This window comes from Amycolatopsis sp. CA-161197 (assembly GCF_050942255.1).
Taxonomy (GTDB): Bacteria; Actinomycetota; Actinomycetes; order Mycobacteriales; family Pseudonocardiaceae; genus Amycolatopsis.
In genome coordinates this window covers 505270-731915 of record NZ_CP192059.1, presented here as the reverse complement: position 1 = coordinate 731915, position 226646 = coordinate 505270, and the positions used below count along the sequence as shown (strand labels likewise).

Below are 226646 nucleotides of genomic sequence, written 5' to 3'. Positions count from 1 at the left end.
ACCGGCGAGGCCGGCGCCGACCCGCGCTCGTACCGCGTGGACTTCTCGCGCTTCCGCGAGGCGATCCCGGGCTTCGAGTGCGAGTGGGGCGTTAAGGACGGCGCGCTGCAGCTGATCGACGCCTACCGCGCCTACGAGCTCACCAAGGAGCAGTTCGAGCGCCGCTTCACGCGACTCAACTGGCTGTCCGACCGTCAGGCTGCGGGAGCCGTCGACGACACGCTGCGGCAGCGCTGATGCTCACGGGGGGCGAGATGCACGCGCTGGTGGAGCGGCTTTACCCGCTCTGCCGCAGCATCACGGGGGACGGCGTCCGGCAGACGCTGGCGATCGTCGGTGAGCACCTGGACCTGAAGGTGCACGAGGTGCCCACCGGCACGCAGGTGCTGGACTGGACCGTGCCGCAGGAGTGGAACATCCGCGACGCGTACGTCGCGGATGCCTCCGGCCGGCGCGTGATCGACTTCCGCGAGTCGAACCTGCACGTGGTCGGCTACAGCGTGCCGGCGGACGAGACGATGAGCCTCGCCGAGCTCCGCGGGCGCCTGCACACGCTGCCCGAAAGCCCCTCCTGGGTCCCCTACCGGACCAGCTACTACTCGCCCACCTGGGGTTTCTGCGTCGCGCAGGACGTGCTCGACGCGTTGCCCGAGGGCGATTACCACGTGAAGATCGACTCGACGCTGGCCGACGGCTCGCTCACCTACGGCGAGCACGTCGTGCCCGGCGAGGTGGGCGACGAGGTGATCGTGTCGTGCCACGTCTGCCACCCGTCGCTGGCCAACGACAACCTCGCGGGCATTGCGGTGGCCGTGTCGCTGGCACAGGGGCTGGCGGCGGAAAAGCCGCACTTCACGTACCGGTTCCTGTTCATGCCGGGCACGATCGGCGCGATCACGTGGCTCGCGCGCAACGCCGAGCACGTCGACCGCGTGAAGCACGGCGTGGTGCTGGCCTGCGCCGGCGACCGCGGCTCGTTGACGTACAAGCAAAGCCGCCGCGGTGACGCCGACATCGACCGCGTGATGGCCCACGTGCTCAAGGACAAGCCGCACGAGATCCGCGCGTTCTCGCCGTACGGCTACGACGAGCGGCAGTTCTGCTCCCCCGGCTTCAACCTGGGCGTCGGGTCCCTCACGCGCACGCCGTACGCGGGTTACCCGGAGTACCACACGTCGGCCGACAACCCGGCCTTCGTCTCGCCGGAGGCCATGGAGGACACGCTCGACACGCTGCAGACGGCGTTCTCGGTGCTGGAGCGCAACCGCCGTTACGTGAACCTCAGTCCCTACGGCGAGCCGCAGCTCGGCAAGCGCGGGCTGTACGACTCGCTCGGCGGCCGCAGCGACGCCAAGGAAGCGCAGATGGCGATGCTGTGGGTGCTGTCCTACTCCGACGGCGAGCACAGCCTCCTCGACATCGCCGAACGCGCGGACCTGCCGTTCGGCGCCGTGGCCACCGCGGCCCAGGCCCTGCAGGTCGCCGGCCTGCTCAAGGAGTGAGGCCGAGTGCCTCCGATCCTGCGTTCGCGGGCCGTCCGCGCCATGGCGGGGCGGCTGAGCTGGGGCCTGGGCGACCAGGCCGTGTCGAGCCTGACCAATTTCGTGGTGGGCCTCTACGTCGCGCGATCGCTGGGTGCGGCGGCGTTCGGCCTGTTCAGCATCGCGTGGGTCACCTACGGCGTGATCCTCAACGTCTCGCGCGGCCTGGCCACCGACCCACTGATGGTGCGGTTTTCCGGGGTTCCCAAGGCGCGCTGGCGCGAGGCGCTCGGCCAGGCCGTGGGCACGGCGCTGCTCGTGGGTGTCGCGAGCGGGATCGTGAGTGTCCTGTTCGGACTGATCGTGGGCGGGTCGCTGGGCGGCGCGTTCGTGGCGCTCGGCGTGGTGCTGCCGTTCCTGCTGGTGCAGGACTCGTGGCGGTTCGGCTTCTTCGCGGCGGGTACCGGGCAGAAGGCGTTCGTGAACGACGGCATCCAGGCCGTGGCGCTGTTCCCGGCGCTGGTGATCGGTGCACGCTACGGCACCGTGGTCGCGTTCCTGCTGGCCTGGGGCTGTTCGGCCGGGGTCGCGGCGGCGTTCGGGTGGGTGCAGACGAGCGTGCTGCCGCGGCTGGCCGGGGTGCGCGCGTGGCTGCGCGACCACCGCGAGCTGGGCGTGCGCTACCTGCTGGAGAACGTGAGCAACAGCGGGTCTTCGCAGCTGCGCGCGTACGGGCTGGGTGCGGTCGCCGGTCTCGCCGCCGTCGGCACGGTGCGCGGTGCGGAGCAGCTGCTCGGGCCGTTTCTCGCGTTGCTGATGGGGCTTTCGCTGGTCACGGTGGCCGAAGGCGCGCGGGTGCTGCAGCGCTCGCCGCACCGGCTGTGGCACTTCTGCGTGGTCCTCGGCGGCGTGCAGGCCGCGGCCGCGCTGGCGTGGGGCCTCGGGCTGCTGCTGCTCATCCCGGCCGAGGCGGGCCGGTTCGTGCTCGGTTCGCTGTGGGACACGTCGTCGCTGCTGATCCTGCCGGTGACGTTCGCCGTGGTCGGCGCGAGCTTCACAACCGGCGCGACGGCGGGCCTGCGCGCGCTGGGCACGGCGAAGCGCAGCCTGCGTTCGCAGCTGATCGCTTCGGTGTTCTACGTCGTGTTCGGCTTGATCGGGGCCGCTCTGGGCGGTGCCGCCGGGTCGGAGTGGGGTGTCGCGATCGCGACGATCACCGGCTCGGCCGTGTGGTGGTGGCAGCTGCGGATCGCGCTGCGCGACCACTTCGCCATCGCGGAGAACGTCCCCGCCACGCCGGCGCCGCGCACGGGCGAGCACTCCCTCGAGTTCCGCCCGGTTTCAGGATCGTTCAGCCATGAAGAGCTTCATTCGGCGTCAGACGGAATGACAGAAATGAGAACGGGATGAGCGCGGTTCCCCGGCTGACCATCGGTCTGCCCGTGTACAACGGCGAGGAGTTCCTGGGCGAGGCGCTCGACGCGTTGCTCGGTCAGACGTACGAGGACTTCGAACTGGTCATCTCCGACAACGCGTCGGCCGACGGCACCGAAGAGATCTGCCGCCAGTACGCGGGCAAGGACTCGCGCATCCGCTACGTGCGCCAGGCCCGCAACATCGGCGCGACGCCCAACCACAACGTGCTGCTCGACATGGCGCGCGGCGAGCTGTTCAAGTGGGCCTCGCACGACGACCTCTACGGGCGCGAACTGCTGGCCAAGTGCATCGCGGCGCTCGACGAGCGGCCCGAGGTGATCCTGGCTCACTCGCACCAGGCGATCATCGACGAGAACGGCGCGGTGACCGTGCCGCTGGACTACGTGCACAAGACCGATGCGCCGCGGCCGTCGACGCGGTTCAAGAGCCTGCTGTTCGAACCCGGCGGCGACGACTTCTACGGCGTGATGCGCACCGACGTGCTGCGCCGCGTCACGCCGATGGACAGCTACCACCACGCCGACCGCACCTACGTGGCCGAGCTGGCGCTGCACGGGCCGTTCCACCAGGTGCCGGAGCTGTTGTACTTCCGCCGCGACCACCCGGACCGCGCCGAACGCGCGAATCCGAGCAAGCGCTCGCGGTGCGCGAACCTCGACCCGAAGCGCGGCAACCCGATCACGAACCCGACGGCGCGGCTGCTGGCCGAGTACGTGTGGGGTTACGTGCACGGCATCCGCAAGGCGCCGCTGTCTTCGCGCGAACGCCGGGCGTGTTACCTCGCGCTGGTCGAGTGGTTCACGAGCCGCGCGCGCCCGGGCGGCGCCGGGGAGCGGGTGGAGGACCGCGCGCCGGTGGCGGCCGACGAGCTGTCGATGACCGTCGACCTGGTCGTGGCCGGCCGCGAACGGCGGGTTTCGTGACCACACGCGTCGGTGTGTTCGGGCTCCTGGGCTCGGGCAACCTCGGCAACGACGGGTCGCTGGAAGCCGTGCTCGGTTTCCTGCGCGCGGAACACCCGGACGCCGCGGTGTCGGCGTTCTGCGGCGGCCCGGACGTCGTGCAGGCCCGCTACGGCGTGCCCGCCACCCGGCTGAACTGGTACTCCGATGAGTACCGCACGGCGGCCGGCGTGCGCGCGATCGCCACGAAGGCGCTGGGCAAGCTCGTCGACGTGGTGCGCACGGCACGCTGGGTGCGCCGCCAGCACGTGGTGATCGTGCCGGGCATGGGCGTGCTGGAGGCGACGCTCCCGTTGCGACCGTGGGGTTTCCCCTACGCGTTGTTCCTGCTTTCGCTGCTGGGGCGGCTGTTCGGCACGAAGGTGGCGCTCGTCAGCGTGGGCGCCGACCGGATCACCATGCCGGCCACGCGGTTCCTGGTGCGGCAGGCGGCGCAGCTCGCCGCGTACCGGTCCTACCGCGACGAGCTGTCGCGTTCGGCCATGGCGGACATGGGCGTGCGGACCGCGGGTGACAACGTGTACCCGGACCTGGCGTTCTCGTTGCCGACGCCGGTCGCGGACGAAGACCCCCGGGCCGTGGGGGTCGGCGTGATGGCCTACTTCGGCGGGAACGACGACCGGGCGCGGGGCGAGGAGATCTACCGGTCCTATGTGGACTCGCTGACGGAGTTCGTGCGGTACCTCGTGGCCGACCGCCGGCCGGTGCGGCTGTTCATCGGCGACCGGGCCGACCTCGCCGTGGTGGACGAGATCGTGGCCGAGGTGGACTCACCGCTGGTCACGGCCGAGCCGCCGGGGTCACTGGGCGAGCTGATGACCGCGATGGCCGGCGTCGGCACGGTCGTGGCCACGCGCTACCACAACGTGCTGTGCGCGCTGAAGGCCGGGAAACCGACCGTCGCGATCGGGTACGCGAAGAAGAACGACGTGCTGATGGCCGAAATGGGCCTCGGCGAGTTCTGCCAGGAAGCGCGGTCGGTGGACGTGCCGCGGCTGATCGCGCAGTTCGAGGAGCTGGAACACCGCGCGACGGAACTGAAAACGACGCTGGACGAACGCAACGAGGACAACAAGCAACGGCTGAAATCCCAGTTCGCCGTGTTGTCGTCCACACTGTTCCCCTTTTCGGAGGCCCGATGAAAGCCATTCCCGTGCCGGCGATCTCCGGCCTGATCCTCTTCCAGCCGACGCCGCACCGCGACGAACGCGGGTTCTTCTCGCGCACGTTCGACGCGGACGTCGCGCGGTCCGTCGGCATCGACCCGGACGCGTTCGTGCAGGACAGCGTGTCGCGGTCCGTGCGGGGCGTGGTGCGCGCGATGCACCTGCGCTCGGGCGACGGCGAGGCGAAACTGGTGCGGTGCTCGTTCGGCGAGGTGTTCGACGTGGTCGTGGACCTTCGGCCGGAGTCGCCGACCTTCCGGGCCATGGAGACGTTCCGGCTTTCCGGCGACACCCAGGTGAGCATTTACATCCCCGCCGGGTGCGCACACGGGTTTCAGGCACTTTCCGATATCGCTGATGTCTCGTATCGCATCGATCGCGTGCACAATCCGGACGAAGACGTCAGTATCGCCTATAACGACCCTCAACTCGCCATTCCGTGGCCGCTGCCGCCCACGCTGATGTCCGAACGCGACAAGACCGCGCCCTCGCTGGCTGAGGCGCTGCAGACCTAGAAGGTGACCACAATGGACCTGCCCCGCTCCCGTGCCGCGAACGAGCGGCTGCACCGGGTGATCCCCGGCGGCGCGCACACCTACGCCAAGGGTGAGGACCAGTACCCCGAGCACCTCGCGCCCGTGATCTCCCACGGCCGCGGCGCGCACGTGTGGGACGTCGACGGCAACGAGTACGTGGAGTACGGCTCGGGCCTGCGGTCGGTGAGCCTCGGGCACGCCCACCCGCGCGTGACCGAGGCCGTGCGCCGCGAGATCGAGCGGGGCAGCAACTTCGCGCGTCCGTCCATTGTGGAAGCCGAGGCCGCGGAGCGGTTCCTCGGGAACGTGCCGACCGCGGACATGGTCAAGTTCACCAAGAACGGCTCCGACGCGACGACGGCCGCCGTGCGGCTCGCGCGTGCCGTGACGGGCCGGCCGCTGGTCGCGTTGTGCGCCGACCACGCGTTCTTCTCCACCGACGACTGGTTCATCGGCACCACGGCCATGGCGGCCGGCATCCCGGGTGAGATCACGGACCTGACCGTGCGCTTCCCGTACGGCGACCTTGCGGCGACCGAAGCCCTGCTGCAGCAGCACGACGGGCAGATCGCGTGCCTGATCCTGGAGGCCGCGACGCAGCAGGACCCGCCCGACGGGTACCTCGCGGGCCTGCGCGACCTCGCCCACCGCCACGGCGCGCTGCTGGTCTTCGACGAGATGATCACCGGCTTCCGCTTCTCCGAGCACGGCGCGCAGGGGATGTTCGGCGTCACGCCGGACCTCTCGACGTTCGGCAAGGCGCTCGGCAACGGCTTCGCGGTGTCGGCACTGGCCGGCAAGCGCGAGTTCATGGAGCTCGGCGGCCTGCGCGACTCGCGCGACCGCGTGTTCCTCCTGTCCACCACCCACGGCGCCGAGACGCACTCGCTGGCCGCGGCGATCGCCGTGATGGACACCTACGAGGCCGAGGACGTCACCGCCCGGCTGCACGCGCTGGGTGCGCGGCTGGCCGCCGGCGTCCGCGAGGTGGCCGCGTCGCACGATGTGGCCGACCACGTGGTGGTGCGCGGCCGCGACAGCAACCTGGTCTTCGGCACGCTCGACGCGTCCGGCGCGCCGTCGCAGGACTACCGCACGTTGTTCCTGCGCCAGCTCGTGACGGGCGGCGTGCTGGGTCCGTCGTTCGTGGTCAGCGCGGCCCTGACGGACGCGGACATCGACCACACCGTCGAGGTCGTCTCCGGGGCCTGCGTGGTCTACCGCAAGGCCCTGGACGCGGGCGACCCGTCGCCGTGGCTGGGCGGGCGGCCGGTGAAGCCGGTGTTCCGCCGCAAGGCCTGAACTACTTGACGAGCACCAGGTAGGCGAACCCGAGCACACCCCGATACGCGGTGACGTACTCGCGTTCGCGGGTGTCGAGCCACTCGCGCGTCTCGGCGGCGCGTGGGTCGTCCGGGTTCGCCAGCAGCCAGCGCAGCCGGCCGGCGCGGGAGGTGGACTCGAAGTCGTCCCATTCGCGCTGGTCGGCGGTGCTCAGGTGGAGCACGCGCCAGCCCGTGTCGCGGCAGGCGTCGAGGAGGTCGGGCAGCGGAAGGACGTCGTCGCCGAAGATTTCGTGGGCGGCGGGTGTGGGGTCGGCTGACCAGTAGCCGTCGCCGTAGAGCAGGTGGTCGGTGACGCCGGCGAGGGCGGCCAGCGCCTGGCGGGTGCCGCCGAAGGCGTGCGACGCGCCGATGCAGAGCGCGCGGTCGGCCCGGCTCTGCCAGGTGGCGGCGTCCTGCTCGACGAACTCGACCTGGGCGCCGCGCTCCTTCGCGGCGAGGCGGCCGCGTTCGATCGCCACCTCGTCGGTGTCCACGGCGATGCCTCGCGCGGCGGTGCCGTCGACCGCGCGGATCAGTAGCTCACCCCAGCCCGCGCCGAGGTCGACGACGGTGCCGTCGGTGACGTCGAGGCGGTCGAGCAGCAGGGCGGCGTGGGATTCGTCGAGCGGGGCGTTCCAGCGCATGGCGGAACGGCGGGAGAGCGTGAAGTCGTCGGGCACGGGCGACAGCCTCGCTGCCGGGCCGGACCGGTGTCACGTGGTTTTCCGGCGCCGGAGTGATCGACATCTCGGCTGAACGGAAGGTGAACCGAAGGGGTTTCTGGCACCGTGTCTCATTCATGAGCAACCCCTTGATCGCGCCGACCCAGGACTCGACGAAGGCGTATTCGGGCATCACGCTGCTGGAAGACGCCAACGATCTGAAGACGGCGATCGAGACCGGCGACTGGGCGTCGGTGGCGATGGGGGCGGTCGGGACGGCGCTGGACGCGCTGTCGATGGCGATGGACCCGTTCGGGGCGATCCTCGCGGCCGGCGTCGGGTGGCTGATGGAGCACGTCGGGCCGCTCAAGGAGGCGCTCAACGGGCTGACCGGCAACGCGGATCAGATCGCGGCGCAGTCGGAGACGTGGAAGAACGTCGCGGGTGAGCTGGAGGCCGTCGCGTCGGATCTGCAGGACATGGTCCAGGCGGATCTGCAGTCGTGGACGGGGGCGGCGGCGGATGCGTATCGGCAGCGGAGCCAGGATCTGGCGGCGTTGCTGGGCAGTGCGCAGAAGGGCACGGAGGGCGCGGCCAGCGGCGTGAAGACGGCTGGTGAGGTCGTGGGCGCGGTGCGGGCGCTGGTGCGCGACATCATCGCGGATCTGGTCGGGCACATGATCAGCTGGGCGTTGCAGGTGGTGTTCACGCTCGGGATCGGGTTGACGTGGGTGGTGCCGCAGGTGGTGAACGCGGTGGCCAAGACCGCGTCGAAGATCACCGACGTCACCACGAAGCTGATCAAAGCGCTGAAGGCGTTGATGCCGTTGCTGAAGAAGGCGGGCACGCTGTTCGAGGACGCGGGCAAGGCGTTGAAGGGGCTCAAGGGGGGCAAGATCTCGGCGCCGCCGAAGCCGAAGAGCATCGATGCGCCGCCGAAGGCACCCGACGTGAAGACGCCGCCGAAGGGCGGGGGCGACAGCACCACGGCGTCGGGTTACACGCCGCCGCCCAAGCACGACACTCCCCCGCCGGCCAAGAACGACGACGCGACGACGACGTCCAGTGCCGGGGACACGCCGCCGCCGGTCAAGAGCGACCCGCCGCCGGTGAAGACGGACGACTCGACCAGTGCGTCGAGCGCGGGTGGCACCCCGCCCCCGCCGGCCAGGAACAGCCCGCCGCCGAACGACTCCACGAGCGCGTCCAGCGCGGGCAACACCCCGCCGCCGGCGAAGAGCAGCCCGCCGCCGCTCGACCCGCCGCCGGCCGACCGCGGCCTGCCCGGCGGCGAAGGTGGCGGCAAGAGCGGGGGCAAGGACACCACGTCGGCGCAGAGCTCCATCAAGGACGCCAACACCACCCCGCGTTCGAACGACACCCCGACGGCCGACCGCCTCGCCTGCGGTGACCCGATCGACGTCTCCACGGGGCGGGTCATGCTCACGCAGGAGGACGTCCGGCTGGACGCGGCGCTGCCACTGGTCCTTTCGCGCACGCACCTGTCGTCGTACCGGATCGGGCGGGCCTTCGGCGCGTCGTGGGCCTCGACGCTCGACCAGCGGCTCGAAGCCGACGGCGACGCCGTGCACTTCGCGGCCGAAGACGGCACCTTCCTCGAATACCCGAAGCCCGTCGTCGGCGGCGAGGTGCTGCCCGTGACCGGCCCGGCGTGGCCGCTGACGCGCGGCATCGACGGCTCCTACGTGCTCACCCAGCCCGACCGCGGCCGCGCGCTGCTGTTCTCCGGCGCGACCGGGCGCCTGGTCACGGTGAGCACCATGGCCGGCGATCAGCACTTCCGCCTGTCCTACGACGACGCGGGCACGCTGACCGACCTGACGCACTCCGCGGGCCACCACGTCGGCGTGACCACCGACGGCGGCCGCGTCACCGAGCTGACGCTACTCAGCGGCGGTGCGCCGGTCGTGCTCGTGCGCTACGCCTACGACGAGCGCGCGAACCTGGCCGAGGTCCGTAACTCCTCGGACCTCCCGCTGCGCTTCGGCTACGACGCCGAGGGCCGGCTCGCGAGCTGGGAAGACCGCAACGGCATGTGGTACCGCTACTCCTACGACACGCAGGGCCGCTGCGTACGCGCCGAAGGCCGCGACGGCGACCTGCGCTACAGCCTCGCGTACGAGCCACGCCGCACCACGGCCGTCGACTCGCTCGGTGCCACCACGGTGTTCGACCTCAACGACGCGTTCCAGGTCGTCGCGGTCACCGACCCGCTTGGCTTCACGACGCGGATGGAGTGGGACGACCGCGACCGGCTGCTCTCGAGCACCGACGCGCTGGGTGCCACCACCCGCAACCACTACGACGACGCCGGCGACCTCGTGGCGATCGTGGCCGCCGACGGCTCCCGCACCACCGCCGAATACGACGACGAGCACCGCCCGGTGAAGGTCGTCGAGGCCGACGGCGCGGTGTGGCTGCGGGAGTACACAGAGGACGGTGACGTCGCGGCGGCCGTCGACCCGCTCGGCGCCCGCACGCGTTTCGAGTACGCGCGGCCGGGCCTGCCCGCCTCCGTCACCGGGCCGCTCGGCGAGACGACCCGCTACGAGTACGACGCCGCCGGCCTCCCGGTCGCGGTGACCGACGCCGTCGGCGCGACGCAGCGCACGGTCTTCGACCGCTTCGGCCGACCGGCCGCCGAAACCACCGCGCTGGGCGCGGTCACGCGCACCGCGTGGACCGTCGAGGGCGAGCGGCTGAGCGTCACGCGACCGGACGGCACGAGCGTGTCCTACCGCCACGACGGCGAAGGCAACCTCCGCGAAACCCGCGAAGCCACCACCGTCTCGCGCACGGACTACTCCGGGTTCGACCGGCCCGTCGCCGTGACCGCGGTCGACGGCTCGCACGTGGAACTGAGCTACGACACCGAAACCCGCGTCACGGGCGTGCGCAACGAGCTGGGCGCGCAGTGGCGCTACGAGTACGACGCCGCGGGCCGGCTCGCCGCCGACACCGATTACGACGGCCGCCGCCGCGCCTTCCGCTACGACGCGGCAGGCCGGCTGGTCGAGCAGACCTCGGCGAGCGGCCGGGTGCTGCGTTTCGGCTACGACGCGCTGGGCCGGATCGTGCGGCTCGACGCCGACGGTGCGGTCGCCACCTACGAGTACGACCCCGCCGGCCGGCTCGTCCGGGCCGTCAACGAGGACGCAGACCTGCGCCGCACCTACGATCCGGCCGGCCGCCTCGTCGAGGAGTCGGTGAACGGCCGCGTGCTGTCGTCCACTTTCGACGCTTCGGGCCGGCGCACTTCGCGCACGACACCGACCGGCGCTCACGCCGAATGGCGCCACGACGCGGCGGGCCGGCCGATCGCGCTGCTCACCGCGGGCCGCGAGCTCACCTCCGTGCGCGACCTCGAAGGCCGCGAAGTCGAGCGGCGGCTGGGGAACGTGCGGCTGCGCCAGGGCTGGGACGCCCGCGACCGGCTCGTCACGCAGACCCTCGCGAACGGCCGGCCACTGCAGCAACGCTCGCTGCACTACCGCCACGACGACACCGTGACCGCAATCGACGACGCCCTGACCGGGCAGCGGCAGCTGCGGCTGGACCCGATCGGCCGTCCGCTGGCCGTCGAGGGCCCCGCGAGCCGGGAGACCTACGGCTATGACGCGGCGGGCAACCTCGTGCAGCCGGGAAATCGCGCGTACGCCGGCAGCCTGCTCAAGCGCGATGACACCGCGGAGTACGAGTACGACCCCGACGGCAAGCTCGTGCTGCGCCGGACCGCCGAGGGCAACGAATGGCGGTACGAATGGGACGGTCATGAGCGGCTCGTCGCCGTGCACACCCCGGCCGGCCACCACTGGCGCTACCGCTACGACGCGCTCGGCCGCCGCGTCGCGAAGGAACTCCTCGACGCCACCGGCACCCTGCGCACCCGCACCGAGTTCACCTGGGACGGTGAGCAGCTGGCCGAGCAGGTCACCGACGGCGTGCGCGCGCTGGTCTGGCACACCGAGCCCGGCAGCGGCCGTGTGCTCACGCAGACCGAACGCGTGCTGCACCAGGCGAGCGGCGAATGGCGCGACCACAGCCTCCGCGGTGTGATCACCGACCTCGCCGGCGCCCCGACCGAGCTGCTCGACGCCGAACAGGGCCTGGTCTGGCACGGCACGCTCACCGCGTGGGGCGCCGCGAACGGTCCGATGCCGACGCCGCTGCGCTTCGCCGGGCAGTACCACGACGACGAAACGGGCCTGCACTACAACTTCCACCGCTACTACGACCCGAACGCGGCGCGGTACCTCAGCCCGGACCCGTCGGGCCTGAGCCCCGCGACCAACCCGTACGCCTACGTCGCCGACCCCGTCGGCTGGACCGACCCGCTGGGGCTGGCGCCGTGCAAGCTGTCGTTCGACCAGGCGCACAGCACGCCGGACGGGCCTTCGCTGAACCTGCGCGGGCCGCGCAAGTCGGGCAAGACGGGCCGGACGCCGAACAAGATCCGTGACGAGGAGAAGTTCAACGACATCGCGCAGACGGCCGGCGTGCCGAACCCGCACAAGCAGCGCCTGACGCTCGACGGCGACGCCCAGACGATGCTGGAGAACAACCGCGGGCTCGGCGGAAAGCTGCACGAGCACGCACGCGGTGAAGGTCTCGTCGACCCGGTGTCCAAGGACCGCCAGGCCGTCGAGGCGCTGGGCCGCAACGACCCGAACACGCGCAACTTCTGGGAGCAGCAGGACCGCCGCGACCAGCACACGGCGAACCAGGTGGCCGAGAACAACAAGCAGGACCACCGCGACGCCGACCGCGATCAGGAAGTGGACGACCGCTTGCGCCCCGTGATGGACAAGCACGAGGCGACGGGCTCGTTGCTGGACAAGTACGACGGCGTGGTCGTCGGCGGCAAGCACGACGGCAAGCACCCGGGCCTCGAGATGATGCGCGACAACATGGGCGACCTCAAGCAGAACGGCGTCAACAAGGTCTACCTGGAGAGCCTGCGCGACGACGCGCACAACGGCATGGTCAAGGACTACCTGAACTCCCCGCCCGGCAGCGAGATGCACCCGGACCTGAAGAAGTACCTCGACTCCAGCCCGAACGGCAAGCTGGTGGGGCAGGTGATCGAGTCGGCGAAGAAGGAGGGCGTCGACGTGATCGGCATCGGCGGCAACCCGGCGCGGCGCGATCTCGACGGCAGCGCCGGGCTGTTCCAGCGCCACGCGATGTTCAACTCCTACGGCGCCGAGTCGGTGCAGTACCACCAGGCGGCCAACCCGGGCAAGTACGTGATGGAGATCGGCGAGGCGCACGGCAAACCGCACAACTGGAACGGTGCCGCACCGGTCAACGTCGGCGGGGTCGACCTGCCGCCGAGGTCGGCCGGGATCGGCGACCTGCTCGGCGTGCCGCAGGTGAAGGGCGACGGCACGGGAGGCTCGTTCCAGCGGATCGACGGTTCCACGGATCTGAGCTGATCAGTCCACTTCGGAAATGATCCACTAATTGCGCAACTTCGCGGAAATGTGTTGTCAGGCAAGGGAGATTCACTCGTCGGGGCAGCCGGCGAACCCCATCAGGGAAGTTACGGGGGCGCCGGCGGACCGTAGCGTTGGGCCATGGGTAGATCTGTGGCCGTCGTGGTGGGGCTCGTCGTACTCGCCGGCAGCCTTTCCGGGACGACGGCCTCGGCCGGGACCGCCGCGGTGTGCGGCACGACGGTGACGGAGTACGCCTCGGCGCCGTCCGGGGCCGTGGTGGTGGATCCGGCGCACGACAGCGAGCTCGCGCAGCGCACGTCGGCCAGCCCGGCGGGCACCACGTTCTGGCTCAAGCCCGGCACGCACACGCTCGGCACCGACGCGTTCGGCCAGGTCCAGCCGAAGGACGGCGACACCTACCTCGGCGCACCGGGCGCGATCCTCGACGGCCGCGGGGTCAACCAGGCGGCGTTCACCGGGCAGGCCAAGGACGTGACGATCCGCGGCCTCACCGTGCGTGGCTTCGCCGCGCCGCAGGACCAGGGCGTGGTGAACCACGACTCCGGCACGCACTGGGTGATCGAGGACAGCACCATCGAGGACAACCGCGGGGCCGCCTTGATGGCGGGCGACCGGCAGGAAGTCCGGCGCAGCTGCCTGAAGGACAACGGCCAGTACGGCATGAACGCCTACCGCGCCGGCGACGGCATCACCGGGCTCGTGCTGGAGGGCAACGAGATCACCGGCAACAACACCGACGACTGGGAGACCAAGTCGCCGGGCTGCGGCTGCAGCGGCGGCGTGAAGTTCTGGGCCGTGAACGGCGCCGACGTCACCGGCAACTGGGTCCACGGCAACCACGGCCCCGGCCTGTGGGCCGACACGAACGACAACGACTTCCTCGTGCAGGACAACGTGATCGAGGACAACGACGCCGAGGCGCTATTCTACGAGATCAGCCACAACCTCACCGTCAGCGACAACGTGTTCCGCCGCAACGGCCTCGTCGCCGGCCGCGCCCGCGCCGCCAAGGGCGACAACTTCCCCGTCGCCACCATCTACCTCTCCGAGTCCGGCGGCGAACCCCGCCTCGGCGCGCGCACCCACCAGATCGACATCGGCGGCAACACCTTCGACGACAACTGGGGCGGCGTCGCCCTGTGGGAGAACGCCGACCGCTTCTGCAACAGCCCGGCCAACACGTCCACGGGCTACTGCACGCCGTTCGCCACGAAGGCCCAGTGCACCGCGCCTGCCATCACGCAGAAGCCGCTGTACGACGACTGCCGCTGGAAAACCCAGAACGTGACCGTGCACGACAACACCTTCACCTTCGACCCGGCACACCTGGGCTGCACGCAGTTCTGCGGCCGCATGGCGGTGCTGTCCAACTACGGCAGCTACCCCGACTGGTCCCCGTACAAGGGCGACGTGGTGCAGCAGGCCATCACCTTCGACCAGAACAACCACTTCAGCGACAACACGTACTCCGGCCCGTGGACCTTTGTCGCCCACGACACCAGCCGGGTCCTCACGCCGGAGCAATGGCAGGCGGGCCCGTACGGGCAGGACCAGGGCAGCAAGTTCTGACGCCGCACATCGCGCCAAGGTCCCGCCAGGGGCGCTCGTCTTCTCGCCCCGCCCCCAATGCGGCATTGGTTGCGCTGAACGCACCCAATGCGGCGTTCGTTGCGCTGAACGCACCGAACGCCACATTGAGGCGCTTTGGCACCTACCCCACCGCCGGCCGGGGTGCATGCCCAACACAAGCCGCCCCCGCGAAGGACTAAACCCCTACAGCCGAGCGGCGATCCGGTCGATGGCGAGCGCCGTGGCCGGGATGATGGTGAGCGCCGCCGCGAAGCCGCCGATGGTGTCGGTCGGGTAGTGGGCGCCGAGGCCGACTTCGGCCCAGGCCATGAGGGCGGCCGCGGCGAGGGCGAGGGCGGCGGTGACGGTGAGCGCGGCCGGGCGGCGGAGGCGGTCGGCCAGGAGGAAGGCGGCGATGAGGGCCAGGGCCGTCGCGAAGGCCGTGTGGCCGCTCGGGTAGGACAGGAAGTGGCCGTGGATGGTGCGGCCGGTGATGGGCTTGAGCAGCGACGTCACGGCGACCGTGAGCCCGCAGCCGACCAGCGTGAGCACGGCCGTGCGGGGGCGGCGGGCGAGCAGCGTGCCGCCGGTGAGGAGCACGATGACGATCGCCGAGCCCACCGGCTCGCCCACGAAGTCCACGGCGGTGGCGATGTACCACCACGGGTCGGGCAGCAGGTCCGGGCCGGGCAGGAGCGGCGTGTCGAACGCCGTGGGCTGGGACTCCCCCGCGAACAGCACGGCGAGCACCACCAGCACGACCAGACCGAGGCCGGCCACGACCAGCACCGGCGTGCGCACGGAAACCGGCAACGCGGGCGGCGCCGCCCGGACGGCGGATCTCATCGAGTGGCGCCGATCAGCGCGGAGCCGGCCGGCGTGCGGTTCGTCGGCGCCCAGGCCACCGGCGCGAAGTCTGCCGGCGGGCAGAGCGTGGGGGTGGTGCTGCGGGAGGTCTGCATGGAGGCGAGCGCCCTTTCAGCCGCGGTGCCCGACCGTGCGGGACCTCTGAGGAAAACGTACGGCTCTCGTCGTCACCTTGGTGTCAAACGGTGGGCGGCGATCGCCGCTTCGTAGCCCTCGACCAGCCGGCGGAAGCCCACCGCCGGGGTGAAGTCCTCGTCGTAGCGCCGGCGGGCGGCGTCGCCCATCTTGCGGTTGCGTTCGGGGTCCGCGACGACGTCGCGCAGTGACTCGGCCAACGAGACCGCCGAGCCCGGTTCGTGAAGCAGGCCCGTGACGCCGTCGGAGATCAGTTCCGGGAACGCGCCGTGGGCAGGGGCGACGGTGGGCACGCCGGCGGCCATCGCCTCGACCACGACGAGCCCGAACGCCTCCAGCCACGCCGAAGGGGCCACCACCGCTGCCGCGGAAGCCGTCAACGCCTGGCACGAAGCCTTGTCCTGCAGGCCCACGTACGAAACGTCCGTGCGCGAAGCGGCCCAAGCCGAGACCTCGTCCGAAAGCGGCCCGGTCCCCGCGATCACCAGCGGCAAGCCGAGCGAACCGCCGAGCCGGTCCCACGCCGCCATCAGCAGCGGCACGCCCTTCTCCTCCGTCAGCCGGCCGAGGAACAGCACGTGGGCACCCTCGCCCGCCCGCCGCACACCCGGATCGGTCACGAAGTTGTGCTTCACGGTCATCCGCGAAGGCGGCATGCCCGCGTCGACCAGCAAGCGCCGCTGGGCGTCGGAGATGCAGAAGAAGCGCGTCACGTCGCTGCGCCAGCGCGAGCGGTTGAGCAGGAGGTTCGCGGCCATCGGCACCGTCGCCGCGGCCGAACCCCGGTAACACCCGTGCCGAACGGCGGGAACGGGCGCGCCGCCCACGCAGTCCGTGCAGATGCGGCCGTCGCGATACAGCGTGCCGGGCGGGCAGACCATGCCGTAGTTGTGCAGCGTCGCCACGACCGGCACGCGCGCGTCCGCGCAGGCCGCCAGCACCGAAGGTGACAGCAGGGGGAACGTGTTGTGGACGTGCACCACGTCCGGCCGCTCGACCTGCAACCGAGCCGTCAGCTCGGCTCGCGCCGACCGGTTCCACGGCACCTGCACCGGCACCAAAGCCTTGCGCGGCAACGACATGGCCGCGATGTCGTCGCTTAGCCGCTCGAACAACGACACGCGAACGCCGCCGGCGGCCAGCAAAGCCGTCTCGGCGTCGACCACGTTGTTCTCCCCGCTCGGCTGCTCCGAGCGGTAGCGGTTGTGGACCACGAGCACCTTCATGCGGGCTGCCCCTTCGGAATGAACTCTTCGTCGGAAGCGGTCCGCACGGTGCCCTGGGCCAGCAGCGACGCGGCCAGCGCCAGGTGGAGCAGGTACGGCGACGCGTCACCGAGCCCGGCCTCGGTGTAGGAGGCGGAAATGCAGTACGTGATCAGGAAGATCGCACACGCGCGGGCCAGCGACGGGGGGCGCAGCACGGCCACGGCGACCAGCACCAGCAGGAACGCCGCGACGATCGCGATGCCCGTGAACCCCTGCTCGTGGTAGACCGCGAGCCAGCTGTTGTCGATCGGCAGGCCGTCGTAGGACTTGTCGGTGAGCCCGACGCCGAAGATGTACTCGTTGACCGTGCGCGGCGCCGCCAGCAGCGCGTCCCACACCTTCGCACGGCCGGTGAGGCTGGAGAAGTTCTCCTCGCTCTGCCCGCGCAGGAACCACGCCTGCAGCAGCCCGCCGAGCACCACCACGGCGAAGCCCGCCACCAGCACGAACGTGGTGAACACCTTGCGCGCGCGGGCGTTCGTCATGGTCAGCGACAGCAGCGCGACCACGAGACCGGCCACGAGACCGAGCGTCGCCGTGCGCGTGTGCGAGAGCAGGAGCAGCCCGAGCGAGGGCACGATCACGATCAACGCGCTTGTCATCGTCGTGCGCTTGCCCAGCCACAGCAGCGCCGCCAGGCCCGCGATCACGGCCGCGTACTGCCCGACCTGCGGCGGCGTCAGCGGCCACACCGCACCCGCGAGCCGGCCGCCGTAGCTCTCCGGCATGGCCTTGCCCGGTGCGATGACGAGCCCGATCGCCACGGACACCAGCACGGCGCTGAACATCTTGATGTGGTGGCGCACGAACGTGAACCCGCCGTTCCACCAGCGCGTGAGCAGCCACAGCGTCGCGAGGAACACCCCGAACCGGAAGCACCGGAACAGCGACCCGAACCCGGCTTCCAGGTGCAGGCTCGCGACAGTGCTCGTGACCAGCAGCAACGTGAGCAGCAGCAGGTACGCGCTCGGCCGGATCTTCAGCCGCGGGTTCAGCGCCAGCGCGATCACGAACGCGGTCATCAGCGCGCCCATGGTCACGAGCTGGCTCACCGCGCGCGGCAGCGGGACCACGGTCTCCGCGCCGGTCGAGCCGAGGGTGTTGAGGATCAGCAACGCCCACGCGGCGCCGACGAGCTTCGGCGTCGGCTCACCCGTCTCCGCCGCCGTCGGTTGCCGGATACTGGTCAGTAGGGCCATATCAGCCTCCCCCACCACGCTCATACGTCGTGCGCGCGTCCTGGTTGTACGGCGCGCCCTCCCACTCGCCGATGCCGAGGACGTGGCTCATGTCGGTGGCGATGAACGTCCACGGCCCCACGTACGCGTTGTCGTGCCAGCTGTTGCCCTGTTTGAAGGTGATCGCGTTCTGCACCACGTCACCCTTGTACGGCGACCAGTCCGGGTAGGTGCCGAAGTTCGACAGCAGGCCCATGCGCCCGCACGTCTCCTCGCAGCCGATCGCCGAGGGCACCAGCGAGAACCGGTTGTTGTGGATGTCCACGCGCTGAGTCTTCCAGCGGCAGTCGTCGTACAGCGGCTTCTGCGCGATCGCCGGCGCCGCGCACTTCGCGGTGTCGGGGACGAGCTTCGTGCAGACGCCGCTGGAGGTGTTGGCCGGGCTGTTGCAGAAGCGGTCGGCGTTCTCCCACAGGGTGATGCCGTTCCAGTTGTTCTCGAACACGTTGCCGTAGATCTCGAGCTTCGACGTACGCGCCGTCACACGCGGCTCGCCGCCGGACTCGGAGATGTAGATGGTCGCGATCGGGAACGAGTCGCCGCGGTCGGCGTAGTCACGGCCGTCGACGAGGTTGTTGCGCCGGATGGTGTTGTTGCGGATCACGGCGTTGTAGCTGGTCTCGTAGGTGATGGCCGAGCTGTCGTTGTTCTCGATGAGGTTGCCCTCGATGAGGAAGTCGTTGTTGTTCGTGTCGGCCCACAGGCCGGTGCCGCGGTTGTCGTGCACCCAGTTACCGATCACGTCGGCGCCGTTGACGGCCCAGAACTTGATGCCGCCGGTGCAGCCGCAGCCGTCGACCTTCTTCTCCCAGTCACCGGTGTTGTTGCCGGTGATCTCGTTGCCGCGCACCACCAGCCCGGTGATGTCGTCGCCGGCGGAGAAGGCGTTCATGCCGTACTGGCCGTTGCGGCGCAGGCAGTTGTCGAGCACCTGCTGCTTGTTGCCCGCCATCAGGGCCGCGCCGTCGTTGTCCTGCAGCGTGGTGTGCTGGATCGTCCAGCCGTCGCCGGAGTCGTGGTTCACCACACCCTCGTCGCGCGGCGCGACGAAGTTCTGCACGGTGAGGTTGGTGATCTTCACGTTCTTGGCGTGACCGGTGAACGCGTACTGGTTGACCTTGCGCCCGTCGAGCACCGCGCCCGGGCCGCCGATGAAGACGTCGCCGTCCTTCGGCTGGACCTGGTCGAACCGGTCGTCACCGAGGTGGTGGCTGCCCGGCGCGAGCCAGAACGTGGTGCCGGCCGGGGCGGTGCGCGTCTTGGCGGCGAGGTCGTCCGGCACCGCCGGGTCCACGCTCACCGCGCCCGCGGGGGCGGTGGCGGGACCGGGCGGCATCTTGTCGCACACCGCCGCCACCGGTCCGGTCGGCGCCGCCGACGTCGCCGCGGCCTGGCTCGAAGCGGCATCGTCGTCGGGCGCGCTCGAGCACCCGGCGAGCACGAGCGGGCACAGCAGACCCAGGAACAGCAAAAGCCTGCTGGTCGATCGCACCGGGTGGATCCTTTCGATCTTTAAAAACTCAACGTGGTGGTCAAGGGTTTCGCGGCCGTGCCAACGCCGATCAACGTGGTCGACGGTTCGCGCCGGCCGAACCCGGCGGAGTACCAGCCGAGCGGCGGGCTCGTCTCGCCGCGGTGCGCGGTCCAGGTCAACGCCGGCGGCAGCGCCAGCGTCGCCGTGTGGCCGGGCCAGCTCAGCCGCGCCGTGCTGCCGTCGAGCGTGACCTCGACGAGCGGGCCGAGGTGGAAGGCCAGCTTGGCCGGCAGCGTCAGGTCGCCGTCGACCTCGTCGAGGATCGTCAGCGTCCGGTCTTCCAGCTCCACGCACCGGCGGTGCACGGCCGGCGCGTACCCGTCGTGCTCGGCGCGCCAGCGCACCGGGCCGACGGCGAGCGTGCGGGTCCGCGCGTGCCGGGTCCACAGGAACGGCCCGCCCGAGGTCGACTGGTCGGTGTCGCCGAGCTGCAGCGTGTTGTGGCCGAGCGTCGAGCGGAAGTAGGAGCGCCACTCGGGTTCGCCGTGGTAGCAGTAGGTGCCCGGGTCGGCGAGGATGTCGACGCCGTCGTGGCGGACCTCGAGCGCCAGCGCGTCCGCGTGGGCGTGGGCGGCGATGGCGAGGAGACCGTGGGGACCGCCGTCGCAGCGGACCCAGATCTCCTCGGGTTCGCCGGCCGGGGTGCGGAGGATCGTCATGCCGGCGTCGAAGAGGTCGTCGATCCGCCGAGGGGGTCGCGGGTCGGCGAGCTCGGGAACCGTGCCGAGCGAAGAGAAAACGACCGCAAGCACCGTGTTGTTCAAGCTGCCCGGCACCTTCGGCCACCACTCCTGCCGGCCGAACAACGCGTCGCCGGTGGCGAGCAGCGAGGCCCAGCGGCTGGTGCCGGTGCCGTCGACGATCAGGCCGTAGCCGTCGTCGGCGTCGCCCTGGCGAGGCGGCCGCAGGCTGGAGTCCACAATGGACGCCAGTGCGTCGCACATCCGCCGGAGCACGAGCCAGGTCGACGTCGGCACCAGCGGCCCGGCTTCCAGCGCGGCCGCGAGGCCCAGCTCCAGCACCAGGCCGTGGTACTCCGTGGCCAGCTCGCGGTTGAGCCCGGACGCGAACGTGTTGGCCTGCAGCTGCGTGTCCAGGGACTTCACGGCCGCGTCGCGCCAGGCGGGCGACTCGGGGAACCAGTCGAATGCGCAGGCGGCCGCCAGCTGTCCGGCGTCCTCGGCGATCACGTGGTTGTTGGCCGACGAACCGCGGCTCGGGAACGCCGCCAGCCAGCGCTGGTGGTGCCAGATCTGGTGCAGCGCCTCGGGGTTGTCCTCGAACAGACCGGACGCGCCGGACCAGCCGTCGAGCAGGCGGCGCACCCAGACCCACGACAGCAGCCGGATGCCCAGTTCGATGCCGCTCACCCAGTGCACGCCGCGCATCGGCGGATTGGCCGCCCACCAGGACTTCAGGTGATCGGCCACGCGGTGGGCGTAGCGGTCTTCGCCGGTGAGCGCGTACGCGGCGGCCAGCACGGTCAGGTGCTGGTGGCGCGAGGGCTCCCAGATCTGCTTGATGTCGCCGACCGTGTCTTCGCTGCGGTAGGCGATGTCGAAGGAGTACGCGTCGGCCGGCGCGTGGCGTCCGGTCTTCGGGTCGAAGGACCAGTCCGGTGTCACGAGGTCAGCGCGCTCCACGCCGAAGTACTCGGCGTGGCCGTCCATCAGCCGCTCGGCCGTGGCCAGCAGCTCCGCGCGCGCCTCGGCCGACACCCCGTCGACGCTCGCCGGCCCGGCGAACGCGCGGTGCGGCAGCCACGTGGCCTTCTGCTTCGCGACCCCGCGCCACTGCTGCTTGCGCAGCGCGTCCGTGGCGCGCCCGGCGACCTCGGCCGGGCTCATGGCCGAAAGTCTTCGCAGGTACCAGGCGGGATCCATCAGCCGAGCACCTCTTTCGGCTCCAGCCGCACCGGCGCGCCGGTTTCGAGGCTGCGGTTCACGGCGAGCGTGGCCAGCGTGGTGTTCACCAGCGACTCGACGCCGATCGGCATCGCGACGCCGGTGGTCAGCGCCGTGACGAACGCGTCGATCTCGGCCTTCTGGCCCTTGTCGCGGCCCTTCGGGATGCGTGAGCTGGCCCAGCGCTTCTTGCCGTACACCGACGCGCGGGCGAAGTCGTCGAACTTCAGCACCTTGCCGTCGGCCAGCACCTCCAGCGTCTCCTTCTGGAACGACGTGGAGCCGCTGGTCACGTAGCTGATGGCGGCGGTGGAGCCGTCGGCGTAGCGCAGCAGCACCTGCAGGTCGTCGTTGCCCGGCGTCGCGGTGGCGTAGACGGAGATCGGGTCGCTGCCGAGGAACCAGCTCACTGTGTCGATGAAGTGGCCGCCCTCGCCGACGAACCGGGAGCCCTCGGAGTCGGCCTGGTTGTACCAGCTGTTGGACTCCAGGCGGCCCGCGTTCACGAGGTACCGCACCGACGCCGGGCCCAACCGGGGACCGAACTGGATCTTGGCCTCGTTGAGCAGCGGCGCGAACCGGCGGTTGAAGCCCACCTGCAGCCGGTTGTTGCCCGACTCCTCGATGGCCTCGACGATCCCGCGCAGCTCCTTCTCCGACAGCGCAAGCGGCTTCTCCACGAACACGGCCTTGCCCGCGAGCAGCGCACGCCGCGTGAGCTCGGCGTGCGAGCTGTGGCGCGTCACCACGAACAGGGTGTCCACGGACTCGTCGGCGAGCAGCGCGTCGAGGTCGGTGGTGGCCTTCGCGAAGCCGAACTTGCGCTTGGCATTCGCGCCCGAGAGCGCCGACGTGGTGACCACTTCGGACAGTGCCACACGGTCCTGCTCCACCAGGTGCGGCAGCAGCATCGACGACGCGTAGTTACCCGCGCCCACGAACCCGACGCGCAGGCGTCCGCGCGGAGTCGCCCGCGTGGTCAGCGCAGCGGGCGGCGCGACCGACGACACCACCGGTTCGGCTTCGCCCTCCGGGCCGGCCGGGTACTGGAAGAGCACCGCGACGGCCTTGAGCTCGCCGTCCTGCAGCGACTTGTACGTCTCCACGGCCGTCGAGAAGTCCGCGGTGTGCGTGATCAGCGGCTCGACGTCGAGCTTGTCGCGCGCGGCCAGGTCGAGGAAGCACTCGATGTTGCGGCGCTCGGTCCAGCGCACGTAGCCGATCGGGTAGTCGCGACCCTCGAGCTCGTATTCGGAGTCGTAGCGGCCCGGCCCGTACGAACGCGAGAAGCGGACGTCGAGCTCCTTCTCGTAGTAGGCGTTCCACGGCAGGTTGAGCGAGATCTTGCCGATGTCGACCACGCGGCCGCGGTCGCGCGCGAGCCGCGCGGCCAGCTCCACCGGGTCGTTGGAGGCGCCGCCCGCGGCCAGGTAGACCTGGTCCACGCCGTGGCCGCCGGACAGCTCCGCGACCGCGCTCTCGATCGTGTCCGACGCCGGGTGCGCGCAGGCCAGCGCGCCGAGCTGCTCGGCCAGCTCGCACCGCGACGGGTCCGGGTCGACGCCGACCACGCGCACCCCGGAGGCGACCAGCAGCTGCACCACGAGCTGCCCGATCAGGCCGAGGCCGATCACCATAGCCAGGTCGCCGAGCTGCGGCTCACCGCGGCGCACGCCCTGCATCGCGATCGAGCCGACCGTGCCGAACGCCGCGTGCCGGGGTTCGAGCCCGGCCGGCACCCGCGCGTAGAGGTTCTTGGGCACCCAGTTGAGCTCGGAGTGCAGCGCGTGCTCGTTGCCCGCGCACGCCACGACGTCGCCCACCGCGACGTCGTCGATCCCCGCGCCGACCTCCACGACCACACCGGCCAGCGAGTAGCCCAGCGGCGTGTAGGAGTCGAGCTTGCTGGTGACCTTGCGGTAGGTGGCGGCGAGGCCGTTGGTGGCGACGCTCTGCATCACCTTGGCGACCTGGTCCGGCCGCGACCGCGCCTTGCCGATCATCGACATGCTCGCCTCGGACACCTTCATCATCTCGGTGCCGGTCGAGATCAGCGAGTACACCGTGCGCACGAGCACGCCGCCCGGCTTGCACGCCGGCACGGGGACGTCGAGGAGGGCCAGCTCCCCGCTCTTGTAGTTCTGCACTACCTGCTTCACAGCACTCCTAGCTGCTCGAAATCGCGGTGGAAGAAGCGGCGCGGTACCAGTACTCGAGGGTCAACACGTGCCAGAGGTGCTTCGCGCGGTCCTGCTGCCCGGCGGCGTCCTCGGCCACGAGCTTCTGCAGCGCTTCGCGTTGCAGGAACCCGGATTCGACGAGCACGCCCTCGTTCACGACCTCCCGCACCAGCGGGGCGAGGTCTCGGCTCATCCAGGCCCGTAGCGGGGCGCTGAAGAGCCCCTTCGGGCGGTAGACGATCTCCTTCGGCAGGATCGCCAGCGCGGCTTCCTTGAGCGCCGCCTTGCCCTGGCGGCCGACGATCTTCTTGTTGCCGGGCACCCGGAACGCCGCCTTGACCACCTCGACGTCGACGAACGGCGTGCGCACCTCGGTGGAGGCGGCCATCGTCGAGCGGTCGGTGTAGGTGAGGTTCAGGCCGGGCAGGAACATCCGCGTGTCGGCCAGGCACATGCGGTTGACGTAGTCACGCAGGTGCTGGTCGTGGTAGGTGTCGGCGTGCTCGGTGAGCACGTCGTCGACGTCGGCGGCCAGGTCCGGGTTCACGAGGTCGAGCAGCTCGCCGCGGTCGTACATCGTGTAGCTGCGCCGGAACGCCGTCTCCTCCGGCAGCTCCGCGAACGACAGGAACCGCTTGGCGAAGCGCACCGTGCGGTAGCCGCGGCTGGCGGACGCGACCGGCAGGCGGTCCACGACGGTCTCGATGGGCTTGCGCACCAGGCCCGGAACGCGTTGGTAGCGCAGGGCGAGCTGGTTCGCGTAATGCTTGCGGTAGCCGGCGAACATCTCGTCGGCGCCCATGCCGGACAGCATCACCTTCACACCGGCCTCGCGCGCGGCCGAGCAGATGAGGAACGAGTTGATGGCCGCGGGGTCGCCGATGGGCTCGTCCAGGTGGTAGGTCATGCGCGGCAACAGGTCGAGCACCTGCGGCGCGATCTCGATCTCGTGCAGGTCCACGCCGAACTGCTTGGCGACGATCCGGGCGTACTTCAGGTCGTCCGGCATCGCCTCGAACTTGGCGTCCTCGGCGCGGAAACCGATGGTGTAAGCCGAGATCCCGGGCTGCCGGCGCGCGGCGAGCGCAGTGAGGTAACTGGAGTCCAGGCCGCCGGAGAGGAAGGTGGCGACCGGGACGTCGGAGAGCAGGTGCTTGCTCGTGGAGTCGGCGATCACCTGGTGCAGGTCGACGTCGCCGCGATAGGCCTCGCCTTCCTCGGCGACCTGACGCAGCGACCAGTACGCGCCGCGCTCGCTCGTGCCGTCGGGACGGAAGCGCACCCACGTGCCGGGCTGCAGCTTCTCGACCTCGCGGTACGCGCACCGGCTGTCGGGCACCCAGTAGTACAGCAGCGACGCGATGAGTGCCGCTTTGTCGACTTCCAGCGTGCCGCCGAGCTCGGTGGCCAGTGCCTTGAGCTCCGAGGAGAACGCGACGCCACCGTTGCGCTGCACGAAGAACAGCGGCTTGATGCCCAGCTGGTCGCGCACCAGCGTGAGCTCACCGGTGCGTTCGTCGAAGACGCCGAACGCGAACATCCCGCGCAGCCGCGGCAGGCAGTCGACGCCCCACTCGCGCCACGCCCGCAGCAGCACCTCGGTGTCGGACGTGCCGCGGAACCGCACGCCCTTGCCCTCCAGCTCCGCGCGCAGCTCGGGCGCGTTGTAGAGCTCGCCGTTGTACGTCAGCGCGAGCCCCTCGGCCACCATCGGCTGCGCGCCCGTCTCGGACAGGTCCACGATCGACAGCCTGCGGTGTCCGAAGTGGACTTCCCCGGCGCCGGCCCGGTGGTCGTAGCGACCCGAACCGTCGGGCCCGCGGTGCGCGAGGCACTTCGTGAGCCGATCGGTGAGCGGGCCGCCGTCCGGCCAGTGGTAGGCACCTGCGATGCCGCACATGTGCGTGACCCTCTCTAGCTTTCCGGACCGGACTGGACGGGCGCGAACTTCTTGGTCGGCATCTCGGAGTTGCCGGGCTCGGACTTGCGCTGTTCCGGCGCGCGCTCTTCGGGCTTGCGCGGCACGGGGCTCAGCCGACGCGTCGGCGCTTCGAGGTGGTCCTTCTTCTCGGCCGGCATGACCGGATTGACGACCGAAGCCTCGACAGTCGTCTCGCTGTCATGCTCCACCGGCCAGTCGATCGGCTTCTCCGGCTCCTGCTCGACGAACTTCCGCGGCGGCTTCTCGATCTGCTTGGCCGCGACGACGGACGCACGCCCGCGCAACGCGGTGTGCAGCCCGTCCCACAACGTCCCGTCGGTCTGGTCCTTCGGGTCCGGATCGACGAGCACCACGCCCAGGATCGGGATGCCGCAGTCGGCGAGCTGCCGGGCCACCGTGTGCAGCCACAGTGTGTTCGCGTGGCCCGAGCGCACGACCAGCACCGTCTCCGTGCCGAGATATTCCAGGTCCGTCCACGCCGTGCCCGGCGCGACCGTGCCGACACCGAGCCGGTAGACCGCGCGCTTGATCGACGGGTCCCCGACCTCGACCACCTTCACGTCGCCGGCCACGGTCAGCCGTTTCGCGTCGTGGCGCGGCAGGTCGTCGATCACCACGACCGGCCCGTCCTCGGCCAGCTCCGCCGCCATGTCCACCGCGAGCCCCGCGGCCACGCCGGGCGCCCCGAGCTCCAGCAACGACAGCGGCCCACGTTCGGCCCGGGCCGCCCGCACGAGCGTCACGGCCACGCGCTTGCGTTCGACCACCGGCTTCGACTTGGCCCACAGCCGCTTCGGGCCGCGCAGCTTCGACGGCAGCTGCGCGATCACCGACGCACCGAGGTGCTCGGAGACCTCGCGCCGCAGCACCGGCCGGTCGCGCACGAGCGCGGTGACCATCGCCAGGGCCAGCCCGAGGGCGAGCCCCAGTGCGAAGCCGATGGCGCCGTTGGTGGCGGCCGTCTTGAGGAACGACACCTTCTGGATCGCCGGCGCGTCCACGATCTGCGTGCCCGCGGCCACCTGCGGAGTGCCGATGCCCGCCTGTTGCGCCTGGTTCTGCAGGTCGGCGATCTTCGACACGAGGTCCGCGCGCTGCGTGTACAGCTGCTCCAGCGTGCCCGCGTTGGCCCGGTTGCCCTTGTCCGCTTCGGCGGCGGCCTGCGCGTCGATCTGCGCCAGCTGCTGCTGTGCCTGGGTGCGCTGATCGGTCAGCGCCTTGGCCTGCGCGGTCGCCGCTGCCTGGTTGCGTTGCACGTGGTCGGCGATGAAGGCGTCGGCCAGCGCCTTGGCCTTGGCGACGGCGTCGTCCTTGGTCTTGGCCGTCACCGTCACCTGCATGACGTTGTTGGTCAGGCCGAGGCCGGTGTAGTCCTTCAGGAAGTCTTCGGTCGTCTCGGTGCTGTGCACCTTCTGCAGTGCGGCCGACGCGATCTTCGCGGTCTCCAGCACGGCGACGTCGGTGCGCATCAGCGTGCCGCTGTCGGTCGGCGAGTCGTCCGGGTGGATCACGATGATCTTGGTGACCGCGGTCGGCGGGGCCGGCAGCAGCACGGCCACCGCACCGCCGAGCACGAGGCCCAGCAACGCGAAGGTGACCCACAGCCGGCGGTGCCGGCGCACGGCGACGACGAGCCGCTGGAAGTCGATCAGCGGCGGCGAGGAATTCTGCGAACCGGTCACGACGAACCTGCCATCACGTCACGGTCCACCGGGACCTGGGGTGGATCCGCCGAGGCGGGGTCTCTGCGTGGTTTCCCGGTGACGCGGACCTGACGCGTGAGCACGGCGCCGAGCACCTCGTGGCCCGCGTCGGCGCACGCCTCGGCGATCGTCACGAGCTCCCACGCGCTGCGGCTGCCGACCGAGAGCACCACGAGCACGCCTGCGGTGCCGTCGGGCACGGTCGGCTGCGCGCCGGAGCCCACGGTGACCTCCGTGATCGTCAGCTCCACCCGCACGCGCTCGGTTTCGGCGACCTTCGCGAACTGCGCCGCGGCGCGCCGGGCCGCGCTGTCGCCGGCGGCGACGAGCACGAGCAGCCGCAGCACGCCGTCGCGGTCGGTGCCCAGCCGGGCGAACACCCGGCGGTAGCGCACCTCGCGGCTGGCCGCGTCGGCCGAAGCCGGCACCTCCGGCAGGTTCCACGGCTTGTCGCTGCCCGTGATCCGGCGCAGCACACCCCGGAACCCGCCGACGCTCTCGCGCTCACCGGTCTCCGGCACGTCGACGCTCGCCAGCACCGGCGCGCCCAGCGCCGAGCCGATCTCCGTCTCGCTGCGCGGACGGCGGTCGCTGCGCGCGCCGAAGAGGTAGCTGAGCAGGCCGATGAGGAAGAACAGGATCGCGCCGCCGCCGGCGAGCTGCGGCAACGTGGGCGCGGCGGCGGAGGTCGGCTTCTCCGACGGCCCCATCACGACCATGTTCCCGGCGCCCGTGGCCGCGTCGGCCGCGTCGAGGTTGTTCATCGCCTGCTCCAGCGAGGTGCGCAGGCCTTGCAGCTCCGTGCGGACCTGCACGCCCTCCACCGTCTGGCCGTCGGACACCGAACGGGACAGGTCGAGGATGCGCTGGTTGGTCTGCGCCACCTGCTGGCGCAGCGCCTCCCGCTGCTCCTGCGCGAGCTGCGCCGACGAGCCGGCCGAGTTGGACAGCAGCTGCGTGGAGTACTTCACGAACTCCTGCGCCACCTGATCGGCCAGCTGCTGCGCGTGCGCCGGGGTGTCGCTGCTCGCGGTGATCGCCACGACGTTGCCCTGCGCCACCGAGGCCGTGACCTTCTTCTGGAGGTCCGGACCGCTGTCCCGCATGCCGAGCGCCGCGGCCGCGCGGTCCAGGACCACCGAGCTGGTGGCCACCTGGGCCTGCGTCAGCAGCTCGTCGGCCTGGCGCGGGCCCTGCAGCAGCACGCTCGCCGTGGTCTCGTACCCGGGCGACAGCACGACTGAAGCCCCCGCACCGACGCCCGCCCCCACGACCACCAGGATCAGCAGCGCCCTCCAGCGTCTGCGCAGAACCTGCCCCACCATCGAAAGTCGTACCGTGTCGTCACTCAAAACCGGGGTCTCCCCTCCGAAAGTGGCGTACCGGTCACTGACCCCGTCGTCGTGCTGGAGGCGTTGGTTACACCGAACGCACGAACCTTGTTCAAACCGCGATCAAGCACAGGAGCTCAGCGCACAGCCCGCTCATACGCCGCGAGCAGCGCTTTCTGCGAGTTCTCCCAGGCCAGCGGCCCACTGACCCGCGCCTTGCCGAGTTCGCCCATCCGGACGCGCATCTGCGGGTCGTCGAGCAGCACGGCGACGAGCTTCGCGAACTCGGTCACGTCGTTGGCCGGCGCGTAGAGCGCGGCTTCCCCCGCGGACACGCGGGCCTCACGCAGCTCGAACGAGACGATGGGCTTGCTCATCGCCATGTACTCCATGATCTTGTTCATGGTCGACACGTCATTGAGCGGATTCAGCGGGTCGGGCGAAAGGCACACGTCGGCCGCGGACAGGTAGCGCAGCAGGTCGGCGTCGGACACGCGGCCGGTGAACTCGACCTGGTTTTCCAGGCCCAGTTCCTTCGACAGCGCCACCACGTCGTCGAACGCGTCGCCGGCACCCACGAACACGGCGTGCCAGTCGTCGCGGCCGATCTCGTCGCGCAGGGAAGCCAGCGCGCGCAACGCGTAGTCCACGCCGTCCTGCGGCCCCATCACGCCGAGGTAGCAGAGCAGGTGTGGTTTGCCGCGTTTGAGCTCCGGCTCCGCCGGCACCTCGTGGAAGCGTTCGACCACGGGCGCGCTGCGGACCACGAACACGTCCTCGGGCCGCTTGCCGCCGCGGATGAGGGCGACCTGGCGGTAGCTCTCGTTGGTGGCGATCACGACGTCGGCCGCGCGGTACGTGGAGCGTTCGAGCGCGCAGACGCCGCGGTAGAGCAGGTCCTGGCCGCGGTCGAAGCGCGACAAGTACAGCTCCGGCACAAGGTCGTGCTGGTCGAAGATGAACTTCGCGCCCTGGCGCTTGAGCATGCGCGCCACGAGGAACAGCAGGTCCGGCGGGTTGCAGGCGTGGACCACGTCGACCGGGCCGACCTTGCGGGCCAGCCGGAACGTGTGCCAGACGGCGGAGCCGTACTCCTGCACGTAGCCCGCGGGGCCGCCGGTCGCGGCCTTGAGCGGGTAGCGGTGGATGTGCACGTCGTCGATGACGGCTTCGGGTTCGGTGTCGCGTTTCGTGCCCTGCGGGCAGATCACGTGCACCTCCCAGCCGGCGTCGCGCAGCGTCTGGCACTCCTGCCACACGCGGCGGTCGAACGGGACCGAGAGGTTCTCGACCAGGATCAGGGCTTTTTTCTTGTCACCAGGCAAGGCCGACGTATCCCTCTTCGGCCCGGCGCACCTCGGCGTCGGGGAGGCGGACGAGGTCGACGAGCGTCTGCTCGCCGCCGTGGGGAAGAGCGGCCAGCACGGCCGGGTCGGCGGTGCCGACGAGGCACACCTCGGCGTGCTCCAGCACCTCTTCGACCGAGCCCGCGAGCAGCTGGCCCAGGTGCGGCAGCCGGCTCTCGATGTACTCGCGGTTGGCGCCCATCAGGCGCGACAGGCTCACGTTGGCGTCGTAGATCTTGAGGTCGAAGCCCTTGCCCAGCAGCCGCTCGGCCAGCTCGACGAGCGGGCTCTCGCGCAGGTCGTCCGTGCCCGGTTTGAACGATAGGCCGAACAGGCCCACCTTGCGCTTGCCGGTGCGCGCGACGAGGTCGAACGCCCGCTGCAGGTGATCTTCGTTCGACGGCAGCACGTGCTCGAGGATCGGCACCGACACGTCGGCGCGGCGCGCGGCGTAGACCAGTCCGCGCAGGTCCTTCGGCAGGCAAGAACCACCGAACGCGAAGCCCGGGCGCAGGTACGCGGGGCTCACGTTGAGCTTGCGGTCGGCGAGGAAGACGTCCATCACCTTGTGCGAGTCGAGCCCGAGGGCGCGGCACACGGCGCCGAGCTCGTTGGCGAAGCCGATCTTCAAGCCGTGGAAGGCGTTGTCGGCGTACTTGGTCATCTCCGCGACCGGGATCGGCACGCGGAAGACGTCGCCGGGCAGGCCCGTGTACAGCTCGGCCACGATGTCGCCGCTGGCGCTGTCGAGCTCGCCGATCACGGTCTTGGGCGGGTCGAAGAAGTCGCGCACGCTGGTGCCCTCGCGCAGGAACTCCGGGTTAACCGCCACACCGAAGTCGACGCCCGCGGTGCGGCCGCTGGACTTCTCGAGGATCGGCACGAGCAGGTCGAGGCAGGTGCCCGGCAGCATCGTGCTGCGGAAGACGACCGTGTGCCGGCGCTCTTTGGATGTCACAGCCTTGTGCGCCAACGCTTCGCCGATCTCGTCGGCCACGCGTTCGAGGTACTCGGTGGAGAGGCTGCCGTTGGGCGCCGAAGGCGTGCCCACGCAGACCAGCGACACGTCGGTCGCCGCCACCGCCTCGGCCACGTCGGTGGTCGCGCGCAGCGCCCCCGACGCCACCACCTGGGCCGTCAGCTCACCGATGCGTTCCTCGACCACCGGCGCGTTGCCGCGCGTCACCAGGTCGACCTTCACCGGGTTCACGTCGACCCCGACGACCTCGTGCCCGTTCCCCGCCAGACAGGCCGCGGACACACACCCCACGTACCCCAGCCCGAAGACACTGATCCTCACGCTTGAACCTCCGCCCGCATTCGCTGATCCCTTGGTCGGCGCGCGGACGCAGTTCGTTACCCGTTCAGGCCAGTGGAGAAATGGCAACCGGATTTGCGTATCGATTTTGCGCTGTTTCGGCAGTGTTTCAGCTCGGCGTAGTGGTCTCGACAACATTTCCCGTTGTCGTAGCGCCATTTCGGCCAAGAAGCGACGAAGCGCCGAGGAAGCTCGACAAAGCTTCCCCGGCGCCCGTTGTGCCGTCAGTTCAGTTGTTGTTCACGAACGTGCTCGCGAGACCCTGACCCGTGCTCGTGGCCGTGCCGTGGTTCTCGATCGGCGAGACCTTCGAGTTCTTGAAGCAGATGTAGGTCACGCCGGAGTCGGTACCACCGTTGGACGGGTCGGGGTTGATGCCGAGGTCCTTGGCCGTCGCGTACGAAGCCTCGCCGATGATCCCGGTCGGCCCGGTGTCACCGATGACGGTGTATTCGACTTTTCCGTTGTAGATCACCGCGCAACTGCCGCCACCCTTGAGCCCGGAAGAGCTGTAGTTCCACGTGCCGCTCGAACTCGGCACGACGATGTAAGGCAGCGTCGCGGCGTTCAGCGGCTTTCCGTCGCTCTGGTGGAACGCCGTGTCGCCCTGGAAACAGCAGTCGGTGTTCTCGTTGCACTGCGAAGTGCGCTGCCCGTCGCAGTCGATGTCCATGTCGGCCTTCCAGAACACAGCCCCGTTCGCGTCGCACACGGCGACGGTCTTGGACCCGGCGTCCTCGTCGGTCTTGTACTTGCCGTTCGAGATCTGGTTGCAGCTGTTGGTCTTCGCCAGCAACTGCGCCGCCGTCGGCCCGGCCGCCGGCGCCGCGGCGACCTGCGCGTGGTCCGGCCCCGCCGGCCCGGCCGACGCCGACGCCACCGCCGCCGGCATCACCGCGGCGGCGACCGCCATGGCTGCGAACAGGATCAGCTTCCTCATCGAGGCTCCCTGTCAGTCAAGAGACGTTAGTTAGGAAAGTTTCCTTACTGATTGCGGCGTAGCGCACAGGATGCCCCCGGACGCACACGGTGACAAGACTTCGCCCGTCAGTGGTTTTCCCACCGGTTGCAGACATTTGACGAAACCGCTGGTACAACCACAAAACCGTTCGCGAACCCCGAAAACCGAAGTCCCGAACACCGGCACACACCCACCGCAGCGAACGCCACCCACCACCGCACGCCGACAACGCAGCAGCCCCCCACCGCCCGCCCACCGCAGCGAACGCCACGCACCCGCCGCAGCGGACCCCCACCCACCAACGGAAGCCGACAACGCAACGCACCCCAGCACCCAGCCCCCGCCCGGCACCCCGATCCGAAGCCTCCCTGCGGCACAATCCAGCTTCGGGGTGCTCCCCAACGCAAGCCGCCCTGCGAGGACCGAAACCTCAGAAGGACCGAAAACTCAGAAGTCCAGCAACCCCGTCAGCCGACCAGGCCACCGCCCATACCGCCCCACCAACACACCCTCAGCCCACTTCCGATCAAGGTCATGGCGCACCTCAACCCGATGCTGCAACCACTCCCCACCCCGAACCCCCGAACCCCCAGGCCCCGACCCGGCATACACCCGCGTCGCCCCAGCAGCTCGCAACCGCCCCAACACCCGCCGATCCACCCGGCGCCCGGACAGCGAGTACCGGCACACCGCCCGCCCACTCAGCTCCCCCAGCAACCGCGGCGCCGCATCGAGCTCCCGCCGCAGCACGCGTTCCTCGAACCGCCGCGCACCGAACCGATCCCAGCCGTGCGAGCCGACGTCCATCCCGGCGGCAACCAGCGAACGCAACCCGGCCCGGTCCACGAACCCCCGCGACCCGACCCGGCCGGCGAGCGGGAAGAACTCCCCGCGCAGCCCACGCTCCACCAACCGCGGCAATGCGACCTCGACATCCGAGACGTTCCCGTCGTCGAAGGTCAACCGTGATTCAGGGCACTTCGCGACGACGTCCAGCAAGGTCTCGAACTGCTCCACCGTGATCCAGCGCTCGTCTTCGCCCGGATCGAGCGCGCGCTGGGGCCTGCCGATGCCGTGCACGGTGAAGTTGACCATCGCACCTCGTCCCGGTTCGGAGCGTCGGACCTCCTGTTCTCGATTAATCGACTTGGCAAATGGAGTAGTTACACTATCTACACAAAGTTATTTGCGAATCTCCAAAGTGCAGCACTTCGGCCCGCCGCCGGCCTTCCGCAGTTCGGAAATATCCAGGTAGACGGGCTCGTAGCCCCGCTCGGCCAGCTGCGCGCCCAGTCCGACGGCCTCCAGCGGCAGCACGACGTTGCGCCCGTCGGAGACGCCGTTGAGGCCGAAGCACTCGGCGTCGGCCGCCGTGGCTATTACGGCGTCGGGGAACAGGCGCCGCAGCACGCGCTGCGAGCCGGGCGAGAAGGCCTCCGGGTAGTAGGCGATCTGCGCGGCCGTCGTGTCCGTCGCTTCGGTGAGGACGAACAGCGCCGTGTCCAGGTGGTAGTAACGCGGGTCGACGAGGCTCAGCGACACCACGGGCACGCCGAGCACCTCCTGCGCCTCCGCGTGCGCGGCCGGGTCGGTGCGGAAGCCGGTGCCGGCGAGCAGCAGCCTGCCCGTCCAGGCGAAGTCGCCCTCGGCTTCGTTGATCCGCTCGGGCATGGTCAGGTCGCGGTAGCCGTGCTCCACGAACCAGCGGCGGAAGTGCTCGGCCTCGGCCGCGCGCTGCGGCGCCCGGAAGCGCGAGCCGAGCACTCGCCCGTCCACGACGGTGCCCGAGTTTGCGGCGAACACCATGTCGGGCAGGCCGGGCTGCGGCTCGATCTCCTCGACCGTGTGGCCGAGACGGCGGTAGGTGTCGCGCAGCTCGGTCCACTGCGCCACCGCGACGTCGGCGCTGACCGGCTGCGTCGGGTCCATCCACGGGTTGATCACGTAGTCCACCGCGAAGAACCGCGGCGGGCACATCAGGTAACGGCGGGTGGTGGGCACTCGCTGCACAGACTCTGCCTGCATGATTGAAGGGTAAGGTCGACCTAACCGCGCAATCAATCGCTGTTCGCTGCGCACATACCTGCTAAACATTGCGTGTGAACACCATCGACCAGCGAATCGTTTCCTGCCTGGTGGCCAACGCGCGGTCCAGCTACGCCGAGATCGGCAAAGTCGTCGGGCTGTCCGCCCCGGCAGTCAAGCGCCGCGTCGACCGGCTGCTGGAGACGGGCGTGCTGCGCGGCTTCACGGCGGTCGTCGACCCGGAGGCGCTCGGCTGGGGCACCGAGGCTTTCGTGGAGGTGCACTGCCAGGGCAACGTCACGCCCGCCCGCATCCGCGCGCGGCTCGAACCACTGCCGGAGGTCGTGGCCGCTTACACCGTCTCGGGCGCGGCCGACGCGATCGTGCACCTGCGCGCCGCCGACATCCACCACCTCGAGACGGCGCTCGAACGGCTGCGCGGGCTGGAGATCATCGACCGCACCGTTTCGACCGTCGTCCTGTCGCGGTTGCTCGAACGCCCGCCGAACCCGCAGAGCTGACCGGCTGGACCGGACAACCGGCCCGGGCTTCATCGGGAACTCGAATGAACTTATCCACATGCCGGGACACGGATGCGGGACCAGTCCATTCGGTGGCATCGTCCATGCCACAGACCGGGAAATCCGGTTTGTGTGGCCCATCGGTGGGAGACGTGCGTCACTGCGGTTCCCCCGGAAATCCCGTTACCATCGGTTACAGGTAACAAAGGGCGCCCGCCGCCGGTGACGGGATGAAGGCCTCCACTCCGGGTACCCCACACTTCGGGAACTCCCGAGTCCTCGACGAGTAACCTCGGGGGAGGCCTGGTGATCCAGCCGACATCGCCGGGCGGGCGTTTCCCCGGGGGCCGACCCGGGGTCGCAGCACGTCGGGAGAGAGGGATTCCCTGACCCATGAGCACGAGTGCGAACGGCGGTCCGGGAAGCACGGCGGCCGGCAACGGTCACAGCAGCGCTTCCCTGACCAGCTCGAGGTCGACCGAAGTCAGCAAGCTGGACCGGGTGGTCATCCGGTTCGCCGGTGACTCGGGCGACGGCATGCAGCTGACGGGCGACCGGTTCACGTCCGAGGCCGCGGCCTTCGGCAACGACCTGTCGACGATGCCGAACTTCCCCGCCGAGATCCGCGCACCACAAGGCACGATCCCGGGTGTCTCGTCGTTCCAGGTGCACTTCGCCGACTACGACATCCTCACGCCCGGCGACCGGCCCGACGTGCTGGTGGCAATGAACCCCGCGGCGCTGAAGGCGAACCTGCGTGACGTCCCGCAGGGCGGCACGATCATCCTCAACACCGACGAGTTCTCCAAGCGCAACCTCGTGAAGGTCGGGTACGACAACGACCCGCTCGACGACGAGACGCTGTCGGCCTTCCAGGTCCACCGGGTCGCCATGTCGACTCTGACGCAGGGCGCGCTCGCCGACACCGGCCTCGGCAAGAAGGACGCCGAGCGGTGCAAGAACATGTTCGCGCTCGGGCTGCTGTCGTGGATGTACCACCGGCCGACCGAGGGCACGGAGCGGTTCCTGCGCGAGAAGTTCGCCAAGAAGCCGGACATCGCCGAGGCCAACATCCTGGCCTTCCGCGCGGGCTGGAACTACGGCGAGACCACCGAGTCGTTCGCGACGACGTTCGAGGTGGCGCCGGCGAAGCTCGACCAGGGCACCTACCGGCAGATCACCGGCAACACGGCGCTCGCGTACGGGATCGTGGCGGCCGGGCAGCAGTCCGGGCTGCAGATCCTGCTCGGCACCTACCCGATCACCCCGGCGTCGGACATCCTCCACGAGCTGTCCAAGCACAAGAACTTCGGCATCATCACCTTCCAGGCCGAGGACGAGATCGCCGGCATCGGCGCGGCGCTGGGCGCCTCGTACGGCGGCGCGCTGGGCGTGACCTCGACGTCCGGCCCGGGCATCGCGCTGAAGTCGGAAACCATCGGGCTCGGCGTGATGACGGAGCTGCCGCTCGTGGTCATCGACGTGCAGCGCGGTGGTCCGTCCACCGGTCTGCCGACGAAGACCGAGCAGGCCGACCTGCTGCAGGCGATGTTCGGCCGCAACGGCGAGTCGCCCGTGCCGATCATCGCGCCGCTGTCGCCCGCCGACTGCTTCGACGCGGCGCTGGAGGCCACGCGGATCGCACTGAAGTACCGCACGCCGGTGCTGCTGCTGTCCGACGGCGCGATCGCCAACGGCTCCGAGCCCTGGCTCGTCCCCGACGTCGAGGACCTGCCCGACCTTCGCGTCGAGTTCGCCACGGAACCCAACTCCGACAACGACTCCGGCGAGTTCTGGCCCTACGTGCGCGACCCGGAGACACTCGCGCGCGAGTGGGCCGTGCCGGGCACGCCGGGGCTGCAGCACCGCATCGGCGGCCTCGAGAAGGCCGACCGGACCGGGCACATCTCCTACGAACCCGACAACCACGACAAGATGGTGCGGCTGCGCCAGGCCAAGATCGACGGCATCGACGTGCCCGACCTGGTGGTCGACGACCCGTCGGGCGGCAAGGCGCGCGTGCTCGCGCTCGGCTGGGGCTCGTCCTACGGCCCGATCGGCGCGGCCTGCCGGCGCGTGCGCAAGCTGGGCATGCCGATCGCGCAGGCGCACCTGCGTCACCTCAACCCGCTGCCCGCGAACCTGGGCGACGTGCTCCGGGCCTACGACAAGGTCGTGGTGCCGGAGATGAACCTGGGCCAGCTCGCGCTGCTGCTGCGCGGGAAGTTCCTGGTCGACGTGCGCTCGTACACCAAGGTGGCGGGGCTGCCGTTCAAGGCCGAAGAGCTGCAGAACGTGTTCGCCGACATCATCACCAGCACCGTTCCGGAGGGCGTCAAGTGACCGCCATCGACCTCGGACTGCCGCAGCTCGGTGGTCTGGACCTCGTCCCCACCACCGACGAACCGCAGAAGGCCAAGGACTACAAGTCGGACCAGGAAGTGCGCTGGTGCCCCGGCTGTGGTGACTACGTGGTGCTCAACGCCGTGCAGTCGTTCCTGCCGACGCTGGGCCTCAAGCGCGAGAACATCGTGTTCATCTCGGGCATCGGCTGCTCGTCGCGCTTCCCGTACTACCTCAACACCTACGGCATGCACTCGATCCACGGCCGCGCGCCGTCGATCGCGACCGGCCTGGCCACCACGCGCCCGGACCTGTCGGTGTGGGTCGTCACCGGCGACGGCGACGCGCTGTCCATCGGCGGCAACCACCTGATCCACGCGCTGCGCCGCAACGTGAACATCAAGATCCTGCTGTTCAACAACCGGATCTACGGCCTGACCAAGGGCCAGTACTCGCCGACGTCGGGCCAGGGCATGGTCACCAAGTCGACCCCGATGGGTTCGGTGGACACGCCGTTCAACCCGTTGTCGCTGGCGATCGGCGCCGAGGCGTCGTTCGTGGGCCGCGCGCTGGACTCCGACCGCAAGGGCCTCACCGAGGTCCTGGAGGCGGCGGCCCGCCACCGCGGCTCGGCGATCGTCGAGATCTACCAGAACTGCCCCATCTTCAACGACGGCGCCTTCGACGTCCTGAAGGACAAGGACGAGGCCGCGTCCCGGCTCATCCCGCTGAAGGCGGGCGAGCCGATGCGCTTCGGCGCCGAGGGCGAGTTCGGCGTCCGCCGCGGCGAGTGGGGTGGCCTGGACATCGCCAAGGTGAGCGACATCGGCGAGGACAACGTGGTCGTCCACGACCCGACCATCGCCGACACGTCGTACGCCTTCGCGCTGACCCGCCTGGGCGACCAGAACCTGACGCACGTCCCCACGGGCATCCTGCGCCAGGTCGAACGCCCCACCTACGACGACGGCGCCCGGGCCCAGGTGGAAGAGGCCCGCGCGGCCCGCAAGCCCGACCTGCAGGGCCTCCTGCGCGGCAAGGACACCTGGACGGTGGTTTAAAGTCTCCGAGTTTGACCAAAAAGGCCGCTGCCCACAACGGGGCAGCGGCCTTTTTGGTCTGTCTACAACGGATTAGCTCAAGGGCCTGAAGCCGACGCGCTCGGCGTCAGCGGAAGTCCTGAACCACACTTCGGCGACCATGCGTGGGAACTGTGGCGATTCCTCGGTGCAGTACCGCAACGCCGTGACGCTGGCCTTGACCGTGAAGGCGTCCGACGGGCGGCCGCCGCCGGGGCGGGGCATGGCGGAGCCGGGGCCGAAGGGGCCGGGCGGCACGGAGTCCTCGCCGGTGTCGCGGGCCGGGGGTGGTTCCGGGGCGGCCATGGCGGCGACCTGGTTGGGCTGCACCGACGGCTCGAACAGCGAACCGCTGTGCGCGCCCGTGAGGTCCGGCTCGCGGCGTTCGACCGGGCGCATCGACGGCTGGATCGGCCGCGGCGGGTCGAAGCCGCCGCGCGGGGATTCGCGGGGCTGGCGCTTGGGCAGGCCGCCGGACTCCAGGGGTTCCTCTGTGGACTCTTCGGGCTCGTCGACTGCGGCCGCGGGCTGCGCCATGGCCGGCGTCAGGTGCTCAGTGGACTCCGGCTCGTCGAGGTAGTCGCCGCCCGGCGCGTCCTCGAACGGCGAGCGCTCCGGCAGTTCCTTCGAGAACCAGTCCGATTCGGACTGATCCGCCGCGGGCGCGGGCTGGAACAGCGACACCGGCTCGTCGGGCACGACGGGCGGGTCCAGGCGGCTCTCGAACGACGACGTGGTCTCGAACGGTTCGAGCTTGCTCTCGAACGGTTCCACCGCACGGTGGTAGCCGCTGCCGTGGTCCTCGTCCTCGAGTTCTACCGCGTGGTGGTACCCGCTGTCCGGCTCGCGCGAGACCGGGCTGAGGTACTCCGTCGCGGCCGCGCGGTAAACGTCGCCACTGTCCACGGAGGACGCCAGGGCCGGCTCGTCCGCTTCGGGCGAAGCGCCCGGCTCCGGCGCGGTGCGGTATTCGGCGTCGTACTCCGCCTCCGGGTCGAACCCGGCGGGCGGCGCCGCGGCGATCAGCTCGGTCGGCGCGTGCTCGCGCTCGTCGCGCGTCCACGCCGGCTCGCTGTCCGGCTCCGCGAGATCGGACGTGAACCCCAGCGGTTCCGAAGCCACGGGCGCGTCGACCGGCGGCAGCACCGACGTCCGGCCCGACGCGGCGGCCAGCGCGGCCGCATTGGCCGGGGTGCGCGCGTTCTCGGCGTGCGCCGACGCCAGCGCGTCTTCCAGCTCACGAATGCGCTTGCGCGCCGGCAACACGAGGACCAACCAGGCCACGAGCGCGCCGACGAAGAACGCCAGCAGGCTCCACAGCCAGACTTGTCCGAAAATGGACATCTTCTCTGCCCCTTTTAATGCGTCCGCGCGACCAGGTAGTCGGCCACCGATTCGCAAGCGTCTCGCGCAGGGGAAGCGGGCAGCGCTGCGAGCTCGGCACGTGCCCGGGAAGCGTAGTCGGAAAGGGTGACGCGCGCGCGTTCGAGTCCACTCGAGCGGCGCAGCAGCTCGAGGGCCTCGGCGACCACCTCGTCCTCGGCGATCGGGCCGGCCAGCAGCTCCACGAGCCGCGGGTCGGTGTCCGGGTCGGCCAGCGCGTAGAGCATGGGCAACGTGCGCACGCCTTCGCGCAGGTCCGTGCCCTGCGCCTTGCCGAGCTCGTCGGACGGCGACGCGATGTCGATGATGTCGTCGGAGATCTGGAACGCCGTGCCGATGATGTCGCCGAACCGGCGCAGCGCCTGGATGTACTCCTCGGGGGCGCCGGACATCATGCCGCCGAAGCGCCCCGACGTCGCGATCAGCGAGCCGGTCTTCTGCGCGATGACGGTGAGGTAGTGCTCCACGGGGTCGTCGCCGGGGCCGGGGCCGACCGTCTCGCGCATCTGGCCGGTCACGAGCTCGCCGAACGTCTCGGCGATGATCCGCGCCGCGTCCGTGCCGAGGTCGGCCACCAGGCGCGAGGCGTGGGCGAAGAGGAAGTCGCCGGTCAGGATCGCGACGGTGTTGTCCCAGCGCGCGTTCACGCTCTCCGCGCCGCGCCGCATGGTCGCTTCGTCCATCACGTCGTCGTGGTACAGCGTCGCCAGGTGCACCAGCTCCACCGCGGCGGCCGCGATGAGCACATGGTCACCCTGGCGCGGCCCGAACTGCGCCGACAGCAGCGTGAACAGGGGACGAAAACGTTTGCCCCCCGCCTCGACCAGGTGCAACGCCGCGTCGTGCACCGCCTGCACATCGCTCTTCACGACGTCCCGCAGCATCGCCTCGACGTCCGCCAGCCCGCCGGCGATCGCCCTCAGCAGCTTCTCGTCCTCGATCTGCAGCCCGACGGTCGCGCGCAGGTCCTCGACAGCGCCATCCCGTGCAGCGGCGGCTCCCGCCCCCGGGGGTGGTGAAGACACAGACACGTCGGCTCCGCTCTCTCATGCGCCGGTCGGGTTATCCGGCTTTCAGAGTAGTGGCTACCCCTGGTACGCCGTTTACCCGCTGTCCAGGGGAAACGGTGACGAACATGACACCGGAGGGCGTACCGTAACTGAGAGTGAGAGCAGTTCTGCTGCGGGCGCCGGGAAGGGTCCCCACGCCCGCAGCCACGCGTTCAGTCAGTCCATCGCTTCCGCTGGTAGTCGACCAGGTCATCTCCGAACAGCTCATGGGTCGAGTTGTTGATGCGGACGAAGAACTGCGGCTTCTTGTCACCCTTGGCCGGTGTGGCGAACTGCGGTTTCGCGCCGGGCGCGATCTCGATGCGCGCCACGGTCCGCCCGTCCAGCGTCCCCATCCGGAGATCAAGCCCAGCAGCGGCGACCTTGCCGAGCCGAGCGTTGACGAGCTCGGTGAGCCACAGCTCCCAACCGTCCAGGTTCTTCTTGCCCAACGTCGGGAAGTCCGCTTCGATCCCGACGACCGCACCCTTGTCCTCGACCCCGACGAGCAACGTGCCGCCGTAGGCGTTCATGAACCCGGCGATCGTCTTGACGATCACCCACTCCATCGCGTCGTCCTTTTCACCGGTCTTGAGGTTCTTCCGACCGGTTGACTTGAATTCAACGACTTTGCTCTCGCCCGCCTCGATCACCGCGCGGATGTCGGCGGCGAGCCGCGCCGGATCCTTCCGGACGTCGACGAACGGGCTCTCCGCCCTGTCAGCTGCGCGGTTCACGGGCTTGCCCATCGCTTCTTCGATCTGCTTGAGCAACCGCTCGAAGCGGGCGTTGAAGAACGACGGGAAATCGTCGCTGCGCAGCGCGACGGTGTCGATGTCGTGCGACCGCAGGATCCCGTCGAGATCGGCCACTTCGATGCCCTCGGACGATTCCATCCGGACGAGATAGGTGCTGGGGGCGTTGCGGCCCATCCGCCGGCTGGTCCGCGCGTCGATGGCGGTCTTGTTGACCACGCTGTCGGCGATGTCACCCTCGATTTGGTTCTCCGCGCACCACTTCTTCGGGAACACGTGGCGGATGTCGATCGCATCTTCGATGTACGTGTGTGCGTCGATCGGCTCACCCGTGCGGAAGCCGCGACCTCCGCGTTTCATCAACAGGGCGTAGATGCCCTTGTATGCAGCACTGTTGCGGGTCCGCAGGGTGAGCAACCGGCTGGCTTGGAACTGCGCCTCGCGAATCGTGCGAGGCTCTTCGCCGCCGTTGATCCATGCAACGACGTCTTGAACATCGTTGGCGAAACGAGTCTCGGTCGAGCCCCCGTACATCTCCCCCAAGACGCCGCACCAGTACCACTGCTGCAGCCGGCGCCGCGCGTCCCAGCTGTCGGCCCGATCCCCGAGTAGCACGAACAGTGCGGTGAGGGGAACGAGCTGAGTCGCGTACGGCAAGTCGTTCGAGCGGTACACGTGCTCGCCGTGAAGGAACCCGACAACCCGATCCAACGCCTTGGCCGCGTCGTCGGCCCACCTCTTGTAGTCGGCCAACTCGAGTCGGAGCATGTCCCGACGTTTGCAAGAGACTGCCGGTGCTTTGTCGTCGCCCAGCCCCTCCGCGAGATGCCGCTGCCGCCTGTCGTAGGTGGCCAGCAACGTCAGGATCTGGAGAAAGTCCGTGGCCTCGAAGCCGGTCAGGAGCCGCTGCTCTGCCAGCCGTTCCTGCTGTTTGTCCCAGTCGTCGCGCAGGTTGAAGTCGTCAGCGGCATATGTCGCGGTGAGCAGCTCGAACACCGTCAGGGAAACACCGCCGGTGTTGACGTTCTCGAAGACCTGGCAGACGGCTTCCTTCGGCGTCGACCTCACGAGTGCGATCGTGGGCACCTGGTACTGAACGAACGGATTGATGACGGTCGCGGTGAAGGCGGTCCAGACCTGGATCCGCTCCGCCTGCGTTCCGGGTCCGCGCTCCAGGTACGCGAGCTGCCAGTTCATCGTCTCGGTGTAGTCGAGGACGATCGAGAGCGGGAACATCTCGGCTTCGATCTGAGCGTCGAGAGTCGAGACGTCGAGGATCGTCTCGCCACGGAACGTCCTCCGCAGTCCGTCTCCCGGCACGCTGACGATGGCGTCCTCGCGATCGGCGTTCGGATTGATGCAAGCCCTGATGTTGGCGAAGTAGCTGCGCGACATCGGGTTGTTCCGCGAGTCCTTCGTCGCCACCGGCTGCCCTGAGCGAAGCGCGAGGTACAGCGAGGTGATCCTCTGCTGACCGTCGAGGAGTAAGAACTCGGGTTCAGTCGGTGATGAGAGCTCGATCCCCTCGAGCGGCCTCGGACGAAACCGCACATCCGGATTCCCCGTCTGCAGGGTCATCACCGCACCGATCGGGTACGAGACCGAGAGCGATGCCAGCAACCGCGAAATCCGGCTGTCGTCCCAGACCCAGCCGCGCTGGAAGTCAGGCAGCTGGAGCACGCCCGATTTCGCCTGGTCCAGCAGCTGCGCTAACGGAACCTCATCGCTGGTGAATTTCTTCTCCACTACGACCCCTCTGAGAGCTTTCGGCGACCGCCGCACGGAAGTCGTGTTCGCAGTCGTAGCCGTTACGGAAACCGACTCCGGACCCCGAACGGGTTGATCCCCCGGCACGGACGAGTGATCAACGCCCGGCAGCGCAACGGGCGAAACGGGCGCGCGGATATTCACTCAGTGGGAGTTCGCCGGCGCGGTCCGTGCGGCTTGAGTGCAGGGAGGTCAGGACATGCTGAAGAACGTGAAGACGGGGCTCGTCGCGGCGGTGGTGATGGCGGGGAGCGTGGTGGCCGGAGGCGTCGCCCACGCGGAGACACCCGCGGGCGTGGCCGATCTCGGTGAAGCGAGCTTCACCAAGGGCTCGACGACGGTGACGGTGCCGACGCTGGCGCCGTGCGCGGTGGAGGGGCCGACGAGCGCGTCGGCGGGCTCGCTGAGCAAGACGGGCCTGAGCTGGGGCGGCGGCACTTCGTCCTGCACGACGACGGTGGTCGATCCCGACAACGACACCACCAGCACCAAGTCGACGGCCACCGGCAAGAACTTCGAGCTCTCGGCCCTGGTCAGCGCCGGCGGCCCGCGCATCCGGCTGTCGAGCTACACCGTCACGTGCGACGCCGTGCAGCGCCAGACCAGCGCCAACTGGACGTTCAGCGGCCTGGCCGGCATCACCGGCCTGCCCTCGCCCGTGCCGTCGGGCTACACGAAGCCGATCACGAAGTCGAACGGCACCGTGCTCGCCAACGCGGTGTTCAACACCCAGACCCTTCCTGGCGACGGCAGCATCAGCTTGACCATGCTGCGCATCGACTTCCTGCCCGCTTCGGGCATCTCCGGCAGCGTGACCGTGGGCCGCACGGCCTGCTCCCCCACGCCGTAATTTGGCCCCGGCTCCGCGGCGCTAAGCCAGCAGTTCAGCGCGCAGGTCGGCGTCGCGGAGCAGGTCGAGCAGGGACGCGTCCGAGAAGATCCGTGGCGCGCCCGGCAGCAGGGCCTGGCGGAGCATGGCGTGCAGGACGTCGGCGTGGGGCTGGTCGCGCAGGGTCCAGATGGCGCGGCGGCGGGTGTCGGCGTCGCCGTTCCACCAGTGGAACACCAGGGCCGCCACCTGGTCCACGGCGGCGGCGCGGCCGCGTTCCAGGAGGGGCCGGTTCAGGCCGCACACCTCGATCGTCGCGCGGCCCTTGTCCGTCAGAGCGCGATAGGTGCCGATGGACAGCACCAGGAACAGGTGGTCGAGCGGGTCCTCGGCGGTCGGGTCGATGAGCAGCGGCCGGCCGACGTCGTCCACCGGAAAGCGGTCGCGTTTGTGGTGGCTGTTGCAGTACTCGCACGCCAGCAGGTGGTTGAGCCAGTCGAACGCCCGCCGCGGCGCACGCGCCACCGGTTCGAAGTGGTCCACAGTGGACCCGAGGCCGTCGCCGCAGTACATGCAGTAGCCGCGGCCCGAGGCCATCGCGGCGAGATGCGTGCGGATCGAGCGGCGGGCGCCGCGGGCGGAAGTCCACAAGCGACGTGCGGTTTTGCTGTCGCCAGAAGGAATCCGCGAGGTGAGCCGCGCGAGCTCGAGAGCAACCACGGCGGGCAGCGCCACCCGGCGCAGCGCGATCACCGTTCGTCGAAGTGGCGCGTGACGTCGTCGACGCGGCTGGGCGGTGAGCTGCTCAAGCGGTCACGCAGCTGCTCCCACTCGCGCACGCCATCGGCGTCCGCCTGGCCGCTCGCCACGAGCATCTCCAGCTCGGCGAGGTGCTCCCGCAACTCCACGGCCCGCGGCGAGTACGGGGTATCGAGCCCGAACAGATCCGACAGCACCGCGTCATCACCGCTGCCGTAGACCACACGCTGGTACAGCTCGTCCGACACCACTCGCGGCGGCTCCTGCTCGTCGGGCCCCGGCAGGCGGATCAGGCCACCGGGATCGGCGGCCTGGCAGACATACGGGCTGTGCGTGCTCACCACGAACTGGATCCCCGGGAAATGCGCCTTCAGCCACGGCCCGATGCGCTTCTGCCACGACACGTGCAGGTGCGCGTCGACCTCGTCGATCAGCACCACGCCCGACGCGTCGACCCCCAGGCCCGCGTCCGCCAGCTGCCGCACCAGGTCCACGACCAGCGCCGTGACCGTGCGGTACCCGTCGCTCATCTCGCGCAGTGGGAAGCGTTCGCCGCGGTAGGACACCCACAGGCCGTCGGAGTCGACGTCGCGCACGCGGTAGCCGTCGGGCAGCAGGCCGTCGCCCAGCAGCGTCAGCACCGAGTCCTTCAGCTCCCGCGCACCCGCTTTGCCTTCCAGCGCCCGCAGGTGCTGGTTGATCAGCCACGCCACGCCCTCGGCCAGCGAAGCGTCCTCGCTGAACAGGCTCGCCACCCGCGCGAACTCGCCGCGCATCAGCGACTGCGCCTCGGGCGCGCCCCCGGCCAGCCGCCGGAACGGGCCGTAGCCGGCACAGAACGCGGGCCCCTCGCCCACCACCTCGACGTCGATGGAGCTGCCCTCGGCGACCAGGCTCTCGGCGAACGGCGGCTGCACGAGGGCCTGCGCCAGCGCCCGCAGGAACGTCGTCTTGCCCGACCCGTTGCGCCCGGCCAGCACGGTCCAGCCCGGCCCCGGCAGCTTCAGGTCCACCGTGCGGGCACCACGGAACCCCAGGACGTCCGTGATCCGCACCCGCTCGATGTGCATGGTGAAAAGCTTATCTGTGTTTTTGGCGTCGGCTCCGCCGACGCGTGCGAGATCGCCTTTGAGCCGGCTCCTTCGCTCCTGATGTGGTCGGCCCGGGGGCCGACCACATCAGGAGCGAAGAAACCGGCGCGATCTCGCCCAGTGGTTCAGAAACCCTACGAAGCGAATCCGCCCGAACTGGCCCACGAGAGGGCGAACGAGGGCACCAGGCCCAGCACCAGCGTCACCACCACACCGAGCGTGATGGCCGCCGTGGTGAAGCCGCCCGGGATGGCGACGGTCGGGCCGTCGGCCGCCGGCTCGGAGAAGTACATCAGCACGATCACCCGCAGGTAGAAGAACGCGGCCACCGCGCTGAACACCAGCGCGATCACCACCAGCGGGGCCATGCCGTCGGACAGGGCCGCGGAGAACACCACGAACTTGCCCACGAACCCACTGGTCAACGGGATACCGGCCAACGCCAGCAGCAAGAACGTGAACACCCCGGCCAGCACCGGCGAGCGTTTCGCCAGCCCCGCCCAGGCCGACAGGTGCGTGGCCTCACCGCTGGAGTCGCGGACCAGGCTGATCACGCCGAACGCGGCGAGCGTGGTGAAGCCGTAGGCGAGCAGGTAGAACAGCGTGCTCGACAGGCCGTCCTCGGTCATCGCGATGGCGCCGACGAGCAGGAAACCCGCGTGGGCGATCGAGGAGTACGCGATCATGCGCTTCACGTCAGTCTGCGTGAGGCCGAGGATCGCGCCGATCGCCATCGAGATGATCGCCACGGCCCACAGCACCCCGCGCCACTCCCAGCTCGTGGAAGAGAAGGCGACCGACAGCACGCGCAGGATGGCGCCGAACGCGGCGACCTTCGTGCACGCCGCCATGAAGGCCGTGACCGGAGTCGGCGCGCCCTGGTAGACGTCCGGCGTCCAGGTGTGGAACGGGCCGACCGAGCCCTTGAACAGCAGACCCACCACGAGCAGGCCGAGGCCCGCGAACAGCAGCGTGTCGGAGCGGTCCGAGCCGGCCGCGGCGTTGGCGATGTCGGCGAGCTTCACGGAGTTCGCGTAGCCGTAGAGCAGCGCGAGGCCGTAGAGGAAAAAGGCCGAGGAGAACGCGCCGAGCAGGAAGTACTTGACCGCCGACTCCTGCGAGATGAGCCGGCGCCGCCGGGCCAGGCCGCACATGAGGTACAGCGGGAGGCTCAGCACCTCGAGCGCGATGAACATCGTCAGCAGGTCGTTGGCCGCGGTGAAGGCCATCATGCCGCCGAGTGCGAAGAGCGTGAGCGGGAAGACCTCGGTCTGCGACGTCACCGTCCCGACCGCCTGCGCCCGGTCCTGCACGGTGCCGGGACTGATCGCGGCCTGCGCCACGAACGCGCCGCCGGGCTCCACCTTGCGGTCGGCGATGAGGAACACCGCGCCGAGCCCCAGCAGGAGCAGCGTGCCCCACAGGAACAGCGACGGGCGGTCCACCGAGATCGCGCCGGCGAACGTGGTCACGCCCGCCTTCGGCGCCGTCTTGGTGGCGTACATGATCAGCGAGACCCCGGACGCGAGGATCGCGATCACGGTCACGAAGACCTGCGCGTACCAGCGGGAGGCCTTCGGCGCGAACGCCTCCACCAGCACGCTGACGCACGCGACGCCGAAGATGATCAGCAACGGCAGCACGGCCGCGTAGTCGACCGAAGGTGTCGCCACCTGGGTCGACGGAGCCTGGGAGAGAACAGGCTCAATGAGACTGTCGAGCACGGTTTACTTGCCTCCCTGCACGGCAGACAGCGTCGCCTGCACCGACGGGGTGATCGTGTCGAGCACCGGCTTGGGGTAGAAACCCAGACCGATGATCAGGATGACCATCGGGGCCAGGATCGCGATCTCCCGCCCGCCGAGGTCCTTGATGGCCTTCTTGGCCCCGAGCTCCGGCGCGATCGCCGTGCCCGGGCCGCCGCCCACGCCGATGAGCGCGTCTCCGCGCACCGGGCCCTGCATGATCCGCTGGTAGAGCCACAGCACGTAGGCCGCGGCGAGCACCATGCCGACCGTCGCGATGATCGTGTACACCGGCTGGGTCACGAACGAGCCGATGAGCACCAGGAACTCGCTCACGAACGAGTTGGTGCCCGGCAGCGACAGCGCCGAAAGGCCGGCGATCAGCAGCATCCCGCCGAGCAGCGGGGTCACCTTCGCCATGCCGCCGTAGTCGGAGATCCGCGTGGACCCGCCGCGCATCACGATCAGGCCGACCACCACGATGAGCATCCCGGTCGACAGGCTGTGGTTCAGCATGTACGAGACCGAGCCGATCATCGCCTGCTCGTTGAAGGCGAAGATGCCCAGCGAGATGAAGCCGAAGTGGGCGATCGAGACGTAGGCGATGAACCGCTTCATGTCGCTCTGCCCGGCCGCGAGGATCGAGCCGTAGATCACGCCGATCACCGAGAGCACCAGCACCAGTGGCGCCAGCGCCTTGCTCGCCTCGGGGAACATCGGCAGGCAGTAGCGCAGGAAGCCGAACGTGCCGACCTTGTCCAGCACACCCACCAGCAGCACCGCGACGCCGATCGGGGCCTGGCCCGCGGCGTCCGGGAGCCAGGTGTGGAACGGCACCAGTGGCGCCTTGATCGCGAAGGCGAGGAAGAAGCCGAGGAACAGCCAGATCTGCGTGCCCGTCGGCGCGTCGCGCACGACCGTGACCAGCGTGGCCCAGTCGAACGTGCCGTGGCCCAGCTTGTCGGCCGCCAGCGAGTACGCGCCGATCGCCGAGGCCAGCATGATCAGGCCGCCGAGGAACGAGTACAGGAAGAACTTCACGGCCGCGTACTGCCGGTTCGCGCCGCCGTAGCCGCCGATCAGGAAGTACATCGGGATCAGCATGATCTCGAACAGCACGTAGAAGAGGAACACGTCGGTCGCCGCGAAGACGCCGATCGTGATCGCCTCCTGCAGCAGGATCAGCGACAGGAACCCGCCGGCGCTGCGGCCGGCCGGGAGCTTGTCGGTGAGCCCGAGCGCGCCCACGACGATCGGCACCAGCAGGGCGATCACCGCGATCATGATCAGCGAGATGCCGTCGGTGCCGAACGAGATGTGGATGCCGAAGGTGGGGATCCAGTCCATCGAGGTGGCCTGCTGGATCCTCGCTCCCGAAGGCGAGTAGCTCGCCCAGAACGGGATGATCAGCAGGAACTCCACAATGGACACGACGAGCGCGGTCGCGATCGCGGCCCGGTCGTTCCCCTTGAGGAACGCCAGCACCAGCGAGCCGACCAGCGGCAACAGGATGAGCGCCAGGAGCCAAGTCATGTCAGGAGAACCTCACCAGCAGAAGGGCCGCCAGAAGCAGGAACGTGCCGCCGAGCATGGACAGCGCGTACGACCGGACGAAACCGGTCTGCAGCCGCCTGAGCCGGCCGGACCCGCCGCCGAGGGCCGCGGCGAGGCCGTTGACCGCCCCGTCGACCCCGCGGTTGTCGACGTACACCAGCGCCCGCGCGAGCCAGGTGCCCGGACGGGCGACCAGCGTCTCGTTGAGGGCGTTGCCGTACAGGTCGTTGCGAGCCGCCCGGACGACCCAGGAGACGCGCTGCGGGCGCTCGACCGGGATGTCCCGGCCGGGGCGGAAGATCCAGACCGCGAGCAGTGCGCCGATCAGCGCGAGCGCGAGGGTCAGCCACGGGATCGCGGCGGCGGAGATCGGGGCGTGCTCGGCTTCGTGGTACGCGCCGACGGTCGGGGCCAGCCAGTTTTCGAACCGGTCGCCGATGGCGAAGAACGCACCGGAGCCGACCGAGCCGATTGCCAGGATCGCCATCGGGATCCACATGATCGGCTTGGACTCGTGCGGGTGGAAGTCGCGGCCGTCGGAGCTCTTGATCTCCTTCCAGCGCGACTTGCCGAAGAAGGTCATCATCATCAGGCGCGTCATGTAGAACGCGGTGAGCCCGGCGCCGATGATGCCCGCGAGGCCGAAGACCCAGCCGCGCCAGCCTTCCTGGCCGAACGCCGCCTCGATGATCGCGTCCTTCGTGTAGTAGCCCGCGAGGAACGGGAACCCGATCAGCGCGAGGTAACCGAGGCCGAAGGTGACGAAGGTGATCGGCATCTTCTTGGCCAGGCCGCCGAACTTGCGCATGTCGACCTCGTCGTTCATGCCGTGCATGACCGAACCGGCCCCGAGGAACAGCCCGGCCTTGAAGAAGCCGTGGGCCACGAGGTGCATGATGCCCAGCGCGTAGATGCCCGGCCCGAGGCCGACCGCCAGCATCATGTAGCCGATCTGGCTGACGGTGGAGTAGGCGAGCACCTTCTTGATGTCGTCGTAGGCACAGCCGACGATGCACCCGATCAGCAGCGTGACCGCGCCGACGAGCGTGACCACCAGCCGGCCGTCCGGCGTCGCGGAGAAGATCACGTTGGAGCGGGCGACCAGGTAGACGCCGGCGGTGACCATCGTTGCCGCGTGGATCAGGGCCGAGACCGGGGTCGGGCCCTCCATCGCGTCGGGCAACCAGGCCTGCAGCGGGAACTGGCCCGACTTACCGCAGGCGCCCAGCAGCAGCAGGATCGCGATCGCGGTGATCGCGGCCGGCGGGATCTGGCCGTTGGTCAGGCCGTCGAAGACCTGGGTGTAGCCGGTGGAGCCCGTGTACTTGAACATCAGGAAGATCGCCAGCGCGAGCCCGACGTCACCGACGCGGTTCATCAGGAACGCCTTCTTCGCGGCCGTGGCCGCGGACGGGCGGTTCTGGTACCAGCCGATGAGCAGGTAGGACGCGAGACCCACGCCTTCCCAGCCGAGGTACAGCGTCACGAAGCTGTTGCCCAGCACCAGGATCAGCATCGAGGCGACGAAGAGGTTCAGGTACGCGAAGAAGCGGTACCGGCCCTCGTCGTCGGCCATGTAGCCGATCGAGTAGAAGTGGATCAGCATGCCGACGCCGGTGATCAGCAGGACGAACGTCAGCGACAGCGCGTCGATGCGCAGCCCGAAGTCCACCTGCAGCTGACCCGCGGGGATCCACGAGTACAGGTTGACGTTCTCGGTCGCGTTGCCCGCCGTCGAGAAGAACAGGATCACGGCGTAGACGAAAGCCAGGACGACGGTGGCGGTGCCGAGCAGGTGCCCCCAGGCCTTCGCCCGTTTCCCGGCGAGCAGGAGGATCAGGGCTCCGAGGGCCGGAAGGGCCACCAGCAGCCACGATGATGCGGTCACACTAGCCCTCTCAGTACTTCAGCAGGTTGGTGTCGTCGACCGAGGCCGAGCGCCGGGTGCGGAAGATCGACATGATGATCGCCAGGCCGACCACGACTTCGGCGGCGGCCACCACCATCACGAAGAACGCCATCACCTGACCGTCGAGCCCGCCGTTGATGCGGGCGAACGTGACCAGGCTGAGGTTCACCGCGTTGAGCATCAGCTCGACGCACATGAACACGACGATCGCGTTGCGGCGGACCAGGACGCCCACGGCGCCGATGGAAAACAGCAACGCCGACAACAGCAGGTAGTAGCTCGGGGTCACTTTCCTTCCCCTTCTTCGTCGGTGCCCGCGGCAACGCTGTCGCCGCCGACCAGCGCGTGGGCGTCGGGCTTGGGGCCCTCGTCGGCGATGAGCTTGCGCTCGCGCATGAGCTGCAGCGCCGAGGTGGACTCGATGATCGCCGAGAGCGACTCCGGCGCGATCGAGCCGTCGGGCAGCAGGGCCGGTACCGCGACCGAGTTGGCCGTGGCGAACACGCCCGGGCCGGGCAGCGGCGACGGGCGGTCATGCTCGCCGCGGAAGCGCAGCTTCACGAGCTCGCGCTGCGGGAGCTTGCCACCCTTCTTGTGGCGGTCGGTGAACGCCAGCACCATCGCGCCGAGCGCGGCGGTGATGAGCAGCGCCGACGTGAGCTCGAACGGGAAGAGGTACTGCGTGAAGATGATCCGCCCGAGGCCGCCCGCGCCACCGCCGTTGGCGGCGTACGGGTCGAGCGACGGCGCCGGGGTCACGTTCACCATCGAGCGGAAGACGCCGGCGGCGATCAGCGCGGCGAGCCCGATGCCGAGGATCGTCGCGGCGAACCGCTGTCCGCGCAGGACCTCGACCACGGAGTCGGAGCTCTCGCGGCCGACCAGCATCAGCACGAACAGGAACAGCATCATGATCGCGCCGGTGTAGACGATGATCTGCGTGAACCCGAGGAACGGCGCCGACTGCGTCATGTAGAGCGCGCCCAGGCTCAGCATCGTGAGCACCAGCCACAGGGCCGAGTGCACGGCGTTGCGCGAGAAGATCATCCCGAGCGCGCCGAGCAGCGACAGCGGGCCGAGGATCCAGAACGCGATCGCCTCGCCCACCGACACCGAGGTCGACGCGGGGGGCGGCGCCTGCGCCAGAAGGGCCGTGATCATTGCTGGGCCTCCTGCTGCTGCGCCTTGGCCGCTGTGCCTGATGAGCTCTCAGCTGAGAAGCGTGCTTCGAGCTCGGGACCGTTGACGTAGTAGTCCTGCTCGTTGTCGCCGAGGCGCATCGGGTGCGGCGGCTGCTCCATGCCGGGCAGCAGCGGCGCGAGCAGGTCTTCCTTGGTGTAGATGAGCCGCTGGCGGTCGTCGTCGGCGAGCTCGTAGAAGTTGATCATCGTCAGGGACCGCGTGGGGCAGGCCTCGATGCACAACCCGCAGCCGATGCAGCGCAGGTAGTTGATCTGGTAGTCCGCGCCGTACCGCTCACCCGGGGAGAAACGCGCTTCCTCGGTGTTGTTGCCGCCCTCGACGAAGATCGCGTCGGCCGGGCAGGCCCAGGCGCACAGCTCGCAGCCGACGCACTTCTCGAGCCCGTCCGGGTGGCGGTTGAGCTGGTGGCGGCCGTGGTACCGCGGCGCGGCCGGGGCGCCGGCCTCCGGGTACTCCTCGGTGGCGACCTTCTTGAACATCATCGCGAAGGTGACGCCGAAACCCTTGATGGGATTCAGGAAGTCAGTTGCCGCCATCTTCTGCCCCTTCCTGTGCTGCGGTGCCGACGGCCGCCGGCTTGCGCCGGGCCGCCCTCGCCTCCGCCTTGGCCAGCGCCTTCTGGCGCGGAGTGCTCTCGGGGACCTTCAGGTCCAGCGGCGGCACGGGGAACCCGCCGCCCGTGAGGTCGACGTAGTCGCCTTCCGGCAGCTTCTTGTTCGGCACCGCCAGGCTGATCAGCACGAGCACCACCAGCACGATGCCCACGCCGACGAGGATCTGCGGCCAGCTCCACTGGATGGTCTTGATCGCGACCACCACGAGGATCCAGACCAGGTTGATCGGCACCAGGACCTTCCAGCCCAGGCGCATGAACTGGTCGTAGCGCAGCCGCGGCAGCGTGCCGCGCAGCCAGATGAAGCCGAACAGCAGGATGAACGTCTTCGCGAAGAACCAGAGCATCGGCCACCAGTTCTGGTTCAGCGGCGAGTCGTCGCCGACGAACGGGAACCGCCAGCCGCCCAGGAACAGCGTGGTGCAGAACGCCGAGACGATCACCATGTTCACGTACTCGGCGAGGAAGAACATCGCGAACTTCATCGAGCTGTACTCGGTGTGGAAGCCGCCGACCAGCTCCGACTCGGCCTCGGGGAGGTCGAACGGCGCGCGGTTCGTCTCGCCGACCATCGAGATCACGTAGATCACGAAGCTCGGGATGAGCATGTAGAAGTACCAGCCGTGGGCCTGCTGCTCCACGATCTCCGACGTCTGCAGCGACCCGGAGTAGAGGATCACCGCGACGATCGAGAGACCCATCGCGATCTCGTAGGAGATCACCTGCGCCGCCGAGCGGAGACCGCCGAGCAGCGGGTACGGCGAGCCCGAGGACCAGCCGGCGAGCACGATGCCGTACACGCCGATCGACGAGCACGCCAGGATCACCAGCACGCCGACGGGCAGGTCGACCAGCTGCAGCGTGGTCGTCTGGCCGAAGATCGACACGACCGGGCCGAACGGGATGGCCGAGAGCGCGATCAGCGCCGGGACCGCGGCGAGCACCGGTGCGAGGAAGTACACCTTGCGGTCGGCCGTGTCCGGGATGATCTGCTCCTTGAACGGGAGCTTGATCGCATCGGCCAGCGACTGCAGGTACCCACCGGGGCCCACGCGGTTGGGACCGGGCCGGTTCTGCATCCGGCCGACCGCCTTGCGCTCCCAGACGATCAGGAAGATCGTGAGGATCGGGCCGATGAGCAGGATGACCACGGCCTTGATGAGGACCAGCCACCACGGGTCGTCCGCGAGCAGGCGAGCGCGTTCTGCCGCGTCCGGCATCTGCGCCAGGAACGGCATGAGCTGCGGGCTCACTGTTCACCTCCGGAGATCTGCACCAGCGCGCCGTGACCCGCGGCCAGTGCGGCGCGGACGGCGGAGCCGTCGGAGTTGCCCGGGAGCCACACGACCCCGTCGGGCAGGTCGGCGACCTCGACGGGCAGCGTGATCGAGCCGCGCTCGTTCGACACGCTGACCGTGGCGCCCAGGCCTTCGGCGGTCTTCGCCGAGAGTCGGGCCACGGGCTTGCGCTGCGTGCCCTTGAGGTGCGGTTCGTCGTCCTGCAGCGAGCCGTTGTCGATCAGTTGCCGCCAGGTGGCGAGCACGGCCTGGCCCTCGCCCGGCGCCGGTGCGGCCTGCGCGCCGGTGGCGATGTAGCCGAACTTCGTGGTGCCCTGGCCGAGCTTGGCGAAGTCGCCCGCCGCGGCGGCCGGCGTCTGCGTGAACAGGTCCACGTCCATCTCGACGGCGAGGGTGTCGAGCACCCGGCCGTCGGACAGGGCGCCGGTGCCTTCCACCGTGATGTCGAAGTCGCGGCGGCGGCCCTCCCAGTTGAGGTAGCTGCCCGCCTTCTCGACCGACGGCGCGATCGGCAGGACCACGTCGGCCCGCTCGGTGACCTCGCTCGCCCGCAGCTCCAGGCTGACCACGAAGCCCGCGTTGTCGAGCGCGCGGCGGGCCAGGTCCGGGTCGGGCAGGTCGTTGGGGTCGAGCCCGCCGACGACCAGGCCGTCGAGGTCACCACCGGAAGCGGCTTCCAGGATGCCCGTGGTGTCGCGGCCGTCGGCAGCGGGAAGCTCGGCGCCCCAGTGCTTTTCGACCTCGGCGCGAGCCGCCGCGTCGGTGACCGAACGGCCACCCGGCAGCAGCGTCGGCACACAGCCGGTGGACAGCGCACCGCGCTCACCGGCTCGGCGCGGGATCCACGCGAGCCGCGCGCCCGTGCGCTCGACCAGCGCCCGCAGCGACGAGAACAGGCCGGGAACCTCGGCGGCGCGCTCGCCGACGAGGATCACCGCGTTACCGCCGCTCAGCGCGGAGTCGAGGTCCGGCGCGTGCTGCGCGATGCCGTCGACCGCGGCGGCTTCGCCACCCGGCACGCAGGCGAGCAGTTCACCGAAGGTCTTGCGCACCGACGAGGTGGTCCACTGTCCCAAGTGGACGACGCGGGTGCGGTTCTTGCGAGCCGCCTTGCGCAGCCGCAGGAACACGATCGGCGCCTCGTCCTCCGGCTCGAACGCCACGCACAGGACCGTGCGCGCCCGCTCGATCTCGCCGAAGGTCACGCCGGTCTCCGGCGTGGTGGCCATGACCGACGAGGTGAGGAACGCCAGCTCCTCGGCCGAGTGCGCGCGGGCGCGGAAGTCGATGTCGTTGGTGCGCAAGGCGAGCCGCGCGAACTTCGAGTACGCGTAGGCGTCCTCGACGGTCAGCCGGCCCCCGGTGAGCACCCCCACGCCCTTGCCGTCACGCGCCTTCGCCAGCCCGGCGGCCGCGATGCGCAGCGCGTCGGTCCAGGAGGACTCCTCCAGCACGCCGGCCTCGTTGCGGACGAGCGGGCGGCGGATGCGGTCGTCGGCCTGCACATAGCGGAACCCGAAGCGGCCCTTGTCGCACAGCCACTCTTCGTTGACCTCGGGGTCGTCGCCGGCGAGCTTGCGCTGCACCTTGCCGCGGCGGAAGTCGGTGCGCTCCGCGCAGCCCGACGAGCAGTGCTCGCACACGCTCGGCGAGGACACCAGGTCGAACGGGCGCGACCGGAACCGGTACGCGGCGCTGGTGAGCGCGCCGACCGGGCAGATCTGGATGACGTTGCCGGAGAAGTAGCTCTGGAACGGCTCGCCGCTCGTGGTGCGCGAGGCCAGGTCCAGCACGTCGGCCGTCTCGGCGGTGCCGATCTGCTGGTGGGCGCCGCGTTCGAGCAGCTCGATGAACGGGTCGCCCGCCACCTGCGCGGAGAACCGCGTGCAGCGCTGGCAGAGCACGCAGCGCTCGCGGTCCAGCAGCACCTGAGTGGAGATCGGCAGCGGCTTCGGGAACGTGCGCTTGGTGTCCACGAACCGCGACTCCGTGCGGCCGTGCGCCAGCGCCTGGTTCTGCAGCGGGCACTCACCGCCCTTGTCGCAGATCGGGCAGTCGAGCGGGTGGTTGATGAGCAGCAGCTCCATCACGCCCTGCTGCGCCTTGTCGGCGACCGGCGAGGTGAGCTGCGTCTTCACGACCATGCCGTCGGCGACCGTCATCGTGCAGGAGGCCTGCGGCTTCGGCATCGGCCGGCCGCCCATCTCCACCTCGACGAGGCACTGGCGGCAGGCGCCGGCCGGGTCGAGCAGCGGGTGGTCGCAGAAGCGCGGGATGACCGTGCCGAGGCGCTCCGCCGTGCGGATCAGCAGCTCGCCCTTGGGCGCGATGACCTCTTCACCGTCGATGGTCAGCTTGACGTAACCCTCGGGGACCGGGGTCTCCGTGGTCGCGGGCTTGTCAGGGGCGATCGTCATGCCTGAGCTCCCACCAATTCGGGCTGGGCGGCCTTGTTCTTCTCGCACAGGTCGAGGAACTCCTGGCGGAAGTACTTGATCCCGCTCTGGATCGGCGACACCGCGCCGTCACCCAGGGCGCAGAACGAGCGGCCGAGGATGTTGTCGCAGACGTCCAGCAGCGTGTCGATGTCCTCGGCGGTGCCGTGGCCCTCGACCATGCGCTCCAGGATCTGCGCGAGCCAGTACGTGCCTTCGCGGCACGGCGTGCACTTGCCGCAGGACTCGTGCTCGTAGAACTCGGTCCACTTCATCACGGCCCACGGCACGGACACGGTCTTGTTGAAGACCTGCACCGCGGTGGTGCCGAGCATCGAGCCGGCCTCCGCCGCGCCCTCGAAGTCGAGCGGCACGTCGAGGTGCTCCGCGGTGAACATCGGCGTGGACGAACCACCCGGCGTCCAGAACTTCAGCGGGATGCCGTCCTTCATGCCGCCCGCGAGCTCCAGCAGCTCGCGCAGGGTGGTGCCGAGCGGGCACTCGTACTGGCCGGGCTTCTCGACGTGGCCGGAGATCGAGTAGATCTTCGGGCCCGGCGACTTCTCGCGGCCCATCTCGCGGAACCAGTCGGAACCCGCGTTGATGATGAACGGCGCGCTCGCGATGGTCTCGACGTTGTTCACCGTGGTCGGCGCGGCGTAGAGGCCGGCGGCCGCGGGGAACGGCGGCTTGAGGCGCGGCTGGCCGCGGCGGCCCTCGAGCGAGTCGAGCAGCGCCGTCTCCTCGCCGCAGATGTACGCGCCGGCGCCGGCGTGCACGGTCAGCTCGAGGTCGTAGCCGGTGCCGAAGATGTTCTTGCCGAGGTAGCCCTTGGCGTACGCCTCGCGCGCGGCCGCGTTGAGCCGGCGGATGCAGTGCAGGGCCTCACCGCGCACGTAGATGAAGCAGTGGTTCGACCGCATCGCGTACGAGGCGATGATGCAGCCCTCGATGAGCGAGTGCGGGTCGGCCATCATGAGCGGGATGTCCTTGCACGTGCCCGGCTCGCCCTCGTCGGCGTTGATCACCAGGTAGTGCGGCTTGTCGAAGTTCGGCGGCATGAACGACCACTTCACGCCGGCCGGGAACCCCGCGCCGCCGCGGCCGCGCAGACCGGAGTCCTTGACGACCTGCACCAGCTGCTCGGGCGTGCCGGCGAGCGCCTTGCGCGCCGCGGTGTAGCCCTCGAGCTGCTCGTAGGTTTCGATGCGCCAGGAGTTCGGCGACAGCCAGCGCTTCGTGAGGACCGGGGTAATCGGGTCGGGCATTACTTCTTCTCCACTTCAGGGAGCGGAACATCCTGCGTCGCGGGCGCCGTCCAGCCACGGTCGGCCGCGATCTGGGCGCCGCGCAGGGTTTCGACGGCCTGCGACGGCCCGTCGACGTCCCCGCGGTAGGTGAGCTCGTCCTCCGGGAAGAACCCGGCCAGCTGCAGCTCCGCGCCCTTGAAGTTCGTCAGCGGCGCGCCGCGCGTGGGGGCCGGCTTCTTGCCCGCCTGCAGCGCGTCGACCAGCGCCACCGCCTTCTCCGGCGTCTGGTTGTCGAAGTACTCGTAGTTGACCTGGATGACCGGGGCGAGGTCGCAGGCCGCGAGGCACTCGGCGTGCTCCAGCGTGATCGAGCCCGGCTCGTTCGGCGTGCCCGCCGTCTCCTCCTGGCCCAGCGGCGCGTCCTCGGAACCGAGGTGCGTCTGGAGCTTCTTGTAGATCGCCTCGCCGCCCATCGCCGCGCACAGCGTGTTGGTGCAGACGCTCACCAGGTGCTCGCCGCAGGGGCGGCGCTTGTACATGGTGTAGAACGTCGCGACCGCGCTGACCTCGGCGTCGGAGAGGTCGAGGTGCTTGGCGCAGAAGGAAATTCCCTCCTGGCTCACGTACCCCTGCACCGACTGCACGAGGTGCAGCATCGGCAGCAGCGCCGAGCGCGCCACCGGGTAGCGGGCGATGATCTCCTTCGCCCGCGTGTGCGTGTCCTCGCCGAACGGGTCCACCGGCGGGTTGTCGGCCAGGATGCCCTCGGCCGCGGCCGGGTCGGGCGCGATGCCGACCACGTCGGTGTCGGGGCCCGCCGCGGCGTGCGTCGTCTTGGCGTCGTGCGGCCCCGGCTCCGGAACTGCCGTCGAGTACGTCATCGGTCCACTCCCCCCATCACCGGGTCGATCGACGCGACCGCGGCGATCACGTCGGCCACCAGCCCGCCTTCGGCCATCGCGGGCATCGACTGCAGGTTCACGAAACTCGGTTCGCGCACGTGCACGCGCAGCGGCCGGGTGCCGCCGTCGGACACCAGGTGCGCCCCGAGCTCACCGCGCGGCGACTCGACCGGCGAGTACACCTGGCCCGGCGGCACGTGGAAGCCCTCGGTCACGAGCTTGAAGTGGTGGATCAGCGATTCCATCGACTGGCCCATGATCTTCTTGACGTGCTCGAGCGAGTTGCCCATGCCGTCGCTGCCGATCGAGAGCTGCGCGGGCCACGCGATCTTCTTGTCCTCCACCATGACCGGGCCCGGCTCGAGCATCTTCAGGACCTGCTTGATGATGCGCAGGCTCTGGTGCATCTCCTCGACGCGGATCAGGTAGCGCGCCCAGCAGTCGGCGTCGGTCGAGGTCGGGACGTCGAACTCGATCTCGTCGTAGCGCGAGTAGGGCTCGGTCTTGCGCAGGTCCCACGGCAGGCCCGCGGAACGCAGGATCGGGCCGGTGACGCCGAGCGCGAGGCACGCGTCGACCGGCAGGACACCCACGCCCTTGAGCCGGTTGCGCCAGATCGGCTGGCCGGTGAAGAGCTTGTCGTACAAGGGAAGACGGCTGTCCATCACCTTGACGAACGCGGAGACCTTCTCCTGGAAGTCGGCCGGCATGTCCTGCGCGAGACCGCCGGGGCGGATGAACGCGTGGTTCATGCGCAGGCCGGTGAGGTGCTCCAGCAGGTGCAGCACCTCTTCGCGCTCGCGGAAGCCGAGCGTCATCGCCGTGGTGGCGCCGAGCTCCATGCCGCCGGTGGCGATGTAGACCAGGTGCGAGCCGATGCGGTTGATCTCCAGCAGCATCACGCGAAGCAGCTCCGCGCGCGGCGGGGCCTTGATGCCCAGCAGCTTCTCCACACCGAGGCAGTAGGCCATCTCCGTGGACAGCGGCGCCAGGTAGTCCATGCGCGTCACGAACGTGACGCCCTGGGTCCACGTGCGGAACTCGCAGTTCTTCTCGATGCCGGTGTGGAGGTAGCCGATGACCGACCGCAGCTGCGTGACGGTCTCGCCCTCCATCTCCAGCACGAGCCGGAGCACGCCGTGCGTCGACGGGTGCTGCGGGCCCATGTTGATGACCATGCGCTCGTCGTGCTGCGCGTCGGCGACGACGTCGTCCCAGTCGCCACCGGAGACCGTGTAGACGCGGCCTTCGGTGGTGTCGCGCGAGTCGGCGTAACCGAAAGCTTCTTCGTCGCCGTCGATGATCTCGGACATGTTCTCGCTGGTAGTCACGAGTACGACCTCCGCTGGTCCGGCGGCGGGATTTCCGCGCCCTTGTATTCGACCGGGATCCCGCCGAGCGGGTAGTCCTTGCGCTGGGGGTGGCCGTCCCAGTCGTCCGGCATGAGGATGCGGGTCAGCGCGGGGTGGCCGTCGTAGACGATGCCGAACATGTCCCAGGTCTCGCGCTCCTGCCAGTCGGCCGTCGGGTAGAGCTCGACGAGCGAGGGCACGTGCGCGTCGTCCACGTCGAGGGTGACCTCGACGCGGATGCGGCGCCGGTAGGTCATCGACGTGAAGTGGTACACGGAGTGCAGGCGCTGCGGCACGTCCACGCCGTAGTCCACACCGGACACCGAGCTCAGCAGCTCGAAGCGCAGGCCGGCGTCGTCGCGCAGCACGCGGGCGACCTCCAGCAGGTGCTCGCGGTCGACGTAGAAGGTGATCTCGTCGCGGTGGACCGTGGTCTGCAGGATCGCCGCGGCCGGAACCTTGTTGTCCGCCAAGGCCGCGTAGAACTCGTCGGCGAACTCGTCGAACCAGCCGCCGTACGGGCGCTCGGCCGGGGGCGGGCTGTAGGCGGGCAGGCGCACGCCGCCGTAGCCGGAGGTGTCACCACTGCCGGTGACGCCGAACATGCCCTTGCGGGCGCGGCCGGCGACAACGGGTTCCACCGGAGCGGCGGGCGTGGTGCCCTGCGGCTCGAGACCGGCTTCGGGGCGCTCGGCGCTGGACTGCTCGCCACCGGTTTCGGGGGTTTCTGCGTTTTCGGGGTTGTCGGCCACCGGGCTCACTTCTTCGCGTACTTGATCGACGAGGGGATCAGCTCGGTGCGCGCGCCGCTGGCCGCGCGGATGGCGGCGCGGCGGGCGTTGATCGGCTCGTCCTGGATCTTGGCGTGCAGCTTGAGGATCGCGTCGAGCAGCATCTCCGGGCGCGGCGGGCAGCCGGGGAGGTACATGTCGACCGGCACCACGTGGTCGACGCCCTGCACCACGGCGTAGTTGTTGAACATGCCGCCCGACGAGGCGCACACGCCCATCGCGAGCACCCAGCGCGGCTCGGCCATCTGGTCGTAGATCTGGCGCAGGACGGGCGCCATCTTCTGCGTCACGCGGCCGGCCACGATCATCAGGTCGGCCTGGCGCGGGGTGGCGGAGAAGCGCTCCATGCCGAAGCGCGCGATGTCGTAGCGGGAACCGCCGACCGTCATCATCTCGATCGCGCAGCACGCGAGCCCGAAGGTGGCGGGCCACAGGGAGTTCTTGCGCGCCCAGTTGACCAGGCCCTCGAGGCTGGCCAGCAGGATGCCGTTGGGGAGTTTCTCTTCGAGGCCCATGGCTTCAGTTCCAATCCAGGCCGCCGCGCCGCCATACGTAGGCGTACGCGAACCCGACCGTAACGATGAACAGCACGATCTCCACCAGGCCGAACACACCGAGCGCGTTCGCGTTCACGGCGAACGGGTAGAGGAACACCATCTCGATGTCGAACAGGATGAAGAGCATCGCCGTGATGTAGTACGCCACCGGCATCCGGCCGCCGCCGACGAGCGGCTGCGGCGAAGGCTCGATCCCGCATTCGTAGGCCGAGAGCTTCGCCTTGTTGTAGCGGCTGGGGCCGACGAGCGGGCCCAGCAGCACCGACAGGGTGGCGAACGCGAGCGCCAGCACGAACAACAGGACGAGCGGCAGGTACACCTTCAGGCCAGGCGCGGCCGCAGCTCCACTGGGGTCGGCCTGCGCCAGCACGGGCAACATCAGCACGGGGTCTTCGCCATCCTTTCCGCGCCGCTGCGGGTTGCTTCTCGGGTGGTGGTCCGCTTCCTCGTCGGCACCCTAAGGGAGCTGGGTCACACCGCCGAGGGTCAGGGCACCCTTACGGCCCGTGGCCGGGCCGAGGGGTGCTTGTGAAATAGTTCACAAGCCACTCGTCGTGGATGTGAAGCGATTCACAAGCATGGGGGGAGTGTAGGACGCGACTCACACGGCCGTCTCTAGGGGCCGTGGTATGAGGCTTACCTAACTTGACCGCCCGGCCAGGACGGTGCGGCGCCGGTCGCACTCGCGGGACCAGCGATTTAGGGGTTGATTACCGGATGAGCCGGGGACAATCCGGACGTGATCTTGTGACGTATCCCACCTGACCGGCCGGGCAACCATTGCTCCAGCCGGGTATCGGCGCACCGGCTCGTGGGACGGCAGCGAGCCGGAGCGGGGTCCTCCGGCCGGTCGTTGGGGGTAGTCGGCTCGGTCAGCGAGGAGTGGGCGTGACCCGCGCGAGGGCCGAGATGAGGCGGTCGACGCCGTCGCCGCCCTTGGCGTCGTAGCAGCCGGAAAGTCCCTTGTACACCAACGGAAGGATCTTGTTGATCCGCAGGCCGTACTTGGTGCACGCGTGCATGACCTTGGGGTTGCCGATGAGCTTCGCGAAGACGTTGCCGAGGCGGTAGTAGCCGCCCATCAGCTCACCGACGGCGCGTGGGTAACCCTGCAGCGCGCGCTCGCGCGAAGGGCCTTCGCGGCGGGCCAGCGCCTGCACGACGACCTCCGACGCGAGCTGCGCCGACTCCATCGCGGCGGAGATGCCTTCACCGTTGAACGGGCTGACCATGCCGCCGGCGTCGCCGAGCAGCAGGAGGCCGTCGCGGTAGTGCGGGGTGCGGTTGAAGCCCATGGGGAGACCGGCGCCGCCGACCTTGCCGATGGCGTTCTCCTCGCGGTAGCCCCATTCCTCGGGCGTGCCGTCGAGCCACTGGCGCAGGAGCGCGCGGTAGTCGGTGTTGCGGAAGGAAGCCGAGGTGGAGAGCATGCCGAGGCCGACGTTGACGGTGCCGTCGCCGAGCGGGAAGGCCCAGCCGTAGCCCGGGAGCAGCTTGGGGTTGCGCGGGTCGGAGCGGTCCCACAGCTCGAGGTGGCCCTCGATGAACGGGTCGTCGTGGCGCGGGCTCTTGTAGTACCGGCGCACGGCGACGCCCATGGGGCGCTTCTCGTTCTTCTCGATGCCGACGCTCAGCGCGAGCCGCGCGGACACCCCGTCACACGCCAGCACGAGCGGCGCGCGGTAGCTGACCGGCGTCTTCTCGGGGCCGACCTTCGCCTCGACGCCGATCACGCGGCCGGACGGGCTGGTGACGGCGTTGGTGACGGTGGTGCGCTCGTACAGGCGCGCGCCGGCCTTGACCGCGGTCTTGGCCAGCAGGTCGTCGAAGTCCTGGCGCGTGCGGGCGACGCCGTAGGGCGGGTAGCTGGTGAGGTCGGGCCAGTCGAGCTCCAGCGTGAGGTCGCCGGTGAGGATGCGCAGGCCGCGGTTGCGGACCCAGCCGTTCTCCTCGCTCGTGTCGATGCCCAGGTCGATCAGCTGCTTCACGCCACGCGGCGTGAGGCCGTCGCCGCAGACCTTCTCACGCGGGAACTCGGTCTTCTCCAGCAACAGCACGTCGACCCCCCCGCGCGCGAGGTACGTGGCCGCGGTGGAACCGGCCGGTCCGGCGCCGACCACGATCACTTCGGCGTCGTGGTCCGGGCTGCGGCGGGAGATCGTCATGTCACGAGTCTACGGAGGGCTTCTTCGCGCGGTGAATGGCGACGACGCCGAATGTGAGGTTCAGCCACTCGACCTCGATCCAGCCCGCGCTCGCGATGATCTCGCCGAGCGCCCGCTGGTCGGGCCACGCGAGCATGGATTCGGCCAGGTAGGAGTACGCCTCGGGGTTCGTCGACGAGCGGCTGCCGACCCAGGTGAGCAGCTTCAGGACGAAGCGCCGGTAGAAGAACCGGATGGGCGCGAAGGTGGGCGTGGAGACCTCGCAGATGACCAGCCGGCCACCGGGCTTGACCACCCGCAGTATTTCCGTGAGGGCGGCCTTGGTGTCGACGAAGTTCCTCAGCGCGAGGGAGATCGTGACGGCGTCGAACGAGTCGTCCGCGAACGGCAGGTGCAACGCGTCCGCCGCGACCATCGGCAGCTTCCGCCGCAGTCCCGCCCGCAACATCCCGAGCGAGAAGTCGGCCGCGACGCAGTAGGCGCCGTTGCGCGCGTACTCGACCGTCGAGACGCCCGTGCCGGCCGCCAGGTCCAGCACCTTCTCCCCCGGCTTGGCGTCCAGCACCCGCGCCGTGGTGGTCCTCCACCGCCGATCGAACCCGAACGTCATGAACGAATTCGCCCGGTCATAACCGGACGCCACGCCATCGAACATCGCGGCGACTTCGTGCGGATCCTTGTCCAGACTGGCGCGGGGCATGCCTCGAATCTAGACACTGGCGTGCGGACTGGACGCTGAGGGTGGCTGAGGCGCTGGTCAGGAGGGCCGGGTCGGGTCGGGTCGGGTTGGGTCGGGCCCGGTCCGGGACCGCGACGGCGGGGGTCGGGCCGCGACGGCGGGGCTCTGTCGCGGTCACGGGGGTCCGGTCGCGACGGTTGGCGCGGCGTGAGGGGCGCTGTCGCGCCTCGGCCATGGCACGAACGGTCCCCTCACGCGCCGCCAACGGCACGAACGGTCCACTCGCACGCCACCACCGGCGCGAACGGTCCCTTCGCCCCACCAACGCGGTGCGATCGGTCCCCTCGCGCGCCAACGACGGCACGAAAGGTCCACTCGCGCCGCTCGGGTCGGCGCGAGTGGACCGTTCGCGATCGGACCACTCGCACCCAGCGGGCCGGCACGAACCGTCCCCTCGCGACCCGCGCACGGCGCGAACGGTCCTTTCATGCCCCAGTGGGCGACACGAGCGGTCACCTCGCACGTGCGGCACGGCGCGAACGGTCCACTCGCGCCGCTTGCACACCGCGAGCGGCCCCTTCGTGCCCGCCGCGCGGCGCTAAAGGTCCCGTCGCACCTAGCAACCGGCGCGAACGGTCCCCTCGCACCCTCGGATGGCGCGATCGGTCCCCTCGCGCGCCGCCGACGGCACGAACGGTCCCCTCGCTCAGCACGGGTCGGCGCGACTGGACCGTTCGCGATCGGACCACTCGCACCCAGCGGGCCGGCACGAACGGTCGCATCACGCTCATCGCATCTCCCGAACCGTCCCCTCGGGACCCAGTGCGCGACACCAGCGGTCACCTCGCACCTGCGGTAGGGCGCGATCGGACCACTCGCACCCAGCAGGCGGCACGAACCGTCCCCTCGCGACCCGCGCACGGCGCGAACGGTCCACTCGTGCCCGTTGGGCGGTGCGAGGGGACCGGTCGCGGTTCGGCTGGGACCCCGGGTCAGTGGGCTGGTCCGAACTGAACTGATCCCCACGGACCAAACCCGAACCAACCCAAGCGAAACCTCACCCAAGCGCTGCGAGCATCCCCCGCACCGACTCCGGCCAGGCGAATTCCTCGGCGCGCGCCCGGGCGGCGGCGCGGCGGAGGTCTTCGGGGCTGTCCAGGAGGCCGGTGACGGCGGTGGCGAAGGCGGGGGCGTGGTCGTCGACGGCGGCGCCGCAGCCGGGGCGGACGATTTCGCGCAGGGCGGAGGAGGCGGAGACCACGACGGGGGTGCCGGAGGCGAGGGCCTCGAGGGCGGCCAGGCCGAAGGTCTCGTGGGGGCCCGGGGCGAGCGACACGTCGGCGGTGGCCAGCAGGCGGGCGACTTCGTCGCGGCCGGAGAGGAAGCCCAGGAACGTCACGGGGAGGCCGCGGGCGCGGCGTTCCAGCGCGCGTCTTCGAGGCCCGTCGCCGGCGATCACCAGGCGCACGCGGGCGCCGGACTCCGTCAGTTCCGCCACGGTGTCCACGCTGCGCTCGACGTGTTTCTCGGGAGATAGGCGTCCACAGTGGACCAACAACGCATCCGCCCCATCGGCCAGGGAATGGCGCCACGAGTCCGAGCGCATCGACGGGGCGAAGGTCGCCAAGTCGACGCCCAGCGGGACCCGGCGGACGTTCGGCGCCGCGATCCGGTCGAACTCGGCGCGGGCGAAAGCGGTGGTGCAGACGACCGTGTCGTAGCTGGCGGCCATGCGGCGGTTGGCGACGTCCGCCACGCCCCGCGCGACCGGTCGGGGCAGGAGAAACTGCTCCAGCAGGCGGTCGAGGCGCTCGTGGGAGATCACGGTGCTGGGCACCCCGTTGCGACGCGCCCAGGTGCCCATGCCGCGCAGCGTCAGCCGGTCGGAGACCTCCAGCCGGTCCGGCGAGAGCCGCCGCAGCACGGACCGCACGCGGTGCGGGTCGACGGCCCGGTAGCCGCCCGTGCCGGGGATCCGGGGCGCCGGCAGCGAGTACCGGCGCACGCCCGTGGGCAGTGTCTCCACCGCGTACCGGGTGCCCGGCACGACGAGGGTCACGCGGTGCCCGCTGGCGACATAACCCGCGCCGAGGTGGTGCAGGGCGGTCCGCAGCCCTCCCGAGCGCGGCCCGTAGAAGTTCGCCAGCTGGACGATGTGCATCGCTCAGGCCGCGCGCGCGGCCCGGTCCTGCACGGCCTCGTAGTGCCCCACCAGTTCTCGGCACACCGCGGGCCACGTGCGGCCCAGTACGACCTTGCGGGCCTTCTCCCCCAGCCGCGCCCGCAGGGCCGCATCGCGCAGGTCGTCGATGCGCTCGACGAGCGCGCGGCCGAACTCGTCGCGGTCGGCGGGCAGCAGGTAGCCCGTGCGGCCGGGCAGGACGAGGTCCTTCGGGCCGCCCGCGTCGGGCGCGAGCACCGGCAGGCCGGAGGCCATGGCTTCCTGGACGGCCTGGCAGAACGTCTCGTGCGGTCCGGTGTGGACGAACACGTCGAGGCTCGCGTAGGCCACCGACAGCTCGTCGCCGTACTTCGCGCCGAGGAAGGCGGCGCCGGGGAGACGTTCGCGCAGCGAGGGCAGCTCGGGGCCGTCGCCGACCACGACCACGCGGATGCCGGGCACGCCGGCCAGCGACACCAGCCGGTCGACCTCCTTCTCCGGAGCCAAGCGGCCGACGAAGCCCACGAGCAGCTCGCCGTTGGGTGCCAGCTCGGCCCGTAGCGCCGGGTCGGCGTGCGAAGGCGAGAAGCGGTCGATGTCCACGCCGCGGGCCCAGCGGTGCACGCGGGGCACACCGTGCAGCTGGAGCTGCTCGACGGAGTCGGACGACGGCGCGAGCGTCCGGTCGGCGCGCGAGTGCACTCGGCGCACCCAGCGCCAGGCGGCGCGCGCGCCGATGCCGAAGCCGTACGACGTGGCGAAGCCCGCGATGTCGGTCTGGTAGACGGCGATCGACGGCACCCGCAGGCGCCGCGCGGCGGCCAGGCCGCGCGCGCCCACCACGAACGGCGACGCCAGGTGCACCACGTCCGGCCGGAAGCCGCTGAGCGCCGTGAGCACCGTGCGCGTCGGCAGGCCGATCGGCAGGGAGTGCACGCCGGGCACGTCCAGCGCGGGGATGCGGACGACCGGTGCGCCGCGGTAGGACTCGGGCCCCGGTCCCGGCGCCACCACGAGCACGTCGTGGGCGCGGTCGACCAGGTGCTCGACGACCCGCAGCACGGAGTTCGTCACGCCGTTCACCTGGGGCAGGAAACTTTCGGTGACTATGGCGACTCGCACCCGGCCACTGTCGCACCGGCGTGCGCGAACCGGACCAATCCTTCGTGACCGATGGGCCAACGGTGTTCGAACACTCCGAAGCGTCCGGGTCCGAATACAGTCCGTCGACAGATTCGCCACGACATGTCACCTCAAGGTCGTGTCCCGGAAACCAGGACGGCCCAGACTAAGCAGGCATGACCCTCTTGTCCTCCAGGCCGTCGCAGCCCGTGGAGCCGGGGCTGCTCTCGAGGGCTCTCGAGGTGGCCGGCCGGCTGGCCAACGACGCCACCGACGTGATCACCGCGACGGCGGGCCGCGGAGCCCACCCCTCGACCCTGGACTCCCCGTTCGACTGGGTCACCGACACCGACAGAATCCTCGAGCGCCACACCCGCCGGGTGCTGACGGCCGAGTTCCCCGGCATCCCCGTGGTGGGTCACGAGTTCGGCGCCGACCACGGCGCCGACGTGGCCGAGTACCGCTGGGTCGTGGACTCCGTCGACGGCACCGCCAACTACGTCGCCGGCGTGCCGTGGTGCGCGTACAGCCTCGCGCTGATCGACGCGTCCGGGCCGGTGGTGGGGGTGGTCGCCGACCCGTACCGCGCCCAGATCTACGCCGCCGCCCGCGGCCGCGGCGCCCGTGCCAACGGCAAGCCCATCCAGCTCGTCGACCGTCGCGTGACGGCCGGCGCCATCGTCTGCACCGAGCTCGCGCGCAAGGGGCCGTGGCCGGGGATGGGCGGCTTCATCGAGCGCGCGGCGGCCGCCCACGCGGGCGTGCGGGTGCTGGGCTCGGCCGCGCTGTCGATCGCGCAGGTCGCGCTCGGCCACGCGGCCGCGGCGGTGCTGCACAGCTACCACGAATGGGACGTCGCCGGCTCCGTCGCCATGGCCATCGAGGCCGGCGCGGTGGTGCTGGACAAGCACGGCGAAGACACGACGCTGCCGACAGACGGCCTCTTGGTGGCCGCTCCGGGGGTCGCCGACGAGGTGCTGAGCTGGTGGCAGGAGACGGCCACGGTCGCCACGACCTGACGCGGCGTTCGGGCGGCCGGGGCACGGTCGCCTGAGCGCTGCGCTTGATCGCGGCGAACCCGCCGTCCGGTGAACCCGAAGCCCACAGCCACCCGCGCGACAACGGCCGCGGCGCACAGCAAGAGGGTCAGCGCCGCCGGCAGAGACCACCGAGCGCGGCCGCGTCAGGCGACCGGGACCTCCGGCACCTCGGTCGCCGCCCGGGCGGCCCGGTCGCGCTTGATCAGGCGGCGCAGCCACCACATCAGCGGGCCCGCGACCAGCCAGGTGATCAGGATCGTCGTGCCGAGCGGCAGGAGGGTGAGCGTCGCGGTGCGGCCGGCGACGCGGGCGGTGCGGTCGGGGTTCGTGACGTCGTACTCGATGGCCACGAGCTGGCCCGCCAGGAGGCCGGACGGATACAGGACGCCGTTGGCCGGGCTGTGGACGATGCCGTCCGGGCTCTGGAACTGGATGATCGTGCGGTCGAAGTTCACGGACTCGACGGTGGCCGTGGCCGTGCCGAGGTGGGACTCGATGGCGTTGTCGTTGCGGATCGCCGCGAAGAGCAGGCTCACGCACATGACGGTGAGGAGCGAGGCGACACCGAGGACGGCGAACCATCCGATGCGCCTCGCCCGCTCACGCCTGACCGTCACGTCGCAAGGCTACCAATCCGGCCGAAAGCAGGCCGACGCCCGCTCGGCACGTAACCGTTGCTACGAAGCCATTCGGCCGTGACTGTGGTCCGATCGGTAACGATCGGTACAGGAGAGCGTCACCGTTCGCCCGCGGCAGCGAGCATGCGGTGGTTGGCCCGGATCTGGTCGTAGGACTTCGGCTTGACCAGAGCGTGGGCCGCCCGAGCAGACCGAGCCGCGGCACCGTTGGGACCGACGGCCGGCTTGCCCTTCGTGAACAGCCACGTCTGGAACAACGCCTGCAGCGGCTTGCCCGACACCTGCTCGGCCAGCGCCTCGAACTCCGGGATCACGCCGTTGCCGCCAGCCTTCGTGGCCTGCCACTTCTGCAGGATGGCGAAGAACGCGTCGTCGCCGACGGTGGTGCGCAGCGCCTGCAGGGCCATCGCGCCGCGGTCGTAGACGGCGCCGTCGAACTGGTTCTCCTCACCCGGGTCGCCGGGCAGGACCTGCCAGAACGCGTCGTCGGCCGCGTAGGAGTCGTAGGCGTACTGCGCGAGCTCGGCCGTTGTGCCCTCGCCCTCGTGCTCGGACCACAGGTACTCGGCGTAGGACGCGAAGCCCTCGTTGAGCCAGATGTCGCTCCACTTGCCGAGGGAGACGTTGTCGCCGAACCACTGGTGGGCGTTCTCGTGGGCGATGAGGGTGGTGTTGGAGCCGTTGAGGAAGTTCTTCAGCCCGTAGGTGGGGCGGGTCTGGTTCTCGAGCGAGAACGTGATGCCGCTGGTGACCACGCCACCCTCGGCCTCGAACGGGAACGGCCCGAACTGCGTGGCCAGGAACGCGTCGATCTCCGGCGTCCGCTCGACGCTCGCCTTGGCCGCGTACAGGGAGTCGCCGAGGTCGGAGCCGTACGCGGTGATGAACGGCTTGCCGTCCGGCGTCGTCGACTGGTTGACCTCGTACTTGCCCACGACGAACGACGTCAGGTACGTGGCCTGCGGCTTCGTGCTGCGCCAGTTCCACCGCGTCCAGCCGGCGCGCGACTGGGTCTTGCGCACGAGCGTCCCGTTCGTGATGGCCGCATTGCCATCGGGCGCCTCGATGCTGACGTCGTAGGTGGCCTTGTCCGTCGGGTGGTCGTTGGACGGGAACCACCACTGCGCGCTCTGCGGCTCGTCGACGCCCAGCGCGCCGAACGCGCCGTGCTTCCAGCCGTGCAACCCGTCGACGGCCTCGGTGGACGGCGTGTCGTCGTAGGCCACGACGACGGTGGTGGTCTGGCCCTTCAGCAACGGGTGCTGGGGCGTGATGACGAGCTCGCCGTTGCCGTTCTGGTTGGCGAACGTCGCGGCCTCGTTGCCGACCAGCACGCTCTTGGCCTTGAGCGCGAAGTCGAGGTCGAACCGCGACAGGTCCTGCGTCGCGGTGAGCAGCAGGGTCGTCGTGCCCGCCAGCCGGTCGGTGTCCGGCTGGTAGGTCAGGCGGATGTCGTAGTGCAGGACGTCGGTGCCGCCGTTGCCGGCGTTGGGGTAGTACGGATCACCCACCCCCGGCGCCCCCGGCTGCGGCGCGGCCGACGCCACCCCCGCCACCAGCACCGACACCACTCCCGCCGCGACCAACCCGAGCCCGGCCCGACCTCTTCCACGCATGGCGTTTCCTCCCAGACGGTGATCAACGCGCTCGAACGTAGCCAGGGTTCGAGTTGCGAGGTACGTCCGTTGGGAGGTTCTTACCCGCTGGGACCGCGGAAGGTAATCACTTGACGGGGTGGCGAAACTCGGTCGGGTGACGGAAGAACCGCTGGTCGGGAACGTGACGAGCGGCATCGTCCGCGTCGGCGCCACGGTGCGGCGCCCGGCGGGGCCGTGGACTGGAGCCGTCGACGCGGTGCTCGGGTACCTGCATTCGGCCGGCTTCCGCGCGGCGCCGCGGCCGCTCGGGCGAGACGAGCGCGGCCGGCAGGTGCTGGAGTTCGTGCCGGGTGACGTGGGCGGCCCGTACTCCCCCGGCGACCTGCGAGAGCTCGGCCGCACGCTGGCGGAGCTGCACCAGGCGCTGGCCGGCTTCGTGCCGCCGCCGGGCGCGGTCTGGCAGCGGCTCATCCCGCTGGACCGTGAGGAACTCGTGTGCCACAACGACGTCGCGCCGTGGAACATCGTGCGAGCCGAGCGGGGGTGGGTGCTGATCGACTGGGACTGCACCGCGCCGGCCTCGACGGTGTGGGACCTCGCCTACACCGCGCAGACCGCCGCGGACCTGCGCGCCGACCGGCCGGTCGCGGAATCCGCCGCCCGTCTGCGCGCGTTCACCGACGGCTACGGCCTCGACGAGCGCCGGCGTGCTGAACTCCCGGCCGCGCTCGGCCGCCGCGCCCGGGCGATGCACGACTTCCTGCGGGCGAACGCCGGCACGCGGCCGTGGTCACGGATCTGGCGTGAGGACGGCCCGTACTGGCTGGCGACCGCCGACTACCTCGACGCCCACCAGGACGCGTGGCGAGCAGCGCTGGATTGAACCTCAGCCGTGGCCGACGGCCGAGGCCACGGCCTTGCGCAGGCGCGCGTGCAGGTCGCGGTGGCGGGAGCGGTCCACGCGCACCTCGACGACGCGCAGGCCTGGCGCGGGCTTCAGCGCGGCGCGGAACTCCGACACCGAGGTGGCCACCACGTGCGGCACCCGGTAGCCCGCGCACAGCGCGCCCAGGTCGGCGCCGTGGGGAGTGCCGAACACGCGCTCGAAGCTGTCGGCGTGTTCGGGCGCGCCCTGTTCCAGCAAGGAAAAGATCCCGCCCCCGTCGTCGTTCAGGACGACGATGGTGAGGTCCGGACGTTGCTCGGCGGGACCGGTCAGCAGGCCGGAAGCGTCGTGCAGGAACGTCAGATCGCCCAGCAACGCGTACGAAGGCGCGCGGTGCACGGTGGCCGCACCAATGGCCGTGGAGACGGTGCCGTCGATGCCGGCGACGCCGCGGTTGCGGTGGACCAGCACGTCGGGACGCAGGGTCCCGGCCAGGGCGACATCGCGGGTCGGGTTCGAGGAGCCCACCACCAGAAGCGCGCCCTGAGGCAAGGCGTCCACCAGTTCCGACGCGACGCTCAACCCGCTGGGCCACGGTTCCGCGGCGAGAGCCGACGAAACGGCCGCCGCGGCGGCCGCGTCGGCGCGTTGCCAGCCGGCGAGCCACTCCGGGTCGGCGGGCTTCGTGGGCTCGGCGAACCATTGGCCGACCTGGCGGACGTTGTGCGCCGGCGCGGGCCAGTCGGAGTCCGGGCGGACGAGCAGGACCTCGACCGCGGGGTCCGAGAGCACCTTCTGGACCTGCCGGAACACCGTCGGCCGGCCGAGGCAGAGGACCTGCTCCGGCTTGTGGTGCGAGATGAACTCCTCGACGCCCAGCAGCCACGCGCCCGACGAGATGGCCGTGGAGCCGGACAAGCCCAGACCACCGGTTTCCGAAACCACCGGCCAGCCGTGCTGCTCGGCCCACTCGCTGGCCGCCTGCACGCCGGTGTCGCACGCGATCACGAGGCCGTGGCGGGCCGAGGGCACCACGAACGACGGCAGGGCGCCGAAGTCGGGCAGTTCGGTCCAGCGTTCGCCGTCGGCTCGGCCTTCGGTGGATTCGTACCACTCGCCGTCGTCGTCGAGGTCCGGGACGAGCGGCTCGCGGAACGGGATGTTCAGGTGCACCGGGCCGCTGCGCCACTCGCCGTAGGCGGCGTTCCAGGCGCGGCAGATCTGGCTGCGCCAGTAGGAGTTCTGGCCGGCGCGCCGCTCGGCGACGGCCAGCTCGTCGAAGTAGCGCACGGCGTCGCCGTAAAGCTGGTACTGGTCGATCACCTGGCTGGCGCCGGCGGACCGCAGCTCGGGCGGCCGGTCGGCGGTGAGCACGATCAGCGGCACACCCGCGCGGTCGGCCTCGAGCACGGCCGGGTGGAAGTTCGCGGCCGCCGTGCCGGAGGTGCAGACCACCGCCGACGGCCGGCCCGTGCGGGCGGCGATGCCGAGCGCGAGGAAGGCGGCGCCGCGCTCGTCGATGCGGACGTGGAGCTTCAGCCGGCCGGCCGCGGCCGCGTCGTAGAGCGCGATCGACAGCGGCGCGTTACGCGAGCCCGGGCAGAGGACGACGTGGGACACGGTGTTGCGGACCAGTTCGTCGACGATGACCCTGGCCTGCGCGGTGGAGGGGTTCACCGGCAGGCTCCGGGTAAGTCGCCCACGGACGCGCTACCTCCCGCGGAGGCGGCATCAGGCACAGCAGAGATGTCCACAGGTCCTATTCTCCCAAACGTGGATGACGCCCGAGTTTCCGAGCTGTTCGACCCCGCCGCGTGGACCGAGGTCGAAGGTTTCGCCTTCACCGACATCACCTACCACCGCTCTGCCGAGAGCCGCTCCGGCAAACGGGTGGTCCGCGTCGCGTTCGACCGTCCGGAGGTCCGCAACGCCTTCCGCCCGCACACGGTCGACGAGCTCTACCGCGCCCTCGACCACGCCCGGATGAGCTCCGACGTCGGCTGCGTCCTGCTCACCGGCAACGGGCCGTCGCCCAAGGACGGCGGCTGGGCGTTCTGTTCCGGCGGTGACCAGCGTATTCGCGGACGCTCCGGGTATCAGTACGCGAGCGGGGAGACCTCCGACACGGTCGACCCCGCACGCGCCGGCCGGCTGCACATCCTCGAGGTCCAGCGCTTGATCCGCTTCATGCCGAAACCGGTGGTCGCGGTCGTCCCGGGCTGGGCCGCGGGCGGCGGGCACTCGCTGCACGTCGTGTGCGATCTCACGCTCGCCTCCGCCGAGCACGCGCGCTTCAAGCAGACCGACGCCGACGTCGGCTCGTTCGACGCCGGCTACGGCTCCGCCTACCTCGCCCGCCAGGTCGGGCAGAAGTTCGCCCGCGAGATCTTCTTCCTCGGCCGCGACTACACCGCCGAGCAGATGCACCACATGGGCGCGGTCAACGAGGTCGTCCCCCACGCCGACCTGGAGAAGGTGGCGCTGGAGTGGGGCTGGGCCATCGTCGGCAAGTCCCCGACGGCGCAGCGCATGCTGAAGTACGCGTTCAACGCGATCGACGACGGCCTCGTCGGCCAGCAGCTCTTCGCCGGCGAGACCACACGGCTCGCCTACATGCAGGACGAAGCCGTGGAAGGCCGCGACGCGTTCCTGCAGAAGCGGGACCCGGACTGGTCCGACGTCCCGTACTACTACTGATCCTCCGGGAGACCTTGTGCGTGTGGTGTGGCTCGACGGGAGCGCCGAAGCGGTGTCCACGCTGGACACGGCGGTGGCGGCCGCGCTCGACGGTGGCGAGGCCGTGCTGCCGCTTTCGAGCGCCGACCCGGCGGCGTCCGGCGTCCTCGACGCGATGGCGCCCGACCGCCCGGTCGAACCGGACACGGCAGTGATCATCGCCACGTCCGGGTCGACGGGCGCGCCCAAGGGCGTGCTGCTGTCACCGGGCGCGCTGACGTCGTCGGCCACCGCCACGCACGCCCGGCTCGGCGGCGCCGGCCACTGGCTGCTCGCCACGCCGGCGCACTACATCGGCGGCTTGCAGGTGCTCGTCCGCGCTCGGCTGGCCGGAACGAAACCCGCGTTCCTGACCGGCACGGGCTTCCGGCCGGACGAGTTCGCCGCGGCGGCCGCGCCCGTGCTGGCCGAGGCCGGGCCGCGCTACACGGCGCTGGTGCCGACGCAGCTCGTCCGGCTGCTCGACGACGGCGGGGCCGGGCTGTCCGCAGCGCAGGCGTTCGACGGGATCGTGCTGGGCGCGGCGGCGACGTCCGCGAAGCTGCGTACGCGGGCGATGGAGGCCGGCGTGCGGATCGTTCCCGCGTACGGCATGAGCGAGACCGCGAGCGGCTGCGTCTACGACGGGGTGCCGCTCGACGGGGTGCGCGTGGAGCCGGACGCGGACGAGCGGCTGCGGATCTCCGGGCCGGTGCTGGCCCATGGCTACCGGCTCGCGCCGGAGCTGACCGCGGAGTCGTTCCAGGACGGCTGGTTCCGCACGTCCGACCGCGGCCGGCTGCTCGACGACGGCCGCGTGGAGGTGCTCGGCCGCGCCGACGACGTGATCAACACCGGCGGCGTGAAGGTGTCGGCGGGGTCGGTGGAGCGGGTGCTCGGCGCGATCAAGGGCGTGCGCGATGTCTGCGTGGTCGGGATCCCGGACCCCCAGTGGGGTGAAACCGTGGTCGCGCTGGTGGTCGCGGAGGGACCGGTCGCGCCCGAGACGATCAAGGCCGTCGCCCGCGAGGAGCTGGGCGCCGCGGCCACGCCGAAGCAGATCGAGTTCGCGGATGAGCTGCCGCTGCGGGGCCCCGGGAAGATCGACCGGGCAGCCGTCAAAGCCCACTTCGACCTACGGATGGCGTGAAATCCCGCCGGATCGTTGACAGGGTGCCAGTGATCGCGGTTGCCTCGGGGTATGACGAGGTGGACCAAGGCGGCCGTCGCGGTCGTGACTCTTGCGGTGGGGCTGCTCATCGGCGCGGGCGCCGCGTCGGCCGACGAACCGAACACCAGTGGGACTCTCACGTGGCAGGTCACGGGTTCCTGATCGGGTGAAGATCGCATGGCGTTGAATAACGACCATGGCGACAGTGAGTGAGTGGATCGAAGGCGCCCGCCCGCGGACGCTGCCCAACGCGATCGCGCCGGTGGTCGCGGGCGTCGGTGCGGCGATCGCGCTGGACGCGTTCTCGTGGTGGCGTTCGGTGCTCGCGCTGCTGGTCGCGCTCGCTCTGATCATCGGCGTGAACTACGCCAACGACTACTCCGACGGCGTCCGCGGCACCGACGAGAACCGCGTCGGCCCCCTGCGCCTCGTCGGCTCCGGCACGGCCGCCCCGAAAGCCGTCCTCACGGCGGCGCTGGTGTGCCTCGGCCTCGCCGGCGTGCTGGGCCTGCTGCTCGTCGCCCTCACCGGCTTCTGGTGGCTCCTGATCATGGGCGGCGTCTGCATCCTCGGCGCCTGGTTCTACACCGGCGGCAAGAAGCCCTACGGCTACTACGGCTTCGGCGAGATCGCCGTCTTCGTGTTCTTCGGCCTCGCCGGCGTCCTGGGCACGGTCTACGTCCAGGCCGGCCGCGTCAGCTGGGCCGGCCTCGCCTGCGCCGTCGCCGTCGGCACCTTCTCCACGGCCGTGCTGACGGCCAACAACCTCCGCGACATCCCCACCGACATCGAATCGGGCAAACGCACCCTCGCCACCCGCCTCGGCGACAAGGGCACCCGCAGCCTTTACCTCGCCCTGGTAACCGTGCCCTACGTCCTGACGGTGATCCTCGGCATCTGGCACCCGCTCCAGCTCATCGCCCTGATCACCGCCCCCATGCTGCTGAAGTCGATCCGCGCCGTCGGCGGCGGCAAAGTGGGCCGCGAACTCATCCCGGCGCTCCGCGACACGGGCTTGGCCATGCTCGCGTGGGCGGTCCTGAGCGCAATCGCACTCGCCCTCTGACCACACACCCCAGGCGACACACACACCGCCACCCACCCAACCGCCGCCCACCCACGCGACGAAACCTGCACCCAGCCCAGCCCCGGCACCCCGATCCGAAGCCTCCTTGCGGCCGGCGAGCCGCTGTCAAGGCACGCTTTCCCGCCTTGACAACGGCTCACCGGCCGTCAACACAATCCAGCTTCGGGGTGCACGCCCAACGCAACACGCCCCCGCGAGGGCCTACCCCTCAAACCGCCCCGTCAGCATGAACTCGTCGAACTTCGCCCGGTACGGCGCGATGTCGAGGTCCTGCTCGGCCAGCCATTCATCCGAGTAGTACGTGTTCGCGTACCGGTCGCCGCCGTCGCACAGCAAAGTCACGACGGACCCAGCCTGCCCCTCGGCAACCATCCGCGAGATCAACAAAAACGCGCCGTACAGGTTCGTCCCCGTGGACCCGCCGGCCCAATGCCCCGTGTGATCCCTCAACAACCGGATCGCCGCCAGCGACCCGGCGTCCGGCACCGAGAACATCTCGTCGATCACCCCGGGAACGAACGACGGCTCCACCCTCGGCCGCCCGATCCCCTCGATCCGTGACGGCATCCCCGTCGCGTAGTCCAGCGCGCCGGTCTCCCAGGCACCGAAGAACGACGAGTTCTCCGGGTCGACCACCGCAACCTTCGTCGTGTGGCGCTTGTACCGCACATACCGGCCGAACGTCGCGCTGGTCCCACCCGTGCCGGCTCCGACGACGATCCACGACGGCACCGGATGCCGCTCCGCCCGCATCTGCGCGAACACCGACTCCGCGATGTTGTTGTTCCCCCGCCAGTCGGTCGCGCGCTCGGCGTAGGTGAACTGGTCGAGGTAGTGCCCGCCGCACTCGGCCGCGAGCCGCTCCGCCTCCGGGTACATGTCCGGCGCCCGGTCGACGTAGTGGCACTCACCGCCGTAGAACTCGATGAGGGCGATCTTCTCCTTGCTCGTCCGCCGCGGCACCACGGTCACGAACTTCAGTCCCAGCATGCGCGCGAAGTACGCCTCGGACACCGCCGTCGACCCGCTGGAGGCCTCGATGAGCGTGGTGTCCGGGCCGATCTGGCCGTTGACCAGGCCGTAGAGCAGCAGCGACCGGGCCAGCCGGTGCTTGAGCGAGCCGGTGGGGTGCACGGACTCGTCCTTCAGGTAGAGGTCGACACCCCACTCCGGGGGCAGCGGGAACACGTGCAGGTGTGTGTCGGCGCTGCGGTTCGCGTCGGCCTCGATGATGCGGACGGCCTCGCGCACCCAGGCCCGGTTGTGGAGCCTGCTCACGCGGCTTCGTCGCCCGGGTTGGTCGGCAGGTCGCCGCGCAGCTGGGCGCGCAGGGCGGCCCGCGCGCGGGCCCGCGACTCGTTGCGCTTGGCCAGCCCGGCCGTCACGCGCGCGTTGAGCTTGCGGAAGAGCAGCAGACCCAGCGGCAGGCCCACGACGAGCCCGATGAGGAGGGACACCAGCAGCGGCACTCCGACCAGCACCAGCACCCACGCGACCACGGCCACGAGCGCGAAGCGCGCGACCAGGTACAGGGTCAGGTCACGGGGCAGGTGTTCCGGCGATTCGTGTTCCGGCGATTCGCTCACATCAAGGGAGGCTACGCCTTGTTCTCGGCCTCTTCGTCCAGGCCCGCGTTGTTCGGACGGCCCTCGAAGCGGGTCGAGAGGACCACCGTCGTGTTGGTGCGCCCGACGCCCGGGATGCGCCGCAGCCGCCCGAGTGTGTGCTCCAGCTCGTCGACGGTCGACACGCGCACCTTCACCACGAACGCCTCGTCGCCGGCCACGGCGTAACAGCTCTCCACCTCGGGCAGCTCACCAAGTGCCGCGGCCACGTCCTCGTCGGTGGCGGTGTCGGTCGGGTGGATGCCCACCAGCGCCGTCACGCCCAGGCCGACGGTGCCCGGGTCCACCATCGCGTGGTAGCCGGTGATCACCCCCGCGGCCTCGAGCTTGCCCACGCGTTCGTGCACCGACGAGGCCGACAACCCGACGGAGCGGCCGAGGTCGGCGTAGGTGGCCCGGCCGTTGACCCGCAACGCCGCGATGATCTTCCGGTCCAGCTGATCCACCGGCTCATTATGCTGCGCGGCCGGCGCCGGCCGCAGGGAAGGTGAGACGCCCCCGGCGACAGACACAGTGTCTACTGCGTCACAACGTCGCCGATGGTCCGCTATGGCCCGCGATGCCGCTTTGGCGTGTCTTTACCTGAGGCCGCCGTTCCGCAGAAGAAAACCTCCTGGTCAGAGCCATTTGAACAAGGACTTCACACGCGGGAGGACGCCAGAGGTTATGTCCCTTTTGCACTTTAAGGGCTCTTTACTCAAGGACAACCGTTCGAGTACCCGACGGGTGAAGTGCCACGATTGCCGCGTTGGCTACCCCGGCGCGACGGGCGAAAGGCCCGATGCCTCCGGTATAGCAAGTAGGTCGTTAAGGAGGCGGAAAATGACCGCGACGATGGGCGGAAGGTTGCTCACCCCGGGTGAAGTGGCCGCCTTGTTCCGGGTGGACCCGAAGACGGTCACCCGGTGGGCCACGGCCGGCCGGATCGGCTCGATCCGGACCCCGGGCGGGCACCGCAGGTTCCGCGAGTCCGAGGTGAACGAGCTCCTCGCCGAGCTCACCACCGACGCGAGCGAACCGGCCCGCAAGGCCTGAACCAGCGCGACAAGAGGGTCGTGAGTGGTAAGAGGTGACTTCCCGCACCTCTTACCGGTCACGACCCTTCGTCGTACCCGGGGTTCGGGCCGGTTCGCCGTTTTACGGCTACTGTGCGGATGGTTACCAGTCCGACCACAGTCACGGCGGGACCGTTTTGCGATGGGCCCTGACGTCCGGTTGCGTACCCGCCTTCTTCAGGCCGGATTGGTAACGTGGGACACCGGCAAGGCCTTGCACGACGGAAGGACCGGGCATGATCGCTCTGCTCGCAGCGGTGGGCGCCATCACCATCGCCGTTCTGTTGTGGCGGGCCTTCGGGGCGCAACGCATCGGCGTGCCCGATCGGCGCCCCACCCTCGCACCCGACGACGACCCCGACTTCCTGCGCAAGCTCGGCGAGCAGCAGCGCAAGCGGCCCACCGACGACCCGGACGCCTGACCCGCCACCTGGCCCCGACCACCCCAATGTGGCATTGGTTGCGTTGAGCGCACCCAATGCGGCGTTCGGTGCGTTGGGCGCACCGAACGCCACATTGGGGTGCTTTACGAAGCCGGGGTCAGCGGTACTGCTGAGCCCCGAAGCCGTCGGCCACCGTCGCCGCCAGTTCCAGCAGGGCCAGGCGCGTGTCGCCGCCCAGGCGTTCCAGCTCGATCTCCGCGCCCTCCTCGAGGTGCGCGTCGAACGGGATGCGGCACACGGCGCGGACCTTCGCGCCGAAGTGGGCCGAGAGCTTGTCGAGGTCGACCGAGCTGCCCTTCGGGCGCACGGAGTTGATGACCACGACCGAGCGCTTCACCAGGTCGCCGTAGCCGTGAGCCTCGAGCCAGTCGAGCGTGGCCGAGGCGCTGCGCGCGCCGTCGACCGAGCCCGACGAGACGACCACCAGCGAGTCGGCGACGTCGAGCACGCCCTTCATCGCCGAGTGCATCAAACCGGTGCCGCAGTCGGTGAGCACGATGTTGTAGAAGTGCTCCAGCAGGTTGACCGTGCGCCGGTAGTCGGTCTCGGAAAAGGCCTCCGACACGGCCGGGTCCTGCTCGCTGGCGAGGATCTCCAGCCGGCTGGAGCCCTGTGAGGTGTACGAGCGCACGTCGCTGTAGCGGGTGATCTTCTCGGCGTCGCGCAGCAGGTGCCGCACGGTCGCCGTGGTCTCGATGGCGATCTTCTGCGACAGCGTGCCGCGGTCCGGGTTCGCGTCCACGGCCACCACGCGGTCGCCGCGCAGCGACGCGAACGTCGAGCCCAACGTGGTCGTGGTGGTGGTCTTGCCGACGCCGCCCTTGAGCGAGAGCATCGCGATCTTGTAGCACCCGCGCAGCGGCTGGTTCACCCGCGCGATCAGCTCGCGCCGGCGCGTGTCGGCCGGGCTCTCGCCGGGGTTGAGCAGCTTGCCGGTGCCCAGGTAGAGCGCCTTGCGCCAGCCCGACTGCGGCGTGCGCTTGGCCTGCTTCACCAGGTGCGCCGTGGTCAGGTCGTCGGGCACAGTCGAGTGGCGACCACCGGGCTGCGGCAGGCCCGAAGGCGCCTGCTGCGACGGCGGTTGCTGCTGCGGGTAACCCGCGGGCGGGTACTGCTGCTGCGGCTGCAGCGGCGGGAGGTTCTGGTCGTACTGCTGCGGCGCGTACCCCGGCGGAACCTGCCCGGGCTGCCCCGGCTGACCCGGTTGCGCCGGCTGGCCTGGCTGCGCTGCCTGTGCGACGGGCTGACCCGGCACGGCGTGCGGCCCCGAGTTCGGGTTGGGCGAGGCCACGACCTGGGTCGGCTGGGCCTCGTACGCGTCCGCGGCCGGGTGCGGCGTCGAGTCCGTGCGTTCGTCGGAGAACAGTTCGGCCGCCGGTTCCGGAGTCGCCTCGGGCTGTGCCTGAGCCTGCTCGGGCTGCCCTGGAACACCGCCGGACTCCGCCCGGGTGGCCGCCTCTTCGCTGGGTCCGGTCACCGCTGCCAACCTCCCGATCGCACCGCCTGCTGGATCCTCAGGTATCGACGGTAGTCGGGGGGAGTGTTACGAACCGCGTGGACCCCCGGTCAGTTGACCCCGGCGTACGAGTGGAGTCCGGCAGTCACCAGGTTGACGAAGAACAGGTTGAAGATCGTCACCGCGAACCCGACGATGTTGATCACCGCTGCCCGTGTGCCGCGCCAGCCGGCGGTGGCGCGGGAGTGCAGGTAGGCCGCGTAGACGACCCACGCGATGAAGGCGACGGTCTCCTTCGGGTCCCAGCCCCAGAACCGGCCCCACGCGGCCTCGGCCCACACCGCGCCGCACAGCACGCCGAAGGTGAAGATGGGGAACGCCACGATCGTGGCGCGGTAGGCGATGCGGTCGAGCACGTCGGCGGCCGGGAGCTTGGGGCCGAAGCCGGAGAACTTGGCCGGGTTGCGGTCGTATGCGGTGCGGAAGAGGTAGAGCACGCTCGCCACGCCGGGCACCAGGAACACGCCGGAGCCGATGATCGCGGCCGACACGTGGATGTAGAGCCAGTACGACTGCAGCGCGGGCACGACCGGCGCGGCCACCGTGTAGAGCAGCGTGCCGTTGATGAACATCAGGATCACGACGGGCAGCAGCAGGAAGCCCGTGAGGTGGCGCACCGGGAACTTCCGGATCACGATCAGCCACGCGACCACCGTGATGAAGGTGACCGCCATGCCGTACTCGTACATGTTGCCCCACGGCGCGCGGTGCACGGCGAGGCCGCGCAGCACGATCGCGGTGAGCTGGAGCAGCGCGCCCAGCACCAGCAGCGAGGCACCCATGCGGCCGATGCGCTCGGGACGGCCGACCTCACGCGGAGCCTCGGGCTCGGCCGGGGTGTCGGCGTCCTCGATCACCGGCCCGCCGGCGCCGACCAGCGACTTCTGCGCGCTGCGCGCGTGGGCCTGGCGGCCCTTCGCGCCGAAGGCCTGCTCGAACAGCGAGAGCAGGAGCGCGAGGACGTAGATCGCCACCGTCGTGGTGTAGAACCAGTCGCTATACTGCGACAACGTCTCGTTGATCTGCATGCCTCAGCTGCCTTTCCGGCCCGTGACCAGCCGTTCGCTGATCCGCTGGAACTCTTCGCCGTACCCTGCCTGGTCGGTGCGCGCCAGCCCGGCGACCTCGATCACGGTACCCGCGTGTCCGTCGTCACCCTGGCGCACCCGCACCCACACCCGTCGCCGCTTGACCAGCAGCGATCCGCCCAGGCCCGCGAACATCACGATCGCGAAGCCGAGCACGTACACCTGCGTGGGGTCGTGGGAGATCTGGAGGTTCACCCACTTGTTCACGCCGTCGAAGCGGACCTTGGTGCCGTCGTCGAGCGTCACCGACTGGCCGATGGCCAGGTTCTGCCGCGCGACGCGCTTGAGGCGCCCGTCGGCCACGCGGTCCTGGTCGACCTCGAACACCGACTGCCCGCGGCCCGCGTCGAGGCCGAGGTCGCCGCGCAGCACGTCGACGGCGACCATCGGGTTGTTCAGCTCGGGCGCGGTGGAGGTGAGGATCCCGCCGTGGACGAACGACGTCGGCGCCAGCACACCGGTGATCGCGAGCTGCTTGGTGCGCCGCTGGATCTCGTCGGTGATGCCGGGCTGGTCGAACTTGGTGGCGCCCTGCGAGAGCATCGTGGTCGTGTCGGTGGGCCGCCACTGCGTGTTCTGCGTGCGCTGCTCGCCGTTCGGGAACGTCACGGTGAACTGGGGCGAGTAGCCGTTGCCCAGCAGGTAGACGCGGTCGCCGACGGTGCGCAGCGGGTCGTTGACCTGCAGGTTGTACGGCCGCCACGTGTTGGTCTTGAGGTCTTCGCCCGACTGGTACTGGATGTTCGAGTGGTAGTAGTCCGCCTCGCCGGCGGGCGTGTAGTTCGCGGTGAAGTCGTTGACCTTCACGCAGAACTCGTCGAGGTCGGTGCCGTCGATGCGCAGGCCGGCTTCGAACGAGTCGTAGTTGTAGATGCCGGAGTTGCAGAACTGGCTGCCGTCGGCCTGCACGATCACCTGGCCCTCGTAGCTGTAGAGCTTGCCGAGGGCGAAGAAGATGATCAGGCCGAGCATGCCGAAGTGGAAGAGCAGGTTGCCGGTCTCACGCAGGTAGCCGCGTTCGGCGGAGATGGAGAAGCCACCTTCTTCGTCCCGCTCGATCTTGCGCCAGCCCGAGAGCTGCTTGCGCACGTCTTCGCGGATCGATTCCGGGGTGCGCGCCGTGCGGACGATGCGGTGGTGCGGCATGCGCGCGAGGTTGCGCGGCGTCAGCACCGGCTTCGCGCGCATCTGCTGCACGTAGTCCCAGCTGCGCGGCGTGAGGCAGCCGACGAGCGAGATCATCAGCAGCAGGTAGATCGCCGAGAACCAGACGCTGGAGTAGACGTCGTAGAACTGCAGCTTGTCGAGCAGGCTGCCCCACCAGCCGTGGCTGGTGATGTATTCGTCGACCTTGGCCGCGTTGAGCCGGTTCTGCGGCAGCAGTGCGCCGGGCAGCGCGGCGAGCGCCAGCAGGAACAGCAGCACGAGCGCGGTGCGCATCGACGTGAGGCCGCGCCAGGTGTTGCGCAGGAAGGCGAGCAGCTGCTTGCCGGCCGACGGCCGGTAGGGGCGCTGCGGGCTGGCCGGGGGTGCTTCGGTGGTGGTCACAGTGGCAGCACCAGGTTCGAGGCGACGGAGTTGCGGAGCCAGCCCATGACGTCTCCCCAGAGTCCGGTGACGAGCAGGATGCCGACGACCATCAGCAGCCCACCGCCGATGAGCTGCACGCGGCGGCCGTTGCGGCGCAGCCAGTCGGTGGCGCGCACGGCCCAGCGGGCGCCGAGCGCGATCAGCAGGAACGGCAGGCCGAGGCCCAGGCAGTAGACGAGCACCAGCAGGTACCCGCGCGCGGCCGCGCCGCCCGTGGCGCTCGCGAGGCTCGTGACGGCCGAGAGCGTCGGGCCGATGCACGGCGTCCAGCCGAGCCCGAATACCGCACCCAGCAGCGGCGCGCCCCAGATCCCACCGCCCGGCACGCGGTGCGAGCGGACCTCCCGCTGCAGGCCCGGGATCCAGCCGAGGAACACGAGCGCCATCGCGATCGTGAGCACCCCGCCGATGCGCTGCAACAGGTCCTGGTTGATCAGCAGCGTGTCCGCGAGCCAGACGAGCGTGCCGAGCGTCGCGACGAACACGACGGTGAACCCGAGCACGAACAGACCCGCCGCGCCCAGCACGGCGTAGCGGCCCTTCTTGCGTTCCTCGTCGACGCTCACCGCCGGCGCGTCGGCTCCCACCAGCGCCGCGAGGTACGCCAGGTACCCGGGCACGAGCGGCACCACGCAGGGCGACGCGAACGAGATCGCGCCGGCCAGCAACGCCACGCCCGCGGCGAGCAGCAGCGGTCCGGAGATCGCCAGCTCGGACACGGAGTTCACGCACTTGAGAGTAGGCAGTGAGCTTCGCGTGAGACGGGCGGGGGCAGCTCACAGGACGTACGCCACAGCCCGAACGGGACCAAGGTCCCACTCGTGACCGGCGCTGCCGGACGGATCCGGCGGCGCCGATCACCGAAGTGACGAGCGGGCGGGCAGGCTACTTCTCGGCCGCCAGCCGCTGCATGACCGGGACGAGGTCGGTCGCGAGGACGTCGCGCAGGAACACGGCCGCCACGCGGTGCTGTTTGTCGAGGATGATCGTCGAGGGGATGATGTTGCGCGGGTAGCCCTGGAGCTGCAGCAGCACACGGCCCGACGGGTCCCAGATGGACGGGTACGTGATGGCGCGGTCGCGCACGAAGTCCTGGGCGACCGAGCGGGCCGGGTCGCGGACGTCGAGGCCGACGATCGCCGCGTTGAGCGGCTGGAACTGCTTCGCCGCCTTCTCCAGCTCCGGCGCCTCCGCGCGGCACGGCCCGCACCACTGGCCCCACAGGTTGATCGCCACGGGCTTGCCCGCGAAGTCGTTCAGCGACAGCTGCTTGCCCTCGTTCATCAGGTCGTCGCCGGCCAGCACCGGGGCCGTCTGGCGCTTGTCGAGGGGGTAGGTGATGTCGATCTGCCCGCCGGGCGACACGAACGTGAAGGTGCCGCCGGAGACGACGGCGTCCTTGCCCGTCGAGCAGCCGGCCACCAGCAGCGCGGCGGCCAGCAAGGCACCGAGCGCCCGTTTCATGCGCCCGTCACCTTCGGGTCCGTGGTGCCCGCGGGTTCGCTGTAGACGATGTCCACCAGGGCCTCACCGTCGAAGACCAGCGACGTCAGCGAGGCCAGTGAGCACTGGCGGTTGCGCGGGTCGTGCCACAGGCGCTTGGCCTCGAGGAACCGGCGCAGCGTCCAGATCGGCAGCTGGTGCGAAACGCACAGGGCCTCGCGCCCCTCGGCCTGCTCGCGGGCGCGGTAGACCGCGCCGAGCATCCGGTGCGCGATCTCCACGTACGGCTCGCCCCACGACGGGCGGAACGGGTTGACCAGGTGCGGCCACGCCTTGGGCTGGCGCAGCGCCCCGTCGCCGACGGCCACGCGCTGGCCTTCGAAGACGTTGCCCGCTTCGATCAGGCCCTCGTCGGTCGCGATGTCGAGGCGGTGGGCGGCCGCGATGGGCGCCGCCGTCTCCTGGGCGCGCTGCAGCGGCGACGCGACGACGTGCGCGAGGTCGTGGCCCGCCACGGCTTCCGCGACGGTGAGCGCCTGGCGCTGCCCGCGGTCGGACAGCCGGAAGTTCGGCAGGCGGCCGTAGAGGATCTTGTCGGGGTTGTGGACTTCGCCGTGGCGCAGGAGGTGGACGACGGTGGTCACGGCTTGACCGCCTCGGCCGCGGCGCGGGCGGCGGCCGGGAGGGCCGCCTCGATCACGCCGAACGCTTCGTCGTCCATCGCGGCGTTCACGAACCACGCCTCGTACGCGCTCGGTGGCGCGTACACGCCGGCGTCGAGTAGTGCGTGGAAGAAGGCGGGGAAACGCCAGGTCTCGGTGGCCTGCGCGCCCGCGTAGTCGCGCACGGCGCCGTCACCGAAGAAGACGCTCACGAGGTTGCCGGCGTACTGCACGTTGTGCGCGACGCCCGCTTCGGTCAGCGCAGCGTCGAAGAGCCCGCCGAGCCGCTTCGCGTTGGCGTCGAGCGCCGCGTACACGGCGTCGTCGGCCGCGCGCAGCGTCGCGAGGCCCGCGGCGACGGCGACGGGGTTCCCCGACAGCGTGCCGGCCTGGTAGACGGGACCACCCGGCGCGAGCTTCGCCATCACGTCGGCGCGACCGCCGAACGCGGCGGCCGGCAGCCCGCCCGACATGACCTTGCCGAACGTGTACAGGTCACCGGCCACGCCTTCGAGGCCGAACCAGCCCGCGCGCGAGACGCGGAAGCCGGTCATGACCTCGTCCATGATCAGCAGCGCGCCGTACTCGCGGGTGATCTCCGCGAGGCCCGCGTTGAACCCGGCATCCGGCGCGATCGCGCCCATGTTGCCCGCGGCCGCCTCGGTGATCACCGCGGCGATCTCGCCCTCGTTCTCCACAAAGGACTTCCGCACGGCGTCGAGGTCGTTGTACGGCAGGACGATCGTGTCCGCGGCCTGCGCGCCGGTGACGCCGGGCGAGGTCGGCAGCCCGAGCGTCGCGACGCCGGAGCCGGCCTGGGCCAGCAGCGCGTCGACGTGACCGTGGTAACAGCCGGCGAACTTCACGATCTTCGCCCGGCCGGTGAACCCGCGGGCGAGGCGGATCGCGCTCATCGTCGCCTCGGTGCCGGAGTTGACCAGGCGCACCTGCTCGACGGGCTCGACGCGACCGATGATCTCCTCGGCCAGCTCGACCTCGCCGATCGTCGGCGTGCCGAACGAGAGCCCGCTCGTGGCGGCCGCGCGCGCGGCCTCGACCACCTGCGGGTGGGCGTGCCCGAGGATCATCGGACCCCAGGACGAGACGAGGTCGACGTAGCGGTTGCCGTCGGCGTCCCACAGGTGGGGGCCTTCGCCGCGGACCATGAACCGCGGAGTGCCGCCGACCGAGTTGAACGCCCGCACCGGCGAGTTCACCCCGCCCGGGACGGCCGCCTTCGCGCGTTCGAACCAAACCTTGGACTGCTCGGTGCCAGTGCTCACCCGTCCAGTCTTGCAAATCCCCGAGCCCAGCCGGTGGCCGACGTCGCGCGCGGGCCGCGGTGCTCCGCTGTGCTGCTGGTTACCAATCCGACCACGGTCACGGCGGGGACGGTTGTGAACCGGGGAAACGTCCGTTTGGTGCCCGCCTGCCTTTGGTCGGATTGGTAACCTGCCGATCACGGGCGGTTCAGCCAGGTGCCGCCGGGCCGCCGTGAACGGGGAGGGCAACGTGACCACGCCCACGCACAGGCGCAACCCCTGGGTCGTGCTGGTGGTGTTCTTCGTGCTGGTCGCCGTGGTCGCCGTCGTGGGGTCGCTCGCCGCCACGTCGGCGCCCGAGACGTACGCGCGGCTCGTGCTGCCGGACTGGGCGCCGCCGGCGAAGCTGTTCGGTCCTGTGTGGACACTCCTGTACGTGCTGCTCGCGTTCGCCGGCTGGGTCTACTGGCGCACGGACGGTGAGACGCAGGGCTTCGCCATGTACGGCGTCAGCCTGCTGTTCAACCTGCTCTGGACGCCGCTGTTCTTCGCGGGCGGCTCCACGCGGCTGGCCTGCGTGGACATCATCCTGCTCGGCTTCACCACGCTGATGACGATCGGTTTGTTCTACCGCCGCTCGCACCTGGCCGCGGTGCTGCTGCTGCCGTACTTCCTCTGGATCGTCTACGCGACGGCGCTGAACGTGGCGATCATCGCGCTGAACGAGAACCTCAACTAGCGGCCGCCGCCGTGAAGACGTGGGCGACGGTGCCGCGGCTGAACGCAGTGGTGCGCACCGGTTCGAGGGTGAGCGGCTTCGTGAAGAGCCGCTCACCGGCGCCCAGCACGACCGGGTGGACGACGAGGCGGTACTCGTCGATCAGCCCGGTCTCGATCAGGGACCGGGCGAACCGGACGCCGCCGTGGGCGAGCAGGTAGCCGTCGCGCTCCTCCTGCTTGAGCCGCGTGACGGCCTCGGCGAGATCGCCGGTGACGATCGTCGTCTCAGGCCAGTCGGCGGTGGTGAGCGAGTTCGAGAAGACGATCTTGGGGATGTCGTTCATCGGCTGGGCGAACGGCCCGGTCGCGGTCGGCCAGAAGCCGGCCACCTGCGTGTACATGGTGGCGCCCATGAGGTGCGCACCGGCGCCGCTCAGCGTCTCGACGTTCGCCGCGGCCCCGTCCTCGGAGCGGCCCGCGGCGAACCAGTCCACGCGCCCGTCGGCCGGCGCGGCGTAGCCGTCGAGCGAGACCGACATCTTCAGCACGAGTGCGACCATGCGCCGGAATCGTACGCGGGAACGACCGGTCCGGGGTCCGGTTTGCGAAGCGCGGGTTTCGCTTTCCGGCCGGACGCTGCGTGACGAGGACAGCGGCGCCCTGTGCCTGACTTGCGATGGCGAATGCCAGCTCCGGCCGATGACCAGCGAGTATCGACCTCCCGGAGAGGTGCCGGCCGGCGAGTGGCGGCCGACGACCAGCGCAAAGGAGCGCGCCGACGGACCACACGGTGACGAGGACCGACCCGGCCCCGCGAGTCGACGGTGACGACTCGGGGCGGTGGAGTCTGCGCCAGCTGTGCCGGGCGATTCGGTTCGAGGTCTTCCGCGAGAACCTGAACAGCGTCTTCTACCCCGCGAAGGTCGAAGTCCGGGAACGCGCCGCCCGGTGCTCCCCAGCTCCCGCCTCAGCGCGGCGGAGCTCCAGCACCTCACCGTCGGGTACGTCTGTTTCGGAACCGAAACCAGCGTCGACCCGGGCGCGCTGGGCGCCTACCACGTCAACATCCCCACGTTCGGCGCCGTCGAGTCGCGCTGCGGGCCGCGCGGGATGATCGCGACGCCGGGCCACGCCGCGGTGTTCACCCCGTCGGAGCACACGTACCTCCCGCGCTGGGCGGCCGACGCCGAACAGATCTGCGTCAAGATCTCCACCCGCTCTCTCGAAGCGGAGCTGGAGGGCCTGCTCGGTCACCCGGTGGGCACCTCCGTCCGGTTCGATCTCGATTTCTCCCTCACGCCGGGCGCCGGGCGAAGCTGGTTGTCCACGGTGAAGCTGCTGCTGTCCGAGCTGGCCGATCGGGAAAGCCTGGTCCACCGCTCGGAGCGGCACCGCGAGCACCTCGAGTCCATGGTCGTCGACGGCGTCAGCGGCCGGCGAGTGCAGCAGGGCTTCCAGGAACACCTCGGGATCACCCCGATGGCCTACCTCAGGCGCGTCCGCCTCGAGCGCGCGCGGCAAGACCTACGGGAGAACGCGGGTTCCGTGAGCGATGTCGCCAACCGCTGGGGGTTCTCGAACCTCGGGCGCTTCTCCCGCGCCTACCGCGAGCAGTTCGGCAAAACACGGTCGGCCACGCTGCGCGACGCGCGGTAGACCAGGCCGCTGTTCCTTCCCGGCAAAGGGTTTCGCGATCCGTCCTGCGCCGTCGCGATCAGGGCACGCCACGACCGGCGGCCGTCCTACCGTCGACGCGCGCGGGTGCCCGGAGCCCGCCGGACGGAATGGAGTGACGATGGTGGTGGAGCAGGCCTACCTGCGGATCGCCGACGGGCGCGAGAACGACTTCGAAGAGGCGTTCCGCGCGGCCAAACCCCTTCTCGCGCAAGCGCAGGGCTGCACGAGCGTGGAACTCTTCCGCGACGCGGAGCACCGCTCGACGTACCTGCTCCGCGTCGGCTGGGAGCGGCTCGAAGACCATCTGGTGGTCTTCCCCGCGAGCGATGGGGGCAAGCGGTTCGCCGAACAGGTCGCGGGTTTCTTCGCCGACGAGGCCGAGGTTCGCCACTTCGAAAGCACCGACCGGGACGTGGCCTGATGGATTTCTCTTGGGAGACGGCGACTTCGGCCGTGATCGACAGCTTCCGCGACACCCCCGACCCGCGGTTCCGAGGACTCAGCGGCATTGCTGGTGAGTGTCATCGCTTCCTCTATCCGGCCCAGCCGCTCCACGTACCCACCCGGCCGGAATGCGCAACGAGGCCGCGGACTTCGGCCGCCGACGACCACCGCGGTGAACCGACCGGCCTCGGTTGCGCGGTCCGGAAGGCGACGCAGATGAGCGTCGAGCGTGGCCGCGCCGGCCAGAGTGTCGATGTCGAAGAGACGCCCGGCAAACGCGGCTGCCGGCAACCCGGCGGACGCCGACCGGCCCGAGCACCCGATCCAGCGGCACCCGCATGCGGTCCGGATCGGCTTCGTGGAGCCGCGGCCGGATGACCATGTCGTCGCCGGCGCTGATCACCGTGACCCGCAGCTCGTCGTCGGCCAGCCCCCGTTCCTGGCGCAACTCGGCCGCGCTCGCGGCGCTGGACGCCCCCGCGAACCCGCCTAACTGCTCGCGCCCGTGTAGCGGCGCAGGCCTGTGCGCCACACGAACATCGCGACGAGGACCGAGGCGGCGGTGGTGACCAGCGCGCCGAGCACGAGCAGTGCGTCGACCGGGCGGGCGAGGACGCGGGCCGGCGCGGAGGCGACCACCGCGAGCGGCAGGACGTAGGTGAACACGCGCCGCACGGGGCGGGCGTAGATGTCGGCGGGATAGCGGGCGAGCTGCCAGACGTTGCCGAAGAGGCTGTGGAGGTCGAGTTTCGGCGCCCAGAACGCGAGGCTGGCGAAGATCATCCCGACCGCCCATGTCGTCACGGTCGCGGCGGCCACGAGCACAGCCCACACCGAGAACGCGCCGGCACCCGGGAACCGGGGCAGCTCGGCCGCGCCGGCGAAGACCACGCCGAGGCCCAGCAGGATCTGCACGCCGGCGAGCGGCGCGGCGGTGGCGAAGCTGACGAGGAACATGCTGGGCGCCGGCTGCAGCAGGTGGTGGTCGAGGCGGCCCTCGCGCACGCCGCGCGTCGGGAAGCCGGCGAGGTTCGGGTCGACGAACGTCGTCTTCACGCCGCTGAGCAGCTCGAACGTGCCGATGAGCACCAGCACCTCGGGTCGCGTCCAGCCGGCGAGGGTCGTGGTGCGGGAGAAGATGACCAGCACCGTGGCGATCGTCGAGGCCAGCGCGACGACCGACAGCACCGCGTCGAACACGAGGTTCGCCCGGAACGCCAGCGCCTGGCGCAGGGACAACGAGAAACTCGTCGCGAACAACCGAAGCAGCTTCACGCGCCCACCGCCGTGTAGCGGCGTACGCCGGAGCGCCAGACGACCACGGCGGCCACCGCGAAGACCACGCACCAGCCGGCCTGCACCGCCACGCCCGACGCCGGCAGCGTCCCGGAGGCGATGTCGGCGGGCAGCCCGAGCATGGCGTGGAACGGCAGCAGCGACGCCACGGGCCGCCAGGACGCGGGCAGATCGGCCAGCGGCGCGGCGATGCCACCGAGCAGGAACACGAGGATGTTGCCCAGCGCGACGATCGCGTGCACCCGTTCGGTCCAGAACGCCGCCAGCGCCAGCAGCCAGGTCCACAGGAACCGCAGCACCGCGGCCAGCACGAGCGACGGCAGCGCGAGCAGCACGTCCGGCCAGCGGTAGGACGCACCGGTGACGAGGGCGACCACCACCGTCAACGGCAGCCCGAACAGCGCCAGCCACAGCCGGATCGCGAGGTTCTCCCCCGCCGGTCCGAGCACCACGGGCTGGGGTTCCAGCAGGCGGGCGCTGATCTTCCCGTCGTACACCGACTCGGCGAAGGTGTAGTCCTCGAACGAAGCCGTGAGCAGGTGCACGGCCACCAACGCGACGAAGTACCGCACGATCCGCGCGTCGCCCGGGAGCACGGCGGACCACACGACGAGCCCGATCAGCGGCCCGATCGCGTAGTTCACGACCAGCGACGCGGTGAACCACCACGTGCCCGCCCACTCCAGGAACTGGTGGCGCACCGCCAGCGCGAGCAGCCGGGCCGTCCTCACACGCCCTCCCGGTACGCGCGGTCCAGCACCATCTCGAGCGACGGCTCCTCCACCGCCAGGTCCACGACGTCGAGCGAGGTCAGCAGCTGCGACGTCACACGGGCGACGTCATCCCGCGGCACGCGCAGGTCCCACGACACCCCGCTGGTGGCCACGACCTCGGCGACCCCGTCGAAGTCCTCCTTCACCGCCGCGGGCGCGCTGATGCGCAGCAGCTTGTACGGCGAGAGCCGCGCGGCCAGCTCTTCGCGCGGACCGTCGTACTGCACGCGGCCGTGGTCGACGAGGATCAGCCTACGGCACAACGACTCCACGTCGGCCATGTAGTGGCTGGTGAGCACGATCGTGGCGCCGTTCTGCGTGGTGTAGGCGGCGAGGAACCGGCGGATGGCCGCGGCGGCGGACACGTCGAGGCCGAGCGTCGGCTCGTCGAGGAAGAGCACTTTCGGCCGGTACAGCAGGGAAAGCGCCAGGCCCGCGCGCATCTTCTCGCCGAGGCTGAGCGCGCGCAGCTGCCGGTGCAGCAGCGGGCCGAGCTCCAGCAGCTCGGCCAGCTCGTCGAGCCCGGCGTGGTAGCCGGCTTCCGGGATGTCGTAGAGAACGCGTTGGTACTGCAGGGAATCCAGCACAGTCAGCTCCTGCGCGCCACCCGTGGGCTGGCTGCCGCGCACGAGCGCGATCTGCTTGAGGAACGGCGTGCGGCGCTGCCACGGCGTGAAGCCGAGCACCTCGACGGACCCGGCCGTGGGGTGCAGCAGGCCGGACATGAGCTTCATCGCGGTGGTCTTGCCGGCGCCGTTGGGCCCGAGCAGGCCGACGACTTCACCGGCCGGGACCTCGAACGACAGGTCGCGCACGGCCTCGACCTCCCGGTAGCGCCGGTGCACCAGCGAGCGGAACGCGGCCTTCAGCCCCGCCTCCCGCACCGGGACGCGGTAGGTCATCGACAGGCCGTCGACGACGACGGCGCTCACGGCCACAGTTCGTCGTACGGCAGCGTCGCGAACAGCTCGTCCCACGCGGCGTCGTCGCCCTGCCAACGGCCTTCGAGCAGCGGGATCTCGCGGTACGCGATGCCGGGCGGAAGCTTGTCGAGGTCCTCGGGAGTGGTGCGGCGCAGCCAGAGGAGGGCGAAGTCGTGGCCGGGGTAGCGCTCGCGCAGGGTGGTCTGGAGCCGTTCGAGGTCGGCGGCGGTCTCGACACCGTTGGCGTCCTGGCGGACGTACAGCACGCGCTGCGGTGAGGCGACGAGCTCGCGCCAGCGCCGGGCGAGGAACGCCAGCTTCTCGCGGACGGCGGGAAGCTGTTCTTCGACGTCTTCGAGCGTGAGCTTCGCGTCCGGCTTCGCGTGGAACTCGTGGTAGAACTCGATGCCGGCGTCGAGGTCGATGGCGCCTTCGCCGTCGGTGGTCAGCGCCATGCGGCCGGGTTTGAGCAGGCCCCGGAAGTCGGTGTCGAGGGCTTGCTGCACGAAAACCAGGTCGATTTCGAGCCAGTCGAAGAAGTGCGCGGACTCCTGGCCGGTGATGCGGCGGATCTGGTAGGTGGACTCGCAGTGCTGGCCGAGCCCCACACACAGGTCGAACACGGTTCTCCTTCCTGAACTACCGGGCCACGCGGCGGGCGAACTCCCGCTGCAGCACGGGCGGTTCGAGCGCTTCGAAGTCGAGACCGCCGGGGCGGATCTTCTTGCTGTCCAAGGCCAACGCGCTCACGCGGCCGGAGCCGCACCAGCCTTCGGGGTCGAGCTCGGCGATGGGGTCGCGGTAGGCCTCGTCGATCGGCACGATCTCCCAGCCGGCCTCCCGGAAGGCGCGGGCGGCGTCGGCGATGAAGAGGGTGTTGAGGTCGTTTTCGTGCAGCAGCACCACGTGGGCGGGTGAGCGGCCGGTGGCGGCGACGGCGAGCTGGTCGTAGAACTCCGCCGGCGCCAGGAGGGACTCGACGTAGAGGTCCCGCAGGGCTTCGCGGTCGTACGCGCGGCCCGCGCGGACGGTCTCGGCGACGAGGGCGTCGAGGTACCAGTCGAGGGTGAGCACGGTGACGTAGGCGTTGCGCAATCCCCGTCGCGCCAACGCTTTCCGGACGGCGGCGCGCTTGGCCGGGTCGTCGTCGCCCTCGTCCAGGAACGGGAAGCGGAACCACGGCCGGGCGCCTTCGCGGCCTTCGAACCACTCGGCGGCGCGGTCGAGGTCGGCGAGGTAATCGGCGACCGACGTGTCCGCCAGCCGTGGGTGGCTGTAGCTGTGACTGCCGAGCACGTGGCCGCCCGCGGTGTAGGCCTTGATCCGGGCCTCGCCGCCGACGCCGCGCGGCTGCTGGAAATCGCCGACCACGACGAAGAACCCGGCCTGTTCGGGAAGCTGCTCGACGAGGGCGGCCGTGCGTTCGTCGGGGGTGAAGAAGACGCCCGGGTCGTGCGGGGTGTCGTCGAAGGTGAAGGCCACGCGTTTAGTCGGCATCGAGCACCCCCACCGGCTGCACCTGCACGTCACCGCTGCGGTCGAGCTTGTCCCACGCGCCGCGCCGGCCGGTCACGATCCGGGCCCAGGCGATCCACGTCGCCCATGAACCCACGACCGGAATGACCACAGTGGACCGAAAGCTGGTGCGCGCGGCCACCAGCCCCGCCGCCGCTCGGCCCGCCGCGTCGAGGGACCGCGCGAACCTCCTCGACACGACGAAGTAGCCGTAGTTGACCACGATCGTGAGGACGGCCACCGCCACCACCTCGGGCAGGTCGTCGCCCCGCAGGAGCAGCACCACGGCCGACAGCGGCAGCAGCACCGCGCTCGGCACGGACACCAGCGGCAGGACGGAGTTGTTCCACAGCAGGTACAACCACAGCATCGCCGCGATGCCGCCGCGCCGCAGCGCCGGCCACGCGATCCTCAGCAGCACCTGCGTTTTCCCGGTGGCCCAGCGCACGCGCTGGCGGCGCAGGCTCGCCATCGTGTCCGGCGCCTCCGTGAGCACGGCCGCGGAAGCCTCGTGCACCGTGCGGTGGCCGGCGAGCAGCAACGCGAGCGTGAGGTGCGCGTCTTCGGCCAGCGTGCCCTCGGGGTACCCACCGACCGCGGCGACGGCCCGCCGCCGGAACGCGCCGATCGCGCCGGGGATCACGGTGATCCGCCGCATCCGCGAGAAGGCGCGGCGCTCGATGTTGTTCGCGGTCTCGTACTCGTGCACCTGCGCGGCGTACACGAAATCCTGCGCCGGCCGGCGGTTGCCGACGATCATCTGCCCGGACACGGCGGCCACGCGCGGGTCGGCGAAGTGGCCGAGCAGGCGGGCGAGGGTGTCGGGCAGCACCTGCGTGTCGGCGTCGACGGAGACGAAGAACTCCGTGGTCACGGCGGTCAGGCCGCGGTTCAGCGCGGCCGCTTTGCCGAGGTTGCGCTGGCCGAGCACGAGGATCACGTCGCCGTAGTGCGCCACTGCTTCCCGCATCACCGCGCGGGTGGCGTCGGTGGAGCCGTCGTCGACGCAGATCACGCGGTCCAGCTCGACGCCGCGCGAGGCGAGGATGGCGTCGATCGTCTTGCGCAGCACCTTGGCCTCGTTGAAGCACGGCACGAGCACGGACACCCGCCGGCGCGGCCCGCTCGGCGGTGGTGGCACGGGTTTGCGTGCGAGCGCGAGCAGCACGAAACCTTGCCCGGACGACCAGACGGACAACAGGGTCAGCACCCAGAACACGACCGTCATGACGGGCCGAGATCGTCCGGCGTGAGCTCGACGTCGGCGAACGCGTCCAGGTAGGCGGTGATGGAGGTGCCGGCCTCGTCGCTGCGGCTCTGCCCGCTCTCGAGGTAGGCGAGCACGCCGTACGGACCGCAGAGGTGTGCGGCGCCGAGCAGCGACGCCGGCGACGGGTCGCTCGACGACCACAGGTCACCGCCGGATTTGGCGAAGTGGCGGTCGAGGATGCTCGCGTTGTGCCGCAGCGCCCGGCGCAACACCGCGAGCTGACGGTCGTGGTCGCGCAGGTCGGCGAGCGAGTGGATGCCGTCGCGGCCGGTGAACGTGCCGCGCCACTCGTTGACGTCGGTGCCGATGCGCCAGTGCCCGGTGCCCTCGTCGAGGTGGACGTGGCTGGTGGTGCCGCCGCGCCAGGTGCGTTCCGCCAGGGCGGGCGCGTAGTACGACGGGAGTTTGACCTCCTCGCCGTCGAGGACCACGGCTTCGCGCACCGGGCGGTAGTACTGCAGGTCGATGAGCAGGCCTTCGCCGAACTGGAACCCGACGAACCCCCACGGGTTGATCACGGCGGCCTGCACGGCGGTGATGCCGGCGGAGCGCTCGAACAGCTCGGCCGTGCCGGTGCGGCGGAGGAACTCGGCGATGGTGATGCGGTCGGTCACGGGGGCGCCGGTCTCGGCGTCGCGCATGAGCCGGCCAGGGCGCTCGACCTGCCAGTAGTCCATGACGGGGTTGTCGAGGTTGTCGACGTACCAGTCGAGGTTTCGCGAGTCGAGGCGGGATTCGAGGTCGAGAAGGCGACGGGCGAACGTCATGCGAGTCCCTTCACCGGTTCGAGGTCTGCAGGCAGAAAGCGCTTCCTGGTGAAGAGGACGTTGTACTGGTCTTCGGTCTGCGTGTCTCGGGCGAACGGTTCGAGGCCGTGCTGGCGGAGCTTCTCCACGACGTCGGCGGCCAGCCATTGGTCCTGCCAGAACGGGGTTTCCTCGACCTCGATCTTGAGCAGGTCGCACCGGTCGAGGAAGGTTCCCGCGCCGCTGAGGACCTGTTCCGTGGCGCCTTCGACGTCCATCCACAACGCGAACGGCCCTGGTGCGGCGGCGAATTCGCGGTCGAGCGTCGTCGCCGCGACGGTGACCTCTTCATACTCGACGTCGCCGAGCCAGTCGTCGCCTCTGCGGCGCAGGAGGGAGTTGTAGCCCTCGACGCGGTCGTCGGCCAGGCTGGCGCTGTCGGTGATCACCAGGAAGGTGACCTCGCCGGGTTCGCTCGCCAGCGCCTGGTGGCGGTAGTCCACACCACGCGCCGCGAAGTCCGTGGCAGCAGTGAACTTCCGGTGCACGTAGGGATTCGCCTCGAACGCCACCACCGTGCACTCCGGCACCGCTTCGGCGACCCTCAGCGAAGTCTCGGCCTCGAACGCGCCGGCTTCGACGAAAATTCTGGGCCGCAGCAGGGAAATCAGGTCGAGGAACAGCGCGTCGAGTTCCGCGACCGTGCTGGTTGTCCGAATTTTCCTTTCCTGGACCCGGAAATTCACTGGAACGCTCCCGTCGTGCGACACCGGCCTCTCTCCAGTGATCCACGCGGGACGCGCCGTGAGCAAGGAAGACTAAGGGAATTACCACCGTCAGGGGTCCGATGGGTGCACGATCGGACACGGAACCGGGTACCACCGGTTAGGGCGGCACCCGGCCGGGTACCTAGTCCTGGATGCGGTAACGCTCGGCGACAGCGTGGAAAGCCGCCTTGGGCTCCCACGGCAGGCCGGGGTACGTCGTGCCGGTGCGGTCCTCGAACACCTTGACGATGCCGCCGCCCGCGAGGTCGAGGTCGTCGCGCGGGTCGCCGTCGGGGCGGTGCGGGTGCGTGCGCAGGGCGAAGAGGTAGACGAACGCGCTGTCCACGCCTTCTTCCTCGAAGATCTCCAGCAGTTCGGTCAAGTACTGGGCCTGGCCGGGTTCGTCGCGTTCGTAGACGTCGTTCAGCCGGATCGGCCGGCCGTGCTCGTCGTTCTCGACGATCTCCATGCTGCGCGGCGCGACGTCACCGGCGCCACGCCAGGTGGCCGTGCCGAACCCCGTGATGACCACGGGTTTGTCCTGGCGCGTCAACGTCCGCACGCCTTCGCGGAACACGTCGGCGACGGCGGCCGAGCGGATGAGCTCCAGCGTTGTGAAGTCGAACAGGTCCCAGTCGACGCGCTCGAACTGGATGGCCGCGTAGGTGACCTTGCCGCCGAAGGTCTTGCGGATCGCGGGCACGGCTTCGCGGAAGAAGTCGGCGAGGCGTTCGCTCGCCTTCGCCAGGCGCGCGGGCCGGTCGGCCGGGTCGCCGAGCAGCCAGCCGAGGCGCTGCTCCAGCGTGGCGCCGTCGGCGAAGCCCTGGACCATCACGGACAGCTCGGCTCCGGCGACGAACACGACCTCCGCCCCGGTGCGGCGGATCCGCTCGGCGCGTTCGGCGCAGTCGGCGAAGAGCGCGTGCAGCTCGTCGACGGTCAGGTCCAGCGGGTACGGCGAGAACCACACCTCCAGCCCGAGCTCGGCCGCGAGCCGGCCGGCGATCTCCAGCCGCTCGGGAACGCCGCCGACGAGCTGGACGGCGGTGCAGTGCAGGTCGTCGCGGATGATCGCGAGCTCGCGCCGGACGACGTCCGCGTCGAAGTCGTCCCAGGAAGTGGCTCCGTTGCTGAGGAATCCGGTGTCGTAGGCAATGCCGTTGGCTCTCATGGCGGCGAGGCTAGCTCGCAATGTTGCGTGCGCGCAAGATTTCGGATTCGCAGGTTTTCGGCTTTACTGGACCGGTGACCGGTCTGCGTGAACGCAAGAAGCAAGCCACCCGCACGGCGTTGAGCTCCGCCGCATTGCGGCTGGCAGTCGAGCGCGGCGCGGAGAACGTGCGGGTCGACGACATCGCGGAAGCCGCCGGGGTCTCACCGCGGACCTACAACAACTACTTCGCGAGCCGCGAGGACGCGATCGTCTTCGCCGTGACCAGCGACCGCGAAGCGCGGGTCGCGGCCGCCGTCCGCGCTTCTCCGGCTGGCTTGGCCGACGCGGTGGTGGAGGCCGTTGTTTCGCAGTACACCGAGCCCGACGAGAACGCCCGCGAAGCACTGCTGCTCATCACGACAAGCCCCGCATTGCGCACCGCGTACGCGCGCTCCGCGACGGCGCTCGAACCGCCGCTGACTTCCGCGCTGGCCGAGCGGCTACCGGACGGGCCCACCGCCCGCGTGCTGGCCGCCGCGGTCGCCGCCGCGGTGCGGATCGCACTCGAACAGTGGGCCCAGCCCGTGACCTCGGGTTTTGTCGTGGTTTCGGGTTCCCTGCCGGACTTGCTGCGGACGTCGCTGGCCCCGTTGGTGCCGGCCCTCGACGCCGCCGAGCGTTAACGCGCGGGCTGCTGCACGATCGCCTGCGCGGCGACGGTGCCGTCGGAGCCGGGGCGGCCCTGGACCGTCACGGTGGCGCCGGGTTTGAGGTCCGACAGCTTGCCGGGCTGGGTGAGGCCGACGGTGGTGGAGTCCGAAGTGGACACGGTGACGTCGGTGCCCTGCAGGGTTTTCAGGGTGACGGTGGTGCCGTCGACCTTTTCGACCGTGCCGACGGTGCCGCGGCCCGCGCCGCCGCGGGCGCCGGTGAAGCCGCCGGAGCCCTGGCCCTGCTGGGCGGCGCCGGTGCCCGCCCCGGTCCCCGTACCCGTGCCGGTGCCCGTGCCGCGGCCGCCGAAGCCGCCGCGGGCGCCGCTCTGCTGGCCGCCGGTGCGGGCAGCCGCGGCACCGCCGCCGCCGGAACCGGAGCCGAAAGCCGCGTGCGTCCAAGCGCCGCCGGCGAAGGACAGGGCGATGACCAGCAGGCCGGCCAGCACGAACGTCGGTTTGCCGAACGGCTTGGCGACCCGCTTCATCTCCTGGTTCAGATCACCGTCGACCGCCGGAGAAGCCACGATCTCTTCCGGCGAAGGAGAAGGCGAAGCCGCCAACGGCGCCGTCACCGGTGGGAACTCGGTCGTCGGCTCGTCGGGGACGGGGTTTCCCAACCCGGGCGACTGGGTGGACGAAGACATGTGCGGAGGCTCCTACTCGTGCCGGAGGGCGTCGATCGGGCGCAGGCGCGAGGCCCGGTTCGCCGGGAAACTGCCGAAGAAGAGACCGATCAGCGCCGACACCGCGAAGGCCAGCACGATCGACGACGGCACCACCACCGGGGTGATGCCCGCGAAGCTGAACTGGCTGCCGACCACGCCGATCACCACGCCGAGGAACCCGCCGAACAGGCTCAGCATCGTCGCCTCCGCGAGGAACTGGCCGAGGATCGCCGAGCGCGGTGCGCCGATCGCCTTGCGGATGCCGATCTCGCGGATCCGCTCGGTCACGGTCACGAGCATGATGTTCGTGACGCCGATCCCGCCCACCAGGAGGGAAATCGCGGCGACGGCGCCCAGCAGCACGGTGAACGTCTGCGTGGCCGACGTGCGCGTCGCCAGCAGCTGCTCCGAGTTCTGGATCTGGTAGTCGGGGGTGCCGCCGAGGCGGATGCCGTGGCGCGCGTTGAGGATCGCCGTGATCTCGGCCTGCGCGAGCGAGACGGAGTCGGCCGAGGTGGCCTGCACCGCGATCTGGCTCAGGTTGCCGTAACCCGCGAGCGAGTTCTGCACCGCGCTGATCGGGGCGATGGCGACGTCGTCCGCGTTCTGCAGCCCCGTGCTGCCCTTGGCCTGCAGCACGCCCACCACGGTGAATTGGATGCTGTTGAGCAGCACGTTCTTGCCCACCGGCTCCGCGGTGCCGAACAGCGCCTGGGCCGTGGTCGGGCCGAGGACCACGACCTTGCGCGCCTGCGTCACGTCCTCGGTGGTGAACAGCGCGCCGTCGGCGATCTGGCGGTTGGTCGTGGTGAAGTAAGCCGGCTCGGTGCCCGCGACCGTCGAGATGTCGTACGACGTCTGCCCGTAGGTGGCCGTCGCGCTGGTGTTCACCACCGGCGACGCGGCCTTCACGTCGGGCGCGCCGACCGGGTCGACGAGGGCGTGAGCGTCCTGGACGGTCAACGGCCGTGGCTCGCTGCCCTGCCCGCCGCCGCGCGACGGCGACACGTTGACCACGTCCGTACCCAGGCCCTGGATGCTGGCGGCGATCGCGGCCGAAGCCCCGTTGCCCACTGCAACCAGCAGGATCACCGACGCGACACCGATGGTGATGCCGAGCGTGGTGAGCGTCGAGCGCAGCTTGTTGGCGGTGAGGCCGCGCACGGCGAAGCGCAGCACCTCGAACACGTTCACGCGACCACTCCGACGCTGCGGTTGAGCTCGTCGCTCACGATCCGGCCGTCGCTGACGCGCACGACGCGGTGCGCGTGCTCGGCGACCTCGTCCTCGTGCGTGATCACGACGATCGTGCGGCCCAAGGCGTTGAGCCGGTCGAACACACCGAGCACGTCTTCGGTGCTGGCGCGGTCGAGGTTGCCGGTGGGCTCGTCGGCGAGCAGCAACGCCGGTCCGGTCACCAGGGCCCTCGCGACGGCGACGCGCTGCTGCTGGCCGCCGGACAGCTCACTCGGCAGGTGCTTGGCGCGCTCGGTGAGCCCCACCATTTCCAGTGCCGCCAGTGCCCGTTCCCGCCGCGCGGCCCGGCGAAGTCCACTGTAGACGAGCGGAAGTTCCACATTGGACAACGCACTCGTACGCGGCACGAGGTTGAACGACTGGAAGATGAACCCGATCTTCCGGTTGCGCAGCAAGGCGAGCTGGCGTTCGTTGAGGTCCGCGACGCTGAACCCGTCGAGCAGGTATTTGCCCGAAGTCGGCACGTCGAGGCAGCCCAGCATGTTCAGCAGCGTCGACTTGCCGGAGCCGGACGCGCCCATGATGGCCACGTACTCCCCCGGCCGCACGACGAGGTCGACCCCGCGCAGCGCGTGGACGGCCGTCTCGCCGGCGCCGTAGGTCTTGCGCAGTCCGGAGACCGCGATCACGGGTTTCATCCGCGTCCCCCGCCACCGAAGCCACCCTGGCCACCGCGGAAGCCGCCGCCGGCGCCACCGGTACCGCCCGTGCCGCCGAAGCCGCCGAACCCACCGGCGCCGGCGCCGCGCTGGCCCGCGCCGCCCGTGGCCGTGGTCGGCGACGCGGCCGTGAGCACCACGTTCTCGCCCTCGGTCAAGCCGGACTTGATCTCCACAGTGGACTCGCCGCGCACGCCGATCTCCACCTGCTGCGGCACGTTCCGGCCGTTCTCCTGGATCGTGACGACGTTCGTGGTGCCCGCCGTGGTGACGGCGGCCGCCGGCACGCTCAGCACGTTGTCGGCCTCGGCCACGGTGATCACGACGCTCGCCGACTGCCCGGGCCGCAGCCCCGACGGCGGGTTGGTGAGCGTGAGCTGCGCACCGTAGGAGACGACGTTGCCGCTGGTCGTGGGCGTGAGGTCGACCTTCGAGACGGACGCCTGGATCGGCTGGTCGGGCGAGGCGTTGAGCGTGACGGTGGCCTTCTGGCCCGCCTTCACCTTGCTCACGTCGATCTCGGCGACGGAGGTGTCCACGAGCAGGTTGGTCATGTCGGTGATCTGGACGAACCCACTGGACGACGAGCTGCTCGACGAGCTCGCGGACGAGCCTTGGCTGTTGCCACCGTTCCCGCCGTTGCCGCCGGAACCGCCGCTGCTCGCCGTGCTCCCCGACCCGCCGCTGCCGGCCTGCTGCCCGACGGTGCCGTTGATCGCCGTCACGGTGCCGGCGCCGGGCGCGGTGAGCACGGTGGCGTCGACGGCCGACTGGGCCGTGTCGACGTCGAGCTGCGCCTGGTCCACTTTGGCCTGCAGCGAGGTCACGGACTCCTGGCTCTGCTGCTGGCCTTGGCCCTGCCCGGCGCCGGAGCCCGACGTGGTGGTCGGAGTGTCCTCACCGGTGGCGAGGTTGTCCTCCGCCACGGCGAGGTTGTCCTTGGCGACCTGAAGCTGTTTCTCGGCCTGCGTCGAGTCGATCGTGGCGAGCTTCTGCCCCGCGCTCACCACGTCGCCGACCTTCACGTCGATGCTCGTGACCTTGCCGGAGGTCGTGAAGTTGGCGGCGCCGGTGTAGCCGCTCGAGAGGGTGCCCGCGGCGGAGACCGTTTCGGTCACGTCGCCACGGCGCACCGGGGTGGTGCGGGTCTGTGCCTGGGCGGTGTTGCCCGCCGGCGTGAATGCTTGGTAGATCCCGAAAGCCGCACCGCCGAGCAGTACGACCAGCACCCCGTTGATGACCCATGTCCGGGTACGCAGCCGCGTCATGGCCGCAAGACTGGTGGCGCTGCTTAGCAGTCAGCTGTTGGTTCCCTGTGGGCCAGCTGTGGATGTGGCGCCTCGAGTTGCGGAGTCACCGCTTCTTCCGGCGGTGCCGCGCACTCACCGCGAGCAGCAGCTGACGAACCGCGTCCACCACGAGCACAGCGCACAGCGCGCCGAGCGCGAGCGCCCCCGCGATGTGCCCGCCGAAGTACCGCTGCGACGCCAGCTGGGCGCCGTCGCCGGCGGTGGTGACGACCGTGACGACACCCGCGTGCCACAGCACGAACGCCAGCCACAGCGCCAACGCGGCCACGACGAGCTCGCCGAGCGCCACGAACGCGCGCCACGGCTGGTTGAGCCGCGCCGGCTTGGCCGAATCGCCGGGCCACAGATCGGCGCCGGTCGGCTGGGGAAGGTCGATCACGGGATCAAGCCTCTCAGGTTTCTCGCCCTGCGTCATTTCGTCTCGTTCGCCTCGACCAGCCGGGTGAGCGCCGCCTTGAGGGCCTCGACGTCCCGGGCCCACGCGAGCACGACCGTGCCGTCGTCGAGCTTCACGGGCAGCTCGTCGTACTTGTTCGGCACGCTCCAGCCTCCGCCGAGCACGCGCGCGCCGACGGGGGTGCCGACGTCGGTGACGTCCGCGATCCGCTTCGCCTCGACGCTTTCGCGGCCCTGGCGCAGCTCCTGCGTGGTCACCTCCAGCGAGAGGAACCGCCTGCGCGCGTAAACCCACGGGATCGTGAGCCCGCAGAGCGCGACCGCGATCAGCAGCCACGGGATCCAGTGCACCGGTCCGCCCGTCGCCAGCTCCGCCACCGCGCCGAGCACCGCGAACAGCGGCCCCCAGGCCAGCGAGCGCCAGCCGACGCCGGGTTCGGAGTAGAGCGTGCGGTCCATTACAGCTGCTTGCCGACCTTGGGGAAGAAGTCCCTGGTGCTCGGCAGGTACAGCAGCACCACCAGGATCACCAGCAGCAGCGACGACACCACCGAGAACACGCTGCGCACGAGCCCGAGCTGGAACACCAGCCCCAGCAGCGCCAGCATCGTGACCACGGTCCGGGCCGAACGCGTGCCCTCGCGGGCCTTGTAGGCGAACAGCACCATGATGATGCTGAAGCAGAGCGCGCCGACGAACAGCGCCCACACGAGCGTGGTGGCGTTGGACTCGAGCTGCGCCATGTCGAGCTTGCGGCCGGCCGGCGTCGCCTTCACGGCCTGGTCGACGAGCTGCTGCTTGAAGAAGATCGTGACGACCTGGCCGATCAGCAGCACCACGGACGCGGCGATCGTGAGGATGAACGCGGCCTTGACCGGGCCCGGGGCCTGCTCCTTCGAGGGCTCCGCGTCGTTCTGCAGGTACTCCGGGGACGACGCGACGGGCGGCGCCTTGGGGAAGCCGGTCGGGAGCTCTTTCGCCTGCTCCTCGACGTGCTTGACCTGCTCGGGCTGCTCGACCTGCGGGGCGGGCCTGGCCTGCTCGGCCTGTTCGGCTTCGTTCGGCGCGGGCTCCGGCTTCGCGAGGTTCTCGCTGGTCAGCCCCGCGGGTTCGGCGGTGTTGTCGTCCTTCTCGGCCACTCGTGGACTCTAGCCCAGTGCGGGCTCAGTCGAGCCAGGCGGCGGCTTCGGTGGCCCAGTACGTGAGGATCAGGTCGGCGCCCGCGCGGCGGATCGACGTGAGCACCTCCAGGATCGTGCGCTCGCGCTCGAGCCAGCCGTTGGCCGCGGCGGCCTCGACCATCGCGTACTCGCCGGAGATGTTGTACGCCGCCACCGGAACCGGCGAGATGTCCGCCGCCGCCTTGATGACGTCCAAATAGGACAGTGCCGGCTTGACCATGATCATGTCGGCGCCCTCGCCGAGGTCCAGCTCGATCTCGCGCAACGCTTCGCGCGCGTTGCCCAGGTCCTGCTGGTAGGTCTTGCGGTCGCCCTTGAGCTGCGAGTCGACGGCCTCGCGGAACGGGCCGTAGAACGCGCTGGCGTACTTGGCCGAGTAGGCGAGGATGGCCTTGTCGCTGTGGCCCACCTCGTCGAGCGCGCGGCGGATCACGCCGACCTGGCCGTCCATCATGCCGCTCGGCCCGAGCACATGCGCGCCCGCTTCCGCCTGCGCCACGGCCATTTCCGCGTACACGCGCAGGGTCGCGTCGTTGTCCACCGCGCCGTCCGCGTCGAGCACGCCGCAGTGGCCGTGGTCGGTGAACTCGTCGAGGCACGTGTCGGCCATCAGCACGGTCGCGTCCCCGAGCTCCTGACGCAGGTCCCGCAGCGCGACGTTGAGGATCCCGTTCTCGTCGACGGCGCCCGATCCCTCGGCGTCCCGCGTCTCCGGCACGCCGAACAGCATCAGCCCACCGACACCCGCGTTCACCGCGTCGACCGCGGCCTTCCGCAACGTGTCCCGGGTGTGCTGCACAACCCCCGGCATGCTCGAAATCGGCCGCGGCGCGTCAATCCCCTCGGCCACGAACATGGGCAGAATCAGCTGACGCGGGCGAAGCGTCGTTTCACCGACCAGCCTGCGCATGGCCGGCGTGGTACGGAGCCTGCGGGGTCGATGCTCAGGGAACACGCCGTCCACGGTACTCCCGCTGCTCGGGGGGCAATTCGGCTGCCCTCGGGAAAAACCACGTTCTGACAAGGTGTCCGGAAAATGTCGGGCGCGGAAAGGGACGGCTTTCGCGAGCCTCGACGATTTCCGCCTCGCGGCTCAGCCAAACGCTCATCACCCGCCTCGGCCCGGACCGAGTCGACCACGCTGAGTACTGCGGCGGGTAAAACGGCGCCGCAAGGAGACGGCAGGGCGTCGAGCCAGCTGTCAATCGCCCGCCGATGCGATGTGTGGCGGCCCATCTGGACCGGAACGCTCGCTTTCGGTCCAGCTGCGCCGACCCGTTCAGCCAGTTCGCCGGGGACATCCGCGTTCAGCCGCGCCATCCGGACAACTATGCCCACAAGGACCTGCCCCCGACACGAAAAGGGCCCCTCCCCGGAAACCGGAGAAGGGCCCTTCCCGAACCAAACCCGTCAGCTGCGACGCGCCCGCTTCGCCTTGCGGGGCGGCGGCAGGGCGCCCTCCGCGCGAAGCCGGGCGGCGTGCTCGGCCAGGGCGTCCACCAGGTGGGGCACGTCGGCCTTCTCCGGCTGGACGTCGACGCGCAGGCCGAATTCCACGGCGGTTTCCGCGGTCTTCGGGCCGATGCACGCGACCAGGGTGCGCGTGTGCGGCTTGCCGGCGATGCCGACCAGGTTGCGCACCGTCGAGGACGAGGTGAAGCAGACCGCGTCGAAGCCGCCGGTCTTGATCATCTCGCGGGTCTCGGCGGGCGGCGGGGCGGCGCGGACCGTGCGGTAGGCCGTGACGTCGTCGATTTCCCAACCGCGGTCGCGCAGGCCGGCGGACAACGTCTCAGTGGCGATGTCGGCGCGCGGCAGCAGCACGCGGTCCACGGGGTCGAGCACGTCGTCGTACGGCGGGAACTCGGCGAGCAGACCCTCGGACGACTGCTCGCCCGACGGGATCAGCTCGGGGATGATGCCGAACGAGCGGACCTTGGCGGCCGTCGAGGCGCCGACGCAGGCGATCTTCACGCCGGAGAACGCGCGGGCGTCGAGGCCGAACTCCTCGAACTTCTCCCACACCGCGCGCACCGCGTTGGTGGAGGTGAAGACGATCCACTGGTAGCGGCCGTCGACGAGGCCCTTCACCGAGCGCTCCATCTGCGCCGGGCTGCGGGGCGGCTCGACGGAGATCGTGGGCACCTCGTGCGAGGTCGCGCCGTGGCTGCGGAGGCGGTCGGCCATCTCGCCGGCCTGCTCCTTGGTGCGCGGCACCAGGACCTTCCAGCCGTACAGCGCGCGCGACTCCCACCACGACAGCTTCGAGCGCTGCCCGGCGGCCTGGCCGATGGTCACGATCAGCGGGCCGACGAGCTCACCGGCGTCATTGCCCAGCGTGCTGAGCGTGGAGTCGAGCGTGCGCTGGGTGTTGATGGTGCCGTTGGCCGTCACGGCGACGGGCGTGGACGGCGGCATGCCCTTCTCCGTGAGCCGGCTGGCGGCCTCGGCCAGGTGCGCCGAGGTGGCGTGCAGCACGAGCGGGCCGGGCTGCGCGGCGAGCGCCGCCCAGTCGACCTCGCCGCGGACGTCGACCTCGGTGTGGGTGCCGCCGAGGGCGACACCGGCGTAGGCCGGCACCGCGGCGCCGGGGGAAACGCCCGGGATCACCTCGAACACGGCGGACGTGCGGGCCACGGCCTGCACCTCGTTCACCACGGCGGGGGTGGTCAGCGGGTCGCCGGCGACCAGGCGCAGCACGAGCCGCCCGGCCTTGGCCTCGGTGGTCAGGTCCTTCGACACGTCGGCGGGCTCACCGACGGCGGGCCGGACCTCGGCGCCGGGGGCGGCGAGCGCGAGGACGGTGGCGGGCACGTCGGGATCGGTCACCACGACCTCGGCCTTGGCGAGCAGCTCCTGGGCGCGGACTGTGAGCAGCCCGGCGTCACCGGGGCCCGAGCCCACGAAGGCGACGCGCCCAGCGGTCTTGCGAGCGGGGGTCATCTCTGGCGTTTCTCCTGTCAGGCGGCCGGGTACGTCATCGGCCGCAGGTGTGTGGTGCTGGTCGTTCGGGTGCTGGTCATTCGAGTGCTCTGCGGGTTGCGTCACTGGGCGGGGCCGGACAGCAGTGCGCCGGCACCCAGGTCGAGGAGCTCGGCCGCCAACGTCCGGCCGAGCTGCTCCGCCTCGGCGAAGTCGGCGAGTGCGGAAGCCCGCAGCATGTCGACCGCGCCGTTCTCGCCCTCGACGGCCGCGGTGCCGCGCAGCGAGATCCGTTCCACGACCGCGCCCTCGGAGTCGAGGTCCTCGACGATCTCGGCGAGCGCACCCACGGGTGCGCTGCACCCCGCCTCGAGCGCGGCCAGCAGGGAACGCTCGGCCGTCACCGCGGCCCGCGTGCCCTCGTCGTCCAAACTGGACGCGAGCAGGTGCTCCACGTCCACGTCTTCGGCCCGGCACTCCACCGCCAGCGCCCCCTGCGCGGGAGCGGGCAGCATCTGGATCGGGTCGAGGGTCTCGGTGATCGCCCCCACCAGACCGATCCGGGCCAGTCCGGCACGCGCGAGCACCACGGCATCGAGCTCGCCGTCAGTGACCTTGCGCATGCGGGTATCGATATTGCCCCGAATCGGCACGATTTCCAAACCGAGACCCAGCGCGAGCAGCTGCGAGGTGCGCCGCGGCGCCCCCGTGCCGACCTTCGAACCCGGCGGGAGCTCACCCAGCGTGAGGCCGTCGCGGGCGATCAACGCGTCGCGCGGGTCCTCGCGCGGCGGCACGGCGGCGAGCACGATCCCGGCCGCCGGCGCCGTGGGCAGGTCCTTGTACGAGTGGACGATGACGTCGATTTCCTTGCGCAGCAAGGCTTCCCGCAGCGCTGAGGTGAAGACGCCGACGCCGATCTGCGGGATCGGCTTGCTGGAGACGTCGCCGGGGGTGGTGACGGTGACGATCTCGACCTCGGCGCCGGTGGCGCGGATCTTGTCGGCCACGGTCTCGGTCTGCGCGACGGCGAGCTTGCTGCCGCGCGTCCCGATGCGAATCACTCTGTCCACTGCTTACTTCTTCTCGATGTCTGGCGGCACGGCGGTGGGGCTCGCCACAGCCGCGGGGGCCTGCGGATCGAGGCAGAACAGCTCGCGCAACGCGTTGGCGTAGTCGGTGTCGGCCGTCTCGGCGGCCAGCTGCTTCACCCGCACTGTGGGCGCGTGCAGCAGTTTGTCGACGACACGGCGGACCGTGCGGCCGACTTCTTCGCGGACCTGCGTGTCGAGGTCCGGGAGGCGGTTGTCCAGACGCAGCAGCTCCGCGTCGACCACCTCGGCCGCGCGGCGGCGCAGCGCGGTGACGGTGGGCGTGACCTCGGCGCTGCGCTGGCCGGCGAGGTAGTCGCGCACCTCGTCGAGCACGATGCCGTTGGCCCTGATCGTCTGGCGTTCGGTGGTCGGGGCGCCGGCGTCGCGCATGCGGCGCTGGATCGTCTCGAGGTCGACGACGGTGACGTCGGCCAGGTCGGCCACGCCCGCGTCGACGTCCTTCGGCAGGCCGAGGTCGCACACCACGAGCGGGCGGCCCGCGCGGGCGGGCACGTGCTCGGGCAGGAACACGGCGTCCTGCGCGCCGGTACACGACACGACGATGTCGGCCTTCGCCACGGCGTCGGCCAGCTCGGACAGCGGCACGGCACGCGCGGGCACGCCTTCCACCGCGGTCTTCTCGGCGAGCCGCGCGGCCTTGGCTTCGGTGCGGTTGGCCACGGTGATCTCGCCGATGCCGGCCTTGCGCAGGTGCGACGCGGTGAGCGCGCCCATCGAGCCGGCGCCGACGATCAGGGCGTGCTTGCCGACGAGGTCGCCCGCGGCGGCCAGCGCCTCGGAAACCACGGACGCGCCGAGCTGGTCGAGACCCGTCTCGGAGTGCACGCGCTTGCCGACGCGCAGCGTCGTCTGGATCAGCTCGTGCAGCGTGCGCCCGACCGTGCCGGCCTCACGCGCGGTGGCGTAGGCCGAGCGGACCTGGCCGAGGATCTGCGTCTCGCCGACGACCATCGAGTCGAGGCCCGACGTCACGGAGAACAGGTGCTCGACGGCCGCGCCGGCGTAGTGCACGTAGAGGTTGTCGTAGAGCTCCGCCGGCTCCATGCCGGCCTGGCGGGCGAGCACGTCGGAGACGTCGTTCACGCCGCCGTGGAACGTCTCGACCACCGCGTAGACCTCGATGCGGTTGCACGTGGAGACCAGCATGGCCTCGCTCACGTGCTCGGCCTGCTGCAGCTCGTGCAGGACCTTGGTGACCTCTTCCGCGGGCACGGCGGCCCGCTCGAGCGTGGTCAGCTCCGCACTTCGGTGGGAGAGCCCGACCGCCAACACGCTCATCCGCGCACCACCATTCCAAGACCGCCGTCTGCCTGTCCGTTGCCGTTACTGCCATTGTCGATCGGCAGGCCGGCGTCGGGTAACCCGGTATTCCCCTGAATTGCCAGGGCGTCATCGGCACGGCGAGCCACGTGGAACGAGAGGATCTGAAGTTCGACCGCCAGGTCGACCTTGCGGACCTCGATGTGCGCCGGTACCTGGAGCACCACCGGCGCGAAGTTCAGTATGCACTGGACGCCGCCCGCTACCAGCCTGTCGCACACGGACTGCGCAGCGGTAGGAGGTGTGGCGATGATCCCGATGGAAATCTGCCGTTCGGAGCAGACGCGCGGGATTTCGTCCAGGTGCGAGACGGGCAGTCCCCCTACGGGAACCCCGACTAGGTCGGGGTCGAGGTCGAACAGCGCCTCGACGGGGAAACCGCGGCCGGGGAACCCGCCGTAGTTGGCCAGCGCGTGACCGAGGTTACCGATCCCGACCACGGCGACGCGGTGCTGGCGGGTGAGGCCGAGGATGCGTTCGATCTGGCTGACCAGCACCTGCACCTCGTAGCCGACGCCACGCGTGCCGTACGAGCCGAGGTAGGACAGGTCCTTGCGCAGCTTGGCGGAGTTCACGCCGGCGGACGCGGAGAGCTCTTCGCTGGAGACGGTGGTCGCACCCTGCTCCGCCATGCCCGACAGGACCCGCAGGTACACGGCGAGGCGCGCGACGGCCGCTTCGGGGATCTGCTTCGCGCGGACGGCCGTCTCGACGGCGCTGTCGACCGCGGGCATCTCCGCCGTGGGCGCGTTGTCGGCATCAGGCGCTGCCCGCCGGGCGCGGCCGTTGCCCTTCGCGGCCCGGCGGGGTGGTTCAGCGGGCGGTTCGGCACCGCTGCGCCTCCCCCGCTGTGTCACCACGCCCGGTCACTCCTCAAGATTGGGTCGCATCTCTTGACCCCGCGACTGGAGTCCGGTTCAATGCCGGGCTTTTGCGGGACGGCTCCCTACGGTAGTCCACTTGTGAACGCACGCACAAAGTCACTGGTCATCGACATGACACGACCCACACCCGCGCCCGATCAGGTGACAGCGGCCCGGGTCGCGGCGGGCACCGGGGCCGGCCGGGCAAGATCATCCGCGCCCCGCCCGCGTTTCGGAGGTCGTTCAGGCTGATGGCCACCCACTGGGTCTGGTGCGTTATCGCGCCGATCCTGGGACGGCGGGCGGTTCGACGCCCAGCGCGCGGAACCGGAGATCGCCGACCTGGCGGAGTCACGGACAAGGTCGCGGGTCGGATCGTGGAGAAGCTGCCGGGCTGAGACCCGTCGTACGTGGAGGTGGGTGAGCGTTGGCCGGGCACTGGTACTGGTACGTCGTCCTGGCGCTTGTCGTCGGCGGTTACGGGGTTTGGTACCTGCGCGGCTACCGGCGCCGGACCGCGGCCATCGCCGCCGGGGCGCGCGAGCGGGGGTGGACCTACCGGGAACGGGCGCCCCAGTTGCTCGGGCGGTGCCACGGCTACCCCTTCGGGCGGGGACGACGGCCGCGGGCGTGGCACGCCGTGAGCGGGAGCCACGACGGGCGCGAGTTCACCTCGTTCGAGTACAGCGAGGTCGTCGGGCATTCCGACGTCGACAGCAACGACAGCGCCGAGCGGCTGTACCTGCAGGTGTACGCCGTGAAGGTCGCCGGCGCGCCAGTGCTCACCGTGCGGCGCCGCGGGGTTGCGGGTGTCGTCGCGGGACGGCTGGGCGTGGGTGGGAACGCGACCGGTGACCCTGACTTCGATCGGCGGTTCGTGGTCGAAGGCGACGCCACGAGCCTCACTCCCGAAGCGCAGGTCTGGCTCACCGCCCACCCGCGACCGTTTCGCGTCGACGGCGGCGAGGTCCTCGTTTGGGATGAAGGGCGGTTCGACCTCGGCCGCGTGGAGCCCGCGCTGGAGCAGCTCGGGGAGCTGCTCACCCGTGCGCGGCTCGGCTGACCCAGCGTCAGGCGTTCACCATCACCGAGTGCCAGCCCGAAGCTCCGTTCGGCACCGGCTCCGCGGCCTGGTCCGTCTGGGTGTAGCCCGACTGGTCGGTCGCGCGGACCGTCACCGTGTGGCTGCCCGACGGCACGGCGAGGTCGGTCCACCACATGCGCCACGTGTCTTTGTTGACCTCGGTCGACAGGGTGGTCGGCTGCCACGGGCCCTGGTCGACGCGCACCTCGACCTTGGCGATGCCGATGTGCTGGGCCCACGCCGTGCCGGCGACGCGGAGCTTGCCCGAGGTCACCTTGGCGGTGTCGATGCGCGACTCGGTCTTGATGGGCGCCTGCTCGGCCCACCCGCGCTGCAGCCAGTAGGACTGGCGGTCGTCCCACTTGGCGAACTCGAGGCTGGTGACCCACTTCGTCGCGGAGACGTAGCCGTACAGGCCCGGAATGACGATCCGCGCGGGGAAGCCGTGTTCGACGGGCAGGGGTTCGCCGTTCATGCCGATGGCGAGCATGGCGCCGCGCGTCGGGTCGAGGGCGATCTTGGCCGGGGTGCTGCAGGTGAAGCCGTCGACGCTCGTCGCGTACATCTGTTCCGCGCCGGGTTGCACGCCGGCCGCGTCGAGGAGGTCGACGAGGTCCACGCCGATGAACTTGGCCGTGGAGATCAGGTCCCCGCCGACCTCGTTGGAGACACACGTCAAAGTGACCTCGCGCTCGACCAGCGGCCGCGAGCGGATGTCGTTGTAGGAGAACGAAACCTCACGGTTGACGAGGCCGTGGATCTTCAGGTTCCACTCCTCGGTGCGCACCTGCGGCACCACGAACGCCGTGTCGATGCGGTAGAAGTCCGAGTTCGGCGTGATGAACGGCGGCGAGCCCAGCTTCTGGAAATCGGCGTCCGGCGGCAGCGGCGGGGCCTTGCGCGCGGCGACGAGCGGTCCCACGGCCGCCCGCGAGGTGTCGGCGCTGCCCGTGCTCGAGATCGCCTGCCCGGCGACGGCCGCGACCCCCGCGCCCGCCGCGACGCCGATGCCGCGCGACAGGACCTGCCGCCGCGTCGGGCCCTTCGGCGGGCGGGCCTCGTCGAACGCCGGCGGCAGCGCGTAGTGGTGCAGCCAGGTGAACACGAACGCCGAAGCCGCCAGCGACACCACGGGCGCCAGCAGCGCGAGCTGCCCGACGTCGGTGCGCTCGTAGACGGCCGCGATCCCGGCGATGCCCAGCAGCACCACCACGATCTGGCCACCTCGCGGCGTGCGGCGCGAAACCTGCCCGGCCAGCACCGCGAACAGCACCAGCACCACGGCCAGGCCGATCTTCAGCACGGTCTTGTCCGCCGTGCCGAGCGTCTGCTCCGCCCACACCACCACGGCGTGCGGGCTGTGCGCGATCACGAAGTCGGCGACGGCCACGAACGGCGACGCGTTGTAACCGACGAAGCCGGCGATCAGGTGCCCCACACCCAATGCGGTGATCAAGGCCGCCAGCCCGATCAACGACGCGATCGGCAACGACAGCCGCCGCGGCTCAGGGGGCTTGACGGTCTGCGGGGCTTCCTTCAACGCGCTCACCCCACCATCTTCGGCGGGCTCGACCCCCGATACCGCCGGGAACCCTTACGACTTGATTACCGCATCGGACTATCGGGCGGAACTAGCCGGCCAGCGCCCGGCGGAACCGCTCTTCCTCCACCCGCCAGTACCCGTGTTCCGCACCGTCGATGAGGATCACCGGAACCTGGTCGCCGTACTCGGCTCGCCACTCCGCGTCACTGTCGACGTCCGCGAGCTCCCACGGCACGTCGAGCTCACCGCAGATCCGCGCGACCTCGGCCTCGGCCACCTCGCAAAGGTGGCAGCCGGCGCGCGTCATCACCGTCACCTGATGCACCACCGCAGTCTAGAACCGCGTCAGCGCAGCTTGAGCCGCCGCAGCTTCCCGGTGGCCGAATGCGGCAGCGTCGAAACGAACTCCACGAGGTGCGGCACCTTGTACCCGGCCAGGTTCGCCGCGCACTGGTCGCTCACCTGCTGTTCCGACAGCGCCGCGCCCTCGGCCGGCACCACGACCGCCTTCACGGCCTCGCCGCTGCGCTCGTCGACGACCCCGACCACGGCGACCTCCGCCACGCCCGGCAGCCGCGAGATCACGTCCTCGACCTCGTGGGGGTAGACGTTGAAGCCGTTGACGATGATCAGGTCGTTGGCGCGGTCGACCAGGTGCAGGTCGCCGTCGAGGTCGAGGTAACCGACGTCGCCGGTGCGGAACCAGCCCTCGGCGTCGGGGCCGTGCGCGCCGTCGGGCCAGTAGCCCGAGAACAGGTTCGCGCCGCGGATCGACACCAGGCCGGTGTCGCCGCCCGACTCGAAGACGTCGGCGACGTCGTCCGGGTCGAGCGGCACGCCCTCCTCGGTGCCGTCGCTGTCCACCAGCCGCAGCTCGATGCCGGGCAGCGGCCGCCCGACCGAGCCGGGCTTCGGGTAGCCCGTGACCAGCGTCGAGGTGACCACCGGCGCGCATTCGGTGAGGCCGTAGCCCTCGTAGACGTCGTGGCCGGTGGCCTCGCGGATCGCCGCCAGCACGCGCGGGTGCAGCGGCGCGGCACCCGAGGTCAGCATCCGCACGGTCGCGAGCCCGCGCGCCAGCTCCTCGGCGCCGAGGTCGGCGAACTCCGTGTACATGGTCGGCACGCCGGCGATCGACGTGACGCGGTACTCGGCGCAGTCGTCCAGCGTCTTCGCCGGCTCGAAGCGCTCCGAGAGCACCAGCGTCGCGCCCACGGCCGTCGCCTGGAGCAGGCCCGGGCCGAGGCCGTAGACGTGGAACAGCGGGATGGTCACGAGCACGCGGTCCTCGTGCACCGGCACGCCCTCGACCTGGCTGAGCTGCTCGAGGTTCGCCAGCAGCGCGCGATGCGACAGCAGCACGCCGCGCGGCGGGCCGGTGGTCCCGGAGGTGTAGGAGATCACCGCGATGTCCTCGCCGGCGCGGCCGAGGTCCACGGGGTCTCCCCCGAGTTCGCCGCGAGGTGACAGCGCCGTGAGGCTTTCGGGCAGGTCGGTGTCGTCGTCGCGCTGGATCACGAACCGCGGGTCGCAGTGCGAAAGCAGCTGCTCCAGCTCCGGCGCGGGCGCCTGCGGGGAGAGCGGCACCGCGATCGCGCCGGCGCGCAGCACGCCGTACAGGGCGACGGCGAAATCCGCCGACGTCGGCAGCCGCAGCACGACCCGGTCGCCCGGGCCTACGCCGGCTTCGACGAGCCGCCGCGCCTGCGCGTGGGCCGCCTCGTCGAGCTCCCGCCAGGTGAGCGTGGCCCCCGTGCCGGTCTCGGTGATGGCCGTTTCGTCCGCCCACCTGGCCGCCGCCTCGGTCAGCAGCTGCGCGACACCCTCCACCGGGCCCCCTTCCTGCTGTAGCCCTTTTGTCATCTTGTCACCCGTAACGGGGACGCCGCGCGATCGTCGCACCTCCGGTACCGCGGGACCTCTACCTACTTCGCGGTAACTACACGTATGCTGCACTGCGTCGCCGGGTGGCGTTGATCACTGCCGGGTGACGCGAGAAAGGGAGTCGCCGTGACGAACTTGCTGGTCCACGCAGTCGTGGAACACGTTCAGCGGCCCATTCCTGCTCGCGTGGGGGACGGGCGCACAGCTCGCCGCGGAGGCCGCCCGCCCGGCCTCCGGACCGCAGGAGGTGCCGCCCTGTGACCCTGCCGACCACCGCGAACCGCGGCCCCCTCGTGATGTTCGCCGAACGTGCGTTCGGGCGCCCCGCCGCCGTCCCGCTGGCCCGGACGACCGCGGCTGCGCAGGCGCCGGATCCCGCCGAAGCCGCCAAGATCGAGGCGTGGGACCTCGTGCGCGAAGCGCAGGAGGGCGACTCCTCGGCATTCGGGAAGCTCTACGACCGGTACGTCGACGTCGTCTACCGCTACGCGCTGTTCCGCCTCGGCGATCGCGAGCTGGCCGAGGACGTCACGAGCGAGACGTTCCTGCGCGCGCTGCGCCGGATCACGTCCGTGAGCTACCAGGGCCGCGACGTCGGGGCCTGGTTCGTCACGATCGCCCGGAACCTGATCCTCGACCACGTGAAGTCGAGCCGCTTCCGTCTCGAGGTCGTGACCGACGAGGTCAGCGAGCCGGGCGCGGCACCGGTTTCGGCCGTCGGGCCGGCCGCGCCGGCCGGGCCGGAGCAGCAGGCCATCGCGGGCGCCACGCGCGCGGAGCTGCTGCGCTGCGTCGCCGAGCTGGGCGAGGACCAGCGCGAGTGCATCGTGCTGCGGTTCCTGCAGGGGCTGTCGGTCGCGGAGACGGCCCAGGTGATGCACCGCAACGAGGGCGCGATCAAGGCGCTGCAGCACCGCGCTGTCCGCCGTCTGGCCCAATTGCTGCCCACCGGGCTGCGCTGACATTTTTCACGTCCCGGCGCAACCGTAACTTCTTCGTCTTCTAATCGTTTCTCCACGCAGACCGGCTGTCAGGGCCGGGGCTTGTAGAGCTTTGTGAAGCTTTGTGGAGACGGAGCAGCACCGTGGGCGTCCCCGGGTGGTTTTCGCGGGATCGAGCCGAGAACGAGCGGTTCGATCGCGCGCTGGACCCGTCGCCCGTCGAGCGCGACGGCGAGTTCGCCGACGAGCTGGCCGTGGTCGCCGCCCTGCGTTCGCTGGGCGAGGCGGGCGCGCCCGACGTCGCGACGCGCGAGCGCATCCGGGCGGAGATCGAGGGCCGGCTCGGCCAGCCCGTCGTCCGGCGGCGCCGGAAGCCGCGGATGGCCGATCTGGTGGCGGCCGGCATCGCGCTCGTGCTGGGGCTGGCCGGACTGACGCTGCTGCTGTCGCGCAACGCCATGCCGGGCGACGCGCTGTACACCGTGAAGCGCGCGGGTGAAGAGACGTCGCTGGGGCTGACGTTCGGCGACGAGGCCAAAGCGCGCAAGCACCTGGAGTTCGCCGCCAACCGCGTGAGCGAACTGGGGCTGATGAGGGACGCGTCGCCGTCGGCGTACCGGACAGCGCTGGGGGACTTCGGCAGCGACGTCCGCGCGGGCGTCACGGCGTTGACGGCACTGGCGACGGGCGGCAGCGGGCGGACGCAGCTGTCGGACCTCGAGACGTGGACGAAGGAGCAGGCGCGGCTGCTGGCGGCCGAGCAGCCGCGGGTCCCGACGTCCGCGCGCGCGGACTTGAGCGGCGCGCGCGGGCTGCTCACGCGAGTGCAGCAGCGGACGTCGGCGCTGGTGTCGCGGCTGAACTGCTACGAGATCACCACGGGCAGCTCCGACGAGCTGGGCCTGCTTCCGGCGCGCGGCGCGTGTACGCAGCAGCCCACGCGTCCTGGTGAGCCGGCGCCGCCTTCGCCTTCGTCACCTGGCCCCACCCCTACGCCGACCGAAAGCGAGGTGCCGCCGGCGACCGGGACGTCGTACCCGCCGGACCTGGCCGTGTCCAGCACGCCGACGCCGACGTCCGGGGGCAGCGCCACGGCTCCCCCGCCGGTGTTCTCGCCGCCGATCACCGCGCCGACGACGCCGCGGCTGCCGACGACCAGCCCGCCGCCGCCGTTGATCTCGATCCCGCCGCTGCTGCCGGGACTTCCGCCCATCGTCATCGGGTGATCGTCGGCGGGGGCGGGACTCGGCCCGGTCAGTCGCTGGCGTGCGCGGTGTTGTCGAGCCAGTGCTGGGCGAGGTCGAGGTCGCCGTCGACGCTGATGGTTTCGCCGTCAGAGAGAGGGAGCCGGCGGGTCAGGACCATCAGCAGCGACTGTGCCGGGCCGGTCACCGTCACGTCGGCCTGCCGGGTCCCGGGCTGCCACGTCGCTCCGTCCGGGCGCCGTTCGACGAACCACGCGCCGTCGGTGTCGGTGGCCCGCCACTGCAGGGTCTGCCCGGTGCCCCGGACGGCGTGAGCGGACTCGGGCCGTTGCATCGTCCACGTGGGCGAGGTGAGCATCGCGAGGTGGTTGCCGATGAGCGCGGCGGCGACACCGGCGTCGACATCGGCCGGGCGGCCCGCCGCATTGGCTGCGTCGAAACCGTGGACGACGGCCTCGTTCAGCATGCTGGACATCCAGAATTGCGCCCCGGACCGCTCGTCGCCGGCGGCGTTGAACACCGGCGCCCCGAGCGCGTCGTCGGAGCACGCGCTCGCCACTCGCTGCGCGGACTCCGCCAGCCACGCCGGCCACTCGCCGGGTTCGGCCGGCAGCACGGCCATCTCTGTGGGCAGCTGTGTGGGATCGGTGATGCGCCGCTCGATGATCTCCGCGACCCAGTTCTGCGTCTGGCCCACGTGCGCGACCAGGTCGGTGACGGTCCACTCCGGGGCCGTCGGCACGGCGGCGCCGGGCCCGGCCACGGCGGCCGATTCCGCCAGCCGCCGGGTGTGGTCGACGATCGCGCGCCGGACGGTTTCCGCGTTCAGCTCGGTCATGGCACTGTCCTTGGTGTCGGGGTGAGCGCCCGCCCCCTGCGGGCGCCTTCGACTACGCGTCGAACGACGGTATCCGGGATCGACAACCCCGAGCACGACTTTCGATCCTTCCGGCCGAAGGTCGGAAATCGCGGACGCCGGTCACGAACAACCGCAGTCACCACGGACGAAGGAGCCAGGTGATCACTCGGAGCTTCGGCAACCCCTGATCGAGGCCCTCACCACACCTGGAACGGGTGAGTCGCGTGGTCGCTACGCTGTGCGTCAGGACCCGGCCGTTCCCGGCCGCCGGGACGTGCCCGAACGTGGAGGCGGTGTGCGTGTCAGCTTGGCGTGGCAAGGATAAGAGTCAGGAGCTCGAACGGCTCGCCACGCTCGCGGGCGAGGCGTCGGCCGAGGCCGCTCAGATCAGGGCGAACGCCGAGCCCGCCGTGCCCCCGGCCCCACCGGACCTGACCGCGGCCGCGTTCTTCGACGTCGACAACACGATGATGATGGGCGCGTCGATCTTCTACTTCGCGCGCGGCCTCGCGGCGCGCAAGTTCTTCACGTCCGCCGACCTCGCCGGTTTCGTGTGGCAGCAGGTGAAGTTCCGCCTGGGCGGGCGCGAGAACAAGGAGGACATCAAGTCCCACCGCGAGCGCGCACTGTCCTTTGTGGCCGGTCGCACCGTCGAGGAGCTCACCAGCATCAGCGAAGAGATCTACGACGAGCTCATGGCCGACAAGATCTGGTCCGGCACCCGCGCGCTCGCCCAGATGCACCTCGACGCGGGCCAGCGCGTGTGGCTCGTCACCGCCACGCCCATCGAGCTCGCCGCGATCATCTCCCGGCGCCTGGGCCTGACGGGCGCCCTCGGCACCGTCGCGGAAACCAAGGACGGCGTCTACACCGGCCGCCTCGTCGGCGACCTGCTCCACGGCCGCGCCAAGGCCCACGCCGTCCGCGCGCTCGCCTCGCGCGAAGGTCTGAACCTCAAACGCTGCACCGCGTACTCCGACTCACAGAACGACGTCCCCATGCTGTCCGCCGTCGGCACCGCCGTGGCCATCAACCCGGACTCCGGCCTGCGCGACGTGGCCCGCGCCCGCGGCTGGGAAATCCGCGACTTCCGCACGGGCCGCAAGGCGGCGAAGATCGGCGTCCCGTCGGTCCTGGGCGCGGGCGCGCTGGCGGGCGCCGTCGCCGCGGGGATGGCCTACCGCCGCCGCTGACGTTGTCACCGGCGGACCGAGGCGCCTCAGCCGCGGAAGATGTTCTTGCGCTGGGCGAGGCGGCGGTACAGGGCTTGCTGGATGGATTCGCGCACCTGGTCCGTCAGGGTGAACACCAGCATCGGGTCGTCGATGGCGTCCGGGGTGAAGTCGTCGGTGCGGATGGGTTCGCCGAACTCGATGGTCCACTTCGTGGGCAGCGGGACGGCGCCGAGGGCACCGAACAGCGGGAAGAACGGCGTGACCGGGAAGTACGGCAGGCCGAGCACCCGCGCGAGCAGGCGGATGTCGCCGATTTTGGGGTACGTCTCCTCCGCACCGACGACGGACACGGGGATGATCGGCACGCCCGCCCGCATAGCGGCGGAGACGAAGCCGCCGCGGCCGAAGCGTTGCAGCTTGTAGCGCGCGGAGAACGGCTTGCCGATGCCCTTGAAGCCCTCCGGCCACACGCCGACGAGCTCGCCGCCGCGCAGCAGGCGTTCGGCGTCGGCGTTGCAGGCCAGCGTCTGGCCCGACTTGCGCGCGAAGGAGCCCACCAGCGGCATCTTGAACACCAGGTCGGCGCCGAGGCCGCGCAGGTGGCGCCCGCCCGTCTCGTCGTGGACGGCGACGGCGGTCATCAACGCGTCGAGCGGCAAGGTGCCCGAGTGGTTCGACACGAGCAGCGCGCCGCCGGTCGCCGGGAGGTTCTCGACGCCGAAGGTGTCGACGCGGAACCACTTCTCGTACAACGCGCGCAGCGGCGGCAGCACGAGGGTCTCGGTGAGCTCGGCGTCGAAGCCGAACTCGTCGACGGTGTAGTCGCCCGTCAGCCGGTTCCGCAGGAACGCCAGCGCCGAGCGCACGGACTCCGGCAGGGGTTCCGGCTCGGCGGGAGCCGGCGGGGCGGCCGGGAAAGCCACCACCGGCGCGTCCGAAGCAGACTTCGCAGGCTCGGCCGGCGGCGCGGCAGGCTGCGAAACCCGCCCCGGGCCGTGCAGCGGGATCACCTGGGCCTCGGCTCCGTTCACGGTGTGCGCCTCACTTCCGATCGCGGGGCTCATCGGCCGGCCTGCCCGGTCGCGGCGGCCACGAGGACCTTGCCGGCCAGCGAGGCCAGCCGGGCGCCGTCGAACACCGGGCGCAGGCCGCGGCCCGCGGTGTAGTCGTCGAACGCCTCGCGCGTGGTGAAGCGAGGCTGGTAGCCGAACTCCGTCTTGAGCTTCGTGATGTCCACGACCCGCCCGAAGTTCAGCAGGCGGACCTGGTCGGCCGAGAAGTCGACCACGCGCGCGCCCCGCAGGACCTTGCCCACGGACGGCACCACCGCGCTCGGCATCGGCAGCCCCACGCGGCCCGCCCGGCGGATCGCCTGGGACAACCCGATCACCCCTTCCGACGCGACGTTGAACACGCCCGGCTTGTCCTGCAGCACGGCCTGCTCCAGCACGCCCAGCGCGTCGGACGCGTGCAGCAGCTGAAGCCGCGCGTCGTAGCCGAAGACGGTGGGCACGACAGGCAGCGCGAAGTAGCGCGAGAGCACCGTGTCGACCTCGGGCCCGATGATGTTGGTTAAGCGCGCGAGCGTGACGGTGATGTCGGGCCGGCGGCGGGCGAGGCCGCGCACGTAGCCCTCCACCTCCACCGCGTCCTTCGCGTAGCCGCTGGACGACGTCGGGATCAGCTCCGAGTCCTCCGTGAACACGGCCTGCGAACGCGCCCCCGCGCCGTAGACGGCCGCAGTGGACTTGACCACGAGCTTGCGCACCTTCGGCGAACTCTGGCAGGCCGCCAGCAGCCGCATCGTGCCGATCACGTTCAGTTCCTTGACGGCGGAGCGGCGGCTCGGGCCGGCCGGGTGGGCCAGGCACGCTGTGTGGACCACCGTGTCGACGCCGGCGCTGCTGATGACCTTGGCGATCAGCGGGTTGCGGATGTCGGCGCGCACGAACTCCGCGTTGCCCATCCGCTGCAGCACCTCTTTCGGAGGCGGCGCGGTGTCGACGCCGATCACGCGCTCGAAGGCGGAGTTGGTGCCGAGGCGGGCGAGCAGCTTCCCGCCCAGGTCTCCGGCGACCCCGGTGACGAGCACGATGTTCGACGGCATGGGACTCCCTGTGCGGCTGGGCTGTTCGGCTGGGCGTGAGAGGGCGGACGATCACCCGAAGTGCACGAGCCTGCACTCATTGAAAGCATCGCGCGGACGCACCACCGATGTTACCGGCGCCGGGGGGTGCCCTGACCAGGTCTTACTTCGTATTTACAACTCCACCCGAGAATTGCGGCTCACGCCTCACTCGATCGGGGGAGAAGGCCCACCACATGGACGTGGCCCGTCCAGAGACTGGACGGGCCACGGCGCATCAGCTGTGGGGCTGGCTCACTTGCCGGCCTTACGACGCTGCACTCGCGTACGGCGAAGCAACTTGCGGTGCTTCTTCTTGGACATGCGCTTGCGGCGCTTCTTGATCACGGAACCCATAGGGCGCTCCTCAGTTGTCGTCGGTCACGCTGCCCGGCGCAGCGTCCAACGGGTGGAGCGCACAGGCACGAGCGGTCTACCAGGTTACCCGCGCCCTGACGCGGGCCGGTCGGCGGGCATGGCTAGCGCATGCCCGGCGACCGCGCAGCCCCGCCCACCGCCGCCCTCAACGGAGCGGCTCGCCGCACTGAGCTGCTATCCGACGTCGAAGTAAGCACCCTGCAGGTACTCGTGCACAGCCTTTTCGGGCACCCGGAACGACTTGCCCACCCGCACGGCGGGGAGCTCACCCGAGTGCACCAGCCGGTACACGGTCATCTTCGAGACCCGCATCAGCGTGGCCACTTCGGCGACTGTCAAAAACTGGACCTGCCCTACCGCGGGCAAATCCTCCTTCTTGTTCGGCGACATGATTACCGCGTCCTTCGACACGTGTCGCGCCACGAGGCTTCCCCACCTGTGGTATCGACACGCACGTGCTCTCCTAGAGGGTAGCGGGACACGTGGGACTAGTGCGACGGCTGTCACCGGGATGGGCCCCTACCTGCGGGTTTTCCGCGCGCGGATAACCCTCCCGGGTCTGGTTTGCCGGTTTTGTCAGTCCTCGTGGGCGCGGCCGAGCTCTTCCGAACGGTCGCGCGCGGCCTCGATCGCGTCCAGCAGAGCCGCCCGCACACCGTGCTTCTCGAGCTCGCGGATCGCGTTGATCGTGGTGCCGGCGGGCGACGTGACGGCCTCGCGCAGCAGCACGGGGTGGTCCGTGCCCTCGGCGAGCATCTTCGCGGCGCCCACGGCCGACTGGATGATCAGCTGCCCCGCGAGCGCGCGCGGGAGGCCGAGCAGGATGCCCGCGTCGATCATGGCCTCGACCAGGTAGAAGAAGTAGGCCGGTCCTGAGCCTGAGAGGGCCGTGACGGCGTCCTGCTGCGATTCCGGCACCTCGACGACCTGGCCGACGTGCGAGAGCAGCTCGTGGACCGTGGCCAGGTGTTCGGCGGTGGCGTAGCGGCCGGGCGACATCGCGCTCATGGCCTCGCCGACCAGCATCGGCGTGTTCGGCATCACGCGGACCACGGGCACGCCGTCGGCCAGGCGCCGCTCGTACAGCGATGTCGGCAGCCCCGCGCACAGCGAGACGACCAGCGAGGACGCCCCGAGCAGCGGCGCCAGCTCCGCCAGCACCGGCTCGATGTCCTGCGGCTTCACGGCGACCACGAGCACGTCCGCACGCTTCGCCGCCTCCTCGACGGTGGCCGCGCGCATGCCCGGGTAGCGCTCCTCGAGCTCGCGGACGCGACCCTCGTAGCGCTCGGTGAAGAGCAGGTCGCCGGGCGCGTGGCCCCCGTGCAGCAGCCCCGACAGGAGGGCCTCGCCGATCTTTCCCGCGCCCAGCACCGCAATCACACTCATGCCACTGAGAGTGCCAAACGCGCGTCAGGCTCCCGGTGCCGGGGCGAGCGCGAGCTGGCGCGCCTGCGCGACGAGCCGCCCCTGGGAGTCGACCACCGTGGCGTCGGAGTCGAACCAGGCCTCGTGCACCGAACGCGATTCCACCAGGATGCGCAGCCAGCCCGGGGCCGGGCGGGTGCGCAGGAAGGCCGTGAGCTGCACCGTGGGTGCCCAGCCGACGCGGCCCAGGTTGGCCACCACCGGCGGGTTGAGATCGCCCGCGAGGAGTGCGAAGTAGACGTCGCCGATCCCGTCTCGGGGACGTACCCACAACTTCATCCGCGGCGGGTCGCCGGCGCGCCCGGCGAGGTACCCCGCCGTGGCCGGGTCCACGCGGACCTCGCAGCTGGACGAGAGGTTGAACACGCCCTCCGACGTTTCGGCACCGAGTGGCACCGCGCCCGAAGGCGGTTCGGCCGGCAGCTGCGGCACGTCACTCCAGTCCGGGCGCCGCATCGGCAGCCGCCCGGTCGTCACTCGCGCCTCCACGCAGCTTCGCCCACGCTGCTCCAGCCGCACCCCGACCACCGACGCGCGGCGGCCGACCTTGCGGACGTCGGTGCGCAGCAGCACCGGGCCCAGCGCCGGGGCGTGCAGGAACTCGGCGCTGACCACCAGCGGTTCGGCCGTGGGTTCGCCGCGTTCGCCGAGCACGGCCGTGGCGGCCTTGGCCAGCAGGGCCAGGAGAAATCCGCCGTGGGGGTGGTTCGCGATCGCCCATTCCGCTCTCAGCGTGGCCGTGAAAGTCCCGTCCCCGAGGGAACGGACCGTGCTGGCCGCGTCGAAAGCCGTCGCCGTCTGTTCGGCCCGGCTCACGAACGGCCGGCCACGGCGGTGCATGTGGCGGAGAAGTTCAACGATCGCAACGAGTTCACGGTCGGCACTTTACGTGTCGATGAGCCGGAAGAGGGTGTCGGCGGGCCCGGGACCGCCCGGACAGCCGATCATGCTAACGACCTGGTCACTGTCCGAGGTGCAACCGGGCGAACAGCAGCGCCTCCGCGAGAGCGCGGGCCCGCTCCGCGGTGGTCACGGCGTGCCGCGTGTTGACCTCGAGCACGACCTGACCGGTGAAACCGTCGCTGACCAGCTTTTCCAGCAGTTCGGCGCACGGCTGACCGCCGTGGCCCGGGATGAGGTGCTCGTCCTTGGGCACGCCCGTGCCGTCGGCCAGGTGGACGTGGCTCAGGCCCTCCCCCATCCGCTCGGCCAGCGCCAGCGCGTCCATCCGCGCGGCGGCGCTGTGGGAAAGATCAAGCGTGTAGTGCCGGAACCCGACGTCCGTGGGATCGATCGACGGCCGGAACGCCGACACCCGCGCGTTCCGCGACCCACCCGGCGGCCGCACCTTGAACATGTTCTCCACGGCGACCTCGATGCCGGACTTCTCCTCCAGCTCGTCCACGAGGTCCCCGAACGCGTCGCCGTACCGCCGCTGCCACCGGAACGGCGGGTGCACGACGACCGTCCGCGCCCCCAGCTCCTGCGCGGCCTCCACGGACTTCCGCAACCGGATCTCGGGATCCGGCGACCACACCCGCTGCGTGATCAACAACGACGGCGAGTGGATGGAGAGAATGGGCACGTTCGTGCGCTTCGACCACCGGCGCACCGCCGCGACGTCCTGGCTGATGGGGTCCGCCCACACCATGACCTCGACCCCGTCGTACCCGAGCTCCGCCGCGAGCTCGAACGCCGCCCCGGCCCGCAGGGGCCACACCGACGCAGTGCTCAGGCCCACGGGGATCGGGTTCTCAGGCGCGCTCACGGGGGACATCCTGCCTTGCCTGGGTGGGCGTGTCGCAGGTGCCGTGGGTCTCCGCAGAGCTGTTGTCCGTGTTCTTGTCCTCGCAGGGCGGCTTGCCTGGGGAGTGCACCCCGAAGCTGGATTGTGTTGACGGCCGGTGACCTTGTGTCAAGGCGGGAAAGCGTGCCTTGACACAAGGTCGCCGGCCGCAAGGAGGCTTCGGATCGGGGTGCCGGGGCGGGTCTGGGTGCGGGGCTTGGTCGCGTGGGTGGGCGGCGGTTCTGGCGGTGGCGCCTGGCTCGGGTGGGTGGTGAGTCGGGTGGGCGGCCGGCGGTTGGGTGGGGGCCAGAGCGCCCCAATGCGGCGTTCGGTGCGTTGAGCGCACCGAACGCCGCATTGGGGTGAGGTGGGTGGGGGTGTGCCGGGCCGGGCCGAAATGCGAGAACTCCCGGCCCGCCGAAGCGGGGGCCGGGAGTTCCGACGCGATAGGTGCCTAGCGCCCCACCAGCAACAGGGCTGCGGGGGAAACGGTCACCACCAGGCCGACCAGGATGGCCAGCAGCGTGGTCTGCAGGTCTTCGGCGCGGCGGATCTTGCGGACGATCCACACCAGCGCCACGATCACCAGCAGCGCGCCCACGAGGGCGGCCGGGGCGAGGTTGACCCAGAGCCAGTTGAAGCCGAGCCAGACGGCGGCGCCGCCGACGACGCCGAGGGCCAGTTGGCCCGCGAGGGTGAGCCACTGTTTGCCCGGGGAGCCTTCGGGGACCGGCTCGGCAGCCGCGGGGGCGGCGGCGGGTTCTTCGGGGGCGACGTCGTCGTAGTCGTCCTCGTAGTCGCCGTGCTGGTCGTAGCCGTAGTCGTCGCCGTCGAAGTCCGGGGAGCCCGGCTGGGCGAACTCGCGTTCGTACTCGGACAGGTCGTCGTCGACGGGGCCGCCGCCCGGGGCGAACGGCATGGGCGCCGGGTAGCCCGCGGTGGGCGGGCCGGCGTCGAAGTCGGCGGGGGCGGCCATGGTGGGCGGGCCGCCGTCGTAGTCGCCCTCGGGTGGGTACGGCTCGGCGTAGTCGTCGGCCGCGTAGTCCTCGTCGGCGTAGGCGTCGGCGGGTTCGCCCGGGACGACCGGCATCACGCCGATCTCGGTGTCCTCGAGCTGTTCCTGCTGGCGACGCTTGCGCCAGCCCGCCAAGCCCGGCGGCTGCGCGGGCGGACCACCAGGACCACTCGGACCAGGACCAGCCGGGCCGGCGCCACCGGGGCCGGGACCACCAGGACCGGGAGCCACCTCAGGCGCCTCCGGCTCGACGCCGGCCACGGCGTCGAACTGCTCCGTGTGCGGGTCCTGCTGCGGCGCGGGCCGGCGGGCCGGCGCGCGGCGCGGACGCTGCGGCGCACCCGTCGGGAACGCGCCACTGGCCATGGGCGGCTCGGGCACGTCGGCGTCGGGCGTTCCGTCGAGACCGTCGAGCCGCGACGCGAGCGTGCCACCCGGCGCGGGCGGCGGGCCGGGACGGCGGCGGACCGGCGGCACCTGGTTGCGGGTCTCTTCCGCACCCGGCGGCGGCACCGGCTGCTGACGCGTGGGACGTCCCCGCGGCGGCACCGGCATCTGGCCGGACTCCTGTGGCGGCGCCGGCGGACGCACGAACTGGCTCGACTCGGGCGAAGGCGGAACCGGCATCTGTGCCGACTCCTGCGGTCGCACGAACTGACCCGACTCCTGCGGCGGCGCGGGCGGGCGGGTGTACCCCGTCTCCTGCGGCCGCACGAACTGGCCGGACTCCTGCGGGCGGGCGAACTGCCCCGACTCCTGCGGCGGCTGGCGCACGAACCCGGAATCCTGCTGCCCGTTCACCGGGCGGACCGACCGCGTCGGCGGACCGGACGGACCAGGTCCACCCGGACCCGCGGGACCAGGACCGGCCATCCCACCCGGCCCCTGGGGACCGGCGGGCGGCGCGGGAGGAGCAGCAGGCGGACGCTGCAACGGCCCCGACTCCTGCGGCACCGCGCGCGGCGCGGGGGCCGCGGGCCCGTCCGAACGACGACGGCCACCCGCCGAGCGCGAAGGCGGCGGCGGAGTGCCGCCGTCGCTGGTTACGCGGTCGATGATCGCCTGCGGAGCGGTGTCGCTCACGCCCGCCGCGCGGCGGCCGCCCTCCGGCGGCTGCTCGGGGGCGTCGTCGTCTTCCGCTGCGCGACGCCTGCGCCGCCGTGAACCCTCGACCTGCTGCCCGTGCTGGGCGAGCAGTTCGGCCACGGTCTTCTGGGGCGGGGCGCCGTTCTCGTCGGTCATACCGTGCTGTCCAAAGCGCGCTCGGGGTTGGCCACGGCAGGTGCCGGCGGCCGGACGCAGGCGGCGCCGCGCGCGCTGAACACCGTGCTGTGCATGTCCGTCACCTCTTCACCGTGCCTGTTTTCCGTCACCGAAGTCCAGTCCACTGCTGTCACCGGTCCTCCCCGTTCGCCGAAACGCCGGCGAGGGCGGCCCCAGTTTCGTCCGCGCCGTTGGAATGGTCCAGCCGTCGCAGGATGACACCCTCTCGCAGCGCCCACGGGCAGATCTCGAGTTCTTCGAGGGAAAGCGCCCGCATGGCGGCTTGCGCCACCAGAGCACCCGCCACGAGCTGGTGCGACCGGCTCGAGCTGACTCCCTCGAGTTGTGCGAGGTCCGCTGCGGGCATGCGCGAGATGAAGGCGATGAGCTGGCGCAACGCGGTGTCCGTGAGCGTACGGCGCACGCGCGGGCCGGCCGCCGAGGGGGCCGCGCCGGTGAGCCTGGCCAGGGAGCGGAACGTCTTCGACGTCGCCACCACCCGATCGGGTTCACCCCATTTCGCGACCTTCTTCGCGAGCCCGCTGAGCTGGTCCTCCAGCCACGCCGAGGTCGCCACGACCTCCGAGCGTGTCGGCGGGTCGTGGCGGAAGCGCGTGCGCGTGGTGCGCCCGGCTCCCAGCGGCAGCGACTCCGCGAGCACAGGTTCCTCGTCGCGGCCCATCGCGACCTCCAGCGAGCCGCCACCGATGTCGAGCACCAGCACCTGGCCGGCCGACCAGCCGAACCACCGGCGCACGGCCAGGAACGTCAGGCGCGCCTCGTCGACGCCGGAGAGCACCTTCAGCTCGACGCCGGTCTCGTCCGCGACCCTGGCCAGCACCTTCGCCGAGTTCTTGGCCTCGCGCACGGCCGACGTCGCGAACGCCATCACGTCTTCGCACCCGAGTCGCACGGCCGCAGCCCGCGCCGACTCCACGGCCCGCACCAGCTGGTCGGACCCCGCGCGGCTGAGGTCTCCGGTTCGCGTGATCTGCTCGGCGAGGCGCAACACGGCCTTCTCCGAGTGCATGGGCGTCGGGTGCGCACCACGATGGGCGTCGACCACCAGCAGGTGGACGGTGTTGGACCCGACGTCGAGTACCCCTAGGCGCACGAGGATCCAGCGTACCGGTCCCACAGCCAGGTCTCGAAACTGTAACCAACACCACTCGGTCCGGGCTCGACTCTGCGTGCCCGAGCGCCCGCGCAGGGTGAAAAATGAGGCGTTTTCCCAGGAGCGAAAACGGCCGGGGTGGCAAGAAAAAACCCCGCCATCCCGGCCGTGCTCCGGTGTTTTCCCTACCGCCGGCTCACGTCTCGAACTTGTACCCGAGGCCGCGCACCGTCACGAGGTGGCGCGGGGAGCCCGGGTCGGGCTCGATCTTCGAGCGCAGGCGCTTCACGTGCACGTCGAGGGTCTTGGTGTCCCCGACGTAGTCGGCGCCCCACACGCGGTCGATCAGCTGGCCGCGCGTGAGCACGCGGCCCACATTGCGCAGCAGGTACTCCAGGAGGTCGAACTCCTTGAGCGGCAGCGAAACCTCCGCGCCGTCCACGGTCACGACGTGGCGCTCGACGTCCATCCGCACCGGCCCGGCCGAGAGCACCAGCGGGGCCAGCTCGCCCTCCGCGCCCGGCTCGCCGCCGCGGCGCAGCACCGCGCGCACGCGCGCGATGAGCTCCCGGGCCGAGTAGGGCTTCGTCACGTAGTCGTCGGCGCCCAGTTCCAGGCCCACGACCTTGTCGATCTCGCTGTCGCGCGCCGTCACCATGATCACCGGCACGGCCGAACGCTGGCGCAGCTGCTTGCACACGTCCGTGCCGCTCATGCCCGGGAGCATGAGGTCGAGCAGCACGATGTCGGCACCGTTGCGGTCGAACTCCTCGAGCGCCTGCTGTCCCGTCCCGGCCACCGCGGCCGTGAAACCTTCCTTGCGCAACAGGAAGGCGAGCGGGTCGGCGAAGGACTCTTCGTCCTCGACAATGAGAACCCTCGTCACAGGTTTCCTCCATGGTCTGGGCCGGAGAGCTCCTGCCCGGTTGCCACGAGCCGGGGTGTCCGCTCGGGGGTCTTGTCCTGCCGCACCACGATGGCGGGCTGGGTCTGCTTGCCGCCGCGCGCGCCGTCGCCGCCGGGCTCGGGGCTGACGTGCGCGGGGATCCGCAGCGTGAACGTGGACCCGGTGCCGGGTCTGCTCCACAGGCCCACCGAACCGCCGTGGTTGGCCGCGACGTGCTTCACGATCGCCAGGCCCAGCCCCGTGCCGCCGGTGGCGCGGGAGCGGGCCTTGTCCGCGCGGTAGAAGCGTTCGAACACGCGCTGCTGCTCGTCCTCGGCGATGCCGATGCCACGGTCGGTCACGGCGATCTCGACCATGCCGTCGGCGAGCCGGCGCGAGATCGACACCGGGCTGCCCGGCGACGAGTACGCGACGGCGTTCTCCAGCAGGTTCGACAGGGCCGTGACCAGCAGCGTCCGGTCGCCTTCGATGAGCAGGCCGCTGGCCGTGTCGGTGGTGATGGTGATCTCCGCCGACTCCGCTGACAACGTTGTCCGGCCGAGCGCTTCCCGCACCACGGCGTCGACCTCGACGACGTTGAGGTCGGGCAGCCGTTCGGCGCCCTGCAGGCGCGAAAGCGCGATCAGCTCGGTCACGAGCGTGCCTAGCCGGGTCGACTCGCGGAGGATCTTGCTGCCGAAGCGGCGGACCTCGGCCACGTCGTCGGCGGCGTCGAGCACGGCCTCGGTGAGCAGCGCGATCGCGCCGACCGGGGTCTTGAGCTCGTGGCTCACGTTGGCCACGAAGTCGCGCCGCACGGCCTCCAGGCGGATGGCCTCGGAGTGGTCCACGGCCTCGACCACGGTGAAGCCGTCGCCGAGCGGGCGGACCTCGCCGAGCACCGCCTCCGGCTGGCGCCGCCCGCGGTTCTCGAGCGGCGACAGGTCGATCTCCATCGGCTCGTCGGTCTCCACCACCTGCTCGGCGGCGGCACGGGCCCGCGGGTCGGCCTGGTTCACGCGAACCAGGCCGAGCTCGTAGGCCCTCGGGTTGTGCAGCACGAGGTCACCGAAGCGGTTGAGGACGACAACGCCGCTCCGGGACGACCGGATCAGCCGTTCGAGGAGCTCCGCCACGGTCGGTCCCACCGGCCGTGCCGTCTCCTTCCGGGCTCGCGCCCGGGCGATGAGGAACCCGACGACCGCGCCGACGGCAAGAGCGCCGATGGCCGAGATCAGGGCAACTGGCGTGGTCACAAAGGAATCGTAAGCATCCCGGTAGCCTTTCGGACCAGTCTTGGAAGCCCGGTCGTGAGGCGCGTGACACCTACGGGCGACATGTTCGCCCTGGTGTCAGGCCCTGTTCACCCTCCCGAGACCTTCCCGCAGGATGTTCACGCTCCGTCGAGGTCGGCAAGATCGTCGGCCGTCAGGCGCAGCTGCGCGGCGGCGACGTTCTGTGCCAGATGGTCCGGGTTGCCCGTGCCCGGGATCGCGAGCACGTGATCACCTTGCGCGAGCGTCCACGCGAGACGGACCTGGGCCGATGTGGCATCGTGGCGCTTCGCGACGGCCGCCACGCGCTCTTCGACCCCGGATTCGTCGGTTTGTCCACTCGCGACGGCGAACCACGGCACGAAGGCCACGCCGTGTTCACCGCAGAGGCGCAGCAGCTCGTCGTCCTCGCGGACGGCGGTGAGGCCGTACTGGTTCTGCACGCACACCACGGGCGCGATCGCGAGCGCCTCGGTGAGGTGCTCGGGGCCGACGTTGGAGATGCCCAGCTCGCGGATGAGGCCGGCGTCGCGCAGCTCGGCCAGTGCGCCGAAGTGCTCGGCGATGGAGCCCGTGCCGCGGCCGAGGCCCGTGCCGATGCGCAGGTTGACCACGTCGATGTGGTCGCGCGCGAGCTGGCGCAGGTTCTCTTCGACCTGGCCGCGCAGCTGGTCGGGGCGCGCGAAGGGCAGGAATTCGCCGGACGGGTCGCGGCCCGGACCGACCTTCGTGGTCAGGACCAGGTCATCGGCGTACGGCGAGAGGGCAGTGTTGATCATCTCGTTGGAGGAGAACTCCGGCGTGAAGTAGAACGCCGCCGTGTCGATGTGGTTCACGCCGAGTTCGAGCGCACGGCGCAGGACGGTGAGGGCGCGCTCGCGGTCGGCGCTGGTGCCGCCCGTGAACGGGACGAGCCGCATGGCGCCGAAGCCGAGGCGGTTGACGGTCAGGGAACCGAGCCGCCACGTGCCGGCGGCCGCGGCGGGAAGTGCTGTCTGGGTCATGACTTCCAGCGTGTCCCGGCGGGGTTCGGGGCGCCCGGATTGGCAGGAAGCTGCCACCGGATCTCATCGGGGGGACACTGGGACGCGTGACTCGAGTCGACGACGTCGTGACCGTGCGCGGCGAACGCGAGCTGTTCGACCGCACCGCCCACCTGTTCGGCAGCGCGACGGACATCGCGTGCGCCGCGAACACCCTCTACACCTGGGCCGCCTCACGCCCGGGCACCGGCGTGCGCGCGGTGCCGGACCTGCAGGGCCGGCGGGCGCGCAAGATCTACCTGCCGAGCGTGCTGCTGGACGAGGCGAGCGTCGAGCACCTGCGCATGCTGCGTTCGCTGGGCGCGCAGATCCGCATCAGCGAGCGCGAGATCAACGAGACGATCATCCTCGACGGCCGCCTCGCGATCCTCGCCGCCGAGGTCACGCCCGACGGGCGCAGCTACACCGTCCTTTCGCGACCCGACCTGGTCAACGGGATCTCGTCGCTGTTCGAGGCCGCGTGGCGCTCGTCGACGGATCTCGCGGCGTTCGAAACGCGCTTCGCCGAGCTGCGGCAGAACACGCCGCGGCTGCTGGACCTGCTGCTGTCGGGCTGCACCGACGAGACCGCGGCGCGCACGATGGGCGTCGGCCTGCGGACCTACCGGCGCTACGTCGCGGAGCTGATGGCAGCGTTGGGGGCGACGTCGCGGTTCCAGGCCGGGGCGCGCGCGAAGGAGGCCGGTCTGCTGTGAGGCGTGGTTTCGTGGTGTCGGTGGCCCTGCTCGGTCTGGTGTCCGCGGGGTGCAGCTCGGCGGTGGGCGGGAAGGCCGTGGTTCCGCCGCAGCCCGCCAACCTGGCCTACGTGGACGCGAAGGCCACCAGCGACGCGTCCGCGGGGATCAAGAAGGCCGTGGAGACCGTGTTCAGCTTCGACTCCACGGACACGGCCACGGTGGCGAAGAACGAGCAGGAGTACTTCACCGGCAACGCGCGCACGCAGTTCGACCAGACCTTTGCGCAGATCAAGACCGCCGCGGTGAAGACGCAGACGCACGTGGTCGATTCGGGTGTCGCGTCGCTGTCGCCCAACGGGGCCACGATGCTCGCCGCGATCAAGCAGCAGAGCCAGACCCCCGACGGCAAGACCAACGCGGCACTCGCGGTCGTCCTCGTGACCGCCGCCCCGGCCGGCGACCACTGGCGCGTGAGCGACCTGAACCTCAACCCGCGCGGCACCCTCGGCCCCACGGCCGACCCGGGCGCCCCGCGCCCCGCCGTCACACGCGACTCCGCCCTCGCCGCCGCCCGCCACGCCGGTTCGGTCCTGCTGACCGTCGACGCCCAGAACGCCGACGCCGTGTACGACGGCTACGAGAGCGTCGCCGTCGACCCACTGCTCACGCAGTTCCGCGCGACCCGCCAGACCACCGTCGACAGCATGAAAAACAGCGGCGCCAAGGCTTCCTTCAACCCCCAGTCCGCGGCCGCCGTGTCGTCGACCTCCGCGGACGGCAAAACCGCCACGGTGCTCCTGGACGCCGTCGTCTCGACCCAGCAACAGGGCGGCCCGCAGGACCGCACCATCCCCGTCCGCCTCACCCTCGCCCGCCAACCGGACGGCAGCTGGAAGGTGTCGGCGATCGATCCGCTGAACGCGGCCTGAGGCCGGTTCCGGAAAAGCCGAAGGGCCACCGCGCAGCTCGCGCGATGGCCCTTCGTCGTGAAGGAAGCTCGCCCGCCACGGTTCGCACCCGCCGCGACCACAGGTCACGGCGCTGGTCGGCTCCGCGGCATTGACCTCCGCATTCCGGCGCCGGCTCGCCGCCCCGCTCCGGCGGCCTCGCCCCACGCGGCCCGCGGTCGGGCCGGCAACCCCGAGCCCGGCACCCGCACCACCCCGCGCGACCCTCCGGAAAAGCCGAAGGGCCACCGCGCAGCTCGCGCGATGGCCCTTCGTCCGTGGGTGAGCGGGCTCAGCGGCCCTGGTTCGCCACCGCGGCGGCGGCTTCCTCGGCCGCCTCCGGGTCGAGGTAGAGGCCGCCCGGCTTGATGGGCTGGAGGTCGTCCGTGAGGTCGTAGCGCAGGGGGATGCCGGTGGGGATGTTGAGGGCGGCGATGTCCGTGTCGGAGATGCCGTCGAGGTGCTTGACGAGGGCGCGCAGCGAGTTGCCGTGCGCGGCGACCAGCACGGTCTTGCCCGCGCGCAGGTCGGGGACGATCGCGGACTCCCAGTACGGCAGGAGGCGCTCGACGACGTCCTTGAGGCATTCGGTCAGGGGCGCGTTGTCGCCGAGGTTGGCGTAGCGCGGGTCGCCGGCCTGGCTGAACTCGTCGGCCGGGTCGATGGCGGGGGGCGGGGTGTCGTAGGAGCGGCGCCAGAGCATGAACTGCTCCTCGCCGAACTCCTCCAGCGTCTGCTTCTTGTTCTTGCCCTGCAGCGCTCCGTAGTGGCGCTCGTTGAGCCGCCAGTCGCGCTTGACGGGGATCCAGTGCCGGTCGGCGGCGTCGAGGGCGATGTTCGCCGTGCCGATCGCGCGACGCAGCAGCGACGTGTGCACCACGTCGGGCAGCAGCCCCGCCTCGGCCAACAGCTGGCCACCCTGGCGAGCCTCGCGCTCGCCCGTCTCCGAAAGCGGCACGTCCACCCATCCGGTGAACAGGTTTTCCGCGTTCCACGTGCTCTGTCCGTGACGCAGCAGCACCAGCGTCCCAAGTTCGGCCATGGCCCACAGCCTGCCAGAGCGGACCAGGTTCGTGACTGGTGAGTCCCGCTTGAACGATGTTCTACAGAGAGTGTGTTACTCCATAGTAACACCTTCACCCGAACAGAAGTCAGCCCGTCAACAAGCCGCGAATTGGGTGCAATGTGCTGCGCGCTGTTATCCCGCTGAGTGAAGTTCACTCGAATGGAGTAACGAGTAGTCTTGTGATTACAGGTGGACATCTGACAGGTTTGGCATGTCCCGCTCAGCCGGATTCCACGCACTCCCCGGCTGACGGCGGGCTATGACCGCGGCTCGTCTCCCCCCTGCCGAGCCGCGGCCCGCCGGCCCCGTTGGCATCCCCCTCGTCACCGGGTCCTTGATCGGCGGGAACTTCAGCGGGGCGGCTCGAGATCGCGACTCCCCCCTCCCTCGAGCCGTCCCGCCTTTCCCGTTATCCCGCAGGTCCGGCGGGGACAGCCGCGTCATCCGCCGGACGCGTACGACGCCGCCGGCGCACCCACCACCACACCGCCCCGGCCGGGATCCCGAGCACCACGGCGAACGGCGCGATCGCCCCCAGCGCCGTCAGGAAGCCGCCGCCGAAGGTCAGGAACGCGTCCCAGCCACCGGCAAGCCCCGCGAGGAAGCCCGGCAAGTCATCGGATGTCTGCCCGGGACCGGTCACGACCTCTGCGGTCACGGACAGTGCCACCGTCGCCATCGCGACGCTTCCCGCGAGCGCCTTCTGCTGCTGTTCGAGTGACTCCAGCGCGGCCTCACGGGTGGTGAGCTCACTCTCCACACTCGCGATCTCGGAGATCGACGTCGCCTTCGCCAGCAACGCCCGGATCCGGTCCACGCTCGCGCGCTGGGTCGCCAGGCGCGCGTCCACGTCGACCACCTGGGCGGTGACGTCCTGGGAGCTCAGCTCGCGCTTGGTGACCTTGCCGAGCCCGGCGAGCTGGTCGAGCACCCCGTCGAGCTTTTCGGCGGGCACGGCGAGGCTCAGGGTCGCGGACGACTCCAGCGTGCTCTCCTGGCCGGTGTACCCGCCGGCTCCGGTCGCGATCACCCGAGCCCGCGACACGACGTCGTCGAGCCTCGGGGTCGAGAGGTCCAGCCGTGCACTCCGCGCGAGCTTGCGGTCGGTGGTCCCCGTGGCTCCCACCGCCGGCGCGTTGGCCGAAGCACCGGAAGCCCCCGGCGCTCCCGGTGCGGGCACGGCCGGCGCGGCTTTCTCGGCCAAGCCCTGCTGAGGCGCGGCCGCCACCCCGCTGTCGGCCTCCGTCGAGCTCGGCTCATTCGCCGTGCACCCCGCCAGCGCCACCAGCAACACGGCACCGGCCGGCACCCATCTCCATCGAGTCCTCATCCGTCCTCCTCCACTCGGGTGGCAGACGGACGGACCCCGGCCTCAGCGGCGTTGCACGGCCCGAGTCACGACTCGGTCAAGCCCGGCTCGTGCGGCTTCTCAGGCGCCACGAGGTGCTTGAACGCCTGGAGGTTCGCCAGCGACTCGCCGCGCGACACGCGCCAGTCCCACTCGCGCTTGATCGACGACGCGAACCCGATCTCCAGCAACGTGTTGAAGTCACCGTCGGCGGCTTCGAGCACCTGCCCGAGGATCTTGTCCAGCTCGGCGTCGGTCACCGTCTCCTTGCCGAAGCGCCCGACGAGGTAGATGTCGCCGATGCTGTCCACTGTGTAGTGCACGCCGTAGAGCCGGGCGTTGCGCTGCAACAGAAAGCGGTACACCTGCTCGTGCGCCTCGTCCGGGCGGCGGCACACGAACGCCTCCACGGAGAACGCGTGGTCGCCGTCCACGAGCCAGCAGTTGGTCTGGAGCTTCTTGGTCCCAGGCAACGTCACGAAGTACTTTCCTTCGCCACGCCGGTCGTACTTGAGTTCGGCGGCGTCCAAAGTGGACTTGATCGTCGCGTCCAGGCTCACACCGCCACCTCCGCCCGCGTTTCGAGCGCCCCGCGGAACGCCTTGGTCGCCTGAGCATAGATCTCCAGCAGCGAGTCCGTGGTGCGGCTCCAGGAGAAGCGGCGGGCGTGCAGCACGGCGTTGGCACCGAGCTCACTCCGGCGTTCCGGACGCAGCGCGACGGCCGCCAGCGCGTCCGCCCAGTCGGTGGCCGTGTGCGAAGGCACGAGCAGTCCCGACACGCCGTGCGGCACCGCGACCGGCAGCCCGCCGACCTCGGCGGCCACCACGGGCGTGCCGCAGGCCTGCGCCTCCAGCGCCACGAGGCCGAACGACTCGTTGTAGCTCGGCACGGCCACCACGTCGGCCGCGCGGAACACGTTCACGAGCTTCTGCCCCGGCTGCGGCGGCAGAAAGCGCACCTGCTCCTGGATGCCCAGGGTGCACGCCAGCTCCTTGAGCGCCTGCGGCTGCTCCAGACCGGTGCCCGATGGCCCCCCGACCACGAGCACCACGAGCTTCGAACGCAGCTCCGGCCGCTGGGTCAGCAGCTCGGCGGCCGCGCGCAGCAGCACGTCCGGCGCCTTCAACGGCTGGATCCGGCCCGCGAACGCCAGCACCACGGCGTCGCGCGGCAGCCCGAACGCGTCGCGCGCCAGCGCCTGCGAGCCCGGCGTGAAGCGGTCGAGGTCGACCCCTGGCGGCACGGCGTGCACCGCATGCGGATCGGCGCCGTAGAGGTCCACGAGCTGACGAGCCTCGACCTGGGTGTTGGCGACCAGGCAGTCGGCCTCGGTCACCACCTGCTCCTCGCCCATCACCCGGGTGCGCGGCTCGGGCTTGTCGCCGTCGGCGAGCAGTGAGTTCTTGACCTTCGCCAGCGTGTGCGCGGTGTGGACCAGCGGTACGCCCCAGCGGTCGCGCGCCAGCCAGCCGACCTGGCCGGAGAGCCAGTAGTGCGAGTGGATGAGGTCGTAGTAGCCGGGCTCGTGGAACGCCTCGGCGCGCAGCACACCCGAGGTGAACGCACACAGCTGCGCGGGCAGCTCGTCGCGGCCCAGCGGCTCGAAGGGGCCGGCCTGCACGTGGCGAACGGTCACGCCCGGCGCCAGCTCGGCCAGCGGCGGCTGGTCCGACGAGGTCGCGCGCGTGAACACCTCGACCTCGACGCCTCGGCGCGCCATCTCGGTGGCGGTCTCGCGCACGTACACGTTCATGCCGCCCGCGTCGCCGGTGCCCGGCTGTTCGAGCGGCGAGGTGTGCACGGACAGCACCGCGATGCGACGCGGCGCAGCACGGAACCCCGACAGAGAGGAGATGGTCACCTGGTCACTACTCCTGTGTGCGCTACTCGGCTGTTTCCCCGGAGAACCGCCGCAGCGCGGAGTTGAACTCCCCCGCGTCCTCGACGAACGGCAGATGCCCCGCATCAACGAACCAACGCAGAACCGCCCCCGGAATCTTCCCGGCCGAATATTCCGCTGCCGACGGATCGACCACCCGGTCGGCCGTGCCGTGCACGACCAGCACCGGTTTGTCGACCTTGGCCAGCACTTCCGAACTCTCCACGTCGCGCTTGAACAGCGCCGCGCGCACGGCCGGCGGCACCGCCAAAGACATCCCGAGCAGGGCTTGCGCGAACGTCCCGGGCACCGAGGCGTTGGCCTGGGCCCGGCTGAACTCGACCAACGCCGGCACGGCGACCTCGGGATCGTCCGAGAGCGCCGCGGGCAGCGCGGCCCGCATGACCGATCCGGTCTTACCGCCTTCGCGGCCCCGGCCGATCTCCGTGATGGCACCGACGAGCACGATCCCGGCCAGCCGTGCGGTTCCGTGCACCCGCAGGTAGTCGGCGATCACGAGCCCGCCGTAGGACCAGCCGACGACGATCGCGTCGGGGCCGGCGAAGTCGAGCACGGCGGCGAGGTCGTCGGCCCACTGGCGCGGGTCGTCGTAGCCGGCCGCCGGGACGTCGGACGCACCGTGGCCCCGCAGGTCCATCGCCACCAGGCGGAACCGCTCCGTGAGCGCCGGGTCGGCCAGCTGGGCCGCCCACGCGCGCGACGACTGGGCCCAGCCGTGCACGAAGACGATCGGACGGGAGTTCTGGGCACCCTCGACGCGCACCGCGATGCGCACGCCGGAGGTACCGACCACTTCGGTGTTCACGACGTCAGTTCGTAGCACGCTTCACTTGGCCGCCGACAGCGTCTTCCAGGTGGACCAGTCGTAGAACCAGTCCTTGACGTCGGAGCCGGTGGGGCTGGACAGCTGCGAACCGGTCACCTCCACGGGGTCGCCGATGAGCGCGGAGTCGAAGTAGTCCTTCGCGTCGGCTTCCAGCAGGTTGACGCAGCCGTGGGAGTTGTTGGCCTTGCCGATGTTGGCTGCGTTGTCCTGGTTTTCGTGGATGTACTCGCCGTGGTTGGAGATGCGGCAGGCCCACTTCTTGTTGACGTTCGTGTAGCCGTAGCGGGCGTTGTCGAACACCGCCGTGGGCTCCTTCGACATCACGATGAACGTGCCGTTGGGCGTGTTGCGATTCACATCGGAGTCGAGGCCGTTGGCGCACGGGTAGCTCTTGTACTCGGAGCCGCCGCGGTAGACCTTCATCACGTGGTCGGGGGTGTTCAGCTTCACGACCTGGTTGCGGCCGATCTTGAACTTGGTCGTGACGTCGGCCTTGCCGTAGGCGCCACCGCCGAGGTCGACGCCGTAGAGATTGGCCTCGACCTCCACGGTCGTGTTCTCCGGCCAGTACTCCTTCGGCCGCCAGTCCACCTGCGTGGGCGAGAGCCAGCCCCACGAGCCCTCGACGTCGGTCTTCACCTTCAGCGCCTTCTCCACGGCCGCGCGGTCCTTCGGCGCTTCCTTGAACTTCACGCTGATCGGCATCGCGACGCCTACGTGGGCGTCGTCGGCCGGATTGAGCGTGGCGCGCAGCTGCTTGGCCGGGTTGACCGTCGCGAAGGAGCCCTTCAGCTCCACCGGGCGGTTGTCCGTACCGGTGGCCTTTGCGGCGTAGGTGTAGGTCTTTCCGTAGCCGAGGGATTCGGAGCTCTTCCAGGTCAGGCCGTCGGCCGCGAGGTCGCCCTTGACGGTGTCGCCGTCGGAGTTGGTGACCTTCACCTCGCTGAGCTTGCCGGAGGTCACCTTCACGACCACGGGCTCGCGCACGTCCGCGTCCTTCGCGTCGACGGCCGGCGTGGCGGTGATCTTCGCCACCGGGTCCACGGGCTTGCCGCCGTCCTCCCCGCTCCCGCCGAGCGGCAGCGCCGTGCCGTTCGTGGTGATCGAACACGCGGCCGCGAGCGCCCCCGCCCCCGCGGCGAGCACCGCCTTGAACACCGTGCGCCGTTCCATCCCCGTGAACCTCCCCTTTTTCGGACCACGACGGCCCCCGCACCGGCGGATGCTTCCACGCTGTCAGCGCCGGTGAGCGACTCGACGTTACCTGCCGGCACCGGGTTCACCCAGTCCATGTGGCCCGCGTCTTGTCGACAAGACGTTTCATCCACCGGGCGGTTGCGCGGTCCGACTGCTGGTGACGGGGTTGTGACGAGCCCAGCGCGAGGTTGGGACGAGTCAGAGTGAGCAGGCGATCAGCAACGGCTCCGGGTGCAGCGTCACCCCGAAGCGGTCACGCACGCCGTCGCGGACTTCACGGGCCAGGGTGAGCAGATCGGTCGTGGTGGCGGTGCCGCGGTTGGTCAGGGCGAGGGTGTGTTTCGTCGACAACGAGGCGCGGGCGCCGGGGCCCGGGTGGCCCTTGGCGAAGCCGGCGCGTTCGATCAGCCAGGCGGCGGACAGCTTCACGCCGGCGTCGGCCGGGTACTGGGGTACGGCGACGTCCGGGCCGACGACCGCGGTGATCCGCTGCAGAACAGCCTCGACGTCGGCCGACGGGACGATCGGGTTCGTGAAGAACGAGCCGGCGCTCCACGTGTCGTGGTCGGCCGGGTCGAGGACCATGCCCTTGCCGCGGCGCAAGCCCAGGACCGCGGCGCGCGCGGCGGCGGCGGGGACTCTCGCGCCGATCTCGACCCCGAGCGTGCGCGCGAGCTCGGCGTAGCGGATGGGCGCCGACTCGCCGGCCGGGTCGACGCGGAAGCGCACGCTGAGCACCACACCGCTGTCAGTGCCCTTGAGCACACTGGCGCGGTAGGCGAAGCCGAGCTCGTCGGCCTTGACCGTGCGCACCTCGCGCGCGGCGCGGTCGTAGAGCTCGATCGAGACGATCGACTCCGCGACCTCGCAGCCGTACGCGCCGACGTTCTGGATCGGCGTCGCGCCGACGGAACCCGGGATGCCGGACAGGCATTCGAGCCCGCCGATGCCCGCGGCCACGAGCCCGGCCACGAACGCGTCCCACTCCTGCCCGGCGGCGGCCTCGACGACGTCGCCGTCGCGCGTCCAACCGGTGTTCGCGACCTGGATGAGCGTGCCGGGGAACCCGCTGTCGGCGACCACGAGATTCGAACCGCCGCCGAGCAGCAGCACGCGCTCGCCGGCGGCGTCGGCCTCGCGCACGGCAGCGACGAGATCGTCGCTGGTCGTGGCGCGCACGAACCGGCGCGCGGGCCCTCCGAGGCGCAGCGTCGTGTACTCGGCGAGGCGCGGCGGCGCGGGCGTTTCGACGGGGTTCACGCTGCCTAACGGTACTGTCCGGCCCATGGGATCCCGGATCGAGCACCGTGCCGAGTTCTCCGCCGGACTCGGGGCCGTGCTGGCCGCCGTGTCCGGTGAGGACGCGCTGCGGGCGCGCCTGAAGGAGCTGGGCGGCGACAACGCCGCGCTCCTTGCACATGCTGTTGACGGCGACACCGTGCGCTACGAACTGCGGCACGGCATCGCCGCGCAGCGCCTCCCCCAGGCCGTGCAGGCGCTGCACCGGGGCGACATCGTCGTGCACCGCAAGCAGGTGTGGCAGCGCTCCGGCGACGCGTACACGGGCCAAGTCGAGGTCAGTGTGAGCGGCGTGCCGGGCGAGATCGGCGCGCAGACCTTCCTGACGCCACGCGGTGAGCGCGTGGAGTTCCGGACGTCCGGCGAGGTGACGGTGCGGATCCCGCTGTTCGGCGGGAAGATCGAGGAGTTCGTGGCCCAGCAGGTGACGAACCTGTTGGCTCGCGAAGCCGACTTCACCGCGTCGTGGCTGGCCGAGCACGCCTGAGCCCGGTGGGCGCCCCGACGAGGGGCACCACCAATCCCAATCGGTTACGCAGAGTCGATCGCTGGCTCGCGAACGACCCCGCGGTGACGCGGCTGTTGCGGCGAACGCCCGACCCGCTCGTGGTCGACCTCGGCTACGGCGCGTCACCCGTGACGACCATCGAGCTCCAGCGGTGGCTTCGCCGGGTCCGCGCCGACGTCCGGGTGCTCGGACTGGAGATCGATCCCGAGCGAGTGGCGTTCGCGCGCCGCGCCGCCGACCCTCCGTGGCTGGACTTCCGCCGCGGCGGATTCGAGCTGGCGGGCGCGCGGCCGGTGGTGGTGCGGGCGTTCAACGTGCTGCGCCAGTACGCCGAGCACGAGGTCGCCGGGGCGTGGAAGGTGATGCTCGACGCGATGCCCGACGAGGGGCTGATCGTCGAGGGCACCTGCGACGAGATCGGGCGGCTGGCGTCGTGGGTCGTCGTGGGCGCGGCCGGCCCGGTTTCGCTGACGGTGTCGATGCGGCTCGCCGAGCTGGACCGTCCGTCCATTGTGGCCGAACGACTGCCCAAGGTTCTCATCCACCGCAACGTTCCCGGCGAACCGGTGCACGCGTTCCTGTCCGCTTTGGACGACTGCTGGGCCGCCGCGGCGCCGCACCGGTCGTTCGGCGTCCGGGCGCGGTGGGTGTCGGCGGTGGGCCTGCTGCGGGACCGCGGCTGGCCGCTGCTGGGCCGGCCGGAGCGCTGGCGGCTCGGGGAGCTGACGGTGCCGTGGGACAGTGTGAACCCGCTCTGAGTTGACTACACAGAGTGCCCGACTGGGCTGATCAGTGTGGGTACGAATGCGTCGTCCGGGTACGAATCCCACCTGTTCACCGACCCACCCCCGCGGTGTCACCCCGTGGTGACCTGCGGTGATCACCATGGGCGGGTGGAACTGCTTCAACACGTCACCGACCTGCTGCGCGGCGCGCTGGGTTCGCCGTGGCTCTGGGTGCTCGTGTTCGCCGTCGCGGGCTTGGACGCGTTGCTGCCGTTCATGCCCAGCGAGACGACCGTGGTGACGGTCGCGGTCCTCCTCGGGCCCGACCCGGAGCGGCTGGCGCTGCTGGCGCTCGTCGCGGCGACCGGGGCGTGGGCCGGCGACTGCCTCGGCTACGCGGTGGGCCGGGCCGCCGGACCGCGGGCGATCGCGCGGCTGCAGCGCGGGCCGTCGGGGCGGCAGCGCTACGAATGGGCGCGCGAGCAGGTGCGGCGGCAGGCGCCGTTGCTGATCATCGCCGCGCGCTACCTGCCGGGCGGCCGCGTGGCGAGCGCGCTGGCGACGGGCAGCCTCGGCTACCCGTTGCGCCGCTTCATGCCGCTCGACGCGGTCGGCGCCGCCGTGTGGTCGGTCTACAGCGTGCTCATCGGCCTGGTCGGCGGCGCGACGTTCGCCGACGAGCCGGTGAAGGGCCTGCTCCTGTCGTTCCTCCTCGGCCTCGGCTTGGTCACCCTCATCGAGTTCGGGCGGCGCCTTCGCCTGCGACGGCTACGGTCGGGCGATGCACCTGACCGAGGCGATCGACATCCACGCCGACCGGCTGAAGGCGGCGGCCCTGACGGCGGGCCCGTCCGCGCACCTGCGCAACTGTCCGAAGTGGACGATGCACGACCTGGTGACGCACCTGGCGACGGGGCTCTCGTCCACGGTGGCGGCGATCACGGACCGCCCCGCTGACCCCTTGCCGCCCGCCGACTGGGCCGACGCGCTCGGCCGGTGGGACGGCCAGCGCCTCGCCGTCCGCGAAGCCCTCCGGCTGCCTGGCGAGACCCCGGTGCGGTCGCCGTTCCCCGGCGGTGGCCTGCTGACCGTCGGCCGCTGGGCGCGGCGCCTGGCGCACGAGACGGCGATCCACCGGCTGGACGCGGAGAGCGCCCTGCCCGAGCCGCCGGCCACGCGGTACGCGGACGTCTTCGCGCTGGACGGGATCGACGAGTTCCTGACGTTCTTCGTCCCCCGCCGGGCCGTTCACCACGACGGCGTCGTGCGGATCGAAGCCGGAGACCGGGCGTGGACGGTGGTTCTGCGCTCCGGCGAGATGCCGACGTTGGGCGATGGCCCCGCGGACCTCACCATCAGCGGCTCACCCGACGACGTCTACCGCGCCCTCTGGGGCCGGCCGAACGCCGCGCGAATGGTGGGCCAGGTCGCACTCACCGAGCCCCTCGCGGCGCCCTGACCAGCACCGGCGAGAATGGTCGGCGTGCCTGATCCCCAGCGTTACGTGCTCACCTTCGGCTGCCCCGACCGCACCGGCATCATCGCCCGCATCTCGGGCTTCCTCGCCGACCACGGCGGGATGATCGTGGAGGCGGCGTACCACACCGACCCGGACTCGGGCTGGTTCTTCACGCGCCAGGTCGTGCTGGCGGGGTCGCTGCCGTTCGACGCCGACGGGTTGCGGGCGCGGTTCGCCGCCGTCGCGGAGGAGCTCTCGGCCGAGTCGAGCTGGCAGGTGCGCGACACGGGTGAGCGGCCGCGCGCGGTCGTGCTCGTCTCGAAGGCCGGGCACTGCCTGTACGACCTGCTGGGCCGCGTCGCGTCCGGGGAGCTGGACGTGGACATCGCGGCGGTGATCGGCAACCACGCGTCGCTCGCCGACATCACGCGGGCGCACGGGATTCCGTTCTACCACGTGCCTTTCCCGGCCGACGGGAAGGCCGAGGCGTTCGCCCAGGTGCGCAAGCTCGTCAACGACTACGACCCCCACGCCGTGGTGCTGGCGCGGTTCATGCAGGTGCTGCCGGCCGACCTGTGCGACGAGTGGGCCGGGCGGGCGATCAACATCCACCACAGCTTCCTGCCGTCGTTCATCGGCGCGCGGCCCTATCACCAGGCGCACGTGCGCGGCGTGAAGCTGATCGGGGCGACCTGCCACTACGTGACGGCCGACCTCGACGCCGGCCCGATCATCGAGCAGGACGTGATCCGCGTGGACCACGGCGACTCCGTCGACGACCTCGTGCGCAAGGGCCGCGACATCGAGAAGGTGACGCTGGCGCGCGGCCTGCGCTGGCACCTCGAGGGCCGCGTGCTGGTGCACGGCAACCGGACGATGGTGTTCTGAGCGCAGGCCGCGCGGCCGGTCAGGCGCCGATCGTGGACGCGTCGATCACGAAGCGGTAGCGCACGTCGCTGTTCTCCACGCGCTCGTAGGCGGCGTTGACCTGGTCGGCGGTGATCGTCTCGATCTCGGCACCGACGCCGTGCTCGGCGCAGAAGTCGAGCATCTCCTGGGTCTCGGCGATGCCACCGATCATCGAGCCGGCGAGGATCTTGTTGCCGCCCAGCAGCGAGAAAACGTTGTACTCCAACGGCTCGCCGGGCGCACCGACGTTCACCATCGCGCCGCCGACGCGCAGCAGGCTCAGATAAGCGTCCACCGGCAGCTTCGCCGACACCGTGTTGAGCACCAGGTCGAACCGGCCGCGCAGAACGTCGAAAGTGGACTCGTCGCTGGTGGCGAAGTAGTCCTTCGCCCCGAGCTTGAGGCCGTCTTCCTGCTTCTTCAGGCTCTGGCTCAGCACGGTGACCTCGGCGCCCATCGCCGCGGCGAGCTTCACGGCCATGTGGCCGAGCCCGCCGAAGCCGACGACCGCGACCTTCTTGCCCGGGCCCGCGCCCCACTGGCGCAGCGGCGAGTACGTGGTGATGCCCGCGCACAGCAGCGGTGCGGCGACGTCGAGGCCGATACCCTCCGGGATACGGCACACGAAGGCGTCCTTCACCACAACCTGGCGGCTGTAACCGCCGTAGGTGACCTCGCCGTCGAAGCCGACGCCGTTGTAGGTCTGCACGTTGCCCTTCACACAGAACTGCTCCGTGCCGGCGATGCAGTACTCGCACTCGCCGCACGAGTCGACCATGCAGCCGACCCCGACGCGGTCGCCGACCTGGTACTTCGTGACGCCCGAGCCGACGGCGGCGACGACGCCGGCGATCTCGTGGCCGGGCACCATCGGGAAGGTCGAGCCGCCCCACTCGTCACGGACCTGGTGGATGTCGCTGTGGCAGATGCCGGCGAAGGCGATGTCGATCAGCACGTCGTCCGGACGCAGGTCGCGGCGCTCGATCGTCGTCGGCGCGAGCGGCTGCCCCGCGGCCGGTGCTGCGATGGCGGGCGTGGTGGTGGTCATGAAATCCTCCAGACGATTCCGGGCTCCGCCGCCCGGACCATGTAAGATCCCTCTTACATCTTCTACAGTAAGAGGGGTCTTACATCCGCGCGACCGAGATCGGGTGTGATCCACGACATGGGCGGCAAGTACCACCACGGCGACCTGCGCGCCGAGCTCGTGCGCGTGTCACTCGGCCTGATCGCCGAGCAGGGCCTGGAGGGCTTCTCCGTCGCCCAGGTCGCGAAGCGTGCGAACGTCTCCGCCGCCGCGCCGTACCGACACTTCCCCGACCGGTCCAGCCTGCTGGCCGCCGTCGCCGCCGCGGCCGCCTGCCGCCTGCGCGACCTGGTCGACCAGGTCATCGCCGAGGAGACCGACCCGGTCACCCGCCTGGCCTCCGCACTCGGCGCCTACACGCGTTTCTTCATCGACACCCGCCTCGGCTACGCGGTCCTCTTCGCCGACGGCCTGGCCAACCCCGAGTACACCGAGATGCACGACCAGCGCCGCGCCCTGTTCGACACGTTCCTCACCCTCAGCCTCGCCGTCACCGACGGCCACGCCGACGCCCTCGAACTCCTCGAACAGCTCAACGCCCAATCCCACGGCTACGGGGCGCTGTATCTGGACGGAGTGTCACCGCGCATGGGCTACTCGGCCGAGCAGGTGGTGGCCAAGTCGACGCGAGCGGCGCGCATCGTGATCGAGGCGTACCGGACGCAGTGAGGTGAGTGCGCATGCTCTGCGTGTTCGACGTGAACGAGACGCTGCTCGACCTCCGGGCGCTCGATCCGCTGTTCCGCGAGCTCACGGGGAGCCTCACGGCACGGCAGGAGTGGTTCGCGCTGGTGGTGCACACGGCGTTGGCCGTGACGGCGGCCGGCGGGTACCGGGACTTCGCGGAGATCGCCGGGCTGGCCGCCGTGGACACCGCGGACCGGTACGGCCGTGAGCTCACGGACAACGACCTGGCCAGGATCGGCGACGGGCTGCGGTCCCTGCCCGCGCACGCCGATGTCGACGAAGCGCTCCGAACGCTCAAGCGAGCCGGCCACCAAGTCGTCGCGTTGACGAACTCGCCGCTCGCCACGGCGGAGGCGCAGTTGCAGAACGCGGGGCTCGCGAAGAGGTTCGACCGGATCTTCTCCGCACAGCAGGTGAGCCGGCTCAAGCCCGCGCCCGAGCCGTACCGGCAGGTGCTGAACGCCTACCGCACAACGAAAGCCGTGATGATCGCCGCACACGGGTGGGATCTGGCCGGCGCCGAGGCGGTCGGCATGGAGACGGCGTTGATAGCGAGAACCGGGCAGCGAACCCTTCCGGGCCGGCCCGCCACCCACACGGCGACGAGCCTGCCCGAGCTGGCCGCCGAGATCAGCTGAGCCGCACCAGCATCTTGCCGGTGTTCGCGCCGCCGAGGAGGCCCAGGAAGGCGTCCGGCGCGTTGCGGATGCCGTCCACAATGGTCTCCGAGTACTTGATCTCGCCGGAGGCCACCAGGGGCGCCACCTCGGACACGAACTGCTGCTGGAGGTGCCAGTGGTCGAGCACGAGCATGCCGCGGATCGTGAGGCGCTTGGCGATGATCTGCACCAGGTTGCGCGGCGCCGGCGTCGCCTCGGTGGCGTTGTACTGCGAGATCATGCCGCACACCGTGATGCGCCCGTGGAGGTTCATCGACGCGATGGCGGCTTCGAGGTGCTCGCCGCCGACGTTGTCGAAGTAGACGTCGATGCCCTCGTGCGCGGCGGCCGCCAGCTGCTGGACGACGGGGCCGTCCTTGTAGTTGAAGGCCGCGTCGAAGCCGAGGTCCTCCACGAGGTGGCGGACCTTCTCGGCCGAGCCCGCGCTGCCGATCACGCGCTTGGCGCCCTTGAGCTTCGCCAGCTGGCCGACGAGCGAACCGACCGCGCCGGCCGCGCCGGAGACGAAGACGGTGTCGCCCGGCTTGAATTCCGCGGTCACCAGGAGCCCGGCGTACGCGGTGAGGCCCGGCATGCCGAGCACGCCCAGGTACGTCGAAAGCGGCGCGACGGAACCGTCGACCTTCACGACCTTCGTCGCGTCGACCACGGCGTGGGTGCGCCAGCCGAGCTGGTGCAGCACGTGGTCACCGGGCTTGAAGCCATCCACAGTGGACTCCACGACCTCACCGACCGCGCCACCGCTCATCGCCTCGCCGACCGCGTAGGGCGGCGCGTAGGACTTCGCGTCGTTCATGCGGCCGCGCATGGCCGGGTCGACGCTCATGAACACGTTGCGCACCAAGAGCTGACCTTCGGCCGGCGTCGGGATGTCGATGTCGACGACGTCGAAGTTGGCCGGCGTCGGGACGCCGTGCGGACGGGACGCGAGCCGGATCTCGGTCGCCTGGGTCGGTGCGTTCACCACTGAACTCCAAATCGAAGAGGCCTGAACCGGGGCCATCGCCCCGCATACCTTCGCCCCAACGAGCCAACCGGGGCGATCATTCCCGATTAGTAATCCGGCCAAAAGTAGGCCGACCCCCCAAACGGCACGTAACCGTTGTTACGAAGCCATTCGGCCGTGACTGTGGTCGGATTAGTAATGATCGGCACAGTATGCCCGGCCGTGTGGCAGGCGCTACACGATCTCCTCGAGCTTGCCGAGCACGCCGTCGTAGATCTTCTTCAGCCCACCGGGCGCGAAGGTCTTCTCGAAGAAACCGCCGACGCCACCGGCGCCGTCCCAGCTCGTCTGGATCCGCACGACGCTGCCCGCGCCGGAAGGCGAAACCGTCCAGGTCGTGACCATGCTGGAGTTCGCGTCGGTCTCCACGAGGGTGCCCGGCGACGGCTCGCTCACGGTCGCTGCGACGTCGCGCACACGCTTCGACGTGGCCTGCAGCTTCCAGCTCGCCTTGGTGCCCGCGCCCACGCCACCCTCGGTGACCTCGTAGTCGCGGTAGTGCTCGGTGAGCAGCTTCGGCCGGGTCTCGGCGTAGTCGGCGACCAGCTCGCGAACCCTGTCCACCGGCGCGTCGATCGTGCGCTCCGCGGTGGCCGTGACCTTACCCATCTCGCTCCTCAATTGTACTGGAGAACCCCTCACGCGCCACCTTCGCACACCACCCGATCGGGCACCGCGTCACCAGGGGTTTCCCGCCGAGGGTCACACGAAAACGGGCCGCCCGGAAAGTCCCGGACAGCCCGTTTCGCGTTGCGCACGCTCAGGCGAGGCCCTGCTGCGTCAGCCAGTCCTTCGCGACGTCGGCAGCCGGGTCACCGTCGGAGTCCACGCGCTTGTTCAACTCGCGCATCCCCTCGGTGGTCAGCTTCGCCGAGACGGCGTTGACGACGGCCGCGAAGTCGGCGCCACGCTCGTCGAGCACCTTCTTGTTCACCGCCGGCACCACGTTCTCCGTCGGCACGATCTGCAGGTCGTCCTTCAGCGCCACGTACTGCGGGTCGCCGACCAGCGGGCTCACCGAGTCGACCGGGATCACGGTCGCCGCACCGGAATTGAGCTGCTGCACCCGCGGCCCGGCTTCCTGCACGGTCTGGAACGAGGTGTTCGTCAGCTTGTAGACGTCGGTGAAGCCCTTGTAGCAAGGCAGCCGCGACTCGCACTCCGGCGGCCCGGCCATGACGACCTTGGGCAGCTTCTTGAGGTCACTGATGCTCGTGATTCCGTTGGCCTTCGCGAGGTCGGCCTTCATGATGTAGGTGTTCTTGTCCTCGGCCGCGGCGTAGTTCAGCAGCGCGATGCCGTCCGGCGCGAACAGCTCGGTGAGCTGCTGGTGCTCACCGTCGGCCGTCTTCACCGCGTCCTTGCCGAAGCCCGTGGTGATCGCCGCGCCCTGGTACTCGGGCAGGAACTGCAGCTCACCCGACTTGAGCGACGGGTAGATCAGCTCCCGCGACCCCAGGTTCAGCTTGCGCGTGACGGGGTAGCCCTTGGCCTCGAGCGCGCCTGCGTAGATCTCCGCCAGGATCTGGCTGTCGGTGAAGTTGAACGACGCGACGACGATCGGCGCCCCGCCCTTGCTCTGCGCGGCGGGCTGGCCGCTGTCGGAGCCCCCACCCCCACCGCACGCGGTCAGACCGAGCGCGGCCACCGCCACCAGCGCGGCCGCTCGGATGTTCCGGGTCCAGCGCACGTCCCCACACTCCTCGTGTCACGAACAGAGGATTGGACCCTAACCGTGAGCCACGACAGAAACCACATACCGGGAATCACCGGCATCGAATCTCAACAACCGGAATCACAGCGCTCGAACGGGGTAACCTTCCGTGGTGCATGCGTCCGCGGTCACTCCGCTGCTCACTGAGAGCAGCCGGCCGATCTTCGAGTGGCGGTGGGTCGAGCGCAACGCCGACGCCATCGGCCAACGCCTCGGTGAACACATCGCCCTGACGGCCACGGCCCTGGGCATCGGCCTGGTGGTGTCGCTGGCGCTGGCGACGCTCTGCCTGCGTTACCGCTGGTTCTACCCGTTCGTGCTGGGCACCGCCGGTGCCCTGTACGTGATCCCGAGCCTCGGCGCGTTCGCGCTGCTGGTGCCGTTCTTCGGGCTCACCTTCACCACGGCGGTGATCCCGCTGGCCACGTACACGCTGCTGATCCTGATCCGCAACATCGTCACGGGCGTGCAGCAGGTGCCCGCCGAGGTGCGCGAGGCCGCGATCGGCATGGGCTTCACGCGCGGGCGGCTGCTGTGGCAGGTGGAGCTGCCGCTGGCGCTGCCCGTGGTGATCGCGGGCCTGCGCGTGGCCGCCGTGACCACGATCGGCCTGGTCACCGTGACGTCGCTGCTCGGCATGGGCGGGCTCGGGTACTTCATCCGTGCCGGCATCCAGACGACCACGCCGAACCCGAGCCCGATCATCGTCGGTGTGGTGCTGTCGGTGGTGCTCGCGGTGGTCGTCGACCTGTTGCTGTGGCTGAGCGAGCGCGCGCTGGCGCCGTGGGTGCGGAAGGTGCGGGCGCGATGAACGTCTTCACGCAGCTGGGCGAGTGGCTCTCGGCGCCGAACCGGTGGAGCTGGACCGACCCCGCCGGTGTCCCCTATCGGACGGTGGAGCACCTGTGGTTCTCCGTACTGTCGCTGGTGGTCGCGGCCGTGCTCACGATCCCGCTCGCGCTGTGGCTCGCGCACTACCGCCGCGGCGCGTTCCTCGCGAGCAGCGCCGTGAACATCGGGCGCGCGATCCCGAGCTTCGGCCTGATCATCCTGTTCTGGTTCCTGGCCAGCCGCTGGGGCGCGGACACGGACTTCTGGCCGCTGCTGCTCGCGCTCGTCGGGCTGGCGCTGCCGCCGCTGTTCACCAACACCTACGCCGGCGTGGTGCAGCTGGAGCAGGAGACGATCGACGCGGCGCGCGGCACGGGCTACCGCGAGTGGCAGATCATGCTGAAACTGGAGCTGCCGCTGGCCTCGCCCGTGATCGTGGCGGGTGCGCGGGTGGCGTTCCTGCAGCTGGTGGCGACGGTCGCGATCGGCGCCATCGTCAACGACGGCGGCGGCCTCGGCCGCTACATCGTCGACGGCTTCGCCGAAGGCGCCCAGGGCTACGGCGAGATCTTCGGCGGCGGGCTCGCCGTGATCATCCTGGCTCTGTTGTGCGAAGGGATCTTCGCGTTGCTGACGCGCTGGGCGACGCCGAAGGGTGTCGCGCTGCAGACGGCTCGACGCGACTAGCCGAGGTCCCTGAGGTCGTTGAAGTACGCCTGGCGACAGGCGACCACGAGCCGTTCGACGTCCGGGCCCAGCGGCCGGTCGACCAGGACCGGCGGCACGCGGTCGGCGATCCACTCGAAGATCGCGTGGAGCCCGGGGCTGCCGGGACCGTCGGCGAGGTGGCGGGCCTGCGCGCCGGCGATCAGCTCGCACGCAGTGATCGCGAAGACGTGGTCCACGGCCACTTCCAGCTCGTGGCCCGCGGCCCAGGCGAAGGCCTGCACGTCCTCCTGACCGGCGGAGGTGTCCAGTGAGCCGGGTGTCGCCGGGGCGGCGAGGCGGCGCAGCGAGTGCAGCTCGCCGACCGCGCGCTTGTGCAGCGGCGTCAGGCCGGCCTGCGGCCCGGGGTCCACGGCCAGCTGCGGGGGCAAGCCGCTGAACTGCGGGTCGAGGAGCCGGTGGAGGCGCTGCACGGAGATCTCGCCGGCGTGCACGAGCGCTGCCTTCATCGCGTCCATCCGCAGCCCGAGCTCCGCGGCGTGGTAGCCGGTCGTGGGCACGAGCTTTCCGTCTACAAAGGATGGTGAGTCGTCCGGCGTCACCCAGGTTTCCCGGAGCGTTTCGACGAGATCGGCGCACACCTGGCCCGCGAAGCCGATCACCCGCGGGCCGACCCGCACCGAAACCGGCGCCTGGACGACCGGGCGCGCGGCGGAGCCGCTGGTGAGGGACAGCACTTCGGACAGCACGGCTTGGGCGTGCCGGTTCGCCACCGGATAGCGGTACACCTCACGCGGTGCGCCGAGCACGTCGACGGAGATGGCTGCGCACAACGTCTGCAGGTCGACCAGCTGCTGCACGCGGCCCGACAGCGTCCACGCGTAGGCCTGGGCCAGCGGGGAGCCCTGAATGAGGCTCGCGCCTTCCTTGGGGCCGAGCTTGAGCGGCGGCGTGTTCCGGTCGGCCAGCGCGGTCGCGGCCGGCGTGAGGACACCGTCCTCCAGGACCGAGCCGAGGCCGGTGAACGTCTGGAACGCGTGCGCCAGCGGGATGATCTCGCCGGCGCTGCCGAGGCCGTCGCGAGGGACAGCGGGGAGGAAACCGTCGTTGAGGCGGTCGGCGAGGAACGTCACGAGCTCCGGGCTCACGGCGGCGTCGAGCCGGAGGAACCCGCGCAGCCGCATCAGCAGGAGCGCGCGGGTGAGCTCCGCCGACAGCCACGGCGGGCCGCCGACGGCGCGGCCGACCAGCAGGTTGTGCTGGTGCTCGGCCTGCTGAGCGGCGGTGAGCTTGACGCCGGCGAGGCGGCCCATGCCGGTGTTGACGCCGTAGACCGGGCCGTCGGCGGCGTCGAGCACGGCCAGCATCGCGGCGCGGTTCTCTTTGACGCGCCGGAGCAGGTCCGGGTGCAGTTCGAGGGGTTCTCCCGGCTCGCTGCCGGCCGCCAGGACGTCGGCGGGTTCGCGGACGATCACCGGTACGGCAGCATCGTGCCGACGTCCGCCGCTTCCGCGCGTTGCAGGATCATGTGCGCGACAGCGACGTCCGTTGTGGACAGTCCGCGGTGCCAGAAGAGGATGCGCTCGTCGTCGCTCTCGCGGCCGGGCCGGTTGCCCGCGACGACGTCGCCGATCTCGGCGTGCACGCCGCTTTCCGTGAGCAGCCCGGCGTTGAGGTGCGGCCGCAGGGCGCCGAAGCGGGGGTTGCCCGACTGCGACTCGCGCCAGTTGTCGACCACGACCTTGTCCACGGCGTCGAGCAGCCTGAGCTCCAGGGCGCTGATGGTGCCGTAGGGCACGAGGAACGCGCCGGGCCGCAGGAACTCCTTGCGCACCAACGCTTCCGGCTCGGTCAGGCGGGAGGCCTCCACGAGCACGTCGGCGCCGTCGAGGGTTTCGGCAGCGGTTTCGCAGACGCGGACCTGCTTGCCGAGGTGCTCGGTGAGCCGTTGCGAAAAGTCCTCGCGGGACTCGGGGCGCTTGCTGGTCACGCGGATCTCGTCGAAGTCGAACAGCGAGTCGAGCAGCACCACGTTCCACCACGCCGTGCCGCGCGCGCCGACGTGGCCAAGCACCTTCGAACCGGGCCGCGCCAGGTGTTTCGCGCCGACGGCCGTCATCGCGCCCGTGCGGGCCTCGGTGATCATGGTGCCGTCGACGATCGCGCGCGGCATGCCCGTCTCGGGGTCGAGCAGGAGGATCAGGGCCATCTCGCTGGGCAGGCCGCGTTCGAAGTTGCCGACGAAGTCGCCGACCACCTTCACGCCGCTGACCTGCTTGGCCGAGAGGTGGCCGCGCAGGATGTTGAAGTGGCCCTTGCCGCCGTTGTCCGGCACGAGGTGCGTGCGCGGCTCGAACACGACGTCGCCGCGGCCGTGGTCGACCAGCACGTCCTCGACGGCGCCCACGATGTCGGCGTTGGTGATGCCGAGGCTGTCGATGTCGTCGCCGGTGAGGTAGCGGAGCCAGACAGAGTGCGGCCCAGTCACCGGGCGAGGTCCTCGATGACCTCGGCGTTGGGCAGCGTCTGCAGGGCGGCGCCGGAGATGAGGAGCTTGCTGCCGCGGATGCCGCTGCCGATCACGAGCTCCGGCGCGGCGGCGACGCGGGCGTCGATGAGGATCGGCCACTCGGCGGGCAGGCCGACGGGTGTGATGCCGCCGTACTCCATGCCGGTGAGGGACACGGCCTCGTCCATGGGCGCGAACGACGCCTTGCGCACGTCGAGGCGGCGCTTGATCACGCCGTTCACGTCGGCGCGCGTGGTGGCGAGCACCAGGGCCGCCGCGAAGCGCACCTCGCCGGCCCGCTTGCCGGCGACGACGACACAGTTGGCCGACGCGTCGAGGGGCGAGCCGTACGTCTCGCAGAAGGCCGCGGTGTCCGCGAGCTCGGGATCGATCTCCGTGACGCCGACCGCGTCGGGCTCCGCGAGGGCGGCGAGCGCCTTCGCGACGGGTTCGGCGAGCAGGTCGGTACGGGTGGGCGCGGGGACGACCGTGAGGCTCCCGGCGATGGTCCAGGTGGTCACATCAAGAGAATCTACGCGGCTACCAGTTGCGGTTGCCCCGCTGCACCTCGATCAGCCGCGGCCGCACATCCACGATGTACACGAGCGCGGCCGCCATCGCGGGCACCCAGAAGATGAACCCGGCCCCGCTGACGTTGCTGCCGAACAGGACCAGCGCGACCGTGGCACCGCCGGTGATCAGCAACCAGATCGGCTTGGTCTTGCGGTCGGCCGCCTGGTACGCGTCCGAGCGCTGCAGCAGCGCGTGAACGAAGGCGAAGAGCCCGACCAAGGCGCTGCCCCAGTGGATGATCTGAAGTATCCAAGCGGCAACCAGCACGCGCCCCAGCTTACGGCAAACCACCCAACGCGCCCGTGGCCCGGCAGTTCACCGACGCCGGAGGGCGGGGGTGGTGTGACGTAGTTCTCTTTGTGGTGGCGGTGTTGCGCTGGGGCGTGCGGCTCGGATTGCCGACGCGGTGGCGTGGCGGACGCCGGAGGCTCCGTCGAGCCGGCTTGCGGCGGGCTGCCGGTGCCCGGAGGCCGCGGCCAGTCGTGCGCGTTGCCGGTGTTGGTGTGTCCCCGCGGCCGCATTGCGGCCCGCGCTCAGCCTCCGCGCCGTCGCCGATCCTGGTGCAGCTCACCGCCCGAAGGCTCCGGCAGCGACGGCGCGCTGAATCCGGCTGGGTCGTTGCCGATCTTGGCGCTCGACTCGGCGCAGGCCACCGCGACGCGCGCCGTGCCCACTCCTGCCTGCCCAACCACACAGAGCCCGCTCCCCGGCGGCCGACCTGTCGAGGTGGCGCCGGGGAGCGGGCGGTGTCGTGCGAGGGCTTACTTCTCGGTCTTCGGCTCGGTGGCCGGCTTCTTCGCGACCGTAGTAGTGGTGCGGCGGGCGGGCGAAGCGGTCTTCGGCGCCGTGCGGTTGGCGGCCTTGCGGGCGACCGAGCGGGTCTCGTGGGCGAGGTCGTCGCCGAGGTCCTCGACGGCCGCGGCGGTCTCGTCGGCGACCTCGGTCACCTTGCGGGCGGTCTTCTCGCCGGCGGAGCGGGTGCGCTTGGTGACCTTGGCCAGCACGCCGTCGACGCGCTCGCGGGTCTCGCCGGCCAGGCCGTCCACGCGCTGCTGCGCGGTGGTCAGCGCGTCCTCGAGCTGGTCGAGGGCCTTCTTCACCTGCGGCTGCGCGGAGATCTTGTCCCAGGTCTGCTCGCCGGACTCGGCCAGCTTGTTGTAGAGCTTGAGCGCGGCCTCGGTGTACTCGTCGATGACCTTGCGCAGCTCGGCCGGGTCGAGCTTGCCGCGGAGGCTCTCGACGTCGGTGGGCAGCTCTTCGAGGTTCTTGCGGGCGTGCTCGCCGCTCTTGCGCGCCTTCGCGACCGCGTCGGTCACGGCCTGGCTCGCGAGGTTGCCGGCGCCGAGCGCGGCGAGCAGCGGGGTGCGGACCTGGTCGATGGCGGTGCTGACGACCTTGCGGACGTCCTCGGTCTTGGGCGTGGTCATGCCGACTCCTCTGTGGTGTCGTGGGTGGTCTTGGTGGTTGTCGGTTCAGCGGGCGTGCCGGCGGCATTCTCCCGCCGGAAGGACTCGTAGACGTCGAGCAGAACCTGCTTCTGCCGCTCGGTCAGCACGGTGTCGGCGCGAATCGCGTCGCCGACCGGGCCGCCCGTGGGCACGTCGAGGATTCCTGCCTGCACGTACAGCGCTTCGGCCGAAATCCGCAGACCTTTGGCGATCTGCTGCAGGATCTCCGCGCTGGGTTTGCGGACCCCGCGCTCGATCTGACTCAGGTACGGATTGGACACGCCGGCGAGCTTCGACAACTGGCGCAACGAAATCTTCGCCGAACTCCGCTGCTGGCGGATGTACTCGCCGATGTCGGAGGCGATGTCCGCGACCTTCTCCATCGGGTTCTGGGTCCCGCCGGGTTCTGTCATCCGGTCACCTCCTCGCGACACTTCCGACCGTACGCGGACGTGCTAGCTATTGCAAGCACTCTGCTTGCACCATCGGGTGTGGTTCCGCTCACCCGGCTACGGTGGTCCCCATGGCGACTCAACGGTTGCGCCGCAGGCTGGTCAAACACCTGGTCGAGGAGGACGTGCTCCACGACCCGAAGTGGGTCGACGCCTTTCGCAGCGTGCCGCGCCACGTGTTCCTGCCGCGGTTCTTCACGCGCGTCGACGAGGGCTGGGCGGCTGTCGACCGTGACGATCCCGGGTGGCTGGAACGCGTCTACTCCCCCGACGTCCTGGTGACGCAGCTCGACGACGACTCGTCCCTGTGGGAGAAGGCCCGGCGCGACGGGCCCATCGACGGAGTGCCGACAAGTTCTTCGAGCATGCCGGCGATCATGGCGATCATGCTCGAAGAGCTGCGCGTGGAGGACGGGCAGCGGGTGCTGGAGATCGGCACCGGCACCGGGTACAACGCGGCTTTGCTCAGCCACCGTTGCGGATCCGGTTCGGTGTCCACTGTGGACGTCGATGCGGGACTGGTTTCGGCCGCGCGCGGACATCTGCAGGAGGCGGGGTACGCGCCGTCGTGCGAAGTCGGCGATGGGACGCTGGGTTTTCCTGCGGGGATCATGTTCGACCGGGTGCTGTGCACGGCTTCGGCTTCTTCGGTGCCGCCGGCCTGGCTCGAGCAGACCGTGCCCGGCGGGTTGGTCGTGACGACGTTGAACCGGCCCCTGGGCGCGGGGTTGGTTCGCCTGGTCGCCGGCCCGGGCGCGACGGGCCACGGCCGGGTTTTGACTCGCGACGGTCGTTTCATGCCCCTGCGCGGGCACCGCCTTCCCGCCCCGGCTGCCCTGCCCCCGCTCGCCGCCTCGGATTGGCGACCGTCGAAGCTGCCGATCGAGTTGCTGCTGAAGCCGCGCTTGCAGTTCGAGTTCTTCGCCTCCTTGGAACTCCCGGGCGTCCAGCCGGTCCGCGAACTCCCCGACGGCTCGAGCAACCCGGTTTCCTCGGGCGACCCCCACGTGGGGGCCTTCGCCCTCACCCATCCCGACGGCTCGTGGGCCCGCTTCCGCGCCCACGGCGACACGTTCGAAATCGCCGAAGGCGGCCCCCGGGGCCTGTGGGAGCTCGCCGAGCGCGCCCTCGTCCTGTGGAACTCCCTGGGCCGCCCGGAACGCGACCGCTTCGGCCTGACCGTGGACGGTTCGCGGCAGGAGTTCTGGCTGGATGAGCCGGACGGGCTTCGGTGGGAGCTGAATTAGGTCGGACCCAACCGCTGCTTGTCGATCCGGTCGAAGCCGCTACGTCCGTGGCGGCGCGAGCGCCGTGCTCATTCCTCGGCCGCGATCGAGCCCGGAATCCCCACCTGCCTGGCCACCTCGGCGGCGGCCCAGGCGACATCGAGTGCCTCCCCCGTGCGGATCACGGTGCGGCCGTCGTAGCGGGCCCAGCACCACGCGCCCCTGGCGTCGAGGTTGCCGTGCTCGTCCATCCCGCGCGTGCCCAGGCTGATGCGGCCGCCATCGATCGTCGTGACCCAGACCGACAGGTCGGTGCCGCTCGGGTGGTCGATCGCGTAGCGCGCGACGCCGGCCGCCAGCAGAGCCTCGATCACGTCGTCCGCGTTCATGGGACGGACGTTACCCACGGACGTTCGAGACCGTTGCGATCCGAAGCCATTTCCCGGCCGCTAGCCGGTCAGGTTCGACCTGACCCGCTTCTCCACCTGGGTGACCACATCGTCGAGCGAGGCGACGGTGGTGTCGAGGTACGGGACCTGGCTGCGGATCCACTGGTTGAACTCGAGCATCTCGTCGATGCGCGCCTCATCCCATTCGCGCCAGGCAGGGCGGGCGCGCAAGCGTTTGCGGAGGACCGCGTCGTCGGCGACGAGGGCGAGGTAGTGCACGTCGGAGAAGAAGACACGCTCCGGCAGCGGCTCGACTTCCTGCGGGGCGACAGTGCCGCACAGCACGACCGGATGGCCGTTCTGGTGCAGCATCGCCGCCATGCGGAGCCAGGCCGCGCGGAACGCCGGGATGTCGTCCCGGAGAGCGCCGGCCCAGAGGACGTCCTGCTCCAGCACCACCGCGTCCCCGGCCAGCCGCGCCGCCAGCGCCGGGCCGACCGTGGACTTGCCCGCGCCGCTCGGACCCGTCAGCGCGAACAGCGGCAACCGCCGGAACGGCCACCGATGTCCACAGAGGACACACTCCAGCACCGCACCCTCGGCCCGCGGGCGTTCGGCGCGATCGCCGCACTCGGGACAAATCCGCAGGTCGAGGGCGGGCACCGAGTCAAGAGCCGACGCCGAGCCCGGGCCGCTCATCGGATCGACGACAGGCAACTCAGTCGAACAGGTGCTCGAGGAAGCCGCGCTTGCGGTGGCCGTGCGGGCGAGGCGAATCGGCGTAGCCGCGGTGGCCGCCGCCGTAGGGCCGTAGGGAGTCCGAGTACCCGCCGCCGTACGGCTTGGGCGAGTCCGAGTACCCGCCGCCCCGGTAGGGCCGAGGCGAGTCCCCATGGCCGCCCCGGTACGGGCGCGGCGAGTCCGGCCGCGCATAACGCGGTGGCGGCGTCGGCACCCCGCCGTAGTACGAGCTCTCCGCCCCGGCGATCTGCTCCAGCTCACCGTGGTCCAAGAAGATCCCCCGGCAGGCTTCGCACTGTTCGATGTGGATGCCGTTCTTGTCGACGGTCCGCATCCGGTTCTGACACTTCGGACAAATCACACATCCGAGACTACGCAGATTCCGCCCGGCGCGTCAGCAGGCGCACAGGCAGAACGGATGACCCACCGGATCGGCGTAGACGCGGAAGGTCGAGGGCGAGTCGTCGAGCAGCTTGGCGCCCAGCGAGAGCACGCGCGTGTGCGCGGCTTCCAGGTCGGCCACGTCCAGGTCGAGGTGCGCCTGCTGGGGTTGCGAAGCCGAGGGCCATTCGGGGGCGCGGTAGTCCGTGACCTGCTGGAACTCCAGCCGAGCGCCGCCCGCCGGGTTGACGAGCCGGGCCCAGCCGCCGTCCTCGTGCACGTCAGGTTCGGGCCAGTCGAGCACCGCGCGGTAGAAGCCGGCGAGCGCGGCGGGTTCCGGGCAGTCGAAGACGGTCGAGCCGAATGTCGGAACAGCACCCATGATCGTGACTCCCTCCAGTAACCAGTATTCGGAGTATGGGAGTTATCAGCCGACGAAGCAACCACCCTCGCTCGTACACTGGTTGCGTGCACACCGACGCGACCCTGGTGGTGGACTTCCTCAACACCGTCGACATCGAGCGCGGCGAGGACCTGCTGGACGACCCCGGGCTGTGGCAACGCTGGTCCGCCCAACGCGGCGTCTCCCCGGGCAACGTTGACGAAGCCCGCGCCATCCGCGACGCGCTGCGCGCCGCCGTCGGAGATCCGCGGCTCCCCGTGGAGCAGCTCGAAGTCCCGCTGACGTTCTCGCTCGACAACCAGGGACCCCAGCTCCTGGGGACAACCGCCGTCTCCGCGGTGCTGGTCGCCGCCACCCGGCTCTCCATCCGCGGCGACTGGGTCCGGCTCAAGATCTGCCCGGCCGACGACTGCCTCGAAGCCTTCTACGACGAGTCCCGCAACCGCTCGCGCACGTGGTGCTCCATGCGCGTCTGCGGCAACCGCGAGAAGGCCCGCACCTGGCGCGCCCGCGCGACGGGTGTGCACAACTGAGGACCTGTGGACAACTCGTGCACAGCCACCAGATATGCACGTGCAGACGCACCGGATCCCCACAACTTGTGGATGCGTGTTAGGCCAGATCCGTGAAAAGTTGTGGATAACCCGGGGGATAACTCAGCTTCCTGTGGACAACTGGTTTGAAGCTCCCCCACGTGTGGTATACGCACCGGCTGCGCATGAGCAGCCACGCTCCGGCCACCTCAGAACCGTGACGAACCCCGACAAAACCGAGAAAAGCCCAGGTCAGAACAGCAGCTGCGCCACCGTGTAGATCACCAGGCCGGCCAACGCGCCCACCACCGTGCCGTTGATGCGGATGAACTGGAGGTCGCGCCCGACCTGCAGCTCGATCTTCCGCGACGTCTCCTCGGCGTCCCAGCGTTCGACGGTGTCGGTGATGATCGTGGTGATCTCCTTCGAGTAGTTCTTCACCAGGTACGCCGCCGCGCCCTCGACCCAGCTGTCCACCTTCGACGCCAGCGAGTCGTCGGTGATCAGCCGCTCGCCCAGTGACTGCAGGCCCGCGCGCACGCGCCGGCGCAGTTCGCTCGACGGGTCCTCGGCCGCGTTGAGCAGCATCTCCTTCGCCGTGGCCCACGCGTTGCCGATCAGCTTCTGAACCTCGTCGTGGTGCACGATCTGGCCCTTGACCTGCTCGGCGCGCTCCATGGTCTTCGGGTCGTTCTGCAGGTCCTGCGCGAACTCGCCGAGGAACTTGTCCAGCGCCAGGCGCATCGGGTGGTTCACGTCGGTCTTCACGGCCCACGCGAACGACAGCACCTCGCCGTACACCTTGTCCGCCAGCATCTCGTCGACGAACTTCGGCGACCAGCTCGGCGCGCGGTCGGAGACGACCCGCAGCATCGCCTGGTGGTTGTCGCGCACCCACTCGTACGCGCGGTCGCACATCAGGTCCACGAGCTTGTGGTGCGCGCCGTCCTCGAACACGCCCTCGAGGATCTTGCCCAGCGGCGGGCCCCACGGCCGGTCGACGATCCGCTTGACCACGGCCTGTTCCATGATCGCCTGCACGTCTTCGTCGCGCAGCACCGTCACGGCGCCGCGCACGACCGTGGCCAGCTCCGACGTCACGCGCTCAGCGTTGTCCGGCTGCGAAAGCCACCCGCCGAGGCGACGCGAGATCTCGACGCGCTTGAGCTTGTCGCGGATCACGTCCTCGGAGAGGAAGTTCGAGCCGACGAAGTCGCCCAGGCTGTTGCCGAGCTGGTCTTTCTTGTTCGGGATGATCGCCGTGTGCGGGATCCGCAGGCCCAGCGGGTAGCGGAAGAGCGCGGTGACGGCGAACCAGTCGGCGAGCGCGCCGACCATGCCGGCTTCCGCCGCCGCCTTCACGTAGCCGACCCACGCGGGCCAGCCGGCCGACTCCGCCCAGCTCGTGAGCAGGAAGACGACCGTGGCGCCGAGGAGGAAGGACAGCGCGACCTGCTTCATCCTCCGCAAGCCGCGCCGTTTTTCCGCTTCACCGGCGGCGCCACCGGGCGGGTCTGCGGGCGTGACCTTGGCTGGGGTGAGTTGCTCCACGACGCCATTGTCCGTGAGGATGCGTTTTCGTGCGTGAACCAGCTCTCGTCCCCCGCCTCCGCCCCTTCACCGCGACGATCTTCGCCGAGATGACGGCGCTCGCCGTGAAGCACGCCGCCGTGAACCTCGGCCAGGGTTTTCCCGACACCGACGGGCCCGCCGGCATGCTCGAAGCGGCGAAGAACTCCCTGTTCGGCGGTGACAACCAGTACCCGCCGGGCCCGGGCCGCCCCGAGTTGCGCGCCGCCATCGCGCGCCACCGGCTGCGTTACGGCACCGAGTACGACCCGGACACGGAAGTCCTGGTCACAGCGGGGGCGACCGAGGCCATCACGGCCGCGCTCATCGCGCTGACGGAGGCCGGCGACGAGGTGATCGTGGTCGAGCCGTACTACGACTCCTACGCCGCGGCCGTCGCGATGGCCGGCGCCCAGCGGCGGGTGATCGGCCTGGTCGAGGCCGAAGACGGGCGTCTCGAGCTCGACCTCGACGCCCTGCGCGACGCCATCACGCCGCGCACGCGCGCCGTGCTGCTGAACTCGCCCCACAACCCGACCGGCACCGTGTTCTCGCGCGCGCAGCTGGAGGCCGTGGCGGCGCTGTGCGTGGAGCACGACCTCATCGCGGTGACCGACGAGGTCTACGAACACCTCGTGTTCGACGACGCGGCCCACATCCCGCTCGCCACGCTGCCCGGGATGCGCGAGCGGACGGTGTCGATCTCCAGCGCCGGCAAGACATTCAACTGCACCGGCTGGAAGATCGGCTGGGTCTGCTCGTCGCCGGAGCTCGTGGCCGCAGTGAAGGCGGCGAAGCAGTTCATCACGTTCGTCTCGGGCGGCCCGCTGCAGCCGGCCGTGGCGTACGCGCTGGACCACGAGCTGCCGTGGGTCGAAGAGCTGCGGACGAGCCTGCAGGACAAGCGCGACCGGCTGTCGGCGGGACTCGCGGACGCGGGTTTTGCCGTGCGGCCCAGCAGCGGCACCTACTTCGTGACAGCCGACGTCCGTCCACTCGGGTTCACCGACGCCGCGGAGCTGGCGTGGGAGCTGCCCGAACGCGTCGGCGTCGCGGCCGTGCCCGTCAAGGTGTTCACAGATCACCCGGACGAGTGGAAACACCTGCTGCGGTTCGCGTTCTGCAAGCGGAACGAAGTCATCGACGAGGCCGTCGCGCGATTGCGGCAACTCGTCTGACCACTGCGGTTACCGAATCACGAGTTGCGGAGCGGTTACGCTCCAGATTCGTCGACGGTGCGTTAGTGATTCGATACCGAGAGTATGTTTTCGAGGTGAAACATCAGGTCAACGGCCGTGCGGGCGTCCGCCCGGATGGCCGCAGAGGGTCCTGTCGGGCACACGCTCAGTGATCAACTTCGGCTGATCGGACACCGGAGCCGGTAAGTCCGTTCCGCCTTACGGGGTGGATCGAACGCAGGGAAGATGAAACACTCGCGACCGGTGCTAGAAAGAGTGCAGCCCCGGGGGAACTGCGACCTGGCCGGAGAAGAACCCCAGTTGGATCAGTCTCGTGCGGCGGCCGCATGAGCTTCAGGCGCGGACGGTGGTGGTGGCGTGAGCGACATGGCAGCCGCACGCACCGACGCACCACTCGTGAGCAGCGCTGATCCCGGGCTGACCCCTTGTGTTGTTCTGCCTGCTGGTGTTCCGAGTGGCCGCGCTTCGGTGTCTTCAGGGCCTGCAGTACGCCGGCCGCGGCCGTGGGCGGCCCCGTTGGCGAGGCCGGCCGCGCGGATCGCGCTGGCAGGCGGGTTGACGTTGGCCGGGTGGCTGCTCGGCGCGTTGGTCGCCGGAGCCGGGGCGGAAGCGGCGGAACAGCCGCACGGGGACGCATCCGGGAACACGGCCGTGACCGCGCCGGGGCACACCGGGCACGGCGAGGCTCGGGAGCACCGTCGAGAGCCGCACGGACATCCGTGGCACGGCGTTTCGACCGGGTCCACTGCGGACTCGAGTGCCGCGGGGACTTCCGGTGACAGCAAGGGTTCGACCGGCGGCACCGGCTCGGATGCCGCGGCAACGGGCACTTCCGGCACAAGCACTTCCGGCGAGACCACCTCCGGCACGAGCGCCTCGGACACGAGTACCTCCGACACGGACGCCGCCAAGCCGAGCGCTTCCGGCACCAACGCTTCCGACGAGAGCACGTCGGACCAGACCGCGACGCCCGCCGTTTCCGGCGACAGCACCGACTCCGGGGCCACGACCGGCGCGAGCCAGGGCGGCGCCACCGCCGGCTCCGATCAGGTCGGGCCTGACGGGTCCGCCGGCGCGAAGCAGCACGAGACCGGCGACTGCGACGGAACGCACCACAGCGCAACCGACCAGACCACCAGCGATCCCAGCACTGCCACGGATCCCAGCACCACCGACGCGCCGCTGCGCGTCACGCCGTCGCACCAGGATGGCCTGCTCGGCGGGTTGCTCGGGGGCGTACTCGGACTGGTCGACACCACCGTGCACTCGATCACCGGTGTGGTCGGGACCGTGGACGACGTCGGGGGAACCGTGTTGCCGCCGGTCACGACGATGCCGGGTGGGGATGACGCACCGCCGTTGATCCCGATCGGAGACGTGCTCGGCCCGGTGTTCTCGGGTGGGACGGTGAGCGGCGGGGTCACGGCGACCGTGCCGGAGCTGACCGCCCAGCCCGCCGAAGTGGTGAGCGCCGTCGTGCCGGTGATCGTGCCGCCGCCGGCGCCGGTGACCGTGCCGAAGGCGGCCGGGCTGGTGCACTACCCGAGCGTCGTGCACCTGATTCCCGTGCAGCAGCGCAGCACCGGCGCGCAGCCCGCGCACAACGAGAACTCCCGCGTCGGCGTCACAGGTGGCGGCGGCAGCGGGGGCGGCGGTGGCCTGCCCGCGGCGCCCAGCGCGCCCGTCGCGCCGACCACCACCGCCAACCCGGGCCACGACGGCCCGGGCGGCGCACGGCAGCCGTTCGCCGTCGTCGGGGACAGCGTGACCACCACGCAGCTCAAGCTGATCGGCGTCAGCCGCGACCACGAGGTCGCCGGCGCGGGCAGGGACGCAGCCCTGCCCACCACCTCCCCGGACTGACCGGCACCCGGTCCACCGGGGAGAGCCACGTCCAAACCAAGATCAACTTCTTGGAGCGCGCGCCCGTTCGCTGCGCCTGGCTCACCCTTTCGCACCAGTCATTCGACGTGTCATTCCACGCGTCAATCCAGGTGTCACTCCACAAGGGGCGATCCATGCGTACGACCAGCCTTCCCGACCGGCCGACCGCGCCCGGCCGGATCGGGTCCTGGTCCCGGCGCCGCGCTGCCCCCGCGGCGCCGGGACCCACAACGGGCGTGCTCCGGAGGTTCCCGCTCACCGCGCCGAGCGGGAACCTGCGCCAACCGAAGCCCGCCTGAGCCGTCGGCGCTTCCCGGCACGTCGAGGGGCTGTGCCGGGAAGCCGCCGCGGCGCCCGCTCTGAACGGAGCGGGTGACGAACAGCCGGTGCGCCGGATGCGACCACCACCATCCCTGGAGTGGTTGGAACATCCGGCGCACCGGCTGTTTATCTTTTGAGCCCTGGCCCGGGAAACGCTGCCGCACCAGCGAAGCTCAGGTCACCGGCACGTTCGCCGCCGGCACATCCGCGTAACCGCGCACCGACTCGACGGCCAGGCTCAGCCGCCGCACGGCCTCCAGTAGCTGGTCGGGCGGCAGGCCGAACGGCAGCCGCAGCCAGCGTTCGAGGCCGCCGTGCACGCCGAAGCGTGAGGCGGGCGCCAGCTGCACGCCGTGGTTCGCCGCCGAGACGGCGAGGCGCGTGCTCATCGGTTCCGGCAGGCGGCACCACAACGACAGGCCGCCGGCCGGGACCTCGAACGTCCACTCAGGACAGTAGGCGTGCACGGCGTCGATCAGGGCATCGCGCTGCAGCCGGAAATCCACCCGCCGCTGGGCCAACGCCGCGTAACCGGCCGGCTCCAAGAGCGAAGCCAGCACCAGCTGGTCGAACACCGGCGCCCCGAGGTCCACGGCGAAGCGCGACGACAGCAGCCGGTCGAGCAGGTCGGCTGACGCGCGGATCCAGCCCAGCCGTAGCCCGCCCCACTGTGACTTCGCGGCCGAGCCGACCGTCAGCGCCAGGTCCCCCGCGAACGCGGCCAGCGGCGGCGGCGCGTCGAGCGGATCACCCTCGTAATCCAGCTCCACCAACGATTCGTCGACCACCACGGGCGTGCGCGAGCGCGCGAGGAGGCCGCCGAGGCGTTCGCGGCCCGCGGCGTCGAGGCGCAGGCCCGTGGGGTTCTGGAAGTCGACGACGAGGTAGCCGAATCGCGGCGACGCCTGGCGCAATGCGGCCTCGATCCCCGTGAGGTCCCAGCCGCGCACGGGGTCGAGCGCCACCGGCACGGGCAGTGCGTGCGCGGCGCGTACGGCGTCGATCGCGTTCGGGTAAGTCGGCTGCTCCACCAGCACGCGGTCGCCCGGGCCGGCCAGCATGCGCAGGCACAGCACGAAAGCCGAGTACGCGCCGGCCGTCAGCATCACCTGGTCCGGAGTCGTCGGCAGGCCGCGCGCGGTGTAGCGCTCGGCGATCCGCTCGCGCAGCAGCGGCAGGCCGCCGGTGAGGTACCCGTTGCCGCTCAGGTGCTCCACGAGGTCGCGCCGCGCGGTGTCGACGGCGTTGATCAGCCCCGGCAACGCGGGTGGCGCGGCCCGGGCCAAGTCGATCAAGCCGTCGCGTTCGTGCTGGGCCGGCGCGGCCGAACGGTGGCCGGCACCGGAGATCCACGAACCGGCACCGCGACGGCTGGCGACGACACCGGTGGCACGCAGCCGGTCCAGCGCCGCGCCGATGAGGGTGCGGCTGACGCCGAGGGCGTCGGCGAGCTCGCGCTCCGCGGGCAGCCGGGTGCCGATGGGGAGCTGGCCGTCGAGCACTTGCAGCTCGACGGCCGCGGCCAGATCCGCCGCCCCCTGCCGGGAGCCACGGCGGCGCCACTCCCCCAGCAACACGGCCAATCGGGTACCAGAGACACGGCTACCCAGCGGAAGATGCGAGGTCATAAGACCAATTATCCGACATTGGCCATGGATTACCAGTCCACTTGTCGCCGATAGTGGAGAAGTGGCAGTTGTCGACCTCAGTCCCCTCAGCGTCCGCCGGGCGCCCGTCCGCCGTGGTGCCCAGCTTCTGGGTGGCCTCGCGCTCTACGGCGCCAGCATGGCCATGCTCACCCGCGCCCACCTGGGCCTCGACCCGTGGGACGTGCTCCACGAAGGCCTCACCAAGCTCACCGGCCTGAGCTTCGGCACGGTCACGGCCATCGCGTCGGTGTTCGTGCTGCTGCTGTGGATCCCGCTACGCCAGCGGCCCGGCATCGGCACGGTGGCCAACGTCGTGGTGATCTCCGTGACCGTCGACGCCGTCCGCGCGGTGCTGCCCGACCAGCACACGCTCGCGTTGCAGATCCTGCTGCTCGTCGGCGGTGTGGTGCTCAACGCCGTGGCCACCGCCGTCTACGTCGGGACCCGCCTCGGCCCCGGTCCGCGCGACGGGCTGATGACCGGCCTCACCGCACGCACGGGCTGGTCCGTGCGGCTGGTGCGCACCGGGATCGAGGTGACCGTGCTCGCCGTCGGCTGGCTGCTCGGCGGCACCTTCGGCGTGGGGACCGTGCTCTACGCGCTCACGATCGGACCGCTCACGCAGGCCCTGTTGCCCCTGGTCACGTGGCGGACCGGGCGCCGCGAAGAGCAGCAGCACTAGCCGGCCTCCCGCTGGCCGACCACCCGGCGCACCGACACGTAGTCGACGCCGTGGGCGGCCAGCAGGTCGGGCACCGGGCCCTTCTGCTGCACCAGCGCGAGCAGCAGGTGCTCCTGCCCGAGGTGCTTGTCGCCCAGCTTCACGGCTTCGCGCAGGCTCAGCTCCATCGTCCGCTTCGCGTCGGCCGCGAACGGGATGTGGCCGCGTTTCGCGCGTCTGCCGCCACCGGCGAGCGCACCCGGGCCGTGGGTCTCCTCGACGCGCTCGACGATCTGCTCCACGTCGATGCCGAACTCGGTGAGCGCGGCGACCTCGGCGTCGCTGATCCCGCCGCGCCGGCGGATGCGGTCGAGCTCGCCCAGCACGTCTTCCCGCGACACGCCGAGCTCCTGCAGCAGCCGCAGGCCGGCGCCGTTCTCGGTGCGGGCGAGCCCGGCCAGCACGTCGGTGAGCTCGATCTGCCGCGCACCGGCCTCGCGCGCCACGATCTGGGCCTCGACCACGGCCAGCCGCGCGTCGAGCGTGAACCGTTCGAACATCAGTGCCTCCCGTACTTCTTGTGGACGGCCTGCCGGCTGACCCCCAGCTCGGCGGCGATCTCCTGCCAGGACCAGCCGTGCACGCGGGCGCTGCGCACCTGCACGGCTTCGAGTTGTTCCAGGAGCCGACGAAGCGCCGCGACCGCGCGAAGCCCCACTCGGGGATCACGGTCGCCCGCCCTCGCGGCCAGGTCTGTTGCTTCGGTCATGATGTCAATCTAGGTTGACACACCACGTCTGTCAACCGAAGTTGACAGACCGGTCCCGGTCAGTCGTTCGGGTTAGCATCGGGTGATGCCCGAGATCGCGATCGCGGAGCGCGCGGGAGTAGGCGCGGACGGCCTGCCTCGCGCGAGCGAAGACCACGTCGTGGTGCTGGACAACGCCGTGCTGCTGCTGGACGGCGCCACGTCACCGAGCCCCGACCTGCCGCCCGGCGGCTGGTACGCCGACCTGCTGGTGCGCCGGCTGGCGGACGAGCTGAGAGAAAGTCCCAAGGAAGACCTCGCCGTGGCGCTGGCGTCGTCCATCGCCGGGGTCGCGGCGGCGCACGGGCTGGAGCCCGGGCACTCGCCGTCGAGCACCGTGTCGATCCTGCGCTGGGACGCGGCCGAGGTCGAAACCCTTGTGCTGGCGGACAGTCCGGTTGTCGCGTTCGGACAGTTCGGCGTCGACGTCGTGGCCGACGACCGGCTGGTCTCCCTGCGCGACGGCGGCCTGCTGCAGACCGGCGCCGACGTGCGCCGCCGCCGCAACGCCGAAGACGGCTTCTGGGTCGCCGAAGCCGACCCCGAGGCGGCGGCGAAGGCTGTGCGGCGCTCGTGGCCGCGCCCCGAGGTCGACGCCGTGCTGCTCGCCACCGACGGCGTGTCCACCGGGGTCGACGACTACGGCCTCTTCGGCTGGCCCGACGTGCTGCGCCTCGCCCGGGTGAACGGCCCGGACGCCGTGCTGGACGCCGTGCGAACCGCGGAAACGCAGGATCCCGACGGTTCGCGCTGGCCGCGGGCGAAGCGGCACGACGATCAAGCCTTGGTGCTCGCCGAATTCACCAGCGAGGTCGAATAGGGGTCGAATTCAGGGTGATCCCGGATCACGGATCGCGCCGGCCCCGCAACGCTGGGGACCATGGGGATTTCACGGGGGCTGCGGATCTGGCGGATGGGCGCACTGGTGGCGATCGGGTGGGGGCTGTTCACGATCACCCTGATGCACGTGATCAGCTCCCACGACCCGATCCACGACACGTTGTCGAGCTACACCACCACCGACCCGGGCCTGCTGAGCGCGAGCGTGCTGGCGCTCGCCGTCGGTTCGCTGGCCGTGCTCGGTTGCCTGGCGGCCGGTGGCGTGCCGCTGCCTCGGACCACGCGAGTGCTGCTTTCGTTGTGGGCCTTGGGGTTGGCGACGGCCGCGGTGTTCCCGGCGAGCTACCCGCCGCACCCGGACCTGACGAGCGGCGAGATCCACCTGTACTCGTGCGTGGTGGCGTTCGCGAGCCTGCCGGCCGCGGCGCTGACGTTGCTGGAACCGTTGCGCGGCACGGCCGAGCGCGCGCTCGTGGCGCGGTGGCTGCGGTTCGGGGTGGCCGTTCTGGTGGTGTTCGGCGTGAGTTTCCTGTTCGCCCGCCTCGACGAAGCCGGGCTGCCGGTCCACACCGTCACCGAGCTGCTGCCGGTGGGGGCCACGCAACGGCTGATGCTCGTCGCGGACGTCGTGCTGCTGCTGGGCCTGGTCCGCGTGGCGGTGCGGGTCGACGCCACCCGCGCGGCGGCCGAGCTGCAACCGGCCGCCGCGCGGGACTGACTCACTCCTGCATCGCGGCGACGAACTCCGGCGCGTAGCCGTACAGCCCGGGCAGGCCGCCGGTGTGCACGAACACCACCGTCTCCCCGGGGTCGAACCGGCCGTCCGCGGCCCATTCGACGAGCGCGGCAGCGGCCTTGCCGGAGTAGACCGGGTCCAGCACCACACCTTCGGTGCGGCCGAACAGCCGCAGCGCGCCCCACGTCGACGGCGCCGGGATGCCGTAGCCCTCGCCCATGGTCGAGTCGCTCATGCGCACGTGGTCCAGCGACGGCGTGTCGACGCCGAGCAGCTGCGCGGCTGAGGTGACGAGATGGGTGAGGTTGTCGGTGGCCTCGTCGAGCGGATGGCTCACGCAGGCGAAGTCGGCGCCGAGGTTGCCGAGCAGCGCCGTGCCGAGCGCGAGGCCGGCGGACGTGCCGCCGCTCGCGTGGGGCGCGACGATGCGGGCGCTGTCGATCCCGAGCGCCGAGAGCTGCTGCGCGAGCTCGTGGGTCGCGGACACGTAGCCGAGGGTGCCGAGCGCGTCGGAGCCGCCGACGGGGACCGTGAAGACCTTGCGGCCCTCGTAGTCGGCCGACGCGAGCAGCTCTTCGTAGGTGCGCTCGGCTTCCTCGACGGTGGCACAGATGTGCAAGCGGGCGCCGAAGAGCAGGTCGAGCGGGATGTTGCCGGAATGCTCGTAGGCCTCGCCTTGGCGCGGCACCTTCGCCGTGAGCACGAGCTCGCAGCGCAGCCCGAGCCGCGCGCACGCCGCCGCGGTCTGGCGTCCGTGGTTGGTCTGCAGGGCGCCGAAGGTGATCACCGTGTCGGCGCCGGCGGCGAGTGCCGCACCGAGGTGGAAGTCGAGTTTGCGCAGCTTGTTGCCGCCCACGCCGAGCGGGTGGACGTCGTCGCGCTTGAGCATCAGCCGCGGCAGCCCGAGCGCCTCGCCCAGGCGCGGCGCGGCCAGCAGCGGCGTCGGCCCGGTGCCGAGCCCCGCCCGCGGGAACGCGTCGAAAACGGGAAACCGGTCGAAGTCGAACGTCATCGATCCTCCGTGGGGCTGGGGCGGGTCTCGGGCTCATCGTCGGCCTCGGGCGGGTCGGCTGTCGAACCAGGGAGCCGGAATCACAGTCCGGTGGTAACGTTCGTTCGAACGAACGAGAACCCGGGGGTGGCCCGATGACCGTCAGGACTTCCGCGTTCACGACCGTCGCCGACCAGGTGACGGCGCTCGAAGCAGGCGAAACGACCTCGGTGGCGCTCACCGCAGCGGCTCTGGAAGAGGCGCACGCGAGCCAGACCGTGCTCAACGCGTTCCGCCGGATCCGCGACGACGAAGCCCTCGCCGAGGCCGAAGCAACCGACCGGCGCCGGGCGCGAGGTGACCGGACGCCGTTGCTGGGCGTGCCCGTCGCGATCAAGGACGACGTGGACCTCGCGGGCCTGCCGACGGCGTTCGGCTGCGCGGGTGACTTCCCGGACGCGACCGCCGACGCACCCGCCGTGGCGCTGCTCAAGCGGGCCGGCGCCGTGATCATCGGCAAGACGAACACGCCTGAGCTGGGACAATGGCCGTTCACGGAAGGGCCGGCGTTCGGGGTCACGCGTAACCCCTGGCACCCCGACCACACGCCCGGCGGGTCCTCCGGCGGCTCGGCGGCCGCGGTGGCCGGCGGGGTGGTCGCGGCGGCGCTCGGCTCCGACGGCGCCGGGTCGGTGCGCATCCCGGCGGCGTGGACGGGGCTCGTCGGCATCAAGACGCAGCGCGGCCGCGCGCCGCTCGGTGGGGAGTTGTTCCACGGCCTCACCGTGCTCGGCCCGCTGGCCCGGACGGTGGCCGACGCGGCGACCCTGCTGGATGTCACCACGGGCTCCGACGGCGTGTTCCGCGCGGCCGCCCGCCGGGAACCCGGCCGGCTGCGCATCGGGCTGTCGACGAGGATTCCGTTCACCGCAACGAAAACCAGCCTCGACCCGGCCGTCGAAGCGGCCGTGCGCAACACCGCGGAGGCGCTGGCGAACCTGGGCCACGACATCGTCGAGATCGACCCGGGCTACGGGCTCATCGGCCTCACCTTCCTGCCGCGCTCGCTCACCGGCGTGCGCGACTGGGCCGCTCGCGTGCCCGAGAAGGCCAAGCTCGACCCCCGCACGCGCGGCAACGCGCAGCAGGGCACCGTGCTCGCCGGTGCGTTGAAACTCGCCCGCGCTCTCGAACCCGCGCTGCAACGCCGCATCGGTTCCGTTTTCGGGCGCGTCGACGTGCTGCTCACCCCGACTACCGCGACGCCGCCGCCGAAGACCGGCGCGTTCGACGGCCTCACCGGCTGGCGCACCGACCAGACGATGATCGCCGCGTGCCCCTACGCTTGGCCGTGGAACGTGCTGGGCTGGCCGGGGATCAACGTCCCGGCCGGACAAACCGCGGACGGGCTCCCCCTCGGCGCCCAGCTGCTGGGCCCGTCGCACGCCGAGGAGCGGCTGATCTCCGTGGCCGCGCAACTGGAAGAGGTCCAACGGTGGCACCTGCGCCGGCCCGCAAGGGTGTGGTGAACACCCGCGACGCGATCCTGCGGGCGACGCTCGAGGTCGTCGGCGAGCAAGGGGTCGGCGGGCTCACCAACCGCCGCATCGTGGCCGCCGCGGGCGTCTCGCTCGGCACGCTGACCTACCACTTCCCCAGCCAGACGGAGCTGCTGCGAGAGGCGATGCTGCTGTTCGCCGAGGAGGAGACGGCGAAGCTCGCCGCGATCGCCGACGCGCACAGTGCGGACGGCCTCAGCCTGGAGCAGGCCGCGGCCGTGGTGGAGCACGTGATCGAGCAGCTGCCGTTCGGCACCGACGACCTCGCACCCCACGAGCTGTACCTCCAGGCCGCGCGCGATCCCGGGCTGCGCGAAGCGTCGGCGCGCTGCTTCGCGGCGTACGACGACCTGGCCACGACGATCCTGCGCGCGCTCGGCGTGCCCGATCCCGCGCGGGTGGCGGGTCCCGTCGTCGCGCTCATCGCCGGGTTGCAGCTGCGGCGGCTGTCGACGGGCACCGACGTGCCGGCCGCCGAGCCGCTGATGATGCTGCTGCGCGGGGCCTGACGTGGCGCCGCCGGTCGTGCGGGGCACCGCGGCCTGGCGGTACTTCGGTGACTTCCGCGACGTGCTGCTGGCCGGGCAGGTCCTGGTGCTGCAGGTGGCCCACCCCGTGGTGGCGGCCGGGGTGCGGGACCACTCGGACTACGTTTCGGATCCCTGGACGCGGTTGATGCGGACGGGGGCTTCGCTGTCGATCTACGTGTACGGCGGTGCTGCCGGCGCGCGGTTCGAGGCTTCGCGGTTGCGGGAGCTGCACCGGACGTTCACCGGGGTGGCCGACGGGCGGCGGTACAGCGGGCTGGATCCGGGTGCTTACGCGTGGGTGCATGCGACGTTGGTGAAGGTTCCCGTTGATGTACAACGGTTTTTCGGGCGGCCGCTGACGCCGGGCGAGCTCGACGAGTACTACGCGCAGATGTGCGACATCGGCCGGGTGCTCGGGGTGCGGGAGCGGGATCTGCCACCCGACTGGGCCGCGTTCTCGCGGTACTACGACGAGATGGTCGCGGCGTTCCGGCCGAACGAGACGATGACGACGTTGCTGGAGACCATCCACACCGTGCCGAAACCCGTGCGGTGGCTGCCGGATCGGTGGTGGCCGCGGCTGCGGGATGCGCAGGCGGCCGGGCAGCTGTTCTTGATCCGGGCGACGTTGCCGGCGGCTTTGCGGGGGCAGCTCGGTCTACAGTGGACTTCTCGTGACCAGCTGCGGTTCGCGCGCTTCTGCCGTGTGGTGCGGATCGTCGGCTGGTTGGTGCCCGCGCCGTTGCGGACGGCGCACATGCGGTGGATCGGCAAGCTGAACGTGTGGTTGCGGGCCCATCCGTGGGCTTACCGGCTCCTGCCCTGACTCAGCCGTGCGTAGTGGGCCCGGGCTTTGGCGCGGTTGCCGCAGCGGGACATCGAGCACCACTGCCGGGTCCTTCGTGGTGACGCGTCGGCGAAGCGCAGGCCGCAGTCGTCCGCGGCGCAGACGCGGACGTCCACCGGGCTCGTGGCCAGCTCGATCACGTCGGTGGCGATCAGCGCGAAGGCGGCCGCGACCGGGTTTCGCGGGGTGGGTGCCGCTTTGCGCAGCTCCCCGTCGGACAGCCGCAGGCGCGCGTTGGGCAGCGGCTCCTCGACGGCTTTGTTCACGAGCTCGACGTCAGGGGGTGCCGGCGGGGTGGTGACCAGCCGGTTCACGGCTTCCCTGAGCCATTTCGCCGTTTCGAGGTCTTCCTGCGTGACGGGCACCGGGCCTTTGGTGAGGCCGGCGAGCGAGAGCCATTCGGCGAGGGCTTCGGGCGAGGTCAGCAGCTCGACCCCTTCGGGCTGGTAGCGGTCGCGCAGCGTGTTGACGAGGTCGAGACACGGCCGGCCACCGTCGAAAACCCACTCCATGGGGTTGATTCTAACCCTTGTCACCGGTTAGGCGCGTCCGGTAGCGTCTAACCCCATGAGCCGGTTAGAACCTTCGATGGCGCAGGTCGGCGACCTCCGGCTGCACTACCTGCGCGGCGGCGACGGCCCACCCGTGTTCCTGCTGCACGGGTGGCCGCAGACGTCGCACTGCTGGCACCGCGTCGCGGGCCCGCTCACCGAAACCCACACCGTGATCGCGCCCGACCTGCGTGGTTACGGCCGCACCGACAAGCCCCGCGGCGGCTACGACAAACGCACCATGGCCGCCGATCTCGCCCAGCTCGCCGAGCAGCTGGGCTTCGACCGCGTGTCGGTGGTCGGCCACGACCGTGGCGGCCGCGTCGGCCACCGCTGGGCTTTGGACCGTCCTGAGCAGGTCGAGCGCCTGGCCGTCCTCGACATCGCGCCGACGCGCGAGATGTGGAAACGGCTGGATTCGGATGTCGCGAAGGGCTACTGGCACTGGCTGTTCCACCTGCAACCCGACCTGCCGGAGCTGCTGGCGGGCAGCAACATCGCCGCCTACCTGGGCTACTTCTTCGAACGCTGGACCTTCCAGCGCCAGGGCCTGCCCGCCGAGGACGTCGCCGAATACGTACGCGCCTTCTCCGCCCCCGGCGCCCTCCGCGCCGGCTTCGACGACTACCGCGCCTCCTTCCCCGACGACGCCGCCCTCGACGACGCCGACTACGCCGCCGGCAAGCGCCTCACCCAGCCCGTTCTCGCCATGTGGGGCCAAGCGGGCCTCCTCGGCAAACTCCCCACCCTCGACCTCTGGCGCGACTACGCCGACAACGTCACCGGCGTCGGCCTCGAGAACTGCGGCCACTTCCTACCGGAGGAACAACCGGAGGCGGTGGTGTCGCACTTGCGTGAGTTCTTGGGTTAGGTGGTGATCGCACTTACGCGAGCTTCTCGCCTGGGCCTTGATCAGCTCGTCGGCCGGCGGCCGCGCCACACCCGCCGGGGAACGCCGGCTGCGAGGCGGCTGAGCACCCCATCCAGCCCGCGCTCCGCAACGCCGAGGCAAACGGACCGCGGCCGCTTCCCCCGGAGGAGCAGCCAGAAGTCGCCGGCCACGCGGCACATGAGCGCTGAACCGAGCCTGCGCTCAGAAACGCGAGGGCCAGGCCCGACAGCGGCCACTTCCGGAGAGATGCCGCCGGACGTCGTCGTTGTGGGCGGCGAGGGCCGCGCGGTTAGCCCTTGATCAGCTCATCGACCACCCATTGCCCGACACCCTCCGGGAAGGGCGACGGCAGGCCGAGCACCACGTGCTCGAAGCCGGCGTCCACGGCCTCGGCGATGGCTTTGCGCGTGAGGCCCGGGTCCGCATAGGACACCGGCAGGTGGATCGAGCGCGTGATTTCCGCCGGGTCGCGGCCGATGTCGGTGCAGTAGCGGTCGAGGAGGGCGCTGCGGCTGATGCAGTCGTCGAGGTCGCCGCCGGGGATGTTCCAGACGTCGGCGTGGGTGGCGGCGACGCGGAGGGTTGCGGAGGCGCGGCCGCCGATGACGATCGGGGGGTGGGGGCGCTGTACGGGCTTGGGGTTGCCGAACGCGCCCTCGAGCTGGACGGTGTCGCCCACGAAGTCGAAGGTCGCGTCCTCTGTCCACAGGCGACGGATGACGGTGCAGGCTTCGGCGAGGGCCTGCACGGCGTGCGCGGTGTCGTGGAACGGGAGGCCGTGGGCTTCGTACTCGCGCCGGGCCAGGGGGTGGCTCGGGCGGGAGCCGACGCCGATGCCGAAGTCCAAGCGGCCGTGGGAAACCACGTCGACGGTCGTGGCGATCTTGGCGAGGACGGCGGGTGGGCGGAAGCGGTTGCTGGTGACCATGAGGCCGAGGCGCAGGCGGGAAGTCTGCGCGGCGAGAGCCGAAAGCAGGGTCCAGCCTTCGAAAATCGGCCCATCAGGGTCGCCGGCGATGGGGAGGAGGTGGTCGAAGAGCCAGGCGTGCTCGATCTCCGGCAGGGTGTCGGCTTCGCGCCAGACACGCACGAGGTCGGCGTAGTCAACCTGCATCGGGGCGGTCATGATGCCGAACCGAGGTGACATGGGAAGTCCTTTCAGCGGCGACGCAAGGAGGGATCGAGCAGAGCGGGAGGGGTGTCGAACTTCTCGTGCGCGGCCAGGTCGACGCCGGGTGCGACGATCTCGTCGATCGCGTCCAGCACGTCGGCGGACAGCACGGTGTCGGCGGCCGCGAGGTGCGAGCGCAGGTGCTCCGGCGTGCGCGGGCCTATGATCGCGCTGGTCACGGCCGGGTGCGCGGTCGCGAAGCCGAGCGCGAGCTGGATCAGCGTCAGCCCGGCGTCGGCGGCGACCTTCGCCAGACGCTCCACCGCGTCGAGCCGGGCCCGGTTGGCGGGCAGCGCCAGGTCGAAGCGCTGCGGCAGGGCCTTCGAGCGGCTCGTGGCGATCTCGCGCCCCTCACGGACCGCACCCGACAGCCAGCCGGACGCGAGTGGGCTCCACGCCAGCACGCCGAGGCCGTACTCCTCGGTCATCGGCAGCACGTCGGCCTCGATGCCGCGCTGCAGGATCGAGTAGCTGGGCTGCTCGGTGACGTAGCGGCCCAGATGGTGCTCCCGCGCGGCCCACTGCGCCTGCACGATCTTGTACGCGGGGAACGTCGACGAGCCGAAGTAGCGGATCTTCCCGGCGCGCTGCAGATCCGTGAGCGCGGAAAGCGTCTCCTCGTCACTGGTCGAGGGATCCCAGCGGTGGATCTGGTAGAGGTCGACGTGGTCGACACCGAGCCGGCGCAGGCTGTTGTCGAGCTCGCTGACGAGCCAACGGCGCGAGCTGCCCCGGTGGTTGCGCTCGTCGCCCATCGGCATGGCGGCCTTCGTGGCGAGCACGAGGTCGTCGCGGCGCCCGGCGATGGCCTTGCCGACCATCACCTCCGACTCGCCGGCGCCGTACATGTCGGCCGTGTCGACGACGTTGATGCCGCCTTCGAGCGCGGCGTCGACGATGGCCGTGGCGTCGTCCTGCGTGGTGCGGCCGATCGCGCCGAAGTTCATGGCGCCGAGCGACAGCGCGCTGACCTGCACACCAGTGCGGCCCAAGGTGCGGTACTGCATGGAATCGTCCTCCGAAGAGCAAACGGAACGTTGCTCCGATAACCATACGGAGCAACGTTCCACTTCGCAAGGAAGCTGGTACCTAGGGGTTCGCATCCCCCGAACCGGGGATGGATCTTCCCCCGCTTCCGTGACGATTCGACCTCCGTAACCTCGATACCTTTTGCCGTGATGGGGACCACAAAGACAACGGCGCTGCTGCTGGTGCTGTGCGCGCTGGGGATCGCGCTCGGCGGCGGCACCGCGCGCGCCGACGGGGCACCGGTCGGCGCAGACATCCAGGTGGCGCAGACCCTCGGCTCGCGCGAGCTCACCGTGATCATCCGCCGGATCGACGTGACACCGGGCGACCTGCACGTCGACATCGCCACACACGCGGGCACCGCGCCCGGCCCACTGCACCTCGCGGCGGCCGCCGACGGCGTCGTGTTCTCCCGCGGCGACGTCGCGCTCGGCGCGACGCCCGGGCTCTACCCCGGCACGGTCGGCGTCGACCACGCCGGGCCATGGGAACTGCGGCTGAACGACGGGACGACCACCGCGACCATCCCGTTCGTCGTCCCGGCGCGCGTGGTGCCGCCCTGGGAGAAGGCGGCGTACGGCGGTTTCGTTGCGGCAGGGGCGTTTCTGCTCCTCGCCCTGGTCGTGGCCGTGCGGTCACGCCGCACCGCCTACGCCCTGCTGCCGGCGGGCGGGATGGTCGCGGCGCTGGCCGTCGCGGTCACCGGCGCGCTGCTGTCGACGAGCACTCCCCCGCCGCCCGCGCCGGGCGCGCAGCTGGACGCGACCGTCGACAACGTCACCGACCCGTACGCGCTGTCACGCCTGCCCGTCACGGACTACTCACGGCCACCGGTGAACCTGACCGTTGGCACGCAAGGAAAATATCTCGATCTCCGCTTCACCGACGGGTCCACCGGCCGGCCCGCCGACGACCTCGTGATCCACGACGACGCCTTGGTCCACCTCATCGTCGTCTCCCCCTCCGGCCGGTTGTGGCACCTGCACCCGGTGCGGGTGGCGCCCGGCGAGTACCGCGTCGACTTCACCGCGCCGGAAGCCGGAAGCTACGCGGTGGCCGCGGAACTCGAACGGCGCGGCGGCGGCGTTCAGCTCGCGCGGTCCACTGTGGACGCAAAGAGCACAACCGGCAACCCCGCCGAAGTCCCCGCCGGACCAGGAAAACGCGTCGTCGACGGAGTGCCCGTCGACGTCACCACCACGGCTGTGCAAGCCGGCACCCCGGTCACCGTCACCGCGCACTTCCCCTCCGGCGACCTCCAGCCGTGGCTGGGCATGCTGGGCCACCTGATCGTCGTCGGGCCGCTGCCGTCGGACACCGACGTCGGCGCCGCGGCCGCCACCGCACCGACGTGGGCCCACGCACACGCGATGCCGCCGTACGTCCCGGGCCTCACCGGCGTGCCGGACGAAACCGTCGCCGCGTACGGGCCCGACGTGCCCTTCACGTACACCTTCCCCGCGCCCGGCCGCTACCGGCTGTGGCTGCAGGCCGAACGCGGCTGGTTCGTGCTGACCGTGCCGGTGGTGCTCGACGTGCCGGCCATTCCCGGAGGGGGCCAATGAAAACGAAACGTCCGGTGGTGCTGATCAGCGTCGTCGTGGTGGTGGCCGCGGTGATCGCCGGTTGGCTGCTGTTCGGCGGCGGGCCGAGCGGTCCCACCGTGCTCAAGTCGACGACCGGGCCCTACACCGTGCAACTGTCCGCGGACGCGCCACGCGTCGGCAGCAACACGTTCGCGTTCGCGGTGACCGGTCCCGCCGTGGACGGCGTGACGGTGGAGCCGGTGATGCCGCAGATGGGCCACGCCATCACACCCGTGCCGGCGACCGCCGACGGCCCGGGGCACTTCCGCGCCGCCGACGTCGGCCTGCCGATGGCGGGCCAGTGGGAGATCACGGTCTCCCTGCGTGGGCCGGCGGGTGCCGGCCAGGTCGTGTTTCCCGTGTTGGTCAACCAGTGAGAAGGGGGCTGGGGATGGATCTCACCGCGTCGGGGGCCCGGGTGGTCTCCGCGACGAGAAGGCCGGGGCTGGCGCCCGCGTGCACAGTGCTCGCGGGGTCGGTGATCTCGATGGTCGGGCTCACGTGGGACGTGCAGTGGCACGACGACGTCGGCCCGGACACGTTCTTCACCCTGCCGCACCTGTTCCTGTACTCGGGCAGCGCGATCGTCGGGCTGGCGAGCCTGGCCGTCGTGCTGCTGACCACGGCCGCGCAACGCGCCGGGCGGCCGGTGGACCCGCGCATCGGCGGCCGCGCGATCGGCGTGTTCGGCCGGACGTTCGCCGCGCCGGCGGGCTACCTCACCTCCGGCGTCGGCGCCGCGTTGTTCCTGCTCTACGGGCTGTGGGACCAGTGGTGGCACGGGCTGTACGGCTTCGACGCCGTGATCGACTCGCCGCCGCACATCGGGCTGCTGCTCTCGGTGACGCTGTCGATCATCGGCACCACGATGGTCTTCGCGGCCGCGCGGGAGCAGCGCTGGGGCCGGATCGGGGTGTTCGGCTCGCTGGCCGTGTTGATCGCGTTCAGCGCGGTGACGGCACTGGGGCTGCAGCAGGTGGACCTCGACCCGGTGGAGGCGACGTCGGTCGGCTCCACGCTGTTGTCCGTGCTGCTCGTGTTCGCCGGCGCCGGGTTCCTGCGCCGGCCGGGCGGCGCCGTGGCGACAGCGGCGATCCTGGCCGTGATCCAGGCCGTCTTCTGGTGGTTCTCACCGTGGGCTGCGCGCGCGTACGCCGATCTCGTCGGGCTGCCGGTGCGCGACTACGTGAGCGGCGTGCCGGACATGCCCGCGCTGATGCCGATGGCGCTCCTGCCGGTGGCCGCGTTGGTCGAGGGCTACTTGCTGATCGCGCGACGGCGGGGGTGGCAGCTGGGCCGCGTGTCCGTGCTCGCGGGCGGGCTGGCCGGGGTCCTGGTCAGTGCGACCCTGCTGGTGCAGCGCGGATTGGTCTACTCCGGTCACGTCGGTGACCTCACGGCGGTTCTCGCGACCGGCCTCGCCGCCGGCGCGCTCGGTTTGGCGGGCGGCTTCGCGGGCTGGCGCTTCGGCGGCATGCTCCGCCTGCTCGCCCCGGCTTCGGAGGTGAAGACCCATGCGTAAGACACTGCTGGCGCTGGGCGCGGTCATCGGCCTGCTGCTCGCCACCGCCCTGCCGGCCAACGCGTACGAGCCAGTGAACATCGTCCACACCGAACGCGTGCAGGCGGGGCCGTACGGCCTCACCGTGGGCTTCTCGACGTGGCCGCTGCGCGCCATGCGGTCGCTGGACTTCACGTTCATCCCCGACGGCGGCATCGGCACCAAAACCGGCACGCTCGCCATGCACAACCCCTCGGCCGCCGCGTTCCAACGCCCGCAGCCGCTGGCGCGCCACCCGCGCAAGCGCGACGTCTGGGGTCTGGACATCCGCGCTCTGCCGACGGAGGGCACGTGGGCGTTCCGCTTCACGATCAACGGCCCCCAGGGTCAGGGCAGCGGTGAGCTGAAGAGCCTGCCGGTGCTGTCACAGCCGGGACCGCCGATGGGGTTGAGCTGGGCGATCAGCAGCCTGCCGTTGATCGGGCTGGTGGTGCTCGTGGTCATCGCCTGGCGTCGCACGCGCGGCCGGCTGCGCGGCGGCGGGGTGCCGGCCGCCGCCTGATCCACAGCTCAGCGCACCCCAATGTGGCGTTGGTTGCGTTCAACGCACCGAACGCCGCATTGGGTGCGCTGAGTGCACCGAACGCCACATTGGGGTGCTTTGCGCCGCACGACCACCCAGGGTCAGCACCAATCACTCGTTCGAGTGACAGTTGGTGAAAGCCTCACGGCAAGGCCCGCACGCGGGTTCCCGCGTGAATCGCGAACCGCGCGTCAAGCGTCCGGCGGCAGGTCGAACTGCCCGGCCTTCACCGCGACCAGGAAGGCCTCCCACTCGCCCCGGTCGAACACGAAGACCGGACTGGACGCGAGCTTGGTGTCGCGTACGCCGACGAGGTCGGAACGGCCCAGGTTGACCTCGACGCAGCTGCCGCCGTTCGGCTCACTGGCGAACGACTTCTCCCAGGCAGCGTCCTCGAACAGCCCCTCGGCCGTGTCCGGGTCGTAATCCTGGAGCGACGGATAATCCGTCATGGGTCGTACCTCCGAGCCTCCTGCAGGGCGTGCGGTCGCCACACACGTCCCCGGCTTCTTTCTGTCACTACGGAGCAAACCGCAGGGCCAAGCGGGTGATCAACTCGGCCCGATCTCGACATGAAGATTATTCCAGGAGTAGGATTAATCGCATCGATCGGGGCGCCAGTGGTGGGTGAATGGCTTGCTGCATTCGGCCCAGCCCACCAGCGGAGTCCACGAACCGGCACCGACCTCGGGGGGAGGGACCGCGTGATCATCCAGGACAGCATGACGGCGAACGTGCTCATGACGGGCAGGCTCGCGCCCGGCAGGGTCGGCGAATCCCGCCGCGTCGTGCACGTGTTCGAGGTGGACGCAGCGGGTTCTTCCGCAGAGGTGCTCGCGCGGTGCGGGGAGTCGTTTCCCCGGACCCACATCGAGTGGCTGGCGCCGGGCGTGGGTATGCCGTGCGAAAGCTGTCTCGGTCTGGCCGGAGCGGATCTGCCCCGGTCACCGCAATCGGAACTGGGGGTGTGATCTCATGGCCGTCCGGCTCACCACGCTCTTCCGTCGTGAGGATGAACACACTCACGGCCGGCGTGGGATCAACCACGAGCTGCGCAGTCGCTTCGGCTTCAGCCTGATCCAGGCGCCGCTGCGCAGCCCGGTCACCTGGGACACCGACCTCGACGTGCCCGCCCCGCGCCAGCCGGACCTGGTCCGCGCCACGCGGCCGCTCGAGGCGCGCGTCGACCTCGCGCCGCTCGTCCACGGGCTGGGCCCGTCCCGCGCGTAAGCGCGACACAGACCACCGAACCAGCGCGCCCCGGGCCACCCTCCCGGGGCGCGCTTTCGTCGTTACGGCTTCCGTCCGACGGCGCAGATTCCGCCGCTGAACGACGGGTCGGCGGCCATGCGGTCGCTGTTGCGCGACTCGCCTTCCTCCGGCCGCCACTCCGAAACCCAGACCACCCCGGGGTCCACGAGCTCCAGGCCGTCGAAGAACTCCGCGAACTCCGCGCGCGAGCGGAAGTGGATCGGGGTGCTCGACTGCTTGTACTGCTCGTGGATCGACTCGCGGCTGTCTCCGTCCGACTCCGGCACCCCGTCGAGCGTGATGTGCGAGGCCATGAAGAACGAGCTCGACGGCACCAGCGAGAGGTACTTGCGCACCATCTCGTGCGCTCCCTCGTCACGGCCGATGAAGTACAGGACGCCGGACATGATCAACCCGATCGGGCGCTTCGGGTCCAGCACACCGGTGTCGAGCGCACGCGGCCAGATGTCACCCGGGTTCCGCAGGTCGCCGTGCAGCACCGCGTGCCGGTCGGCGACGCCCTCACGCTCCAGCAGGATCTGCGAGTGGGCGACCGCCACGGGCTCGTTGTCCACGTACACGCAGCGCGCGTCAGGGTTCACCGATGTGGCGATCTCGTGCACGTTGCCGGCCGTCGGCACCCCGGAGCCGAGGTCGAGGTACTGGTCGATGCCGTTGCGCGCCATGTAGCGCACGGTGCGGCCGAGCAGCTCGCGCCCGGACTTCGCGATGGTCTTGATCATGGGGAAGGTCTGTACCGCGCGTTCGCCGAACTCGCGGTCGATCGCCCAGTTGGCCGTGCCGCCGAGGAACCAGTCGTAGATGCGGGCCGCGTTGGGCCGATCGAGGTCGATGCCCTCCGGGGCTTCGGGATCCGGTACCTGTGTCATCAGCTGTCCCTTTCCGACCCGCGGTGTGCTGGTGCGGACCAGTCTGCCGATCTCCCGGCGCGTCCCGCAGCCGACCCCCGATCGAGTGACACCCGATCGGGGGCCCGGCGTCGAAAGCCCAGGAAAACGGAGAGACCGGCCCCGTCGTCAACCAGTACTTTGCCGGGAATGCGCTTCCTCTTCACCTTCGTCGGCGGCCGGGGCCACTTCGATCCGATGGCACCCGTCGCGCAGGCCGCCGCGGCGCGGGGGCACACCGTCGCCGTGGCCGGGGCGGGCAGTCACGTGCCGCCGATCGAGCGCGCGGGGTTCACAGCCCTGGCCACGAGCGCACCGCGCGCTCAGACCGCGTCGACGCGCGAGCCGCTGCCGCCGGTCGACCCGGCGCGTGACGACTGGGAGATCCAGGAGCTCTTCGCGCGCCGTGCCGGCCGCGAACGTGCGGGGAAGCTGCTGGAGATCATCCGCGACTGGCGGCCCGACGTCGTGATCCGCGACGAGGTCGACTTCGGCGCCGCGATCGCCGCCGAACAGTTGGGCGTGCCGTGCGTGAACGTTCTCGTGCTGGCCGCGGGAACGTTGCTGCGCAAGGAGCTCGTGGCCGAACCGCTGCACGAGCTGCGCGCCGAGCACGGCCTGCCGACGGACCCCCAGCTGACGATGCTGGAGGGGCAGCTCGTGCTCTCGCCGTTCCCGCCGTCAGTCCGTGACCCGGCCTCGCCGTTGCCGCCCGGTGCGTTCTCCTTCCGCCAGGGCGACCCGATCCCGCCGCGGCCGCCGCACGAGCCGCCCGGCGTGTACTTCACCCTCGGCACGGACTTCAACACCGCGTCCGGCGACCTCTTCGAACGCACGCTGGCGGGGCTCGCGCGGCTGACCGCGGACGTGACCACCACCGTCGGCACCCAGCTCGACCCGGCCGTCTTCGGGCCGCTACCCGCGCACGTCCGCGTGGAACGGTTCGTGCCCCAGGCCGAGCTGCTGCCGTCGATCGACCTGGTGGTGTCGCACGGCGGATCGGGCAGCCTGCTGGGCGCGCTGGCGCACGGCCTGCCGTCGCTCGTGTTCGCCATGGGCGCCGATCAGCCCGGCAACGCCCGCCAGACCACCCGGCTCGGCACCGGCATCGCGCTGGACCCGGAAACCGCGACACCGGACGAAATCCACGACGCGGCCGCGCGGCTGCTCACCGAACCGCGGTGGCGCGAGGCGGCTCAGCGCGTGCAGGAGGAGATCAACGGCCAGCCCGGCGCGGAAGAAACCGTGCCACTGCTGGAAATCACTGCGACATCTGCGCCCGGTAGCCCTCGGCGAGCTCCTTGAGGAACTGGCGCGTCTCGCCGCGCTCCAGTGCCGCACCGCGCAGCCGGTCCCACGAGTCGACGAAGATGTTGAAGTCCTTGACGTCGTCGAGGTAGAGCCCGCCCGCGGAGTGTTCGATGTAGACGAAGTCCCGCGTGCGGTCGGGGAAGCGCATGATCGTGAAGTCGTTGGGCACCGCGGCGAGCTTCGCGCCGAAAGGCAGCACGTGCACGTACACGCGGGGGTAGCGGTCGAGCGCCAGCATGTGCTCGACCTGGTCCAGCATCACGGCCGGCGCCGTCCCGCCGGGAGCGCGGCGCAGCGCGCCCTCGCTCACGATGAACCGGTAGTACGGCGGCTGCTGCTGATCGAACACGGCCTTGCGGTCGAGCCGGTTGCGCACGAGCGACGTGACGTCGGTCGCGCCCGCCTCGGTGAACTGCTTGAGCATGTAGTGCTCGGACTGCAGCGGGCCCGGGATGCGCTCACCGTGCCAGGTGAGGATCTCCGCCGCGGCCGGCTCCAGGTCGGTGAAGGTGCGGAACCAGTGCGGCACCACCGAGCGGTAGCCCGACCAGTGACCGCGCTGCCCGGCGGCGGCGCGGGCCAGGTTCATCAGGGTGTCGGCTTCTTCGCCGTTGATCCCGAACGCGTTCAGCATCGATCGCACATCTCCGAGCTTGACCCCCACTGCTCCGGACTCGATCTTGTTGACCTTGCCCTGGGTGCAGCCGAGAACTTCGGCGACCTGCTGCTGTGTCATCCGCGCGGCGTTTCGAGCATGCCGGAGCTCGTTGCCGAGCTGCTTCCGGCGCGAGGTGACGGTGCTCGCCATCAGCCTTGCTCTCCCGGACCACTAACCGCCGGAGCGGTCTCTCGACCACTGCCGACGCGCGAACGTTCGAACCACCCAGGTTAGTGCCTTTACCCAACGGGGTTCGATGATGACACCGCGCAGCGTTCCAGGAAATGATCCGAAAAGCCAGTCACCCCGGGTGTCACTCGCCTGGACCAGGCCATATAGCGCCTTTCGGACACCGTCGCTGCTCCATCCGGACTACCGGGGCCGGTTCTGCGCCGTTCGGTTCTGCGGCATAGTGGCGGACGTGATCGATCGCTCCCCCGGCGCCGCGAAGGTCGAGCGCCTCGCAGACGGCGTCTTCGGCTACGTGCAGCCCGATGGTTCCTGGTTCATCAACAACTGCGGCTTCGTGTCCGCGGGTGACCACACCGTGCTCATCGACACGTGCGCCACCGAGCGGCGCACGCGCGCCCTGCTGGCCGCCGTGGAAGACACGACGGGACCGGTCACCACGCTCGTGAACACCCACCACCACTCCGACCACACCAACGGCAACTACCTCGTCGGCGGTGCGACGATCATCGGCCAGCGCAAGACGCGCGACGCGATGCTCGCCGCCGGCATCGAAACCTACGACGGTGTGCTCGTCGGCAACGACTGGGGCCACCTGCTGCTGCGCGCGCCCGAGGTCGTGTTCGACGACCGGCTCACCGTCCACGCGGGCGACACCGCGATCGAGCTCCGGCACCCCGGCCACGCCGCCCACACCACCAACGACGTGCTCGCCTGGCTGCCCGAGCAGCGCGTGCTGTTCGCGGGTGACCTGGTTTTCAACGGCGGCAGCCCGTTCGCGCTGATGGGCTCGGTCGCCGGCTGGCGCGCCGCCCTCGACGTGATCCGCGAGCTGGAACCCGCGCTGATCCTGCCCGGCCACGGCGGCCCGTGTGGACTGGAGACGGTGGACGTCGTCGACGCGTACCTGAAGTTCGTCCAGGACACGGCCGAACGCGGCAAGGCGGCGGGGCTTTCGCCGCTGCAGCTGGCGAAAGAGACCGACCTCGGGACCTTTTCGGACTTGTCCGAACAGGAACGGCTGGCCGGCAACCTGCACCGCGCGTATGCCGAACTGGACGGCGCCGAGTGGGGCGCGCCGATCGACCTCGTCGCGGCGATCACCGACATGGTCGCGTACAACGGCGCGCCCATCCGCTGTTTCTCCTGAGGCCCGGCACACGACAGAAGTGGTCCCGGTCACCGGGCCGCCAGTGATTCATTCCCCCGGACCCCCGTGAGTGTTCTCGCAGGTTCGCGTGAGCGCGAACCGGACTACGCTCGGACTCCGGCAGAGACTTCGGAAAGGGTTCGGATGAGCAAGAAGGCGAGCATCGGGGTCACCGGCCTGGCGGTCATGGGCCGCAACCTGGCGCGGAACCTGGCCCGGCACGGGCACACGGTCGCCCTGCACAACCGCTCCGAGGCGCGGACGCGCACGCTCGTCGAGCAGTTCGGCGACGAGGGCGACTTCATCCCGGCGTACTCCGCGCAGGAGTTCGTCGACGCGCTGGAGCGGCCGCGGCAGATCGTGATCATGGTGCAGGCCGGTGGGCCCACCGACGCCGTGATCGAGGAGTTCGCGCCGCTGCTGGAGCCGGGCGACGTGATCGTCGACGCCGGCAACGCGCACTTCGCGGACACCCGCCGGCGCGAGGCCGCGCTGCGCGAGCGTGGGCTGCACTTCGTCGGCACGGGCGTGTCCGGTGGTGAAGAGGGCGCGCTCAACGGCCCCAGCATCATGCCGGGCGGGTCGAAGGAGTCGTACGAGTCGCTGGGCCCGCTGTTCGAGGACATCTCGGCCAAGGTCGACGGCGCGCCGTGCTGCACGCACATCGGCGCGGACGGCGCGGGCCACTTCGTGAAGATGGTCCACAACGGCATCGAGTACGCCGACATGCAGCTGATCGCGGAGTCGTTCGACCTGCTGCGCGGCGCCGCCGGCTACTCGCCCGCAGAGGCCGCCGACGTGTTCTCGACGTGGAACACCGGCCGGCTCGAGTCGTACCTGATCGAGATCACCGCCGAGGTGCTCAAGCACGTCGACGGTTCGGGCAAGCCGTTCGTCGACATCGTCGAGGACGCGGCGGAGCAGAAGGGCACGGGCCGCTGGACCGTGCAGATCGGGCTCGACCTGGGCGTGCCGATCAGTGGCATCGCCGAGGCCGTGTTCGCGCGTTCGCTTTCGGGCTCGAAGCCGCTTCGCGCGGCCGCCCGCGGGCTGGCGGGGCCGGCGCGGACGCCGCTGAAGGGTGCCGCGCTGGAGACCTTCGCCGACGACGTCGAGCAGGCGCTGTACGCGTCGAAGGTCGTCGCGTACGCGCAGGGCTTCAACCAGATCCAGGCCGGCGCCACGGAGTACGGCTGGGACATCGACCTGGGCGCCGTCGCGTCGATCTGGCGCGGGGGCTGCATCATCCGCGCGAAGTTCCTGAACGACATCACCGCGGCCTACGCCGAGGACCCGGCTCTCCCGACGCTGCTGACCGCGGGCGCGTTCCGCAAGGCCGTCGAGGACGCGCAGGACTCGTGGCGTTCGGTCATCTCCACGGCGGTGCGGCTGGGCATCCCGACGCCGGGCTTCTCCACCGCGCTGGCGTACTACGACGGCCTGCGCGCCGACCGGCTGCCGGCCGCGTTGGTGCAGGGTCAGCGTGACTTCTTCGGTGCGCACACCTACCGGCGCGTCGACCGCGAGGGTTCGTTCCACACCCTGTGGGCCACGGATTCCCGTGACGAGGTCGGTGCTTGATCGTTTGGTGAAGGGACCCCCACCCGGGTTGGTGGGGGTCCCTTTTTCATCGCGTGTACTCGGCGAGCCAAGGCGGGATCTGCGGCCGGCGGTAGGTGTTGAGGTCGTCGCGGTAGTGCTGCGGCGGCAGGAGCTGGTGGGGTGGGAAGGGTTCGTCGCCGTAGTCGTAGTTGACGCTGAGCTGGCCGCTGTTGAGCACGCTCAGGATCAGCCGCCACCACGGACCGGCGGACATCTGCGCGGCGACGTGGCGCTGGTTGCGCAGCATCGCGGTGATGGGCTCGGGGACGTAGACGTCCTGGTGCTGGTTGCCGGCGAAGAACCGCAGGAGTGCGATTTCCGCGGAGACGGTGAAGGAGAACTCGGCGGAGAACCACTCCCAGCCTTGGGGACCGAGCACCGCGAGCTGTTGCACGATCGGCTCCAGCAGGCGGCCGGCTTCGGCGGCGAGGGTTTCGTCGTTGTCTTCGACGATTTCAAAGCTCTGGATGGCGGGAGGGCCGTCGCCCTGGGCGTCTTCGAACGCCCGGCGGAATTCCTCCATGAACCGGTCGGCCATGCCGGCCAGCCTAGGGGTCAGGCGGTCGCCGCCACCAGAAGCAAAGCGACGACGACTGCCAGCACCACGTACCTCACTGCCCTCGCGCCGCCAGGATCTCGGCCAGGGCTTCGCGGATCTTCGCCTCCGCCAGCTCCTTCTTGACGCCCAGCCCGGCGAGCACCTCGTAGCCGGCACCTTCGCCCTGCTCCAGGATCGCCAGCAGGATGTGCTCGGTGCCGATGTAGTTGTGGCCAAGGCGCAGGCCTTCGCGCAGGGTCAGCTCGAGCGTCTTCTTGCCCGCCGCGGTGAACGGCATCGGGTCCGGCACGGGGTCGACGGGCTCGGGCAACCGCGCCTCCGCCGCTTCCTTCACGGCGTCCAGGCTGGCGCCCTGGAACACCAGGATCCCGGCGGCCAGGGCGGCCGGTTCGGTGAGCAGCCCGAGCACCAGGTGCACGGTGTCGATGCCCGGGCTCTTCGCGTCCTTCGCCGCCTCCTGCGCCGCCACGACGACGTGCCGCGCGCGATCGGTGTAGCGGCCGTAGAGCCGCTCGATCATCCCGCCCGGATCACCCCCCGGGTCGACCTTCGGCACGAACCTCTTCTGGGCCGCCTGCTTCGACACGCCCATGCTCGTCCCGATTTCCGTCCACGACGCGCCACTGCGCCTCGCCTGGTCCACGAAGTGCCCGATGAGGTGATCGGCGAGCTCCCCGAGGTGCTCGCCCAGGTAGACCGCGTCGGACAGCTGCGCGAGGGCGTCCTTGTCGTTGTTCGCCTTGATGGCGCTGATGAGGTCGTCGAGCTTCACTGGGTAGGTCATGTCGTCAACTGTAGGTTGACGATTCGGTGTCGTCAACCTTGGGTTGACGATGGGTTGGGGTTGGGGTTGGGGTTTGGGGATGGGGTCGACTTGTCGGTTGGTCGAGGTTGGGCGGATCACGGCCTGGATCGGCAGGAGACTGGACCTGGCCGGTGGTTGCCGGGTCGCGAGGGCCTGGCAGGTCGGCGACTTCGGCGCGGCCGGATCGCCCACTGTCCGGGCTGCGTTGGCCCCGGTCGCCCTCGACACGGCCGCATTACCGGCCGCAACCGTGGCGATTCAGCCGCGCGGACTGGGCCGGGTTTGCCGGCCCAGCCTTGTTCGTCAGGCGGCCGAGACCGGGATCTGCAGCTCGGTCACCCAGCCCGTCTCGTCGCCGTCGGTGTGCAGGTAGACCTCGCGGGCGTGGCCCGGTTCGGCGCGGTAGCCGTTGTCGTCGATCCAGCGCGCGAGGGCCTGGTACGACTCGGCGATGGTGGCCATCGTGCCGCGGTGGACGAGCGTCGCGGCGTGGGCGAGGGCCGGCAGCTCCACCTCGTCCAGCGCGGCGCCCTCCGGCGACCCGACGTAGGGCGCGCAGGCCTGCACGTGCACCCGATCGTCAGCCGGCTCGTACCAAGCGATGGCCGGCCCGGCGAACTTCAGGCCCGCACGCTCCATCCGCTCGGCGAGACTCGCGCACAGCCCGCCGACGACAGGCCCGATGTCGTCGTACTCGAACGACTCGGCAATCCCCCCGACGGCCACCACACGAGCACCCTCGACCGGCTTCACCACAACGTCCACTTCGGACATGGTGTCCTCCACTTCGATCAACCGGAGCCTCGCCTCCACGCGCGCCAGCCGCGCCGTCTCCGCCGCAACCCGCTCCGCCAGCTCCCCACGGCGCAACCTGAGCATCCCGCGCAGCTGCTCCGCGCTGGGCCGCTCGTCGAGCACCTCGGCGACCTGCTTGAGCCCGATCCCGAGATCGCTCAACGCCAGGATGCGGTTGAGCCGCGCGAGCTGGTCCGCCGCGTAGTAGCGATACCCACTGTGCGGATCCACCCGCGCCGGCCTCAGCAGCCCGAGCGCGTCGTAGTGCCGCAACATCCGCACGGACACGCGGCCGACCTTGGCGAACTCTCCGATGCTGAACATGACACCACCTACGTTCGGGTCTCACACGGTGTCAGAGTCAAGCCCGCTTGGCGACGGGTGCGGCCGCCGGTCGCGGCGTCCGCGGTCCGCTCGCATGCCGGGGCTCGGTCCGAACGGTCCCCTCGCACCATTCACCGGCACGCGAAGGGTCACTTCGCGACCGCCCCACCGCACGACAGGTCCACTCGCACACCCACCGGTACGCGAACGGTCCCGCCGCGACCGCCCCGCAGCACGACAGGTCCACTCGCACCCACATCACGGCGCGAAAGGTCCACTCGCACCCCACACCACCCCGCGAGAGGTCCACTCGCGACATCGCGGCCGGGCGAACGGTCCGGTCGCGGTTCCGACACAGGGCGAGCGGCCCACTCGCTCACTCACCAGCGCGCAAGCGGTCCACTCGCCCCGCCATAGCCGCGCGAACGGACCGTTCACACACTCACCGGCGCGCGCGAACGGTCCCGCCGCGGGCGGCCCACCGCACGAAAGGTCCACTCGCGCCGCCGCGCAGCGCGAGAGGTCCACTCACGAGCCCCAGCAAGACCGCAAAACCTCAACCCCCGAACGGCAACCCCACGTAGTTCTCCGCCACGCTGGTCGCCGCAGCGCGCGACGAGGCGGTGTAGCGAAGCTGCGAAAGCTGCAGCCGGCGGGCGAACGCGTCGGCGCCCGGGTCGGTGTGGAGCATGGTCGTCATGAACCAGGAGAAGTGTTCGGCGCGCCAGACGCGGCGGAGGCAGGTGTCGGAGTAGGCGTCGGCCAGGGCGGGGTCGCCCTTGAGCAGGGCGACCAAGGCGCGCGAGAGGACGCGGACGTCCGCGACGGCCAGGTTCATGCCCTTCGCCCCGGTCGGCGGGACGATGTGGGCGGCGTCGCCGGCGAGGAACAACCGGCCGTGGCGCATGGGTTCGGCGACGAAGCTGCGCATGGGCGTGATGCCCTTGTCGAGGATCGGGCCTTCGCGCAGGGTGAACTCGCCGTCGACCGCCAGGCGCAGGGACAGCTCGGACCAGATGCGATCGTCGGACCAGGCCGCGAGGTCCTCGGCGGGGTCGACCTGCAGGTAGAGGCGCGTGATTTCCGGCGAGCGCATGCTGTGCAAGGCGAACCCACGCGGGTGGTGCGTGTAGATCAGCTCCTCGTGCGAAGGCGGCGTCTGCGCCAGGACACCCAGCCACGCGAAGGGGTACTCCCGCTCGAAGAACTGCAACACACCGTCCGGAATGGACGGACGAGACACCCCGTGGAAACCGTCGCAGCCGACAACGGCGTCACATTCCAGAACCTGCGCAACACCAGCGGAATCCACGTAACGGACCACCGGACGCGAAGTGTCCACATCAGACACAGCCACGTCCGAAACCTCGAACTCCAGCGGCAATCCCTGACGTTCGTGCGCGTCCACGAGGTCCTTCACGATCTCCTGCTGCCCGTACACCGTGATCGACCGCCCGGTGAGCTCGGTCAGCGCGATGCGGTGGTCCTGGCCGTCGAACCGGAGCGAGAAACCCTCGTGCGGCAAGCCTTCCCGCGCCAGCCGGTCGCCGAGGCCGATCTCCGTGAGCAGCTCGACCGTCGGTTGTTCGCAGACCCCCGCGCGCACGCGTTGGCGCACGTACTCGCGATCGCGCGCCTCCAGCACGACGGCCTCCACGCCCTCGGAGTGGAGCAGGTACGAAAGCAGCAGACCGGCCGGGCCTGCGCCGATCACCGCGACCTGGGTGCGCAACGGGGGTACCTCCGAACGAACGAACGAACGAACGTCAAGCCGCGGAACGCGACTTCACATGGGCTTTCAAATCGAACGAGCTGGCTTCGAGATCGGCGTACGACGGACGCAGCTCCGCCGTGAACAGCCGGCGCGCGGCAATGTGGTCGGGTGGGCGGTTCACGGACTCGACGGCGATCAGCACACCGTCGCGGAACGACAGCACCGAGAACCGCCCCTCGGCCCGGTCGCCCGTCACCACGGTCTGGTCGGCATTGGCCAGAATGCCGACGATCTGCAGCTTCGCGCCCGTCTGGTCGGTCCAGAACCACGGCAGGCTGTCGTACGGTGCGGCGTCGCCGGTGATCGCCGCGGCGACGCATCGGGCCTGGTCGACGGCGTTCTGCACCGACTCCAGCCGCGTCGCCGCGCCCGCGTGGACGCACGGGAAGTTGGCGCAGTCGCCGATCGCGAAGATCTTCGGGTCCTCGGTGCGCAGGTGCTCGTCGACGACCACACCGTTGGTCACGGCCAGCCCGGCCTGCGAAGCGAGCGTCGTCTCCGGCACCACCCCGACCGCGACCACGACCAGGTCGGCGGGCAGCCGCGAGCCGTCGGCCAGCTCGACCGACGAGACGTGCCCGTCGCCGTGCAGAGCCGTAACACCTGTTCCGAGCAACACCGTGTGCCCGGCCTTTTCGTGCAGCTCCTTGAAAAACGCCGACACCTCCGGCGACGCCACCCGCGCCAGCAGCCGGTCCTGCGCCTCGACGACCGTCACGGGCCGCCCGGCGTGCGAGGCGAACTCCAGCCCGATGAAGCCGCCGCCGATGACCACGACGTTCGAAGCACTTTCCAACGACGAACGCAGCCGGTCCGCGTCGTCCCGCGTCCGCAGCATCAGCACGCCGTCGAGATCCGCGCCGGGCACCGGCAGCACCCGGTTCCGCGCACCCGTGGCCAGCACGAGGTGGTCGTACGGAAGCTCCTCGCCCGACTCCAGAATCACCCGCGAAGTCGCCCGGTCCACCGAAGCCACCCGCCCCGGCACGAGCTCGATGCCCTTCTCCGCGAAGAAGTCCTCCGGCCGCAGCCGCAGCTGCTCGTCGCCCGCCGTGCCCTTGAGGTAGGCCTTCGACAGCGGCGGCCGCTGGTACGGCACGCCCGGCTCGTCGCCGACCAGGACCACCCGCCCGGTGAAACCCTTGTCCCGCAACGAAGCCGCGGCCTGGAAGCCGCTCTGGCCGCCGCCGGCGACGAGCACGGTCTCGGGCGAGGATCCTGTGGTCATAACTGCTCCTCCGGCAAACGCAGGACCAGACCGTCGAGGTCCTCGGTCACCGGTAGCTGGCAGGACAGCCTGCTGGTGGCCGCCCTCGGGCTGGCCGTGCAGTCCAACATCTCTTCTTCATCTGAGCACAAGGGCCCAAGATCGTCGAGGCGCGCCGGGTCGACGTAGACGTGACAGGTCGCACACATGGCGTTACCGCCGCACTCGGCCACGATCCCGTCCACGCCGTGGTCGAGCGCCACCTGCATCAGCGAGCGACCGACCGTGGCGTCGACGGTGCGGGAGGTCCCGTCGGGCCGCACGTAGGTGACCTTCGGCATCCTGCTCACCGAACCCGAATCGGCAGCGACGCGAGGCCACGCAGGGTGTTGGACAGCTGGGGCCGCAGCTCGCCCGCGAGTTCGATCGTCGTGACGCGCCGGGCCAGCTCCGCGAGCAGCACCTCGCCTTCGAGCCGCGCGAACATCTGGCCGACGCACGCGTGGACACCCGAGCCGAACCCAACGTGCCCGGCCGCGCGGCGCGTGATGTCGAACGTGTCCGCGTCGGGCCGGCGCCGTGGGTCGCGGTTGGCGGCGGCCAGGAAGAGCAGCACCTTCTCCCCCGCCGGGATCCGCTCGCCGCCGATCTCGACGTCGCGGGTGGTGGTGCGGAAGAACGTCTGCACCGGCGACGTGAACCGCACGACCTCTTCGAACGCCGCGCGCGAGCGTTCCGGCTTCTCGCGCAGCGCGGCCCACTGGTCGGGGTAGGACGCGAAGCACAACACGGCGTTGCCCAGCGCGTGGACGGTCGTGTCGACGCCGGCGCTCAGGAAGGAGCGCACGAGCAGCGCGCGTTCCTCGGCCGGGTAGTCGGCTGCAGCTTCGTGGATCCGCGCCCCGAGCCCGCCCGGCGCCAGATTCTGGGCGCGGCAGTGCTCGGCGATCCACTCGTGGGCCACGGCGCCGCGCTCCATGGCCTCGGTGAACAGGTGGTTTCGGGGGCCGAAGCCGTTGAACACCATGGCGCCGTACGGCAGCAGGTGCTCACGGCCCTCGGCGGGCAGACCGACGGCGTCGGGGAAGACCTTCAGCGGGAAAGCCTCCGCGAAGTCGGGGACGGCGTCGAACTCGCCGCGCTCCACCAGCGAAGCGACGAGCTTCTCCGCTTCACGCGCGAAGGTGTCCCGGTAGGTCTTCACGACCTTCGGCGTCAGCACGCTCGTCACGGTGCGGCGGGCCCGGTCGTGCTCCGGCGCGTCGGCCTCGAGCAGCAGGCTCGGCGGGCGCCACGGCGTCTCCTTGCGGAAGTCGCTGAGCCCGACGCCGGCGGACGAGCAGAACGTCTCCGGATCGGTCAACGCCTGCGTGACCTCCTCGGCGCGGGCCATCGCCCACACGTCGTAACGGCCGAGGCGCACGACGGGACCGGCGTCGCGCAGCCGCCGGTGCAGCGGCACGGGGTCGGCCAGGACTTCGTCGGCGAACGGATCGTCGTCGAGGGTGATCACCGGGCCTCCTCACGTCGTCGGGATGGCCCTCAGCGTGCTGGTTCGCGGCCGTTGACCGCAGCCCGTCTTCCACTGAGTGGAAGGTTTCAGTGGGTCTCGCGGTGCGCGTCTTCGGAAAGCCGCAGCGTGGCGCCGAGCGTGCGTGAAATACCGCGCGCCGCCGCCCGCACGGCCGGGACCAGCGTCAACGGGTCCGTCCCCTCGGCCGGCACGACCACGGAAATCGACGCGACGACCGTGTCCGACGCGCCGCGCACCGCCGCCGCGACGGAGAGGGCGGGCAGCTCGATCTGGCCGTCGCTCACCGCGTAGCCGTTGCGGCGGACGTCGGCCAGCACCCGCCGCAGCTGCTCGGCCGAGCGGATCGTCTTGCCGGTGTAGCGCTTGAGCGGCAGCGCGAGCACCTGCTCCTGCACCTCGGCCGGCGCGTGCGCGAGCAGCACGAGCCCGACGCCCGTCGCGTGCAACGGCAGCCGCCCGCCCACCCGCGAAATCACGTTCACCGCGCGGCGCCCGGAGAGCCGTTCGAGGTACACGACCTCGGCCCCGTCGAGCACGGCCAGCTGCACGTTCTGGTGCGTGGCCTCGTAGAGGTCCTCGAGGAACGGCATCGCGCTCTCCCGCAACTGCGCCCCGTGCGGCGCGAGCGACGCCACCTCCCACAGCCACAGGCCCACGCGGAACTGCCCCTGCTCGTCGCGCTGCAACGCCCCGCGCCGCACCAGCTCACCCGCCAGCCGGTGCGTCGTCGACAACGGCAGCCCGGCCCGCCGGCTCAGCTCGGACAGCGTCAACACCGGTCGCTCGGACGTGAACGCGCCCAGCACGTCCAACACCCGCTCCACGACCGACGGTGGCCGCTGCGCGTTGTGCCGCATGGGTGTCAGTCAAGCACCCCTACGGCGCCGGTGTCTCAGGTGAGCACAGGCCAGTGCGCCGCTCGAGTGGCGCGCCGCGTGTCCGGGCCGAGCGGGCACTCAAACCTGCCGGTCGTCGGCGAAGTGGCCCATTCGCAACCCCGCGACGCCGCCCACCCATCCGGACGAACGCGCCGCCATCTCGTCCCAGCGCATCGACGCCGCTGCCTTCGGTGCGACCGCGGCGATGCCGGCGGCACCGTCAAGCACCCCTACGGTGCCGCCAGCAGGTCCGGATCCTTCCTCGCCCCCAGGTGGTTGAAAAGAAGGTTCAGCAGGAACGCCAGGATCGACGTCAGCGTGATCGGGCTGCCGCAGATGGTCTGGAGCCACGCGGGGAAGTGCTGGAAGAAGATGGACGTGCCGAAGCGGTCGGTGGCGAAGGCGGGCAGGAGGCCGACGCCGAGGGACACCGCGACGATGAACGTGTTGTGGTTGCCCGTGAACTCGACCTTCTTGAGGTTCTGCACGCCCACCGCGGCCACCATCGCGAACATGATCACCGCGACGCCGCCGACGACCGGTTCGGGGATCGAGGCGATGGCCGCGCCGACCTTCGGCACGACGCCCATCACCACGAGCAGGCCGCCTGTCACGGCGACGACCCACCGGCTGCGCACGCGGGTCATCTGGACGAGGCCGACGTTCTGGGCGAACGCGGTGTCGGGGAAGGAGTTCATGAAGCCGCCGAGGATGGCGGACAGGCCGTCGGTGGCGAGGCCGCGGGCGACGTCGGCGTCGGTGGCCGGGCGGCCGGTGATCTCGCCGACGGCGATCATGTCGGCGGTGGACTCGGTGAACGTCACCAGCATGACCACGCACATCGACAGCACGGCGGCGATCGGGAACGTCGGCGCGCCGAAGTGCAGCGGGGACGCGAGCCCGAACCAGCTCGCCTGCCCGACCCCGCCGAACTGCGTCAGGCCAAGGGGAACCGCCACGATGAGCCCGACGGCGAGCGCCACCAGCGGCGCGATCTGCGCGACGAACCCGCGCAGCACCCGGGTCAGCAGCACGATCAGTGCCACCACGCCGAGGGCGATGCCGAGGTGCGACGGGGTCGCGTAGTCGGGGGCCTCCGTGTCGTGGCCGGCGATCATCGCCGCGCCCGGGCCGAGCAGCGAGATGCCGATGACCAGCAGCAACGTGCCCGAGACCAGCGGTGGGAAGAACCGGATCATCTTCGCGAACGGCCGCGCCAGCAGGAGCCCGAACACGCCCGAGGCGATCATCGAGCCGTACACCGCGGTGAGGCCGTACTGCGAGGCGATCAGGATCATCGGGTTGACCACGGTGAACGTCGCGCCCGCGACCACCGGCAGCCGCACACCGATGAGCTTGCCGATGCCGATGGACTGGACCAGCGTGGCGATCCCGGCCACGAAGAGGTCGGCGTTGACCAGCAACGCGATCGTCGCCGCGTCGAGCTTCAGCGCGCTGCCGACGATCAGCGGCACAGCGACCGACCCCGTGTACATGATCGCCATGTGCTGCAGGCCGAGCAGGAGCAGCCGGCCGGCGGGGAGGCCTTGGTCGACCGGGTGTTTGGTCATGGGGGCAGCCCTTTCACGCGGATCCGATCGCGCATCTTCTCACGACGCATACCGCCGGTTTGTGTGTGACGATGCGAGGATGACTCCGCGTCCCCCCTTCCGCGCCGACCACGTCGGGAGCCTGCTGCGGCCGCCGGTTCTGCGCGACGCCCGCCGCCGCCACTCCGCAGGTGAGATCACCGCCGAACAGCTCAAGGCCGTCGAAGACGACGCGATCCGCGACGTGATCAAGATGCAGAAGGTCGCCGGCCTGTCCTCGGCCACCGACGGTGAGTTCCGCCGCGCGTCCTGGCACATGGACTTCATCTACTCACTCGGCGGCATCTCGCAGAGCGACGAGCGCCTGCACGTGAAGTTCCACAACCTCGCCGGCGACCTCGAGTTCAGCCCACCCGGCCTGCAGGTCGACGGCCGCGTGCGGCTGGACCAGCCGATCTTCGCCGAGCACTTCGCGTTCCTCAAGTCCCACGTGGACGCCGGCATCACACCGAAGCTCACCATCCCGTCGCCGAGCATGATCTACTACCGCGGCGGCCGGGCGGCGGTGAGCGAGACCGTGTACCCGGACCTGGAGGAGTTCTTCGCCGACCTGGCCACGGCGTACGCGGCGCAGCTGACGGCGATGGGCGAGCTCGGCTGCACGTACCTGCAGCTCGACGACACCAGCCTCGCGTACCTCAACGACCCGGCGCAGCGCGAGCTCGTCGCGCGCATGGGCGGCGACCCGGACACCCTGCACCTGCGCAACATCCAGCAGATCAACGCGGCGCTGCGCGGCCGAACCGAGGGCATGAGCGTGACGACCCACCTGTGCCGCGGCAACTTCCGCTCGTCGTGGGCGGCTTCGGGCAGCTACGAGTTCGTGGCCGAGGCGCTGTTCGGCGAGCTCGGCGTCGACGGCTTCTTCCTGGAGTTCGACGACGAACGCTCCGGCGGCTTCGAGCCGCTGCGGTTCGTGCCGCCGGGCAAGCGCGTGGTGCTCGGTTTGGTGACCACGAAACGGCCGGAGCTGGAAGACGCGGACACGTTGGTGCGCCGCATCGAGGAGGCTTCGCGGTTCGTCGACATCGACCAGCTCTGCCTCTCGCCGCAGTGCGGTTTCTCGTCGACTGAGGAAGGCAACGAGCTCACCACGGACGACCAGCTGCGCAAGCTGGAGCTCATCGTCTCGACCGCGGAACGGGTGTGGGGCCGGTGATCACCTGCGTGGTCGACTACGTCATCGATCCCGCGAAGATCACCGAGTTCGAACGGTTCGCCCAGGCGTGGATGCGCCTGGTCACCCGCGAAGGCGGCGTGCACCACGGCTACTTCCTGCCCGCCGAAGGGGCGAGTGACGAGGCCAGGGCGTTGTTCAGCTTCGAAAGCCTCGCCGCGTACGAGCAGTACCGCGCGCTCTTCGGCGTTGACCCCGACTTCATCGCGGCCGACCGCATCCGCGACGAGTCCGGTTGCGTCGTGCGGCACCGCCGCACCTTCATGCGGCCGCTGATGCCGGACGACGACAGCTAACCCACGTGTACGAGCGGCCGCCGGTGCGGATCGGGTTCCGCGCGCCGCAAGACTTCCCGCGTCACGGGGGCGATGTCGCCGTCGCCGAAGATGAGGTAGCGGATGAGGAACTTGAAGGGGTTGCCCTCGGTCCAGGCGAAGTAGATGTGGGGCTGTTTCCCGGTTTCGTCGCGGATGTGCAGCAGCACGGCGGCGATGGCGTTGGCGATCGACGGGCTCTTCATGCGCAGGATCCGGTAGCCCGCGCGCTTTTCGCCGTGGACGCGCAGCGTGGTTTCGAAGTCGGACGCGTCGGAGATCGTCACCTCGAGGAAGAGGATCGCGCAGTCGGTCGGGATGTGGTTGTCCTCGCGGGCTTCGCGTTCCTTGTCGCGGTACTCGGCCTCGTCGCGGGCGTCCGGTTCGTTGGCGATGATGCGGATTTCGCCCGCGCGCACGGCCTTGTCGAGGATCCGCTGGGCCGCCGCGTCGAAGTCGACCTCCTCCACGCGCAGCTCCAGCGACCGCGTCGCGCGCGAGATCATCGACGTCAGCACGATGGCGACGATGAAGAACGCCGCGATCTTCACGCCGTCCGGACGCTCGATCACGTTGGCGATGGTCGTGTAGAGGAACACGAGCGTGATCACCAGGTACGCCACGAACGCCCGCCGCTGCCGGCGTCGCCGGGCCGACAGCGTCACCGCCACGGCGGCCGAGGAGATCAGCACCAGCACGCCCGTCGCGTACGCGCCGCCTTGTTCCTCCACGTTGGCGTCGAAGATCAGCGTGATCACGAACGCGATGAGCGCCACCACGATCACCAGCGGCCGCGTCGCGCGGGCCCAGTCGGGAGCCATGCCGTAGCGCGGGAGGTAGCGCGGCACGATGTTCAGCAGCCCCGCCATCGCCGACGCGCCGGCGAACCACAGGATCGCGATGGTGCTGACGTCGTAGACCGTGCCGAAGACGTCGCCGAGGTACTGGTGCGCGAGGAACGCGAGCGCACGACCGTTGGCCGCGCCGCCGGGCTGGAACTCCTGCTGCGGGATCAGCACCGTGGTGGCGAAGCTCGACGTGATCAGGAACGCGCTCATCGTCAGCGCCGCGGTGAGCAGCAGCCGGCGCGTGTTGCGGATACGGCCTTCCGGCTCCGGTTCGCTGTCGCCGGGCTTGCCCTTCACCAGCGGCATCACCGAAACACCCGTCTCGAAGCCGGACAGGCCCAGCGCCAGCTTCGGGAACACGACCAACGCCACGCCCACCATCAGCCACGGATTGGGGTGCTGAGCCACCAGCAGGTTCTGCCAGTCGACCACCAGTTTCGGGCTCGTCACCACGTGCTCGACGGCGGTGGCGACCACGACCACGTTCAGCGCCAGGTACACGCCCACCAGCACCACCGCGACGCCGATCGCCTCGGCGAAGCCCTTGAGGAACACCGCGCCGAGCAACGCGATCAGCACGAGCGTGATCCACAGCTGGCCGTTGTGCAGGGCGGACGGGACGAAGGGGTTCTCGACCACGTGCGCGGTGGCGTCGGCGGCCGAGAGCGTGATGGTGATGACGAAGTCGGTGGCCACGAAACCCAGCAGCACCAGCACGAGCAGCTTGCCGCTCCACCACGACAGGAGCTTCTCCAGCATCGCGATCGAGCCCTGCCCGTGGGGGCTTTCGCGCGCGACGCGGCGGTAGATCGGCAACGCACCACAGAGCGTGAGGATCACGAGCACGACCGTCGCCAACGGTGACAGCACGCCGGCGGCGAGCGCCGCGATACCGGGCTGGTAGCCGAGCGTGGAGAAGTAGTCGACGCCCGTGAGGCACATGACCTTCCACCACGGGTGTTCGGCTTCCTTCGCGGTCTCCCGCTTGCCGCCCTTCAGCTGCTCGGCGCGTTTGTGCTCGCCTTCGAGCAGCCACGTCCGCAGGCCGGGCCTGGTCTTGACGTTCACCACGCCGTGATCATGCCCGGTCAGGACTGGTCAAGACTGGTGATGTCGGTTAACAGCAGCCGAACTCAGATGCAGAGAATGCCCAGCACACACGGCCGGTTGGTCTTCGTCGTGGTCGTCGGGGGCGGAGGCGGCGGAGGCTGGTTGTCCGACGAGGTGCCACCCGAACCGGGCGCGGTGCCCGTCGGCGAGGTCGGCGAGTCGGATCCGCTGGTCGCGGTGCGGGAGTTGCTGCTCGACGTCGCGCCGGGCTCACCACCGCCGCGCGGGTTGAGCGGGTCGATGATCGACGTGATCTTCGGGGCGCTGGCCTCGGTGGTCTCGTCGTCGCTCGAAGAGTTCGAGTCGTGGCCCTGCCCGGACCCCGCGATCGTGGCCGGCGGCGGGTTCGACTCCGAGACGCCACCCGCACCGTCGGTGCGGTCGGGCATCTCGATGACCTTCATCTCGGTGAGGCGCGTGGCCTCGTCGTTCGCCGTCGTGCCGAACGACACCAGGATCGCCGCGGCGCCACACCCGACGACCACCGCCACCATCACGGCGACCATGCGCCAACGCGAGCGCGAAGGCGGCGGCAGACGTTCGCCCCAACCTTCGCGCACGAGTAGCTCGGCGACCGAAACCTCTTCGTCCACCAGCGGGCCTTTCACCAGGAGTGGGCCATTCATACCGCACCAGGCCACCGAACGGGTGAATAATGACAGAAAGTTCTACGCAGTGTGCGTCACACTAGCGGGTGAGAATCACAGCGGTTTCACAGCTGCCCTTAGCGAAACTCCCAGGATGCCCGGAGAGCCTGGAGTAATGCTGCTGCGAGCCCGACAGCCGGTCACCCTCCGAGACTGGTGGACCCACCGGCTCGTCGGCGAGGCCGCGCCCACCCGGGTGACGCTGACCTGGCGAGCAGTGGGCCGCAGCTTCGCGCGGGCGCTGCCGACCCCCCGGTCGACACCGTTCACGTTCGGTTACCTCATCGTCCTGCTCGGCACCACGCTCGTGCTGCGCTTCGCCGACCCGGTCGTCACGGCCAAGCTGTTGCAGCTCTCGAGCACCGACGCCCACAACCTCTGGCGCCGCCCGCTGGTCTCCCTGCTCAGCAGCGCGCTGTGGCTCGAAGACGGCGGCTGGCTCGCCTACGCGATCATCTTCACCATCGCGCTCGCCCCGCTCGAACGCCGGTTCGGGCCCGGCCGCACGGCGATCGTCTTCTTCAGCGGCCACGTGCTGGCCACGCTCGCCACGGAAGTGCCCGTGATGCTGCTGATCAGCGGCGGCGTGCTGCCGACGACCGCGAGCCGCTGGCTCGACATCGGCGTGAGCTACGGCTTCTTCACCACGGCGGGCGCGCTCGTGTTCCTGCTGCGCGGCCGGCTGCGCATCGCGGTTCTCGTGGTGATGGAGCTGTTCATCGCCGTGGTCTGGGTGTCCGATTCGCCCGGCAGCCTCGATTCCGTGGTCACCGTGCTCGGCCACGCGTGCGCGGCGCACTTCGGCCTCTTCTACTGGGGCCCACGGCTTCGCGACTCCGTGAACCGGCGTCCGAGGGGCGCGACACCGAGGGAATTCGCGGAGCCGGGGCCCGGCGGCACGTGATATACGAAGGTTCCCCGGCGCATATACACGACTGATCCCTTGGTGGTGTAATCGACGGGCCACACGCCGACACAGGGGGACCGGACGCACTATGGAGGCCGACGCCCTAGCCAAGGCGCAGCTCGCCGAGCTGGCCGAACGCTACCGGCGGCTCGTGGAGCTGAGCGCCGACGCCACCTGCGTGCACGAAAGCGGCGTGATCACCTACGCCAATCCCGCGGCGCTCGATCTCTTCGGCGCCCGGTCGACGGCCGAGGTCGTGGGCCGGCCGGTCACCGACTTCGTGGTAGCCGAACGGGACCGCGCCGAGGAGCCTGCGGCCGAACCGGTCGAAACGGTCGTGAAACGAGTCGACGGCAGCACGTTCGCCGTGGAGACGGTGTCGCTGCGCACCGGCGACGAGGCCGCGTCGGCGATCCAGGTCGTGATCCGCGACGTCGCCGGGCTCCGGGCCGCCGCCACTCAGGCCGCGGTGGTGTCGCAGGTGAGCGACGCGATCATCGCGGTGACCGCGGACGGCATCATCACGAGCTGGAACCCCGCAGCGGAGACCGTGTACGGGTGGACCGCGGCGGAAGCCGTCGGCCGGCCGGCACGCGAGCTGCTCGGCGCCGATCCCGATCCCGTGGCGGTCCAGCTCGCGGGAGGCGTGGTGCAGCAGATGCACCACCATCGCGAAGGGGCTCCGCTCTCGGTCCGCGTTTCCGCAGCTGAGATGAATGACGGCCACGTGCTCGTCTGCGCTGACGAGACCGCGCGCCGCCGAGCGGAGCAGCACTACCGCACGGTGGTGGCCGCGCTCGACGAAGGTGTGCTGGTCGTGGGCCCGAAAGGCCTGATCGAGTCGGTGAACCCCGCCGCGAGCCGCATCCTCGGTGTGCCGGCCGACGAGCTGATCGGCGTGCCGTGCTCGTCGCTCGTGCTCTTCGACGAGTCCGGGCACCGGCTGTCCGAGGACGAGCTGCCGTCGATCTCCACGCGCCGCACCGGGATCACGCAGAACGGCCTCGTCCTGCGCCTGCGCCGCGCCGACGGCCGCGACGTGTGGGTGGCGCTGACGTCGCGGCTGCTCAACCCGGACGACCCCGTCGGCGTCTCCGTGGTCACGTCGTTCACCGACATCACCGAACGGCGCGCCATCAGCGCCCGCCTGGCCCACGACGCGACCCACGACCCGTTGACGCGCCTGGCGAACCGCACGCTCGTGCTCGACCGGCTCGATCGCCGCGACCGCGTCAACCCGACCACGGTGCTGTTCCTCGACCTCGACAAGTTCAAGATCATCAACGATTCCCTCGGCCACTCCGTCGGCGACCAGGTGCTGCGGATCGTCGGCGAACGCCTGCGCCGCGCCACGGCCGCGGCCGACGTGGTGGGCCGTTTCGGGGGTGACGAGTTCGTGGTCGTCACGGCCGGGGCCACGGCCGACGCCGAGGTGCGCTCGCTCGCGGCGCACCTGCGTTCGGTGCTGGCGGAGCCCATTTCCGTGCATGGGCGCGAGCTCCACGTGGACGCGAGCATCGGCATCGTCCTCGTCGCGGCGGGCGACCAGCGCAGCGCCGAAGACCTGCTGCGTGACGCGGATGTCGCCATGTACCAAGCAAAAGCGCTCGGCCGCGGGCGGTACGAGTTCTTCGACGTCGCCCTGCGGATGCGAATGCAGCGGCGGCTGCGCATGGAGCAGGACCTGCGCGACGCGGTCCACAGTGGACAGCTGTGGCCCGCGTACCAGCCCGTGGTCGACCTGCACACCGGCGAAATGGTGGGCGTGGAAGCGTTGCTGCGCTGGACGCACCCCACCCACGGCGCGATCTCGCCCGCGGAGTTCATCCCGCTGGCCGAGGAAAGCGAGCTGATCAACGAGATCGGCAAGTTCGTGCTGCGCGACACCACGCGCGAGGTGGCTTCGCTGCGCGCGGCCCGCGGTCTGGACCTGTCGCTGAAGGTGAACCTTTCCGTGCGCCAGCTGGAAGATCCACAGCTGGTGCCGGCCGTGCGCGACGCACTGGCGACGACGGGCCTCCCGGCGTCCGCGTTGTGCCTGGAGGTGACGGAGAGCGCGCTGATGCGCGACGAGGTCGCCGCCGCGGAAGTACTGGCAGCACTGCGTTCCCTCGGCGTGCTGCTCGCGATCGACGACTTCGGCACGGGCTATTCGTCGCTGGCGCAGCTGCGCCGCATGACGCTGGACACGCTGAAGATCGACCGCTCGTTCATCACCGGCATCGCCGACTCCCGCGACGCCGCGGCGATCGTCGCGAGCATCATCGCGATGGCGCACGCGGTCGGCTTGACCGTGGTGGCCGAGGGGGTGGAGACGGCCGAGGAGCTGGCGTTGCTGCGTCAGCTCGGCTGCGACCAGGCCCAGGGTTACCACCTGGGCCGGCCGCTGCCTGCCGCGGAGCTGTTCGCTCAGTAGACCTTCAGCAGTGCGTCGAGTTCTTCGTCGGTGAGCACGATGTCCAGGTCCGCCAACGTCTTCTCCAGCTCTTCGGGCGCGATCGTCCTGGTCACGTCCGTCATCCCGGGCCGGGACTCGGTGAGCTCCCGCCCGATCATGCGGCGCAGCCGGCCGTCCTCCAGGCGCATGAGGACCAGCCGCCCGAAGAACACCGACTTCGGGTGGGTGGAGATGTAGTGGTGGTAGACCTCGTAGTCCACGGGCCGGCTGTGGACCTGCGGGAGGAGCTCGTGGAGGTCTTCCCAGCCGTGCTGGTCCTTCTTCTGGAAGACCCACCAGTCGTCCCGGCGGATGAGCCGGTGCGGCCACCCGCCCTGGTCCACCACCGCGCCGTCCTCGAATGGCATCGGCACGAGCATCCCCGACCCGAACCCGACGTCGACGAGGTACGGCGTGTTCTCCACGGCGACGATCAACGTCATGTGCGTGTACGGCCCGCCCCGGTCGGGCTGCACCCGCGAAACCGTCCGCTGCACGTCGTACCCCAGCCGTTCCGCGACGGCCGCGAAGAGGCCGGCCTGCTCGTAGCAGTACCCCCCTCTTCGCTGCGTGATCAGCTTCTCGCTGACGACGTCCAGCCCGATCCCCCGATGCCGCCCGAGCACGACGTCCACATTCTCGAACGGAATCGTCTCGACGTGCGCCCGCGTCAACTCCCGCAGCGCCTCGGCTGACGGTGGCCGACGCGGGCGCCCGACCCGCTCGAGGTACGCGTTGACGTCCACGGCGTCGATGGTCCACATGGTGATCAGCGTGCAACCTCGACCTCGGTGCAGGTCAACCCTCGTACTCGACCGGCCGCACCTCCACCGCGGTGTGCTTCGCCTCCGGAACCTCGGCGGCGAGCTCGATCGCCCGGTCCTTCGTGGGGACGTCGACGAGGTAGTAGCCGCAGAGGAAGGTCTCGCTGCCGTGGATGAGGCCGATCTCGGGCTGCGTCTCGCCCTCGCGCACCCGCACGGTGACACTTTCGCCGGGCCCGGCCAGCGCCTTGGTCTCGACGAACTCGGCGGCGTTGTTCTTCATGAAGGCGCCGTGTCCGTCGTACACGTCCTGCTTCGCGCTTTCGGGGAGGCTCTCCCACAGGGCGGGGGTCATGTTGATGGTGAGCAGGTACTTCACGGTGTGCTCCTTGGGTCTCGACGGTGTCTTTCGCCGAGTGGTCGGAGCCGGCGTGGTGGTCCGGACACGGCCGCGCGAAGTTTTTTGCGGATCAGCCGAAGTGGGCCTTCAGCCGATTCACCACGGCCCCGAGCAGCCTCGACTTGTACCCGATCGATCGCAGCCACCGTCGTGCGTCTTCAGGCTCGACTGGTCACCACGTATCGCTCATCCTCAATCTCCGCACCCCACAACGCCGGGTCATCCAGTTTCTCGACACCCGCTTCCCGCCGATGAGCCAGCACGTGTCCCTGACACTCCGCCGCGGTCAGCCCGGCCCCGGTGGACCACCGGCCCTCGATCAGCACGAGCCGCCCGCCGGGCCTCAGCAGCCCGACCCACCGCGCCACCGCGGCCGCGGGATCGGGCATCGCCCACAGCACGTGCCGGCTGAGCACCACGTCGTACGCACCCGCCGGCGGATCCGCCACGTCGCCATGCCGAAACTCGACCTCGACCCCGGCCGCCGCCGCCGCCTTTTCCTCGGCGAGCGCCAGCATCCGCCGGGACAGATCCACCCCACACACCTCATAGCCGACCTCGGCCAACAACACGGCGAGACTTCCCGTCCCACAACCCAGATCAACCACGGACGCCGGCGCCTTCGGCAGCAACGACAGCAGAAGCTCCCGCCACGCCTCGCGCACGACGGGGTCGCGCAACCCGTGATCGGGCTGCTCATCGAACTCCGCGGCGTGCGCGTCCCACAGCTCGTGCGTCACGTTCGGCATCCTGCCAGCGGCGTCCGCCACGGAGACGCGCTTCACCTTGCGCGGTTCTCTGAGCCAGGCTTCGAAGAACGCACGCCCCCTCAACCCGCATAGTTTTTCACGCACAGCAAGAAGATTCGGTGAACAAGCCACCCTGAGTGATCACAAGTGGATCTCCGCGAGCGGGAATTCCGGGAATGTCCGGCAGGATTCGGTGCATGCGTTTGTCTCGAAGATTCATCGCCGCCGCCTTCGTGGCGGCGGCTGCCGCAGGATGTTCGACCGGTGCCAACGGAGCCGTCGTGGCGCCGGCCTCCAGCAGCAGTCCTGCGCCCACCACGAGCGCCAGCCCTCCCCCTCCGCCGTTCGTGCCGGCAGTGTCGCCGGCCAAGCTGACGGCGGCGTGTCCGTTTCTGGACTCGGCGGAGATCGCAAAGGCGTTCAGCGACCCGAACATTTACGACAGCAGCGAACAAATCCCGTCAGTCCAGGGCGGGCTCACCGTCTACACCTGCAAGTACCACCGCACCGACGACGACGGTTCCCTTCTGGCAGCCCTCGAGATCGCCGAGACCCCGACAATGGTTGCGCAGAAGACACTGCTGCAAGTCGCCGAACAGGAGTGCGCCGACAAGGCGCAGCCGCTCGGTGAAGCCGCGATCTACTGCCTCAGCAAAGGCAACGGCACCGACATCGCGGTCATCGAGCCGAGCCACGGCGTGACCCGTGTCGCCCACCTCTCCTTGGCCGCTCCGCGCAACGACGGGTTCCGCGCCGGCTACACCACGCTGGCGAAAACCCTCGCCGACCGGTTGTGATCACCACGACACCGGCGGCCGAACCGAAACACAGCAAGTAGCACGATCATCGGGGACGTCGCGTCCCGTGAAGGCGGCACGAGCCGCCTCCACGGCGGCGTCCCCGCGATCGTCGCCCCGGCTTCGGCGCCACTCGCGCCAAATCCGCCCTCAGACACAAGAAAGCCGCCCTGACGTGAGTCAAGACGGCTTCTTCGAGCGTGGCCAGGGCCGGGGTCGAACCGGCGACCTTCCGCTTTTCAGGCGGACGCTCGTACCAACTGAGCTACCTGGCCGGGAACGCCGGCTAGCAGCCGAACGATCTTGCGACCCTGACGGGACTCGAACCCGCGACCTTCGCCGTGACAGGGCGACGCGCTAACCAACTGCGCCACAGGGCCTTGCTGGTACTACGGTACTGCGTACTCCCAACGGGATTCGAACCCGCGTTGCCGCCTTGAAAGGGCGGAGTCCTAGGCCACTGAACGATGGGAGCCCAGCCGGTTTCGGCGAACCGACCGACCGCGCTCTCAGGTTCCCCCGGGAGCGATTACAAGCATAGGGCACGCCCCCACCGCCTCACACCGGGGGGTGACTAACTCTCCGGCAAGCTCATGACCTGCGACAACAGCGATCCTACGCGCCGGAGAGGCGAGCCGGCCGGCCGTCGCCCCCAACCGGGCGTCGATCAACCCGGAGACACCCAAGACGCCGCGAGACCCGTCAACAAGTCACACGACAGCCCACCGAGCCACCGCACGACCCGAACCCCAGCCGACGGCAGACCTCAGCGCTGAACCGGCGCCTGTCCGCCCTCGTCGAGATCGAGGCCGAGCATCTCCAACAGCTGGGCGCAGTCCTCGACCCCCAGTGCGCCGTTGGCGACGGCAAGGCGGGCGCGCCGCACTTGGTCGTCGGAGACGCGTTGGCCGTCGGTGGCCCCGCGTTGCGCCGGCACGCCGCCGCCGGTCAGCGACGTGCTTCCGCCATCGGCACCTTCGTACCGAAGGAGGAACTGTCGAACTTCCACAGACCCGCTCATGGCCCCTCCGCCCGGTTCTGAACAACTGGCCGCGAGGCTAACCAGAGGAAAGCGCCACAGGCAGCCCCCCGGAGAGTGAACCTGGGAACACTCTCCGCACAACCCTGCGCAATCGCCGGACACATTCACAAGATCGTGAATGTGAACCGGAGTGTGGATTTCTCACGGGTTCCACTCGCCCAAGCCCGGAACTCGTGCAACAATCGATGGTGCTGACACACCCCCGGTCAGCGCCTGTGGAGATCCCCTCCGACCCCCGCGTTCCTCCCCCTGGCGCGGGGGTCTCTCCATTTCTGCACTTTTACGTGTCGACCTGCTGAAACCCGCCTTGCGCAACGCGTGAACAGCACATCCACAGACGGTCATTGAACAGCGTTTACCGCTGGGCTGTTCAGGTGATCGAATAGGCTCAATGAGCGACCGAATTGCTTGTGTCGTGTCTCACAGTCGTTTGTTTGCCGAGACCCAACCGTTATCGTGTTCGGGTGCCTCTTCCCTCACTCGGCCGCCTCGGCAGCCGTACGAACCTCAAGGCCGTCTCGTCCGGACGGCACCGCAACGCCGCCAAGCCGGCGGGCGAAGAAGTCGTCGAGGACAAGGAGCTCACCAGCTACCTCGCGGCTCTCGCTCCGGACTCCGACCCCGAAAGCACCGGGACCGGCAAGCGCTTCGGCGAAGCGCAGGTCTACCAGCTGCGCATGAACCTCATCGCGAGCCAGCAGCTCAAGGAGATCGCCAACGAGCGCGACATCTCCCCGCAGGCGCTGGCGATGGAGTGGATCCTGGAGCGCCTCTCCTGGGAGGGCCAGGCCGCGTCGGCGCAGGATCGCCGGCACTCCGACGCCATGACCGACGAGTTCAGCTTCCCCCAGGGTTCCTTCGACGAACCGCTTCTCCCCCGCTGACCGAAGCGCGACGAACACAGCCGAGAAAGCCCCCGGTGCACCAGCGCCGGGGGCTTTTCCGTGACCGGAAGTCACGATGCGTCAGGGAAACCACGCTGTGTCAACAAAACGGTGTCACACAACAACAAAAAGAAACTCCCGGCGAGCGACTCGCCGGGAGTTCCTTACTCAGGCCTGAGAAAACGCGTTGGGCCTGTCTCAGATCGGGCGGACCTTCTGGGCCTGGGGGCCCTTCTGGCCCTGGCCGACCTCGAACTCCACTCGCTGGTTCTCCTCGAGGGTGCGGAAGCCGCGCCCGTCGATCTCCGAGTAGTGCACGAACACGTCACCCTCACCGCCATCCTGAGCGATGAAGCCGAAGCCCTTCTCCGCGTTGAACCACTTCACAGTGCCTTGCGCCACCGCTGTACTCCTCGTAACAGATCCGCTTCGAATGCCACCGAAGCGGCACCCCGGCCGTCCCGGGCGGTTCCAACGAGTCGAGCGAAGAGCTGTCGGGCCCCACGGCTCGCGTCAGAAGTTCCGCGAGTGTGAAGCCACGAACACGCAAAACGACGGCCTGCTCAGCAGCCTACCGGGATCTGGCCAAATCTGAAGCCCGTGATCTCGCGGATCGGTTCACAGACTCGCACGTCACCGGAACGTCGTATCGCCGCCTACGCAGCGCTGTCAGTGGTGCCGGTTACGCTGATCGAGCACGGCCGCGCCGGACATCACCGTGCACGTCCCGGAGTCGTCTGGACCCCGTACGTGAGCATGATGAGGGTCGGTGTGACATTGGTCACTATTCGATCGATCAACGTTCGGGCTCTTCGGGACGTCTGGGTGGTTGGGGTTGTCCAGGGGAGATTGGGGATCGGTGTGACTATCCGAAACTTCGCGCGCCGGAGAGCGGGCATCGCGGTTCTGGGGGTCGTCGCCGCGCTCGCGCTCGGTGCGTGCAGCAGTGATCCGGCCACCGTGAGCGCCAGCGGCAACACGGGCGGGGGCCCGACGAAGGCCGCGCCGGTCGCCAAGCCGGCCAGCATCACGCTCGCGCCCGCGGCGAACGCCAAGGACGTGGCGCCGGGTGATCCGGTGAAGGTGAGCGTCGCGGACGGCACGATCGACTCCGTCACGCTGACGAACCCGGACGGCAAGCAGGTGCAGGGCCAGCCGTCCGCGGACAAGACGAGCTGGTCTACGACCGAGGACCTGGGCTACAGCAAGACGTACACCTGGTCCGGCCAGGCGACCGGCAGCGACGGCAAGCAGGTGCAGATCAGCGGCGCCTTCACCACCGTGAAGCCGCGCCGGCAGATGGCGGGCAGCCTGAACGTCGGCGACGGCCAGACGTACGGCATCGCGATGCCGATCGCGCTGACGTTCCCGAGCGCCGTGAAGGACAAGGCGTCGGTGGAGAAGGCGCTGTCGGTGGAGACCACGCCGAAGACCGAGGGCTCGTGGGCCTGGCTCAACGGCGACACCTCCGTGCACTGGCGGCCGAAGGAGTACTTCGCGCCGGGCACCGAGGTGAAGGTGAACGCGAACATCTACGGCGTGCCCATGGGCGGCGGCACGTACGGGCGCCAGGACCTCTCCGCGAGCTTCAAGATCGGGCGCTCGCAGATCGTCAAGGGCAACACCACGCAGCACCGCATGCAGGTCATCCGCGACGGCAAGCAGGTGATGGACTTCCCGGTCAGCTACGGCCTCGACTCCGACCCGGGCCGCGTCACCCACAGCGGCGTGCACGTGGTCATGTCGAAGCACGCGACCTACTCGATGAGCAACCCGCGCTACGGCTACACCGACGTCAACGTCCCGTGGGCCGTCCGCATCTCCAACAACGGCGAGTTCATCCACGGCCTCGCGGGCTCCATCTGGGCGCAGGGCAAGAAGAACATCTCGCACGGCTGCCTCAACCTGTCGCCCGCCAACGCGAAGATCTACTACGACAGCGTCCTGCCGGGCGACCCGGTGGAGATCACCGGCAGCACCCAGACCCTGACGTCGAAGGACGGCGACTACAGCGACTGGACGTACGACTGGGCTTCGTGGAGCAAGTTGTCGGCGGTGTGAGTTTTCGCGGTTTTCGGTGAACGGCCGGGGGTTGGTGCCTCCGGCCGTTTGTCGTTGGTGGGGTCGTTCTGGGGAGGCGCAAGCGTTTGCGATCAGGGCGCGCGGTTGAGTTGCGGGCCTTGTGACCCGGTGAGGAACAGGGCCCGAGTTCTCGGGTGGTCGACTGCGGTGTCCGGCGGGCCGACGGTTGCCGGTGGCCAGCGGGGCCCGGTTTGGGCGCACGTCGACGCCTGGCCGCGGAAGATCGCGGAGCCCGACGGGACAGCTGGTGCCGACGGGACCAGCCGTTCGGCTTGGCCGAGCGTGGTGTGGGGCATGGTCGATCACGGGCCAGCCGGTGCCGGTGGGCAGGGCGGCCCGGCTTGGCCGCGCATCGGTGAGGCGGGGTGTCGGCGCAGTCGTCGCGATCCGGGCGCGAACGCCGGCGCTGGGTGCGGGAAGAACTTGGCGAACTCGATGCAACCCGCCGTGGCGCCGGCGGCATGACTAGGGGCAGAAGAGGCGCCGCCGACTGGGGTGCTCGTGAGTTGAGGAGCTGTTGTGCGTATTCGTTTCGCGTTGAGTGTCGGGGCGTTGCTGCTGGCCGGGGGTGCCGTGACGGGTGGGGCGGTGGCGTTCGCGCAGCCGGCGCCGCCGACGGCGCAGCCGAGCGCGCCCGTCCAGGCGCCGCCGACGGAGGCGCCGCGGCCGACGTTGCCGACGCAGCGTCCGACCGAGGTGGCGCCCCCGACCGCGGTGCCGTCGCGCGTGCCGCCGCAGGCTCCGGGCGTGACGGCGCCGGGCGGCGTGCGCGTGCCCACGGCGATCCCCGCGGGGCCGACCGGTGACCTGAACCTGCCGGACATCTGGGGCTGATCGCGCAGGTGATCTCCCGCTCCCGTCCGGTGTCCGGGCCGAGCTCGCCGTGGGACGGCGAGTTCGCCCGGTACTTCGGCGAGCGCGCGCACAGCCTGCGGGCCACGGCGTACCTCCTGTGCGGCGACTGGCACCGCGCCGAGGACCTCGCGCAGGCGGCGCTGCTGAAGCTGTACCTCGCGTGGCCGCGCCTGTCCCGGCACGACAGCCTGGACGCGTACGCGCGCAAGATCGTCCTGCGCACGTTCCTCGCCGAAAACCGCCGCAGCCGCTGGAAACGGGAACGCCTGACCGACGCACCCCCCGACGTCCCCACCACGGACACCGAAACCGAACACGACATGCTGGTGCGCCAGGCCCTCGCGGTGCTGGCGCCCCGTCAACGCGCCGTGCTGGTGCTGCGCTACTTCGAGGACCTGTCCGTCGACGAGACGGCCGCCACCCTCGGCTGCAGCACCGGCACGGTGAAGAGCCAGGCCGCCCGCGGCCTGGCCACTCTGCGCAACCGGCTGGGGCCGCACTTCGCGGCCATGGCTGTTCCTGGAGGGAGGTGACTGTTCTGGTGAACCGCGATTTTGGTGAGTTTGACGGCTCGGCTGGACCTGACCGCTCGGGCCACAGCTCCGCCTCGACTGGCTCTGGCTCCGGCTCCGGCCGCGACTTCGACTACGACTCGCATCCCGACCTCGGCTCGGATGCCGACACCAGCTCGGCCCCGACCTCCGACACCGACGTCCGCGCGCTGTTCTCCACTCTCCCGGACGGTCCGCCCCTCACCCTCTCCGCCGCCGACGTCATCAACGACGGCGCCCGCATCCGACGCCGCCGCAAGCGCCTGGCCGTGGCGGGCAGCTCCGTGGCCACCGCGGCGGTCCTCGTCGTGGCGGGCCTCGCCGTGAGCTTCGCGGCCGGCCACCACGGCCCGACGGCGCCCGTCCAGCCCGCGGGCCCCGGCCTGTCGACCATCGCGCCGACGCCTCCCCCGTCGAGCTCCCTGCCGACCGCCCCACCCACCGCCGACACGACTGCCCGTCCGCCCGGTGCCCCGACGCCGAGCCGTTCCGCGGTCCAGGCGCCGGGCCAGCCGCCAGCGTCCCTTCCGTCGAGCCCGCGCACGCCCGTCCGCCTTCCGCCGTCGGCCACCACAATCCCCACGCACGCGAGCGCACCCCCGATCGCCACGACCCGCTGAGACACCGCCGCCCGCACGAGTGGACCGTTGAGTCCGACTGACCGGTGCGAGTGGACCGGCCGCGCCGTGTCACCCACGCGAACGGACCGATCGTGCCGCGCCACCAGCACGAGCGGACCGATCGTGCCGCGCGACCGACACGAGCGGACCAGTCGCGCCGCTCCTGCCCCACGAACGGACCCATCGAGCGACCTCGGCTGCGCGACTGGACCAGTCGTGCAGCGCCACCGCGGCGCGAGCGGACCGATCGTGCTGCGCGGCCGACGCGAGCGGACCGATCGTGCAGCGCGACCAGCGCCAGTGGACCGGTCGTGCAGCGTTCGCAGCAGCGCGAGCGGACCAGTCGCGCAGCGTTCGCAGCGCCAACGGACCTGTCGCGCGGTCCGGCACGAACGGACCGGTCGAGCCACGACCGCCGCGCGACTGGACCTTTCGAGCCGCGCTCGCGTGGCCAGTGGACTGGTCGAACCACGTCGGTGCTGCGAGTGGACCTTTCGCGCTGTTCCGGCGGCACGAGCGGTCCCCTTGCGCTGCATCGGTGTGAGGGGACCAGCCGCACCAGGTCGAATGTGCGAGATGACCGGTCGCGTCGTGGTGGCAGAGCGAGTGGGCCGGTCGTGCCCAGCTGTGTGGCCGGGGGCGGCGGCCGGCTAGTGACCCGGGGCCGAAGCCGGGGCCGGTGGCCCGAGACCCGAGGTCGGGGCGGGGCCGGGGCCGGGGCTGGGGCTGGGGCTGGGGCGCGGGTCGGGGACAAAACAGAGCCCCCAGCGGCCCAGACCTCTCACTCAGTGAGGCCGACAATCCCCTGTTCAGACCACAGTTACCGCCCCACAACCAGGGTGGTCGACGTCACCCCGGCCAGGTGGGTTTTCGGCGAAATATCCGGCCGCCTCGTGGCGATGTTTCCTGTGGTGGTCGACCAAGGCCGCCGACGGACTGTTGCTCAGCCGGTCGAACGAAGAGCGAGCCGGCCCGAGAACTCGAGGAGGAAGCAAAAATGGTGTTCGCCGCACTCATGATCGAAACCGTAGTAGCTGTTGTGGTCGCCGGTGGGCTGGCGACTTGGGCGCGCAAGCGTTTCGCTGCTCCTCGCCCGGTCGAGGTTGCCGAAGTTCGCTGAGCGGAGCAGCCCCAGAGCTGTCCACAGTAGACACAGCAGGCAGACACAGCAGGCAGAAGAGCGGCCCGTCCCCCAAGCAAGGGGGACGGGCCGCGAACACAAAGAACCTCAGCGAGTGGCACCCGCCAACTTGCCACCGGTGTCCGCCGTGTCGATCTGTTCGATCGGCACCTGCGAGGTCTCCGGGATCTTGAAGATCGGCACCAGCGCGATCACGGCGGCGATCATCAGGTAGTACGCCGGCCAGTCGTTGTTGCCCGTGCCCTGAATCAGGGCCGTCACGACGACACCGCACGTACCACCGAACAGCGACGTCGAGACGTTGTAGCCGATCGCGAACGAACCGTAGCGCACGCGCGTCGGGAACATGGCCGGGAAGGTCGAGCCGATCACAGCCAGCATCAGCACCAGCAGGAACGCGACGATGCCGAACCCGACGATCAGCCACAGGATGCTGCCCGACTGCATCAGCTTGATGCTCGGCCAGCTCAGCACCAGGAACCCGATCGCGGCGGTGATCAGCAACGGTTTTCGCCCGATGCGGTCGGACAAAGCGCCCAGCGGCAGGATGATCGCGGCCTGCACGAGCTCCACGCCGATGATGATCAACGTGGACGTGTTGTCGTTGATCTTCAACGTATCCGTGAAGTACGTCGGCATGGTCGTGAGCAGCATGTAGTCCGCGATGTTCAGCAGCAGCACGATGCCGATCAGGTTCAGGATCATCCGCCAGTTGCGGGTGAAGGTCTCCTTCAGCGGCGCCTTCTTCGGCTTGTTGCCGGAAGCCTCGAGCCGCTTGAACTCCGGCGTGTCCTCGAGCCGCGACCGCAGGTACAGACCGATGAGGCCCAGCGGCAGCGCGACGAAGAACGGGATCCGCCACGCCCACGCCTCGACCTGGTCGGCCGGCAGAGAAAGCGTGACCGCGAGCACGACGACGTTGCCCAGCACGTAGCCGCTCAGCGTCCCCAGTTCCAGGAACGACCCGAAGAAACCACGGCGTTTCGTCGGCGCGTACTCGGCGATGAACGTCGCCGCGCCGCCGTACTCACCGCCCGTGGAGAAGCCCTGGATCAAGCGCAGCAACAAGATCGCGATCGGTGCCGCGATGCCCATGCTGTACGGCCCCGCGTACGTCGGCAGCACGCCGACCAGGAAAGTACAGCCCGACATCAGCAGAATGGTGATCGCGAGAACCTTCTGCCGCCCCAGTTTGTCGCCCAGCGGGCCGAAGAACGCCCCGCCGAACGGCCGCACGATGAACCCGACCGCGACCAGCGCCAGCGACTTCAGCACAGCGTTGCCTTCGCCGGGGAAGAAGACCGTGCCGATGCTCGTGGCGATGGCGCCCGAGGTGAAGACGCCGTAGTCGTACCACTCGGTGGCGTTACCCATCGCCGACGCGAGGACTGCCCGTTTGACGGTTCTCTGGTCGACGTCTGATTTCTTCGCCGTTGCCTCACTCATCCCCGCGACGACCTCCTCGTACGCGACCCAGTAGCTCCGATACAGCTCATTTCCCGAGTGTTGTCCGGCTGGGATTAATCGGCAGCGTGAGTCGCGAAAGTTCTACCGTACGGAATTTTCCGACTACTGTGCGCTGAGGAAAACGCGCGCCGCAGGTCAGGCCGCGTACCGCGAACGGCTACTCGCGGGTTAACGTCAGCGCATGAGTCGTGTTTCTGGACCGTGGCCGCCGGTGTCCGTGGAGCCACCCGCCGTGCACCCGAAGGCCCCCGCCGCCGGCACCGAGCTCGGCGTGCACTTCGACGAGTGTTTCGGCTGCGGCGACGAGGTGGACGCGGGTCTGCGCCTGCGTTCGGTCGTCGGCGAGGGGCACACGGTGCTGTCGAAGTTCACCGTGACGCCCGCCCACCAGGGTGCGCCCGGCCTCGCGCACGGCGGACTGCTGGCGTGCGCGTTCGACGAGGCCCTCGGCAGCGCGGTCGGCAACCTGCTGCGGCGCCCGGCCGTGACCGGAAAGCTCGAGACGGACTTCCGCCGGCCCGTGCCCGTCGGCTCGACCCTGCACATCGAGGCCCGCCTGGACGGCACGGCGGGGCGCAAGATCTACGTTTCCGCCGACGGTCACCTCGACGCCCCCGACGGTCCCATCGCCGTGACCGCGCGCGCCCTGTTCGTGGCGGTCGGGTTCGAGCACTTCACGACGCACGGTGACTCGGCGGCGTTGCAGAAGCTGGCCGACGCGCGCGAGAAGCAGCGGCGCGCGCAGGACGGTCAGGAGTGGGAGATCAATCCCTGACCTCGGGTTTCGCGTACAGGATTTCGCGGGCCTGCTCCGCGGCGCGAGCGATGCTCTCGCCGACGAAATCGACAAACCGGGCAATGTTCTCCAGGCGTGCAGCCGCTGGGGTGTCGCGGCCGAGGATCGCAACGCCCTGGCGCGCGGTCTCGGCGAGCTGGGCGTTGGCGCGCGCGCTGGCGAGGACGGACTGGTACCAGACGTCGTTGTCGGCGACGTAGCGCTCGCGGCGGCGTTCGTCGCGTTCCCTGCTGAGCAGGCCCAGGCCGTCGAGAAGTGAGACAGCTTTGGAGACGGACGCGGGGCTGACCTGCAGATGGCGGACGAGTTCGGCGGCGGTGACGCTGCCGTCGTCGCTGATGTAGAGGCAGGTCAGGACGCGGGCGGCCATCCGGGGCAGGCCGGATTGCATGAGGAGGACGGTGAACGTCTCCTCGTACTCGCGGACGGCTTCGGCGTCGCGGCCGTGGGCTTGCGGGACTGCTTGCTGCGGGGGTGCTGCTTTCTTCCGACGGCGGGTGCGGTGCTCCGTGGCGTGGTGAGCCAGGTCGGCGCGGTACGAGGTGGGCCCGCCGTTGCGCATGACCTCGCGGGTGATCGTCGACGTGGGGCGATCGAGACGCCGGGCGATCTCCGCGTAGGCGAGGCTGTCGGCGAGGCCCAGCGCGATCTGCTGACGCTCTTGCCGGGTGAGGCGGCCGCCGGGCATGTGGTTCTCCCTCGTGGTGGTTGCCTGGGTCTTCAGCGTAGCGTTTTGTTTCAGTTCATTGCAACGGCTTTGTTGCGTTAGATTTTGCTCCATCGCAATGATTGTGAGCCTCTGAACTGTTCTTATGCTCGTGTTGTGCAACGAGTTTATTGCCTGATTCTTGAACGCAACGTAGCGTTTCTCATGTCAGAAACAACGAGCACAGGAGCTGATCCAGATGCAGAAGTTCACCACCACCGCCCCGATCTCCGCCTTCGTCGCCATTCCCGCGGGGCGCGTTCAGATCATCGCCGCGGACCGCGCGGACACCACCGTCGAGGTCCGGCCGGCGGACGCTTCGAAGGCGCGCGACGTGAAGGTCGCGGAGCAGACCACGGTCTCCTTCACGGACGGCGTGCTGCGCATCGAGGCCACCGCAAAGAACCAGATGCTCGGCGCGTCGGGCTCGATCGAGGTGACGGTGCAGCTGCCCGCCGACTCGCGCGTCTCGGCTTCCGCGGCCGCCGCCGACTTCCGCGGCGTGGGCCGCCTCGGCGAAGTCTCGTTCGAGGGCTCGCACGGCGCCGTCAAGCTCGACGAGACGGCCGGCCTGCGACTGTCCACTCAGGCCGGTGACGTCTCCGTCGGCCGCCTCAACGGCCCCGCTTCGATCACGACGGGCAAGGGAAACATCGACATCGCTTCAGCCGTCCGCGGCTCGGTCGTGCTGCGCACCTCGGCCGGCGACGTCTCGGTGGCCGCCGCCCCGGGCGTCTCGGCCACCCTGGACGCGGGCACGTCCTACGGCCGGGTGCGCAACTCGCTCCAGAACACCGGCGACGCCGCCCTGACCATCGAGGCGACGACGGAGTACGGGGACATCAACGCACGCAGCCTGTGACGGCGGGTTGGTGCTGGGGATCGCTGGGGGCTGGAGCGGAGCCGGATGGTCGGCTCTGCTCCTTTGCCCGTGGGCCCAGCCGGGAGGACAAGCCCCTGCCCTCCCTGGATCGCTGCACAACTTGGCTGTCTCAGTGTCCAGATCGGCGCGAGGCCCGGTCCCTTGGGCGGCCTCGTTCGAGCGCTGGTCGGCCTGGCGGAGCATTGACCGAGGAATTTGCGCTGCTGGGAACAGGTACCGGCACAAGAGCGGCCGGCGGGCAGGTCCGGATCGACGACGCGACCGCGAACCGTCAGCGAGCCGCCGCCCGAGCAGCATGAACACCATCAGTGCCGGTGGCGGCCTCGCCACAAGAGTTGCGCCAAGCCGAGCGGATCCACGCACCGGCGCGGCCAGTCCACCCAGGCCATCGGCCTTCTTCCACGCCCCGCACACACTCGCGCAACGCAGCAACGACAACGGCGGGTTTGGTGCCGAGGGTTGCTGGGCTGACGCAGAGCCGGACATCCGACTCGGCTCTTTTGCCCTGGGCCCAGCCGGGAGGACAGGCCCCCGCCCTCCCGAGGGGGGGCGTCCCCGAGTCCATTCTATCGGCCCCCACCGACAAAAACGCTGGTGAGAACCTCCGGAGGGGCAGTTATCCACAACCCGGAAGAGTGATTGCGGCGGAGGCGGCAGAGTCAGCCGCGGAGCGGTTACAGCTGGACAGAAGGCCTCGTGAGCGCCCAGGATCAGGGCCCGCGACACGAGCCGCCGGACAGATGCCTCCCCAGCCAAGGCCCGTGCCCACTACGGCACAGGCCCTAGCAAACTCCGGGCGGGCCTACGCGAGCGGAACCGCGCAAGGGGGGCTCAACTTTCGCCCCGGCACTTGCCCGCGCCCACGGCAGGAGCCCCGGACAGAGGCCGCTCCCGGCAGAGGCCTCCTGAGACAGGGCCTGCCCTGGACAGAGCCCACTCAAGACAAGGTCCGCCTGAAACAGCGCCCCCGAGACACGGCCCGCCTCGGACATAGCCGTCCCCCGACAGGGCCCGCGCCCACGACAAGGGCCCTAAGACAGGGTCCGCGACCCGCACTCGACCCGCGAGGGCTCGCGCCCACGACCGGGGCTCCGGACAGAGCCCACTCAAGACACGGTCCGACCGAATAGAGCCCATCCAAGACAGAGCCCACACCCCCAAAACGCAGACCTACGTAAACGTCCTCGGTCGGATCGAGTTTGCCCTGTCCACCAGTGCAACTCGGTCCTCCGTCGACCCCGCCAGTCGCGCCAACGTGCGGTAGCACCGTTCCAACCCGAAGCGCACATCGCGCTCCTCCAGCGCGTACCCCAGGACCTTCGAGGTTTCCGCCGGGGAAGGGGCGGAGGGCGTGCGAAGCCAGTCGTACGCGGCTTCGAGGACTTCGGCGGACAGGCGGGTTCGGCGTTCGGCGTCGAGGTTGAGGCGTTCGAGGCGCAGGGAGGCGTCGAGGAGGTCCTGTTCGGAGATGCGGGACTGCTCGGAGGCGGCGCCAGATTGGGTTTTGATCTTGATGGCGGCGACCTGGGCGTCGATGTAGTGCGTGGAGGTGGCGGGGACCATCTCCAGGACCTCGACGGCGCCGGCGCGGGCGCCCTGGGCCAGGTAGACGCGGGCGAGGCCGAAGGCGGCGCTGACGTAAGTCCGGTCAGTGCGCCAGACCAGTTCGTAGTAGCGCGCGGCGCCGAAGTAGTCGCCGACGCCCTCGGCGCTCACCGCCAAGGCGAGCTTCGGCGCGATTTCGCCGGGGAGGTCGTCGTAGACGGCTTCGAAGGCGACGTGGGCGACGCGCGGGCGGGCGCCGGCCAGCTCGATGAGGCCGCGGTACCAGTCGATGCGCCAGTCGTGCGGGAAACCGTTGCGGATGGCCAGGTACTGGGCCGCCTGGAGCTGGCGCTGGGCTTCCACGAACTCGCCCAGCTCGATGCGCGCGCGGACGATGCGCAGGCGCACCTCGATGGACTCGCGCGGAGCGCCGGCGAGGGCTTCGATGGCTTCGCGCGGGTCGAGGGCGGTGGTGGTCGCCAGGACGCCGGCCGCGGGGTCGTCCGTGTCGACCTGCGGGATCGGCAGGCCGGCGACAACCTCGGCGGGCTCGGGCAGCGGCACGCTCGTGCCGGCTTCGGGGACGACGAGGTGCACGCCGAACGCGCGGCTCTCCGGCCCGAAGACCGTCGACGCGGCCGGCCGCGGTTTGCCCGTGCCGAGCGCCATGATCTCGCGCAGCACGCCCGTGAGCTGGTCGGCCATGTCCTCGGCGGCGAGGAAGCGACGGTCGGGGTCGACGTGCGTCGCGCGCTTGAGGAAGCGGTAGTACGAACCGAAAAGCGCGAACAGCGGCACGGCGTCGGGACCGGGCAGCGACGACTTGAACTTCGTGGTGTAGCCCTGGAACTCGAAGCTCAGCACGGCGAGCGTCCGGCCGACGGTGTAGAGGTCGCTCGAAATCGACGCGCCCTGCGTCGCCAGCTCGGGCGCGCTGTAGCCGGTGGTGAAGAACAGCGGGCTCTCGTAGTCGTCGAGCCGCCGGACGGCGCCCAGGTCGATCAGCTTGAGCTGCTCGTGGGTCTGGATGACGTTGTCCGGCTTGAGGTCGCAGTAGAGCAGGCCCTGGCTGTGGAGGTAGCCGAGCGCGGGGAGGATCTCGAGGCCGTACGCGATGACCTGCCCGATCGGCAACGGCTCCGGCCGCTTGCTCTCCCGGTGGTGCTGCAGCGCGAGCTGCCGCAGCGACTGGCCGCCGACGTACTCCATCACGATGTAGCCGACGGAGTTGCCGGTCTGCGCGTCCGGGTGCTGCACGAAATTGTGGATCTTGACGATGTTCGGGTGCTCGACCTCGGCGAGGAACCGCATCTCGTTGGCGGCGGCGGCCATCGCGGTCGCGTCGCCCGTGTCGATCAAGCCCTTGAGGACGACCCAGCGATCGGAGACGTTGTGGTCCTGCGCGAGGTAGATCCAGCCGAGGCCGCCGTACGCGAGAGCGCCGAGCACTTCGTACTGGCCGCCGACGAGCTCGTGGGGCTGAAGCTTCGGCAGGAACGAGAAGGACGTGCCGCAGTTGTCGCACTTGCCTTCGGGGGTGGCGGGTTTGCCGTCCTTGGCGCGGCCGACCTTCGCGCCGCAGTTGCCGCAGAAGCGTTTTTCCTCGGAGACGACGGGGTTCGCGAGCACGGCCGTCGCGGGGTCGCGGTACGGCACGGGCGGAACGTCGATGAGCCCGGCGCCGAGACGGCCGCGGCGGGAGCGCCGGCTGGAGGTCCGGGAGCCGGTGCGGCGCGAGGTGCCGGGGAACGAGCCGGTGCCGCTGCCCTGGGAACCCTGGGAACCGCCTTCGCTGCGAGTGCCCGTGCCGTGGCCTTCACTGCGACTCGCGGCGACGACGCTGTCCGTGCCCGGATCCGGCAACGACTCCTGCGGCTGCAGACGCGGCGACGGCGGCATGATGCTCTGCGTACCGGGGCTCGGGTTGGCAAGGACGCTGGTGGGCATCGGCGCCGCCGGATCGACGGGCGCGACCGGCTGCTGCGACTGCGGGAGGATGACCGGAGCCAGGTCACCCGGGGGTCGGGTGGGATCTTCCGGCTTGGCTTCGGGGTTTTCGGCGTGGGCGGGGTCTTGCTGCGGACCTGATTCTTGCTGCTGGGCGGCGTCGGTCGCGTTCGGTTCGGCCACGCGGTTGGCCTGCTCGGACGGCTGGCGGCTGCTCAGGTTCGGGTCCGCGGCTTCGCTGTTGCGGTTTCCGGCGTCGGACGGCTGCTGCGCGGAGCTTTCCGGGGTGCGGGTTCCTTGTCCTGGTTGGACTTGCTTCCAGGGGATCGCTGAGTCAGCGGGGCGACCCGGCTGCGAAGACGTGCCCGGGTTCTGGGTGCCGGTGGCGCCCGGCTCAGCGGCGCGGTTCGGCTGAGCGGAAATGCCCTGGCCCGGGGTGCCGGTCACGCCTGGGTCCGCCGGGCGGCCGGGCTGCGAAGAGGGCTCGGCGACGCGGTTGGGCTGCTCGGGAGCCGGTCGGCCGGGAGCGTACTGCCCGCCGGGGTACGGCTGGCCCTGGGTTCCAGGGCGGGCGGGGTGGCGCTGCTGGCCCGTGTGGGACGGGGGCGGGTAGCCGGGTGTCTGGGGGTACGCGCGGGCTTGGGACTGCGGGGATTGCGGGTGCGGCGGGTAGGGCTGGTTCTGCGACGGGGGCTGCTGGCCGTAGGGAGGCTGGGGGTAGCCGGGTTGCCCCTGCTGGCCCGGGCCCTGCTGACCGGGAGCGCCCGGCATCTGCTGGCCTGAACCAGGCTGCCCCTGGCCACCCTGCGGCTGACCGGGCTGGCCCGGACCACCTTGGTACGGCTGCTGCACCCCCTGCACGGGGGTCTGCGGGCGGTAGACCGGAGTGTTGATCACGGTCGGCGACTCGGGGTCCGGCCGAGCGGCCGGGTCGAGGCGGCCGGACACCGACGGCTCCGGCGTGTCCCAGCGAACCGGCGGCGGCGGAGTCCACGAGGGCGTCTCGGCACCCGCGTTCTCGTCCGGCGCGGCGTGCCGAGGACGGCGCGGCTCCTCCGACACAACTACCTCCCGAGATCCCCGCGGAAAAAGTCCCTCATTGATCCTAGTCGGGCACCGCGAAGCCGGGGCCCAGACGCCTCAGGTCCGCCCGAAGGGACCTGCCGCACCCCGGCGCTCGGCCGACGGAACCGCCTGCGGAGCTGGGAACCGGCGCGACTGGACCACTCGCGGACGGATTCGGGTCGACCGGTCCGGTCGCGCGCGCCGCAGCCACCGGTCCAGTCGCGCGCCCGGACCGGTGCGGCCGGTCCGCTCACTCGCAGCGGTGACCCGAACGGTCCCCTCGCACGGTTTGAGCGGCGCAAGCGGTCCATTCGCGCGGGCCTGCCCGGCGCGAGAGGTCCAGTCGCGCGGCGCATCGGACTACTTGTAGTTCGGCGAAGGCGGTGTGGCCGGGCCGAGGCGGGCGCCGACCCATTTCTGGTAGCTGGCGGCCCACGTGCCGTTGGTGCGGGTGGTTTCGAGGACCGAGTTGACGTAGCGGACGAGGTCCGGCTGGTCCTTGGGGATGCCGATGCCGTAGTTCTCCGTGGTCATGGGGGCGCCGGCGACCTTGACGGTGGGGTCTTGGGCGGCCATGCCCGCGAGGATGGTGTCGTCGGTGGAGACGGCGTCGACCTGGTGTTGCTGGAGCATGATGAGGCAGTCGGACCAGTTGTCGACCGAGACGGCGGTGGGGTGGGCCGGATCGGTGGCGATTTTGGCCAGCGAGGTCGACTGTTTGGTGGCGCAGACGCGCTTGCCCTTGAGGTCCGACAGGGATTCGGCGTTGGAGGCCTTGGGCACCAGGATCTTCTGGCCGGCGACGTAGTACACCGACGAGAAAGCCACGTCCTTCAACCGCGCGCACGTGATCGAGTACGTCCGGACGACGATGTCGACCTGGTGATCCTTCAGCACCTGCTCGCGTTGCGACGAAGCGATCGCCCGGAACTGCACGTGGCCCTCGGCGGAGCCGAAGATCGCGGCGGCGATCTGGTTGACCATGTCGATGTCGAAGCCCTCGAGGTTGCCCGTCTTGGGGTTCCGGAAGCCGAACAGGTACGTGGTCTGGTCGACGCCCGCGATCAGCTTGCCGCGGGCCTTGATCTTCGCCACCGAGGGCGACGACGCGGACGCGCCGGCCGGCGACAGGCTGGCCGTCGGGTCGCAGCTGGTGTCGGACGAGCCGCCGGCGGAGGCGTCGGGGCCGCTGACGCCCGCGGGCATCGGCCAGGCCGCGTCACTCACCGGGGCCAGGTCGATCGGCTGAGCTGCCGAGCCGCACGCGGTGGCCAATACCGCGACCACTGCCAATGCGGCTGCCCGGAACAAGTGACGCGACCGAATCACCGGTACTCCCTCAATCTCCGCCGTCTGCAGGTCACGCTGCCGGCTGCCGTCGATCTCCGTCTCACGCGCGCACCCGACGTCACCGGTACTCCCGCAGACGTTCCCGGACGCCGACCGTCACGCCGCCCGCCGCGAGCACCGCGAGGGCGCCGACACCGGGGGCCAGGGCCGTCAACGCGTTGCCGCCGGCCTGGGTGTCGTCCAGGAACTCCTGGCGGCACACCTCGATGGCGTCCTGGAGGTTGGCGTCAAGGCGCGCGAACGCGGCCGCGGCACTGCCTTGACTGACGGACGTCGCGAAATCGACGGCCTGCTGGTACTGCCCGGAATCGTCCAGCTTGCGGACTTCCAGGTGGGCCAGCGACCACTCGCGTGCGGCTTGTTCGGCGGCCTCGATCTTCTGCTGGCCGGGCGTGCCGGCGGCGAGGTCACGGGCCTGGCCGAGCAGGCCGCCTTGGCCGTCGGCGCCGACGAGCTGCTCGGCGAGCTTGATGAACTGCTGTTCGTAGCTGGCTCCGTCGCCGCGGGCGACCAGGGTCAACGTCTCGTCGGCGCGGGCCTGCAGGGCGGCGATGCGCGCGCGGGCGAGCACGTCGACCTGCGAGCTGCCGTCGGTCTTGCCCGCGCCGACCAGGCTGCCCTGCACGACGAGCGCCACCGCGCCCCACAGCATCGACAGCACGATGCACGCCGTCGCCACCAGCAAGCCGATGTTGATGACACGGTTGGTCTTGCGCGTGAGGTACACCTGCGTGACGACCAGCGCCGCCGCCAGCACCAGCAACAGCGCGACGGCCGCCCACGGGAACCCGGTGCTGTCGTCCTGCTCGGCGGCGAGCTTGTCGGTGTCCGCGCGGTACAGCGCTTCGGCCGCGGGCAGGATCGTCGTCCGCATCAGCTGCGAAGCCTCGCGAAGGTACGAAGCACCCGAAGGGAAGCCCTGACGGTTGTTCGCCCGCGCCGTCTCGACGATCCCGGTGTACACGGGGATCTTCTGGTTCAGGATGTCCACCTGGTGAGCGGCGTCACCCACATCAGCGGTGTCCGACGCGGCCTTCGCCAGCGCCGAACCGGCCTCCGCGATGTCCTGCTCGTACTTCTTGCGTAGCTCCGGCGGCTCGGTGCCCACCGACAGGAACGTGGTCGCCGCCGTCGCGTCCGCGTCGGACAGCGAGCGGAACACCTGCTGCGCCGCCGACGCGAGCGGTTCGCGGTAGCTGATCAGGCCGGAGATGGTGTCGTCCTTGTTCTGCGCCGACAGCGTGCCCACGAGCCCCGCCACCAGCGACAGCAACACCAACCCCACCGCGATCACCGAAAGCCGGCCCGGCGTGGTCGCCGCCGATCTCACGACCGCGCGCACCGCCTGGCCCGGCAGCTCCAGCAAGCCCGCGATGCCGCTGCGGCCCTCCGGTTCCTCAGGCGGGGGCGCGGAAGCACCCGTACCGCCAGTGCCCGCAGACGTCTCCGGCCGCGTCACCGTGCTGGTCATCCCCGATCCTCCCCGTACGCCACCCGCAGAAGGTAGCCGGTCGCGGAGCGCCGGGCGAACCTCACCCGGAAGGTGTCACCAGCACGTGATCTCGATCAGCGCCCGGCAGGGGAAGCAGCAGCCGCCAAGAACGCGGTCCAGGCTTCAGCCGAAACGGTGAGGTGACCCGCACCACGATCCTTCGTGTCCCGCACGCCGATCTCGATCGACGGGGTGGCGGTCACCTCAACGCAGTTCGCCTGAGTAGTGC

At 70.4% G+C, this 226646-nt stretch carries 217 protein-coding genes and 3 tRNA genes (2 of these 220 only partly in view); 72 read left to right on the top strand and 148 right to left on the bottom strand.

The window, feature by feature from the left end:
• The 7 genes in view from ACQPXB_RS03595 to ACQPXB_RS03565 are tightly spaced (at most 42 nt apart) and all read left to right on the top strand, a layout consistent with a single transcriptional unit that may run on beyond the window.
• Positions 1 to 237, top strand: partial view of an NAD-dependent epimerase/dehydratase family protein gene (locus tag ACQPXB_RS03595; RefSeq protein ID WP_432849446.1) — the final stretch only. The gene continues 786 nt to the left of window position 1, outside the view; the window shows 237 of its 1023 coding nt (coding positions 787–1023); its start codon lies off the left edge, out of view; it ends in the stop codon at positions 235 to 237.
• Positions 237 to 1502, top strand: coding sequence for a DUF4910 domain-containing protein (locus tag ACQPXB_RS03590; protein WP_432849444.1), 1266 nt, complete (start codon positions 237 to 239; stop codon positions 1500 to 1502). The genes ACQPXB_RS03595 and ACQPXB_RS03590 overlap by 1 nt, the downstream gene beginning before the upstream one ends.
• 42 nt (positions 1503 to 1544) lie before the next feature.
• Positions 1545 to 2891: a hypothetical protein gene (locus tag ACQPXB_RS03585; RefSeq protein ID WP_432857276.1), complete on the top strand. Its 1347-nt coding sequence runs from the start codon at positions 1545 to 1547 to the stop codon at positions 2889 to 2891.
• Positions 2888 to 3841: a glycosyltransferase family 2 protein gene (locus ACQPXB_RS03580; protein WP_366575901.1), complete on the top strand. Its 954-nt coding sequence runs from the start codon at positions 2888 to 2890 to the stop codon at positions 3839 to 3841. Before ACQPXB_RS03585 ends, ACQPXB_RS03580 begins: the two co-directional genes overlap by 4 nt.
• Complete coding sequence (locus tag ACQPXB_RS03575) at positions 3838 to 5022, top strand: polysaccharide pyruvyl transferase family protein (protein WP_432849441.1); 1185 nt, start codon at positions 3838 to 3840, stop codon at positions 5020 to 5022. Before ACQPXB_RS03580 ends, ACQPXB_RS03575 begins: the two co-directional genes overlap by 4 nt.
• On the top strand, positions 5019 to 5561 hold the full coding sequence (gene rfbC / locus ACQPXB_RS03570; protein WP_366575905.1) for a dTDP-4-dehydrorhamnose 3,5-epimerase: 543 nt from the start codon (positions 5019 to 5021) through the stop codon (positions 5559 to 5561). The genes ACQPXB_RS03575 and rfbC overlap by 4 nt, the downstream gene beginning before the upstream one ends.
• A gap of 12 nt (positions 5562 to 5573) precedes the next feature.
• Complete coding sequence (locus ACQPXB_RS03565) at positions 5574 to 6884, top strand: glutamate-1-semialdehyde 2,1-aminomutase (protein ID WP_432849439.1); 1311 nt, start codon at positions 5574 to 5576, stop codon at positions 6882 to 6884.
• Position 6885: 1 nt separating this feature from the next.
• Here the strand turns inward: ACQPXB_RS03565 and ACQPXB_RS03560 are convergent, their stop codons facing one another.
• Positions 6886 to 7587, bottom strand: coding sequence for an SAM-dependent methyltransferase (locus tag ACQPXB_RS03560; protein ID WP_366575908.1), 702 nt, complete (start codon positions 7585 to 7587; stop codon positions 6886 to 6888).
• Between the two features lie 119 nt (positions 7588 to 7706).
• Between ACQPXB_RS03560 and ACQPXB_RS03555 the strand changes: the two genes are divergently transcribed.
• Positions 7707 to 13025 carry an RHS repeat-associated core domain-containing protein gene (locus ACQPXB_RS03555; RefSeq protein ID WP_432849437.1) on the top strand — a complete coding sequence of 1773 codons (5319 nt, stop codon included), beginning with the start codon at positions 7707 to 7709 and terminating at the stop codon, positions 13023 to 13025.
• Positions 13026 to 13166: 141 nt separating this feature from the next.
• Positions 13167 to 14618 (top strand): right-handed parallel beta-helix repeat-containing protein, encoded by a 1452-nt coding sequence (locus tag ACQPXB_RS03550; protein WP_432849435.1) that lies wholly within the window; start codon positions 13167 to 13169, stop codon positions 14616 to 14618.
• A 204-nt stretch (positions 14619 to 14822) separates the two neighbouring features.
• On the opposite strand, the gene ACQPXB_RS03545 is transcribed toward ACQPXB_RS03550, so the two are convergent.
• The 14 genes from ACQPXB_RS03545 to ddaH form a co-directional block, all read right to left on the bottom strand.
• On the bottom strand, positions 14823 to 15464 hold the full coding sequence (locus tag ACQPXB_RS03545) for a phosphatase PAP2 family protein (protein WP_432849433.1): 642 nt from the start codon (positions 15462 to 15464) through the stop codon (positions 14823 to 14825).
• A gap of 188 nt (positions 15465 to 15652) precedes the next feature.
• Entirely contained in the window at positions 15653 to 16846 is a 1194-nt protein-coding gene (locus ACQPXB_RS03540) for a glycosyltransferase (protein ID WP_432849431.1), read from the bottom strand.
• A complete protein-coding gene (locus tag ACQPXB_RS03535; RefSeq protein ID WP_432849429.1) occupies positions 16843 to 18087 on the bottom strand; it encodes an O-antigen ligase domain-containing protein in 1245 nt (414 codons plus the stop codon). The genes ACQPXB_RS03540 and ACQPXB_RS03535 overlap by 4 nt, the downstream gene beginning before the upstream one ends.
• A gap of 1 nt (position 18088) precedes the next feature.
• A complete protein-coding gene (locus ACQPXB_RS03530) occupies positions 18089 to 19462 on the bottom strand; it encodes a right-handed parallel beta-helix repeat-containing protein (RefSeq protein WP_432857273.1) in 1374 nt (457 codons plus the stop codon).
• A gap of 176 nt (positions 19463 to 19638) precedes the next feature.
• Positions 19639 to 21543, bottom strand: coding sequence for an alginate lyase family protein (locus tag ACQPXB_RS03525; RefSeq protein ID WP_432849427.1), 1905 nt, complete (start codon positions 21541 to 21543; stop codon positions 19639 to 19641).
• Positions 21543 to 23723 carry a bi-domain-containing oxidoreductase gene (locus ACQPXB_RS03520; RefSeq protein ID WP_432849425.1) on the bottom strand — a complete coding sequence of 727 codons (2181 nt, stop codon included), beginning with the start codon at positions 23721 to 23723 and terminating at the stop codon, positions 21543 to 21545. Before ACQPXB_RS03520 ends, ACQPXB_RS03525 begins: the two co-directional genes overlap by 1 nt.
• Positions 23724 to 23730: 7 nt before the next feature.
• Positions 23731 to 25644 (bottom strand): asparagine synthase (glutamine-hydrolyzing), encoded by a 1914-nt coding sequence (gene asnB / locus ACQPXB_RS03515; RefSeq protein ID WP_366589194.1) that lies wholly within the window; start codon positions 25642 to 25644, stop codon positions 23731 to 23733.
• Positions 25645 to 25658: 14 nt separating this feature from the next.
• The gene (locus ACQPXB_RS03510; protein ID WP_386946287.1) at positions 25659 to 27368 is read right to left on the bottom strand and encodes a Wzz/FepE/Etk N-terminal domain-containing protein; all 1710 of its coding nucleotides are present in this window, start codon (positions 27366 to 27368) and stop codon (positions 25659 to 25661) included.
• Positions 27365 to 28714: an exopolysaccharide biosynthesis protein gene (locus ACQPXB_RS03505; protein WP_432849422.1), complete on the bottom strand. Its 1350-nt coding sequence runs from the start codon at positions 28712 to 28714 to the stop codon at positions 27365 to 27367. The genes ACQPXB_RS03510 and ACQPXB_RS03505 overlap by 4 nt, the downstream gene beginning before the upstream one ends.
• 143 nt (positions 28715 to 28857) lie before the next feature.
• A complete protein-coding gene (locus ACQPXB_RS03500) occupies positions 28858 to 30045 on the bottom strand; it encodes a glycosyltransferase family 4 protein (protein WP_366589187.1) in 1188 nt (395 codons plus the stop codon).
• Positions 30035 to 31366, bottom strand: a complete 1332-nt coding sequence (locus tag ACQPXB_RS03495; protein WP_432849420.1) for a nucleotide sugar dehydrogenase — start codon at positions 31364 to 31366, stop codon at positions 30035 to 30037. The genes ACQPXB_RS03500 and ACQPXB_RS03495 overlap by 11 nt, the downstream gene beginning before the upstream one ends.
• A 247-nt stretch (positions 31367 to 31613) precedes the next feature.
• Positions 31614 to 32324, bottom strand: coding sequence for a glycoside hydrolase family 75 protein (locus ACQPXB_RS03490; RefSeq protein ID WP_432849418.1), 711 nt, complete (start codon positions 32322 to 32324; stop codon positions 31614 to 31616).
• 468 nt (positions 32325 to 32792) lie between these two features.
• Positions 32793 to 33440 (bottom strand): polysaccharide deacetylase family protein, encoded by a 648-nt coding sequence (locus ACQPXB_RS03485; protein WP_366589180.1) that lies wholly within the window; start codon positions 33438 to 33440, stop codon positions 32793 to 32795.
• Positions 33441 to 33527: 87 nt separating this feature from the next.
• A complete protein-coding gene (gene ddaH, locus ACQPXB_RS03480) occupies positions 33528 to 34370 on the bottom strand; it encodes a dimethylargininase (RefSeq protein WP_432849415.1) in 843 nt (280 codons plus the stop codon).
• Between the two features lie 74 nt (positions 34371 to 34444).
• Between ddaH and ACQPXB_RS03475 the strand changes: the two genes are divergently transcribed.
• From ACQPXB_RS03475 to ACQPXB_RS03465, 3 genes are all read left to right on the top strand, one after another.
• Positions 34445 to 34891: an Lrp/AsnC family transcriptional regulator gene (locus ACQPXB_RS03475; protein ID WP_220245995.1), complete on the top strand. Its 447-nt coding sequence runs from the start codon at positions 34445 to 34447 to the stop codon at positions 34889 to 34891.
• Positions 34892 to 35284: 393 nt separating this feature from the next.
• Positions 35285 to 37234, top strand: a complete 1950-nt coding sequence (locus ACQPXB_RS03470) for a 2-oxoacid:acceptor oxidoreductase subunit alpha (protein WP_432849413.1) — start codon at positions 35285 to 35287, stop codon at positions 37232 to 37234.
• Positions 37231 to 38295 carry a 2-oxoacid:ferredoxin oxidoreductase subunit beta gene (locus tag ACQPXB_RS03465; RefSeq protein ID WP_366589171.1) on the top strand — a complete coding sequence of 355 codons (1065 nt, stop codon included), beginning with the start codon at positions 37231 to 37233 and terminating at the stop codon, positions 38293 to 38295. Before ACQPXB_RS03470 ends, ACQPXB_RS03465 begins: the two co-directional genes overlap by 4 nt.
• 72 nt (positions 38296 to 38367) lie before the next feature.
• On the opposite strand, the gene ACQPXB_RS03460 is transcribed toward ACQPXB_RS03465, so the two are convergent.
• The 3 genes from ACQPXB_RS03460 to ACQPXB_RS03450 form a co-directional block, all read right to left on the bottom strand.
• Complete coding sequence (locus tag ACQPXB_RS03460) at positions 38368 to 39657, bottom strand: sunset domain-containing protein (protein ID WP_432849410.1); 1290 nt, start codon at positions 39655 to 39657, stop codon at positions 38368 to 38370.
• A gap of 14 nt (positions 39658 to 39671) precedes the next feature.
• On the bottom strand, positions 39672 to 40721 hold the full coding sequence (locus ACQPXB_RS03455) for a polyprenyl synthetase family protein (RefSeq protein ID WP_366589217.1): 1050 nt from the start codon (positions 40719 to 40721) through the stop codon (positions 39672 to 39674).
• 197 nt (positions 40722 to 40918) lie between these two features.
• A complete protein-coding gene (locus ACQPXB_RS03450) occupies positions 40919 to 43246 on the bottom strand; it encodes a GmrSD restriction endonuclease domain-containing protein (RefSeq protein WP_432849408.1) in 2328 nt (775 codons plus the stop codon).
• A 220-nt stretch (positions 43247 to 43466) separates the two neighbouring features.
• Between ACQPXB_RS03450 and ACQPXB_RS03445 the strand changes: the two genes are divergently transcribed.
• A complete protein-coding gene (locus ACQPXB_RS03445; RefSeq protein WP_386946273.1) occupies positions 43467 to 44117 on the top strand; it encodes a hypothetical protein in 651 nt (216 codons plus the stop codon).
• A 21-nt stretch (positions 44118 to 44138) separates the two neighbouring features.
• Here the strand turns inward: ACQPXB_RS03445 and ACQPXB_RS03440 are convergent, their stop codons facing one another.
• The 20 genes from ACQPXB_RS03440 to ACQPXB_RS03345 form a co-directional block, all read right to left on the bottom strand.
• Positions 44139 to 44849: an HNH endonuclease gene (locus ACQPXB_RS03440; RefSeq protein WP_366589165.1), complete on the bottom strand. Its 711-nt coding sequence runs from the start codon at positions 44847 to 44849 to the stop codon at positions 44139 to 44141.
• A complete protein-coding gene (locus tag ACQPXB_RS03435; RefSeq protein ID WP_432849405.1) occupies positions 44846 to 45925 on the bottom strand; it encodes an AAA family ATPase in 1080 nt (359 codons plus the stop codon). The genes ACQPXB_RS03440 and ACQPXB_RS03435 overlap by 4 nt, the downstream gene beginning before the upstream one ends.
• A 155-nt stretch (positions 45926 to 46080) precedes the next feature.
• On the bottom strand, positions 46081 to 47655 hold the full coding sequence (gene nuoN, locus ACQPXB_RS03430) for an NADH-quinone oxidoreductase subunit NuoN (RefSeq protein WP_432857269.1): 1575 nt from the start codon (positions 47653 to 47655) through the stop codon (positions 46081 to 46083).
• A gap of 18 nt (positions 47656 to 47673) precedes the next feature.
• Positions 47674 to 49224, bottom strand: a complete 1551-nt coding sequence (locus tag ACQPXB_RS03425; RefSeq protein WP_366589160.1) for an NADH-quinone oxidoreductase subunit M — start codon at positions 49222 to 49224, stop codon at positions 47674 to 47676.
• 1 nt (position 49225) lies between these two features.
• On the bottom strand, positions 49226 to 51133 hold the full coding sequence (gene nuoL, locus ACQPXB_RS03420; protein WP_364045043.1) for an NADH-quinone oxidoreductase subunit L: 1908 nt from the start codon (positions 51131 to 51133) through the stop codon (positions 49226 to 49228).
• A 10-nt stretch (positions 51134 to 51143) separates the two neighbouring features.
• Positions 51144 to 51443: an NADH-quinone oxidoreductase subunit NuoK gene (gene nuoK, locus ACQPXB_RS03415; protein ID WP_360597685.1), complete on the bottom strand. Its 300-nt coding sequence runs from the start codon at positions 51441 to 51443 to the stop codon at positions 51144 to 51146.
• On the bottom strand, positions 51440 to 52315 hold the full coding sequence (locus ACQPXB_RS03410; RefSeq protein WP_386946267.1) for an NADH-quinone oxidoreductase subunit J: 876 nt from the start codon (positions 52313 to 52315) through the stop codon (positions 51440 to 51442). The genes nuoK and ACQPXB_RS03410 overlap by 4 nt, the downstream gene beginning before the upstream one ends.
• Positions 52312 to 52893 carry an NADH-quinone oxidoreductase subunit NuoI gene (gene nuoI / locus ACQPXB_RS03405; protein WP_366589154.1) on the bottom strand — a complete coding sequence of 194 codons (582 nt, stop codon included), beginning with the start codon at positions 52891 to 52893 and terminating at the stop codon, positions 52312 to 52314. The genes ACQPXB_RS03410 and nuoI overlap by 4 nt, the downstream gene beginning before the upstream one ends.
• A complete protein-coding gene (gene nuoH, locus ACQPXB_RS03400; protein ID WP_366589213.1) occupies positions 52880 to 54208 on the bottom strand; it encodes an NADH-quinone oxidoreductase subunit NuoH in 1329 nt (442 codons plus the stop codon). Before nuoH ends, nuoI begins: the two co-directional genes overlap by 14 nt.
• An 11-nt stretch (positions 54209 to 54219) precedes the next feature.
• Positions 54220 to 56685 carry an NADH-quinone oxidoreductase subunit G gene (locus tag ACQPXB_RS03395; protein ID WP_432849402.1) on the bottom strand — a complete coding sequence of 822 codons (2466 nt, stop codon included), beginning with the start codon at positions 56683 to 56685 and terminating at the stop codon, positions 54220 to 54222.
• A complete protein-coding gene (nuoF, locus tag ACQPXB_RS03390) occupies positions 56682 to 57971 on the bottom strand; it encodes an NADH-quinone oxidoreductase subunit NuoF (RefSeq protein WP_432849400.1) in 1290 nt (429 codons plus the stop codon). Before nuoF ends, ACQPXB_RS03395 begins: the two co-directional genes overlap by 4 nt.
• Positions 57971 to 58834 carry an NADH-quinone oxidoreductase subunit NuoE gene (gene nuoE / locus ACQPXB_RS03385; RefSeq protein WP_366589147.1) on the bottom strand — a complete coding sequence of 288 codons (864 nt, stop codon included), beginning with the start codon at positions 58832 to 58834 and terminating at the stop codon, positions 57971 to 57973. Before nuoE ends, nuoF begins: the two co-directional genes overlap by 1 nt.
• Positions 58831 to 60168, bottom strand: a complete 1338-nt coding sequence (locus ACQPXB_RS03380; protein ID WP_366589211.1) for an NADH-quinone oxidoreductase subunit D — start codon at positions 60166 to 60168, stop codon at positions 58831 to 58833. The genes nuoE and ACQPXB_RS03380 overlap by 4 nt, the downstream gene beginning before the upstream one ends.
• A gap of 14 nt (positions 60169 to 60182) precedes the next feature.
• Entirely contained in the window at positions 60183 to 60968 is a 786-nt protein-coding gene (locus ACQPXB_RS03375) for an NADH-quinone oxidoreductase subunit C (RefSeq protein ID WP_432849398.1), read from the bottom strand.
• Positions 60965 to 61513, bottom strand: coding sequence for a NuoB/complex I 20 kDa subunit family protein (locus ACQPXB_RS03370; protein ID WP_204091789.1), 549 nt, complete (start codon positions 61511 to 61513; stop codon positions 60965 to 60967). Before ACQPXB_RS03370 ends, ACQPXB_RS03375 begins: the two co-directional genes overlap by 4 nt.
• Positions 61514 to 61517: 4 nt before the next feature.
• The gene (locus ACQPXB_RS03365; protein WP_360597848.1) at positions 61518 to 61934 is read right to left on the bottom strand and encodes an NADH-quinone oxidoreductase subunit A; all 417 of its coding nucleotides are present in this window, start codon (positions 61932 to 61934) and stop codon (positions 61518 to 61520) included.
• A gap of 493 nt (positions 61935 to 62427) precedes the next feature.
• Positions 62428 to 63720 carry a geranylgeranyl reductase family protein gene (locus ACQPXB_RS03360; protein WP_432849395.1) on the bottom strand — a complete coding sequence of 431 codons (1293 nt, stop codon included), beginning with the start codon at positions 63718 to 63720 and terminating at the stop codon, positions 62428 to 62430.
• Between the two features lies 1 nt (position 63721).
• Entirely contained in the window at positions 63722 to 64420 is a 699-nt protein-coding gene (locus ACQPXB_RS03355) for a demethylmenaquinone methyltransferase (RefSeq protein WP_366589139.1), read from the bottom strand.
• A 1036-nt stretch (positions 64421 to 65456) separates the two neighbouring features.
• Positions 65457 to 66560 carry a glycosyltransferase family 4 protein gene (locus ACQPXB_RS03350; protein WP_366589137.1) on the bottom strand — a complete coding sequence of 368 codons (1104 nt, stop codon included), beginning with the start codon at positions 66558 to 66560 and terminating at the stop codon, positions 65457 to 65459.
• 3 nt (positions 66561 to 66563) lie between these two features.
• The gene (locus tag ACQPXB_RS03345) at positions 66564 to 67682 is read right to left on the bottom strand and encodes a glycosyltransferase family 4 protein (RefSeq protein WP_366589135.1); all 1119 of its coding nucleotides are present in this window, start codon (positions 67680 to 67682) and stop codon (positions 66564 to 66566) included.
• Between the two features lie 176 nt (positions 67683 to 67858).
• Here ACQPXB_RS03345 and ACQPXB_RS03340 point away from each other — a divergent pair, with 176 nt between their 5' ends.
• Positions 67859 to 68701 carry an inositol monophosphatase family protein gene (locus ACQPXB_RS03340; protein WP_220245973.1) on the top strand — a complete coding sequence of 281 codons (843 nt, stop codon included), beginning with the start codon at positions 67859 to 67861 and terminating at the stop codon, positions 68699 to 68701.
• Between the two features lie 164 nt (positions 68702 to 68865).
• Here the strand turns inward: ACQPXB_RS03340 and ACQPXB_RS03335 are convergent, their stop codons facing one another.
• Together ACQPXB_RS03335 and ACQPXB_RS03330 are read right to left on the bottom strand one after the other, a co-directional pair.
• A complete protein-coding gene (locus ACQPXB_RS03335) occupies positions 68866 to 69339 on the bottom strand; it encodes a DUF3592 domain-containing protein (protein WP_366589133.1) in 474 nt (157 codons plus the stop codon).
• Between the two features lie 119 nt (positions 69340 to 69458).
• Complete coding sequence (locus tag ACQPXB_RS03330; protein WP_432849391.1) at positions 69459 to 70976, bottom strand: M1 family metallopeptidase; 1518 nt, start codon at positions 70974 to 70976, stop codon at positions 69459 to 69461.
• Between the two features lie 136 nt (positions 70977 to 71112).
• On the opposite strand from ACQPXB_RS03330, the gene ACQPXB_RS03325 reads away from it, so the two are divergent.
• Positions 71113 to 71841, top strand: a complete 729-nt coding sequence (locus ACQPXB_RS03325; RefSeq protein WP_432849389.1) for a phosphotransferase enzyme family protein — start codon at positions 71113 to 71115, stop codon at positions 71839 to 71841.
• A 3-nt stretch (positions 71842 to 71844) separates the two neighbouring features.
• Here the strand turns inward: ACQPXB_RS03325 and menD are convergent, their stop codons facing one another.
• Positions 71845 to 73521 (bottom strand): 2-succinyl-5-enolpyruvyl-6-hydroxy-3-cyclohexene-1-carboxylic-acid synthase, encoded by a 1677-nt coding sequence (menD, locus tag ACQPXB_RS03320; RefSeq protein WP_386946262.1) that lies wholly within the window; start codon positions 73519 to 73521, stop codon positions 71845 to 71847.
• 96 nt (positions 73522 to 73617) lie between these two features.
• On the opposite strand from menD, the gene ACQPXB_RS03315 reads away from it, so the two are divergent.
• From ACQPXB_RS03315 to ACQPXB_RS03300, 4 genes are read left to right on the top strand one after another with little or no spacing between them, the layout of a single operon-like run.
• Complete coding sequence (locus ACQPXB_RS03315) at positions 73618 to 74541, top strand: 1,4-dihydroxy-2-naphthoyl-CoA synthase (protein ID WP_220245968.1); 924 nt, start codon at positions 73618 to 73620, stop codon at positions 74539 to 74541.
• Positions 74542 to 74557: 16 nt separating this feature from the next.
• Entirely contained in the window at positions 74558 to 75709 is a 1152-nt protein-coding gene (gene menE / locus ACQPXB_RS03310; RefSeq protein WP_366589127.1) for an o-succinylbenzoate--CoA ligase, read from the top strand.
• Between the two features lie 51 nt (positions 75710 to 75760).
• A complete protein-coding gene (locus ACQPXB_RS03305; protein ID WP_366589125.1) occupies positions 75761 to 75892 on the top strand; it encodes a hypothetical protein in 132 nt (43 codons plus the stop codon).
• A 34-nt stretch (positions 75893 to 75926) separates the two neighbouring features.
• A complete protein-coding gene (locus ACQPXB_RS03300; protein WP_432849386.1) occupies positions 75927 to 76796 on the top strand; it encodes a 1,4-dihydroxy-2-naphthoate polyprenyltransferase in 870 nt (289 codons plus the stop codon).
• A 222-nt stretch (positions 76797 to 77018) separates the two neighbouring features.
• On the opposite strand, the gene ACQPXB_RS03295 is transcribed toward ACQPXB_RS03300, so the two are convergent.
• The 3 genes from ACQPXB_RS03295 to ACQPXB_RS03285 are packed head-to-tail and all read right to left on the bottom strand — an operon-like array spanning position 77019 to position 78888.
• Positions 77019 to 78095, bottom strand: coding sequence for a PLP-dependent cysteine synthase family protein (locus ACQPXB_RS03295; protein WP_366590618.1), 1077 nt, complete (start codon positions 78093 to 78095; stop codon positions 77019 to 77021).
• Positions 78092 to 78403 (bottom strand): DUF4229 domain-containing protein, encoded by a 312-nt coding sequence (locus tag ACQPXB_RS03290; protein ID WP_366590620.1) that lies wholly within the window; start codon positions 78401 to 78403, stop codon positions 78092 to 78094. The genes ACQPXB_RS03295 and ACQPXB_RS03290 overlap by 4 nt, the downstream gene beginning before the upstream one ends.
• An 11-nt stretch (positions 78404 to 78414) precedes the next feature.
• On the bottom strand, positions 78415 to 78888 hold the full coding sequence (locus ACQPXB_RS03285) for an Lrp/AsnC family transcriptional regulator (protein ID WP_285970770.1): 474 nt from the start codon (positions 78886 to 78888) through the stop codon (positions 78415 to 78417).
• A gap of 376 nt (positions 78889 to 79264) precedes the next feature.
• Here ACQPXB_RS03285 and ACQPXB_RS03280 point away from each other — a divergent pair, with 376 nt between their 5' ends.
• Together ACQPXB_RS03280 and ACQPXB_RS03275 are read left to right on the top strand one after the other, a co-directional pair.
• Positions 79265 to 79477, top strand: coding sequence for a BldC family transcriptional regulator (locus tag ACQPXB_RS03280; protein ID WP_072474890.1), 213 nt, complete (start codon positions 79265 to 79267; stop codon positions 79475 to 79477).
• Between the two features lie 256 nt (positions 79478 to 79733).
• A complete protein-coding gene (locus ACQPXB_RS03275) occupies positions 79734 to 79919 on the top strand; it encodes a hypothetical protein (RefSeq protein ID WP_220245962.1) in 186 nt (61 codons plus the stop codon).
• Between the two features lie 118 nt (positions 79920 to 80037).
• Here the strand turns inward: ACQPXB_RS03275 and ACQPXB_RS03270 are convergent, their stop codons facing one another.
• The 7 genes from ACQPXB_RS03270 to hemL form a co-directional block, all read right to left on the bottom strand.
• Entirely contained in the window at positions 80038 to 81417 is a 1380-nt protein-coding gene (locus ACQPXB_RS03270) for a MinD/ParA family ATP-binding protein (protein WP_432849381.1), read from the bottom strand.
• A gap of 89 nt (positions 81418 to 81506) precedes the next feature.
• Positions 81507 to 82484 (bottom strand): c-type cytochrome biogenesis protein CcsB, encoded by a 978-nt coding sequence (gene ccsB / locus ACQPXB_RS03265; RefSeq protein WP_366577879.1) that lies wholly within the window; start codon positions 82482 to 82484, stop codon positions 81507 to 81509.
• Positions 82485 to 82487: 3 nt separating this feature from the next.
• Positions 82488 to 84092: a cytochrome c biogenesis protein ResB gene (resB, locus tag ACQPXB_RS03260; protein ID WP_366577877.1), complete on the bottom strand. Its 1605-nt coding sequence runs from the start codon at positions 84090 to 84092 to the stop codon at positions 82488 to 82490.
• On the bottom strand, positions 84089 to 84862 hold the full coding sequence (locus ACQPXB_RS03255) for a cytochrome c biogenesis CcdA family protein (protein ID WP_220245958.1): 774 nt from the start codon (positions 84860 to 84862) through the stop codon (positions 84089 to 84091). Before ACQPXB_RS03255 ends, resB begins: the two co-directional genes overlap by 4 nt.
• A 157-nt stretch (positions 84863 to 85019) precedes the next feature.
• Complete coding sequence (locus tag ACQPXB_RS03250) at positions 85020 to 85598, bottom strand: TlpA disulfide reductase family protein (RefSeq protein WP_366577875.1); 579 nt, start codon at positions 85596 to 85598, stop codon at positions 85020 to 85022.
• Complete coding sequence (locus ACQPXB_RS03245) at positions 85595 to 86221, bottom strand: histidine phosphatase family protein (RefSeq protein ID WP_220245956.1); 627 nt, start codon at positions 86219 to 86221, stop codon at positions 85595 to 85597. Before ACQPXB_RS03245 ends, ACQPXB_RS03250 begins: the two co-directional genes overlap by 4 nt.
• Entirely contained in the window at positions 86218 to 87522 is a 1305-nt protein-coding gene (gene hemL / locus ACQPXB_RS03240) for a glutamate-1-semialdehyde 2,1-aminomutase (protein ID WP_432849376.1), read from the bottom strand. Before hemL ends, ACQPXB_RS03245 begins: the two co-directional genes overlap by 4 nt.
• A 229-nt stretch (positions 87523 to 87751) precedes the next feature.
• On the opposite strand from hemL, the gene ACQPXB_RS03235 reads away from it, so the two are divergent.
• On the top strand, positions 87752 to 88240 hold the full coding sequence (locus ACQPXB_RS03235; RefSeq protein ID WP_366577871.1) for a TspO/MBR family protein: 489 nt from the start codon (positions 87752 to 87754) through the stop codon (positions 88238 to 88240).
• On the opposite strand, the gene ACQPXB_RS03230 is transcribed toward ACQPXB_RS03235, so the two are convergent.
• Positions 88233 to 88781: a dihydrofolate reductase family protein gene (locus tag ACQPXB_RS03230; RefSeq protein WP_366577869.1), complete on the bottom strand. Its 549-nt coding sequence runs from the start codon at positions 88779 to 88781 to the stop codon at positions 88233 to 88235. The genes ACQPXB_RS03235 and ACQPXB_RS03230 overlap by 8 nt on opposite strands.
• Before the next feature lie 388 nt (positions 88782 to 89169).
• On the opposite strand from ACQPXB_RS03230, the gene ACQPXB_RS03225 reads away from it, so the two are divergent.
• Together ACQPXB_RS03225 and ACQPXB_RS03220 are read left to right on the top strand one after the other, a co-directional pair.
• Positions 89170 to 89877 (top strand): AraC family transcriptional regulator, encoded by a 708-nt coding sequence (locus ACQPXB_RS03225; protein WP_432849373.1) that lies wholly within the window; start codon positions 89170 to 89172, stop codon positions 89875 to 89877.
• 139 nt (positions 89878 to 90016) lie between these two features.
• Positions 90017 to 90319: an antibiotic biosynthesis monooxygenase family protein gene (locus ACQPXB_RS03220; RefSeq protein ID WP_432849371.1), complete on the top strand. Its 303-nt coding sequence runs from the start codon at positions 90017 to 90019 to the stop codon at positions 90317 to 90319.
• A gap of 512 nt (positions 90320 to 90831) precedes the next feature.
• On the opposite strand, the gene ACQPXB_RS03215 is transcribed toward ACQPXB_RS03220, so the two are convergent.
• The 9 genes from ACQPXB_RS03215 to ACQPXB_RS03175 all read right to left on the bottom strand — a co-directional run bounded on the left by ACQPXB_RS03215 (position 90832) and on the right by ACQPXB_RS03175 (position 98803).
• A complete protein-coding gene (locus tag ACQPXB_RS03215; RefSeq protein ID WP_432849369.1) occupies positions 90832 to 91617 on the bottom strand; it encodes an ABC transporter permease in 786 nt (261 codons plus the stop codon).
• Complete coding sequence (locus ACQPXB_RS03210) at positions 91614 to 92369, bottom strand: ABC-2 family transporter protein (protein ID WP_386946246.1); 756 nt, start codon at positions 92367 to 92369, stop codon at positions 91614 to 91616. The genes ACQPXB_RS03215 and ACQPXB_RS03210 overlap by 4 nt, the downstream gene beginning before the upstream one ends.
• Positions 92366 to 93343, bottom strand: a complete 978-nt coding sequence (locus tag ACQPXB_RS03205) for an ABC transporter ATP-binding protein (protein WP_432849366.1) — start codon at positions 93341 to 93343, stop codon at positions 92366 to 92368. The genes ACQPXB_RS03210 and ACQPXB_RS03205 overlap by 4 nt, the downstream gene beginning before the upstream one ends.
• Complete coding sequence (locus ACQPXB_RS03200; RefSeq protein ID WP_366577859.1) at positions 93340 to 93957, bottom strand: DUF1796 family putative cysteine peptidase; 618 nt, start codon at positions 93955 to 93957, stop codon at positions 93340 to 93342. The genes ACQPXB_RS03205 and ACQPXB_RS03200 overlap by 4 nt, the downstream gene beginning before the upstream one ends.
• Before the next feature lie 16 nt (positions 93958 to 93973).
• Entirely contained in the window at positions 93974 to 94831 is an 858-nt protein-coding gene (locus ACQPXB_RS03195; RefSeq protein WP_432849364.1) for a polysaccharide deacetylase family protein, read from the bottom strand.
• A complete protein-coding gene (locus tag ACQPXB_RS03190; RefSeq protein WP_386946239.1) occupies positions 94821 to 96077 on the bottom strand; it encodes a glycosyltransferase family 2 protein in 1257 nt (418 codons plus the stop codon). The genes ACQPXB_RS03195 and ACQPXB_RS03190 overlap by 11 nt, the downstream gene beginning before the upstream one ends.
• On the bottom strand, positions 96074 to 96886 hold the full coding sequence (locus ACQPXB_RS03185; protein ID WP_366577855.1) for a hypothetical protein: 813 nt from the start codon (positions 96884 to 96886) through the stop codon (positions 96074 to 96076). The genes ACQPXB_RS03190 and ACQPXB_RS03185 overlap by 4 nt, the downstream gene beginning before the upstream one ends.
• Positions 96883 to 97611 (bottom strand): FkbM family methyltransferase, encoded by a 729-nt coding sequence (locus ACQPXB_RS03180; RefSeq protein ID WP_432849361.1) that lies wholly within the window; start codon positions 97609 to 97611, stop codon positions 96883 to 96885. Before ACQPXB_RS03180 ends, ACQPXB_RS03185 begins: the two co-directional genes overlap by 4 nt.
• A 163-nt stretch (positions 97612 to 97774) precedes the next feature.
• Positions 97775 to 98803 carry a hypothetical protein gene (locus tag ACQPXB_RS03175; protein ID WP_432849360.1) on the bottom strand — a complete coding sequence of 343 codons (1029 nt, stop codon included), beginning with the start codon at positions 98801 to 98803 and terminating at the stop codon, positions 97775 to 97777.
• 74 nt (positions 98804 to 98877) lie between these two features.
• On the opposite strand from ACQPXB_RS03175, the gene ACQPXB_RS03170 reads away from it, so the two are divergent.
• Positions 98878 to 99468: a TetR/AcrR family transcriptional regulator gene (locus ACQPXB_RS03170; RefSeq protein WP_432849359.1), complete on the top strand. Its 591-nt coding sequence runs from the start codon at positions 98878 to 98880 to the stop codon at positions 99466 to 99468.
• Here the strand turns inward: ACQPXB_RS03170 and ACQPXB_RS03165 are convergent.
• From ACQPXB_RS03165 to ACQPXB_RS03110, 12 genes are all read right to left on the bottom strand, one after another.
• Positions 99465 to 100142 (bottom strand): DUF5666 domain-containing protein, encoded by a 678-nt coding sequence (locus tag ACQPXB_RS03165; protein WP_366577848.1) that lies wholly within the window; start codon positions 100140 to 100142, stop codon positions 99465 to 99467. The genes ACQPXB_RS03170 and ACQPXB_RS03165 overlap by 4 nt on opposite strands.
• A 12-nt stretch (positions 100143 to 100154) precedes the next feature.
• Positions 100155 to 101357 carry an ABC transporter permease gene (locus ACQPXB_RS03160; RefSeq protein WP_432849358.1) on the bottom strand — a complete coding sequence of 401 codons (1203 nt, stop codon included), beginning with the start codon at positions 101355 to 101357 and terminating at the stop codon, positions 100155 to 100157.
• Positions 101354 to 102058 carry an ABC transporter ATP-binding protein gene (locus ACQPXB_RS03155; RefSeq protein ID WP_386946228.1) on the bottom strand — a complete coding sequence of 235 codons (705 nt, stop codon included), beginning with the start codon at positions 102056 to 102058 and terminating at the stop codon, positions 101354 to 101356. The genes ACQPXB_RS03160 and ACQPXB_RS03155 overlap by 4 nt, the downstream gene beginning before the upstream one ends.
• On the bottom strand, positions 102055 to 103347 hold the full coding sequence (locus ACQPXB_RS03150) for an efflux RND transporter periplasmic adaptor subunit (RefSeq protein WP_432849357.1): 1293 nt from the start codon (positions 103345 to 103347) through the stop codon (positions 102055 to 102057). Before ACQPXB_RS03150 ends, ACQPXB_RS03155 begins: the two co-directional genes overlap by 4 nt.
• Before the next feature lie 85 nt (positions 103348 to 103432).
• Positions 103433 to 103768 carry a hypothetical protein gene (locus tag ACQPXB_RS03145; protein ID WP_366577841.1) on the bottom strand — a complete coding sequence of 112 codons (336 nt, stop codon included), beginning with the start codon at positions 103766 to 103768 and terminating at the stop codon, positions 103433 to 103435.
• A 32-nt stretch (positions 103769 to 103800) separates the two neighbouring features.
• Positions 103801 to 104244 (bottom strand): hypothetical protein, encoded by a 444-nt coding sequence (locus ACQPXB_RS03140; RefSeq protein WP_432849356.1) that lies wholly within the window; start codon positions 104242 to 104244, stop codon positions 103801 to 103803.
• Positions 104244 to 104924, bottom strand: a complete 681-nt coding sequence (locus ACQPXB_RS03135) for a hypothetical protein (protein WP_432849355.1) — start codon at positions 104922 to 104924, stop codon at positions 104244 to 104246. Before ACQPXB_RS03135 ends, ACQPXB_RS03140 begins: the two co-directional genes overlap by 1 nt.
• A 25-nt stretch (positions 104925 to 104949) precedes the next feature.
• The gene (gene hemB, locus ACQPXB_RS03130; RefSeq protein ID WP_366577835.1) at positions 104950 to 105921 is read right to left on the bottom strand and encodes a porphobilinogen synthase; all 972 of its coding nucleotides are present in this window, start codon (positions 105919 to 105921) and stop codon (positions 104950 to 104952) included.
• A 455-nt stretch (positions 105922 to 106376) separates the two neighbouring features.
• Entirely contained in the window at positions 106377 to 107909 is a 1533-nt protein-coding gene (locus ACQPXB_RS03125) for a uroporphyrinogen-III synthase (RefSeq protein ID WP_386946221.1), read from the bottom strand.
• A gap of 101 nt (positions 107910 to 108010) precedes the next feature.
• Positions 108011 to 108961, bottom strand: a complete 951-nt coding sequence (gene hemC / locus ACQPXB_RS03120) for a hydroxymethylbilane synthase (protein WP_285970798.1) — start codon at positions 108959 to 108961, stop codon at positions 108011 to 108013.
• A 3-nt stretch (positions 108962 to 108964) separates the two neighbouring features.
• Complete coding sequence (locus tag ACQPXB_RS03115) at positions 108965 to 110281, bottom strand: glutamyl-tRNA reductase (RefSeq protein ID WP_366577829.1); 1317 nt, start codon at positions 110279 to 110281, stop codon at positions 108965 to 108967.
• A complete protein-coding gene (locus ACQPXB_RS03110; RefSeq protein WP_366577827.1) occupies positions 110278 to 111183 on the bottom strand; it encodes a redox-sensing transcriptional repressor Rex in 906 nt (301 codons plus the stop codon). Before ACQPXB_RS03110 ends, ACQPXB_RS03115 begins: the two co-directional genes overlap by 4 nt.
• Before the next feature lie 430 nt (positions 111184 to 111613).
• Between ACQPXB_RS03110 and ACQPXB_RS03105 the strand changes: the two genes are divergently transcribed.
• Positions 111614 to 112249 carry a hypothetical protein gene (locus ACQPXB_RS03105; RefSeq protein ID WP_432849354.1) on the top strand — a complete coding sequence of 212 codons (636 nt, stop codon included), beginning with the start codon at positions 111614 to 111616 and terminating at the stop codon, positions 112247 to 112249.
• Positions 112250 to 112256: 7 nt separating this feature from the next.
• Here ACQPXB_RS03105 and ACQPXB_RS03100 read toward each other — a convergent pair whose 3' ends face one another.
• The 3 genes from ACQPXB_RS03100 to ACQPXB_RS03090 all read right to left on the bottom strand — a co-directional run bounded on the left by ACQPXB_RS03100 (position 112257) and on the right by ACQPXB_RS03090 (position 115676).
• Entirely contained in the window at positions 112257 to 113819 is a 1563-nt protein-coding gene (locus tag ACQPXB_RS03100) for a molybdopterin-dependent oxidoreductase (RefSeq protein WP_432849353.1), read from the bottom strand.
• Between the two features lie 82 nt (positions 113820 to 113901).
• The gene (locus tag ACQPXB_RS03095) at positions 113902 to 114141 is read right to left on the bottom strand and encodes a glutaredoxin family protein (RefSeq protein WP_366577822.1); all 240 of its coding nucleotides are present in this window, start codon (positions 114139 to 114141) and stop codon (positions 113902 to 113904) included.
• 17 nt (positions 114142 to 114158) lie between these two features.
• Positions 114159 to 115676 carry an AMP-binding protein gene (locus ACQPXB_RS03090; RefSeq protein ID WP_432849352.1) on the bottom strand — a complete coding sequence of 506 codons (1518 nt, stop codon included), beginning with the start codon at positions 115674 to 115676 and terminating at the stop codon, positions 114159 to 114161.
• Positions 115677 to 115954: 278 nt separating this feature from the next.
• On the opposite strand from ACQPXB_RS03090, the gene ACQPXB_RS03085 reads away from it, so the two are divergent.
• The gene (locus ACQPXB_RS03085) at positions 115955 to 116659 is read left to right on the top strand and encodes a sigma-70 family RNA polymerase sigma factor (RefSeq protein ID WP_432849351.1); all 705 of its coding nucleotides are present in this window, start codon (positions 115955 to 115957) and stop codon (positions 116657 to 116659) included.
• A gap of 122 nt (positions 116660 to 116781) precedes the next feature.
• The gene (locus ACQPXB_RS03080) at positions 116782 to 117864 is read left to right on the top strand and encodes a DUF5667 domain-containing protein (RefSeq protein ID WP_432849350.1); all 1083 of its coding nucleotides are present in this window, start codon (positions 116782 to 116784) and stop codon (positions 117862 to 117864) included.
• A 28-nt stretch (positions 117865 to 117892) separates the two neighbouring features.
• On the opposite strand, the gene ACQPXB_RS03075 is transcribed toward ACQPXB_RS03080, so the two are convergent.
• Positions 117893 to 118681, bottom strand: coding sequence for a maleylpyruvate isomerase family mycothiol-dependent enzyme (locus tag ACQPXB_RS03075; protein WP_432849349.1), 789 nt, complete (start codon positions 118679 to 118681; stop codon positions 117893 to 117895).
• 305 nt (positions 118682 to 118986) lie between these two features.
• Here ACQPXB_RS03075 and ACQPXB_RS03070 point away from each other — a divergent pair, with 305 nt between their 5' ends.
• Entirely contained in the window at positions 118987 to 119895 is a 909-nt protein-coding gene (locus ACQPXB_RS03070; protein WP_432857265.1) for an HAD family hydrolase, read from the top strand.
• A 26-nt stretch (positions 119896 to 119921) separates the two neighbouring features.
• Here the strand turns inward: ACQPXB_RS03070 and ACQPXB_RS03065 are convergent, their stop codons facing one another.
• From ACQPXB_RS03065 to ACQPXB_RS03005, 13 genes are all read right to left on the bottom strand, one after another.
• Positions 119922 to 120941, bottom strand: a complete 1020-nt coding sequence (locus tag ACQPXB_RS03065) for a lysophospholipid acyltransferase family protein (RefSeq protein ID WP_432849348.1) — start codon at positions 120939 to 120941, stop codon at positions 119922 to 119924.
• Positions 120938 to 121984: an NAD-dependent epimerase/dehydratase family protein gene (locus ACQPXB_RS03060; RefSeq protein WP_432849347.1), complete on the bottom strand. Its 1047-nt coding sequence runs from the start codon at positions 121982 to 121984 to the stop codon at positions 120938 to 120940. The genes ACQPXB_RS03065 and ACQPXB_RS03060 overlap by 4 nt, the downstream gene beginning before the upstream one ends.
• 273 nt (positions 121985 to 122257) lie before the next feature.
• On the bottom strand, positions 122258 to 122359 hold the full coding sequence (locus ACQPXB_RS03055) for a 30S ribosomal protein bS22 (protein WP_007030867.1): 102 nt from the start codon (positions 122357 to 122359) through the stop codon (positions 122258 to 122260).
• Positions 122360 to 122554: 195 nt separating this feature from the next.
• On the bottom strand, positions 122555 to 122770 hold the full coding sequence (locus tag ACQPXB_RS03050; protein WP_037353555.1) for a helix-turn-helix domain-containing protein: 216 nt from the start codon (positions 122768 to 122770) through the stop codon (positions 122555 to 122557).
• A 186-nt stretch (positions 122771 to 122956) separates the two neighbouring features.
• Positions 122957 to 123769, bottom strand: a complete 813-nt coding sequence (gene proC / locus ACQPXB_RS03045; protein ID WP_366577808.1) for a pyrroline-5-carboxylate reductase — start codon at positions 123767 to 123769, stop codon at positions 122957 to 122959.
• A 24-nt stretch (positions 123770 to 123793) separates the two neighbouring features.
• Positions 123794 to 124624, bottom strand: a complete 831-nt coding sequence (locus ACQPXB_RS03040; protein WP_432849346.1) for a thioesterase family protein — start codon at positions 124622 to 124624, stop codon at positions 123794 to 123796.
• A gap of 145 nt (positions 124625 to 124769) precedes the next feature.
• A complete protein-coding gene (locus tag ACQPXB_RS03035) occupies positions 124770 to 125576 on the bottom strand; it encodes a sugar phosphate isomerase/epimerase family protein (protein ID WP_432849345.1) in 807 nt (268 codons plus the stop codon).
• A 472-nt stretch (positions 125577 to 126048) separates the two neighbouring features.
• The gene (locus tag ACQPXB_RS03030) at positions 126049 to 127851 is read right to left on the bottom strand and encodes a hypothetical protein (RefSeq protein WP_432849344.1); all 1803 of its coding nucleotides are present in this window, start codon (positions 127849 to 127851) and stop codon (positions 126049 to 126051) included.
• Positions 127848 to 128006, bottom strand: a complete 159-nt coding sequence (locus tag ACQPXB_RS03025; RefSeq protein WP_366577800.1) for a hypothetical protein — start codon at positions 128004 to 128006, stop codon at positions 127848 to 127850. The genes ACQPXB_RS03030 and ACQPXB_RS03025 overlap by 4 nt, the downstream gene beginning before the upstream one ends.
• Complete coding sequence (locus ACQPXB_RS03020) at positions 128003 to 128986, bottom strand: Ppx/GppA phosphatase family protein (protein WP_366577798.1); 984 nt, start codon at positions 128984 to 128986, stop codon at positions 128003 to 128005. The genes ACQPXB_RS03025 and ACQPXB_RS03020 overlap by 4 nt, the downstream gene beginning before the upstream one ends.
• A 196-nt stretch (positions 128987 to 129182) precedes the next feature.
• A complete protein-coding gene (locus ACQPXB_RS03015; RefSeq protein WP_204091841.1) occupies positions 129183 to 129872 on the bottom strand; it encodes a response regulator transcription factor in 690 nt (229 codons plus the stop codon).
• On the bottom strand, positions 129869 to 131128 hold the full coding sequence (locus ACQPXB_RS03010) for a sensor histidine kinase (RefSeq protein ID WP_432849343.1): 1260 nt from the start codon (positions 131126 to 131128) through the stop codon (positions 129869 to 129871). Before ACQPXB_RS03010 ends, ACQPXB_RS03015 begins: the two co-directional genes overlap by 4 nt.
• A gap of 137 nt (positions 131129 to 131265) precedes the next feature.
• Complete coding sequence (locus tag ACQPXB_RS03005; RefSeq protein WP_432849342.1) at positions 131266 to 132150, bottom strand: aldo/keto reductase; 885 nt, start codon at positions 132148 to 132150, stop codon at positions 131266 to 131268.
• Positions 132151 to 132236: 86 nt separating this feature from the next.
• Between ACQPXB_RS03005 and ACQPXB_RS03000 the strand changes: the two genes are divergently transcribed.
• Both ACQPXB_RS03000 and ACQPXB_RS02995 read left to right on the top strand, forming a co-directional pair.
• Positions 132237 to 132884 (top strand): DNA-binding response regulator, encoded by a 648-nt coding sequence (locus ACQPXB_RS03000; RefSeq protein WP_432849341.1) that lies wholly within the window; start codon positions 132237 to 132239, stop codon positions 132882 to 132884.
• Positions 132881 to 133795 carry a hypothetical protein gene (locus tag ACQPXB_RS02995; protein WP_432849340.1) on the top strand — a complete coding sequence of 305 codons (915 nt, stop codon included), beginning with the start codon at positions 132881 to 132883 and terminating at the stop codon, positions 133793 to 133795. The genes ACQPXB_RS03000 and ACQPXB_RS02995 overlap by 4 nt, the downstream gene beginning before the upstream one ends.
• A 310-nt stretch (positions 133796 to 134105) precedes the next feature.
• On the opposite strand, the gene ACQPXB_RS02990 is transcribed toward ACQPXB_RS02995, so the two are convergent.
• From ACQPXB_RS02990 to ACQPXB_RS02960, 7 genes are all read right to left on the bottom strand, one after another.
• Positions 134106 to 134855 carry a phosphoglyceromutase gene (locus ACQPXB_RS02990; RefSeq protein WP_432849339.1) on the bottom strand — a complete coding sequence of 250 codons (750 nt, stop codon included), beginning with the start codon at positions 134853 to 134855 and terminating at the stop codon, positions 134106 to 134108.
• A 433-nt stretch (positions 134856 to 135288) separates the two neighbouring features.
• Positions 135289 to 136209, bottom strand: a complete 921-nt coding sequence (locus ACQPXB_RS02985) for a DUF4349 domain-containing protein (RefSeq protein WP_432849338.1) — start codon at positions 136207 to 136209, stop codon at positions 135289 to 135291.
• Between the two features lie 65 nt (positions 136210 to 136274).
• Positions 136275 to 136787 carry a YbjN domain-containing protein gene (locus tag ACQPXB_RS02980; RefSeq protein WP_220245921.1) on the bottom strand — a complete coding sequence of 171 codons (513 nt, stop codon included), beginning with the start codon at positions 136785 to 136787 and terminating at the stop codon, positions 136275 to 136277.
• Complete coding sequence (gene mshA, locus ACQPXB_RS02975; protein WP_366577784.1) at positions 136784 to 138091, bottom strand: D-inositol-3-phosphate glycosyltransferase; 1308 nt, start codon at positions 138089 to 138091, stop codon at positions 136784 to 136786. Before mshA ends, ACQPXB_RS02980 begins: the two co-directional genes overlap by 4 nt.
• Positions 138092 to 138113: 22 nt before the next feature.
• Positions 138114 to 138935, bottom strand: coding sequence for an alpha/beta fold hydrolase (locus ACQPXB_RS02970; protein ID WP_432849337.1), 822 nt, complete (start codon positions 138933 to 138935; stop codon positions 138114 to 138116).
• A gap of 21 nt (positions 138936 to 138956) precedes the next feature.
• The gene (locus tag ACQPXB_RS02965; protein WP_432849336.1) at positions 138957 to 140129 is read right to left on the bottom strand and encodes a L,D-transpeptidase; all 1173 of its coding nucleotides are present in this window, start codon (positions 140127 to 140129) and stop codon (positions 138957 to 138959) included.
• A gap of 222 nt (positions 140130 to 140351) precedes the next feature.
• Positions 140352 to 141413: a UDP-N-acetylmuramate dehydrogenase gene (locus ACQPXB_RS02960; protein ID WP_432849335.1), complete on the bottom strand. Its 1062-nt coding sequence runs from the start codon at positions 141411 to 141413 to the stop codon at positions 140352 to 140354.
• 25 nt (positions 141414 to 141438) lie between these two features.
• On the opposite strand from ACQPXB_RS02960, the gene ACQPXB_RS02955 reads away from it, so the two are divergent.
• The 5 genes from ACQPXB_RS02955 to purU all read left to right on the top strand — a co-directional run bounded on the left by ACQPXB_RS02955 (position 141439) and on the right by purU (position 145032).
• Positions 141439 to 141939: a DUF2505 domain-containing protein gene (locus ACQPXB_RS02955; protein WP_366577777.1), complete on the top strand. Its 501-nt coding sequence runs from the start codon at positions 141439 to 141441 to the stop codon at positions 141937 to 141939.
• Complete coding sequence (locus ACQPXB_RS02950) at positions 141918 to 142718, top strand: class I SAM-dependent methyltransferase (protein ID WP_366577775.1); 801 nt, start codon at positions 141918 to 141920, stop codon at positions 142716 to 142718. Before ACQPXB_RS02955 ends, ACQPXB_RS02950 begins: the two co-directional genes overlap by 22 nt.
• Before the next feature lie 135 nt (positions 142719 to 142853).
• Positions 142854 to 143642 (top strand): DedA family protein, encoded by a 789-nt coding sequence (locus tag ACQPXB_RS02945; protein ID WP_432849334.1) that lies wholly within the window; start codon positions 142854 to 142856, stop codon positions 143640 to 143642.
• A complete protein-coding gene (locus ACQPXB_RS02940; protein WP_432857260.1) occupies positions 143545 to 144144 on the top strand; it encodes a maleylpyruvate isomerase N-terminal domain-containing protein in 600 nt (199 codons plus the stop codon). Before ACQPXB_RS02945 ends, ACQPXB_RS02940 begins: the two co-directional genes overlap by 98 nt.
• 15 nt (positions 144145 to 144159) lie before the next feature.
• Complete coding sequence (gene purU, locus ACQPXB_RS02935; protein ID WP_366577771.1) at positions 144160 to 145032, top strand: formyltetrahydrofolate deformylase; 873 nt, start codon at positions 144160 to 144162, stop codon at positions 145030 to 145032.
• 19 nt (positions 145033 to 145051) lie between these two features.
• Here purU and ACQPXB_RS02930 read toward each other — a convergent pair whose 3' ends face one another.
• Positions 145052 to 146101: an NAD(P)-dependent alcohol dehydrogenase gene (locus ACQPXB_RS02930; protein WP_432849333.1), complete on the bottom strand. Its 1050-nt coding sequence runs from the start codon at positions 146099 to 146101 to the stop codon at positions 145052 to 145054.
• 105 nt (positions 146102 to 146206) lie between these two features.
• Between ACQPXB_RS02930 and ACQPXB_RS02925 the strand changes: the two genes are divergently transcribed.
• Both ACQPXB_RS02925 and ACQPXB_RS02920 read left to right on the top strand, forming a co-directional pair.
• Positions 146207 to 146809: a TetR/AcrR family transcriptional regulator gene (locus ACQPXB_RS02925; protein WP_432849332.1), complete on the top strand. Its 603-nt coding sequence runs from the start codon at positions 146207 to 146209 to the stop codon at positions 146807 to 146809.
• Positions 146810 to 146820: 11 nt separating this feature from the next.
• Positions 146821 to 147465: a haloacid dehalogenase type II gene (locus ACQPXB_RS02920; protein WP_432849331.1), complete on the top strand. Its 645-nt coding sequence runs from the start codon at positions 146821 to 146823 to the stop codon at positions 147463 to 147465.
• On the opposite strand, the gene ACQPXB_RS02915 is transcribed toward ACQPXB_RS02920, so the two are convergent.
• The 3 genes from ACQPXB_RS02915 to ACQPXB_RS02905 form a co-directional block, all read right to left on the bottom strand.
• Entirely contained in the window at positions 147458 to 148471 is a 1014-nt protein-coding gene (locus ACQPXB_RS02915) for an NADP-dependent oxidoreductase (RefSeq protein WP_432849330.1), read from the bottom strand. The genes ACQPXB_RS02920 and ACQPXB_RS02915 overlap by 8 nt on opposite strands.
• A gap of 216 nt (positions 148472 to 148687) precedes the next feature.
• Entirely contained in the window at positions 148688 to 149122 is a 435-nt protein-coding gene (locus ACQPXB_RS02910; RefSeq protein ID WP_366577763.1) for an SRPBCC family protein, read from the bottom strand.
• 151 nt (positions 149123 to 149273) lie between these two features.
• Positions 149274 to 150203 carry an ABC transporter substrate-binding protein gene (locus ACQPXB_RS02905; protein WP_366577761.1) on the bottom strand — a complete coding sequence of 310 codons (930 nt, stop codon included), beginning with the start codon at positions 150201 to 150203 and terminating at the stop codon, positions 149274 to 149276.
• A 136-nt stretch (positions 150204 to 150339) separates the two neighbouring features.
• Between ACQPXB_RS02905 and ACQPXB_RS02900 the strand changes: the two genes are divergently transcribed.
• Together ACQPXB_RS02900 and ACQPXB_RS02895 are read left to right on the top strand one after the other, a co-directional pair.
• Complete coding sequence (locus ACQPXB_RS02900; RefSeq protein ID WP_366577759.1) at positions 150340 to 151038, top strand: ABC transporter permease; 699 nt, start codon at positions 150340 to 150342, stop codon at positions 151036 to 151038.
• Positions 151035 to 151745, top strand: coding sequence for an ABC transporter permease (locus tag ACQPXB_RS02895; protein ID WP_366577757.1), 711 nt, complete (start codon positions 151035 to 151037; stop codon positions 151743 to 151745). Before ACQPXB_RS02900 ends, ACQPXB_RS02895 begins: the two co-directional genes overlap by 4 nt.
• Here ACQPXB_RS02895 and ACQPXB_RS02890 read toward each other — a convergent pair.
• The 6 genes from ACQPXB_RS02890 to ACQPXB_RS02865 form a co-directional block, all read right to left on the bottom strand.
• Positions 151742 to 153196: an aromatic amino acid lyase gene (locus ACQPXB_RS02890; protein WP_432857257.1), complete on the bottom strand. Its 1455-nt coding sequence runs from the start codon at positions 153194 to 153196 to the stop codon at positions 151742 to 151744. The two genes, ACQPXB_RS02895 and ACQPXB_RS02890, sit on opposite strands and share 4 nt — an antisense overlap.
• Positions 153196 to 154212, bottom strand: a complete 1017-nt coding sequence (locus ACQPXB_RS02885; RefSeq protein ID WP_432849329.1) for an ornithine cyclodeaminase family protein — start codon at positions 154210 to 154212, stop codon at positions 153196 to 153198. Before ACQPXB_RS02885 ends, ACQPXB_RS02890 begins: the two co-directional genes overlap by 1 nt.
• The gene (locus ACQPXB_RS02880) at positions 154209 to 154754 is read right to left on the bottom strand and encodes a YbaK/EbsC family protein (RefSeq protein WP_366577753.1); all 546 of its coding nucleotides are present in this window, start codon (positions 154752 to 154754) and stop codon (positions 154209 to 154211) included. The genes ACQPXB_RS02885 and ACQPXB_RS02880 overlap by 4 nt, the downstream gene beginning before the upstream one ends.
• A gap of 19 nt (positions 154755 to 154773) precedes the next feature.
• Positions 154774 to 155073, bottom strand: coding sequence for a DUF2516 family protein (locus ACQPXB_RS02875; protein ID WP_366577752.1), 300 nt, complete (start codon positions 155071 to 155073; stop codon positions 154774 to 154776).
• Positions 155074 to 155567: 494 nt separating this feature from the next.
• Positions 155568 to 156233: a hypothetical protein gene (locus ACQPXB_RS02870; protein ID WP_432849328.1), complete on the bottom strand. Its 666-nt coding sequence runs from the start codon at positions 156231 to 156233 to the stop codon at positions 155568 to 155570.
• Positions 156230 to 156637 (bottom strand): helix-turn-helix domain-containing protein, encoded by a 408-nt coding sequence (locus ACQPXB_RS02865; RefSeq protein ID WP_366577920.1) that lies wholly within the window; start codon positions 156635 to 156637, stop codon positions 156230 to 156232. Before ACQPXB_RS02865 ends, ACQPXB_RS02870 begins: the two co-directional genes overlap by 4 nt.
• A gap of 140 nt (positions 156638 to 156777) precedes the next feature.
• Here ACQPXB_RS02865 and ACQPXB_RS02860 point away from each other — a divergent pair, with 140 nt between their 5' ends.
• Entirely contained in the window at positions 156778 to 157953 is a 1176-nt protein-coding gene (locus ACQPXB_RS02860; RefSeq protein WP_432849327.1) for a methyltransferase domain-containing protein, read from the top strand.
• 68 nt (positions 157954 to 158021) lie between these two features.
• On the opposite strand, the gene ACQPXB_RS02855 is transcribed toward ACQPXB_RS02860, so the two are convergent.
• The 4 genes from ACQPXB_RS02855 to ACQPXB_RS02840 are packed head-to-tail and all read right to left on the bottom strand — an operon-like array spanning position 158022 to position 159825.
• Positions 158022 to 158321, bottom strand: coding sequence for a hypothetical protein (locus ACQPXB_RS02855; protein WP_432849326.1), 300 nt, complete (start codon positions 158319 to 158321; stop codon positions 158022 to 158024).
• 60 nt (positions 158322 to 158381) lie between these two features.
• Positions 158382 to 159020, bottom strand: a complete 639-nt coding sequence (locus ACQPXB_RS02850) for an AAA family ATPase (RefSeq protein ID WP_432849325.1) — start codon at positions 159018 to 159020, stop codon at positions 158382 to 158384.
• Between the two features lie 19 nt (positions 159021 to 159039).
• A complete protein-coding gene (locus ACQPXB_RS02845; protein ID WP_432857255.1) occupies positions 159040 to 159441 on the bottom strand; it encodes a zf-TFIIB domain-containing protein in 402 nt (133 codons plus the stop codon).
• Positions 159442 to 159456: 15 nt separating this feature from the next.
• Positions 159457 to 159825 carry a VOC family protein gene (locus tag ACQPXB_RS02840; RefSeq protein WP_432849324.1) on the bottom strand — a complete coding sequence of 123 codons (369 nt, stop codon included), beginning with the start codon at positions 159823 to 159825 and terminating at the stop codon, positions 159457 to 159459.
• An 86-nt stretch (positions 159826 to 159911) separates the two neighbouring features.
• Between ACQPXB_RS02840 and ACQPXB_RS02835 the strand changes: the two genes are divergently transcribed.
• Complete coding sequence (locus ACQPXB_RS02835; protein WP_432849323.1) at positions 159912 to 160379, top strand: CGNR zinc finger domain-containing protein; 468 nt, start codon at positions 159912 to 159914, stop codon at positions 160377 to 160379.
• Between the two features lie 252 nt (positions 160380 to 160631).
• Here ACQPXB_RS02835 and ACQPXB_RS02830 read toward each other — a convergent pair whose 3' ends face one another.
• The gene (locus ACQPXB_RS02830) at positions 160632 to 161930 is read right to left on the bottom strand and encodes a DUF445 domain-containing protein (protein WP_386946171.1); all 1299 of its coding nucleotides are present in this window, start codon (positions 161928 to 161930) and stop codon (positions 160632 to 160634) included.
• Positions 161931 to 161959: 29 nt separating this feature from the next.
• Here ACQPXB_RS02830 and ACQPXB_RS02825 point away from each other — a divergent pair, with 29 nt between their 5' ends.
• Together ACQPXB_RS02825 and ACQPXB_RS02820 are read left to right on the top strand one after the other, a co-directional pair.
• Complete coding sequence (locus ACQPXB_RS02825) at positions 161960 to 163126, top strand: pyridoxal phosphate-dependent aminotransferase (RefSeq protein ID WP_432849322.1); 1167 nt, start codon at positions 161960 to 161962, stop codon at positions 163124 to 163126.
• A 672-nt stretch (positions 163127 to 163798) separates the two neighbouring features.
• Positions 163799 to 165010 (top strand): hypothetical protein, encoded by a 1212-nt coding sequence (locus ACQPXB_RS02820; protein ID WP_432849321.1) that lies wholly within the window; start codon positions 163799 to 163801, stop codon positions 165008 to 165010.
• A gap of 515 nt (positions 165011 to 165525) precedes the next feature.
• On the opposite strand, the gene ACQPXB_RS02815 is transcribed toward ACQPXB_RS02820, so the two are convergent.
• Entirely contained in the window at positions 165526 to 166935 is a 1410-nt protein-coding gene (locus ACQPXB_RS02815; protein WP_386946165.1) for a PLP-dependent aminotransferase family protein, read from the bottom strand.
• 106 nt (positions 166936 to 167041) lie between these two features.
• Here ACQPXB_RS02815 and ACQPXB_RS02810 point away from each other — a divergent pair, with 106 nt between their 5' ends.
• Positions 167042 to 167683 carry a YczE/YyaS/YitT family protein gene (locus ACQPXB_RS02810; protein ID WP_432849320.1) on the top strand — a complete coding sequence of 214 codons (642 nt, stop codon included), beginning with the start codon at positions 167042 to 167044 and terminating at the stop codon, positions 167681 to 167683.
• Here the strand turns inward: ACQPXB_RS02810 and ACQPXB_RS02805 are convergent.
• The gene (locus ACQPXB_RS02805; RefSeq protein ID WP_366577729.1) at positions 167680 to 168222 is read right to left on the bottom strand and encodes a Clp protease N-terminal domain-containing protein; all 543 of its coding nucleotides are present in this window, start codon (positions 168220 to 168222) and stop codon (positions 167680 to 167682) included. The genes ACQPXB_RS02810 and ACQPXB_RS02805 overlap by 4 nt on opposite strands.
• A complete protein-coding gene (locus ACQPXB_RS02800) occupies positions 168222 to 168431 on the bottom strand; it encodes a sigma factor-like helix-turn-helix DNA-binding protein (RefSeq protein ID WP_004559389.1) in 210 nt (69 codons plus the stop codon). The genes ACQPXB_RS02805 and ACQPXB_RS02800 overlap by 1 nt, the downstream gene beginning before the upstream one ends.
• 85 nt (positions 168432 to 168516) lie before the next feature.
• Between ACQPXB_RS02800 and ACQPXB_RS02795 the strand changes: the two genes are divergently transcribed.
• Both ACQPXB_RS02795 and ACQPXB_RS02790 read left to right on the top strand, forming a co-directional pair.
• On the top strand, positions 168517 to 169290 hold the full coding sequence (locus ACQPXB_RS02795) for a hypothetical protein (RefSeq protein ID WP_432849319.1): 774 nt from the start codon (positions 168517 to 168519) through the stop codon (positions 169288 to 169290).
• A 60-nt stretch (positions 169291 to 169350) separates the two neighbouring features.
• Positions 169351 to 170028, top strand: a complete 678-nt coding sequence (locus ACQPXB_RS02790; RefSeq protein WP_432849318.1) for a DUF998 domain-containing protein — start codon at positions 169351 to 169353, stop codon at positions 170026 to 170028.
• Between the two features lies 1 nt (position 170029).
• On the opposite strand, the gene ACQPXB_RS02785 is transcribed toward ACQPXB_RS02790, so the two are convergent.
• Positions 170030 to 171058 carry a D-cysteine desulfhydrase family protein gene (locus tag ACQPXB_RS02785; protein WP_432849317.1) on the bottom strand — a complete coding sequence of 343 codons (1029 nt, stop codon included), beginning with the start codon at positions 171056 to 171058 and terminating at the stop codon, positions 170030 to 170032.
• A gap of 134 nt (positions 171059 to 171192) precedes the next feature.
• Here ACQPXB_RS02785 and ACQPXB_RS02780 point away from each other — a divergent pair, with 134 nt between their 5' ends.
• Genes ACQPXB_RS02780 through ACQPXB_RS02770 form a run of 3 tightly spaced genes read left to right on the top strand, consistent with a single transcriptional unit; the run spans position 171193 to position 173952 of the window.
• Complete coding sequence (locus ACQPXB_RS02780) at positions 171193 to 172566, top strand: amidase (protein WP_432849316.1); 1374 nt, start codon at positions 171193 to 171195, stop codon at positions 172564 to 172566.
• Positions 172563 to 173105, top strand: a complete 543-nt coding sequence (locus tag ACQPXB_RS02775; protein WP_386946861.1) for a TetR/AcrR family transcriptional regulator — start codon at positions 172563 to 172565, stop codon at positions 173103 to 173105. Before ACQPXB_RS02780 ends, ACQPXB_RS02775 begins: the two co-directional genes overlap by 4 nt.
• A 1-nt stretch (position 173106) precedes the next feature.
• A complete protein-coding gene (locus ACQPXB_RS02770) occupies positions 173107 to 173952 on the top strand; it encodes an oxygenase MpaB family protein (RefSeq protein WP_432849315.1) in 846 nt (281 codons plus the stop codon).
• Here ACQPXB_RS02770 and ACQPXB_RS02765 read toward each other — a convergent pair.
• The gene (locus ACQPXB_RS02765) at positions 173934 to 174485 is read right to left on the bottom strand and encodes a CGNR zinc finger domain-containing protein (protein ID WP_432849314.1); all 552 of its coding nucleotides are present in this window, start codon (positions 174483 to 174485) and stop codon (positions 173934 to 173936) included. The genes ACQPXB_RS02770 and ACQPXB_RS02765 overlap by 19 nt on opposite strands.
• Before the next feature lie 55 nt (positions 174486 to 174540).
• On the opposite strand from ACQPXB_RS02765, the gene ACQPXB_RS02760 reads away from it, so the two are divergent.
• The gene (locus ACQPXB_RS02760; protein WP_432849313.1) at positions 174541 to 175395 is read left to right on the top strand and encodes an alpha/beta fold hydrolase; all 855 of its coding nucleotides are present in this window, start codon (positions 174541 to 174543) and stop codon (positions 175393 to 175395) included.
• 310 nt (positions 175396 to 175705) lie between these two features.
• Here the strand turns inward: ACQPXB_RS02760 and ACQPXB_RS02755 are convergent, their stop codons facing one another.
• Together ACQPXB_RS02755 and ACQPXB_RS02750 are read right to left on the bottom strand one after the other, a co-directional pair.
• On the bottom strand, positions 175706 to 176563 hold the full coding sequence (locus ACQPXB_RS02755; protein ID WP_386946151.1) for an LLM class flavin-dependent oxidoreductase: 858 nt from the start codon (positions 176561 to 176563) through the stop codon (positions 175706 to 175708).
• A gap of 11 nt (positions 176564 to 176574) precedes the next feature.
• Positions 176575 to 177594 carry an aldo/keto reductase gene (locus ACQPXB_RS02750; RefSeq protein ID WP_432849312.1) on the bottom strand — a complete coding sequence of 340 codons (1020 nt, stop codon included), beginning with the start codon at positions 177592 to 177594 and terminating at the stop codon, positions 176575 to 176577.
• Between the two features lie 171 nt (positions 177595 to 177765).
• On the opposite strand from ACQPXB_RS02750, the gene ACQPXB_RS02745 reads away from it, so the two are divergent.
• Genes ACQPXB_RS02745 through ACQPXB_RS02730 form a run of 4 tightly spaced genes read left to right on the top strand, consistent with a single transcriptional unit; the run spans position 177766 to position 181265 of the window.
• Positions 177766 to 179181 carry a hypothetical protein gene (locus ACQPXB_RS02745; RefSeq protein WP_432849311.1) on the top strand — a complete coding sequence of 472 codons (1416 nt, stop codon included), beginning with the start codon at positions 177766 to 177768 and terminating at the stop codon, positions 179179 to 179181.
• Positions 179178 to 179579, top strand: coding sequence for a FixH family protein (locus ACQPXB_RS02740; protein ID WP_432849310.1), 402 nt, complete (start codon positions 179178 to 179180; stop codon positions 179577 to 179579). The genes ACQPXB_RS02745 and ACQPXB_RS02740 overlap by 4 nt, the downstream gene beginning before the upstream one ends.
• 14 nt (positions 179580 to 179593) lie before the next feature.
• A complete protein-coding gene (locus ACQPXB_RS02735) occupies positions 179594 to 180724 on the top strand; it encodes a hypothetical protein (protein ID WP_432849309.1) in 1131 nt (376 codons plus the stop codon).
• Positions 180717 to 181265, top strand: coding sequence for a hypothetical protein (locus ACQPXB_RS02730; RefSeq protein ID WP_432849308.1), 549 nt, complete (start codon positions 180717 to 180719; stop codon positions 181263 to 181265). The genes ACQPXB_RS02735 and ACQPXB_RS02730 overlap by 8 nt, the downstream gene beginning before the upstream one ends.
• Positions 181266 to 181477: 212 nt before the next feature.
• On the opposite strand, the gene ACQPXB_RS02725 is transcribed toward ACQPXB_RS02730, so the two are convergent.
• Positions 181478 to 181738: a DUF397 domain-containing protein gene (locus ACQPXB_RS02725; protein ID WP_366577701.1), complete on the bottom strand. Its 261-nt coding sequence runs from the start codon at positions 181736 to 181738 to the stop codon at positions 181478 to 181480.
• Positions 181739 to 181990: 252 nt separating this feature from the next.
• On the opposite strand from ACQPXB_RS02725, the gene ACQPXB_RS02720 reads away from it, so the two are divergent.
• A complete protein-coding gene (locus tag ACQPXB_RS02720) occupies positions 181991 to 182257 on the top strand; it encodes a hypothetical protein (protein ID WP_432849307.1) in 267 nt (88 codons plus the stop codon).
• A 4-nt stretch (positions 182258 to 182261) separates the two neighbouring features.
• On the top strand, positions 182262 to 182516 hold the full coding sequence (locus tag ACQPXB_RS02715) for a hypothetical protein (protein WP_285970871.1): 255 nt from the start codon (positions 182262 to 182264) through the stop codon (positions 182514 to 182516).
• 62 nt (positions 182517 to 182578) lie between these two features.
• On the opposite strand, the gene ACQPXB_RS02710 is transcribed toward ACQPXB_RS02715, so the two are convergent.
• Entirely contained in the window at positions 182579 to 183427 is an 849-nt protein-coding gene (locus tag ACQPXB_RS02710; protein WP_432849306.1) for an SAM-dependent methyltransferase, read from the bottom strand.
• A 168-nt stretch (positions 183428 to 183595) separates the two neighbouring features.
• On the opposite strand from ACQPXB_RS02710, the gene ACQPXB_RS02705 reads away from it, so the two are divergent.
• Positions 183596 to 184750 (top strand): glycosyltransferase, encoded by a 1155-nt coding sequence (locus tag ACQPXB_RS02705; RefSeq protein WP_432849305.1) that lies wholly within the window; start codon positions 183596 to 183598, stop codon positions 184748 to 184750.
• On the opposite strand, the gene ACQPXB_RS02700 is transcribed toward ACQPXB_RS02705, so the two are convergent.
• Positions 184707 to 185564, bottom strand: a complete 858-nt coding sequence (locus ACQPXB_RS02700; protein ID WP_364044700.1) for a helix-turn-helix domain-containing protein — start codon at positions 185562 to 185564, stop codon at positions 184707 to 184709. The genes ACQPXB_RS02705 and ACQPXB_RS02700 overlap by 44 nt on opposite strands.
• Positions 185565 to 185835: 271 nt before the next feature.
• Here ACQPXB_RS02700 and ACQPXB_RS02695 point away from each other — a divergent pair, with 271 nt between their 5' ends.
• Together ACQPXB_RS02695 and gndA are read left to right on the top strand one after the other, a co-directional pair.
• Positions 185836 to 186753, top strand: coding sequence for an MBL fold metallo-hydrolase (locus ACQPXB_RS02695; protein WP_432849304.1), 918 nt, complete (start codon positions 185836 to 185838; stop codon positions 186751 to 186753).
• 144 nt (positions 186754 to 186897) lie between these two features.
• Positions 186898 to 188334, top strand: a complete 1437-nt coding sequence (gndA, locus tag ACQPXB_RS02690) for an NADP-dependent phosphogluconate dehydrogenase (protein ID WP_366577691.1) — start codon at positions 186898 to 186900, stop codon at positions 188332 to 188334.
• Between the two features lie 46 nt (positions 188335 to 188380).
• Here the strand turns inward: gndA and ACQPXB_RS02685 are convergent, their stop codons facing one another.
• From ACQPXB_RS02685 to ACQPXB_RS02640, 10 genes are all read right to left on the bottom strand, one after another.
• Positions 188381 to 188893, bottom strand: coding sequence for a hypothetical protein (locus tag ACQPXB_RS02685; protein WP_432849303.1), 513 nt, complete (start codon positions 188891 to 188893; stop codon positions 188381 to 188383).
• Positions 188894 to 188966: 73 nt separating this feature from the next.
• Positions 188967 to 189698 (bottom strand): Clp protease N-terminal domain-containing protein, encoded by a 732-nt coding sequence (locus ACQPXB_RS02680; RefSeq protein ID WP_432849302.1) that lies wholly within the window; start codon positions 189696 to 189698, stop codon positions 188967 to 188969.
• Positions 189699 to 190022: 324 nt separating this feature from the next.
• Complete coding sequence (locus ACQPXB_RS02675; protein WP_366577685.1) at positions 190023 to 190838, bottom strand: MerR family transcriptional regulator; 816 nt, start codon at positions 190836 to 190838, stop codon at positions 190023 to 190025.
• A 556-nt stretch (positions 190839 to 191394) separates the two neighbouring features.
• The gene (locus ACQPXB_RS02670; protein ID WP_432849301.1) at positions 191395 to 192570 is read right to left on the bottom strand and encodes a 4-hydroxybenzoate 3-monooxygenase; all 1176 of its coding nucleotides are present in this window, start codon (positions 192568 to 192570) and stop codon (positions 191395 to 191397) included.
• Between the two features lie 34 nt (positions 192571 to 192604).
• Positions 192605 to 193840 (bottom strand): NAD(P)/FAD-dependent oxidoreductase, encoded by a 1236-nt coding sequence (locus tag ACQPXB_RS02665; RefSeq protein WP_432849300.1) that lies wholly within the window; start codon positions 193838 to 193840, stop codon positions 192605 to 192607.
• A complete protein-coding gene (locus ACQPXB_RS02660; protein WP_432849299.1) occupies positions 193837 to 194160 on the bottom strand; it encodes a 2Fe-2S iron-sulfur cluster-binding protein in 324 nt (107 codons plus the stop codon). The genes ACQPXB_RS02665 and ACQPXB_RS02660 overlap by 4 nt, the downstream gene beginning before the upstream one ends.
• 5 nt (positions 194161 to 194165) lie before the next feature.
• A complete protein-coding gene (locus ACQPXB_RS02655) occupies positions 194166 to 195332 on the bottom strand; it encodes a cytochrome P450 (RefSeq protein WP_432849298.1) in 1167 nt (388 codons plus the stop codon).
• 86 nt (positions 195333 to 195418) lie between these two features.
• The gene (locus ACQPXB_RS02650; protein WP_366577676.1) at positions 195419 to 196210 is read right to left on the bottom strand and encodes an IclR family transcriptional regulator; all 792 of its coding nucleotides are present in this window, start codon (positions 196208 to 196210) and stop codon (positions 195419 to 195421) included.
• 99 nt (positions 196211 to 196309) lie between these two features.
• A complete protein-coding gene (locus ACQPXB_RS02645; RefSeq protein WP_432849297.1) occupies positions 196310 to 196459 on the bottom strand; it encodes a hypothetical protein in 150 nt (49 codons plus the stop codon).
• A 2-nt stretch (positions 196460 to 196461) separates the two neighbouring features.
• Positions 196462 to 197802 carry a nucleobase:cation symporter-2 family protein gene (locus ACQPXB_RS02640; RefSeq protein WP_432849296.1) on the bottom strand — a complete coding sequence of 447 codons (1341 nt, stop codon included), beginning with the start codon at positions 197800 to 197802 and terminating at the stop codon, positions 196462 to 196464.
• 79 nt (positions 197803 to 197881) lie between these two features.
• Here ACQPXB_RS02640 and ACQPXB_RS02635 point away from each other — a divergent pair, with 79 nt between their 5' ends.
• Both ACQPXB_RS02635 and ACQPXB_RS02630 read left to right on the top strand, forming a co-directional pair.
• The gene (locus ACQPXB_RS02635) at positions 197882 to 199000 is read left to right on the top strand and encodes a 5-methyltetrahydropteroyltriglutamate--homocysteine S-methyltransferase (protein WP_432849295.1); all 1119 of its coding nucleotides are present in this window, start codon (positions 197882 to 197884) and stop codon (positions 198998 to 199000) included.
• On the top strand, positions 198997 to 199314 hold the full coding sequence (locus tag ACQPXB_RS02630) for an NIPSNAP family protein (protein WP_366577670.1): 318 nt from the start codon (positions 198997 to 198999) through the stop codon (positions 199312 to 199314). The genes ACQPXB_RS02635 and ACQPXB_RS02630 overlap by 4 nt, the downstream gene beginning before the upstream one ends.
• Here the strand turns inward: ACQPXB_RS02630 and ACQPXB_RS02625 are convergent.
• The gene (locus ACQPXB_RS02625; RefSeq protein ID WP_432849294.1) at positions 199311 to 201251 is read right to left on the bottom strand and encodes an amino acid transporter; all 1941 of its coding nucleotides are present in this window, start codon (positions 201249 to 201251) and stop codon (positions 199311 to 199313) included. The genes ACQPXB_RS02630 and ACQPXB_RS02625 overlap by 4 nt on opposite strands.
• A gap of 62 nt (positions 201252 to 201313) precedes the next feature.
• The gene (locus ACQPXB_RS02620) at positions 201314 to 201916 is read right to left on the bottom strand and encodes a hypothetical protein (protein WP_432849293.1); all 603 of its coding nucleotides are present in this window, start codon (positions 201914 to 201916) and stop codon (positions 201314 to 201316) included.
• Between the two features lie 136 nt (positions 201917 to 202052).
• Here ACQPXB_RS02620 and ACQPXB_RS02615 point away from each other — a divergent pair, with 136 nt between their 5' ends.
• A complete protein-coding gene (locus ACQPXB_RS02615) occupies positions 202053 to 202841 on the top strand; it encodes a rhomboid-like protein (protein ID WP_386946117.1) in 789 nt (262 codons plus the stop codon).
• 91 nt (positions 202842 to 202932) lie between these two features.
• Positions 202933 to 205260, top strand: a complete 2328-nt coding sequence (locus ACQPXB_RS02610) for a sensor domain-containing protein (protein ID WP_432849292.1) — start codon at positions 202933 to 202935, stop codon at positions 205258 to 205260.
• On the opposite strand, the gene ACQPXB_RS02605 is transcribed toward ACQPXB_RS02610, so the two are convergent.
• The 3 genes from ACQPXB_RS02605 to ACQPXB_RS02595 form a co-directional block, all read right to left on the bottom strand.
• Positions 205254 to 206045: an arylamine N-acetyltransferase family protein gene (locus ACQPXB_RS02605; protein WP_432849291.1), complete on the bottom strand. Its 792-nt coding sequence runs from the start codon at positions 206043 to 206045 to the stop codon at positions 205254 to 205256. The two genes, ACQPXB_RS02610 and ACQPXB_RS02605, sit on opposite strands and share 7 nt — an antisense overlap.
• A gap of 34 nt (positions 206046 to 206079) precedes the next feature.
• Entirely contained in the window at positions 206080 to 206424 is a 345-nt protein-coding gene (locus ACQPXB_RS02600) for a YciI family protein (RefSeq protein WP_366577659.1), read from the bottom strand.
• Positions 206425 to 206603: 179 nt separating this feature from the next.
• Positions 206604 to 207194, bottom strand: a complete 591-nt coding sequence (locus ACQPXB_RS02595) for a class I SAM-dependent methyltransferase (RefSeq protein WP_432857251.1) — start codon at positions 207192 to 207194, stop codon at positions 206604 to 206606.
• Between the two features lie 197 nt (positions 207195 to 207391).
• Between ACQPXB_RS02595 and ACQPXB_RS02590 the strand changes: the two genes are divergently transcribed.
• Positions 207392 to 207991: a hypothetical protein gene (locus ACQPXB_RS02590; protein ID WP_432849290.1), complete on the top strand. Its 600-nt coding sequence runs from the start codon at positions 207392 to 207394 to the stop codon at positions 207989 to 207991.
• 201 nt (positions 207992 to 208192) lie between these two features.
• Here the strand turns inward: ACQPXB_RS02590 and ACQPXB_RS02585 are convergent.
• From ACQPXB_RS02585 to ACQPXB_RS02570, 4 genes are all read right to left on the bottom strand, one after another.
• A tRNA-Phe gene (locus tag ACQPXB_RS02585) sits at positions 208193 to 208266 on the bottom strand.
• Between the two features lie 31 nt (positions 208267 to 208297).
• Positions 208298 to 208371 (bottom strand) — tRNA-Asp (locus ACQPXB_RS02580).
• A 22-nt stretch (positions 208372 to 208393) separates the two neighbouring features.
• Positions 208394 to 208466: transfer RNA gene (locus ACQPXB_RS02575), tRNA-Glu, on the bottom strand.
• Positions 208467 to 208757: 291 nt separating this feature from the next.
• Positions 208758 to 209012 (bottom strand): hypothetical protein, encoded by a 255-nt coding sequence (locus ACQPXB_RS02570; protein ID WP_360602346.1) that lies wholly within the window; start codon positions 209010 to 209012, stop codon positions 208758 to 208760.
• A 485-nt stretch (positions 209013 to 209497) separates the two neighbouring features.
• Here ACQPXB_RS02570 and ACQPXB_RS02565 point away from each other — a divergent pair, with 485 nt between their 5' ends.
• Positions 209498 to 209917 carry a hypothetical protein gene (locus ACQPXB_RS02565; RefSeq protein WP_364044635.1) on the top strand — a complete coding sequence of 140 codons (420 nt, stop codon included), beginning with the start codon at positions 209498 to 209500 and terminating at the stop codon, positions 209915 to 209917.
• Positions 209918 to 210115: 198 nt separating this feature from the next.
• On the opposite strand, the gene ACQPXB_RS02560 is transcribed toward ACQPXB_RS02565, so the two are convergent.
• On the bottom strand, positions 210116 to 210319 hold the full coding sequence (locus ACQPXB_RS02560) for a cold-shock protein (RefSeq protein WP_020669570.1): 204 nt from the start codon (positions 210317 to 210319) through the stop codon (positions 210116 to 210118).
• A gap of 465 nt (positions 210320 to 210784) precedes the next feature.
• Here ACQPXB_RS02560 and ACQPXB_RS02555 point away from each other — a divergent pair, with 465 nt between their 5' ends.
• From ACQPXB_RS02555 to ACQPXB_RS02540, 4 genes are all read left to right on the top strand, one after another.
• Positions 210785 to 211978 (top strand): L,D-transpeptidase, encoded by a 1194-nt coding sequence (locus ACQPXB_RS02555; RefSeq protein ID WP_386946859.1) that lies wholly within the window; start codon positions 210785 to 210787, stop codon positions 211976 to 211978.
• Positions 211979 to 212518: 540 nt separating this feature from the next.
• Positions 212519 to 212833 (top strand): hypothetical protein, encoded by a 315-nt coding sequence (locus ACQPXB_RS02550; protein ID WP_432849289.1) that lies wholly within the window; start codon positions 212519 to 212521, stop codon positions 212831 to 212833.
• A gap of 8 nt (positions 212834 to 212841) precedes the next feature.
• Positions 212842 to 213387 carry a SigE family RNA polymerase sigma factor gene (locus tag ACQPXB_RS02545; RefSeq protein ID WP_432849288.1) on the top strand — a complete coding sequence of 182 codons (546 nt, stop codon included), beginning with the start codon at positions 212842 to 212844 and terminating at the stop codon, positions 213385 to 213387.
• Between the two features lie 8 nt (positions 213388 to 213395).
• Positions 213396 to 214025 (top strand): hypothetical protein, encoded by a 630-nt coding sequence (locus ACQPXB_RS02540; RefSeq protein WP_432849287.1) that lies wholly within the window; start codon positions 213396 to 213398, stop codon positions 214023 to 214025.
• Positions 214026 to 215253: 1228 nt separating this feature from the next.
• On the opposite strand, the gene ACQPXB_RS02535 is transcribed toward ACQPXB_RS02540, so the two are convergent.
• The gene (locus tag ACQPXB_RS02535) at positions 215254 to 216612 is read right to left on the bottom strand and encodes an MFS transporter (protein WP_366577646.1); all 1359 of its coding nucleotides are present in this window, start codon (positions 216610 to 216612) and stop codon (positions 215254 to 215256) included.
• Positions 216613 to 216814: 202 nt separating this feature from the next.
• On the opposite strand from ACQPXB_RS02535, the gene ACQPXB_RS02530 reads away from it, so the two are divergent.
• Positions 216815 to 217408 carry a PaaI family thioesterase gene (locus tag ACQPXB_RS02530; protein ID WP_366577644.1) on the top strand — a complete coding sequence of 198 codons (594 nt, stop codon included), beginning with the start codon at positions 216815 to 216817 and terminating at the stop codon, positions 217406 to 217408.
• Here ACQPXB_RS02530 and ACQPXB_RS02525 read toward each other — a convergent pair.
• Entirely contained in the window at positions 217398 to 218117 is a 720-nt protein-coding gene (locus tag ACQPXB_RS02525) for a helix-turn-helix domain-containing protein (RefSeq protein ID WP_366577642.1), read from the bottom strand. The genes ACQPXB_RS02530 and ACQPXB_RS02525 overlap by 11 nt on opposite strands.
• Positions 218118 to 218334: 217 nt before the next feature.
• Between ACQPXB_RS02525 and ACQPXB_RS02520 the strand changes: the two genes are divergently transcribed.
• Entirely contained in the window at positions 218335 to 218997 is a 663-nt protein-coding gene (locus ACQPXB_RS02520; protein ID WP_432849286.1) for a DUF4097 family beta strand repeat-containing protein, read from the top strand.
• A 1191-nt stretch (positions 218998 to 220188) separates the two neighbouring features.
• Here the strand turns inward: ACQPXB_RS02520 and ACQPXB_RS02515 are convergent.
• The 4 genes from ACQPXB_RS02515 to ACQPXB_RS02500 all read right to left on the bottom strand — a co-directional run.
• On the bottom strand, positions 220189 to 222510 hold the full coding sequence (locus ACQPXB_RS02515) for a serine/threonine-protein kinase (protein ID WP_366577916.1): 2322 nt from the start codon (positions 222508 to 222510) through the stop codon (positions 220189 to 220191).
• 1425 nt (positions 222511 to 223935) lie between these two features.
• Positions 223936 to 224802, bottom strand: coding sequence for a glutamate ABC transporter substrate-binding protein (locus ACQPXB_RS02510; protein WP_432849285.1), 867 nt, complete (start codon positions 224800 to 224802; stop codon positions 223936 to 223938).
• A gap of 181 nt (positions 224803 to 224983) precedes the next feature.
• Positions 224984 to 226396 (bottom strand): hypothetical protein, encoded by a 1413-nt coding sequence (locus tag ACQPXB_RS02505; protein WP_432849284.1) that lies wholly within the window; start codon positions 226394 to 226396, stop codon positions 224984 to 224986.
• Between the two features lie 95 nt (positions 226397 to 226491).
• Positions 226492 to 226646, bottom strand: partial view of a DUF397 domain-containing protein gene (locus tag ACQPXB_RS02500; RefSeq protein ID WP_432857246.1) — the 3' portion only. The gene runs 97 nt beyond the window's last position; only the last 155 of its 252 coding nucleotides appear in the window; its start codon lies off the right edge, out of view — the gene reads right to left on this strand; its stop codon occupies positions 226492 to 226494.

What these genes read in the sequence shown, in the direction of transcription:
- ACQPXB_RS03590 (WP_432849444.1), top strand. Translation starts at nt 237, where the DNA reads ATGCTCACGGGGGGCGAGATGCACGCGCTGGTGGAGCGGCTTTACCCG.
- ACQPXB_RS03585 (WP_432857276.1), top strand. Translation starts at nt 1,545, where the DNA reads ATGGCGGGGCGGCTGAGCTGGGGCCTGGGCGACCAGGCCGTGTCGAGC.
- ACQPXB_RS03580 (WP_366575901.1), top strand. Translation starts at nt 2,888, where the DNA reads ATGAGCGCGGTTCCCCGGCTGACCATCGGTCTGCCCGTGTACAACGGC.
- rfbC (WP_366575905.1), top strand. Translation starts at nt 5,019, where the DNA reads ATGAAAGCCATTCCCGTGCCGGCGATCTCCGGCCTGATCCTCTTCCAG.
- ACQPXB_RS03565 (WP_432849439.1), top strand. Translation starts at nt 5,574, where the DNA reads ATGGACCTGCCCCGCTCCCGTGCCGCGAACGAGCGGCTGCACCGGGTG.
- ACQPXB_RS03555 (WP_432849437.1), top strand. Translation starts at nt 7,707, where the DNA reads ATGAGCAACCCCTTGATCGCGCCGACCCAGGACTCGACGAAGGCGTAT.
- ACQPXB_RS03550 (WP_432849435.1), top strand. Translation starts at nt 13,167, where the DNA reads ATGGGTAGATCTGTGGCCGTCGTGGTGGGGCTCGTCGTACTCGCCGGC.
- ACQPXB_RS03545 (WP_432849433.1), bottom strand. Translation starts at nt 15,464, where the DNA reads ATGAGATCCGCCGTCCGGGCGGCGCCGCCCGCGTTGCCGGTTTCCGTG.
- ACQPXB_RS03540 (WP_432849431.1), bottom strand. Translation starts at nt 16,846, where the DNA reads ATGAAGGTGCTCGTGGTCCACAACCGCTACCGCTCGGAGCAGCCGAGC.
- ACQPXB_RS03535 (WP_432849429.1), bottom strand. Translation starts at nt 18,087, where the DNA reads ATGGCCCTACTGACCAGTATCCGGCAACCGACGGCGGCGGAGACGGGT.
- ACQPXB_RS03530 (WP_432857273.1), bottom strand. Translation starts at nt 19,462, where the DNA reads ATGCCGCCCGGTCCCGCCACCGCCCCCGCGGGCGCGGTGAGCGTGGAC.
- ACQPXB_RS03525 (WP_432849427.1), bottom strand. Translation starts at nt 21,543, where the DNA reads ATGGATCCCGCCTGGTACCTGCGAAGACTTTCGGCCATGAGCCCGGCC.
- asnB (WP_366589194.1), bottom strand. Translation starts at nt 25,644, where the DNA reads ATGTGCGGCATCGCAGGTGCCTACCACTGGCCGGACGGCGGCCCGCTC.
- ACQPXB_RS03505 (WP_432849422.1), bottom strand. Translation starts at nt 28,714, where the DNA reads ATGGTGGGGCAGGTTCTGCGCAGACGCTGGAGGGCGCTGCTGATCCTG.
- ACQPXB_RS03490 (WP_432849418.1), bottom strand. Translation starts at nt 32,324, where the DNA reads ATGAGGAAGCTGATCCTGTTCGCAGCCATGGCGGTCGCCGCCGCGGTG.
- ACQPXB_RS03485 (WP_366589180.1), bottom strand. Translation starts at nt 33,440, where the DNA reads ATGGTCAACTTCACCGTGCACGGCATCGGCAGGCCCCAGCGCGCGCTC.
- ddaH (WP_432849415.1), bottom strand. Translation starts at nt 34,370, where the DNA reads ATGCAGGCAGAGTCTGTGCAGCGAGTGCCCACCACCCGCCGTTACCTG.
- ACQPXB_RS03470 (WP_432849413.1), top strand. Translation starts at nt 35,285, where the DNA reads ATGAGCACGAGTGCGAACGGCGGTCCGGGAAGCACGGCGGCCGGCAAC.
- ACQPXB_RS03460 (WP_432849410.1), bottom strand. Translation starts at nt 39,657, where the DNA reads ATGTCCATTTTCGGACAAGTCTGGCTGTGGAGCCTGCTGGCGTTCTTC.
- ACQPXB_RS03445 (WP_386946273.1), top strand. Translation starts at nt 43,467, where the DNA reads ATGCTGAAGAACGTGAAGACGGGGCTCGTCGCGGCGGTGGTGATGGCG.
- ACQPXB_RS03435 (WP_432849405.1), bottom strand. Translation starts at nt 45,925, where the DNA reads ATGCACATCGAGCGGGTGCGGATCACGGACGTCCTGGGGTTCCGTGGT.
- ACQPXB_RS03425 (WP_366589160.1), bottom strand. Translation starts at nt 49,224, where the DNA reads ATGACTTGGCTCCTGGCGCTCATCCTGTTGCCGCTGGTCGGCTCGCTG.
- ACQPXB_RS03410 (WP_386946267.1), bottom strand. Translation starts at nt 52,315, where the DNA reads ATGATCACGGCCCTTCTGGCGCAGGCGCCGCCCCCCGCGTCGACCTCG.
- nuoI (WP_366589154.1), bottom strand. Translation starts at nt 52,893, where the DNA reads ATGGCGGCAACTGACTTCCTGAATCCCATCAAGGGTTTCGGCGTCACC.
- nuoH (WP_366589213.1), bottom strand. Translation starts at nt 54,208, where the DNA reads ATGCCGTTCCTGGCGCAGATGCCGGACGCGGCAGAACGCGCTCGCCTG.
- ACQPXB_RS03395 (WP_432849402.1), bottom strand. Translation starts at nt 56,685, where the DNA reads ATGACGATCGCCCCTGACAAGCCCGCGACCACGGAGACCCCGGTCCCC.
- nuoF (WP_432849400.1), bottom strand. Translation starts at nt 57,971, where the DNA reads ATGCCCGACCCGATTACCCCGGTCCTCACGAAGCGCTGGCTGTCGCCG.
- nuoE (WP_366589147.1), bottom strand. Translation starts at nt 58,834, where the DNA reads ATGACGTACTCGACGGCAGTTCCGGAGCCGGGGCCGCACGACGCCAAG.
- ACQPXB_RS03380 (WP_366589211.1), bottom strand. Translation starts at nt 60,168, where the DNA reads ATGTCCGAGATCATCGACGGCGACGAAGAAGCTTTCGGTTACGCCGAC.
- ACQPXB_RS03370 (WP_204091789.1), bottom strand. Translation starts at nt 61,513, where the DNA reads ATGGGCCTCGAAGAGAAACTCCCCAACGGCATCCTGCTGGCCAGCCTC.
- ACQPXB_RS03365 (WP_360597848.1), bottom strand. Translation starts at nt 61,934, where the DNA reads ATGTTGCCCGTGCTGGCGCAGGCCGACCCCAGTGGAGCTGCGGCCGCG.
- ACQPXB_RS03360 (WP_432849395.1), bottom strand. Translation starts at nt 63,720, where the DNA reads ATGACGATCTCCCGCCGCAGCCCGGACCACGACGCCGAAGTGATCGTG.
- ACQPXB_RS03355 (WP_366589139.1), bottom strand. Translation starts at nt 64,420, where the DNA reads ATGCCCCGCGCCAGTCTGGACAAGGATCCGCACGAAGTCGCCGCGATG.
- ACQPXB_RS03350 (WP_366589137.1), bottom strand. Translation starts at nt 66,560, where the DNA reads ATGCACATCGTCCAGCTGGCGAACTTCTACGGGCCGCGCTCGGGAGGG.
- ACQPXB_RS03340 (WP_220245973.1), top strand. Translation starts at nt 67,859, where the DNA reads ATGACCCTCTTGTCCTCCAGGCCGTCGCAGCCCGTGGAGCCGGGGCTG.
- ACQPXB_RS03330 (WP_432849391.1), bottom strand. Translation starts at nt 70,976, where the DNA reads ATGCGTGGAAGAGGTCGGGCCGGGCTCGGGTTGGTCGCGGCGGGAGTG.
- ACQPXB_RS03305 (WP_366589125.1), top strand. Translation starts at nt 75,761, where the DNA reads ATGACGAGGTGGACCAAGGCGGCCGTCGCGGTCGTGACTCTTGCGGTG.
- ACQPXB_RS03300 (WP_432849386.1), top strand. Translation starts at nt 75,927, where the DNA reads ATGGCGACAGTGAGTGAGTGGATCGAAGGCGCCCGCCCGCGGACGCTG.
- ACQPXB_RS03280 (WP_072474890.1), top strand. Translation starts at nt 79,265, where the DNA reads ATGACCGCGACGATGGGCGGAAGGTTGCTCACCCCGGGTGAAGTGGCC.
- ACQPXB_RS03275 (WP_220245962.1), top strand. Translation starts at nt 79,734, where the DNA reads ATGATCGCTCTGCTCGCAGCGGTGGGCGCCATCACCATCGCCGTTCTG.
- ccsB (WP_366577879.1), bottom strand. Translation starts at nt 82,484, where the DNA reads ATGCAGATCAACGAGACGTTGTCGCAGTATAGCGACTGGTTCTACACC.
- ACQPXB_RS03250 (WP_366577875.1), bottom strand. Translation starts at nt 85,598, where the DNA reads ATGAAACGGGCGCTCGGTGCCTTGCTGGCCGCCGCGCTGCTGGTGGCC.
- ACQPXB_RS03230 (WP_366577869.1), bottom strand. Translation starts at nt 88,781, where the DNA reads ATGGTCGCACTCGTGCTGAAGATGTCGGTCTCGCTCGACGGCTACGCC.
- ACQPXB_RS03220 (WP_432849371.1), top strand. Translation starts at nt 90,017, where the DNA reads ATGGTGGTGGAGCAGGCCTACCTGCGGATCGCCGACGGGCGCGAGAAC.
- ACQPXB_RS03195 (WP_432849364.1), bottom strand. Translation starts at nt 94,831, where the DNA reads ATGCCGACTAAACGCGTGGCCTTCACCTTCGACGACACCCCGCACGAC.
- ACQPXB_RS03190 (WP_386946239.1), bottom strand. Translation starts at nt 96,077, where the DNA reads ATGACGGTCGTGTTCTGGGTGCTGACCCTGTTGTCCGTCTGGTCGTCC.
- ACQPXB_RS03185 (WP_366577855.1), bottom strand. Translation starts at nt 96,886, where the DNA reads ATGACGTTCGCCCGTCGCCTTCTCGACCTCGAATCCCGCCTCGACTCG.
- ACQPXB_RS03175 (WP_432849360.1), bottom strand. Translation starts at nt 98,803, where the DNA reads ATGAGAGCCAACGGCATTGCCTACGACACCGGATTCCTCAGCAACGGA.
- ACQPXB_RS03165 (WP_366577848.1), bottom strand. Translation starts at nt 100,142, where the DNA reads ATGTCTTCGTCCACCCAGTCGCCCGGGTTGGGAAACCCCGTCCCCGAC.
- ACQPXB_RS03155 (WP_386946228.1), bottom strand. Translation starts at nt 102,058, where the DNA reads ATGAAACCCGTGATCGCGGTCTCCGGACTGCGCAAGACCTACGGCGCC.
- ACQPXB_RS03150 (WP_432849357.1), bottom strand. Translation starts at nt 103,347, where the DNA reads ATGACGCGGCTGCGTACCCGGACATGGGTCATCAACGGGGTGCTGGTC.
- ACQPXB_RS03140 (WP_432849356.1), bottom strand. Translation starts at nt 104,244, where the DNA reads ATGGACCGCACGCTCTACTCCGAACCCGGCGTCGGCTGGCGCTCGCTG.
- ACQPXB_RS03125 (WP_386946221.1), bottom strand. Translation starts at nt 107,909, where the DNA reads ATGACCCCCGCTCGCAAGACCGCTGGGCGCGTCGCCTTCGTGGGCTCG.
- ACQPXB_RS03115 (WP_366577829.1), bottom strand. Translation starts at nt 110,281, where the DNA reads ATGAGCGTGTTGGCGGTCGGGCTCTCCCACCGAAGTGCGGAGCTGACC.
- ACQPXB_RS03090 (WP_432849352.1), bottom strand. Translation starts at nt 115,676, where the DNA reads ATGACAAAAGGGCTACAGCAGGAAGGGGGCCCGGTGGAGGGTGTCGCG.
- ACQPXB_RS03075 (WP_432849349.1), bottom strand. Translation starts at nt 118,681, where the DNA reads ATGACCGAGCTGAACGCGGAAACCGTCCGGCGCGCGATCGTCGACCAC.
- ACQPXB_RS03065 (WP_432849348.1), bottom strand. Translation starts at nt 120,941, where the DNA reads ATGAGCCCCGCGATCGGAAGTGAGGCGCACACCGTGAACGGAGCCGAG.
- ACQPXB_RS03060 (WP_432849347.1), bottom strand. Translation starts at nt 121,984, where the DNA reads ATGCCGTCGAACATCGTGCTCGTCACCGGGGTCGCCGGAGACCTGGGC.
- ACQPXB_RS03055 (WP_007030867.1), bottom strand. Translation starts at nt 122,359, where the DNA reads ATGGGTTCCGTGATCAAGAAGCGCCGCAAGCGCATGTCCAAGAAGAAG.
- ACQPXB_RS03050 (WP_037353555.1), bottom strand. Translation starts at nt 122,770, where the DNA reads ATGTCGCCGAACAAGAAGGAGGATTTGCCCGCGGTAGGGCAGGTCCAG.
- proC (WP_366577808.1), bottom strand. Translation starts at nt 123,769, where the DNA reads ATGAGTGTGATTGCGGTGCTGGGCGCGGGAAAGATCGGCGAGGCCCTC.
- ACQPXB_RS03030 (WP_432849344.1), bottom strand. Translation starts at nt 127,851, where the DNA reads ATGACCGACGAGAACGGCGCCCCGCCCCAGAAGACCGTGGCCGAACTG.
- ACQPXB_RS03005 (WP_432849342.1), bottom strand. Translation starts at nt 132,150, where the DNA reads ATGACCCAGACAGCACTTCCCGCCGCGGCCGCCGGCACGTGGCGGCTC.
- ACQPXB_RS02990 (WP_432849339.1), bottom strand. Translation starts at nt 134,855, where the DNA reads ATGGCCGAACTTGGGACGCTGGTGCTGCTGCGTCACGGACAGAGCACG.
- ACQPXB_RS02985 (WP_432849338.1), bottom strand. Translation starts at nt 136,209, where the DNA reads ATGAGGACTCGATGGAGATGGGTGCCGGCCGGTGCCGTGTTGCTGGTG.
- ACQPXB_RS02965 (WP_432849336.1), bottom strand. Translation starts at nt 140,129, where the DNA reads ATGGAACGGCGCACGGTGTTCAAGGCGGTGCTCGCCGCGGGGGCGGGG.
- ACQPXB_RS02955 (WP_366577777.1), top strand. Translation starts at nt 141,439, where the DNA reads ATGGGATCCCGGATCGAGCACCGTGCCGAGTTCTCCGCCGGACTCGGG.
- purU (WP_366577771.1), top strand. Translation starts at nt 144,160, where the DNA reads ATGGTCGGCGTGCCTGATCCCCAGCGTTACGTGCTCACCTTCGGCTGC.
- ACQPXB_RS02930 (WP_432849333.1), bottom strand. Translation starts at nt 146,101, where the DNA reads ATGACCACCACCACGCCCGCCATCGCAGCACCGGCCGCGGGGCAGCCG.
- ACQPXB_RS02920 (WP_432849331.1), top strand. Translation starts at nt 146,821, where the DNA reads ATGCTCTGCGTGTTCGACGTGAACGAGACGCTGCTCGACCTCCGGGCG.
- ACQPXB_RS02910 (WP_366577763.1), bottom strand. Translation starts at nt 149,122, where the DNA reads ATGGGTAAGGTCACGGCCACCGCGGAGCGCACGATCGACGCGCCGGTG.
- ACQPXB_RS02895 (WP_366577757.1), top strand. Translation starts at nt 151,035, where the DNA reads ATGAACGTCTTCACGCAGCTGGGCGAGTGGCTCTCGGCGCCGAACCGG.
- ACQPXB_RS02870 (WP_432849328.1), bottom strand. Translation starts at nt 156,233, where the DNA reads ATGACCACGCCCAAGACCGAGGACGTCCGCAAGGTCGTCAGCACCGCC.
- ACQPXB_RS02865 (WP_366577920.1), bottom strand. Translation starts at nt 156,637, where the DNA reads ATGGAGAAGGTCGCGGACATCGCCTCCGACATCGGCGAGTACATCCGC.
- ACQPXB_RS02860 (WP_432849327.1), top strand. Translation starts at nt 156,778, where the DNA reads ATGGCGACTCAACGGTTGCGCCGCAGGCTGGTCAAACACCTGGTCGAG.
- ACQPXB_RS02855 (WP_432849326.1), bottom strand. Translation starts at nt 158,321, where the DNA reads ATGAACGCGGACGACGTGATCGAGGCTCTGCTGGCGGCCGGCGTCGCG.
- ACQPXB_RS02850 (WP_432849325.1), bottom strand. Translation starts at nt 159,020, where the DNA reads ATGAGCGGCCCGGGCTCGGCGTCGGCTCTTGACTCGGTGCCCGCCCTC.
- ACQPXB_RS02840 (WP_432849324.1), bottom strand. Translation starts at nt 159,825, where the DNA reads ATGGGTGCTGTTCCGACATTCGGCTCGACCGTCTTCGACTGCCCGGAA.
- ACQPXB_RS02805 (WP_366577729.1), bottom strand. Translation starts at nt 168,222, where the DNA reads ATGTTCGAACGGTTCACGCTCGACGCGCGGCTGGCCGTGGTCGAGGCC.
- ACQPXB_RS02800 (WP_004559389.1), bottom strand. Translation starts at nt 168,431, where the DNA reads ATGACCGAAGCAACAGACCTGGCCGCGAGGGCGGGCGACCGTGATCCC.
- ACQPXB_RS02795 (WP_432849319.1), top strand. Translation starts at nt 168,517, where the DNA reads ATGCCCGAGATCGCGATCGCGGAGCGCGCGGGAGTAGGCGCGGACGGC.
- ACQPXB_RS02790 (WP_432849318.1), top strand. Translation starts at nt 169,351, where the DNA reads ATGGGGATTTCACGGGGGCTGCGGATCTGGCGGATGGGCGCACTGGTG.
- ACQPXB_RS02785 (WP_432849317.1), bottom strand. Translation starts at nt 171,058, where the DNA reads ATGACGTTCGACTTCGACCGGTTTCCCGTTTTCGACGCGTTCCCGCGG.
- ACQPXB_RS02780 (WP_432849316.1), top strand. Translation starts at nt 171,193, where the DNA reads ATGACCGTCAGGACTTCCGCGTTCACGACCGTCGCCGACCAGGTGACG.
- ACQPXB_RS02765 (WP_432849314.1), bottom strand. Translation starts at nt 174,485, where the DNA reads ATGGAGTGGGTTTTCGACGGTGGCCGGCCGTGTCTCGACCTCGTCAAC.
- ACQPXB_RS02760 (WP_432849313.1), top strand. Translation starts at nt 174,541, where the DNA reads ATGAGCCGGTTAGAACCTTCGATGGCGCAGGTCGGCGACCTCCGGCTG.
- ACQPXB_RS02755 (WP_386946151.1), bottom strand. Translation starts at nt 176,563, where the DNA reads ATGTCACCTCGGTTCGGCATCATGACCGCCCCGATGCAGGTTGACTAC.
- ACQPXB_RS02750 (WP_432849312.1), bottom strand. Translation starts at nt 177,594, where the DNA reads ATGCAGTACCGCACCTTGGGCCGCACTGGTGTGCAGGTCAGCGCGCTG.
- ACQPXB_RS02745 (WP_432849311.1), top strand. Translation starts at nt 177,766, where the DNA reads ATGGGGACCACAAAGACAACGGCGCTGCTGCTGGTGCTGTGCGCGCTG.
- ACQPXB_RS02740 (WP_432849310.1), top strand. Translation starts at nt 179,178, where the DNA reads ATGAAAACGAAACGTCCGGTGGTGCTGATCAGCGTCGTCGTGGTGGTG.
- ACQPXB_RS02735 (WP_432849309.1), top strand. Translation starts at nt 179,594, where the DNA reads ATGGATCTCACCGCGTCGGGGGCCCGGGTGGTCTCCGCGACGAGAAGG.
- ACQPXB_RS02730 (WP_432849308.1), top strand. Translation starts at nt 180,717, where the DNA reads ATGCGTAAGACACTGCTGGCGCTGGGCGCGGTCATCGGCCTGCTGCTC.
- ACQPXB_RS02725 (WP_366577701.1), bottom strand. Translation starts at nt 181,738, where the DNA reads ATGACGGATTATCCGTCGCTCCAGGATTACGACCCGGACACGGCCGAG.
- ACQPXB_RS02715 (WP_285970871.1), top strand. Translation starts at nt 182,262, where the DNA reads ATGGCCGTCCGGCTCACCACGCTCTTCCGTCGTGAGGATGAACACACT.
- ACQPXB_RS02710 (WP_432849306.1), bottom strand. Translation starts at nt 183,427, where the DNA reads ATGACACAGGTACCGGATCCCGAAGCCCCGGAGGGCATCGACCTCGAT.
- ACQPXB_RS02705 (WP_432849305.1), top strand. Translation starts at nt 183,596, where the DNA reads ATGCGCTTCCTCTTCACCTTCGTCGGCGGCCGGGGCCACTTCGATCCG.
- ACQPXB_RS02700 (WP_364044700.1), bottom strand. Translation starts at nt 185,564, where the DNA reads ATGGCGAGCACCGTCACCTCGCGCCGGAAGCAGCTCGGCAACGAGCTC.
- gndA (WP_366577691.1), top strand. Translation starts at nt 186,898, where the DNA reads ATGAGCAAGAAGGCGAGCATCGGGGTCACCGGCCTGGCGGTCATGGGC.
- ACQPXB_RS02685 (WP_432849303.1), bottom strand. Translation starts at nt 188,893, where the DNA reads ATGGCCGACCGGTTCATGGAGGAATTCCGCCGGGCGTTCGAAGACGCC.
- ACQPXB_RS02680 (WP_432849302.1), bottom strand. Translation starts at nt 189,698, where the DNA reads ATGACCTACCCAGTGAAGCTCGACGACCTCATCAGCGCCATCAAGGCG.
- ACQPXB_RS02675 (WP_366577685.1), bottom strand. Translation starts at nt 190,838, where the DNA reads ATGTTCAGCATCGGAGAGTTCGCCAAGGTCGGCCGCGTGTCCGTGCGG.
- ACQPXB_RS02665 (WP_432849300.1), bottom strand. Translation starts at nt 193,840, where the DNA reads ATGACCACAGGATCCTCGCCCGAGACCGTGCTCGTCGCCGGCGGCGGC.
- ACQPXB_RS02660 (WP_432849299.1), bottom strand. Translation starts at nt 194,160, where the DNA reads ATGCCGAAGGTCACCTACGTGCGGCCCGACGGGACCTCCCGCACCGTC.
- ACQPXB_RS02650 (WP_366577676.1), bottom strand. Translation starts at nt 196,210, where the DNA reads ATGCGGCACAACGCGCAGCGGCCACCGTCGGTCGTGGAGCGGGTGTTG.
- ACQPXB_RS02640 (WP_432849296.1), bottom strand. Translation starts at nt 197,802, where the DNA reads ATGACCAAACACCCGGTCGACCAAGGCCTCCCCGCCGGCCGGCTGCTC.
- ACQPXB_RS02635 (WP_432849295.1), top strand. Translation starts at nt 197,882, where the DNA reads ATGACTCCGCGTCCCCCCTTCCGCGCCGACCACGTCGGGAGCCTGCTG.
- ACQPXB_RS02620 (WP_432849293.1), bottom strand. Translation starts at nt 201,916, where the DNA reads ATGAATGGCCCACTCCTGGTGAAAGGCCCGCTGGTGGACGAAGAGGTT.
- ACQPXB_RS02615 (WP_386946117.1), top strand. Translation starts at nt 202,053, where the DNA reads ATGCTGCTGCGAGCCCGACAGCCGGTCACCCTCCGAGACTGGTGGACC.
- ACQPXB_RS02610 (WP_432849292.1), top strand. Translation starts at nt 202,933, where the DNA reads ATGGAGGCCGACGCCCTAGCCAAGGCGCAGCTCGCCGAGCTGGCCGAA.
- ACQPXB_RS02605 (WP_432849291.1), bottom strand. Translation starts at nt 206,045, where the DNA reads ATGTGGACCATCGACGCCGTGGACGTCAACGCGTACCTCGAGCGGGTC.
- ACQPXB_RS02595 (WP_432857251.1), bottom strand. Translation starts at nt 207,194, where the DNA reads ATGCCGAACGTGACGCACGAGCTGTGGGACGCGCACGCCGCGGAGTTC.
- ACQPXB_RS02590 (WP_432849290.1), top strand. Translation starts at nt 207,392, where the DNA reads ATGCGTTTGTCTCGAAGATTCATCGCCGCCGCCTTCGTGGCGGCGGCT.
- ACQPXB_RS02570 (WP_360602346.1), bottom strand. Translation starts at nt 209,012, where the DNA reads ATGAGCGGGTCTGTGGAAGTTCGACAGTTCCTCCTTCGGTACGAAGGT.
- ACQPXB_RS02535 (WP_366577646.1), bottom strand. Translation starts at nt 216,612, where the DNA reads ATGAGTGAGGCAACGGCGAAGAAATCAGACGTCGACCAGAGAACCGTC.
- ACQPXB_RS02530 (WP_366577644.1), top strand. Translation starts at nt 216,815, where the DNA reads ATGAGTCGTGTTTCTGGACCGTGGCCGCCGGTGTCCGTGGAGCCACCC.
- ACQPXB_RS02525 (WP_366577642.1), bottom strand. Translation starts at nt 218,117, where the DNA reads ATGCCCGGCGGCCGCCTCACCCGGCAAGAGCGTCAGCAGATCGCGCTG.
- ACQPXB_RS02520 (WP_432849286.1), top strand. Translation starts at nt 218,335, where the DNA reads ATGCAGAAGTTCACCACCACCGCCCCGATCTCCGCCTTCGTCGCCATT.
- ACQPXB_RS02515 (WP_366577916.1), bottom strand. Translation starts at nt 222,510, where the DNA reads ATGCCCACCAGCGTCCTTGCCAACCCGAGCCCCGGTACGCAGAGCATC.
- ACQPXB_RS02505 (WP_432849284.1), bottom strand. Translation starts at nt 226,396, where the DNA reads ATGACCAGCACGGTGACGCGGCCGGAGACGTCTGCGGGCACTGGCGGT.